Annotated in this window: 210 protein-coding genes, 2 tRNA genes and 4 pseudogenes (1 of these 216 running past the window's edge); 113 read left to right on the top strand and 103 right to left on the bottom strand. The window is 67.4% G+C overall.

Annotated elements, in window-relative coordinates; translation table 11 throughout:
• Window positions 1-323: the 5' portion of an Lrp/AsnC family transcriptional regulator gene (locus AC07X5_RS09665; RefSeq protein WP_409964208.1), read on the bottom strand. Its footprint begins 118 nt before the window's first position; the window shows 323 of its 441 coding nt (coding positions 1-323); its start codon is at window positions 321-323; its stop codon lies off the left edge, out of view.
• 132 nt (window positions 324-455) lie between these two features.
• Here AC07X5_RS09665 and AC07X5_RS09660 point away from each other — a divergent pair, with 132 nt between their 5' ends.
• The 5 genes from AC07X5_RS09660 (at window position 456) to alkB (ending at window position 7,161) form a co-directional block, all read left to right on the top strand.
• Window positions 456-1,361 carry a DMT family transporter gene (locus tag AC07X5_RS09660; protein WP_494769938.1) on the top strand — a complete coding sequence of 302 codons (906 nt, stop codon included), beginning with the start codon at window positions 456-458 and terminating at the stop codon, window positions 1,359-1,361.
• Window positions 1,362-1,699: 338 nt separating this feature from the next.
• Window positions 1,700-4,516 (top strand): DEAD/DEAH box helicase, encoded by a 2,817-nt coding sequence (locus AC07X5_RS09655; protein WP_494769937.1) that lies wholly within the window; start codon window positions 1,700-1,702, stop codon window positions 4,514-4,516.
• A gap of 139 nt (window positions 4,517-4,655) precedes the next feature.
• On the top strand, window positions 4,656-5,762 hold the full coding sequence (ada, locus tag AC07X5_RS09650) for a bifunctional DNA-binding transcriptional regulator/O6-methylguanine-DNA methyltransferase Ada (RefSeq protein ID WP_494770093.1): 1,107 nt from the start codon (window positions 4,656-4,658) through the stop codon (window positions 5,760-5,762).
• Window positions 5,759-6,493 carry a 2OG-Fe(II) oxygenase gene (locus tag AC07X5_RS09645; RefSeq protein WP_494769936.1) on the top strand — a complete coding sequence of 245 codons (735 nt, stop codon included), beginning with the start codon at window positions 5,759-5,761 and terminating at the stop codon, window positions 6,491-6,493. The genes ada and AC07X5_RS09645 overlap by 4 nt, the downstream gene beginning before the upstream one ends.
• Window positions 6,490-7,161, top strand: a complete 672-nt coding sequence (alkB, locus tag AC07X5_RS09640; RefSeq protein ID WP_494769935.1) for a DNA oxidative demethylase AlkB — start codon at window positions 6,490-6,492, stop codon at window positions 7,159-7,161. The genes AC07X5_RS09645 and alkB overlap by 4 nt, the downstream gene beginning before the upstream one ends.
• 1 nt (window position 7,162) lies before the next feature.
• Here the strand turns inward: alkB and AC07X5_RS09635 are convergent, their stop codons facing one another.
• A complete protein-coding gene (locus AC07X5_RS09635) occupies window positions 7,163-8,950 on the bottom strand; it encodes a DUF3592 domain-containing protein (protein WP_494769934.1) in 1,788 nt (595 codons plus the stop codon).
• 89 nt (window positions 8,951-9,039) lie between these two features.
• Between AC07X5_RS09635 and AC07X5_RS09630 the strand changes: the two genes are divergently transcribed.
• Window positions 9,040-9,531, top strand: a complete 492-nt coding sequence (locus AC07X5_RS09630; RefSeq protein ID WP_494769933.1) for an EVE domain-containing protein — start codon at window positions 9,040-9,042, stop codon at window positions 9,529-9,531.
• A 367-nt stretch (window positions 9,532-9,898) separates the two neighbouring features.
• Here the strand turns inward: AC07X5_RS09630 and AC07X5_RS09625 are convergent, their stop codons facing one another.
• Both AC07X5_RS09625 and AC07X5_RS09620 read right to left on the bottom strand, forming a co-directional pair.
• Window positions 9,899-10,522 carry an NUDIX domain-containing protein gene (locus AC07X5_RS09625; protein WP_409958393.1) on the bottom strand — a complete coding sequence of 208 codons (624 nt, stop codon included), beginning with the start codon at window positions 10,520-10,522 and terminating at the stop codon, window positions 9,899-9,901.
• On the bottom strand, window positions 10,519-10,929 hold the full coding sequence (locus AC07X5_RS09620) for a DUF4406 domain-containing protein (RefSeq protein WP_494769932.1): 411 nt from the start codon (window positions 10,927-10,929) through the stop codon (window positions 10,519-10,521). The genes AC07X5_RS09625 and AC07X5_RS09620 overlap by 4 nt, the downstream gene beginning before the upstream one ends.
• Before the next feature lie 69 nt (window positions 10,930-10,998).
• Between AC07X5_RS09620 and AC07X5_RS09615 the strand changes: the two genes are divergently transcribed.
• The gene (locus tag AC07X5_RS09615; protein ID WP_494769931.1) at window positions 10,999-11,757 is read left to right on the top strand and encodes a DeoR/GlpR family DNA-binding transcription regulator; all 759 of its coding nucleotides are present in this window, start codon (window positions 10,999-11,001) and stop codon (window positions 11,755-11,757) included.
• Between the two features lie 71 nt (window positions 11,758-11,828).
• Here the strand turns inward: AC07X5_RS09615 and AC07X5_RS09610 are convergent, their stop codons facing one another.
• Window positions 11,829-12,008 carry a CsbD family protein gene (locus AC07X5_RS09610; RefSeq protein WP_409958399.1) on the bottom strand — a complete coding sequence of 60 codons (180 nt, stop codon included), beginning with the start codon at window positions 12,006-12,008 and terminating at the stop codon, window positions 11,829-11,831.
• A gap of 220 nt (window positions 12,009-12,228) precedes the next feature.
• Window positions 12,229-13,128, bottom strand: a complete 900-nt coding sequence (locus tag AC07X5_RS09605; RefSeq protein WP_494769930.1) for a LysR substrate-binding domain-containing protein — start codon at window positions 13,126-13,128, stop codon at window positions 12,229-12,231.
• Window positions 13,129-13,287: 159 nt separating this feature from the next.
• Between AC07X5_RS09605 and AC07X5_RS09600 the strand changes: the two genes are divergently transcribed.
• On the top strand, window positions 13,288-14,259 hold the full coding sequence (locus tag AC07X5_RS09600; RefSeq protein WP_494769929.1) for a DMT family transporter: 972 nt from the start codon (window positions 13,288-13,290) through the stop codon (window positions 14,257-14,259).
• Window positions 14,260-14,271: 12 nt separating this feature from the next.
• Here AC07X5_RS09600 and AC07X5_RS09595 read toward each other — a convergent pair whose 3' ends face one another.
• Complete coding sequence (locus tag AC07X5_RS09595; RefSeq protein WP_494769928.1) at window positions 14,272-14,787, bottom strand: MarR family winged helix-turn-helix transcriptional regulator; 516 nt, start codon at window positions 14,785-14,787, stop codon at window positions 14,272-14,274.
• Between the two features lie 93 nt (window positions 14,788-14,880).
• Here AC07X5_RS09595 and AC07X5_RS09590 point away from each other — a divergent pair, with 93 nt between their 5' ends.
• The 3 genes from AC07X5_RS09590 (at window position 14,881) to AC07X5_RS09580 (ending at window position 17,905) form a co-directional block, all read left to right on the top strand.
• The gene (locus tag AC07X5_RS09590; RefSeq protein ID WP_494769927.1) at window positions 14,881-15,999 is read left to right on the top strand and encodes an ABC transporter substrate-binding protein; all 1,119 of its coding nucleotides are present in this window, start codon (window positions 14,881-14,883) and stop codon (window positions 15,997-15,999) included.
• A 23-nt stretch (window positions 16,000-16,022) separates the two neighbouring features.
• Window positions 16,023-17,000 carry a Bug family tripartite tricarboxylate transporter substrate binding protein gene (locus AC07X5_RS09585; RefSeq protein WP_494769926.1) on the top strand — a complete coding sequence of 326 codons (978 nt, stop codon included), beginning with the start codon at window positions 16,023-16,025 and terminating at the stop codon, window positions 16,998-17,000.
• Window positions 17,001-17,125: 125 nt separating this feature from the next.
• Window positions 17,126-17,905: a hypothetical protein gene (locus tag AC07X5_RS09580; RefSeq protein WP_494769925.1), complete on the top strand. Its 780-nt coding sequence runs from the start codon at window positions 17,126-17,128 to the stop codon at window positions 17,903-17,905.
• A gap of 14 nt (window positions 17,906-17,919) precedes the next feature.
• On the opposite strand, the gene AC07X5_RS09575 is transcribed toward AC07X5_RS09580, so the two are convergent.
• The 6 genes from AC07X5_RS09575 to aceE form a co-directional block, all read right to left on the bottom strand.
• Window positions 17,920-18,432 (bottom strand): DUF4274 domain-containing protein, encoded by a 513-nt coding sequence (locus tag AC07X5_RS09575; protein ID WP_494769924.1) that lies wholly within the window; start codon window positions 18,430-18,432, stop codon window positions 17,920-17,922.
• 15 nt (window positions 18,433-18,447) lie between these two features.
• On the bottom strand, window positions 18,448-19,647 hold the full coding sequence (locus AC07X5_RS09570; RefSeq protein WP_494769923.1) for a hypothetical protein: 1,200 nt from the start codon (window positions 19,645-19,647) through the stop codon (window positions 18,448-18,450).
• A 66-nt stretch (window positions 19,648-19,713) separates the two neighbouring features.
• Window positions 19,714-20,634 carry a DMP19 family protein gene (locus tag AC07X5_RS09565; RefSeq protein ID WP_494769922.1) on the bottom strand — a complete coding sequence of 307 codons (921 nt, stop codon included), beginning with the start codon at window positions 20,632-20,634 and terminating at the stop codon, window positions 19,714-19,716.
• Between the two features lie 216 nt (window positions 20,635-20,850).
• Complete coding sequence (gene lpdA / locus AC07X5_RS09560) at window positions 20,851-22,680, bottom strand: dihydrolipoyl dehydrogenase (protein ID WP_494769921.1); 1,830 nt, start codon at window positions 22,678-22,680, stop codon at window positions 20,851-20,853.
• Window positions 22,681-22,693: 13 nt separating this feature from the next.
• On the bottom strand, window positions 22,694-24,367 hold the full coding sequence (gene aceF, locus AC07X5_RS09555; protein WP_494769920.1) for a dihydrolipoyllysine-residue acetyltransferase: 1,674 nt from the start codon (window positions 24,365-24,367) through the stop codon (window positions 22,694-22,696).
• 18 nt (window positions 24,368-24,385) lie between these two features.
• Complete coding sequence (aceE, locus tag AC07X5_RS09550) at window positions 24,386-27,103, bottom strand: pyruvate dehydrogenase (acetyl-transferring), homodimeric type (protein WP_494769919.1); 2,718 nt, start codon at window positions 27,101-27,103, stop codon at window positions 24,386-24,388.
• A gap of 240 nt (window positions 27,104-27,343) precedes the next feature.
• Between aceE and AC07X5_RS09545 the strand changes: the two genes are divergently transcribed.
• The 5 genes from AC07X5_RS09545 to AC07X5_RS09525 all read left to right on the top strand — a co-directional run bounded on the left by AC07X5_RS09545 (window position 27,344) and on the right by AC07X5_RS09525 (window position 34,239).
• Complete coding sequence (locus AC07X5_RS09545) at window positions 27,344-29,905, top strand: PAS domain-containing sensor histidine kinase (protein ID WP_409956310.1); 2,562 nt, start codon at window positions 27,344-27,346, stop codon at window positions 29,903-29,905.
• Entirely contained in the window at window positions 29,902-30,528 is a 627-nt protein-coding gene (locus AC07X5_RS09540; protein WP_007848524.1) for a response regulator transcription factor, read from the top strand. The genes AC07X5_RS09545 and AC07X5_RS09540 overlap by 4 nt, the downstream gene beginning before the upstream one ends.
• Before the next feature lie 66 nt (window positions 30,529-30,594).
• On the top strand, window positions 30,595-31,449 hold the full coding sequence (gene folD, locus AC07X5_RS09535) for a bifunctional methylenetetrahydrofolate dehydrogenase/methenyltetrahydrofolate cyclohydrolase FolD (RefSeq protein ID WP_494769918.1): 855 nt from the start codon (window positions 30,595-30,597) through the stop codon (window positions 31,447-31,449).
• A gap of 41 nt (window positions 31,450-31,490) precedes the next feature.
• Window positions 31,491-33,536 carry a M3 family metallopeptidase gene (locus AC07X5_RS09530; protein ID WP_494769917.1) on the top strand — a complete coding sequence of 682 codons (2,046 nt, stop codon included), beginning with the start codon at window positions 31,491-31,493 and terminating at the stop codon, window positions 33,534-33,536.
• Between the two features lie 37 nt (window positions 33,537-33,573).
• Window positions 33,574-34,239, top strand: a complete 666-nt coding sequence (locus AC07X5_RS09525; protein ID WP_409956306.1) for a glutaredoxin domain-containing protein — start codon at window positions 33,574-33,576, stop codon at window positions 34,237-34,239.
• Between the two features lie 109 nt (window positions 34,240-34,348).
• Here AC07X5_RS09525 and rpiA read toward each other — a convergent pair whose 3' ends face one another.
• Entirely contained in the window at window positions 34,349-35,038 is a 690-nt protein-coding gene (gene rpiA / locus AC07X5_RS09520) for a ribose-5-phosphate isomerase RpiA (protein WP_494769916.1), read from the bottom strand.
• Window positions 35,039-35,085: 47 nt separating this feature from the next.
• Here rpiA and AC07X5_RS09515 point away from each other — a divergent pair, with 47 nt between their 5' ends.
• On the top strand, window positions 35,086-36,144 hold the full coding sequence (locus AC07X5_RS09515) for a quinone-dependent dihydroorotate dehydrogenase (RefSeq protein WP_494769915.1): 1,059 nt from the start codon (window positions 35,086-35,088) through the stop codon (window positions 36,142-36,144).
• Window positions 36,145-36,337: 193 nt separating this feature from the next.
• Window positions 36,338-36,991, top strand: a complete 654-nt coding sequence (locus tag AC07X5_RS09510) for a response regulator (protein WP_409956303.1) — start codon at window positions 36,338-36,340, stop codon at window positions 36,989-36,991.
• A 16-nt stretch (window positions 36,992-37,007) separates the two neighbouring features.
• On the opposite strand, the gene AC07X5_RS09505 is transcribed toward AC07X5_RS09510, so the two are convergent.
• Complete coding sequence (locus tag AC07X5_RS09505; protein ID WP_494769914.1) at window positions 37,008-38,753, bottom strand: hybrid sensor histidine kinase/response regulator; 1,746 nt, start codon at window positions 38,751-38,753, stop codon at window positions 37,008-37,010.
• Between the two features lie 98 nt (window positions 38,754-38,851).
• On the opposite strand from AC07X5_RS09505, the gene AC07X5_RS09500 reads away from it, so the two are divergent.
• Window positions 38,852-44,467 carry an alpha/beta fold hydrolase gene (locus AC07X5_RS09500; RefSeq protein WP_494769913.1) on the top strand — a complete coding sequence of 1,872 codons (5,616 nt, stop codon included), beginning with the start codon at window positions 38,852-38,854 and terminating at the stop codon, window positions 44,465-44,467.
• Between the two features lie 44 nt (window positions 44,468-44,511).
• On the opposite strand, the gene AC07X5_RS09495 is transcribed toward AC07X5_RS09500, so the two are convergent.
• The 5 genes from AC07X5_RS09495 to AC07X5_RS09475 all read right to left on the bottom strand — a co-directional run bounded on the left by AC07X5_RS09495 (window position 44,512) and on the right by AC07X5_RS09475 (window position 47,910).
• Window positions 44,512-44,841 carry a hypothetical protein gene (locus tag AC07X5_RS09495; RefSeq protein WP_494769912.1) on the bottom strand — a complete coding sequence of 110 codons (330 nt, stop codon included), beginning with the start codon at window positions 44,839-44,841 and terminating at the stop codon, window positions 44,512-44,514.
• Complete coding sequence (locus AC07X5_RS09490; RefSeq protein WP_409956869.1) at window positions 44,841-45,236, bottom strand: phage holin family protein; 396 nt, start codon at window positions 45,234-45,236, stop codon at window positions 44,841-44,843. Before AC07X5_RS09490 ends, AC07X5_RS09495 begins: the two co-directional genes overlap by 1 nt.
• A gap of 64 nt (window positions 45,237-45,300) precedes the next feature.
• Window positions 45,301-45,606 carry a DUF883 family protein gene (locus AC07X5_RS09485; RefSeq protein ID WP_409956870.1) on the bottom strand — a complete coding sequence of 102 codons (306 nt, stop codon included), beginning with the start codon at window positions 45,604-45,606 and terminating at the stop codon, window positions 45,301-45,303.
• Between the two features lie 160 nt (window positions 45,607-45,766).
• On the bottom strand, window positions 45,767-46,867 hold the full coding sequence (locus AC07X5_RS09480) for an NAD(P)/FAD-dependent oxidoreductase (RefSeq protein WP_494769911.1): 1,101 nt from the start codon (window positions 46,865-46,867) through the stop codon (window positions 45,767-45,769).
• Entirely contained in the window at window positions 46,864-47,910 is a 1,047-nt protein-coding gene (locus AC07X5_RS09475; protein ID WP_494769910.1) for a histone deacetylase family protein, read from the bottom strand. Before AC07X5_RS09475 ends, AC07X5_RS09480 begins: the two co-directional genes overlap by 4 nt.
• A gap of 296 nt (window positions 47,911-48,206) precedes the next feature.
• On the opposite strand from AC07X5_RS09475, the gene atzF reads away from it, so the two are divergent.
• The 15 genes from atzF (at window position 48,207) to AC07X5_RS09400 (ending at window position 62,705) form a co-directional block, all read left to right on the top strand.
• Window positions 48,207-49,943, top strand: coding sequence for an allophanate hydrolase (atzF, locus tag AC07X5_RS09470; protein ID WP_494769909.1), 1,737 nt, complete (start codon window positions 48,207-48,209; stop codon window positions 49,941-49,943).
• Between the two features lie 44 nt (window positions 49,944-49,987).
• The gene (locus AC07X5_RS09465) at window positions 49,988-50,995 is read left to right on the top strand and encodes an ABC transporter substrate-binding protein (protein ID WP_494769908.1); all 1,008 of its coding nucleotides are present in this window, start codon (window positions 49,988-49,990) and stop codon (window positions 50,993-50,995) included.
• 14 nt (window positions 50,996-51,009) lie between these two features.
• Window positions 51,010-51,840: an ABC transporter permease gene (locus tag AC07X5_RS09460; RefSeq protein ID WP_409956879.1), complete on the top strand. Its 831-nt coding sequence runs from the start codon at window positions 51,010-51,012 to the stop codon at window positions 51,838-51,840.
• Window positions 51,837-52,658: an ABC transporter ATP-binding protein gene (locus AC07X5_RS09455; RefSeq protein ID WP_494769907.1), complete on the top strand. Its 822-nt coding sequence runs from the start codon at window positions 51,837-51,839 to the stop codon at window positions 52,656-52,658. The genes AC07X5_RS09460 and AC07X5_RS09455 overlap by 4 nt, the downstream gene beginning before the upstream one ends.
• Window positions 52,655-52,861, top strand: a complete 207-nt coding sequence (locus AC07X5_RS09450; RefSeq protein ID WP_409956883.1) for a DUF4089 domain-containing protein — start codon at window positions 52,655-52,657, stop codon at window positions 52,859-52,861. Before AC07X5_RS09455 ends, AC07X5_RS09450 begins: the two co-directional genes overlap by 4 nt.
• Complete coding sequence (locus tag AC07X5_RS09445; RefSeq protein ID WP_494769906.1) at window positions 52,858-54,276, top strand: AtzE family amidohydrolase; 1,419 nt, start codon at window positions 52,858-52,860, stop codon at window positions 54,274-54,276. Before AC07X5_RS09450 ends, AC07X5_RS09445 begins: the two co-directional genes overlap by 4 nt.
• 5 nt (window positions 54,277-54,281) lie before the next feature.
• Window positions 54,282-54,662, top strand: coding sequence for an oxalurate catabolism protein HpxZ (gene hpxZ, locus AC07X5_RS09440; protein WP_409956887.1), 381 nt, complete (start codon window positions 54,282-54,284; stop codon window positions 54,660-54,662).
• Window positions 54,663-54,708: 46 nt separating this feature from the next.
• Window positions 54,709-55,848: a BMP family ABC transporter substrate-binding protein gene (locus AC07X5_RS09435; RefSeq protein WP_494769905.1), complete on the top strand. Its 1,140-nt coding sequence runs from the start codon at window positions 54,709-54,711 to the stop codon at window positions 55,846-55,848.
• A gap of 13 nt (window positions 55,849-55,861) precedes the next feature.
• Window positions 55,862-56,959, top strand: coding sequence for an ABC transporter permease (locus AC07X5_RS09430; RefSeq protein WP_494769904.1), 1,098 nt, complete (start codon window positions 55,862-55,864; stop codon window positions 56,957-56,959).
• Entirely contained in the window at window positions 56,956-57,876 is a 921-nt protein-coding gene (locus tag AC07X5_RS09425) for an ABC transporter permease (protein WP_409956891.1), read from the top strand. Before AC07X5_RS09430 ends, AC07X5_RS09425 begins: the two co-directional genes overlap by 4 nt.
• Before the next feature lie 19 nt (window positions 57,877-57,895).
• Window positions 57,896-58,597, top strand: a complete 702-nt coding sequence (biuH, locus tag AC07X5_RS09420; protein ID WP_494769903.1) for a biuret amidohydrolase — start codon at window positions 57,896-57,898, stop codon at window positions 58,595-58,597.
• Window positions 58,598-58,615: 18 nt separating this feature from the next.
• Entirely contained in the window at window positions 58,616-60,220 is a 1,605-nt protein-coding gene (locus AC07X5_RS09415) for an ABC transporter ATP-binding protein (protein ID WP_494769902.1), read from the top strand.
• Complete coding sequence (locus AC07X5_RS09410) at window positions 60,217-60,906, top strand: cysteine hydrolase family protein (protein WP_494769901.1); 690 nt, start codon at window positions 60,217-60,219, stop codon at window positions 60,904-60,906. The genes AC07X5_RS09415 and AC07X5_RS09410 overlap by 4 nt, the downstream gene beginning before the upstream one ends.
• 16 nt (window positions 60,907-60,922) lie before the next feature.
• Window positions 60,923-61,660, top strand: coding sequence for a GntR family transcriptional regulator (locus tag AC07X5_RS09405; RefSeq protein ID WP_409956898.1), 738 nt, complete (start codon window positions 60,923-60,925; stop codon window positions 61,658-61,660).
• A 73-nt stretch (window positions 61,661-61,733) separates the two neighbouring features.
• On the top strand, window positions 61,734-62,705 hold the full coding sequence (locus AC07X5_RS09400) for an MBL fold metallo-hydrolase (protein ID WP_494769900.1): 972 nt from the start codon (window positions 61,734-61,736) through the stop codon (window positions 62,703-62,705).
• A gap of 54 nt (window positions 62,706-62,759) precedes the next feature.
• On the opposite strand, the gene AC07X5_RS09395 is transcribed toward AC07X5_RS09400, so the two are convergent.
• From AC07X5_RS09395 to uvrB, 11 genes are all read right to left on the bottom strand, one after another.
• Window positions 62,760-62,834, bottom strand: a tRNA-Val gene (locus tag AC07X5_RS09395).
• A 57-nt stretch (window positions 62,835-62,891) separates the two neighbouring features.
• A tRNA-Val gene (locus AC07X5_RS09390) sits at window positions 62,892-62,966 on the bottom strand.
• Window positions 62,967-63,005: 39 nt separating this feature from the next.
• A complete protein-coding gene (gene dnaQ / locus AC07X5_RS09385; RefSeq protein WP_409956902.1) occupies window positions 63,006-63,719 on the bottom strand; it encodes a DNA polymerase III subunit epsilon in 714 nt (237 codons plus the stop codon).
• 1 nt (window position 63,720) lies between these two features.
• Complete coding sequence (gene fdx / locus AC07X5_RS09380) at window positions 63,721-64,059, bottom strand: ISC system 2Fe-2S type ferredoxin (RefSeq protein ID WP_057203111.1); 339 nt, start codon at window positions 64,057-64,059, stop codon at window positions 63,721-63,723.
• A gap of 36 nt (window positions 64,060-64,095) precedes the next feature.
• The gene (hscA, locus tag AC07X5_RS09375; protein ID WP_494769899.1) at window positions 64,096-65,964 is read right to left on the bottom strand and encodes a Fe-S protein assembly chaperone HscA; all 1,869 of its coding nucleotides are present in this window, start codon (window positions 65,962-65,964) and stop codon (window positions 64,096-64,098) included.
• Between the two features lie 74 nt (window positions 65,965-66,038).
• Entirely contained in the window at window positions 66,039-66,557 is a 519-nt protein-coding gene (gene hscB / locus AC07X5_RS09370) for a Fe-S protein assembly co-chaperone HscB (RefSeq protein WP_409956906.1), read from the bottom strand.
• 95 nt (window positions 66,558-66,652) lie between these two features.
• Window positions 66,653-66,976: an iron-sulfur cluster assembly protein IscA gene (gene iscA, locus AC07X5_RS09365; RefSeq protein ID WP_184855850.1), complete on the bottom strand. Its 324-nt coding sequence runs from the start codon at window positions 66,974-66,976 to the stop codon at window positions 66,653-66,655.
• Between the two features lie 6 nt (window positions 66,977-66,982).
• Window positions 66,983-67,381 (bottom strand): Fe-S cluster assembly scaffold IscU, encoded by a 399-nt coding sequence (gene iscU / locus AC07X5_RS09360; RefSeq protein ID WP_007851274.1) that lies wholly within the window; start codon window positions 67,379-67,381, stop codon window positions 66,983-66,985.
• 47 nt (window positions 67,382-67,428) lie between these two features.
• Complete coding sequence (locus AC07X5_RS09355) at window positions 67,429-68,643, bottom strand: IscS subfamily cysteine desulfurase (protein ID WP_494769898.1); 1,215 nt, start codon at window positions 68,641-68,643, stop codon at window positions 67,429-67,431.
• Window positions 68,644-68,779: 136 nt separating this feature from the next.
• The gene (gene iscR / locus AC07X5_RS09350) at window positions 68,780-69,316 is read right to left on the bottom strand and encodes a Fe-S cluster assembly transcriptional regulator IscR (protein ID WP_007851285.1); all 537 of its coding nucleotides are present in this window, start codon (window positions 69,314-69,316) and stop codon (window positions 68,780-68,782) included.
• A gap of 287 nt (window positions 69,317-69,603) precedes the next feature.
• Window positions 69,604-71,694, bottom strand: a complete 2,091-nt coding sequence (gene uvrB, locus AC07X5_RS09345; RefSeq protein WP_494769897.1) for an excinuclease ABC subunit UvrB — start codon at window positions 71,692-71,694, stop codon at window positions 69,604-69,606.
• 105 nt (window positions 71,695-71,799) lie between these two features.
• Here uvrB and AC07X5_RS09340 point away from each other — a divergent pair, with 105 nt between their 5' ends.
• Both AC07X5_RS09340 and AC07X5_RS09335 read left to right on the top strand, forming a co-directional pair.
• On the top strand, window positions 71,800-72,996 hold the full coding sequence (locus tag AC07X5_RS09340) for an amino acid aminotransferase (protein ID WP_409956914.1): 1,197 nt from the start codon (window positions 71,800-71,802) through the stop codon (window positions 72,994-72,996).
• A 34-nt stretch (window positions 72,997-73,030) separates the two neighbouring features.
• Window positions 73,031-73,573: a nucleotidyltransferase family protein gene (locus AC07X5_RS09335; protein ID WP_494769896.1), complete on the top strand. Its 543-nt coding sequence runs from the start codon at window positions 73,031-73,033 to the stop codon at window positions 73,571-73,573.
• Here the strand turns inward: AC07X5_RS09335 and ygiD are convergent.
• Window positions 73,570-74,436: a 4,5-DOPA-extradiol-dioxygenase gene (gene ygiD, locus AC07X5_RS09330; RefSeq protein WP_494770092.1), complete on the bottom strand. Its 867-nt coding sequence runs from the start codon at window positions 74,434-74,436 to the stop codon at window positions 73,570-73,572. The genes AC07X5_RS09335 and ygiD overlap by 4 nt on opposite strands.
• A gap of 169 nt (window positions 74,437-74,605) precedes the next feature.
• Between ygiD and AC07X5_RS09325 the strand changes: the two genes are divergently transcribed.
• The 4 genes from AC07X5_RS09325 (at window position 74,606) to AC07X5_RS09310 (ending at window position 79,472) form a co-directional block, all read left to right on the top strand.
• Window positions 74,606-75,496 carry a CoA transferase gene (locus tag AC07X5_RS09325; RefSeq protein WP_409956917.1) on the top strand — a complete coding sequence of 297 codons (891 nt, stop codon included), beginning with the start codon at window positions 74,606-74,608 and terminating at the stop codon, window positions 75,494-75,496.
• A gap of 11 nt (window positions 75,497-75,507) precedes the next feature.
• Window positions 75,508-76,170 carry a DUF1294 domain-containing protein gene (locus tag AC07X5_RS09320; protein WP_494769895.1) on the top strand — a complete coding sequence of 221 codons (663 nt, stop codon included), beginning with the start codon at window positions 75,508-75,510 and terminating at the stop codon, window positions 76,168-76,170.
• Window positions 76,171-76,282: 112 nt separating this feature from the next.
• Window positions 76,283-76,747: a hypothetical protein gene (locus AC07X5_RS09315; protein ID WP_409956921.1), complete on the top strand. Its 465-nt coding sequence runs from the start codon at window positions 76,283-76,285 to the stop codon at window positions 76,745-76,747.
• 304 nt (window positions 76,748-77,051) lie between these two features.
• Window positions 77,052-79,472 carry an EAL domain-containing protein gene (locus AC07X5_RS09310; protein WP_494769894.1) on the top strand — a complete coding sequence of 807 codons (2,421 nt, stop codon included), beginning with the start codon at window positions 77,052-77,054 and terminating at the stop codon, window positions 79,470-79,472.
• On the opposite strand, the gene AC07X5_RS09305 is transcribed toward AC07X5_RS09310, so the two are convergent.
• The 3 genes from AC07X5_RS09305 to AC07X5_RS09295 are packed head-to-tail and all read right to left on the bottom strand — an operon-like array spanning window position 79,421 to window position 83,620.
• Entirely contained in the window at window positions 79,421-80,380 is a 960-nt protein-coding gene (locus AC07X5_RS09305) for a DMT family transporter (protein WP_494769893.1), read from the bottom strand. The two genes, AC07X5_RS09310 and AC07X5_RS09305, sit on opposite strands and share 52 nt — an antisense overlap.
• A gap of 53 nt (window positions 80,381-80,433) precedes the next feature.
• Complete coding sequence (locus AC07X5_RS09300; protein WP_494769892.1) at window positions 80,434-81,207, bottom strand: helix-turn-helix transcriptional regulator; 774 nt, start codon at window positions 81,205-81,207, stop codon at window positions 80,434-80,436.
• Window positions 81,208-81,232: 25 nt separating this feature from the next.
• Entirely contained in the window at window positions 81,233-83,620 is a 2,388-nt protein-coding gene (locus AC07X5_RS09295; RefSeq protein ID WP_494769891.1) for a YgiQ family radical SAM protein, read from the bottom strand.
• 171 nt (window positions 83,621-83,791) lie between these two features.
• On the opposite strand from AC07X5_RS09295, the gene AC07X5_RS09290 reads away from it, so the two are divergent.
• Together AC07X5_RS09290 and AC07X5_RS09285 are read left to right on the top strand one after the other, a co-directional pair.
• Window positions 83,792-84,724 carry a bifunctional helix-turn-helix transcriptional regulator/GNAT family N-acetyltransferase gene (locus AC07X5_RS09290; protein WP_494769890.1) on the top strand — a complete coding sequence of 311 codons (933 nt, stop codon included), beginning with the start codon at window positions 83,792-83,794 and terminating at the stop codon, window positions 84,722-84,724.
• Window positions 84,721-85,266 (top strand): GNAT family N-acetyltransferase, encoded by a 546-nt coding sequence (locus tag AC07X5_RS09285; RefSeq protein WP_494769889.1) that lies wholly within the window; start codon window positions 84,721-84,723, stop codon window positions 85,264-85,266. The genes AC07X5_RS09290 and AC07X5_RS09285 overlap by 4 nt, the downstream gene beginning before the upstream one ends.
• 4 nt (window positions 85,267-85,270) lie before the next feature.
• Here AC07X5_RS09285 and AC07X5_RS09280 read toward each other — a convergent pair whose 3' ends face one another.
• The gene (locus tag AC07X5_RS09280) at window positions 85,271-85,489 is read right to left on the bottom strand and encodes a hypothetical protein (RefSeq protein ID WP_409956934.1); all 219 of its coding nucleotides are present in this window, start codon (window positions 85,487-85,489) and stop codon (window positions 85,271-85,273) included.
• Between the two features lie 240 nt (window positions 85,490-85,729).
• Between AC07X5_RS09280 and AC07X5_RS09275 the strand changes: the two genes are divergently transcribed.
• From AC07X5_RS09275 to AC07X5_RS09265, 3 genes are all read left to right on the top strand, one after another.
• Window positions 85,730-86,320, top strand: coding sequence for an IMPACT family protein (locus AC07X5_RS09275; RefSeq protein ID WP_494769888.1), 591 nt, complete (start codon window positions 85,730-85,732; stop codon window positions 86,318-86,320).
• Between the two features lie 86 nt (window positions 86,321-86,406).
• Window positions 86,407-87,825: a dihydrolipoyl dehydrogenase gene (locus AC07X5_RS09270; RefSeq protein WP_494769887.1), complete on the top strand. Its 1,419-nt coding sequence runs from the start codon at window positions 86,407-86,409 to the stop codon at window positions 87,823-87,825.
• Between the two features lie 114 nt (window positions 87,826-87,939).
• Window positions 87,940-88,143: a YjfB family protein gene (locus tag AC07X5_RS09265; RefSeq protein WP_494769886.1), complete on the top strand. Its 204-nt coding sequence runs from the start codon at window positions 87,940-87,942 to the stop codon at window positions 88,141-88,143.
• A 90-nt stretch (window positions 88,144-88,233) separates the two neighbouring features.
• Here AC07X5_RS09265 and AC07X5_RS09260 read toward each other — a convergent pair whose 3' ends face one another.
• Window positions 88,234-89,247, bottom strand: coding sequence for a GlxA family transcriptional regulator (locus tag AC07X5_RS09260; protein ID WP_494769885.1), 1,014 nt, complete (start codon window positions 89,245-89,247; stop codon window positions 88,234-88,236).
• Window positions 89,248-89,355: 108 nt separating this feature from the next.
• Between AC07X5_RS09260 and AC07X5_RS09255 the strand changes: the two genes are divergently transcribed.
• The 4 genes from AC07X5_RS09255 (at window position 89,356) to AC07X5_RS09240 (ending at window position 93,052) form a co-directional block, all read left to right on the top strand.
• Complete coding sequence (locus AC07X5_RS09255; protein ID WP_494769884.1) at window positions 89,356-90,024, top strand: DJ-1/PfpI family protein; 669 nt, start codon at window positions 89,356-89,358, stop codon at window positions 90,022-90,024.
• 34 nt (window positions 90,025-90,058) lie between these two features.
• Window positions 90,059-91,042, top strand: coding sequence for a tripartite tricarboxylate transporter substrate-binding protein (locus AC07X5_RS09250; protein WP_494769883.1), 984 nt, complete (start codon window positions 90,059-90,061; stop codon window positions 91,040-91,042).
• A gap of 77 nt (window positions 91,043-91,119) precedes the next feature.
• Complete coding sequence (locus AC07X5_RS09245; protein WP_494769882.1) at window positions 91,120-92,160, top strand: phytanoyl-CoA dioxygenase family protein; 1,041 nt, start codon at window positions 91,120-91,122, stop codon at window positions 92,158-92,160.
• Between the two features lie 232 nt (window positions 92,161-92,392).
• A complete protein-coding gene (locus AC07X5_RS09240) occupies window positions 92,393-93,052 on the top strand; it encodes a hypothetical protein (RefSeq protein WP_494769881.1) in 660 nt (219 codons plus the stop codon).
• 16 nt (window positions 93,053-93,068) lie between these two features.
• On the opposite strand, the gene AC07X5_RS09235 is transcribed toward AC07X5_RS09240, so the two are convergent.
• Window positions 93,069-94,439, bottom strand: a complete 1,371-nt coding sequence (locus AC07X5_RS09235) for a PQQ-dependent sugar dehydrogenase (RefSeq protein WP_494769880.1) — start codon at window positions 94,437-94,439, stop codon at window positions 93,069-93,071.
• A gap of 177 nt (window positions 94,440-94,616) precedes the next feature.
• Here AC07X5_RS09235 and AC07X5_RS09230 point away from each other — a divergent pair, with 177 nt between their 5' ends.
• Window positions 94,617-95,234: a hypothetical protein gene (locus AC07X5_RS09230; protein ID WP_494769879.1), complete on the top strand. Its 618-nt coding sequence runs from the start codon at window positions 94,617-94,619 to the stop codon at window positions 95,232-95,234.
• Window positions 95,235-95,373: 139 nt separating this feature from the next.
• Here AC07X5_RS09230 and AC07X5_RS09225 read toward each other — a convergent pair.
• Window positions 95,374-96,195: pseudogene (locus AC07X5_RS09225) on the bottom strand (transposase); the annotation flags it as partial.
• A gap of 169 nt (window positions 96,196-96,364) precedes the next feature.
• Here AC07X5_RS09225 and AC07X5_RS09220 point away from each other — a divergent pair.
• The 4 genes and pseudogenes from AC07X5_RS09220 to AC07X5_RS09205 form a co-directional block, all read left to right on the top strand.
• Window positions 96,365-96,784 carry a BLUF domain-containing protein gene (locus AC07X5_RS09220; protein WP_494769878.1) on the top strand — a complete coding sequence of 140 codons (420 nt, stop codon included), beginning with the start codon at window positions 96,365-96,367 and terminating at the stop codon, window positions 96,782-96,784.
• 405 nt (window positions 96,785-97,189) lie between these two features.
• Window positions 97,190-98,839, top strand: coding sequence for a methyl-accepting chemotaxis protein (locus AC07X5_RS09215; RefSeq protein WP_494769877.1), 1,650 nt, complete (start codon window positions 97,190-97,192; stop codon window positions 98,837-98,839).
• A 230-nt stretch (window positions 98,840-99,069) separates the two neighbouring features.
• Window positions 99,070-99,843, top strand: coding sequence for an EAL domain-containing protein (locus AC07X5_RS09210; protein WP_494769876.1), 774 nt, complete (start codon window positions 99,070-99,072; stop codon window positions 99,841-99,843).
• Window positions 99,844-100,015: 172 nt separating this feature from the next.
• A pseudogene (locus tag AC07X5_RS09205) lies at window positions 100,016-100,221 on the top strand (transposase domain-containing protein); the annotation flags it as partial.
• Window positions 100,222-100,373: 152 nt separating this feature from the next.
• On the opposite strand, the gene AC07X5_RS09200 reads toward AC07X5_RS09205, so the two are convergent.
• The 4 genes from AC07X5_RS09200 to AC07X5_RS09185 form a co-directional block, all read right to left on the bottom strand.
• Window positions 100,374-101,303 (bottom strand): M48 family metalloprotease, encoded by a 930-nt coding sequence (locus AC07X5_RS09200; protein WP_494769875.1) that lies wholly within the window; start codon window positions 101,301-101,303, stop codon window positions 100,374-100,376.
• Window positions 101,300-101,821: an SH3 domain-containing protein gene (locus tag AC07X5_RS09195; protein ID WP_409962017.1), complete on the bottom strand. Its 522-nt coding sequence runs from the start codon at window positions 101,819-101,821 to the stop codon at window positions 101,300-101,302. The genes AC07X5_RS09200 and AC07X5_RS09195 overlap by 4 nt, the downstream gene beginning before the upstream one ends.
• Window positions 101,818-103,722, bottom strand: coding sequence for a CHASE2 domain-containing protein (locus tag AC07X5_RS09190; RefSeq protein WP_494769874.1), 1,905 nt, complete (start codon window positions 103,720-103,722; stop codon window positions 101,818-101,820). The genes AC07X5_RS09195 and AC07X5_RS09190 overlap by 4 nt, the downstream gene beginning before the upstream one ends.
• Before the next feature lie 116 nt (window positions 103,723-103,838).
• Window positions 103,839-104,684: a fumarylacetoacetate hydrolase family protein gene (locus AC07X5_RS09185; RefSeq protein WP_409962021.1), complete on the bottom strand. Its 846-nt coding sequence runs from the start codon at window positions 104,682-104,684 to the stop codon at window positions 103,839-103,841.
• Window positions 104,685-104,797: 113 nt separating this feature from the next.
• Between AC07X5_RS09185 and AC07X5_RS09180 the strand changes: the two genes are divergently transcribed.
• Both AC07X5_RS09180 and AC07X5_RS09175 read left to right on the top strand, forming a co-directional pair.
• The gene (locus AC07X5_RS09180; protein WP_409962023.1) at window positions 104,798-105,391 is read left to right on the top strand and encodes a chromate transporter; all 594 of its coding nucleotides are present in this window, start codon (window positions 104,798-104,800) and stop codon (window positions 105,389-105,391) included.
• Window positions 105,388-105,987, top strand: a complete 600-nt coding sequence (locus tag AC07X5_RS09175) for a chromate transporter (protein WP_409962025.1) — start codon at window positions 105,388-105,390, stop codon at window positions 105,985-105,987. The genes AC07X5_RS09180 and AC07X5_RS09175 overlap by 4 nt, the downstream gene beginning before the upstream one ends.
• On the opposite strand, the gene AC07X5_RS09170 is transcribed toward AC07X5_RS09175, so the two are convergent.
• On the bottom strand, window positions 105,975-106,991 hold the full coding sequence (locus AC07X5_RS09170) for a hypothetical protein (RefSeq protein ID WP_494769873.1): 1,017 nt from the start codon (window positions 106,989-106,991) through the stop codon (window positions 105,975-105,977). The genes AC07X5_RS09175 and AC07X5_RS09170 overlap by 13 nt on opposite strands.
• A gap of 264 nt (window positions 106,992-107,255) precedes the next feature.
• Between AC07X5_RS09170 and AC07X5_RS09165 the strand changes: the two genes are divergently transcribed.
• Entirely contained in the window at window positions 107,256-108,209 is a 954-nt protein-coding gene (locus AC07X5_RS09165) for an aldo/keto reductase (protein WP_494769872.1), read from the top strand.
• Between the two features lie 127 nt (window positions 108,210-108,336).
• On the opposite strand, the gene AC07X5_RS09160 is transcribed toward AC07X5_RS09165, so the two are convergent.
• Both AC07X5_RS09160 and icd read right to left on the bottom strand, forming a co-directional pair.
• Window positions 108,337-108,768 carry a hypothetical protein gene (locus AC07X5_RS09160; protein ID WP_494769871.1) on the bottom strand — a complete coding sequence of 144 codons (432 nt, stop codon included), beginning with the start codon at window positions 108,766-108,768 and terminating at the stop codon, window positions 108,337-108,339.
• Between the two features lie 168 nt (window positions 108,769-108,936).
• Window positions 108,937-110,196, bottom strand: a complete 1,260-nt coding sequence (icd, locus tag AC07X5_RS09155; RefSeq protein ID WP_494769870.1) for an NADP-dependent isocitrate dehydrogenase — start codon at window positions 110,194-110,196, stop codon at window positions 108,937-108,939.
• A 196-nt stretch (window positions 110,197-110,392) separates the two neighbouring features.
• Here icd and AC07X5_RS09150 point away from each other — a divergent pair, with 196 nt between their 5' ends.
• Window positions 110,393-110,605, top strand: a complete 213-nt coding sequence (locus AC07X5_RS09150; RefSeq protein ID WP_494769869.1) for a hypothetical protein — start codon at window positions 110,393-110,395, stop codon at window positions 110,603-110,605.
• A gap of 144 nt (window positions 110,606-110,749) precedes the next feature.
• On the top strand, window positions 110,750-111,241 hold the full coding sequence (locus AC07X5_RS09145) for a DUF192 domain-containing protein (RefSeq protein ID WP_494770091.1): 492 nt from the start codon (window positions 110,750-110,752) through the stop codon (window positions 111,239-111,241).
• An 85-nt stretch (window positions 111,242-111,326) separates the two neighbouring features.
• On the opposite strand, the gene AC07X5_RS09140 is transcribed toward AC07X5_RS09145, so the two are convergent.
• Entirely contained in the window at window positions 111,327-111,908 is a 582-nt protein-coding gene (locus tag AC07X5_RS09140) for a superoxide dismutase (protein ID WP_494769868.1), read from the bottom strand.
• A 172-nt stretch (window positions 111,909-112,080) separates the two neighbouring features.
• Complete coding sequence (gene xseA / locus AC07X5_RS09135; protein WP_494769867.1) at window positions 112,081-113,394, bottom strand: exodeoxyribonuclease VII large subunit; 1,314 nt, start codon at window positions 113,392-113,394, stop codon at window positions 112,081-112,083.
• A gap of 353 nt (window positions 113,395-113,747) precedes the next feature.
• Between xseA and AC07X5_RS09130 the strand changes: the two genes are divergently transcribed.
• The 6 genes from AC07X5_RS09130 (at window position 113,748) to adk (ending at window position 118,026) form a co-directional block, all read left to right on the top strand.
• Window positions 113,748-114,389 carry a MotA/TolQ/ExbB proton channel family protein gene (locus AC07X5_RS09130; protein WP_409962041.1) on the top strand — a complete coding sequence of 214 codons (642 nt, stop codon included), beginning with the start codon at window positions 113,748-113,750 and terminating at the stop codon, window positions 114,387-114,389.
• A 160-nt stretch (window positions 114,390-114,549) separates the two neighbouring features.
• Complete coding sequence (locus AC07X5_RS09125) at window positions 114,550-114,990, top strand: ExbD/TolR family protein (RefSeq protein WP_409962042.1); 441 nt, start codon at window positions 114,550-114,552, stop codon at window positions 114,988-114,990.
• A gap of 5 nt (window positions 114,991-114,995) precedes the next feature.
• On the top strand, window positions 114,996-116,057 hold the full coding sequence (gene lpxK, locus AC07X5_RS09120) for a tetraacyldisaccharide 4'-kinase (RefSeq protein WP_494769866.1): 1,062 nt from the start codon (window positions 114,996-114,998) through the stop codon (window positions 116,055-116,057).
• Window positions 116,058-116,095: 38 nt separating this feature from the next.
• Window positions 116,096-116,278 carry a Trm112 family protein gene (locus AC07X5_RS09115; RefSeq protein ID WP_057203154.1) on the top strand — a complete coding sequence of 61 codons (183 nt, stop codon included), beginning with the start codon at window positions 116,096-116,098 and terminating at the stop codon, window positions 116,276-116,278.
• A 5-nt stretch (window positions 116,279-116,283) separates the two neighbouring features.
• Window positions 116,284-117,066, top strand: coding sequence for a 3-deoxy-manno-octulosonate cytidylyltransferase (gene kdsB, locus AC07X5_RS09110; protein WP_494769865.1), 783 nt, complete (start codon window positions 116,284-116,286; stop codon window positions 117,064-117,066).
• Between the two features lie 303 nt (window positions 117,067-117,369).
• Complete coding sequence (gene adk / locus AC07X5_RS09105; RefSeq protein WP_409962048.1) at window positions 117,370-118,026, top strand: adenylate kinase; 657 nt, start codon at window positions 117,370-117,372, stop codon at window positions 118,024-118,026.
• A gap of 72 nt (window positions 118,027-118,098) precedes the next feature.
• Here adk and AC07X5_RS09100 read toward each other — a convergent pair whose 3' ends face one another.
• From AC07X5_RS09100 to AC07X5_RS09085, 4 genes are all read right to left on the bottom strand, one after another.
• Complete coding sequence (locus tag AC07X5_RS09100; RefSeq protein WP_409962050.1) at window positions 118,099-118,593, bottom strand: DUF3617 domain-containing protein; 495 nt, start codon at window positions 118,591-118,593, stop codon at window positions 118,099-118,101.
• Window positions 118,594-118,724: 131 nt separating this feature from the next.
• The gene (locus tag AC07X5_RS09095) at window positions 118,725-119,204 is read right to left on the bottom strand and encodes a DUF6152 family protein (protein ID WP_494769864.1); all 480 of its coding nucleotides are present in this window, start codon (window positions 119,202-119,204) and stop codon (window positions 118,725-118,727) included.
• A gap of 237 nt (window positions 119,205-119,441) precedes the next feature.
• Entirely contained in the window at window positions 119,442-119,861 is a 420-nt protein-coding gene (locus AC07X5_RS09090) for a hypothetical protein (RefSeq protein ID WP_494769863.1), read from the bottom strand.
• A gap of 22 nt (window positions 119,862-119,883) precedes the next feature.
• A complete protein-coding gene (locus tag AC07X5_RS09085) occupies window positions 119,884-120,837 on the bottom strand; it encodes an asparaginase (RefSeq protein WP_494769862.1) in 954 nt (317 codons plus the stop codon).
• Between the two features lie 83 nt (window positions 120,838-120,920).
• Between AC07X5_RS09085 and lexA the strand changes: the two genes are divergently transcribed.
• From lexA to AC07X5_RS09070, 3 genes are all read left to right on the top strand, one after another.
• On the top strand, window positions 120,921-121,595 hold the full coding sequence (lexA, locus tag AC07X5_RS09080) for a transcriptional repressor LexA (protein ID WP_494769861.1): 675 nt from the start codon (window positions 120,921-120,923) through the stop codon (window positions 121,593-121,595).
• Window positions 121,596-121,730: 135 nt separating this feature from the next.
• Window positions 121,731-122,123, top strand: coding sequence for a hypothetical protein (locus tag AC07X5_RS09075; protein WP_494769860.1), 393 nt, complete (start codon window positions 121,731-121,733; stop codon window positions 122,121-122,123).
• 162 nt (window positions 122,124-122,285) lie between these two features.
• Window positions 122,286-123,293 (top strand): D-2-hydroxyacid dehydrogenase family protein, encoded by a 1,008-nt coding sequence (locus tag AC07X5_RS09070; RefSeq protein WP_494769859.1) that lies wholly within the window; start codon window positions 122,286-122,288, stop codon window positions 123,291-123,293.
• A 216-nt stretch (window positions 123,294-123,509) separates the two neighbouring features.
• On the opposite strand, the gene AC07X5_RS09065 is transcribed toward AC07X5_RS09070, so the two are convergent.
• The 4 genes from AC07X5_RS09065 to AC07X5_RS09050 form a co-directional block, all read right to left on the bottom strand.
• Window positions 123,510-124,640 carry a branched-chain amino acid ABC transporter substrate-binding protein gene (locus tag AC07X5_RS09065; RefSeq protein ID WP_007858759.1) on the bottom strand — a complete coding sequence of 377 codons (1,131 nt, stop codon included), beginning with the start codon at window positions 124,638-124,640 and terminating at the stop codon, window positions 123,510-123,512.
• 131 nt (window positions 124,641-124,771) lie between these two features.
• Window positions 124,772-125,440, bottom strand: a complete 669-nt coding sequence (locus AC07X5_RS09060) for a hypothetical protein (RefSeq protein ID WP_494769858.1) — start codon at window positions 125,438-125,440, stop codon at window positions 124,772-124,774.
• Window positions 125,440-125,874 carry a DNA polymerase III subunit chi gene (locus AC07X5_RS09055; protein ID WP_494769857.1) on the bottom strand — a complete coding sequence of 145 codons (435 nt, stop codon included), beginning with the start codon at window positions 125,872-125,874 and terminating at the stop codon, window positions 125,440-125,442. The genes AC07X5_RS09060 and AC07X5_RS09055 overlap by 1 nt, the downstream gene beginning before the upstream one ends.
• 6 nt (window positions 125,875-125,880) lie before the next feature.
• Window positions 125,881-127,374 (bottom strand): leucyl aminopeptidase, encoded by a 1,494-nt coding sequence (locus AC07X5_RS09050; RefSeq protein WP_494769856.1) that lies wholly within the window; start codon window positions 127,372-127,374, stop codon window positions 125,881-125,883.
• A gap of 23 nt (window positions 127,375-127,397) precedes the next feature.
• Between AC07X5_RS09050 and lptF the strand changes: the two genes are divergently transcribed.
• The 6 genes from lptF to AC07X5_RS09020 all read left to right on the top strand — a co-directional run bounded on the left by lptF (window position 127,398) and on the right by AC07X5_RS09020 (window position 133,124).
• A complete protein-coding gene (gene lptF, locus AC07X5_RS09045; RefSeq protein ID WP_494769855.1) occupies window positions 127,398-128,492 on the top strand; it encodes an LPS export ABC transporter permease LptF in 1,095 nt (364 codons plus the stop codon).
• Window positions 128,489-129,595: an LPS export ABC transporter permease LptG gene (lptG, locus tag AC07X5_RS09040; RefSeq protein ID WP_409962286.1), complete on the top strand. Its 1,107-nt coding sequence runs from the start codon at window positions 128,489-128,491 to the stop codon at window positions 129,593-129,595. The genes lptF and lptG overlap by 4 nt, the downstream gene beginning before the upstream one ends.
• A gap of 10 nt (window positions 129,596-129,605) precedes the next feature.
• Window positions 129,606-129,980 (top strand): sirohydrochlorin chelatase, encoded by a 375-nt coding sequence (locus tag AC07X5_RS09035; protein WP_494769854.1) that lies wholly within the window; start codon window positions 129,606-129,608, stop codon window positions 129,978-129,980.
• A 73-nt stretch (window positions 129,981-130,053) separates the two neighbouring features.
• A complete protein-coding gene (locus tag AC07X5_RS09030; protein ID WP_494769853.1) occupies window positions 130,054-130,995 on the top strand; it encodes a CysB family HTH-type transcriptional regulator in 942 nt (313 codons plus the stop codon).
• Between the two features lie 16 nt (window positions 130,996-131,011).
• Complete coding sequence (locus AC07X5_RS09025; RefSeq protein WP_494769852.1) at window positions 131,012-131,899, top strand: class I SAM-dependent methyltransferase; 888 nt, start codon at window positions 131,012-131,014, stop codon at window positions 131,897-131,899.
• A 52-nt stretch (window positions 131,900-131,951) separates the two neighbouring features.
• Window positions 131,952-133,124 carry a pyridoxal phosphate-dependent aminotransferase gene (locus AC07X5_RS09020; protein ID WP_494769851.1) on the top strand — a complete coding sequence of 391 codons (1,173 nt, stop codon included), beginning with the start codon at window positions 131,952-131,954 and terminating at the stop codon, window positions 133,122-133,124.
• 7 nt (window positions 133,125-133,131) lie between these two features.
• Here AC07X5_RS09020 and AC07X5_RS09015 read toward each other — a convergent pair whose 3' ends face one another.
• From AC07X5_RS09015 to AC07X5_RS08975, 9 genes are all read right to left on the bottom strand, one after another.
• A complete protein-coding gene (locus AC07X5_RS09015; RefSeq protein WP_494769850.1) occupies window positions 133,132-133,302 on the bottom strand; it encodes a hypothetical protein in 171 nt (56 codons plus the stop codon).
• 13 nt (window positions 133,303-133,315) lie between these two features.
• The gene (gene rng / locus AC07X5_RS09010) at window positions 133,316-134,803 is read right to left on the bottom strand and encodes a ribonuclease G (RefSeq protein WP_494769849.1); all 1,488 of its coding nucleotides are present in this window, start codon (window positions 134,801-134,803) and stop codon (window positions 133,316-133,318) included.
• A gap of 28 nt (window positions 134,804-134,831) precedes the next feature.
• Window positions 134,832-135,446, bottom strand: a complete 615-nt coding sequence (locus AC07X5_RS09005; protein WP_409962273.1) for a Maf family protein — start codon at window positions 135,444-135,446, stop codon at window positions 134,832-134,834.
• 89 nt (window positions 135,447-135,535) lie between these two features.
• The gene (rlmH, locus tag AC07X5_RS09000; protein WP_007858784.1) at window positions 135,536-136,003 is read right to left on the bottom strand and encodes a 23S rRNA (pseudouridine(1915)-N(3))-methyltransferase RlmH; all 468 of its coding nucleotides are present in this window, start codon (window positions 136,001-136,003) and stop codon (window positions 135,536-135,538) included.
• 56 nt (window positions 136,004-136,059) lie between these two features.
• A complete protein-coding gene (rsfS, locus tag AC07X5_RS08995; protein ID WP_494769848.1) occupies window positions 136,060-136,884 on the bottom strand; it encodes a ribosome silencing factor in 825 nt (274 codons plus the stop codon).
• Window positions 136,885-137,067: 183 nt separating this feature from the next.
• Window positions 137,068-138,024: an oxygen-dependent coproporphyrinogen oxidase gene (gene hemF, locus AC07X5_RS08990; protein ID WP_409962268.1), complete on the bottom strand. Its 957-nt coding sequence runs from the start codon at window positions 138,022-138,024 to the stop codon at window positions 137,068-137,070.
• Complete coding sequence (gene purD, locus AC07X5_RS08985; RefSeq protein ID WP_494769847.1) at window positions 138,024-139,304, bottom strand: phosphoribosylamine--glycine ligase; 1,281 nt, start codon at window positions 139,302-139,304, stop codon at window positions 138,024-138,026. Before purD ends, hemF begins: the two co-directional genes overlap by 1 nt.
• A gap of 102 nt (window positions 139,305-139,406) precedes the next feature.
• Window positions 139,407-140,126 (bottom strand): YebC/PmpR family DNA-binding transcriptional regulator, encoded by a 720-nt coding sequence (locus AC07X5_RS08980; RefSeq protein WP_494769846.1) that lies wholly within the window; start codon window positions 140,124-140,126, stop codon window positions 139,407-139,409.
• A 40-nt stretch (window positions 140,127-140,166) separates the two neighbouring features.
• The gene (locus AC07X5_RS08975; protein WP_494769845.1) at window positions 140,167-142,794 is read right to left on the bottom strand and encodes a PDZ domain-containing protein; all 2,628 of its coding nucleotides are present in this window, start codon (window positions 142,792-142,794) and stop codon (window positions 140,167-140,169) included.
• Window positions 142,795-142,859: 65 nt separating this feature from the next.
• Between AC07X5_RS08975 and AC07X5_RS08970 the strand changes: the two genes are divergently transcribed.
• The 4 genes from AC07X5_RS08970 (at window position 142,860) to AC07X5_RS08955 (ending at window position 147,730) form a co-directional block, all read left to right on the top strand.
• Window positions 142,860-144,386, top strand: a complete 1,527-nt coding sequence (locus tag AC07X5_RS08970) for a helicase HerA-like domain-containing protein (RefSeq protein WP_494769844.1) — start codon at window positions 142,860-142,862, stop codon at window positions 144,384-144,386.
• Between the two features lie 89 nt (window positions 144,387-144,475).
• Window positions 144,476-145,321, top strand: coding sequence for a glycine-rich domain-containing protein (locus AC07X5_RS08965; RefSeq protein WP_494769843.1), 846 nt, complete (start codon window positions 144,476-144,478; stop codon window positions 145,319-145,321).
• A 118-nt stretch (window positions 145,322-145,439) separates the two neighbouring features.
• Window positions 145,440-146,762, top strand: a complete 1,323-nt coding sequence (locus tag AC07X5_RS08960; protein ID WP_409956445.1) for a hemolysin family protein — start codon at window positions 145,440-145,442, stop codon at window positions 146,760-146,762.
• A 113-nt stretch (window positions 146,763-146,875) separates the two neighbouring features.
• Window positions 146,876-147,730, top strand: a complete 855-nt coding sequence (locus AC07X5_RS08955) for an enoyl-CoA hydratase-related protein (protein WP_494769842.1) — start codon at window positions 146,876-146,878, stop codon at window positions 147,728-147,730.
• On the opposite strand, the gene AC07X5_RS08950 is transcribed toward AC07X5_RS08955, so the two are convergent.
• Both AC07X5_RS08950 and AC07X5_RS08945 read right to left on the bottom strand, forming a co-directional pair.
• Window positions 147,727-148,497 (bottom strand): amino acid ABC transporter permease, encoded by a 771-nt coding sequence (locus AC07X5_RS08950; protein WP_494769841.1) that lies wholly within the window; start codon window positions 148,495-148,497, stop codon window positions 147,727-147,729. The genes AC07X5_RS08955 and AC07X5_RS08950 overlap by 4 nt on opposite strands.
• A gap of 104 nt (window positions 148,498-148,601) precedes the next feature.
• Window positions 148,602-149,369, bottom strand: a complete 768-nt coding sequence (locus tag AC07X5_RS08945) for a basic amino acid ABC transporter substrate-binding protein (RefSeq protein WP_494769840.1) — start codon at window positions 149,367-149,369, stop codon at window positions 148,602-148,604.
• A gap of 183 nt (window positions 149,370-149,552) precedes the next feature.
• Here AC07X5_RS08945 and AC07X5_RS08940 point away from each other — a divergent pair, with 183 nt between their 5' ends.
• The 8 genes from AC07X5_RS08940 (at window position 149,553) to AC07X5_RS08905 (ending at window position 157,765) form a co-directional block, all read left to right on the top strand.
• Window positions 149,553-150,527, top strand: coding sequence for a threo-3-hydroxy-L-aspartate ammonia-lyase (locus AC07X5_RS08940; RefSeq protein WP_494769839.1), 975 nt, complete (start codon window positions 149,553-149,555; stop codon window positions 150,525-150,527).
• Window positions 150,528-150,704: 177 nt separating this feature from the next.
• Window positions 150,705-151,346, top strand: coding sequence for a uracil phosphoribosyltransferase (gene upp, locus AC07X5_RS08935; RefSeq protein ID WP_409956455.1), 642 nt, complete (start codon window positions 150,705-150,707; stop codon window positions 151,344-151,346).
• A gap of 203 nt (window positions 151,347-151,549) precedes the next feature.
• The gene (locus AC07X5_RS08930) at window positions 151,550-152,560 is read left to right on the top strand and encodes a BMP family protein (RefSeq protein ID WP_409955834.1); all 1,011 of its coding nucleotides are present in this window, start codon (window positions 151,550-151,552) and stop codon (window positions 152,558-152,560) included.
• A 94-nt stretch (window positions 152,561-152,654) separates the two neighbouring features.
• Window positions 152,655-153,605: a 5'-methylthioadenosine/S-adenosylhomocysteine nucleosidase gene (locus AC07X5_RS08925; RefSeq protein WP_494769838.1), complete on the top strand. Its 951-nt coding sequence runs from the start codon at window positions 152,655-152,657 to the stop codon at window positions 153,603-153,605.
• A gap of 8 nt (window positions 153,606-153,613) precedes the next feature.
• Window positions 153,614-155,155: an ABC transporter ATP-binding protein gene (locus tag AC07X5_RS08920; protein ID WP_494769837.1), complete on the top strand. Its 1,542-nt coding sequence runs from the start codon at window positions 153,614-153,616 to the stop codon at window positions 155,153-155,155.
• Between the two features lie 15 nt (window positions 155,156-155,170).
• Window positions 155,171-156,232 carry an ABC transporter permease gene (locus AC07X5_RS08915; RefSeq protein WP_494769836.1) on the top strand — a complete coding sequence of 354 codons (1,062 nt, stop codon included), beginning with the start codon at window positions 155,171-155,173 and terminating at the stop codon, window positions 156,230-156,232.
• A gap of 166 nt (window positions 156,233-156,398) precedes the next feature.
• Window positions 156,399-157,322, top strand: coding sequence for an ABC transporter permease (locus AC07X5_RS08910; protein ID WP_494769835.1), 924 nt, complete (start codon window positions 156,399-156,401; stop codon window positions 157,320-157,322).
• Window positions 157,319-157,765, top strand: coding sequence for a hypothetical protein (locus AC07X5_RS08905; protein WP_494769834.1), 447 nt, complete (start codon window positions 157,319-157,321; stop codon window positions 157,763-157,765). Before AC07X5_RS08910 ends, AC07X5_RS08905 begins: the two co-directional genes overlap by 4 nt.
• A 2-nt stretch (window positions 157,766-157,767) precedes the next feature.
• Here the strand turns inward: AC07X5_RS08905 and AC07X5_RS08900 are convergent, their stop codons facing one another.
• A complete protein-coding gene (locus AC07X5_RS08900) occupies window positions 157,768-158,163 on the bottom strand; it encodes a VOC family protein (RefSeq protein ID WP_409964346.1) in 396 nt (131 codons plus the stop codon).
• A 121-nt stretch (window positions 158,164-158,284) separates the two neighbouring features.
• On the opposite strand from AC07X5_RS08900, the gene AC07X5_RS08895 reads away from it, so the two are divergent.
• Entirely contained in the window at window positions 158,285-159,559 is a 1,275-nt protein-coding gene (locus tag AC07X5_RS08895; RefSeq protein ID WP_494769833.1) for an amidohydrolase family protein, read from the top strand.
• On the opposite strand, the gene AC07X5_RS08890 is transcribed toward AC07X5_RS08895, so the two are convergent.
• Both AC07X5_RS08890 and AC07X5_RS08885 read right to left on the bottom strand, forming a co-directional pair.
• Window positions 159,560-159,928: a DMT family transporter gene (locus AC07X5_RS08890; protein ID WP_409964344.1), complete on the bottom strand. Its 369-nt coding sequence runs from the start codon at window positions 159,926-159,928 to the stop codon at window positions 159,560-159,562.
• A 176-nt stretch (window positions 159,929-160,104) separates the two neighbouring features.
• Window positions 160,105-161,310 carry a GGDEF domain-containing protein gene (locus AC07X5_RS08885; RefSeq protein ID WP_494769832.1) on the bottom strand — a complete coding sequence of 402 codons (1,206 nt, stop codon included), beginning with the start codon at window positions 161,308-161,310 and terminating at the stop codon, window positions 160,105-160,107.
• A 194-nt stretch (window positions 161,311-161,504) separates the two neighbouring features.
• On the opposite strand from AC07X5_RS08885, the gene AC07X5_RS08880 reads away from it, so the two are divergent.
• The 4 genes from AC07X5_RS08880 to AC07X5_RS08865 all read left to right on the top strand — a co-directional run bounded on the left by AC07X5_RS08880 (window position 161,505) and on the right by AC07X5_RS08865 (window position 164,282).
• Complete coding sequence (locus AC07X5_RS08880; protein ID WP_494769831.1) at window positions 161,505-162,254, top strand: AAA family ATPase; 750 nt, start codon at window positions 161,505-161,507, stop codon at window positions 162,252-162,254.
• 28 nt (window positions 162,255-162,282) lie between these two features.
• Window positions 162,283-162,459 carry a hypothetical protein gene (locus tag AC07X5_RS08875; RefSeq protein WP_494769830.1) on the top strand — a complete coding sequence of 59 codons (177 nt, stop codon included), beginning with the start codon at window positions 162,283-162,285 and terminating at the stop codon, window positions 162,457-162,459.
• Between the two features lie 26 nt (window positions 162,460-162,485).
• Complete coding sequence (locus tag AC07X5_RS08870) at window positions 162,486-163,271, top strand: hypothetical protein (protein WP_494769829.1); 786 nt, start codon at window positions 162,486-162,488, stop codon at window positions 163,269-163,271.
• A 225-nt stretch (window positions 163,272-163,496) separates the two neighbouring features.
• Window positions 163,497-164,282, top strand: a complete 786-nt coding sequence (locus AC07X5_RS08865; RefSeq protein ID WP_494769828.1) for a hypothetical protein — start codon at window positions 163,497-163,499, stop codon at window positions 164,280-164,282.
• Window positions 164,283-164,305: 23 nt separating this feature from the next.
• Here the strand turns inward: AC07X5_RS08865 and AC07X5_RS08860 are convergent, their stop codons facing one another.
• The 5 genes from AC07X5_RS08860 to AC07X5_RS08840 are packed head-to-tail and all read right to left on the bottom strand — an operon-like array spanning window position 164,306 to window position 168,013.
• A complete protein-coding gene (locus AC07X5_RS08860; protein WP_494769827.1) occupies window positions 164,306-165,583 on the bottom strand; it encodes a hypothetical protein in 1,278 nt (425 codons plus the stop codon).
• A gap of 8 nt (window positions 165,584-165,591) precedes the next feature.
• The gene (locus tag AC07X5_RS08855) at window positions 165,592-166,356 is read right to left on the bottom strand and encodes a hypothetical protein (RefSeq protein WP_494769826.1); all 765 of its coding nucleotides are present in this window, start codon (window positions 166,354-166,356) and stop codon (window positions 165,592-165,594) included.
• Between the two features lie 2 nt (window positions 166,357-166,358).
• Window positions 166,359-166,937: a hypothetical protein gene (locus AC07X5_RS08850; protein ID WP_494769825.1), complete on the bottom strand. Its 579-nt coding sequence runs from the start codon at window positions 166,935-166,937 to the stop codon at window positions 166,359-166,361.
• A 19-nt stretch (window positions 166,938-166,956) separates the two neighbouring features.
• Window positions 166,957-167,241, bottom strand: a complete 285-nt coding sequence (locus tag AC07X5_RS08845; protein ID WP_494769824.1) for a DnaJ domain-containing protein — start codon at window positions 167,239-167,241, stop codon at window positions 166,957-166,959.
• A gap of 58 nt (window positions 167,242-167,299) precedes the next feature.
• A complete protein-coding gene (locus AC07X5_RS08840) occupies window positions 167,300-168,013 on the bottom strand; it encodes a YebC/PmpR family DNA-binding transcriptional regulator (protein ID WP_494769823.1) in 714 nt (237 codons plus the stop codon).
• 175 nt (window positions 168,014-168,188) lie between these two features.
• Here AC07X5_RS08840 and AC07X5_RS08835 point away from each other — a divergent pair, with 175 nt between their 5' ends.
• Entirely contained in the window at window positions 168,189-169,418 is a 1,230-nt protein-coding gene (locus AC07X5_RS08835) for a nucleoside recognition domain-containing protein (RefSeq protein ID WP_494769822.1), read from the top strand.
• On the opposite strand, the gene AC07X5_RS08830 is transcribed toward AC07X5_RS08835, so the two are convergent.
• Complete coding sequence (locus AC07X5_RS08830) at window positions 169,415-170,383, bottom strand: AraC family transcriptional regulator (protein WP_494769821.1); 969 nt, start codon at window positions 170,381-170,383, stop codon at window positions 169,415-169,417. The two genes, AC07X5_RS08835 and AC07X5_RS08830, sit on opposite strands and share 4 nt — an antisense overlap.
• A 121-nt stretch (window positions 170,384-170,504) precedes the next feature.
• Between AC07X5_RS08830 and AC07X5_RS08825 the strand changes: the two genes are divergently transcribed.
• Window positions 170,505-171,401, top strand: a complete 897-nt coding sequence (locus tag AC07X5_RS08825) for an NmrA family NAD(P)-binding protein (RefSeq protein WP_494769820.1) — start codon at window positions 170,505-170,507, stop codon at window positions 171,399-171,401.
• Window positions 171,402-171,459: 58 nt separating this feature from the next.
• Here the strand turns inward: AC07X5_RS08825 and AC07X5_RS08820 are convergent, their stop codons facing one another.
• The 3 genes from AC07X5_RS08820 to AC07X5_RS08810 are packed head-to-tail and all read right to left on the bottom strand — an operon-like array spanning window position 171,460 to window position 173,599.
• Window positions 171,460-172,395, bottom strand: coding sequence for a ZIP family metal transporter (locus AC07X5_RS08820; protein WP_494769819.1), 936 nt, complete (start codon window positions 172,393-172,395; stop codon window positions 171,460-171,462).
• A gap of 39 nt (window positions 172,396-172,434) precedes the next feature.
• A complete protein-coding gene (locus tag AC07X5_RS08815; RefSeq protein WP_494769818.1) occupies window positions 172,435-173,058 on the bottom strand; it encodes a superoxide dismutase in 624 nt (207 codons plus the stop codon).
• 40 nt (window positions 173,059-173,098) lie between these two features.
• Complete coding sequence (locus tag AC07X5_RS08810; RefSeq protein ID WP_494769817.1) at window positions 173,099-173,599, bottom strand: DUF2753 family protein; 501 nt, start codon at window positions 173,597-173,599, stop codon at window positions 173,099-173,101.
• A 1,243-nt stretch (window positions 173,600-174,842) separates the two neighbouring features.
• Between AC07X5_RS08810 and AC07X5_RS08805 the strand changes: the two genes are divergently transcribed.
• On the top strand, window positions 174,843-175,418 hold the full coding sequence (locus AC07X5_RS08805) for an OmpH/Skp family outer membrane protein (protein WP_409960940.1): 576 nt from the start codon (window positions 174,843-174,845) through the stop codon (window positions 175,416-175,418).
• Window positions 175,419-175,629: 211 nt separating this feature from the next.
• Here the strand turns inward: AC07X5_RS08805 and AC07X5_RS08800 are convergent.
• The 4 genes and pseudogenes from AC07X5_RS08800 to AC07X5_RS08785 all read right to left on the bottom strand — a co-directional run.
• Window positions 175,630-175,848, bottom strand: a pseudogene (locus AC07X5_RS08800) (Mor transcription activator family protein); the annotation flags it as partial.
• A 64-nt stretch (window positions 175,849-175,912) separates the two neighbouring features.
• Window positions 175,913-176,185: an HU family DNA-binding protein gene (locus AC07X5_RS08795; protein WP_494770090.1), complete on the bottom strand. Its 273-nt coding sequence runs from the start codon at window positions 176,183-176,185 to the stop codon at window positions 175,913-175,915.
• 201 nt (window positions 176,186-176,386) lie between these two features.
• Entirely contained in the window at window positions 176,387-176,611 is a 225-nt protein-coding gene (locus tag AC07X5_RS08790) for a hypothetical protein (protein WP_494769816.1), read from the bottom strand.
• Window positions 176,608-177,092, bottom strand: a pseudogene (locus tag AC07X5_RS08785) (DUF3164 family protein). The gene AC07X5_RS08790 and the pseudogene AC07X5_RS08785 overlap by 4 nt, the downstream one beginning before the upstream one ends.
• Before the next feature lie 268 nt (window positions 177,093-177,360).
• Here AC07X5_RS08785 and AC07X5_RS08780 point away from each other — a divergent pair.
• Both AC07X5_RS08780 and AC07X5_RS08775 read left to right on the top strand, forming a co-directional pair.
• The gene (locus AC07X5_RS08780) at window positions 177,361-177,948 is read left to right on the top strand and encodes an HAD family hydrolase (protein WP_494769815.1); all 588 of its coding nucleotides are present in this window, start codon (window positions 177,361-177,363) and stop codon (window positions 177,946-177,948) included.
• 429 nt (window positions 177,949-178,377) lie between these two features.
• The gene (locus tag AC07X5_RS08775; RefSeq protein ID WP_494769814.1) at window positions 178,378-179,949 is read left to right on the top strand and encodes an EAL domain-containing protein; all 1,572 of its coding nucleotides are present in this window, start codon (window positions 178,378-178,380) and stop codon (window positions 179,947-179,949) included.
• On the opposite strand, the gene AC07X5_RS08770 is transcribed toward AC07X5_RS08775, so the two are convergent.
• Window positions 179,946-180,575, bottom strand: coding sequence for a TetR/AcrR family transcriptional regulator (locus AC07X5_RS08770; protein WP_494769813.1), 630 nt, complete (start codon window positions 180,573-180,575; stop codon window positions 179,946-179,948). The two genes, AC07X5_RS08775 and AC07X5_RS08770, sit on opposite strands and share 4 nt — an antisense overlap.
• Window positions 180,576-180,655: 80 nt before the next feature.
• Here AC07X5_RS08770 and AC07X5_RS08765 point away from each other — a divergent pair, with 80 nt between their 5' ends.
• A complete protein-coding gene (locus tag AC07X5_RS08765) occupies window positions 180,656-181,105 on the top strand; it encodes a VOC family protein (RefSeq protein ID WP_494769812.1) in 450 nt (149 codons plus the stop codon).
• A gap of 2 nt (window positions 181,106-181,107) precedes the next feature.
• Window positions 181,108-182,286, top strand: a complete 1,179-nt coding sequence (locus AC07X5_RS08760; protein ID WP_494769811.1) for an MATE family efflux transporter — start codon at window positions 181,108-181,110, stop codon at window positions 182,284-182,286.
• Between the two features lie 178 nt (window positions 182,287-182,464).
• On the opposite strand, the gene AC07X5_RS08755 is transcribed toward AC07X5_RS08760, so the two are convergent.
• Window positions 182,465-183,805: a protein kinase domain-containing protein gene (locus tag AC07X5_RS08755; protein WP_494769810.1), complete on the bottom strand. Its 1,341-nt coding sequence runs from the start codon at window positions 183,803-183,805 to the stop codon at window positions 182,465-182,467.
• Window positions 183,806-184,160: 355 nt separating this feature from the next.
• Here AC07X5_RS08755 and adh point away from each other — a divergent pair, with 355 nt between their 5' ends.
• From adh to AC07X5_RS08740, 3 genes are all read left to right on the top strand, one after another.
• Window positions 184,161-185,681 carry an aldehyde dehydrogenase gene (gene adh / locus AC07X5_RS08750; RefSeq protein WP_494769809.1) on the top strand — a complete coding sequence of 507 codons (1,521 nt, stop codon included), beginning with the start codon at window positions 184,161-184,163 and terminating at the stop codon, window positions 185,679-185,681.
• A gap of 8 nt (window positions 185,682-185,689) precedes the next feature.
• On the top strand, window positions 185,690-186,085 hold the full coding sequence (locus tag AC07X5_RS08745) for a DUF779 domain-containing protein (protein WP_494769808.1): 396 nt from the start codon (window positions 185,690-185,692) through the stop codon (window positions 186,083-186,085).
• A 114-nt stretch (window positions 186,086-186,199) separates the two neighbouring features.
• Window positions 186,200-186,997, top strand: coding sequence for an isocitrate lyase/PEP mutase family protein (locus AC07X5_RS08740; protein ID WP_494769807.1), 798 nt, complete (start codon window positions 186,200-186,202; stop codon window positions 186,995-186,997).
• Window positions 186,998-187,009: 12 nt separating this feature from the next.
• Here AC07X5_RS08740 and AC07X5_RS08735 read toward each other — a convergent pair whose 3' ends face one another.
• The 3 genes from AC07X5_RS08735 to sbcB all read right to left on the bottom strand — a co-directional run bounded on the left by AC07X5_RS08735 (window position 187,010) and on the right by sbcB (window position 191,717).
• The gene (locus AC07X5_RS08735; RefSeq protein WP_494769806.1) at window positions 187,010-188,890 is read right to left on the bottom strand and encodes a sigma-54-dependent Fis family transcriptional regulator; all 1,881 of its coding nucleotides are present in this window, start codon (window positions 188,888-188,890) and stop codon (window positions 187,010-187,012) included.
• A 107-nt stretch (window positions 188,891-188,997) separates the two neighbouring features.
• Entirely contained in the window at window positions 188,998-190,248 is a 1,251-nt protein-coding gene (locus tag AC07X5_RS08730) for a cystathionine gamma-synthase family protein (RefSeq protein WP_494769805.1), read from the bottom strand.
• A gap of 29 nt (window positions 190,249-190,277) precedes the next feature.
• Window positions 190,278-191,717, bottom strand: coding sequence for an exodeoxyribonuclease I (gene sbcB / locus AC07X5_RS08725; protein WP_494769804.1), 1,440 nt, complete (start codon window positions 191,715-191,717; stop codon window positions 190,278-190,280).
• A 66-nt stretch (window positions 191,718-191,783) separates the two neighbouring features.
• Between sbcB and AC07X5_RS08720 the strand changes: the two genes are divergently transcribed.
• Complete coding sequence (locus AC07X5_RS08720; protein ID WP_494769803.1) at window positions 191,784-193,124, top strand: lytic murein transglycosylase; 1,341 nt, start codon at window positions 191,784-191,786, stop codon at window positions 193,122-193,124.
• A gap of 62 nt (window positions 193,125-193,186) precedes the next feature.
• Here AC07X5_RS08720 and AC07X5_RS08715 read toward each other — a convergent pair whose 3' ends face one another.
• Window positions 193,187-193,666: a hypothetical protein gene (locus AC07X5_RS08715; protein WP_494769802.1), complete on the bottom strand. Its 480-nt coding sequence runs from the start codon at window positions 193,664-193,666 to the stop codon at window positions 193,187-193,189.
• Window positions 193,667-193,914: 248 nt separating this feature from the next.
• Between AC07X5_RS08715 and AC07X5_RS08710 the strand changes: the two genes are divergently transcribed.
• On the top strand, window positions 193,915-194,268 hold the full coding sequence (locus AC07X5_RS08710; RefSeq protein ID WP_494769801.1) for a DOPA 4,5-dioxygenase family protein: 354 nt from the start codon (window positions 193,915-193,917) through the stop codon (window positions 194,266-194,268).
• 69 nt (window positions 194,269-194,337) lie between these two features.
• Here the strand turns inward: AC07X5_RS08710 and AC07X5_RS08705 are convergent, their stop codons facing one another.
• Both AC07X5_RS08705 and AC07X5_RS08700 read right to left on the bottom strand, forming a co-directional pair.
• Window positions 194,338-195,516 carry an acetyl-CoA C-acetyltransferase gene (locus AC07X5_RS08705; RefSeq protein ID WP_409960922.1) on the bottom strand — a complete coding sequence of 393 codons (1,179 nt, stop codon included), beginning with the start codon at window positions 195,514-195,516 and terminating at the stop codon, window positions 194,338-194,340.
• 59 nt (window positions 195,517-195,575) lie between these two features.
• Window positions 195,576-197,282 (bottom strand): PHA/PHB synthase family protein, encoded by a 1,707-nt coding sequence (locus AC07X5_RS08700; RefSeq protein WP_494769800.1) that lies wholly within the window; start codon window positions 197,280-197,282, stop codon window positions 195,576-195,578.
• 87 nt (window positions 197,283-197,369) lie between these two features.
• Here AC07X5_RS08700 and AC07X5_RS08695 point away from each other — a divergent pair, with 87 nt between their 5' ends.
• A complete protein-coding gene (locus tag AC07X5_RS08695) occupies window positions 197,370-197,684 on the top strand; it encodes a hypothetical protein (RefSeq protein ID WP_494769799.1) in 315 nt (104 codons plus the stop codon).
• On the opposite strand, the gene pgeF is transcribed toward AC07X5_RS08695, so the two are convergent.
• Complete coding sequence (gene pgeF, locus AC07X5_RS08690) at window positions 197,604-198,416, bottom strand: peptidoglycan editing factor PgeF (RefSeq protein ID WP_494769798.1); 813 nt, start codon at window positions 198,414-198,416, stop codon at window positions 197,604-197,606. The genes AC07X5_RS08695 and pgeF overlap by 81 nt on opposite strands.
• 9 nt (window positions 198,417-198,425) lie before the next feature.
• A complete protein-coding gene (locus AC07X5_RS08685; protein ID WP_494769797.1) occupies window positions 198,426-198,884 on the bottom strand; it encodes a MarR family winged helix-turn-helix transcriptional regulator in 459 nt (152 codons plus the stop codon).
• A 158-nt stretch (window positions 198,885-199,042) separates the two neighbouring features.
• On the opposite strand from AC07X5_RS08685, the gene AC07X5_RS08680 reads away from it, so the two are divergent.
• The 3 genes from AC07X5_RS08680 to AC07X5_RS08670 all read left to right on the top strand — a co-directional run bounded on the left by AC07X5_RS08680 (window position 199,043) and on the right by AC07X5_RS08670 (window position 200,609).
• A complete protein-coding gene (locus tag AC07X5_RS08680) occupies window positions 199,043-199,738 on the top strand; it encodes a fumarylacetoacetate hydrolase family protein (protein ID WP_471638587.1) in 696 nt (231 codons plus the stop codon).
• Between the two features lie 99 nt (window positions 199,739-199,837).
• The gene (locus AC07X5_RS08675) at window positions 199,838-200,389 is read left to right on the top strand and encodes an NUDIX hydrolase (protein WP_494769796.1); all 552 of its coding nucleotides are present in this window, start codon (window positions 199,838-199,840) and stop codon (window positions 200,387-200,389) included.
• Window positions 200,390-200,414: 25 nt separating this feature from the next.
• Complete coding sequence (locus AC07X5_RS08670) at window positions 200,415-200,609, top strand: DUF1737 domain-containing protein (RefSeq protein ID WP_409956424.1); 195 nt, start codon at window positions 200,415-200,417, stop codon at window positions 200,607-200,609.
• A gap of 10 nt (window positions 200,610-200,619) precedes the next feature.
• Here AC07X5_RS08670 and AC07X5_RS08665 read toward each other — a convergent pair whose 3' ends face one another.
• The 7 genes from AC07X5_RS08665 to AC07X5_RS08635 form a co-directional block, all read right to left on the bottom strand.
• On the bottom strand, window positions 200,620-203,022 hold the full coding sequence (locus tag AC07X5_RS08665) for a penicillin-binding protein 1A (RefSeq protein ID WP_494769795.1): 2,403 nt from the start codon (window positions 203,020-203,022) through the stop codon (window positions 200,620-200,622).
• Between the two features lie 105 nt (window positions 203,023-203,127).
• Window positions 203,128-205,239 carry an NAD-dependent DNA ligase LigA gene (ligA, locus tag AC07X5_RS08660; RefSeq protein ID WP_494769794.1) on the bottom strand — a complete coding sequence of 704 codons (2,112 nt, stop codon included), beginning with the start codon at window positions 205,237-205,239 and terminating at the stop codon, window positions 203,128-203,130.
• Complete coding sequence (locus tag AC07X5_RS08655) at window positions 205,232-205,768, bottom strand: hypothetical protein (protein ID WP_494769793.1); 537 nt, start codon at window positions 205,766-205,768, stop codon at window positions 205,232-205,234. Before AC07X5_RS08655 ends, ligA begins: the two co-directional genes overlap by 8 nt.
• A 32-nt stretch (window positions 205,769-205,800) precedes the next feature.
• Window positions 205,801-206,922, bottom strand: coding sequence for a cell division protein FtsZ (locus tag AC07X5_RS08650; protein WP_494769792.1), 1,122 nt, complete (start codon window positions 206,920-206,922; stop codon window positions 205,801-205,803).
• Window positions 206,923-206,982: 60 nt separating this feature from the next.
• Window positions 206,983-210,507, bottom strand: a complete 3,525-nt coding sequence (smc, locus tag AC07X5_RS08645) for a chromosome segregation protein SMC (protein WP_494769791.1) — start codon at window positions 210,505-210,507, stop codon at window positions 206,983-206,985.
• 197 nt (window positions 210,508-210,704) lie between these two features.
• On the bottom strand, window positions 210,705-213,872 hold the full coding sequence (locus AC07X5_RS08640) for a bifunctional diguanylate cyclase/phosphodiesterase (RefSeq protein WP_494769790.1): 3,168 nt from the start codon (window positions 213,870-213,872) through the stop codon (window positions 210,705-210,707).
• Between the two features lie 178 nt (window positions 213,873-214,050).
• Window positions 214,051-215,511 carry a short-chain fatty acyl-CoA regulator family protein gene (locus tag AC07X5_RS08635; RefSeq protein ID WP_494769789.1) on the bottom strand — a complete coding sequence of 487 codons (1,461 nt, stop codon included), beginning with the start codon at window positions 215,509-215,511 and terminating at the stop codon, window positions 214,051-214,053.
• 121 nt (window positions 215,512-215,632) lie between these two features.
• On the opposite strand from AC07X5_RS08635, the gene AC07X5_RS08630 reads away from it, so the two are divergent.
• From AC07X5_RS08630 to AC07X5_RS08610, 5 genes are read left to right on the top strand one after another with little or no spacing between them, the layout of a single operon-like run.
• Window positions 215,633-216,010, top strand: a complete 378-nt coding sequence (locus AC07X5_RS08630) for an acyl-CoA thioesterase (RefSeq protein ID WP_409956973.1) — start codon at window positions 215,633-215,635, stop codon at window positions 216,008-216,010.
• Between the two features lie 40 nt (window positions 216,011-216,050).
• Window positions 216,051-217,205, top strand: a complete 1,155-nt coding sequence (prpC, locus tag AC07X5_RS08625) for a bifunctional 2-methylcitrate synthase/citrate synthase (RefSeq protein WP_494769788.1) — start codon at window positions 216,051-216,053, stop codon at window positions 217,203-217,205.
• A 35-nt stretch (window positions 217,206-217,240) separates the two neighbouring features.
• The gene (gene acnD, locus AC07X5_RS08620; protein WP_494769787.1) at window positions 217,241-219,844 is read left to right on the top strand and encodes a Fe/S-dependent 2-methylisocitrate dehydratase AcnD; all 2,604 of its coding nucleotides are present in this window, start codon (window positions 217,241-217,243) and stop codon (window positions 219,842-219,844) included.
• Window position 219,845: 1 nt separating this feature from the next.
• Window positions 219,846-221,036 (top strand): 2-methylaconitate cis-trans isomerase PrpF, encoded by a 1,191-nt coding sequence (prpF, locus tag AC07X5_RS08615; protein WP_494769786.1) that lies wholly within the window; start codon window positions 219,846-219,848, stop codon window positions 221,034-221,036.
• Window positions 221,037-221,067: 31 nt separating this feature from the next.
• Window positions 221,068-221,931: an isocitrate lyase/PEP mutase family protein gene (locus tag AC07X5_RS08610; RefSeq protein WP_494769785.1), complete on the top strand. Its 864-nt coding sequence runs from the start codon at window positions 221,068-221,070 to the stop codon at window positions 221,929-221,931.
• 11 nt (window positions 221,932-221,942) lie between these two features.
• Here the strand turns inward: AC07X5_RS08610 and AC07X5_RS08605 are convergent, their stop codons facing one another.
• Genes AC07X5_RS08605 through AC07X5_RS08595 form a run of 3 tightly spaced genes read right to left on the bottom strand, consistent with a single transcriptional unit; the run spans window position 221,943 to window position 223,385 of the window.
• Window positions 221,943-222,347 (bottom strand): YybH family protein, encoded by a 405-nt coding sequence (locus tag AC07X5_RS08605; RefSeq protein ID WP_494769784.1) that lies wholly within the window; start codon window positions 222,345-222,347, stop codon window positions 221,943-221,945.
• Between the two features lie 32 nt (window positions 222,348-222,379).
• Entirely contained in the window at window positions 222,380-222,880 is a 501-nt protein-coding gene (locus tag AC07X5_RS08600; RefSeq protein WP_494769783.1) for a GNAT family N-acetyltransferase, read from the bottom strand.
• A 25-nt stretch (window positions 222,881-222,905) separates the two neighbouring features.
• Entirely contained in the window at window positions 222,906-223,385 is a 480-nt protein-coding gene (locus tag AC07X5_RS08595; protein WP_494769782.1) for a winged helix-turn-helix transcriptional regulator, read from the bottom strand.
• Window positions 223,386-223,473: 88 nt separating this feature from the next.
• Here AC07X5_RS08595 and AC07X5_RS08590 point away from each other — a divergent pair, with 88 nt between their 5' ends.
• A complete protein-coding gene (locus tag AC07X5_RS08590) occupies window positions 223,474-224,328 on the top strand; it encodes an SDR family oxidoreductase (RefSeq protein WP_494769781.1) in 855 nt (284 codons plus the stop codon).
• Window positions 224,329-224,519: the final 191 nt, after the last annotated feature.

Below are 224,519 nucleotides of genomic sequence, written 5' to 3'. Positions count from 1 at the left end.
CGCACGTAAACCCGGGCGATGAAACAGTCGTCGCCCGTCACCTTGTCGCACTCGCAGAACTCGGGCGTGTCGCGTACCAGTTGCTCCACAGCCGCCAGTTGCCCCGGCAGCGGCTTGATGCGCACGATGGCCTGCAGCTGGTAGCCCAGGGCGCGCGGCTCGATGTCGAGCGTGAAGGCGCGGATCACGCCGCGCTCCTCCAGCCGGCGCAGGCGCTCGGACACGCTGGGCGCCGACAGGCCCACCCGCTCTGCCAGTTGCTTGAGCGAGGTGCGGGCATCCGCGTGCAATACGGTAAGAATGGATTGATCGACCAGGTCCATGGAAAACTTCTCCAAACTCAATTCAAGCCTTTGATTGTTAGGATTATTTCTGAATTCGCCTTTCTTCAGCCATTCATCTTGTGGGGCCGTTTTTCTACACTTGCAGCATCTGATGACAAGGGTTGAACGGTAATGGACAAGCAGACAAAAGGCACGCTGGAAATGGGCGGCGCCATGGCGATTTCGGGCACGATAGGCTGGTTCGTCGTGCAGTCGGGCCTGCCGGCGCTCGACGTGGTGTTCTGGCGCTGCGCCTTCGGCGCGGCCACGCTGGCCGGGGTGTGCGCGGCCATGGGGCTGCTGCGCGGGGTGCTGACCTGGCGCCAGGCGGCCTGGGCGGCGCTCGGGGGCGTGGCCATCGTCACCAACTGGCTGCTGCTGTTCGGGGCGTATGCGCATGCCTCCATCTCGATCGCCACGGCGGTCTACAACACCCAGCCCTTCATGCTGGTGGCCTTTGGTGCCCTGCTTTTCGGCGAGCGCATCACTGTCACCAAGCTCGGCTGGCTGGCCCTGGCGTTTGGCGGCATGCTGCTCATCGTGCAGGCCCGGCCGGGCGCCAGCTTTGCGGGCAGCAACTATGCGCTGGGCATAGCCATGGCGCTGGGTGCAGCCTTCTTCTGGGCCGTGGCCTCGGTGATCGCCAAGCGGCTCACGGGTACGCCACCGCACCTGATCGCGCTGGTGCAGGTCTGCGTGGGCGTGCTCATGCTGGCGCCGTTCACCCACTTCGGCGACCTGCCCACGGACGCCCGCACCTGGACGCTGCTGGTCACCGTGGGCGTGGTGCACACCGGCATCATGTACATCCTGCTCTACGGCGCGGTGCAGAAGCTGCCTACCTACCTGCAGGGCGCGCTGTCCTTCATCTACCCGGTGGTCGCGATTGCCGTGGACTTCATCGCCTTCGGCCACCGGCTGCAGCCTGCGCAGTGGCTGGGCGCAGCCGCCATCCTGCTGGCTGCGGCGGCCATGAACCTGCAGGGCAGCCGGCCGCGGGCGACGCCAGAGCCTGCGGCACAGGGCAACCGCTCCTGAGCATTGCGCACAAAATATCAAAAGCAGCCCGCGGCCATGGGCACCATCGGCAGCTCCCATAAAACTTCAAGGAGCGCCTATGGACAACGCACTGCAAAGCACCTGGGAAACCTACGTCGTCTCATGGAAGGCCACCACCGCCGCTGAAAAACAGACCCTGTCCGCCGAGCGTTTCATGAGCCACCACCGGCTCTGCATGGCGCAGTGGAAGATAACAGCGGCACACCGGCGGTGCCGACCTGGAAATCCACGGCCCCGGCTACCAAGTCGGATCGGAAGCATCGGTGATGCACTATGCCGTGCCCGTGCTGGAATAGTCCGGGCACAATCACCGCCCAGTGACACGCCCTGGTGACCCTTTTTCCTCCCCTGCAGAACCCACCCCTCCGCGCTCCGACCGCCAGGCGGTGATCGCCGCCTGGGTGGCCGCCCTGCGCCGCCAGGCCGGTGCCGATGCGCTCAAGGCCCTGCCCCCGCTCACCGACGCCGAGGCCGCGCGCGTGATGGGGCTGATGCGCGGCGATGGCGATCAGGCGCCCACATCCTCCCAACGCCCCGCACTGCCCGCAGGCATTGCCGCCGGCCATTTCCAGCCGCGCATCACCCTCATGACCCTGGGCCGCGGCGATGGGCTGCTGGGCCTCAAGCCCCAGGGCAAGATGGGGCCGCGCGGCGACAGCGTGACCCTGGTGCAGATCGACTGGACCTACCGGCTGGAGGACACGCCCCAGGCCGCCACCGCCTGGCAGGCACCGGCGCCCACCTCCATCCTCAACTCGCGCCCGGCACCGCTCGTGGACCTGTACGACACCGGCGGACCCGTGGTACGCATGCAGCGCGACCTGGCGGCCGAATCGGACGCCATGGACCGGGTCTGGGAGCTGGGCCTGCAGCCCCTGGACACGCGCACCCTGCAGTGGCGCAACCGCGATGCCGGCGCCAGCCTGGGCCCGGTATGGACGCTGGCGCAGGAGGCCTTCTTCGGCGACTTCTGGGCCGAGCAGGTACCGCAGCTTGCGTCCCAGGGCTGGAGCGTGGTGGTACGGCCCGGCTTTGCGCACGAGAGCGTGCCCGTGCAGCGCTGGAAGCTCCTCATCGCCCCCGACACCGGCGAGGTGCTGGGCAAGGAACTGGCGGGCCCCGTGGGACCGCGCGAACGCCCGGTGCAGAAGCTGCAGCTGCCCGCACGCGAGGGCGCCTGGCTGCTCAGCCTGGGCATCGAGATCGATGGCGAGACGCTGGACCTGGCGCCCATGCTGGCCGACCTGCTCAAGCGCGACGCACGCTGGCTCATCGCGCGGCGCATGGCGCGCATCGACGACCTGGAGATCATCTCTCTGCGCGCCCCCGGCGGGCGGCGCATCGACGCGCCCGCCGGCCCACTCAAGGCCATCGTGGGCGCCATGGTGGACCTGATCACCGATCCCGAGCGCAACCAGCGCCAGAACGGCGACCCGCTGCGCCTGGGCGCCTGGGAGCTGCGCCGGCTCGAAGCCCTGCGCGCCGGGCTGGTGCAGGCGCACCGTGTAGACAGCGCCAACGACTGGCAACTGCAGGGCGATGTCGGCCTGTCCCAATTGGCCAAACGCCTCAAGGCCATCGGTACGCCCGAGCCGGTGCCCGCGCCGCAGGGCCTGCAGGTGCAGTTGCGTCCCTACCAATTGGAGGGCCTGGCCTGGCTGCAGTACCTGCGCGCGCAGGGCCTGGGCGGCATCCTGGCCGACGACATGGGGCTCGGGAAGACCGCGCAGGCGCTGGCCCATATCCTGGTGGAAAAGGAGGCCGGGCGCCTCACCCGCCCGGCCCTGGTGGTGCTGCCCACCTCGCTGCTGTTCAATTGGCAGGCCGAGGCCCGGCGCATGGCGCCCGGCCTGCGCGTGCTGGCCCTGCATGGGCCGGACCGGGGCAAGGCGTTTGCCGAAATAGGCGACCACGACCTGGTGATGACCACCTACCCGCTGCTCTGGCGCGATGTGGAGGCGCTGGCGGCGCAGGCGTTCCATCTGCTCATCCTCGACGAAGCCCAGATGGTCAAGAACGCTGGCAGCCGCAGCGCCCGCGCCCTGCGCCGCCTGCAGGCCCCGCACCTGCTGTGCCTGACCGGCACCCCGCTGGAAAACCACCTGGGCGAGCTCTGGGCGCAGTTCGACTTCCTGATGCCCGGCTTTTTGGGCGACGTGCGCAGCTTCAACGCGCGCTGGCGCAAGCCCATCGAGGAAAACGGCGAAACCCTGCGCGCCCAGTTGCTCTCGCAGCGCGTCCGCCCCTTTATCCTACGCCGGCGCAAGCAGGACGTGGCCACCGAGCTGCCCCCGCGCACCGAAGTCATCCAGCATGTGCAGCTGCAGGGCAAGCAGCGTGAGCTGTACGAGGCCGTGCGCACCGCGGTGGACAAGCAGGTGCGCCGCGTGCTGGAGCGCGAGAGCTTTGACGGCGCGCAAATCACCATCCTCGATGCCCTGCTCAAGCTGCGCCAGGTGTGCTGCGACCCGCGCCTGGTCAAGGGCAGCAAGATGGCGGCCACCATGGAACGCGCCAAGCTCGAACTGCTGGCCGACATGCTGCCCGCGCTGGTGGCCGAGGGCCGGCGCGTGCTGGTGTTCTCGCAGTTCACCGAGATGCTGGAGCTGGTGGCCGAGCAATTGCAGGCGCTGGAGCTGCCCTTCCTCGCCCTCACGGGCCAGACACCGCCGGGCCGGCGCGGCGCCGTGGTGCAGCGCTTCCAGGCGCAGGACGAAGCCAGCCCGCCCATCCTGCTCGTGAGCCTCAAGGCCGGCGGGGTGGGCCTGAACCTCACGGCCGCCGACACGGTGGTCCATGTGGACCCGTGGTGGAACCCGGCCGTGGAGGAGCAGGCCACGGCCCGCGCCCACCGCATCGGGCAGGACCAGCCGGTCTTCGTCTACAAGCTGGTGGTGCAAGGCAGCATCGAGGAGCGCATGCTGGAATTGCAGGCACGCAAGGCCGCGCTGGCCCAGGGCGTGCTGGGGCACGACGAGGAAGGCGCCGCGAAGTTCAGCGAGGCCGACCTGGTGGCCCTGCTGGCGCCGCTGTCGGAGCCGCAGAACAACCCGCTGGCGATACCGGGTGAAGATGCCAGGCGCTGGGGTGGCACGGGTCTGCGCAGGCCCCGGCCCTTTGTGCCTGACCCCTGACCGCACCAGGGCGGTCGCCAAAGGTGCAGAATTCAAAAGCAAGCTTCGGGGTGCGTGGAAAGCGGTCCATTTTTACAGTAGGCCATCCCATCCACTTGCGAGGTCTACCATGCACTCCACCGCAACCGCTGACAGCCCCATGCCGTCCACCCGCCCCTCCAAGGCCGCCTTGGCCGCAGCCACCCTGGCCGATCCGCGCTGGGCGGCGGTGCGCATGCGCGATGCCTCGGCCGACGGCCGCTTCTACTACTCGGTGCAGACCACAGGGGTCTACTGCCGGCCGAGCTGCGCGGCCCGGCCGGCGCTGCCCGAGAACGTGCGTTTCCATGACAGCACGCTTGATGCCGAGCGCGCCGGCTTTCGCCCCTGCAAGCGCTGCAAGCCCGGCCAGGCATCGCCCGTGGCGCACCACGCCGCCCTGGTCACCGAGGCCTGCCGCATCATCGAGGCGGCCGACACGCCGCCCACACTGGACGAGTTGGCCACCCGCGTGGGCCTGAGCGCCCACCACTTCCACCGCATCTTCAAGCAGGCGACGGGCCTCACGCCCAAGGCCTATGGCGCCGCCCAGCGCGCACAGCGCGTGCGCAGCGAACTCGCCGCACCCCAGGCCGGCAGCGTGACCGAAGCGATCTTCAACGCGGGCTACAACGCCACCAGCCGCTTCTACGAAGAAGCCGACGGCGTGCTGGGCATGACGCCCACGCGCTACCAGGCCGGGGGCAGGCAGGTCACCATCCGCTTTGCCATCGCGCAGTGCTCGCTGGGCGCGATCCTGGTGGCGCAGAGCGGGCGCGGCGTGTGCGCCATTTTGCTGGGCGACGATGCAGAGGTGCTCGCGCAGGACCTGCAGGACCGCTTTCCCCAGGCCCACCTGGTGGGCGACGACCGCAGTTTCGACGCACTGGTGGCCCGGGTCGTGGCCTTTGTCGAGGCACCGGGCCTGGGCCTGGACCTGCCGCTCGACGTGCAGGGCACGGCCTTCCAGCAGCGCGTGTGGCAGGCGCTGCAGGCCATTCCCGCAGGCGAGACGGCCAGCTATGCCGAGATCGCAGCACGCATCGGATCGCCCACCGCCGCGCGTGCCGTGGCGCAGGCCTGCGCTGCGAATACGCTGGCCGTGGCCATCCCTTGCCACCGCGTGGTGCGCAACGATGGGGCCCTGTCGGGCTACCGCTGGGGCGTGGAGCGCAAGCAGGCCCTGCTGGACCGTGAACACCGCCAGGCCAAGGGGCAGCCTGCATGAATGCCCGTCTTCCTGAACACGCCGCCGACTGGGCTGCACGCGCAGGCGCCATCGACTGGGCGGCCACCACGGAGGGCCTGAACGCCGAGGGCGCAGCCATTCTCCCGGCCCTGCTCAGCCCCGATGAATGCCAGGCGCTCGCGGGCCTGTACCCGGACACGGCCCACTTTCGCAGCCGCGTGGTGATGGCCCGCCACGGCTTCGGCCAGGGCGAGTACCAGTATTTCAGCTACCCGCTGCCGCCCCTCGTGGCCGGGCTGCGTGCGGCGCTCTACCCGCACCTGCGGACCCTGGCCAACCACTGGAACCGGGTGATGGGTGTCGATGTGCAGTACCCTACCGCGCATGCCGATTTCATCGCCCGCTGCCATGCGGCCGGCCAGTTGCGGCCCACGCCGCTGTTGTTGCGGTACCAGGCGGGCGACTACAACTGCCTGCACCAGGACCTGTATGGCGAGCATGTGTTTCCGCTGCAGGTGGCGATATTGCTGTCGGAGCCGGGGCGCGACTTCACGGGCGGCGAGTTCGTGCTGACCGAGCAGCGCCCGCGCATGCAGTCGCGTGCCGAGGTGGTGCCGCTGCGCCAGGGCGATGCGGTGGTGTTTGCCGTGCACCACCGCCCCGTGAACGGCACGCGCGGCCCCTACCGCGTGAACATGCGCCATGGCGTGAGCCGCCTGCGCTCGGGCGTGCGGCACACCGCGGGCATCATCTTCCATGACGCGACATGACACTGAGCCTGTTCAGCCATGATGAAGAAGCCGCGCTGCTGCAACAGCAGGCAGGCACCCGGGAGGCCCTGGCACCCGGGGCGGTGCTGCTGCGCGGCTTCGCGCTCGATGTGGCACCGGCGCTGCTGCAGGCCGTGGACGGCATCACCGGCCATGCGCCTTTCCGCCACCTGGAAACACCCGGCGGCCAGCGCATGTCGGTGGCCATGACCAACAGCGGCCTGCTGGGCTGGATCTCCGACCGCAGCGGCTACCGCTATGGCCGGGCCGATCCACTCACGGGCCGGCCCTGGCCGCCGCTGCCCGCCGTCTTCGCCACCCTGGCGCACGATGCGGCCGAGGCCGCGGGCTTTGCCGGGTTTGCGCCCGATGCCTGCCTGATCAACCGCTATGCGCCCGGCGCCCGCCTGTCGCTGCACCAGGACAGGGACGAGCGCGACCACGGGCACCCCATCGTGTCGGTGTCGCTGGGCATTCCCGCCGTGTTCCTGTTCGGTGGCAATGCGCGTGCGGACAAGGCGCAGCGCGTGCCCCTGGTCCATGGCGACGTGGTGGTCTGGGGCGGGCCGGCGCGGCTGCGCTACCACGGCGTGATGCCGCTGGCCGAGGCGGAGCACCCGCTGACGGGCGCTTTTCGCATCAACCTTACCTTTCGCAAAGCCGGATAGCTCAACCGGGTAGGGAACCCTTGGCGTAGCCCGTCTGCCGGCACAGCGACGAAAGCAATTGCTGCGCCGCGGCCCTGCCGCGCAGGCTGTCGGCCACGGTGATGGCCTTGCCGCTGGTCAGCGCGGCCTGCAGGCGGTAGTAGGTTTCCTTGTTGCCACCGGTGGTGGTGGAGTAGCTCTCCTTGAGCTCCAGGCGCGCCACCTCACTCGCCGTGGCCGCACTCTGAAAACGCACCAGGCCGAACAGGCGCCGCTCGGCACGGATGCCCTGGCGGTCCAACTGTACGGTGAGGCTGTTGCCCAGTCCGTAGAGGGCGCCCAGCACCACCAGCCAGCCGATGCCGCCGAAGATCAGGGTGAAGGGCAGCGGTGCATCGCTGTTCCGCATCAGCACACCCGCCCCCGTGAAGGCGGTGCCGAACACGAGCAGCGCCAACATGGTCTTCCAGCGCCTGCCGTAGGGAAAATACAGCCGCACCCCGCCGGGCACCTGCTCCATGTCGGACACGTCGGCCTCATCCCCGGCCGGGGCCACCTCGCCCAGCTGCGGGTGCTGGGCCGCGTCGTGCTGCAGCCAGGCGGACTTCTGGTTCGTGATGTACACGGGCACGTCGAAGCGGCGTTCAAAGCCCGGCGCCCGGTTGTCGCCCGAGCTGCCGGGCACGCTTTGGAGCAGCAGCTCCCAGCGGTGGTACTCGCTGCCCGGGTCTTCCGATGCGGGCAGGTGGGCCGGCACGTCAAACCGCGCCGCCAGCCGCACGCCCTCGCCACGCGCCTCCACCTGCGCGAGGCCGCGCACCTGCCACAGCGTGCGGCTTTCATAGCTGGTCTTGCCGCCCGAGCGGGTGCGGGTGTGCTCCACGCACTTCAGGGTGGCCAGAAAACGCAGGCCGGAACTGTAGGCAACGGGCAGTTCCAGGGTGCCACCGAAATGCCCGCCGATGGAACCCGGAAACGGATCGAGCACCAGCCGGACATCGCCGTAGCGCCGTGCCTGGACCGCACTGCGCAAGGCCCAGGCCAGCAGCACCAGCCCGACCAGCGGGATCAGCACAAGGATGCCCGCGGCCAGGTGGTCGCCCCGGGCCAGGGCGCGCGGCACCACGGAGAAGGCCATGGGCAAGGCCACCAGGTTCCAGACGGCGGCCATGGCCCAGCCCACCCACAGCCCGATGCGCTGGTGGGCCCGGATGCGGTTGTCCTTCCACGCGGCCCGGCTCTCCCAGGGGCGTGCCTCCCACGCCGGCCCCGAGGTGGGGGCACCCGGGGTCAGCGCAAACCGGAAACGCAGGGCAAAGATGATGATGCCCAGCCCGGCACCGCCGAAGACCAGCGCAAACACCAGCTTGAAGGCCAGCAGCCCGGTCCGCAGGCTCCGGTCGAGCACCGCCTCGCTGGGGTCGCCGGGATTCACCCAGGCCTGCACCGGCGTGCCGGTGCGCTGTGCCGCCTCCAGCCGGGCGCCCAGCTCCTGGTGGAACTCGCCCACGTTGTCGCTGCCCGAGTTGATGGCCACGCGGCGCCCCGTGTACTCCTGGCCCGCCACGCGGTAGCGGTACTCGGCCTTCACGCTGTAGGTGGTGGATTTGCTGCCGCGGCTGGCGACCGTTTCGGCCGAGACCAGTGTGGCCTGCACCGGCTGCCAGCCCTGCATGGTGGTCCAGTCGTACAGGGTGGGCAGCACGCTCAGCAGCAGCAGGCCCAGGCCCACGGCCGCAAACGGCGTGCCGAACAGCACCAGCACCCAGGGGCCGGGACCGTTGCTCTTGCTCTTGGATTCTTCAGCCATGGCATGTGGCGCCGCCGCCCCAGAGGGCTGCCGCGCACTTCCCCCTCACATCTTTTGCGGTCGAACAGGCTCTTTGCCAGAATGGTGCCATGACATCCCCCTCCGACGCCACCCCCCGCCACTGGCTCATGAAGTCCGAGCCCGAGGAATGCTCCATCGACGACGCCCTGGCCGCCCCCCAAGCCACCGTACCCTGGACCGGCGTGCGCAACTACCAGGCGCGCAATTTCATGCGCGACGGCATGCGGGTGGGCGACGGCGTGCTGTTCTACCACTCCAGCTGCGCCGAGCCCGGCATCGTCGGCATTGCGCGCGTGGCTTCGGGCACGCGGGCCGACCCCACGCAGTTCGACCCCACCTCGCCCTACCACGACCCCAAGTCGCCGCCCGATGCGCCGCGCTGGCTGCTGCTCGATGTGCAGGCCCTGCGCAAGACGCGCTTGCTGGGCCTGCCCGAGTTGCGCCAGCACCCGGAGCTTGCGGATCTGCGTGTGCTGCAAAAGGGCAGCCGACTGTCCATCACGCCGGTTGACGAAGCGCATTGGGACCGGATCATGGCCCTGCTGGATTCCAAGGCCTGAGCGCTGCGCCCCCGGCAAGCCCGCAGCCGCCCTGCGTGACGCGGCGGGCCTGGTGGTGCTCAACGGCGCGCGCAGCGATTGCGCCTGGCACAAGGACGCCGCCTCGCCCGTGCCCGGACTGATCCCCATGGCCCGCATGCCCGTGGCCTTTCGCAACGACGGGGTGCACAACAGCAACGACAGCTTCTTCTGGCGAGCCGCTGCGGCTGATCCGACCCTAAAAGGCAACGCTGAACAAGTCCCTTGCGCGCCGCGCGCCCCGCTTGGGCGGTCTGCGGCGTTACGATTGCTCGCCATAGCACGGGCTATGGCTGCGCTTTGCGCCTGGCAGCCCATCCCAAATCAGGACACGCGCCATCGCGAAGACTTATTCAGCGTGGCCTTCATTCGCCATCAAGGCCACGTGCTGGAGCAGCATGATGGTCTTGCCATCCTGGATGCGACCCGAGGCAATGCCCGCCAGCGCCTCGGCCAGGGGCATCTCGATGACCTCGATGTCCTCGCCCTCTTCCACCAGCCCGCCGCCCGCGCGCACACGGTCACCGGGCGCGTACTCGGCGATGAAGAAGTGCAGCTTCTCGGTCACCGAGCCCGGGCTCATCCAGGCCTCGAACAGCTTGCGCGGCGCGCGGATGCGGTAGCCGGTTTCCTCCTCGGCCTCGCGGCGGATGCAGGCCTCGGGATCATCGCCATCGAGCAGGCCGGCGCAGGCCTCGATCAACTGGCCATCGGGTGAGCCGTTGAGGAAGGCCGGCAGGCGGAACTGGCGTGTCAGTACCACGGTGCGGCGCACAGGGTCCCACAGCAGCAGCACGGCGCCGTTGCCGCGGTCATAGGCTTCGCGGCTCAATCGCTGCCATTCGCCGTCGCGGCGGCGCAGTTCGAAGCTGATCTTGCGCAGGGTGTACCAGCTGTCGGACAGAACTTCGGCATCGAGCAGCCGGACGTTGTCTGCATCGCCTGGCAATGGCGCGGCTTCGGGGCGCTTCATGGCGCCACCGCTTCTTCGGCCGTGGCGCGCATGGGCAGTTCGTCGACGTGGTGATAGACCGGCAAACCCAGGGCCTGCGCCCGGGCGACGTCCCTGTCGGCACCGCGCGATGCGCCGGGCAGGCGCAGCACCGCGTCACAGCGGCTCAGTAGCCGTTCTGCCACCGGGTACTGGTAGGCATGGAACACGGCATCCCCGTGCGTGCGCCCACCGGCCGCGTGGATGATGGGCAGCGCCAGCCACTCGCCCAGCATGGGCAGGTGCCCGCGCTGGTAGATGGGCAGCGCGGCGGCCTCCAGCCGTGCGCGGTTGGCGGCAATGTGCTCAGGGTCGCCATCGGTGCCCGAAAGGTAGGGGCCGGCGATGAGAACGAGCAAGGGGCGGTCTTCCGCTGAGGGATGGGGCATGGAATTCTCCAAAGGTGCATTCGTGCAGTATCATGCATTTTCAATGAATTTCATGCAATCGACCCGGCCATGCTCACCACCCAACGCAAGCAGTTCATCCTCCAGCGCCTGGCACAGCAAGGCCAAGTCGTGGCCAAGGGGCTCAGCGACGAATGGGGTGTCTCCGAGGACACGGTGCGGCGCGACCTGCGCGAGCTGGCGGCCGAGGGCAAGCTGCAGCGCGTGCACGGAGGCGCCCTGCCCGCCTCGGCCGCGGTGGGCGACCTGCAGGTACGCCAGGCGCTCGCGCCCGACGAGAAGCGCCTGCTGGGGCGCGCTGGGGCTGCGCTGGTGCGGCCCGGGCAGGTGGTCATCCTGGATGGCGGCACCACTTCGCTGCAGGTGGTGCAGCACCTGCCACCGGACCTGCGCGCCACGGTGGTGACCCACAGCCCGGTGGTGGCCACGGCATTGGCCGGGCATGCGCAGATCGAGGTGCTGACGCTGGGCGGGCGCCTGTACCGGCACTCCATGGTGAACGTGGGCGCCAGCGTGATCGAGGCTGCCGAGCGCCTGCGCGCCGATCTGTTTTTGATGGGTGTGACGGGCGTGCACGCCGAAGCCGGGCTCACGACCGGGGACTTCGAGGAGGCCGCCGTCAAGCGCGCACTGCACCAGCGCTCGGCCGAAACCGTGGTGCTGGCATCCGCCGACAAGCTCGGCGCAGCCTCGCCCTTCACCGTGGCACCAATCAAGGAACTGGCCACGCTGGTGGTGCCGGCCACGGCGCCCCAGCGCGCGCAGAAGGACTTGCGCGCCACTGGCGTGAACTTGGTCCTCGCCGAATAGGACAAACAGGAAAGCCCCGGGCATCGCTGCCTGCGGGGCTTTGGTGCGGCAAGCGGGCGAGCCCGCCAGCGTCACTTCACGGCGTCTTTGACCGCTTCCTTGGCGTCGCCATAGTTTTTCTGAATGCCGCCTTCAACCTGCTTGGCGGCACCCTTGGCCTGCTGCTCGGGGCTGTTGATCACCTCGCCGGCCTTTTGCTGAACCTTGCCAGCAGCTTGTTTGACGGCGCCCTTGACTTGATCGGTGTTCATATCGGTTCCTTTGGTTGGTGAAGCAGAGCAGGATTGCTTTGCATGGACTCAAGGTTACGCGGGCAGTTGACCACCGCACGCGGGCCAACACCGTGGAAAGCCGTCAGCCCCCGCCTACACCCGGAACCTGCCTCACGCCATGGCTACCGATGAGGCAGCCGAAAGCCTCGCCCAAGACCATCCCGACGGCAGCGAGCGAGCCACCGGGGAACACGCTGCATCATGGATGCCTGGCACCGCTGCGCCGCAAATGTCCAACCAGCGCAGACGCGAAACCCGAGAGTTCGATCCCCTTGCGCACGCAGATCTGCAGGTCGCGCTGGGCCCAGGTCTCGTCCATCTCCACCACCACCGGCAGATCGCCCACACCCGCCAGCTTGACGGCGCTGCGCGGCACCAGGCCGATACCTACCCCGGCGCCCACCATGCGGCAGACGGCCTCGAAGCTGCGCACCTGGATGCGCACGTCCAGGTGCCGGCCCAGGGCCGCAGCCGCATTCATGGTGAAGGTGTGGATGGCAGAACCCGCGTGCAGCATCACGAAGGCATGCTCCAGCACCTCGGCGAAACCCACCTGGGCGCGGCCCGACAGGGCATGGCCGTTGGGCACGATCAACACCAGGCGGTCCTGCCGGTACGGGGCCAGCTCCACGCCAGCGCTGCTGCCGCTGTCGGCCAGCACGCCGACCTCGATCTCGCCGCTGGCCACCGCCACCACGATCTCGGCGCTGGTGCGCTCCTCCAGCGTCACGCTGACCTGGGGGTACTGCTTGAGGAAGCCGGCCAGGTCGTCGGGCAGGAAGGTGTGCGTGGCATGCGTATTGGCCCACAGGCTCACATGGCCGCGGATGCCGGTGGCAAAGGGCGACAGGTTGGCGTGCATCTGCTCCAGGCTGGCCAGTACTTGGCGCGCATTGCGCAGCAGCGCCTCGCCCGCCCGGGTGAGCTGCACACCGCGGGTCTGGCGTTCGAACAATGTGGTGTGGAGCGCATCCTCCAGCCGGCGCAGCCGGTGGCTGGCCGATGAGGGCGCCAGGCAGGCCCGGGCGGCGCCGCGCGTGAGGTTGCGCTCTTCGGCAATGGCGACGAACAGGCGCAGGTCGGTCAGGTCGTAGTTCATGCAGTTAGGCCCCATCGTTCGTCCATGGCGAAGGCATGCTTGCGGGAATAGCAATTGTGCCCTGCAACATTCTAGGGCAACATCGCTCCCATTGATTCATTCCATATCGCATGCACACATACCGTTCGCGGAAGCCGCATGCAGCTAACCCACGCTCCCATGTCCTCCTGGAAACACTGGCCCGCTGAACGCATCGGCATCGTCCTGGCCGTTCTCGCCGCCCTGGGCTTTTCGTTCAAGGCCATCTTCGTCAAGCTGGCCTATGCCGTGCCCCAGGCCACGCCGGTCGATTCGGTCACCCTGCTGGCGCTGCGCATGGCGTTTTCGCTGCCGGTGTTCGCCTGGGTCGGCTGGCGCGCCAGCCGCAGCCTGGCGCCGCTGACCCGGCGCGACTGGGCGCTGGTCACCGCCCTGGGCCTGCTCGGCTACTACGGTGCGAGCATTCTCGACTTCATCGGGCTGCAGTACATCAGTGCCAGCCTGGAGCGGCTGATTTTGTTCATGTACCCCACGCTCACCATCGTGATCGGGGTGATCTTCATGGGCAAGCGCGCGTCCAGGCGCGAAATCGGCTCGCTGCTGCTGTCTTACGCCGGCATCGGCCTGGCCTTTGCACACGACCTGCATGTGGCCGGCGATGCCCGGGCCGTGCTCATCGGCGCGGGCTTTGTTTTCGGCTCGGCGGTGTCGTATGCCTTCTACCAGGCGGGCAGCGAAACGGCCATCCGCACCCTGGGCGCGGCGCGCTTCACCGCCCTGGCCATGCTGGTGTCCACCGTGGCGACGCTGGCGCACTTCACAGTCACGCAGCCGGTGGCGGCGCTGGCGCAACCCGCGCCGGTGTACCTGCATGCCCTGGGCATGGCGATCTTCTCCACCGTGCTGCCGGTGTTCATGACCTCCGCCGCCATCCGCCGCATCGGCGCCGCCCGCACCGCGCTGATCGGCAACCTCGGGCCCATGCTGACCATCTTCTTCGGCTGCTGGCTGCTGAACGAGCCGCTGTCCTGGTGGCAGATGGCGGGCGCCGGGCTGGTGCTGGCCGGGGTGCTGCTGATCAGCAAGCGCAGCAAGCCGGCAGAGCCTGCCGCCGTGGTACCTGCCGGGCTGGCGGCGGGCAAGGCGGGCTGACGCCTACCACCGCTATGCCATGCCGTCGTCAGGGCTGCGCCGTCCGCGCTGGCGGTCCGCCCCCACGTCCAGCACGATGGAGCCGTTCACCGCTTCGGCATGGCGCGTAAGGACCGACAGGATCTGGTCCAGCGCCTGGACCTGCCCCGCATCGAGCACCGACACCACGCCCCGGTTGATGTCCGCGATCTGCGGGAACAGCTCCTGGTGCAGTGCCACGCCTTCGCGGGTGGCGGCGATGAGGGCGAAGCGGCGGTCGCCGTCCTGTACCTCGCGGCGCACCAGCCGCTTCCTGGCCAGCGCCGCGATGACGCGCGAGGCGCGCGCCGGATCGAGGTGCGCCAGCTCGCTCAGCCGCGAAGGCGATACCGGCCCGCCATCAACCACCAGGCACAGCAGCCGGAACTCGCGCCGCGTCACGCCATAGCGCCCTTCGCACAGGCGCACCACCGGCGCGCCGGCCAGTGCGTACAGCCGCTGCAGCCGGTAGTTCACGAAATCGTCCGGTACACGGGGATTGCGCAACATTCGCAATGTCTCCTCTTTTCTTCATTAGATGAACCATTGGCGCAGGCCTAAGAATTCTTCGCAAAGAGTTCCCTATGCCACTGGAGACAGCCTGTGCTTTTGTTCGTTCGCGCCTTCATCTTATATGCGGCCCTGCAGGCAGCCGCCGCCCATGCCCAGATCGTCATCGCCCAGGTCTCGCCCACCAAGGGGCCATTGGCCGTCACGGCCGTGGGCAACTACGAGGGGGCGATGGCGTATTTCAACGCCGTGAATGCCAAGGGCGGTGTGAACGGACAGAAGATCCGCTTCGTGCACGAGGATGACCAGTACAAGCCCGAAGATACCGTGCGCCTGGTCGAGACCATCGCAGCGCGGGACAGACCGCTGGCCTTCATCAACCTGTTCGGCTCCGCCAACGTGCTGGCCCTGCAGTCGAGCAAGGTGCTCGAGCGCGTCAAGATCCCGGCCATCGGCGCCACACCGGGGGCCGAAGCCATGCGCAGCCCCGGCAGCCCCTGGATCTTCCATGTGGCCGCGGGCGACCGCGCGCAGATCCGCCATATCCTGCAGCACCTGTCCACGCTGGGCATCCGCAAGGTCTCGGTCGCCCATCAGGACAATCCCATGGGCAAGAGCGGCCTGGGCCACTTCAATGAAGCGGCTGCAGAACTCAAGCTCGACGTGGTCGGCCGCGTGCCGGTGCCGCCCGTCGGCGAGCAGCTCGCCGCCACGGCCCAGGCCTTGCAGGCGACGGGCGCGCAGGCCTATGTGATGGTGCTGGTGCGCAACAGCGGCGCCGCGCTGGTGCGCGACGTGCGCGCGGCCGCCGACCGCACGCCGATCTACGGCATGTCCTACGTGCCGGCCGAGGCCATCATGGAAAAGACGCCGCTGGAGTCGGCCATCGGCGTGGGTGTGGCCCAGGTGCTGCCCAACGCCTCGGCCGACAAGACCCGGCTCACGCGGGACTTCCGGGCGGCGATGCGCACCTCCTACCCGAAATCCGAGCCGTCCAACCCCCACCTCACCGGCTATGTGGCCGCCCAGGTGGCGGTGGAGGCGATCCACCGCGCCGGCGCATCCCCCACGCCCGAGAAGGTCACGGCCGCACTGCGCCAGCTGCGCATGGACCTGGGCGGCCTGCCGCTGGATTTCACCAATGGCCAGAATATCGGCACGCAGTGGGTGGACATCGGTGTCGTGAACCGCCGCGGCCAGGTGATGTACTGAGTATCGACAAGGAGCAAGTTTTCATGGGCATTTTCACCAAGACGATCCGCAGCGCCGGTGCCATCGGCCTTTTCGCACTGGCGCCTGTCGCCGCACTCGCCCAGGCCTGGCCCGCGGGCCCCGTGCGCCTTTTCGTGGGCTCGCCGCCCGGCGCCCCTTCGGACATCACGGCGCGGCTGTTCGCCGACCAGTTGGGCAAACTGGTCAAGCAGCCCGTGGTCGTGGACAACCGCCCCGGCGCCGGCAACAACCTGGCCGCCATGGCGGCCGCCAAGGCCGAGCCCGATGGCGCCACACTGGTCCTGAGCCCAGACACAGTGCTCACGGTCAACCCGCACATCTACAAGAACCGTGATTTCGATCCCAAGACCGACCTGGTGAACGTCTCCATCATCGGCAGCTTCTCGCAGATGCTGGTGTGCCACCCTTCGGTGGGCGTGAAGACCGTGGGCGAGCTGGTCGCCAAGAGCAAGACCGAGCGCACCCTGTATGGCTCCGGCGGCCCGGGCGTGCCGGGCCACCTGGCGACCGAGATGTTCCTGGATGCGGCCAAGACGCGCATGGAGCACATTCCCTACCGCGGCCCCGCACCCGCCACGCAGGCCGTGCTGGCCGGTGAGGTGCAGTGCGGCTTCCTGGCCACGCCCACGGTGCTGCCGCATGTGCGCGCCGGCAAGCTCACCGCACTGGCCGTGTCCTCCGCCACACCGTCGCCGCTGGCGCCCGAGGTACCCACGCTGGCCCAGGCCCTGCAGCAGCCCGGCCTGGACGTGAGCTTCCGCCTGGTGCTGCAGGCGCCCAAGGCCACGCCGACCGCCGTGATCGCCGAACTGGCCAAGCGGGCGCAGGAGGTGATGAAGCTGCCGGACGTGCGCAGCAAGCTGCAGAACAGCGACGTGACGGCCCTGGGCACCACCAGCGCGCAGGCGCAGGCCACGCTGAACCAGGAGATGGTGCGCTGGGAGCCGGTGGTGAAGCGGCTGGGGTTGACGGCGGATTGAGAATCGGGTGCAGCAGCTGCCCCCACTATGGATTGCAAATCCGGTTAGGCGAGTAAGGCCCCGGCCTACATGGTGGCTGCAGCGCCGCGCCTAGGATGGGTGTCCCCATCCTGCCCAGGCCCCGCATGCGCAATCTGCTCGACTTCACCTCCTGGTCCACCCTGGCTACCACGCTCATGGGCCTGCTGGTGGCCACCCTGGTCATGGTAGGCACGCGGCTGGTCTTCATGCAGACCATCCAGAAGCGCCGCGAGCGCGAGAACCGGCAGATCAACGAACGCCTCAAGACCCTGATCGCTGCCTACAAGACGCTGGGCGGCTCTTTCACGGGGCAATTGCAGGTGCACCCCACGCACATGCGCGACCTGCGGCGCCAGCAGGTGCATGACAGCGCCGTCCAGATGGCCATGGAGGACGGGCCGCGGGAAGCCGATGCGCCCTCTGCCCTGCCCTCCCCGGCACTGACCAGCACCGAACGCCAGCGCCGCATGCGCGATGCGGTGGAAGCAGCCCTGTCCGACGTGATCCTGCTCGGCACCGAGGAGCAGGTGGAACTGGCCGCCAAGGCCGCGCAGGACATGGTGGCCGGACGCAGCATCGAGACGGCGCAGTTGGTGGTGTCGCTGCGCCACTTCATCCGCTCGGCGCTGGACCTGGAGCCCATTCCAGCTTCCGTGGCCATCCCCAACCAGGGGCCGCTGCGCCCGGCCGGCAGCAGTGGCGGAGGTGCAGCCGGCAAGCGGGCGGCCGGAGCGGCTGTCAACGCCGGGGCTGCTGGTGGACGCGGGAGTGGCGGCGGCGGTGGCAGCGCTGGCGGCGCGGGCATGGGTGGCGTGGCCATGGGCGCGGGGCTGGGCTCGCACGGCACGGACACCGAGGTATCCGACGGTACGGTGGTCCGCTGACCCGTGGGAGAAGCTCAGCCCTCGCCGTCCTCGAGCAGCGCGTAGATCGCCACCGCCACATCCATGGGCAACCCGTCGTCGAAGCCGTCTGGGTCCAGATCGACCAACCCGCTGCCGTTGACTGGCTCCAGCATGAGGGCAGGCACGGGCCGCACCAACGGCACATTGGGGTAGTCGTCGGGCCGGCCACCTTCTGAGGTGTGGGGATCGAACCAGATATTGCCGGTGCGGTAGAAGCCTGCCGCATAGCGCTCCTCGATGAGGCGCAGCAGGGTGAAGGTGTCAGGGCTCAGGGCCCGCTCCGCCGAGGTGAACTGCACATGCCAGGCGGCGCCCAGGTACCAGTAGATCAGCAGCGCCGTGCCCCGGTCCAGGGTGGGCTGGTCCACCAGCCATTGGAGCGACGGGAGGTTGTCGCCGTAGTTGGAGCGCGCGGCAAAGACGTGCCAGGCAGCGGGAGAGGCGTCGGCCAGGTAGGCCTGCACCAATGCCCGGATGCGGGCTTCGATGTCGTTTTCAGAGTTCATGTCTAGTGGACAAGATCAAGCGCCCAAGGCAGGCGGCCGCCCGACCAGGCTTTGGAAGATGCCCTCGAACAAGGCATTGCCGTCGTTGCCGCTCACAGGCTTCCACTGCACATGCTGGGTCACGCGCTGGCGGTGGCGCAGGGTCTCGACCCAGATGTCGCGCAGCGGCGTCCGGCAGTGCAGCGCCAGCACCAGCAGCGCCATCTGCTCCTGCAGGCAGAACGCACTGTGCACCCCGCTCTCGCCGTCCTTGAGCACGCGGGTCAGCTGGTCGACCGAGAGCAGCAGCTTGCCCAGGGCCGCCATGTCCTTGGGCGCATTCTGCCAGAGGATGGCGCGCTCGGCGGCCCAGAAGGCCAGGGCGCGGGCGTAGTCATCGAGGTCCTGCGCACTGCGCAGCTCGTTCTGGCCCAGGCGCGGATTGCGGTGCCAGGGGATCTGCTGGAAGTCGCTGAGCGTGCGTTCGTGATCGGGGATGAAGGACTTGATGCGGCTGCGCAGCTCGCGCCCGCCGATCTCGTCCAGGCGTGCCAGCCAGGCCTCGCGCACGCTGGGCAGCCACCAGCCCACGGAGCAGTGAATGTACTGCCGGTCCTGCTCGGGCTGCACATGCAGGGAAAAAGCCTGCACCGTGGGCCCGTAGCTGCGCTGCACGAAGCGCGCACGGGAGTTCACCGGATGCGGGTGGACCTCGAAGCCCAGGGGCGCGAGCCGCTCCATCAGCGCGCCGCAGAGCATATCCAGGCTGTGCGGCACCCGTGCCGGGGCAAAGCTGCCCGGCGTTGCCTGCACCCTGGGAGGCTCCGCGCGCAGGGCCCGTTCGGCAAAGGGCTCGGCCGTGCCGTTGGCGTAGACCACCTGGCGGTCCAGCCGATACAGCGCTGCGCTCTGCGGCTCGAACAATTGCAGCCCGGCATCAGCCGCCACATGGCCCAGGGTGGACAGGACGGTGGCATCCAGCGCCTCTATATCGACACCCAGATTGAGGGGCCAGTGGTCCACCGGGCCGAACGGCAGGCCCTCGGTCCAGATCAGGGGCTGGTCCACACCGTTGGCACCGGCTGCGAGCGGGTAGTAGCACTGCACCTCGCGCAGGAACTGCTCGAGCATGGCCACGACCCGGGGCGTGGCCGCCTGGTCGCGCTTGCACGCAGCCAGGGCGGTGGGCACGTCGGTGGCCGTGATGCGGTCGAAGATCTGGACGATGGTGCTCATGACAGCGGCAGGCGCCCGAAGATGTAACAGGGATCAGCGGATTGTGCGCAATGGCGCGCCGCGCGGCTACCGGAAAACCTCGTGGGAACGCGCTTCGATGCACTCGCACAACGGCTTGTAGAAGGCTGCGTTGTAGCCGCGCACCCCGATGTCCTGGTGGATCAGGGCGTAGTAGCGGGTTTCCAGTTCGTCCCAGAGGTCTTCGGTGCCCTTGAAGATGGCCGAGGCATGTTCGAGGCCGTTGCTCGCAGCCTGCAGGCGGGGGCTGGCAGATGCATCGTCTGGCGTCAACGCTTCGAGGATGGCGACGCGCTCGTCCCGGTCCTTGGGGATGCGCTGGCCGGGGAATACGGCATAGGCATCGCGCAGGATGTCGGCGAATTGCACCAGGCCCAGCAATTCGAAGCCGGCAAGCGCCTCGTGCGCCAGTTCGCCGTAGCTGTTGTAGAAGAACTGCGAGAAGCCGCCATTGCAGATCTGGCCGTCGGCATTGGCGATGGCCCACAGGGCCATCTGTGCCGGCGCCATGCGCGCCCGCAGTTCGGCTGCGCGCTCGGGCTTGTCCCACTCCCAGACCTCGGCAATGCGGCACACCGCGTATTCGAAATAGCTGCTCCAGTCGAAGTCCAGGTCCTTGGCCAGCACGCTCAGAGGGCCAGGGTTAACGGGCCGAAGGTCGGGCAAATGCGCCTGACCACCATCGGCGGTGCTGCCGGCATGCAGGGGCACCCCTGCCGCACAAGCGAGTTGCCACCCCTTGCCCAGCCAATCCCATTCCTGCCCGTTGGCATGCATGGCGGCCTCGAAGGCGTTGCGGCATTTTTTGGTGCGCAGCGCTTTCCAGGCCGCGCCGGGGCTGTCTGTCGCCACACCGGGAGCAGGCTGCAGCTCGGCGGTATGCACGCTGTTGCCCTGCACACCCATGCGCAACTGGGCGCAGGGCTGGTGGCCGGAGGCGGGACGGATGAAATGCTGCAGGTAGGCCATGGATTGCAGTGGAGGAGATCTTGAGGATGCCAGGCAGATCGCCGCATGGGGCCCCATCCGTCTGGCGACGAAGCCCCGCATCCTAAAACCCGGGCGCGGCTACCCGGCCCGAGCGCCCTGCCCGTCTGCCAACTTGTTCACGGATCCGCGGTCAACGAAAAAAGCCGCAGGGTCCTGTGACCCTGCGGCTTTATCGTATCCTCAAGCAGTCGGGGATTACTTCTTCTGCGGCGGCACATCCGTGCAGCTGCCGTGCGCAATCTCCGCCGCCATGCCGATGCTCTCGCCCAGCGTGGGGTGCGGGTGGATGGTCTTGCCGATGTCCACCGCGTCCGCGCCCATCTCGATGGCCAGCGCGATCTCGCCGATCATGTCGCCGGCATGCGTGCCCACGATGCCGCCGCCCAGGATCTTGCCGTGGCCATGGGCTTCGGGGCTGTCGTCGAACAGGAGCTTGGTGTAGCCCTCGTCGCGGCCGTTGGCAATCGCCCGGCCCGATGCCGTCCAGGGGAACAGGCCCTTCCTGACCTTGATGCCCTGGGCCTTGGCCTGGTCTTCGGTGAGGCCCACCCAGGCCACTTCAGGGTCGGTGTACGCCACCGAGGGGATCACGCGGGCGTTGAAGGCGGCGCTGGCCAGTTCCTTGTTGCCCTGGATCTCGCCGGCGATGACTTCGGCCGCCACATGCGCTTCGTGCACCGCCTTGTGCGCCAGCATGGGCTGGCCCACGATGTCGCCGATGGCGAAGATGTGCGGCACGTTGGTGCGCATCTGGATGTCGACGTTGATGAAGCCGCGGTCGGTGACGGCAACGCCGGCCTTCTCGGCGGCGATCTTCTTGCCGTTGGGGGTGCGGCCGACTGCCTGCAGCACCAGGTCGTAGACCTGGGGCGCCGGTGCGGTGCCGCCCTCTTCCGCCGCGGCGAACGTCACCTCGATGCCCTCGGGCGTGGCCTTGGCCCCCACCGTCTTGGTCTTGAGCATGATGTTGTCGAAGCGCTTGGCGTTCATCTTCTGCCAGACCTTGACGAGGTCGCGGTCGGCGCCCTGCATCAGGCCATCCATCATTTCCACCACGTCCAGGCGCGCGCCCAAGGTGCTGTAGACGGTGCCCATTTCCAGGCCGATGATGCCGCCGCCCAGGATGAGCATGCGCTTGGGCACCTGCTTCAACTCCAGCGCGCCGGTGGAGTCCACCACGCGCGGGTCGTCGGGCATGAAGGGCAGGCGCACGGCCTGGCTGCCGGCGGCGATGATGGCGTTCTTGAAGGCGATGACCTTCTTGCTGCCGGTCTTCTCCTGGCCGGTGGCGCCGCCGGTTTCCTCCACTTCGAGGTGGTGGGCTCCGATGAACTGGCCGACACCGCGCACCGTGGTGACCTTGCGCATCTTGGCCATGGCGGCCAGGCCGCCGGTGAGCTTGCCGATGACCTTTTCCTTGTGGCCGCGCAGCTTGTCGATGTCCAGCGTCGGCTCGCCAAAGCTCACGCCCAGGTCGGCCATGTGGCTGACTTCGTCCATCACGGCCGCCACGTGCAGCAGCGCCTTGGAGGGGATGCAGCCCACGTTCAGGCACACACCGCCCAGGGTGGCGTAGCGCTCGACCAGCACGACCTTGAGGCCCAGGTCGGCGGCGCGGAAGGCGGCGCTGTAGCCGCCCGGGCCGGCGCCGAGCACCAGCACGTCGCATTCGATGTCGGCGCTGCCGCCAAAGCTGGCTGCCTGGGGCGCGGGTGCAGCCGGGGTAGGCGCTGCAGCCGGAGCTGGTGCTGCGGCGGGCGCAGGTGCGGGAGCCGCGGCACCTGCGTCCGCGGCCTCCAGCGTCAGCACCACCGCGCCTTGGGCGACCTTGTCGCCGATCTTGACCTTGAGCTCCTTGACCACGCCAGCGTGGCTCGAAGGAATTTCCATGGAGGCCTTGTCGGACTCCACGGTGATCAGGCTCTGCTCGGCCTTGATGGTGTCGCCGGGCTTGACCAGCACTTCGATGACGCCGACTTCGTCGAAGTCGCCGATGTCGGGAACCTTGATATCGATGATTGCCATACCAGGGTCTCCTTTACAGCAGGATGCGGCGGTAGTCCGCCAGCACCTGGCCCAGATAGGCATTGAAGCGCGCGGCCGAGGCGCCGTCGATGACGCGGTGGTCGTACGACAGCGACAGCGGCAGCGTGAGGCGGGGCACGAACTGCTTGCCATCCCACACCGGTTTCATCGCGCTCTTGGACAGGCCCAGGATGGCCACTTCCGGCGCATTGATGATGGGCGTGAAGTGCGTGCCGCCAATGCCGCCCAGCGAGCTGATGGACATGCAGCCACCCTGCATGTCGGCCGCGCCGAGCTTGCCGTCGCGGGCCTTCTTGGCCAGCTCACCCATCTCGTTGCTGATCTGGATGATGCCCTTCTTGTCGGCGTCCTTGAGCACGGGAACCACCAGGCCGTTGGGCGTGTCGGCCGCAAAGCCGATGTGGTAGTACTGCTTGTAGACCAGGGTGTCGCCGTCCAGGCTGGTGTTGAACTCGGGGAACTTCTTGAGCGCTGCCACCACGGCCTTGATCACGAAGGCCAGCATGGTGACCTTGACGCCGCTCTTCTCGTTCTCCTTGTTGGTGGAGACGCGGAAGGCTTCGAGCTCGGTGATGTCGGCCTCGTCGTTGTTGGTGACGTGGGGGATCATCACCCAGTTGCGGTGCAGGTTGGCGCCGCTGATCTTCTTGATGCGCGACAGGTCCTTGCGCTCCACCGTACCGAACTTGGTGAAGTCGACCTTGGGCCAGGGCAGCAGGTCCAGGCCTGCGCCGGAACCACCGGCGCCGCCGGCAGGTGCCTTGGCGGCCTGGGCCTTGGTCTGGGTGGCGCCGCTCATGACCTGCTTGGTGAAGGCCTGCACGTCGTCCTGGCTGATGCGGCCCTTGGGGCCGGTGCCCTTGACTTCTTCCAGCGGCACGCCGAGTTCGCGGGCGAACTTGCGCACGGAGGGGGATGCGTGGGGCAGGCCTGCGGTGGGCGTGCCGGGCTGGTGGGCAGGCACGGCCACAGCGGCGGCTGCGGGCGCTGGCGCTGCAGCGGCTTGCGCCGCAGGAGCTGGAGCCGAGGCGGCGGGTGCCGGAGCTGCTGCAGGTGCAGGTGCCGGGGCTGCGCTGCCGGCGGCGCCTTCGAGGATCGCCACCAGGTCACCGATGTTCACGGTGTCGCCGATCTTGACCTTGAGTTCCTTGACCACGCCAGCGGCGGGCGACGGGATCTCCATGGAGGCCTTGTCGGATTCGACGGTGAACAGCGATTGTTCGACCTTGATGGTGTCGCCGACCTTGACCAGCATTTCGATGACGGCCACGTCCTTGAAGTCGCCGATGTCGGGCACGCGCACTTCCACGGGGCCGGCTGCGGCGGCGGGGGCCGCTGCTGCTGCAGGTGCCGGCGCAGGGGCCGCGGCCTGGGGGGCCGCTGCCGCGGGTTCGGGCGCGGCTGCTGCCGGGGCGGGCGCACCGGCTTCGGCGGCTTCCACCACCACGATGACCGAGCCTTGCTTGACCTTGTCGCCCACGGCGACCTTGAGTTCCTTGACCACGCCTGCGTGGCTCGACGGGATCTCCATCGAGGCCTTGTCCGATTCCACCGTGATCAGCGACTGCTCCGCCTTGACGGTGTCGCCGGGCTTCACGAGCAGCTCGATCACGCCGACTTCGTCGAAGTCGCCGATGTCCGGGACTTGAATGTTGACCAATGCCATTGTTGTCTCCGGTTCGATTTAGGCGTAGAGCGGGTTGACCTTGTCGGCCTGGATGTTGTACTTGGCGATGGCTTCGGCCACCTTGGCGGCTGGCACCTTGCCTTCTTCGGACAGCGCCTTGAGGGCCGCCACGACGATGTAGTGGCGGTTGATTTCGAAGTGCTCACGCAGCTTGCTGCGGAAGTCGCTGCGGCCGAAGCCGTCGGTGCCGAGCACCTTGTAGGTGCGGCCGGCCGGGATGAACGAGCGGATCTGGTCCGCGTAGTTCTTCATGTAGTCGGTGGAGGCGACCACGGGGCCCGTGGTCTTGCCCAGTTGCTCGGCCACGAAGGAGACGCGAGGCGTTTCCGTCGGGTGCAGCAGGTTCCAGCGCTCCACGTCCTGGCCGTCGCGGGCCAGTTCGTTGAAGCTTGGGCAGCTCCAGATGCTGGCGGCCACGCCCCAGTCCTTTTCAAGCAGCTCCTGGGCGAAGAAGGATTCGCGCAGGATGGTGCCGCTGCCCAGCAGTTGCACCGTGGGTGCATCGGCAGCCAGGGCGGGTGCCTGCTTGCAGATGTACATGCCCTTCAGGATCTGCTCTTCCGTGCCGGGCTGCAGGCCGGGCATGGCGTAGTTCTCGTTGAGCAGCGTCAGGTAGTAGAAGACGTTTTCCTGGCGCTCGACCATGCGCTTGAGGCCATGGTGCATGATCACGCCGACTTCGTGGGCGAAGGTGGGGTCGTAGCTCACGCAGTTGGGGATGGTGCCGGCCAGGATGTGGCTGTGGCCGTCTTCGTGCTGCAGGCCTTCGCCGTTGAGCGTGGTGCGGCCCGAGGTGCCGCCCAGCAGGAAGCCGCGGGCCTGCATATCGCCCGCGGCCCAGGCCAGATCGCCGATGCGCTGGAAGCCGAACATCGAGTAGTACACGTAGAACGGGATCATGATCCGGTTGTTCGTGCTGTAGCTGGTGGCGGCAGCGATCCAGCTGGCCATGCCGCCGGCTTCGTTGATGCCTTCCTGCAGGATCTGGCCGGCCTTGTCTTCCTTGTAGTACATCACCTGGTCGCGGTCGACCGGGGTGTACAGCTGGCCCTTGGGGTTGTAGATGCCGATCTGGCGGAACAGGCCTTCCATGCCGAAGGTACGGGCCTCGTCCACCAGGATGGGCACGACGCGCGGGCCGAGGGCCTGATCACGCAGCAGTTGCGTGAGGAAGCGCACGTAGGCCTGGGTGGTGGAGATCTCGCGGCCTTCGGCCGTGGGCTCCAGCACCGCCTTGAAGGTCTCCAGCGCGGGCACGGTGAAGCTCTCTTCGGCCTTGGGCAGGCGTTTGGGCAGGTAGCCGCCCAGGGCCTTGCGGCGCTCGTGCAGGTACTGCATCTCGGGCGTGTCGTCGGCTGGCTTGTAGTACGGGATGTCGGCCAGCTGGCTGTCCGGGATCGGGATGTTGAAGCGGTCGCGGATGTACTTGATGTCCTCGTCCGAGAGCTTCTTGGTCTGGTGCACGGTGTTCTTGCCTTCACCGGCCTTGCCCATGCCGTAGCCCTTGACCGTCTTGACCAGCAGCACGGTGGGCTGGTTCTTGTGCTCGTTGGCGGCGTGGAAGGCGGCGTACACCTTGGCGGGCTCGTGGCCGCCGCGGCGCAGCTCGAAGATCTCTTCGTCGCTCATGTGCTCGACGAGCTTGAGCGTCTCGGGGTAGCGGCCGAAGAAGTTCTTGCGCACGAAAGCACCGTCGTTGGCCTTCATGGCCTGGTAGTCGCCGTCCAGCGTCTCCATCATCAGCTGCTTGAGCTTGCCGGTCTTGTCGCGCGCCAGCAGGGTGTCCCAGCCGTTGCCCCACAGCAGCTTGATGACGTTCCAGCCGCTGCCGCGGAACTCGCTTTCCAGCTCCTGCACGATCTTGCCGTTGCCGCGCACCGGGCCGTCCAGGCGCTGCAGGTTGCAGTTGATCACGAAGACCAGGTTGTCTAGGTTTTCGCGCGCGGCAAGGCCGATGGCGCCCAGCGACTCGGGTTCGTCCATCTCGCCGTCGCCGCAAAACACCCAGACCTTGCGGTTCTCGGTGTTGGCGATGCCACGGGCGTGCAGGTACTTGAGGAAGCGTGCCTGGTAGATGGCCATCAGCGGGCCCAGGCCCATGGACACCGTGGGGAACTGCCAGAACTCGGGCATCAGCTTGGGGTGCGGGTAGCTGGAGAGGCCCTTGCCGTCCACTTCCTGGCGGAAGCTGTCGAGCTGCTCTTCGCTCAGGCGGCCTTCGAGGTAGGCGCGCGCATAGATGCCGGGCGAGCTGTGGCCCTGGATGTACAGCAGGTCGCCGCCGTGGTTCTCGCTGGCCGCATGCCAGAAGTGGTTGAAGCCGGCGCCGAACATGCTGGCCACCGAGGCGAAGGAGCCGATGTGGCCGCCCAGGTCGCCGCCGTCGGCGGGGTTCAGGCGGTTGGCGCGCACGACCATGGCCATGGCGTTCCAGCGCATGTAGGCGCGCAGGCGCTTTTCAATGGCGATGTTGCCAGGGCAATGGGCCTCCTGGTCGGCTTCGATGGTGTTCACATAGGCCGTGTTGGCAGAGAACGGCATGTCGATGCTGCTCTGGCGCGCATGTTCGAGGAGTTGTTCAAGCAGGAAGTGGGCGCGCTCCGGGCCCTCCTTGTCGATCACGGCGGACAGCGCGTCCATCCATTCGCGGGTTTCCTGCTGATCGACGTCGGTACCGAGGCCGAACGCGGCCTGAGGATCGGGCTGAGCTGACATGCTTTGTCTCCTGTAGGTGTGGCAGCAATTTAGATGACTGTCCCTAGTTTCTCACAACTTTTTGCCAATTTCAAATGGTGCCCATCAATATCGCATTATGAGATTTTGCTGCAAGTGCACAAGAACGGGCGTTCGCAAAACGTCCACTCCTTGCCCGCCAGCCTGCAGCCAACGGATCGTGGACAGGTTTCCCCGGGCTGTCCGTAACCAGGTGTGCACCTCCTCTACACTTGAGGGGACATGCAAGCCACCGATCCCGCGCCCTCCCCTACGGTCTCGCCCATCGCGGCCCCTGCGCGCTGGTGGCGCAAGTGGTGGCGCAGCCTCTCGCCCACCCGGCAGGACCGGTTTGCCGCGCTGGCCCCATTGGCAGCGGTGCTGATGTTCCTGGCGGCCATCGTGGCGGCCTTCTGGTACCTGCGCGCCGAAGAAGCCGAGCGCGAGCAGGAAGCCCTGCGCCGCGATGTGGAATACGCCCAGCAGCGGGTGCGCCTGCGCCTGCTGGAACGGCAGGAGCAGCTCATGCGCATAGCGCGCGACCTGTCCAACCAGGAGCTGGAGCGATCCGAGTTCGTGAGCCGGGCCGAGACCCTGATCAGCCAGTACCCCGAATTGCAGGCCATCACCTGGATCGACGAACGCCGCCGCATCCGCGCCAGCCATGCCGCCCCCACCCTGGCCAGCAGTGAACTGCGCATCGCCGGCGAGGTGCTCAAGGCCGGCGATACGGCCGACACCTACGGCCTGGCGCGCGACCTGCAGCAGCCCGTGTATGCCCAGCCGGCCGCCACGGCGGGCGACATCACCCCGTTGCTGCAGCTGCAGGTGCCGCTGAACAACCAGGGCAAGTTCAGCGGCGTGGTGCTGGGCGAATACTCCATTGACAGCCTGCTGCGCTACGGCACGCCCACCGAGGTGCTGGCGCGCTACGCTGTGACCTTGCTCGACAGCAAGAACCAGGTGCTGGCGGGCACCCCGCTGGGCCCGCGCAACCCGGCCACGCAATTCCTGCCCTGGAGCCCGCGCGCCAACGAATACGAGGTGCCCGTCTCCCCCGTGGGCAACGGGCTGGTGCTGCGCGCCCAGGCCTACCGCACCTCGCTGGGCGTGGTGGGCAGCGGCCTGTTCTGGCTGGTGGGTACCCTTTCCGCCATGACGGCCTGGATGCTGATCGCCACCTGGCGCCACACGCGCCGGCGCATGCAGGCCCAGCAGGCCCTGGTGGCCGAGACCAACTTCCGCCGCGCGATGGAGAACTCCATCCTCACCGGCATGCGCGCGCTGGACATGGAGGGCCGCATCACCTACGTGAACGCCGCCTTCTGCCAGATGACGGGCTGGAGCGAGGCCGAGCTGGTGGGCCTGAAGGCGCCCTTCCCCTACTGGCCCGACTCGGACCACGAGGCCCTGCACGCCAAGCTGCGCGATGAACTCAGCGGCAAGACCATCGTCGGCGGCTTTCAGGTGCGGGTGCGGCGCAAGAGCGGCACGCTGTTCGACGCGCGCCTGTACGTCTCGCCGCTGATCGACGCGCACGGACACCAGACCGGCTGGATGACGTCGATGACCGATATCACCGAGCCCAACCGGGTGCGCGAGCAGCTCTCGGCATCGCACGAGCGCTTCACCATCGTGCTCGAATCGCTCGATGCCTCGGTCTCCGTGGCGCCGTTGGGCAGCGAGGAGCTGCTGTTCGCCAACAAGCTGTACCGGCAGTGGTTCGGCTCGCAGACCGGCGGCCACCTGCAGCTGGTGGCCCAGGCCGGCGTGGTGCCGGTGGCGGGCAGCACCAGCTCGGGCGTGGACGACGAAGACGGCCTGATGGGCCTGCCAACCGACACGCTGACCAGCGCGCGCACCGAAAACGCCGAGATCTTCCTGCCCGACCTGGGCAAGTGGCTGGAGGTGCGTTCGCGCTACCTGAACTGGGTGGACGGCCGCCTGGCGCAGATGGTGATCGCCACCGACATCACGCCGCGCCGCCAGGCCGAGGAACAGGCCTCGCGCCAGGCCGAGCGCGCCCAGTCGGTGAGCCGGCTGATCACCATGGGCGAGATGGCGTCCAGCGTGGCGCACGAGCTGAACCAGCCGCTCACGGCCATCAACAACTACTGCAGCGGCATGGTCTCGCGCATCCAGAGCGGGCAATTGACGGAAGAAGCCCTGCTCACCGCCCTGCAGAAGACGGCCCACCAGGCCCAGCGCGCAGGGCAGATCATCCAGCGCATCCGCTCCTTCGTGAAGAAGAGCGAGCCCAACCGGGCGCTGGCCGATGTGCACTCCATGGTGACCGAAGCCGTGGAGCTGGCCGACATCGAGCTGCGCCGCCACCATGTGCGGCTCACGCTGTACATCGCCGCGCGCCTGCCGCCCGTGATGGCCGATACCATCCTGATCGAGCAGGTGCTGGTGAACCTGATGAAAAATGGCGCCGAGGCCATCCAGCAGGCCAACCGCCCCACAGCCGGCCGCAGCGTGGAGCTTCGCGTGGTCCCCAAGACCATCGAAGACCGCGACGTAGTCGAGTTCTCGGTGCTGGACACCGGCAAGGGCCTGGCGCCCGAGGTGCTGGAGCGGCTGTTCGAAGCCTTCTTCTCCACCAAGCAGGAAGGCATGGGCATGGGCCTCAATCTGTGCCGCAGCATCGTCGAGTCGCACCAGGGCCGGATGCATGCAGAGAACATCTACAATGGTTCAGACGTCACGGGCTGCCGGTTCTCCTTCTGGTTGCCGCTCGCCAAGCCTGCCGATGACACTACAAATTCTGTAGCAAACGCACATACTCCAAGGACAATTGCATGAGCTTGATTCCGAAAAAAGGCACCGTATACGTCGTGGACGATGACGAAGCGGTCCGAGACTCCCTGCAATGGCTGCTGGAAGGCAAGGACTACCGGGTGCGCTGCTTTGATTCGGCCGAGACCTTTCTGTCGCGCTACGACCCGCGCGAAGTGGCCTGCCTGATCGTGGACATCCGCATGGGCGGCATGACCGGCCTGGAACTGCAGGACCGCCTGATCGAGCGCAAGTCCCCGCTGCCCATCGTGTTCATCACCGGCCACGGCGACGTGCCCATGGCCGTGAACACCATGAAGAAGGGCGCGCTCGACTTCATCCAGAAGCCTTTTGACGAGGAAGAGCTGGTCGGCCTGGTCGAGCGCATGCTGGACCACGCCCGCGAGGCCTTTGCCGGCTACCAGCAGGCCGCCAGCCGCGACGCCCTGCTCTCCAAGCTCACCAGCCGCGAGGCCCAGGTGCTCGAACGCATCGTCGCCGGCCGCCTGAACAAGCAGATCGCCGACGACCTCGGGATCAGCATCAAGACGGTGGAGGCGCACCGCGCCAACATCATGGAAAAGCTCAATGCCAACACCGTGGCCGATCTGCTGAAGATCGCCCTGGGCCAAAATGCCCCCAAGGGCTGAGCCCATACATAGCCAAGTTCCCCACCAGGGCGCCACCCGGCGCCCTTTTCGATCCGAATTCCAGCCATGACAGCCCAACTCATCGACGGCACCGCCCTCTCCCGCCAACTGCGCAGCGAAGTCGCCCAGCGCGCCGCCGCCCTCACCGCGCGCGGCCACCAGCCTGGCCTGGCGGTGATCCTGGTGGGCGAAGACCCGGCCTCGGCCGTCTATGTGCGCAACAAGGTCAAGGCCTGCGAGGACAGCGGCGTGCGCTCGGTCTTCGAGAAGTACGAAGCCACCCTGAGCGAGGCCGAGCTGCTGGCCCGCATCGCCGCGCTGAACGCCGACCCGACCGTGCATGGCATCCTGGTGCAGATGCCCCTGCCCAAGCACATCGACCCGCACAAGGTGATCGAGGCGATTTCCACTGCCAAGGACGTGGATGGCTATTCCGTGCTGTCGGCCGGCGAGCTGATGGCCGGGCTGGGGGGCTTTCGCCCCTGCACCCCGTACGGCAGCATGAAGCTGATTGAATCCACCGGCCAGTCGCTCAAGGGCAAGCATGCCGTGGTCATCGGGCGCAGCAACACCGTGGGCAAGCCCATGGCCCTGCTACTGCTGCAGGCCAATGCCACCGTGACCGTGACGCACAGCGGCACGCCCGACCTGGGCTACCACACGCGCCAGGCCGACGTGGTGGTGGCCGCCGTGGGCCGCGCCAACACGCTCACGGCCGACATGGTCAAGCCCGGCGCCATCGTGATCGACGTGGGCATCAACCGCAACGCCGAAGGCAAGCTCTGCGGCGACGTGGACTTCGAGGGCGTCAAGGAAGTGGCCGGCTGGATCACCCCCGTCCCTGGCGGGGTCGGCCCGATGACCATTACCATGCTGCTGGTGAACACCATCGAGGCGGCCGAACGCACGGCCGCCCGGTAAAAGATTCTTGAACCTACGCCCCGAGGCGCCATCTACACCGCATGAGCAACGCCCTTCTCGAATTTTCCGGCCTTCCCCAGTTTGACCGCATCACGCCCGAGGACGTCGCCCCTGCGGTCGATGTGCTGCTCGAGCGTGCCAATGTGGCGCTGGAGACGGTGACCGCCCCCGACTTTCCCGCCCGCTGGGATGCCATCGCCCAGGTACTGGACGTGGCCACCGAACAGCTGGGCACGGCCTGGGGCGCGGTGAGCCACCTCAACAGCGTGGCAGACACCCCCGAGCTGCGCGCCGCCTACAACGCCGCCCTGCCCCGCATGACCGAGTTCTGGACCCGCCTGGGCGCCGACGAGCGCCTGTACGCCAAGTACAAGGCCATCGATCCGGCCACCCTGACCAGCGAGCAGCGCCAGGCGCACAAGAATGCGGTGCGCAACTTCGTGCTCAGCGGCGCGGAGCTGACCGGCACGGCCAAGGACCGCTTTGCCGAAATCCAGGAGCGCCAGGCCGAGTTGAGCCAGAAGTTCAGCGAGAACGCGCTCGATGCGACGGACGCTTTTGCCTATTACGCCAGTGATGCCGAGGTCGCCGGCATTCCTTCGGATGTGCTGCAGGCCGCGCGCGACGCTGCCCAGGCCGAGGGCAAGGACGGCTACAAGCTCACGCTCAAGATGCCGTGCTACCTGCCGGTGATGCAGTTCGCCGACCGGAGCGCGCTGCGCGAGACGATCTACCGCGCCTATGTGACCCGGGCTTCCGACCAGGCCGAGGGTGATGCCCGCAAGTACGACAACACTGCATTGATCAGCGAGATCCTCGCGCTGCGCAAGGAAGAAGCGCAGCTGCTGGGCTATGCCAACTTCGGCGAAGTCTCGGTGGTGGCCAAGATGGCCGATTCGCCGGCCGAGGTGGTCAGCTTCCTTCGCGATCTGGCCCACCGCGCCCGCCCCTATGCCGAGAAGGACGTGGCCGACCTGCGTGCCTTCGCATCCGCCAACCTGGGCTTGGCCGATCCAAAGGCCTGGGACTGGCCCTACATCTCCGAGAAGCTCAAGGAGGCCCGCTATGCCTTCAGCGAGCAGGAGGTCAAGCAGTACTTCACGGCACCCAAGGTGCTGGCCGGCCTGTTCAAGATCATCGAGACCTTGTTCGAGGTGGCCATTCGCCGCGACAGTGCCCCCGTGTGGAACCCTGCCGTGGAGTTCTACCGCATCGAGCGTGGCGACACCCTGGTGGGCCAGTTCTACCTGGACCAGCCCGCGCGCACCGGCAAGCGCGGTGGCGCCTGGATGGATGACGTGCGCACCCGCTGGCTGCGCCCCGACACCGGCGTGCTGCAGACCCCGGTGGCGCACCTGGTGTGCAACTTCGCGAGTGGCGTGGATGGCAAGCCGCCGCTGCTCACGCACGACGATGTGATCACCCTGTTCCACGAGTTCGGCCACGGCCTGCACCACATGCTGACCCAGGTGAACGAGCGCGATGTCTCGGGCATCGGCGGTGTGGAGTGGGATGCGGTGGAGTTGCCCAGCCAGTTCATGGAAAACTTCTGCTGGGAGTGGGATGTGCTCAAGCACATGACGGCCCACGTGGACACGGGCGAGCCGCTGCCGCGCGCGCTGTTCGACAAGATGATCGCCGCCAAGAACTTCCAGAGCGGCATGCAGACGCTGCGCCAGATCGAGTTCTCGCTCTTTGACATGCTGCTGCACACCGAGCACGACCCTGCCCAGGACATCATGCCCCTGCTGGCCCAGGTACGCGCCGAAGTGGCCGTGCTGCAGCCGCCGGCCTTCAGCCGCACGGCGCACACATTCAGCCACATCTTCGCGGGCGGTTATGCTGCGGGCTATTACAGCTACAAATGGGCCGAGGTGCTGAGCGCCGACGCCTATGCGGCTTTTGAAGAGACCGTGGGCAGCGACGGCCAGCCCAGCGCCGAGACCGGCCGCCGCTACCGCGAAGCCATCCTGGAGGCGGGCGGCAGCCGGCCGGCGATGGAGTCGTTCAAGGCCTTCCGGGGCCGCGAGCCGCGCCTGGATGCGCTGATGCGCCACCAGGGCATGGCCGGGCCGGCCGCGGCCTGAGTTTTCCCACCATAACCGGATTCCGAGGAGAAAGACGATGCGCAAAAACCTGCTGTCCCTGCCGATGCTGGCCCCCATGCTGGTCCTGCTGGCCTGTAGTGCAGCGCAGGCGCAAACGGTGTACCGCATCGTCGGACCCGACGGCAAGGTCACCTTCTCGGACCGGGCGCCCGACAATGCCGCCAAGGCCACGACCAGCACCACCAACCCCGCAACGGGTGCCGTGGGCGGCACTACCGGCCTGCCGCTGGAGCTGTCGCGCATCGCCCAGCGCTTTCCCGTCACGCTGTACACCGGTAGCGACTGCTCGCCCTGTGCCAGTGCACGCAGCCTGCTGGTGAACCGGGGTGTGCCCTTCACGGAGCGTACCGTGACCACCAACGAGGATCTTGACGCGCTGCGCAAACTCAGCGGAGACACCTCGTTGCCTTACGGCACCATCGGAGCCCAGCGCATGGCCGGCTTTTCTGACACAGAGTGGACGCAGTACCTGGATGCGGCGGGCTACCCGAAGGCGTCGCAATTGTCGGCCAACTACCGTCGTCCCCCAGCCACGCCACTGGTGGCGGTCGCGGCGCCGGCAGCCCCTGCTGCGGCCCCCGCCTCGAACGCGGCGGCCGCTACGGCTTCGCCACGCGCGCGCCCGGCACCGGCGGCTACCGAAGGCCCGTCGCCCACCAATCCGGCGGGCATCAGGTTCTGAGCCTGCTGGCAGGCATCTGCCTGCCCTGTACCCGCCAAGACAATGGGCCGCTACTGCGGCCCATTGTCATTTTGCTGGCGCAGCCCCTCCAAAAGGGGCTCACGCGGGATCAGTAGCTCAGCGTCTTCACGCCCTGGGCCGTTCCCAGCAGGCAGACCGAGGCCTTCTGGTGCGCGAACACACCCACCGTGACCACGCCGGGCCACTGGTTGACGTCGGACTCGAAGGCCAGCGGCTCGGTGATGGACAGGCCCGTGACATCCAGGATGTGCTGGCCGTTGTCGGTGACCAGCGGCTGGCCGTCCTTCTGGCGAATCGTCGCCTTGCCACCCATGGCCGCAAAGCGGCGGGCGATGTGGGCTGCCGCCATGGGAATCACTTCCACTGGCAGAGGGAACTTGCCCAGCGCGGGCACCAGCTTGGACTCGTCGGCAATGCAGACGAAGCGGCCCGCCAGTGCGGCCACGATCTTCTCGCGCGTGAGTGCGGCGCCGCCGCCCTTGACCATGTGGCCCTGGCCGTCGATCTCGTCGGCGCCATCGATGTACACGGACAGGGACTCGACCTCGTTGGCGTCGAACACGGGGATGCCCAGCGCTTTCAGGCGCTGGGTACTGGCCACGGAGCTGGACACGGCGCCCTTGATGCGGTCCTTCATGCTGGCCAGTGCGTCGATGAACTTGTTGACGGTGGAGCCCGTGCCCACCCCCACGATCTCGCCAGGCACCACGTATTGCAGGGCAGCCTGGCCTACGAGGGCCTTGAGTTCGTCTTGGGTCAGGGGGGTAGAGGTCGTCATGGGGGAAAATCAGGGGTAATTGCGCAATTATCCCCTGTCATCCCTCCATGTCCCTGATCCCCTACGCCCTCACCCGCCCTTTCCTCTTCGGCCTGGATGCCGAGGCTGCACACGAACTCACTATGGACATGCTGGCGCGCGGGCAGCGCACGCCGCTGCAATGGGCCTGGTGCAACACCCGGGTGGACGACCCCATCGAGCTGGCGGGCCTCAGCTTTCCCAACCGCGTGGGCATGGCCGCCGGGCTGGACAAGAACGCGCGTGTCATTGACGCCCTGGGCGCCATGGGCTTCGGCTTCGTGGAGGTGGGCACCGTGACGCCCAAGGCCCAGCCCGGCAACCCCAAGCCGCGCATGTTCCGCCTGCCCGAAAAGCGCGCCCTGATCAACCGCCTGGGTTTCAACAACGAAGGGCTGGACGCCTTTTTGCGCAACGTGCAGCGATCGCGCTTTCGCGAGCAGGCGCAGGGCCGGGGCCCGCGCATGCTGCTGGGCCTGAACATCGGCAAGAACGCCACAACACCCATCGAGAACGCCACCAGCGACTACCTGACCTGCCTGGACGGCGTCTACCCCCATGCCGACTATGTGACGGTGAACATCAGCTCGCCCAACACCCAGAACCTGCGCGCCCTGCAGAGCGACGAAGCGCTGGACGGGCTGCTGGGTGCGATCGCCGCGCGCCGCGAAGTGCTGGCGCAGCAGGCCGGCAAGCGCACGCCCATCTTCGTGAAGATCGCCCCGGACCTGAGCGAGGAGCAGGTGTCGGTGATCGCCGCCACGCTGCAGCGCCACGGCATGGACGGCGTGATCGCAACCAACACCACGATCAGCCGCGATGCCGTCAAGGGCCTGCGCCATGCCGAGGAGACCGGCGGGCTGAGCGGCGCACCGGTGCTCGAGGCCAGCAACAACGTGATCCGCCAGCTGCGTGCCGCGCTGGGCCGCCAGTTTCCCATCATCGGTGTGGGCGGCGTGATGAGCGCCGACGATGCAGTGAGCAAGATCCGCGCGGGCGCGGACGTGGTGCAGATCTACACCGGGTTGATCTACGAGGGCCCGGCCCTCGTGACCCGTGCGGCACAGGCCATCAAGGGCATGGGGTGACCCGTCCGGCAAGCCCCGGTACGCGGTTAAGATTCCACCAAGTGGTAAAAATTGGCGGTGTTACAGAGCATGCACGCCAAGACCGTGGCATAGTCGCTTGATACCAAATGTGTCATCCGATGGCAATCCATTCCATTTTTGACAATGCACGTGGCCCCCTGGGTGCTGCGGCAATGCTCCGTAGTTCCAACCCATGAATGTTCTTGTCATCGACGATCACTCCCTGTTTCGTGAGGGACTTCGCCTGCTGCTGGCCGAGCTGGGCTTCGCAATCGACACCCAGATCGCAGGCAGTTGCGAAGAAGGGCTCGCCAAACTGCGTGAGCAACCCGCGGACATCGTGCTGCTGGACTGGCACATGGAAGGCCTCTCGGGTGCCGAGGCCATGGTGGCCATCCGCGAACTGGTGCCCCAGGCGCGCCAGATCGTGCTGTCGGGCGAGAAGAGCGCGGCGCTGGTACGCACCGCCATCGACAACGGCGCGGTCGGCTTCATCGCCAAGGACTCCGAGCCGGAAACACTGCTGCTCGCCCTGAACACCATTGCCTCGGGTGGCATCTACCTGCCCGCCACCCTGCTCTCCGGCCCCGGCAGGACGGCCGGCCCCGCACCGGACAACCATCTGCCCAGCGACCTGACCCAGGCCTTCCCCGAGCTGACGCAGCGCCAGGGCGATGTGCTGGCAGCCATCCTGCGCGGCCTGCCCAACAAGGTGATTGCGCGCGAGCTCAACATCAGCGACCAGACGGTGAAATCGCATCTGAGCGTCATCTTTCGCCAGCTCAACGTCCAAAGCCGCACCGAGGCGGTGTACGTCTGCGCACGGCAGGGCGTGCGCATCGCCTGACACTTTGAACAGGTTCTTAGTGGGCCGAGGCCCGGGCCTCGCGTTCAGGCACCTGCTCACCGAGATCGGCCAGCCACTTGATCAGCAACGAGGGCAGCACCGGCTTTTGCCACATCGCGATATTGCCCAGGCGCTCGACCTCGTGGAGATTGATGCCGGGGTCGCCCGTGATGATGGCCACGGGCAGCGCAGGCCAGCGGGATCGCAGGCGCTGCGCCACCTGCAGGCCGGTGGCGTCTCCTGCGAGCCGGTAGTCGGCAATCAGCGCATGCGGGGCCGCGGTGGCTGCTTCGATGGCGGCATCCGGGGGCATGCCCTCCCACTGCGTGACCTTGCAGCCCCATGACTCGAGTGCCTGGGTGGTCGCCATCCGGACCAGGGCATGGTCCTCGACCAGCCATACATCCACGGCCATGGTCAGCACGGGCTCGGCTGGCGCCGACAGGGCGCCGACGCCCGTGCTTTCGAAAATCGGCGCCTGGGGCAAGGTGAGGGTGAAGGTGGTGCCCTGGCCCGGGTTGGAATGCATGCCCATTTCCAGCCCGAGCAAGGTTGCCAGGCGGCGCACGATGGCCAGGCCCAGGCCACTGCCCTGCCCGGGATCGCGCGAGGGATTTCCGACCTGGAAATACTCCTCGAAAACCCGGGCCTGCGCCTCATGGGCGATGCCGATGCCGGTGTCGCGCACCTGCAGCTCCACCACGCTTTCCCGCGCGAACACGCTGACCATGACACCGCCATCGTTGGTGTACTTCACCGCGTTGTCCACCAGGTTGCGCAGGATGCGCTCCAGCAGGAAGGCGTCGCTCAGCACCCAGGCCTGCGCATCCCCCTCGACCTCGATGGTCACCCCTTTGGCGGCGCACCGCGGCCCGAACTCGCGCGCGAGATCGCGCACCATGGCGGCGATGTTCAGCGCCTGCATCTGCGGCACGATGCTGCCGGTTTCGAGCTTGGACAGATCGAGCAGCCCCGAGAACAGCTTGTCCAGCGAGCCTGCCGCATCGCGGATGTGGGCGATCAACTGCGCGGTCTGCGGTGTCTCGTGGCGGTGCAGCAGGGACGAAAACACCAGCAGGGCGTGCAGGGGCTGGCGCAGGTCATGGCTGGCCGCAGCCAGGAAGCGCGACTTGGCGGCATTCGCCTCTTCGGCCACCTGCTTCTCCTCTCCCAGCCGGCGCATCAGGTCCGCGTTCTCGAAGCGGATCTGCAGCGAATCGCGGAATGCCTGCGCCGTCTGCCGTGACGAGGCCGCGACCACCAGGCCCACACCAAACAAGGCCAGCGCCAGGGGCAGGCCGTTGGTGCCGCCCTGGGTCAGCCAGAACACCGCCGCGAAGGCGAGGTTGATCCACGCCCCGGCGATGAAGGTCGACGGATGGGTGGACGCATTCACCAGCGCGCCGCCCAGGTAGATGAGCTGCAGCACCGTGGCAAAGGTCGCGATGCCCCCGCTGGTGCCATAGCCGATCCACCAGACGGTGGTCCCCATCAAAGCCTGGTTGGCCACGGTGATCCACCAATGATCGGTCTGCTGCTGGGACAGCGCGGCCGCGTCTGCCGAGTCGAGCACGGCCAGCGCACGCGCACTAAGGACCGAATTGATCTGGGCCATCAGCACCACGGGAACCATCCACGCCAGCACGCGCCAGGCAGGCGTGGAAAAACCGAAGCAGATCGCCGCCACGATGGCCGCCACCACCACCATGGTGCGCGCGCTGACCGACTGCTGTGCCCTCAGCCGCAGCGACTCGCGCGCCATTGCTACATCCAATGGGTGATTGGCATCAACGGGAAATGGCGGTAGAAAATGCATGTAAACAATTGTTACTCAAAAACCAATGCCCACGGAAAGGCCCTATGGCGACCCATTCTCGCTGGTCCGAGTCGATCGAGACGATGCTGCAGGTCAACCCAAACCCCAGCTGCGATGTGCTGATTGTGGGGTCTGGCTATGGAGGAAGCTTCGCCGCGCGGGAACTGGCCGGTCCGGGCGTGGAGACCTGGGTGATCGAGAGGGGCAGAGAGTACGCGCTCGGGGAATTTCCCGAAGACATCGGCCACCTACCCGGCCACCTGAGGCTGCAGCGCGGCGCCAGCGGAAAAGCCCTGGGGAACGCGCAGGCGCTGCTCAATGTCCAGAATTTCGATGCAGTGGCCGTGCTCACGGGCAGCGGCCTGGGAGGTGGCTCCCTGATCAACGCCGGCGTGGCGTTCAAGCCCGCGCCAGCCACCTTCGACCAGGACTGGTGGCCGCGTGTATACCAAAGCGGTGGTGAGCGGCGCGAAGCCCTGGTGCATGCCCTGGACGAAGTCGTCTCGGCGCTGGAGGCGGCGCCCCTTGCGGGCGCGCCAGCCCTCCCCAAATTCCAGGCCCTTTCGCGGCTTGCGGGCGGGCTGCAGGCGCAGGCGGCCCAGCCGGTCGACCTCACCATCTCGAACACGCAGAGAACCAATGCACACGGGGTGGAGATGCAGGCCTGTGTGCAATGCGGCAACTGCTTCACCGGCTGCAATGTCGGTGCCAAGGGCTCCTTGGCCACCAACCTCATTCCGGCTGCGCACGCGCGCGGTGCGCGCTTCTTCGTCGGCGGCACCGCCCTGCGTGTGGAGCCGCTGGAGACCCCCGCACGCAGCGCGAACGGACGCGAGCTGCGCTGGCGCGTGCATTTCCGGTGCTCGGCGGGCAGCCGCAACACCTCGCCCATCGAATTTTGCATCGACGCGCACACCGTCATCGCCAGCGCAGGCAGCCTGGGCAGCACCGAGCTCTTGCTGCGGTCCTTCCAGCTGCCGCGCTCAGAGGCGCTCGGCTCGTCTTTTTCCACCAACGGCGACGTGATTGCGATGGGCTGGCGCCAGCGCCAGGCCGTCCATGCCGTCTCGGCCCCCGAAGCCGGCGACACCAGCCCCAGCCGGGATATCGGCCCGACCATCTCGGGAACGCTGCGCGTGCCCCTGGAGGTGGATGGCGTGCAGCAGGAAATCCTGGTGCAGGACGGCGCCATTCCCTCCGCGCTTGCCCAGGCCACCAGCACGCTGGGCCACACGCTGGCGACCCTGCACCGCTATGTGCGCGACGTGGATGCGCGCTTCCCCGGCACCGACGACCCCCTGGCCCTGCCACCGGACGCGGCACGCCACGCGCAATTGCTGCTGGCCATGGGCCAGGACGCATCGAACGGGAAGATCCTGCTGCGCACCCCGTCGGGCACAACAGACCCTGCGGACCCGGATGCCCTGGAGCTGGACGTGCGCTGGTCCCCCGACAGCGGCGCCGCAACGGCCGGCAGTGCCAGCTACTACCAGGCCGTGCACCGCGCATTCAACCAGGCGCATGCGGCCGGCGGCTTCGATGGCGGCGACTACCTTCCCAACCCCCTGTGGCATCCGGCCCCCGATGGCTTTGCGGAGATCATCTCCGGTGGCCAGCAGGAAAAATCGATCACCGTGCACCCGCTCGGCGGCTGCCCCATGGGCGACGACGGAAGCCGGGGGGTGGTCGACTGGCGCGGTGCCGTGTTCAAGGGCGCAGGAAGCGAGGTGCACGCGGGCCTTCACGTGCTGGACGGAGCCATCGTTCCGCACGCCCTGGGCGTCAATCCCTTCGTCACGATCTCCGCCCTGTCCCTGCTCGCGGCGCGGGACATCGCCCGCGAGCTGGCGCAGACGGGCCAGCGCAGCGCCGCGCCCGCCCAACCCACGCCAGGCCCCGCACCGCAAGTGGCGCAACTCCAGCCCCGCGTGGCCGAAGCGGCGCCCGCCGGCCCCGGGAGTGCCATGGTCTTTCGCATCCACGAGCACCTGCTGGGCGGCTCGGACAAGGACCACCTGCCCGACTGGGCCCGGCAGCTCCTGTCCGCGCACGACCCGGCGCTGAGCGCCGAGGCCGCCACGCAGCCGCGCGCCCTGATCGCGGCTGTGGAGGTGGCGGTCGACCTGCACCAGTGGCTGGCCGAGCCATCGCGCCCATGGGCTGCCTCCCTGGCGATCTACGCCAATGCCATCCCGGGCTGGCCATCGATCCACTCCGATGCCTTGAAGGGCGAGCCCTTGCTGCGCGGCTCCGGGCAGGTGTCCCTGCTTGCGCTCGAGCGGGCCGGCGTCCTGCGCAGGGGCTGGCGCTGGCTGCTCGCTGTCGCCACCTACCTCAAGCGCAGGCCCGGCGGAATGTCCCAGTACTTCACTTCCGGCTGGTTCCGCAAGCTTCTCGGCTTCTCCCGCGCGGGATGGCTGCACACGAACTACCGCACGCTCGACTACCACTTCACCCTGCAGCCCCAGGGCGCTGCTGCGGACCAGGCGATGGAGATCGTCGCCCGGGGCAGCAAGCTGCTGGCCTACCGCAACGGCGCGCGCACCCTCTGGGAAGCGCTCACGATGCTGGACCTCGAGCTGCGCAGCAAGGACGACAGCGCACCCTGGAGGATTGCGCTGCGCGTTGATCTCGCGGACCTCGTGAGCCGGCTGCGGCTGCAGATCCGCGAGACGGCGAACACGCCGGCCTCCATCGTCGGACTGGCATCGTTCGCCTCCCTGTGGCTGCGCGCGGTGATGCAGACGCATTTCTGGTCCCTGCGGGGCCTGGACTACGCCAAGTACACGCGCCCAGCCCTGCCCCCCCACCCCGCATTGAAGACGGCACAGGGCATCGACGTACAGCCGCAGGCCGAGGTGCTGAAGACGGCGCGCCGCAGCGGCGACCAGGAACAGATCGAGCTGCAGCTCACGGTCTACCGCCACCCCGAGAGCGTGGGGCACATCCTCTTCATCCACGGGCTGGCCCACGGCAGCGGCGTGTACGCAACGGACACCGTCGATACCAACCTGGCAGGCCACTTCGTGCACGCGGGCTATACCGTCTGGTTGCTGGACAACCGCATGTCCAACCGCCTGGGCTATGCGCGCGATGCGCACACCATGGACGATATCGCGCACAACGACATCCCGGCAGCCATCGACCGCGTGCATGCCCAGGCGGGGGGCCAGCCCATCGACGTGTTCGCGCACTGCGTGGGTGCGGGCGCCTTCGCCATGGCAGCGCTGCAGGCGCGCTTTGACACCGCCAAGGTGCGCGCGGCCATCATCCATGCGGTGCACCCCTGGGTGGTGCCCTCCGTGTCCAACCGCTTCTCGGGCGCACTGGCCGCGCTCTACCGCAACCTGCTGACGGGCAACGAACGCATCGACCCCCTGCTGCCTGCCAAGCCAGGCCCTGCCGACGAACTGCTGGACCGGTTTGCAGCCACCCTGGCCTGGACGGATGAAGAGCGCAGCCTGCACGAAGCGCACCGCGACTCGCCCGGCGCGGGCTGCGCCATATGCAACCGGATGACTGCCTTCTATGGGCGCGAATGGGTGCATGCCAATCTGGACCCGCGCACGCACGAGCGGCTCGGCGAACTGGTCGGCGTGGCCGGCGTCGAGGTGTTCCGCCAGCTGTACTTCATCGTGCTGCGCGAGCGGCTGACCAACCGCGAGGGCGAGAACGCCTACCTGCTCGAAGACAACTTCCTCGCGAACTGGCACTTCCCCACGCTGTTCGTGCACGGGCTTGAAAACAAGGTGTTCGACCCGCGCGGCGCGGCACGCACCTGGAACCGGCTGCGACGGGTCTTCGCACAGAGTCCCGACCGGGTGGTGCGCACCTTCATCCGCAGGGGCTATGGGCACATGGACTTCCTGTTCGGCAAGAATGCCCACCAGGACATCTACCCGCACCTCACCCGCTTTCTCGACCAGCCGGCCGCATTCGAGGACATCGCCGATGGCTGCCACATCGACCCCGACCTGCCACGCCCGGTGGGCCAGTCCAGCGACACCGATCTGGCCGACCGGGACTTCATCGCGCCCATCCGGCCCCTGACCGGCCCCATGCTGCAAGCGGAGTGGTACCTGCAAGGAGAAAAGCGCCGGCGCCGGCTGGTGATCTGGGTGGAGCAGTATTTCGACACGACCAGCACGCCGATGGCACCGGAGGTCCGCATCGGCGGGGTGCTGTGCGATAGCGCCCAGGTGACGGCGTTTCCCGGCGTGGTGGCGCAGACCATTCCCCCGGCCCTGCCCCCCACCGGACAGGGCTACTACTGGACCTGCGTGCTGGAGGAAAGCGAGAAGCTGCCGTTCCAGGACCTGCCCCCGATCAGCCTGACGCTGCGCTGCCTTCCCCAGGGGTCCGGTACCGCCAGGGCGGTGGCGCCCGATGGTGCCGTTCAGAGCCCTGCAACGAGCGAATCGCTGCCAGTCATTCTCGACCTGGCTGCGCTGCCCTGGTGGCAGCGCTGGACCAGCGACACCCACACGCGCCCCGCGGTGAGTTTTCTCGCCAGTTCCTGCCGCTGGCCGGGCATGGCGCTCGAGCGCCGTGCGATCGACGCGCTGGCCGGCGACATGGAGCAGCACATCGACGATGCCACGGCACCCGCTCAGGCCCTGCTGCTGCTGGGCGACCAGATCTATGCCGATGCCATGGCCAATATCGCGGAGACCACGGAACGCGATGAGCGCGGTGCACAGCGCTACCGCGAGAGCTGGGGCGGCGCCGCCACACGCCAGCTGTTTTCACGCCTTCCCGTCTGGCTGGTGGTGGATGACCATGAGTTCGACGACAACCTGGACGGGGCGGACAACGCCACGGCAGACTCCTTGCGCGGACAGCGCTTCTTCAACGGTTTCCTGGCGGCCGCGGCCTACCAGTCGCGCTTTCACCGCAAGGACCTGCCCAGCCTGTCCCTCACCCCCAAGGGATGGACCGTGAGGCGCGGCCTGTGGCACGAGTTCGACGTCGGTGGCATCCCCGCCTTCGCCGCCGATACGCGCACGGAGCGCAGCGCCCGCACGCTGCACAACTGGAGGGATGCCCACATCGTGGGCGAGCGCCAGATGGAGGCCATCGAACGCTGGCTGCTGGCCCACCCCAAAGGCCCCAAGCTGCTGTGCAGCGGCAGCGTTTTCGCCCTGCCGGAGAAGCGTTTCGTGGCCGAACCCGCCACCTGCCTGGCCGCGGACAACTGGCTCGGCTACCCGGCCAGCTGGCGCAGGCTGGTGCGCTTCATTGTGCAGAATGAAATCGAAGGCCTCATCTTCGTGGCCGGTGATTACCACCTGAGCGCACTGGTCGAGGTGGAACTCACCAGCCAGGGCAAGTCCGCGACGGCGCTCAATCTCGTGTGTTCGGCGTGGAATGCCAGCCTGCCCTTCGCCAACGCCCAGCCGTCGGACTTTACCTTCGACCAGCCGGTGCATGCACCGGGCAGCGACGCCGATGCCGCCATGGTGTCCACCGCGCGTTTCGCCTCGGATGCCCCGCGGCAGTTTTCCAAGATCACGATCACCGAGGAGCCCGGGGCTGGCAGCACCGCCAGGGTGGCCATGGACGTCTACGGGCCCGGCAACATCCTCACCAGGGAACTGCGCTCAAGGCTCCAGGTCGGACGCCTGCTTGAAGCGTCGCGCAGCGAGCTGCTGGACGCATAGCCTTGCGGCAGGCCCGCCCGTGGGTGGAGAGGCCTTCCAGGCCCTCAGCCCCTTCGCACCAGGAAGGGCCGCAGGCGGCTGACAAGCGGCATGGCCAGGCCCACCCAGCGGATCAGGCGGCGCGGCCCGGCCACCAGGGCGACCCCCGCCAGGGCCGCCACTGCGGCCGGGTGCTCCTTGGCAAAGGCCGCGGCCCGCAGCGCAAACGGCTCGTCTGAGGAGGCCTGATGCGCCGACTGGGCCAGCGCCACCGACTGGGCGCGCGCGATGCGGCGCGCGCGGATGCGCTCGCGTTGCTTGGCAATGCGGTCGAGCACCCGTTGCTGCTCGGCCGTGGGTTGGGGAACAAAGGCTTGTTGGTTGTCGGCAGCCATCACAGGCGCTCCTTGATGTCGCGCCAGTCCTGGGCGAGTTCCTTGCGGGTCAGCGCAAAGCCGTTGCTGGCCCGCTTGGCCACGGAAACCAGGCCAAACAGCGTGCCGCCCCAGCCGAGCAGCCAGGCCCCTGCCACCAGCCAGCCCACCAGCACGCGGTGTTCGGTGTCCCAGAATTGCACCAGCACCGCCATGGACAGCATGATGAGGGCCACCACCGTGAGCCCGCCGACCAGGATGGTCAGCACCAGCAGCTGCTGCAGGCGCTGTTTCTGGTCCTGCCATTCCAGGCGGGCCAGGTCCATCCGGTCTTCGGCTGCAATCGCCCCTTCTATGACATTTGCGCGCCAGCGCGCCACCAGCGCATCCAGGCCCAGAAGAGCAAGCCAGTTCATCAGTGTCCTTGGGTTCTACAGGTCAAAGCAGGCCATGCGGCCTGCGGGTCAACACACAGCCGCTTCAGCGGCGTGCAAGCACGAAGCCGACCAGGGCGCCCACGGCCAGCGCGGCACCAGCCACGCGCCAGGGTTCGTCATGGGCATAGCGGTCCGCAGCCAGCGCGGCATCCTTGGCTTGGCGGGCGGCATCCTGGGCAGCACGCACGGTCGCTTCCCGCGCGCTGTGCAAGCCATCGTCGAGCTTCTGGCGCAAGACCTTGATGTCGGGAATGGAATCGAGGTCCTTGCTGGCCAGCAGGCCGCGCAGGTCGGACACGAGTTTTTCCAGATCGGCCTGGGTCGTGGAGATGGAGTCGGAAACGCTCATAAAGCAAACCTTTCTGATTAGACATTGAAGAAATCACACCCCATGGGTTGCCTGTGGCTCCCCCTCATGCAGCGCTCACAGTCATCTTAGCGGACACATTGCCAAACGCCTTGTAGGACTTGGACTCAATGGCTTACGCATGACAGGGTGTTGACACGCATCATGAGAACAAAGCCGCCACATGCGCGCCGATGGCCAGCGCACTGGTCAGGCCTGGGGACTCGATACCGAACAGGTTCACCAGGCCCGGCACGCCATGCACCGCTGGCCCCTGGATCAGGAAATCGGCCGCCGGTTCATCCGGCGCCGTGATCTTGGGGCGCATGCCAGCATAGCCCGGCAGCAGCGCGCCGTCCGCCAGGCCGGGCCAGTACTTGCGCACCTCGGCGTAGAAGGCATCGCCGCGCGCCGGGTCCACCTGCAGGTCCGCAGGGTCGCCCACCCACTGCACGTCGGGGCCGAAGCGGGCCTGGCCACCCAGGTCCAGCGTGAGGTGCACACCCAGGCCTGCCGCCTCGGGGGCGGGATAGATGAGGCGGGTGAACGGCGCGCGCCCGGCCAGTGTGAAGTAGTTGCCCTTGGCGTAGTACGGCACGGGCACATGGCGTGGGTCCAGCCCTTCGAAGCGCCGTGCCAGCTCAGGCGCGGCAAGCCCTGCGGCATTGACCACCGTGCGCGCCAGCAGTTCGGTTCCATCGGCCGCCTGCAGGAGGATGCCCTCGGCCGTGCAGCGCGCCTGCGCCAGTGGAGAGTTGAGCGCCACCAGGCCCCCCGCATGCTCCAGGTCGCCCTGCAAGGCCAGCATCAGCGCATGGCTGTCGATGATGCCGGTGCTCGGCGAATGCAGCGCGGCCACGCACTGCAGCGCAGGCTCCAGCGCCTGGGCGGCTACAGCATCCAACCACACGAGATCGTGAACGCCGTTGGCTTTTGCACGCGCCTCGATGCCCTGTAGTGAGGGTATCTGCTCCAGGGAGGTGGCCACGATCAGCTTGCCGCAGCGCCGGTGCGGCACGCCGCGCGCGGCGCAGTAGGCATAGAGCATCTCGCGCCCCTGCACGCACAACCGCCCCTTGAGCGACCCGGCCGGGTAGTAAAGCCCCGCGTGGATGACCTCGCTGTTACGCGAGCTGGTGCCGGTACCGATGGCATCGGCGGCTTCCAACACCATCACCTCGCGCCCCTGCAGCGCCAGCGCCCGGGCCACGGCCAGCCCGACCACGCCGGCGCCCGCCACCACGCAATCGACGGCTTCGCTCACCGCGTTGCCGCCTGCTCGAATCCGTCGAGCACATTCACGGCGTTGTGGCCCAGCTCCGCCGCTGCATAGCCGCCTTCCAGCACGAACACCGTGGGCAGGCCGAGCGCGGCCAGGCGTTCGCCCAGACGCGTGAAGTCCGTCGTCTTGAGGGCGAACTTGGAGATCGGATCATCCTCGAAGGCATCGAGCCCGAGCGAGACCACCAGCGTATCGGCCTGGTACTGGGCAATGCGCGCACAGGCCTGCTCCAGTGCGGCGAACCACTGCTCGGCGCTGGTGCCTGCGGGCAGCGGCAGGTTCAGGTTGAAACCCGCGCCCTGCCCTTCGCCGGTTTCGTCGGCATGGCCCAGGTAGAACGGGTACTCGGTGCGCGGGTCGCCGTGCATGCTGACGAAGAGCACGTCGTCGCGGCCGTAGAAGATGCTCTGGGTGCCATTGCCGTGGTGGTAGTCCACGTCCAGCAGGGCCACGCGCTGTGAGCCATGGTTGCGCAGCCACTGCGCGGCCACGGCGGCATTGTTGAGGAAGCAGTAGCCGCCCATGAAATCCGGGCCTGCATGGTGGCCGGGCGGGCGCGTGCAGCAGAACGCCGCGCGCGCGCCCTGGGCCACGCGGTTCGCTGCGCTGGCTGCCGCATCGGCGCCGGCCTTGGCGGCCTCCCAGGTGCCTTCGGCCATGGGCGTGCCGTTGTCCATCGAATACAGGCCCAGTTTGGCCACGAAGTTGTCCGGCTCCACGTCGCTGCGCAGGCTGCGCACCGGCCACACCGAGGGAAAGGGCTGGACCGAGGCATTGGCCGCATCCAGCGCCAGCCATTGCGGCCAGGCCGTCTGCAGAAAGGCCAGGTAGCGCGGCGCGTGGATCTGGGCCAGTACGGGGCTGCTGTCCACGTCGGGCACCAGCAGGCCGTGGCCGCGTTCGCGCAGGGCGTCTTCGACGTACTGGGCGCGCACCGGCTTCTCGAAGCAGGGCACGCGCTCGCCGCGGAAGAACTCGTGGACCGGCGCATGCCGGTGGTGCAGCGGGTTGTGGAAGGAAATCATGCAGGCAGAGTCAAAAAGAGGGAGGCCAGCCCCGGCAGGACAGGGGCGGCAGGGCTCACCACTTTAGCGCGTCCCGCACCGCTTTCGGTGCACCAGAACTCAGCACCACCGTGCTGCCATCCCCAAGGCTGGAACGCCCGGCGCCGTCTCGCACAGGGCGATTCGGGCCGCCTTACGAGGTGGCTTCCTCTGGCGGGACAAGGCACGCCACCGCCCGCGATGATGGCCGGTCGACATCGGCCCAAGCTGGCACAGCGCTTGCATCTCATCTTGTATCCAAGATTGAATTCTTCAAAATGGTGCAAGCAACAAGCTCCCTGGTGGCCGAACTTCCTCCTGCAGCGGCGGACCTGCCCGCGCTGGCGCCGCAGGCCTGGATCCTGCGCTGCGAGCCCCCCATCGCCGGCACGGCCGGCGGGCCGCTCAGCGGCCTGACTTTCGCGGTCAAGGACAACATCGACGTGGCGGGCCACCCCACCTCGGCCGCCTGCCCGGCCTTCGCCCATGCGCCTGCGGCCCATGCTGCGGTGGTGCAGCGCCTGCTCGATGCCGGCGCCACCCTGGTGGGCAAGACCAACCTGGACCAGTTTGCCTGCGGGCTCAACGGCACGCGCTCGCCGCACGGCGCCGTGCCCAATGCGCTGGACCCGGCCTATGTCTCGGGCGGCTCCAGCTCGGGCTCGGCCTATGTGGTGGCCACCGGGCAAGTCGACTTCGCTCTGGGCACCGACACCGCCGGTTCGGGCCGCGTGCCAGCCGGGCTGAACAACATCGTGGGCATCAAGCCGACCAAGGGCCTCATCAGCGCCCGCGGCGTGGTGCCGGCGGCGCAGAGCGCCGACTGCGTCTCGATCTTCGCGCGCACGGTGGACCTCGCAGCCCGCGTGCTGCAGGTGGCCCAGGGCTATGACGCCGAGGACCCCTATGGCCGCCAGCTCAGGCTGGCCAGCGAGCCGCTGCCAGCAAGCTTCCGCTTCGGTGTGCCCGACGTGCTGGAGTTCTTTGGCGACGCAGCGGCCGAGTCCGCATTCGCCGAGGCCGTGGCCCGGCTGAAGGCCCTGGGCGGCACGCCGGTCTCCATTCACTACGCACCCCTGGCCCAGGCCGCCGCCCTGCTCTACGAAAGTGCCCTGGTGGCCGAGCGCTACGCCGCCGTGCGCAGCTTCTTCGATGCGCATGCCGACCAGGTGGTGGAGCCGGTGCGCAGCATCCTGGCCAGCGGGCGCGGCTACAGCGCGGCCGACCTGTGCGATGCCCAGACCCGTCTGCGCGCGCTGGGCCAGCAGGTCGCACCCATGTGGCAAGGGGCCGAGGCCATCGATGTGCTGCTGGTGCCCACGGCGCCCACGCACTACACCATTGCGGCCATGCAGGCCGACCCGGTGGTGCTCAACCGCAACCTGGGGGCCTATACCAACTTCGTCAACCTGCTGGACTATGCCGCTATCGCGGTGCCCAGCAGCCTGCGTGCCGATGGCCTGCCCTTCGGCATCACCCTGATCGGACCCTGCGGCAGCGACCTGCAACTGGCCGAGCTGGGCCAGCGCTACCACCATGCCACCGGCCTGCCCCAGGCCGCCGGCAGCACGCCCCTGCCCGCGCCCCAACCCATCGCCGGCCTGCTGGCGCCCGCCACGGTACGGGTCGCCGTGGTCGGCGCGCACCTGAGCGGCATGCCGCTCAATGGCCAGCTCGCCGAGCGCGGCGCCACGCTCGAGCGCGCCACCGAGACCGCACCCGATTACCAGCTCTACGCCCTGCCCGGCACCGTGCCGCCCAAGCCCGGCCTGCTGCGCGTGGCGCCGGGCCAGGGCACGCGCATCGCCGTCGAGGTCTGGCGCATGCCGGCCGCGCACTACGGCAGCTTTGTCGCGCTGATTCCCCAGCCGCTGGGCATAGGCACCCTGTCCCTGGCCGACGGCAGCAGCGTGCAGGGCTTCATCTGCGAGCCGCTGGCTCTGGCCGGGGCACGCGACATCAGCCACTTTGGCGGCTGGCGGGCATACATCGCGTCGCTCAAGGCCGGCAACTGATTCCATCCACTCCATCCCTTCCAACCCTGCTGCAGGAGCCTGCCATGACATCCCACAGTTCCACCCCTTCCACCGGTACCTCGCGCCGCCGCGTCCTGCAGGCCTCGGCCGCCACCCTGGGCGCACTGGCCGCGCCCGCACTGGTGCGCGCCCAGGCTGCGCCCAAGATCCGCATCGGCTTCTGGCCCGTGGCGGCCGGCCTGCCCTTCTTCGCTGCGGTGGAAAAGGGTTATTTCAAGGAGGCCGGGCTGGACGTGGAGCCGCTCAAGTTCGCGGGCGCCCAGCAGGTGATGGAGGCCATGCTCTCGGGCCGGTCCGATGGCAGCTCCAACGGCACGGGCTCGGCCAACCTGGCCATCGGCGAGATCGCCCAGCCCGGTCTGTTCAAGATCTTCGCGACCAACCCGAGCAACGCCAAGTTCGTGCTCGATCAGTTCATCACCGGCAAGGACAGTGCCATCAAGACCATGGCCGACCTCAAGGGCAAGAAGGTCGCCTCGGGCCCCGGCATCCAGAACATGACCCTGTGCAAGACCATGCTGGAGCGTGCCGGTGCCAGCGGCGTCACGGTGACCGAGCTGCCCATCGGCCAGCACATCGCCGCCATTGTGGCCGGGCAGGTCGATGCCTGCTACACGCTGGAGCCCACGGGCACCATCGGCCGCATGAACGGGACCACGCGCGTCATTGAATCGGGCGTGGTGGCCAAATACATCCTGGGCGACGCCATGGCCCCCTGGCACGGCGGCGCGGCCAGCCTGACCAGCGAATTCATCAAGAAGAACCCCGAAGCCGCGAAGAAATTCATCGCCGCCTATGCCCGGGGCATCGAGCTGGTGCGCACCAAGCCCGAAGAAGCGCGCCAGTTCATGAAGGGCTACACCGCCATCGAAGGCCCGCTCACGGCCGAGGTGCCGCTGGCCTCGTACATGCTCTACAACGAGTTCAAGCCCAGCGACCTGGCGCACTTCCAGAAGTTCTACGACCTGTTCACCGAGAAGGGCATCTTCGAGAAGAAGGTCGTGGTCGACAGCCTGATCTACAAGGCCTGAGGGCAAGGCGCACCATGGCCGACACGACCTCCACCACCGCCGGCGCCTGGTCGCCACCCGCGGGCAAGGCGGCCTCCGCCGTACCGAAGAAGCCCGCCTGGGACCGGTTCCTGCCCTTCGCCGGCCCCCTGGCCCTGTTCATCGTCTGGGACCTGGTGGTGCGCCTGGGCTTCATCAAGCCCATCCTGCTGCCACCGCCCGGCACTACCGTGCTCACCCTGGTCACCGGCCTGGCCGGCGGGCCGCTGCTGCTGGACTTTGCCGTGACCGTCTGGCGCACGGTGCAGGCCTTTTTGATCGCCGCCGTGGTCGGTGTGCCCCTGGGCGTGCTGCTGGGCAGCAACGAGCGCGCCTACCGCAGCGTGGAGTTCCTGATCGACTTCTTCCGCTCCACGCCCTCCTCGGCCCTGATCCCGCTGTTCCTCTTGATCTTCGGCGTGTCGGATGTGAACAAGGTCGCCATCGCCGCATTCGGCGCCTTTTTGATCGTCATCTTCAACAGCGCCTACGGCGTCATCAACGCCCGCAAGCAGCGCGTGATGGCGGCGCGCGTCATGGGCGCCTCGCGCTGGCAGATCTTCAAGGACGTGCTGGTCTGGGAAAGCCTGCAACCCACCTTCGTCGGCCTGCGCTCGGCCGTGTCGATGGCGCTGGTCATCGTCATCGTGGCCGAGATGTTCATCGGCTCCGACAACGGCCTGGGCCACCGCATCATCGACGCGCAGCAGGTGCTCAACGTCAAGAGCATGTACGCCGCCATCCTGGCTGCCGGCGCGCTGGGCTATGCCCTGAACATCCTGTTCCTCGTCGCCGAACGCAAGATCGTGCACTGGAGCGGCCGATGAACGCCGTCGTCAACGGCGCCGTGTACGCCGACCTGCCCCGCCGCGCCTTCACCCCCGGCCCGGCCGGCACCCACATCACCATCCGCGGTCTGACCAAGTACTTCGCGGGCTGGCCGCTGTACGAGGACTTCGACCTCGACATCCCCAAGCACAAGATCGTCTCGGTCTTCGGCCCCAATGGCTGCGGCAAGAGCACGCTGATCAACATGATCGCCGGCCTCGTGCCTATCGACAGCGGCGAGATCCTGTTCGACGGCAAGAGCCTCAAGGACACCAAGATCGGCTACGTCTTCCAGAACTACCGCGAGGCGATGTTCCCGTGGATGCGCACCATCGACAACATCGCCTACCCGCTCAAGCTCGAAGGCAGGAGCAAGGCCGAGGTGGACCGCCGCATGGCCGAGCTGGTGGCCTCGTTCGACGTGAAGTTCGACCTCAACCGCTACCCCTACGAGCTCTCGGGCGGACAGCAGCAGACGGCCTCCATCATGCGCGCGCTGGCGCCCAACCCCGAGGTGCTGTTCCTCGACGAGCCCTTCTCGGCGCTGGACTTCGAGATGACGCTGTTCATCCGCGAGAAGCTGCAGGAGGTGTTCATGCAGACCGGCACGACCATGCTGCTGGTCTCGCATGACCTCGAAGAAGCCGTCTACCTGGCCGACGAGGTGCTGCTGCTGACCAAGCGCCCGACCAAGGTGGCCGAGATCCTGCACTACGAGGACGCGCGCCCGCGCACCCTGGCCACGCTGAGCGAACCCGGTTTCGTGGCGACGAAGAAGCTCAGCCTGGAGATCTTCCAGCGCGAGGTGCGCCGATGAACGCCGCCGAACTCGAACGCTACCTGGACGCCGCCTCGGCCGCCATCGGCCTGCCCATCGCGCCCGAGCACCGCGCGGCCGTGCTCGGCTACCTGGCCCTGGCCAGCGGCTTCGCCGACACCGTCAACGCCGTGCCCTTGGACGCCACGGACGAACCCGCCATGGCCTTCGTGCCCGTGTCACCGCAGGAGGGCAGCGCATGACAGGCCCGTGGTGGCAACGGGACGCCGCCGGCATGGCGCAGGCCGTGGCGGCGCGCGACGTGACGGCCACAGCGCTGGTAACGGCCTGCCTGGCGCGCATCGGGCAGACCGACGCCCGTGTGAACGCCTTCACCGAAGTGCTGGGCACCCGTGCCCTGGCACGCGCCGCGCGCATCGATTCCGGCCTGGCCGATGGCACGCAGGCGGCCCTGCCGCTGCTCGGCGTGCCCTTCGCGGTGAAGAACCTGTTCGACGTGGCGGACATGGCCACCCTGGCGGGCTCGAAGATCGAGCGGGACGCAGCACCCGCCACGGCCGACGGCTTGCTGGTGCAGCGGCTGGAGGCCGCGGGCGCCATCCTGGTCGGTGCCCTCAACATGGACGAGTACGCCTACGGCTTCACCACCGAGAACAGCCACGCGGGCGCCTGCCACAACCCGCACGACCTGGCGCGCATCGCGGGTGGCTCCTCGGGCGGTTCGGGTGCGGCGGTGGCCGCCGGCCAGGTGCCCATCACCCTGGGCTCGGACACCAATGGCTCCATCCGCGTGCCGGCCTCGCTGTGCGGGGTGTTCGGCCTCAAGCCCACCTTCGGGCGCCTGCCGCGCACGGGCAGCTTTCCTTTCATCTCCAGCCTGGACCACCTGGGCCCCATGGCGCGCAGCGTGCGCGACCTGGCACTGGCCTACGACGCACTGCAGGGGCCCGAGGCACCCGGCGCGCACACGGATGCCGGCTGCGCGCAGCGGCCTGTGGAGCCGGTTTTCCACACACTGGGACTCGGCACGGTCGGCCTGCGCATCGGTGTGCTCGGCGGCTACTTTGCAAACAACGCCCTGCCCGAGGCGCGTGCCGCCGTCGCCCGGGTGGCGCAGGCGCTGGGCGCCGAGGCCGAGCCGGTGGAACTGCCGCTGGTGGAGGCCGGCCGTGCGGCAGCCTTCCTCATCACCAATGCCGAGGCCGGTGCGCTGCACCTGGACAACCTGCGCACGCGGGCGGCCGACTTCGAACCGCTGTCGCGCGACCGCTTCCTGGCCGGTGCACTGATCCCAGCGGCCTGGGTGGCGCGGGCCCAGCGCGTGCGCGGCCGCTATGCCCGCGCTGCTGCCGCCGTGCTGGCGCGCTACGATCTGCTGCTGGCCCCTGCCACACCCTGCGCGGCCACACCCATCGGCACCGAGCGCTTGGACCTCAACGGCCGCGACCTGCCGCTGCGCCCCAACATGGGCCTGCTGACCCAGCCCATCTCGTGCATCGGCCTGCCCGTGTGCTCCGTGCCGGTATGGGGCGCGCATCCCACCCTGCCCATCGGCGTGCAGCTCATCGCCGCGCCCTGGCGCGAAGACCTGGTGCTGCGCGCCGCCGCCGCGCTGGAGGCCGCCGGCATCTGCCACGCCCCCATAGCCACTCTGTGAACGCCATGCACTACCCCATCAACCAGCCGGAGGTGCTTGCCGAAGTGCAGGCCGTGTTCGCCCGCTACGAAGACGCGCTGGTGAACAACAAGGTCGATGTGCTCGACGAGCTGTTCTGGGACAGCCCCCACACCCTGCGCTATGGCGCCACCGAAAACCTGTACGGCTACGCGCAGATCCAGGCGTTTCGCGCCGCGCGCCCGTCCCAGGGCCTGCAGCGGCGCCTGCTGCGCACCGAGATCACGACCTATGGGCGCGACTTCGCCACCGCCAACGTGGAATTCCAGCGCGAGGGCAGCGCCCGCACCGGCCGCCAGAGCCAGACCTGGCTGCGCACGCCAGCCGGCTGGCGCGTGGTGGCCGCCCACGTCAGCCTGCTCGATTGACCCCTGCCCTTTTTTCCCCTGAAACCCACCTGCCGAAAGGACTGCCATGCAACACGAGAAACCCATGCCCCGCCTTGCCCACCCGAACCGCCGCGAATCCCTCCAATCCCTCGCGGCGCTCGGCGTTGCAGGCACCCTGGGCGGCTGGGCGCTGCAGGCGAACGCACAGGCCCCGCTCACCGTGGGCGTGATCTATGTGGGCCCGCGCGACGACTACGGCTACAACCAGGCCCATGCCCAGGCGGCGGCCGAGCTCAAGAAGATGCCCGGCGTGAAGGTGGTCGAAGAAGAGAACGTACCCGAAACCGCCGCCGTGCAGAAGACCATGACCGGCATGATCGCGCAGGACGGCGCCAAGCTGCTGTTCCCCACCTCGTTCGGCTACTTCGACCCGCACCTGCTGGCCCTGGCCGCCAAGTACCCGGACGTGCGCTTTTCGCACTGCGGCGGCATGTGGACCGAGGGCAAGCACCCCAAGAACGCGGGCAGCTTCTTCGGCTACATCGACGAGTGCCAGTACCTCAACGGCGTGGTGGCCGGCCACATGAGCAAGAGCGGCAAGATCGCCTTCATCGCGGCCAAACCCATCCCGCAGGTGCTGCGCAACATCAACGCCTTCACGCTGGGGGCGCGCTCGGTCAAGCCGGGCATCACCTGCAGCGTGATCTTCACGGGCGAATGGTCCATGGCCGTCAAGGAGGCCGAGGCCACCAACAGTCTGGCCGACCAGGGCTGCGACGTGTTCACCATGCATGTGGACGGGCCCAAGGTCATCGTGGAGACCGCGGCCAAGCGCGGCAAGATGGTCTGCGGCTACCACGCCAGCCAGGCCAAGCTGGCGCCCCAGGCCTACCTGACGGGGGCCGAGTGGAACTGGCTCACGGCCTACACCACCATCATCGAGGCGGCGCGCACCGGCAAGCCGCACCCCAACTTCCTGCGCGGGGGCCTGAAGGAAGGCTTCGTGAAGATGTCGGCCTACGGCCCGGCCGTGAGCGATGCGGCGAAGAAGCAGGCCGACGAGACCAAGGCGAAGATGGTCGCGGGCGGCTTCGACATCTTCAAGGGCCCGCTCAAGACCAACAAGGGCAAGGAGGTCATCGCCAGCGGCAAGTCGTTCAAGCAGACCGACCTGGAGCTGGAAAAGATGGACTACCTGGTCGAAGGCGTCCTGGGTTCTTTCTGAGCGAAGGACTGCCATGCATCCGGCCGCCAAGGACATCCTCCTGCCTGTTGCCGCCATTGCCCTGGCGCTGCTGCTGTTCGGCGGCTTCGTCGGCTTTGCCGGCGTGAACCCGCTGGACGTGTGGGCGACGCTGTTCAAGGGCGCCTTCGGCGACTGGTTCTCGTGGCAGAACACCTTGCAGCGCGCCGCGCCGCTGATGCTCACCGCCCTGTGCGTGGCGCTGCCCGCGCGCGCTGGCCTCACGGTGATCGGGGGCGAAGGCGCGCTGGTGCTCGGCGGCCTGGCCGCCGCGGCCCTGCCCATGGCCGTGGCCCTGCCCACCAACGCGGCAGGCACGGTGCTGGCCTGTGCCGCTGGCGCGGTGGCCGGCGCGCTGTGGATCATGCTGGCGGGCTGGCTGCGCCAGTACCGCGGCATCAACGAGACCATCAGCAGCCTGCTGCTGTCGTACGTGGCAATCGGCCTGTTCAAGCACTTCGTGGAAGGTGCGCTGCGCGACCCGGCCAGCCTGAACAAGCCGGCCACGCCCAGCCTCGATCCCGGACTGCTGATCGGCGGTATCGCCGGGTCCGACGTGCACTGGGGCCTGGTGCTGGGTGTGCTGGCCTGCGTGGCGCTGGGCCTGTGGCTGCACTTCACGGCCTCGGGCTTCTCGGTGCGCGTGGTGGGCGGCAACCCGCGCGCGGCACAACTCGTGGGCCTTCCGGCCACGCGCCTGGTGCTGCTGGCCTGCGCCCTGGGCGGTGCGGCGGCCGGCCTGGCCGGCGCGGTGGAAGTGGCGGCCGTGCACACCAATGCCAACGGGGCGTTGATCGCGGGCTATGGCTATGCAGGCATCCTCGTGGCGTTCATCGCACGGCACAACCCGGTGGCCATCATCCCGGTGGCCATCGTGTTCGGCGGCTTCGGCGCAGCGGGCAGCCTGCTGCAGCGGCGCCTGGGCCTGCCCGATGCCTCGGTGATGGTGTTGCAGGGCATTGCCTTCGTGCTGATCCTGGCCAGCGAGGCGCTGCGCGACGTGGATTGGCGGACCTGGTGGGCCCAGCGCCGCAAGCGGTCCGAGGACACCGGAACCACCCCGGCACCGACTGCCCACGTGGAGGCGATATGAGCACAGACCAATGGATTGCCCTCGTCGCCGCCATCGTGGGCGGGGCCCTGCGCGTGGGCGTGCCCTTCCTGTTCGTGAGCCTGGGCGAATGCCTCACCGAAAAATCGGGCCGCATCAACCTGGGGCTGGAGGGCGTGCTGGTGCTCTCGGCCATGGCGGCCTTCGGCGGCGCCTACCTCACGGGCTCGCCCTGGCTGGGCGTGCTGGCCGGTGCTGCTGCTGGTGCCCTGCTGGCCACGCTGCACGGCGTGCTGTGCTCGCTGCCGCGCGTGAACGACGTGGCCACCGGCATCGCGCTGATGCTGCTGGGCACGGGCCTGGCTTTCTACCTGGGCAAGCCGCTGATCCAGCCGCAGGCCCCGCAGATCCCCGCCCTGCCGCTGGGTAGCTGGAGCGACTCACCGGTGGTGCAGTCGGCCCTGCAGGTCAATGCCCTGCTGCCACTGGGTATCGTGCTGGCCGTGGTCCTCTGGTGGGCCTTTGCGCGCACGCGCTGGGGCCTGCTGGTGCGGCTGGCGGGCGACTCGGCCAACGCCACGCGTGCCCTGGGCTACTCGGTGCCGGGCATCCGCATCGCTGCCACGGCGGCGGGCGGCTTCATCGCCGGGCTGGGCGGCGCCTCGCTGACCCTGTTCTACCCCGGCAGCTGGAACGAGGGCATCTCCAGCGGCCAGGGCCTGATCGCCGTGGCGCTGGTGATCTTCGCGCGCTGGAGCCCCCTGCGCTGCCTGGTGGCGGCCCTGCTGTTCGGCGGCGCCGGCGCCATCGGCCCGGCCCTGCAGTCGGTCGGTGTGGGCTGGGGCTACCACCTTTTCAACACCGTGCCCTATGTGCTGACCCTGCTCATCCTGGTGGTGACCTGCAAGCCCGGCAGTGTCGCGGCCGGCAGCCCCGGTGAGCTGTCTTCAACCAAATAAGCGCTAAGGAGCGACCCTCGTGACCAGCCCCATTACCCGCCATGTCCAGGCCAACCCCTATGCCTGGCCCTACAACGGCGACCTGCGCCCGGACAACACGGCGCTGCTCTTGATCGACATGCAGACCGACTTCTGCGGCATCGGCGGCTATGTGGACGTGATGGGCTACGACATCGCCCTCACGCGGGCGCCCATCGCGCCGCTGCAGCGCCTTCTGCCGGCGATGCGCGCGCAGGGATTTCGCATCATCCACACCCGCGAGGGGCACCGGCCCGACCTGGCCGACCTGCCGGCCAACAAGCGCTGGCGCTCGCGCCAGATCGGCAAGGACGGCCTGGGCATCGGCGATGCCGGGCCCTGCGGGCGCATCCTGGTGCGCGGCGAGCCGGGTTGGGAGCTGATCCCCGAACTCGCGCCGCTGCCCGGCGAGGTGGTGATCGACAAGCCCGGCAAAGGCTCGTTCTACGCCACCGACCTGGACATGGTGCTCCACCTGGCGGGCGTGCAGAACCTCGTCCTCGCCGGCATCACCACCGACGTCTGCGTGCACACCACCATGCGCGAGGCCAATGACCGGGGCTACGAGTGCCTGCTGCTCTCGGACTGCACGGCCGCCACCGATCCGGCCAACCACCAGGCCGCATTGAACATGGTGACCATGCAGGGCGGCGTGTTCGGGGCGCATGCCACTTCGGCCGATCTGTTGATGGCCTTGGAATAGCCCTCAAGGAACCACGCCATGTCCGACCACCTGCCCGACCACCCCATTGGCGCCCTGCCCTCCGGCACCGGCGCGCTGGCGCTGGAGACCTGGAACCTGACCAAGCGCTTTGGCAGCTTCACCGCCATGGACCGCGTGAGCATGCGCGTGGAACCCGGCAGCGTGCATGCCCTGCTGGGCGAGAACGGCGCGGGCAAGAGCACGCTGGTGAAATGCGTGGCCGGCTTCCAGCGCGCCGAGGAAGGCGCCATCCTGATCGACGGGCGCGAGCAGGCCATCGCCAACCCCATCGTCGCACGCAGCCTGGGCATCGGCATGGTCTACCAGCACTTCACGCTGGCGCCGGGCATGACGGTGGCCGAGAACCTGCTGCTGGCCGCCGGCCAGACCCCGGCGGTGATCGACTGGCGCGCCAAGCGGGCCGAACTGCAGGCCTTTCTGACCACCACGCCCTTCCGGCTGGACCTGGATGCCCGACCTTCGGAACTGGCGGCCGGCGAAAAGCAGAAACTCGAACTGCTCAAGCAGCTGTACCTGCGCCCACGGCTGTTGATACTGGACGAGCCCACCTCGGTGCTGACCCCACAGGAGGCCGACGAGGTGCTGGGCCATGTGCGCGCCTTTGCGCAGAGCGGGCAGTGCAGCGTCGTCATCATCACGCACAAGTTCCGCGAAGTCATGGCCTATGCCGACGCCGTGACTGTGCTGCGCCGGGGCCAGGCCGTGCACCATGGCCGCGTGGCCGATACCGGGCCACAGGCCCTGGCCCAGGCCATGATGGGGGAGACCGCCAACGCCCCGTCCATCACCGTCCGCCCGGCGCCGGCTGCCGACACCGGTGCCACGCCGGGCGAGGTCGCACTGCAGGTGCAGGGCCTGCAGGCCCCGGGCGACCGAGGTACGCTGGCCTTGCCGGGCCTGGACCTCGTGGTGCGCCGGGGCGAGGTGCTGGGTGTGGCCGGCGTATCGGGCAATGGCCAGCGCGAACTGGTCGAGGCCCTGGTGGGCCAGCGCCCGCGCCTGGCCGGCCGGGTGCAGGTGCTGGGCCGGGACTACACCGCCACGCGCACGCAGAACCGCGAACTCAAGGTACGCAGCCTGCCCGAGGAGCCGCTGCGCAACGCCTGCGTGGGCGACCTGTCGGTGGCCGAGAACATGGCCCTGCGCGACTTCGACCAGCCGCCGCTGCGCCGCGGCGGCGTGCTGCGCTTTGCCGCCTGGCGCAGCCGCGCGCGCGAGTGGATCGCAGGCTATGGCGTCAAGACCCAGGGCGAGGGCGCGCCCATCCGCAGCCTGTCGGGCGGCAACGTGCAGCGCGCGGTGCTGGCGCGCGAGCTGGCAGGCGACATCAATGTGCTGATCGCGGCCAACCCGGTGTTCGGGCTGGACTTCGCGGCCGTGGCCGAGATCCATGCCCGCATCCTGGGCGTGCGCGAGCGCGGCGGGGCCGTGCTGCTGATCAGCGAAGACCTGGACGAACTGCTGGAGCTGGCCGACCGCATCGTGGTCATGAGCGAGGGCCGCATCGTCCATGAAACCCCGGCCTCCATTGCCGAGCGCCATGTGCTGGGCGCCTACATGGGCGGCGGGCACGAGCACACACGCCACCAGGAAGCGGCATGAGCCCGACGACCACCCTCCACGCCAACCCTTTCGACTACCGCTTCGCGCTGGCGCACACCGCGCTGGTCATCATCGACATGCAGCGCGATTTCATCGAGCCCGGTGGCTTTGGCGAGACCCTGGGCAACGATGTGTCGCTGCTCGAAGCCATCGTGCCCGCCTGCCAGGCCGTACTGTCCGCCTGGCGCGCCGCAGGCGGCCTGGTGGTGCACACGCGCGAATCGCACCGGCCCGACCTGTCGGACTGCCCGCCCGCCAAGCGGCTGCGCGGCAACCCGCAGCTGCGCATCGGCGACGAAGGGCCCATGGGCCGCATCCTGGTCGCGGGCGAGCCGGGCAACCAGATCATCCCGGCCCTGGCCCCGTTGGAGGGCGAGATCGTGGTCGACAAGCCCGGCAAGGGCATGTTCTACGCCACCGGCCTGCACGAAACCCTGCAGGCGCGCGGCATCACCCACCTCGTCTTCATGGGCGTGACCACCGAAGTCTGCGTGCAGACCAGCATGCGCGAGGCCAACGACCGGGGCTACGATGGCCTGCTGCTGGAAGACTGCACCGAGAGCTACTTCCCGCATTTCAAGGCGGCCGCCATCGAGATGCTGCGCGCCCAGGGCGCCATCGTCGGGTGGACAGCCCCATCAGCGGCCTTGCTGTCGGCATTGGCTGACCTTCCCTCCGCTTCGTAGTTGCTAAAGTCGCCTTGTGCAGACACCCGCCCTCCCCCTGTCCAAGACCAAACCGGCCCGCAGCTCGCGCGCCGACGATGTGTACGCCCAGCTCAAGCGCGACGTGGGCGAGTTCAAGCTGGTGCCCGGCGACCGCTTCACCGAAAACGAGATCTGCGAGCGCCTGGGCGTCTCGCGCACCCCCGTGCGCCAGGCACTGGTACGCCTGCAGCAGGAGGGCTATGTGGAGGTGCTGTTTCGCAGCGGCTGGCGCGTGCTGCCCTTCGACTTCGACCAGTTCGAGCAGCTCTACGACCTGCGCATGGTGCTGGAGACCACGGCCGTGCACCGCCTGTGCGACGAGGGGGCCGGCGCGCTCAAGTCCATGCCGGTGGACCACCGGCTGCTCGACGAACTCAACCGCATCTGGCTGGTGCCGGTGGCCGAGCGCAGCACCGACACCCTGCAGGTGGCCGCGTGGGACGAGGCCTTCCACTGCGCGCTGGTGCGCGCGGCCGGCAATGCCGAGATGACGCGCGTGCACCGCGACGTGACCGAGCGCATCCGCATCATCCGCCGGCTCGACTTCACGCAGCAGGCGCGCATCGAGGCGACCTACGACGAGCACGCCACCATCCTCAAGGCCATCCGCGCCCACCGCGGCGACCAGGCCGCCATGCTGCTGCGCGCCCACATCCAGACCAGCCAGGCAGAGGTGCGCAAGATCACGCTGCACCAGGTGCACATGGCGCGCCTGGGGCCCAATGCCGGGTAAGTGACACAATCTGCGGGTTGCGGGGCTATGGCAGCAGTCGCAGCCCCGCCCACCTACCGAACGAGGAGATGCCATGCGCTTGAAGTTCTCTGCCGCCGCCCTCTTCCTGGCCACCGCCCTGTCGGCCCAGGCCCAGAACGTCAAGGTGACGCCGCTGGGCGGCATCGAGGGCGAACTGTGCCCTCAGGACCGGGCCCTGGTCTTCGAAGACCCCAATGGCACGCGCATCCTGTACGACCCTGGCCGCACGGTGGCAGGGGCCGGCGACCCGCGGCTGGGCAAGATCGACATCATCCTCGTGAGCCACATGCATGGCGACCACGTGGGCAATGCGCACAACAAGGCACCGAATTCCGGAACCTGTGCCAGCCCCGACATGTCCGTCTCGGCCCTGCCCAACTCCAGCGTGGTGAACATCGCGCTGGCCAAGAAATCGAAGATCGTGACCGGCAGCGAGATGCCGCCCTTCTTCGCGGCCAAGCTCAAGGCCAATGGCGGCGACCCGGCCAATTCCATGCTGGCGCGCTTCGGCGGCAGCGTCACCGTCAGTGGGGTGCGCATCGCCACGGTGACGGCCGTACACAGCAACGGCGTGGACCCGGACTACATCGGCGGCCAACTGGGCGACGCGATGAAGGCGGCCGGCATCGCCGGCGACGTGGGCCTGGCCACGGGCTATGTGCTGACCTTCAGCAACGGCCTCGTGGCCTACCTGTCGGGGGACACGGGCATCACCGCCGACCAGGAGCGCGTGGTGCGCGACTACTACAAGGCCAGGCTGGCGGTGATGAACATCGGCGACGGCTTCAGCACCGGCCCCGCCGAAGCCGCGTACGTGATCAACGACCTGGTCAAGCCCGCCACCGTGATCGCATCCCACGTCAACGAGGTCGGCACGGTGGACGGCGTGGTGCGCCCGGGCAGCAAGACCGAGGCCTTCATCAAGGCCTCGCGCGTGCCGGTGGTGGTGCCGCTGTCAGGACGAACCATGGAGTTCACGGCGGCCGGCACCTGCTCAGCCGGTTGCGGCAAGGCCCACAATTGAGCGCGTCGCAATGAAAAAACCCTTGCAGGCCGTAAGCCTGCAAGGGTTTCGAATTGGTGGGAGATGCAAGTTTCGAACTTGCGACCCCTGCAGTGTGAATGCAGTGCTCTACCCCTGAGCTAATCTCCCGCAGCGCCATCCTTCGTGCGAAGGACTTTGCCGTGGTTTGCTTGTCTGCGAGCGAGATGGTGGGAGATGCAAGTTTCGAACTTGCGACCCCTGCAGTGTGAATGCAGTGCTCTACCCCTGAGCTAATCTCCCGTTGTCGCTGCGACAAGCCTTAGATTATAGAACAGTTTTTCAGGCCGTTTGGAATTTTCGCCAGATTGTTTTGCCATTGCTCGCCTTGTCGATCTGCGTGAGCACCTCGGCGTGCGAGGCCACTTCCTGTTCGCTGGCAGGCAAGACAGGCAACACCAGGCTGCGCAGATCGATGGCAGCCACGCTGATGCCACCAGCGCTGTCGTCGGTCTCGTCGATGACCAGCAACGCATCCTGCCCGCGCGTCATGTTGATGTAGACGTCGGCCAGCAGCTCGGCATCGAGCAAGGCGCCGTGCAGCGTACGGCCCGAGTTGTCCACTTCCAGCCGGTCGCACAGCGCATCGAGCGAGTTGCGCTTGCCGGGGAACATCTCCTTGGCCATGGCCAGGGTGTCGGTCACGCTGGCGACATAGGTCTTGAGTGGCGGGCGGCCCGTGAGTTCGAGCTCCTTGTTCAGGAAGCCCACGTCGAAGGCCGCGTTGTGGATGATGATCTCGGCGCCCTGCAGGTACGCGAGGATGTCCGGGGCCAGCTCGGCGAACTTGGGCTTGTCGCGCAGGAACTCGTTGCTGATGCCGTGCACCTTGAGCGCGTCCTCGTGGCTGTCGCGCCCCGGGTTGAAGTAGAAGTGCAGGTTGTTGCCCGTGAGCTTGCGGTTGAGCAGCTCCACGCAACCGAGTTCGATGATGCGGTCGCCGCCCTCGGCCGAGAGGCCGGTGGTTTCGGTGTCGAGAACGATCTGCCGGGTCATTTCAATGGTTTTCCTTGGCGTGGTTGATCGTGTACTTGGGGATTTCCACGGTCACATCGGTTTGCGCCAGGATGGCCTGGCACGACAGGCGCGATTGTGGCTCCAGGCCCCAGGCGCGGTCCAGCAGGTCTTCCTCTTCTTCCTCGGCATCGTTGAGCGAGGACAGGCCCTGGCGCACGATGACGTGGCAGGTGGTGCAGGCGCAGCTCATGTCGCAGGCATGCTCGATGTCGATGTGGTTGTCCAGCATGGCCTCGCAGATCGAGGTGCCGGCGGGCGCGGTGATCTCGGCGCCGGCGGGGCAGTATTCCGGGTGGGGCAGGATTCTGATGACGGGCATGGTGGGCGTCTTGTTCTTGTGGGGTGTGTGAAGGGCTCAGAAGGACTGCACGTTGCGGCCTGCCAGCGCCTGCTGGATGCCGCGGTTCATGCGCTGCGCGGCAAAGGCCTCGGTGCCCTTGGCCAGAGCCTCGGTGGCGGCCTCGATCACGGCGGCGTCGTCGGACTCGCGCTGCTGGCCCAGGGCCTTCATCAGGGCGTCAATGTCGGCGCGCTCGGTGGCCGACAGCACATCGCCATCGGCATCGAGCGCGCTCTGTGTGGCCAGCAGCATGCGGTCGGCATCCACGCGGGCCTCGACCACGGCGCGGGCGCGCATGTCTTGCGCGGCGGTGGCAAAGCCGTCCTGCAGCATGCGGGCGATCTCGTCGTCCGACAGGCCATAGGAGGGCTTCACGTCGATTCGCGCCTCCACGCCGCTGCCCTGCTCCTTGGCGCTCACGCTCAAGAGGCCGTCGGCATCGACGGTGAAGGTCACGCGGATGCGCGCGGCGCCGGCCGCCATGGGCGGAATGCCGCGCAGCTCGAATCGCGCCAGGCTGCGGCAGTCCTGCACCAGGTCACGCTCGCCCTGCAGCACGTGGATGGCCAGGGCCGTCTGGCCGTCCTTGTAAGTGGTGAAGTCCTGCGCCTTGGCGGTGGGAATGGTCTCGTTGCGCGCCACGATGCGCTCCACCAGGCCGCCCATGGTCTCGATGCCCAGTGACAGCGGGATCACATCGAGCAGCAGCAGGTCGCCGGCGGTGTTGTTGCCGGCCAGCTGGTTGGCCTGGATGGAAGCGCCCAAGGCCACCACCTCGTCGGGGTTCAGGTTGGTGAGCGGTTCGGTGCCAAAGAACTCGGCCACGGCGCGCTGCACCTGCGGCATGCGGGTGGAGCCGCCGACCATGACCACGCCCTGCACTTCGTCGCGCGTGAGCTGCGCATCGCGCAGCGCGCGGCGCACGGCCCCCATGGAGCGCGTGGTCAGGTGGGCCGTGGCGGCCTCGAAATCGGCACGCGACACGGCGTGCTGAACGCCCTCGCCCGCCAGCTGCGCGCTGAAGGTGGCGCTGTCCGCGGCGCTCAGCGCCTCCTTGCAGGCACGGGCCGCCATGCGGGCCGCGACCTTGTCGCCCGGGGTCTCGGCACTGCGGCCCAGTTGCTGCAGCACCCAGTCGGCCAGCGCGGCGTCGTAGTCATCCCCACCCAGGGCCGAGTCACCACCGGTGGCGATGACCTCGAACACGCCCTGCGTGAGCCGCAGGATGGAGATGTCGAAGGTGCCGCCGCCCAGGTCGTACACGGCATAGACGCCTTCGCTGGCGTTGTCGAGGCCGTAGGCGATCGCGGCAGCCGTGGGCTCGTTGATCAGGCGCAGCAGGTGGATGCCAGCCAATTGGGCCGCATCCTTGGTGGCCTGGCGCTGAGCGTCGTCGAAGTACGCGGGCACGGTGATCACGGCGCCGTACAGGTCGTCGTTGAAGGTGTCCTCCGCACGGTAGCGCAGCGTGGCCAGGATCTCGGCACTCACCTCCACGGGCGACTTGACGCCGCCCACGGTCGCCAGGCTTACCATGCCCTGGGCGCCATCGGCCGACGCCACGAAGTCGTAGGGCAGCTTGCCGGCATCGGCCACGTCCTTGAGGCCACGCCCCATGAAGCGCTTGGCCGATGAGATGGTGTTGCGCGGGTCGTGCGCTTGCGCGGCCACGGCGTCGTGCCCGATCTGGCGGCCGCCTTTGTCCAGGTAACGCACCACCGAAGGCAGCAGCACCCGGCCCTGGTCGTCGGGCAGGCATTCGGCCACACCGTTGCGCACGGCGGCCACCAGGGAATGCGTGGTCCCGAGGTCGATGCCCACGGCAATGCGCCGCTGGTGCGGGTCGGGGGACTGGCCGGGTTCGGAGATCTGCAAAAGCGCCATGGCGTGTTGAATTCTTGTCGTCGTGTTCTTGGTGTCCCTGGGCCCGCCTCGCGGCCCGGGGGAAGGGGCTGGCTCTATTGTCCCAGTTGATCCCGGCGGCGCTCGATATCCTCGCCAAATCGCGCAATGAACATGAGGGCTCTGACCTCTCGGGCCGCCCCCGGGGCATCGCCCGCCTCATCGAGCAACTGGCCGCAGCGGGCCAATGCAGTGCGGCGGGCCTGCTGCACCTCGTCGTCCAGCGCATCCAGCGCCGCTTCGCCCTCGGCATCGTCCAGCGCTTCGCGCCACTCCATCTGCTGCATCAGGAAGGCCGCCGGCATGGCCGTGTTGTCCTCGGCGCGGATGGGCGCACCGCGCAGCTCGCACAAATAGGCGGCACGGCGCAGCGGGTCTTTCAGGCGCTGGTAGGCCTCGTTGATGCGCACCGACCACTGCATGGCCACGCGCTGGGCTGCTGCCCCCTGGGCGGCGAACCTGTCGGGGTGGGCTTCGCGCTGCAGCTCCTTCCAGCGCGCGTCGATGGCGCTGCGCTCCTGCGCGAAGCGCTGCGCCAGGCCGAACAGTTCGAAATCGTCGGATTGCAGGTTCATGGAGGGGAATGGGTCAAGAAAAAACCGCCAGCACGAGTGCGTGCGATGGCGGTTTGGCTGGGCGCATCAACGCAGGCTTGATCGCCTGCCTGGGCCTAGACGCGGAAGCTCTCGCCGCAACCGCAGCGGTCACGCTCGTTGGGGTTGTTGAACTTGAAGCCCTCGTTCAGGCCCTCGCGCACGAAGTCCAACTCCGTGCCATCGATGTAGGCCAGGCTCTTGGGATCGATCAGCACCTTCACGCCGTGGTTCTCGAACACCACGTCCTCCGGCTCGGTATCGTCCACGTACTCGAGCTTGTAGGCCAGGCCCGAGCAGCCCGTGGTCTTGACGCCCAGGCGCACGCCCAGCCCCTTGCCGCGGCGGCTCAGGTAGCGGGTCACGTGCCGCGCAGCGGCTTCGGTCAGCGTGATGGCCATGGTCGATCAGGCGGTCACAGCCGCAGCGTGCTTGGTCTTGTAGTCGAGCACGGCGGCCTTGATGGCATCTTCCGCGAGGATGGAGCAGTGGATCTTGACGGGCGGCAGGGCCAGCTCTTCGGCGATCACGCTGTTCTTGAGGGCTGCCGCTTCGTCCAGCGTCTTGCCCTTGACCCATTCGGTCACGAGCGAGGACGAGGCGATGGCCGAGCCGCAGCCATAGGTCTTGAAGCGCGCGTCTTCGATCACGCCGGTCTCGGGGTTCACCTTGATCTGCAGCTTCATCACGTCGCCGCAGGCGGGCGCGCCCACCATGCCGGTGCCCACCGACTCGTCACCCTTGTCGAACGAGCCCACATTGCGGGGGTTCTCGTAATGGTCAACCACTTTGTCTGAATAAGCCATGATGTCTACCTCTTCAATTCTTCAATGCAATTCGGTCGGTCGGTGCGTCAGTGGGCGGCCCACTGGATGGTGCTGATGTCCACGCCATCCTGGTACATCTCCCACAGCGGGCTCAGCTCGCGCAGGCGGGCGACGTTTTCGCGGATGGTGGCGATCGCGTAGTCGATCTCTTCCTCGGTCGTGAAACGGCCGATGGTCATGCGCAGGCTGCTGTGGGCCAGCTCGTCGCTGCGGCCCAGGGCGCGCAGCACGTAGCTCGGCTCCAGGCTGGCGGAGGTGCAGGCGGAACCCGACGACACGGCCAGGCCCTTGATGCCCATGATGAGCGACTCGCCTTCGACGTAGTTGAAGCTCATGTTCAGGTTCTGCGGCACGCGGCGTTCCATGCTGCCGTTGATGAACACCTGCTCGATGTCCTTCAGGCCGTTGAGCAGGCGCTGCTGCAGCGCATGGGCCTTGGCATTGGACTCGGCCATTTCTTCCTTGGCGATGCGGAAGGCCTCGCCCATGCCCACGATCTGGTGCGTGGGCAAGGTGCCCGAACGCATGCCGCGCTCATGGCCGCCACCGTGCATCTGCGCTTCCAGGCGCACGCGGGGCTTGCGGCGCACATACAGAGCGCCCACGCCCTTGGGGCCGTAGGTCTTGTGCGCGGTCATGCTCATCAGGTCGATGGGCAGGGTGTTCATGTCGATCTCGACGCGGCCGGTGGCCTGCGCCGCATCCACGTGCAGCAGCACACCCTTCTCACGGCACAGCGCGCCGATGGCCGGGATGTCCTGGATAACGCCAATCTCGTTGTTCACGAACAGGATGCTCACCAGGATGGTGTCGGGGCGGATGGCGGCCTTCAGGGCCTCCAGGTCCACCAGACCGTCTTCCTTGACGTCCAGGTAGGTGGCTTCGAAACCCTGGCGCTCCAGCTCGCGCATGGTGTCCAGCACGGCCTTGTGCTCGGTCTTGAGCGTGATCAGGTGCTTGCCCTTGCCCTTGTAGAACTGGGCCGCGCCCTTCAAGGCCAGGTTGATCGATTCGGTGGCGCCGCTGGTCCAGACGATCTCACGCGGGTCGGCATGGATCAGGTCTGCCACCTGCACGCGGGCCTTTTCCACCGCCTCTTCCGCCTCCCAGCCCCAGGCGTGGCTGCGCGATGCCGGGTTGCCGAAGTGCTCGCGCAACCAGGGGATCATGGCGTCCACGACGCGGGGATCCACCGGGGTGGTAGCGCCGTAGTCGAGGTAAATGGGAAAGTGTGGAGTCATGGCGTGGCTGGCTCAGGAAGTTGCTGGCTGGACGGGCTTGCAAACAACGAACGAAGAACAGTTGGACAGTTGGTTACAGAATCAGGAGACGTTCAGGGCGGTGCCGACCCCAGGGCCGGCAAGGTGCATCTGGCGGTCAGGACTTGGCGAAAACGTTGCCGAGCGCGAACACCGAATTCGGGGCATTCACACGGATCGGCTTGACCACGGGGGTCGTCGAGATGGCACGGCGCACGACCGGCTTGTCCTCGATCTGGACGCCCTTGGCCAGTTGTTCTTCCACCAGCTTTTGCAGCGTGACGGAATCGAGGAACTCGACCATGCGCTGGTTCAGCGATGCCCACAGCTCGTGCGTCATGCAACGGCCGGCTTCGCCCAGGCAGTTTTCCTTGCCGCCGCATTGGGTGGCATCAATGGGTTCGTCCACGGAAACAATGATGTCGGCCACGGTGATGTCGCCGGCCTTGCGGGCCAGCGTATAGCCGCCGCCGGGGCCACGGGTGGATTCCACCAGCTCGTGGCGGCGCAGCTTGCCGAACAGCTGTTCCAGGTAGGACAGCGAAATCTGCTGGCGCTGGCTGATCGCAGCCAGCGTGACGGGTCCGTTGTTCTGGCGCAGGGCCAGGTCAATCATGGCGGTGACCGCAAAACGGCCTTTGGTAGTGAGACGCATCGCAAGCTCCTTGTGCTAAGGCTTGTTCGTTGTAGAAACTGCCGACTGCAGGCTGTTGGCCAGCAACGACACCGTCTCCGCCCCTTACTCCACACGGTTACCCGGTGCGGAGCCCTTCATCTTGTGGGCTTTTGTTCTTGAGTAGTTTGTAGGAGTATAGCACAAATCCCTATTGAATCAGTCGGGATAAGAAACCAGCGGGTCACTATTTCCCCATACGCGTTTTTACGGACAGCCCTTCGCCCTGCAGTGCGCCCTGTCCCTCAGGTCGGGGCGCACCACGCTCTCTACAAGGCCACGGAATCGTTGCCATGCGCACCGAAGGCCTGGTCCTTCAGCCGCGTGAGCTGGTCGCGTACACGCGCCGCCTGCTCGAACTCTAGGTTGCGCGCATGGTCGAGCATGAGCTTCTCGAGCCGCTTGATCTCGCGCGCCACATCCTTCTCGGACATGTCCTCCACCTTGGCGCGCTGCAGGGTTTCCTGCTCCAGCCGCTCGGCGTCCTTGCCCGCTTTTTCGCTGTACACACCGTCAATCAGGTCTCTTACCCTCTTGACAATGCTGCGCGGCGTGATCCCGTGTGCCTCGTTGTGTGCGATCTGTTTGGCGCGCCGGCGTTCCGTCTCGTCCATGGCTTTTTTCATGGAGTCGGTGATGCGGTCGGCGTACAGGATGGCGTGGCCGTTCATGTTGCGCGCCGCCCGGCCGATGGTCTGGATCAGGCTGCGCTCGGCACGCAGAAAACCTTCCTTGTCCGCGTCGAGGATGGCCACCAGCGAGACCTCGGGGATATCGAGCCCCTCGCGCAGCAGGTTGATGCCCACCAGCACGTCGAAGGCGCCCAGGCGCAGGTCGCGGATGATCTCCACGCGCTCCACCGTGTCCACGTCGCTGTGCAGGTAGCGCACCTTGACGCCGTTGTCCGTGAGGTAGTCGGTCAGCTGCTCGGCCATGCGCTTGGTCAGCGTGGTGATGAGCACGCGCTCGTGCTTCTCGGCGCGGATGCGGATCTCCTGCAGCACATCGTCCACCTGGTGGGTGGCCGGGCGCACCTCCACCACCGGGTCGACCAGGCCCGTGGGGCGCACCACCTGGTCCACCACCTGGCCGGCGTGCTGCTTTTCGTAGTCGGCCGGCGTGGCCGAGACGAAGACCACCTGGCGCATGCGCTGCTCGAATTCCTCGAACTTGAGCGGCCGGTTGTCCAGCGCCGAGGGCAGGCGAAACCCATACTCCACCAGCGTGGTCTTGCGCGAGCGGTCGCCGCTGTACATGGCATTGAGCTGGCCAATCATCTGGTGGCTCTCGTCCAGGAACATCAGCGCGTTCTTGGGCATGTAGTCGGTCAGCGTGCTCGGCGGGTCGCCCGGCGCGGCGCCCGACAGGTGGCGCGTGTAGTTCTCGATGCCCTTGCAGTGCCCTACTTCGCTGAGCATCTCCAGGTCGAAGCGGGTGCGCTGCTCAAGCCGCTGGGCCTCCACCAGCTTGCCGTCGTCCAGCAGTTGCTTGAGGCGCTCGGCCAGCTCGATCTTGATGGTCTCCACGGCAGCCAGCACCTTGTCGCGCGGCGTCACGTAATGGCTGCTGGGATAGACGGTGAAGCGCGGGATCTTCTGCTTGACCCGGCCCGTGAGCGGGTCGAACAGCTGCAGGCTCTCGATCTCGTCGTCGAACAGCTCGATGCGGATGGCCAGCTCCGAGTGCTCGGCCGGGAACACGTCGATGGTGTCGCCGCGCACGCGGAACTTGCCGCGCGAGAAATCGGCCTCGTTGCGCTGGTACTGCATGCGGATGAGCTGGGCGATCACGTCGCGCTGGCCCAACTTGTCGCCGGTGCGCAAGGTCATCACCATGCGGTGGTAGCTTTCGGGCTCGCCGATGCCGTAGATGGCCGAGACCGTGGCCACGATGACCACGTCGGTGCGCTCCATCAGGCTCTTGGTGCACGACAGGCGCATCTGCTCGATGTGCTCGTTGATGGCGCTGTCCTTCTCGATGAACAGGTCGCGCTGGGGCACATAGGCCTCGGGCTGGTAGTAGTCGTAGTAGCTCACGAAATACTCCACGGCGTTCTTCGGGAAGAACTCGCGGAACTCGCTGTACAACTGCGCAGCCAGCGTCTTGTTGGGCGCGAAAACGATGGCCGGGCGGCCCATGCGGGCGATCACGTTGGCCATGGTGAAGGTCTTGCCCGAGCCCGTCACACCGAGCAGGGTCTGGAAGGCCTCGCCGTCGTTCAGGCCTTCGACCAGCTTGTCGATGGCCTCGGGCTGGTCGCCTGCTGGCGGGTAGGGCTGGAACAGCTCGAACGGCGAATCGGGAAAGCGCACGAACTCGCCTTCTTGCGCGTCCGACATGACTTCTGAAATATCCGGCATGGGGTGTGTCAACGGTTGCGGGGGGCCGCCCGTTAAAATCGGTGGAACCCGGCACAGTACACCACGCCTGGATTCTTCGCTACTGACAACCTTTCAAGGATTTTCATGTCTCTGTTCACCGCCGTCGAAATGGCACCCCGCGACCCCATCCTGGGCCTCAACGAGCAATTTGCTGCCGACACCAACCCCAACAAGGTCAACCTGGGTGTGGGCGTGTATTTCGACGACAACGGCAAGCTGCCCCTGCTGCAGTGCGTGCAGGCCGCCGAAAAGACCATGATGTCGGCCCCCACCGCCCGCGGCTACCTGCCCATCGACGGCATCGTGGCCTATGACAACGCCGTCAAGGCCCTGGTCTTCGGCGCGGACAGCGAGCCCGTGGCCTCCGGCCGCGTGGCCACCGTGCAGGCCATCGGCGGCACCGGCGGCCTGAAGATCGGCGCCGACTTCCTGAAGAAGGTCAGCCCCAACGCCAAGGTACTGATCTCCGATCCGAGCTGGGAAAACCACCGCGCGCTGTTCACCAACGCCGGCTTCGAGGTCGACACCTATGCCTATTACGACGCCGAAAAGCGCGGCGTGAACTTCGAAGGCTTCCTGGCCAGCCTGAATGCGGCCGCCGCCGGCACCATCGTCGTGCTGCACGCCTGCTGCCACAACCCCACCGGCTACGACATCACCGCCGCGCAGTGGGACCAGGTGATCGCCGCCGTCAAGGCCAGGGGCCTGACCCCCTTCCTGGACATGGCCTACCAGGGCTTCGGCCACGGCATCGCCGAAGACGGTGCGGTGATCGGCAAGTTCGTGGCCGCCGGCCTCACGTTCTTCGTCTCCACCTCGTTCAGCAAGAGCTTCAGCCTGTACGGCGAACGCGTGGGCGGCCTGTCAGTGCTGTGCAAGGACAAGGAAGAAGCCGGCCGCGTGCTGAGCCAGCTCAAGATCGTGATCCGCACGAACTACTCCAACCCACCCATCCATGGCGGCGCCGTGGTGGCTGCCGTGCTGGGCAACCCCGAGCTGCGCGCCCTGTGGGAGAAGGAACTGGCCGAAATGCGCGTGCGCATCAAGGCCATGCGCCAGAAGCTGGTGGACGGCCTGAAGGCCGCTGGCGTGAAGCAGGACATGTCCTTCATCACCACCCAGATCGGCATGTTCAGCTACTCGGGCCTGACCAAGGACCAGATGGTGCGCCTGCGCAACGAGTTCGGCGTGTACGGCACCGACACCGGCCGCATGTGCGTTGCCGCCCTGAACAGCAAGAACATCGACTACGTCTGCCAATCCATCGCAAAGGTTGTCTGATTGGGACGCTGAAGCGGCGCTGCAGCGCCGCTTTGTGAGCGAAGCGCTCCAGAACCCGCACAACGCGGCCCTTCTGGAGCGTTTGCCGCTTCTGGGCCTGCCCGATGCCTGGCTGGTCGCGGGCTGCCTGTTCCAGACCGTCTGGAACCTGCACGCAGGCCATGCGCCCGAGGCGCACATCAAGGACTACGACCTTTTCTACTTTGACGCGGACGACCTGTCCGCCGAAGGCGAAGCAGCCATGCAGGCACGCGCGGAGGCGCTGTTCGCCGACCTGCCCATCACCGTGGAAGCCAAGAACCAGGCGCGCGTGCACCTGTGGTACGAGGAATGGTTCGGCTACCCCTACACCGCCCTCACGTCGGCGCGCGACGGGATTGGCCGCTTTCTGGTGCCGTGCACCTGCGTGGGCCTGCAGCCCGCTCCGTCAGGCCCGGCACTGCACGCGCCGTATGGGCTCGATGAGCTGTATGCCGGCATCCTGCGGCCCAACCCTCCCTGCCCGCACCTGCCGCTGTTCGATGCCAAGGCCGCGAGCTACCAGCAGCGCTGGCCGTGGCTGCAGATACAGCGCTAACCCCACAACACCGAGCGCATCGAAATAGATGCCGACTGGAAGCCCGTGTTGAAGAAACGCGGCATCTCGGTGGACTGCACCGCCCCCGCCGCATACAGCAGCGGCAGGTAATGCTCATGCGTGGGGTGGGCCTGCTTCGCCACGGGGCCGAGCTGCAGGAAGCTGGCCAGTGCATCGAGCTGGCCCTGCTTGATCTGGTCCTGCACCACCCCATCGAACTCGTTGGCCCAGTCGTAGGCCTCGTTGGCGGCCGTGCCCCGGCGTGTGGCGCGCAGGTTGTGCACCACATTGCCGCTGCCCACGATGAGCACGCCACGCTCGCGCAGGGCCGCCAGCTGCTTGCCCAGGGCATAGTGCTCGGCCGGGGCGCGGCTGTAGTCCATGCTCAGCTGCAGCACGGGGATCTGCGCCTTGGGGAACATGGGCTTGAGCACCGACCAGGTGCCGTGGTCCAGGCCCCACTCGCTCTCGTCCACGCCCAGCGCGGCCCCGGTGGCCGGTGATTTCAACTCCTTGGCCAGCGTGCGCGCCACGGCGGGGGCACCGGGCGCGGGATACTGCTGGTCGAACAGCGCCTGCGGGAAGCCGCCGAAATCGTGGATGGTCTTGGGGTTGGCCATGCCCGTGAGCTGCCAGCCGCCGCGCGTAAGCCAGTGGGCCGAGATGCACAGAATCAGCTGCGGCTGCACCGCGCGCGCCATCAGCTCCGTGCCCAGCGCCTGCCAGGCCCGGCGCCAGGCGTTGTCCTCGATGGCATTCATGGGACTGCCATGGCCGAGGAACAGCACCGGCATGCGCGGCGACGGCTTGAGGGCTTGCAACGCGGGCAAGGAGGCGGCACTGCTCAGCGAAGTCACGGTCATCACTCCCGGAAAAGCGGCCAGACCCGCGAGGGCGGCCAAAGAGGTTCTGCGTTGCATGGATGGGAGACAGTAACAAATTTTGTATAACGCAGGGAGTGAGCGACCGGCCGGGCCAAAGTTCCGGCCAGCGATCCACCTCGCGCCACCTGTTCCATTTCCATAAAGAGACATGAGCACCACCCTGCCCCAGCCACTGCGCAACACCCGCGTCCTGAGCCTTGCCCTGAACCTGCCCGGCCCCGCCGCCCTGATGCGCTGCGCGCGCATGGGCGCCGAGTGCACCAAGCTGGAACCCCCGCCGGTGCCCGGCTATCCGAGCGCCGACCCCATGGGCATCTACAGCCCGGCCGCCTATGCCACGCTGCACCAGGGGGTGCGCGTGGTGCACGCCCACCTCAAGACGGCCGAGGGCCAGGCCACGCTGCACGGGGAACTGGCGCGCACCGATGTGCTCATCACCTCGTTCCGCCCCTCGGCGCTGGCCAAGCTGGGCCTGGCCTGGGAGGCCCTGCAGGCCAAGTACCCGCGCCTGTCGCTGGTGCGCATCGTCGGCGCGGCCGCCGCGCGGGCCGAGGAGCCAGGCCATGACCTCACCTACCTGGCCGATGCCGGCCTGGTCACCGGCACCGAGATGCCGCCCACGCTGTATGCCGACATGGGGGGATCGCTGATGGCCAGCGAGGCTGTGCTGCAGGCCCTGCTGGAGCGCGCCCACACCGGCAGCGGCGTGTGCATCGAGGTCGCACTGGCCGATGCCGCCGCCTGGCTGGCCCAGCCGCGCGACTGGGGCCTGACCACGCCCGACGGCGACGTGGGCGGCAACCACGCCGGCTACCGCATCTACCCCTGCGCCGATGGCCGCGTGGCCGTGGCCGCTCTGGAGCCGCACTTTGCCGCCAGCCTGTGCGCTGCGGCCGGCCTGCCCGCCACGGGCGATGCCCAGGTGCTGCGCGCCGCGGCTACCCATGAGGCCGTGGCCGCCTTCCTGCGCACGCAGACCCGTGCGCAGCTCGATGCGCTGGCGCAGGCGCAGGACATTCCCCTGCACACCCTGGCCTGACGGGTACCCCGATGCAAAAGCAGGGAACGGTGGTGCGCTGGAATGCCGAGCGCGCCTTTGGCTTCATCCGCAGCGAGGACACCGATGCGGACGTGTTTTTCCATGTGCGCGACTACCGGGGCGGCAGCGCGCCGCGCGAAGGCCAGGCGGTGGTGTACGAGGAAATCCATGTGGGCGGGAAAGGGCCGCGGGCCATGGCAGTGCAGCCGCAGGGTGCCCGCGCAGCCAGCGCGTCTGCCACCCGACCCACGCAGGCGAGGACGGCGGCTGCACCGCGACGGAAACAGCAGCCGCCGCGCGCAGCCCGATCCGGCAAGTCCCCGGCCTTGCAGGGCTTGGCTTTTTTGCTGATGGCAGTGTGGCTGGCCCTGCTGGCCTTTGGCGTATGGAACGGCCGATTGGCCTTGTGGCTGCTGGGCGCAGCCGTGGCGCTCAATCTGCTGACCTTCATTGTCTATGCCGTGGACAAAAGCGCCGCGCAAAGCGGCCGATGGCGCGTTCCGGAGAACAACCTGCACCTGCTGGCCCTTGCCGGCGGCTGGCCCGGCGCCTGGTTCGCCCAGCAGATGCTGCGCCACAAATCGAGCAAGACCGAATTCCGAGTGGCGTACTGGGCCACCGTGATGGCGAACTGCGCGGGCCTGGCCGCCTGGGTTGTGCGCTGGATCGGCTGAGCAAACCGCGTTCCACGGAGGGGATGACAGGTAAATTGTCGCTGGGACTACACGCGCCCACGCGGCCAGGGGCTTCAATGGTCAGGTATCCACCCCTCCAAAGGAGACGGCCATGAAGCCAATGATTCTTGACTCCACCATGACCAATATGGGCGGCGTTTTCTACCCCACGGGGCATGTGTTCGCCCTGTTCCCCGACGAGGACTGCGTGCGCCAGGCGGCGGCGGCACTCGAAGCCGCGGGCCACAAGGGCGAACTGGCCTATGCCAGCCCCGAGGCCATCATGGCCGACATCGTGCGCACGCTGGGCACGGCCGATGCCCCGCTGCCCTCGGTGGGCGCCGAAGGCGACATGGTGCGCCGCATCGCCGACCTGGCCGGCACCGGCCACCATGGCCTGCTGATCCAGATGGACAGCAAGGACGAGCCCGACACCGTGGTCGACGCCATCACACCGCAGGGTGCGGCCACGGCCTTCTACTACCGCACCTTCATCATCGAAGACCTGGTGACACCGCCCGTGGCGGACGACAAGACCCAGTCCGTGGTGGTCGGCACGCACGCCGCGACGGACTGAACCCCGCCCCCCCCCCGCGGACCGGCAAGGCCGGCGCCTCCACCCGCGACGAACCCGCGTTCCGCAAGGCACGCGGGTTTTTTCGCATCCGCTGCCGCCAATGATTTGCTGCCAAACCGCCAGGTTGTCGATATAGTGGTTTTGCAAGGCAGGCCAGCTCACCCGCTCACCCACCGGCGCCCTCGCCCTGGGGAGCCAATGCCGCCCACCGCACGGGAGGGAATCGTATGGGGTTTTTCAGCCACGGTGCCTCACCCGGGGCGCCTTGGGCCACCGGGCCCTGAAGCGCAAGCGGCAGCCGTGCATGGCCGATGTGCGCGAACCACCCCGCCAGGGACCGCTGCGCTCCACGCTGCGGATCACCTGGCCTTTCCTGCTCATGGTGGTTGTGCTGGCGGCCTGCGCATCGGGCAGCCTGCACGTGCTGTCGGCCGTGCGGGCCTTCGTGGCCGGTGAAAGCCTGTGGACCAAGGGGCAGAAGGACGCCATCTACTTCCTGGACCGCTACGCCGCCACGGGCTCCCCGGACGCCTATGCCCAGTTCAGGAAGGCCATCGACGTTCCGCTGGGCGACAAGGCGGCGCGGCTGGCCCTGCTGGAGACGAGCCCGCCCGACTTGAACGCGGCGCGCGAGGGCTTTGCGCGCGGCGAGAACCACCCCGAGGACATTGACAGCCTGATCTGGCTGCTGCGCTGGTTCAACCGCTACGAGATCATGCAGCAGCCGCTGGTGCACTGGCTGGTCGGGGACCGCCACATCGACAGCCTGCTGCAGCTGTCGCAGGAGATCCAGCATGGCCACACCAGCGGCCTGGTGGACGCCGCCACGCGCCGCGACTGGCAGGCCCGCATCCGCGCCATCAACGCGGGCGCGACGCCGGCGGCCCGCGCCTTCAGCGCATCGCTCGGGCACAGCTCCCGGCGCATCGTGCAATGGCTGCTCTGGGCCAATGCGGGCATGGCGGCTGCGCTGATACTGCTGACCACCTGGCACACCCGCAGCCTGCTGGCGCAGCGCCAGCGCGTGGAGCAGGCGCTCGACGCCGAGCGCGAGCAGGCGCACGTCACGCTAGCAGCGATTGGCGATGCCGTGGTGACCACCGACCTGCAGGGCGAGGTGCGCTACCTCAACCCTGCGGCAGCGGCCCTGGTGGGCATTCCGGCACAGCAGGCCATCGGGCGCCCGCTGGCCCAGGTGCTGCAACTGAATGACGGCACCGGCGCCCTGGGGGCCGACCGACTGGTGGAGCGGGTGCTGCGCGGCGCGCCCATCCACCGCGACGGCTTCACCCCCACCGTGGTGCGGCCCGACCAGAGCCTGGTACCCATCAAGCTCGTGGGCTCGGCCATCCGCCACCAGGGCCAGCCCACCGGTGTGGTGCTGGTGCTGCACGACGTGACGCGCGAGCGGCACTATGTGGAGCAACTGTCGTGGCAGGCCAGCCACGACGCGCTCACCGGGCTGGTGAACCGGCGCGAGTTCGAACGCCGGCTGGAGGCCCTGATCAGCCAGCCGCGTGCCATGGGGCGCGAAGGCACCCTGCTCTATGTGGACCTGGACCAGTTCAAGCTCATCAACGACACCTGCGGCCACCAGGCCGGCGACGAGATGCTGCGCGAGGTCTGCCGCATGCTGCAGAGCCACCTGCGCGAGGGCGATACCCTGGCACGGCTGGGGGGTGACGAGTTCGGCATCCTGCTCAAGGACTGCCCGCCCGGCCCCTCGGCGCGCATTGCCGAGCAGTTGCGCCAGGCCGGACACGATTTGCGCGTGCTGTGGGAAGGGCGGCAGTTGACCACCGGCCTGAGCATCGGCATGGTGCAGCTGATCCCGGCCCTGAACACCATCCAGGAGGCCATGCGCGTGGCCGACATGGCCTGCTACCGCGCCAAGGAGGGCGGCCGCAACCGGGTCTTCGTCTACCAGGCACAGGACATCGAGATGAGCCGCCGCGAAGGCGACATGGACTGGGTGCGGCGCCTGCGCCTGGCGCTGGAGCATGGCCGCTTCCGGCTGCACGCACAGACCATCACTGCGCTGCAGGGCGCCGGGGCCGGCCTGCACCTGGAGGTGCTGCTGCGCCTGGCCGAGGACCCGGGGGAACTGATCCCTCCAAGCAGCTTCATTCCGGCCGCGGAGCACTACGGCATGATGCCGGCCATCGACCGCTGGGTGGTGCGGCACACGCTCGACGCCCTGGCGCAGCACCTCGCCACCAGCGGCGCGGCGCCCGTGCACACCTGCGCCATCAACCTGTCGGGAACCAGCCTGGGCGACGAGACCCTGCTCGGGTTCATCCACACCGCCATCGGGCAGTCGGCGGTGGACCCGCGCATCCTGTGCTTCGAGATCACCGAGACCAGCGCCATCTCCCACCTGCCCAGCGCAGTGCGGTTCATGAAGGACCTGCAGCACCTGGGCTGCCGCTTTGCGCTCGATGATTTCGGCGTGGGCATGTCCTCCTTCACCTACCTCAAGCACCTGCCGGTGGACTACCTCAAGATCGATGGCAGCTTCGTGCGCGACCTGCTGGACGACCCGACGAACCGCGCCATGGTGGAGATGATCAACCACATCGGCCATGTCATGGGCAAGCAGACGATCGCGGAGTTTGCCGAGTCCATGGAGATCGTCGATGCGCTGCGCAGCATCGGCGTCGACCATGCGCAGGGCTATGCCCTTTCGCGGCCCGTTGCGCTGGCCGACTGCCTGCGCAGCGGCTGAACCAGGGCCCCGCTGGCCAAGGCCAGGCCGGGTACGACCAGCAGCACGGCGCCCAGCGAGGCCCCCGAGACAGGTTCACCCAGCAGCCAGGCCCCACCCGCCGCCGTGAGCAGCGGCACCAGGGCCGCCGACAGGGCGGCGCGCGCCGCCCCCAGCCGTGCAATCGCCACGCTGTAGACCACCAGGCCCAGCAGACCGGCCATCACCCCCTGCCCCAGGGCCTGCCAGGCCACATCGGTCCATGGCGCCGACAATAGGCGCGGTGCACCCACCAGCGCCAGCACGGGCAGCAACAACAGGGCCGACCCCAGGTTCACCACGGCGGCGCCCTGCCATGGCGTGAGGCCGCTGGCGCGGAACGCCAGCGTGTACACCGACCACAGCAGCGCCGCCAGCAGGAACAGCAGATCGCCACGCCAGACCCCGTCCGCCGTGCGCCAGCCGCCGGCACCAAAGACCGCCATGCCCGCCACGATGAGCGCCAAGCCCAGCAGCCGCGAGGGCGCCAGCCGCTCTCCCCCTACCAGCCAGGCCCCGAGCGCGGTGAACACCGGCAGGCTGCCCGCAACGAAGATGCCCATGTGCGCAGCGGGAGCCCAGCGCGCACCGGCCAGCACCACCAGGCCGAACGGCAGGCCGCCGCACAGCACCAGCAGCGCACAACGCAGGCGCGACAGGCCGGCCGGCCATCCGCTGTGCCGCAGCCACAACGGCGCCAGCACCAGGGCCGGTATCGCATAGCGCAGCACGGCCAGCTCGACCGGCCCCAGGGTGGTGATGACCCCATGGCGCGAGGCGATCTGCCAGCCGCTGCCGATGAGCGCGGCGGCCAGGGCGGCCAGCCAGCCGACCCAGGGCGATGGAATGGAAGAACACAGGCGGCGAAAGGAGGATGCGAGAGCAGGCATGCCCGCAGTCTCGGCGCGGCACCCCCGGTCCGGCTATCAGAATCCTGCCCCGGTCAGCAGCGCAGCGCCTGCCGCGCCTGCGCCGGCGTCACGCCGATGGCGCGGCGGAACGCGGTACCCAGATGGCTCTGGCTGCTGTAACCCAGGTCATGCGCCAGGGCGGCCAGGTCCCCCTCCCCTTCGTCCAGGCGCTGCAGCGCCGCCGCCAGTCGCAATTGCTCGCGGTAGGCGTGCAGGCCCAGGCCAGTGTGGGTACGGAACAGGCGCGCAAGGTGGAAGTAGGAGCAGCACGCCGCATCCGCCACGTCGTGCAACGACCAGCCCATGCCATCGGCAGCCGCGGTGCGTGTGGCCATGAAGCGCCGTGCACGCGCCACCGCGGCATGGGCCATGGCGCTGTTGCCGCTCGGCACACCCTGCCCAAGCACGGGCCCGGCCGCCTGCTCGCGCCCCTGTGCGAGCGCACGCCAGTGCAGGCGCAACTGCCACAGGGCCCGTGGCGGCAGCGTCCAGGCCGATGCACCACCCAGATTTCCAGCCGATGCGCCGCCCGGCTGCATGCTGACGACCATGTGGCAGCGCTCCACGGCCTGCCACTCGTGGATGCGGTACGGCAGCCCGGTGGGCAGCGCCACCACGGTCAGCCCGTCGAGCAGCAGTTGCTGCCCTTCCATGTGGAACTCGGACACACCACACACCGGATAGACCCAGCGCGGCGTGGCCACCTGGTAGAGGGCGCCGCCGGCATGGGCCACGCCCGCGGGCTTGACCACCCGCTCCACCCGCCACGCAGCGGTGTCGGCGTAGAGGATGCGCTCCTGCGGCATTGCGGGCCGGGCTGGGTGCCCGTCTTCAGCGGCCCTTGCGGCCGGCCGAGGGCTTGGCCGAGCCGGTTACACGCGGTGGCAGGCCGGTGTGCTGCGTGAGCATGCGACCCTTTTGCGGCTGCGTGGACTTGAGCGCCACACCTTGGGAGGACTTGGATGCCGCAGCCGCAGTGGCCGCCTTGGCACTGCCGGGCGTGGAGTTCTTGCGCCGCGCGCTCTGGTAGCCGCCGTCCGTCAGGGGCTGGAAGGTCGGGATCAGGTGGTGCTTGCCGTTGCCGATCAGGTCGGCCCGGCCCATGGCCTTGAGCGCGTCGCGCAGCAGCGGCCAGTTGTTCGGGTCGTGGTAGCGCAGAAAGGCCTTGTGCAGGCGGCGGCGCTTTTCGCCGCGCACGATGTCCACACCCTCGCTGTCGCGCGTGATCTTGCGCAGCGGGTTCTTGTTGCTGTGGTACATGGCCGTGGCCGTGGCCATGGGACTCGGGTAGAAGGTCTGCACCTGGTCGGCGCGGAAACCGTTCTTCTTGAGCCAGATGGCGAGGTTCATCATGTCCTCGTCGCTGGTGCCCGGGTGCGCGGCGATGAAGTACGGGATCAGGAACTGCTTCTTGCCCGCCTCTTCGCTGAACTTCTCGAACATCTGCTTGAACTTGTCATAGCTGCCGATGCCCGGCTTCATCATCTTCGTGAGCGGGCCCTGCTCGGTGTGCTCGGGCGCGATCTTGAGGTAGCCGCCCACGTGGTGCTGCACCAGTTCCTTCACGTACTCGGGGCTCTTCACGGCCAGGTCGTAGCGCAGGCCCGAGCCGATCAGGATCTTCTTGATGCCCTTGAGCGCGCGGCCACGGCGGTAGATCTTGATCAGCGGATCGTGGTTGGTGCCCAGGTTGGAGCAGATGCCGGGGTACACGCAACTCGGCTTGCGGCAGGCGGCCTCGATCTCGGGGCTCTTGCAGCCCAGGCGGTACATGTTGGCCGTGGGGCCGCCCAGGTCCGAGATGGTGCCGGTGAAGCCGGCGACCTTGTCGCGGATGTCCTCGATCTCCTGGATGATCGAATCCTCGGAGCGGCTCTGGATGATGCGCCCCTCGTGCTCGGTGATGGAGCAGAAGGTGCAGCCGCCGAAGCAGCCGCGCATGATGTTGACCGAAAAGCGGATCATCTCCCATGCGGGGATCTTGGTCGCGCCGTCGTGACCGCCGTTCTCGTCGGCATAGCTCGGGTGCGGGCCGCGGGCGTAAGGCAGGTCGAACACGTGGTCCATCTCGGCCGTGGTCAGCGGAATGGGCGGCGGGTTGATCCACACGTCGCGGGCGGTCACGCCCTCGCCGTGGGCCTGCACCAGGGCACGCGCATTGCCGGGGTTGGTCTCTAGGTGCAGCACGCGGTTGGCGTGGGCGTACAGCACCGGGTCGCTCTTGACCTGCTCGTAGCTGGGCAGGCGGATCACGCTGCGATCACGCGGCGGCACCTTGAGCTTGGCCTTGAGCGCCGGGTTGGCCACGAACAGCATGGGCCGGATCGCGGGGTTGGGCTCGGCCGCAGCGGCTGCGCCGGCCTCGGCATCCGGCGTGCCATCTTCCTTGCTGCAGGTGCTGCCCTGGGCGGCGGCCTGCTCGCTGGTCGTCATGTAGGGGTTGATGTGCGCCTCTACCCGGCCCGGCTCGTCCACGCTGGTGGAATCGATCTCGAACCAGCCCTTGCCGCTGTCGTCGTCGGACCGGCGCACGAAGGCCGTGCCACGCACGTCGGTGATCTGCTCCACGGGCTCGCGCGCGGCCAGGCGGTGCGCCACCTCGACCAGGGCGCGTTCGGCATTGCCGTACAGCAGCAGGTCGCACTTGGCATCGACCACCACCGAGCGGCGCACCTTGTCGCTCCAGTAGTCGTAATGGGCAATGCGGCGCAGGCTGCCTTCGATGCCGCCCAGGATGATGGGCACGTCCTTGTAGGCTTCGCGGCAGCGCTGGCTGTAGACGATGGCCGCACGGTCGGGGCGCTTGCCGCCCACGTCGCCCGGGGTGTAGGCATCGTCGCTGCGGATCTTGCGGTCCGCCGTGTAGCGGTTGATCATGGAATCCATGTTGCCCGCCGTCACGCCCCAGAACAGGTTGGGCTTGCCCAGCGCCTTGAAGGGCTCGGCGCTCTGCCAGTCAGGCTGGGCGATGATGCCCACGCGAAAGCCCTGGGCCTCCAGCGTGCGGCCGATCACGGCCATGCCGAAGCTCGGGTGGTCCACATAGGCATCACCCGTCACCAGAATGACGTCGCAGCTGTCCCAGCCCAGCTGATCCATCTCGGCACGGCTCATCGGCAGGAACTTGGCCGTGCCGAAGCGCTTCGCCCAATAAGGGCGGTAGCTGGTCAGCGGCTTGGCTGCGCGCGCGAAAAAGGAGACGTCGACGGGGGCGTTCATGTGGGGGGTGCAAGACCTCGGATGGGCGAGGCCGTTATGGATAACCCGCGATTTTACGTTGGCGGGCCTGTTTTGTCGCTGTGGCCGGTTTGTCCTAGCTTTTGTCCGGTTGTGCCCAAAGGCGCATATACTTGCCAAAGTCAATTAATTGCATGCTTTGGGCAATCAATCATGAACCAAGCCGCCCCCGCCGACGCAGTCAAGGCCGTGCGCCGTTTCAACCGCTTCTTCACGCGCCGCATCGGAGTGCTCGACCCCTACCTGGGCAGCGAGCTGTCGCTGACCGACGTGCGCGTCCTCTATGAGCTGGCGCACCGCCAGGACCTGGTGGCCAGCGAGCTGGCGCGCGAGCTGGGGCTGGATGGTGGCTACCTGAGCCGCATCCTGCGCCGCTTCGAGAATGCCGGGTGGATCAGCCGCGCGCCCAGCGCCAAGGATGCGCGCCAGAGCGTGCTGACGCTGACACCCACAGGCCACGATGCCTTTGCCCCACTGCAACAGCGCTCGCGCGAGGAGGCGGCCGCCCTGCTCGCCCCCCTGCCCGCTGCCCGGCAGGCAGAGCTGGTGCAGGCCATGGAGCGCATCGAGGCCCTGCTGGAGCCTGCCGCTCCCGGCGGCGCCCCACGCGTGGCCGTGCTGCGCGACCCACAGCCTGGCGACATCGGCTGGGTGGTGCAGCAGCACGGCGAGATCTACGCGCGCGAATATGGCTGGGACATGCGCTTCGAGGCCCTAGTGGCCGACATCGCCGCGCAGTTCGTGCGCAGGTTCCAGCCCGAGTGGGAAAAATGCTGGATCGCCGAGCTCGATGGCGAGCGCGTGGGCGCCATCTTCCTGGTGCGCAAGTCGGCCACCACGGCCAAGCTGCGCATGCTGATCCTCTCACCCAAGGCCCGCGGCATGGGCCTGGGGGCGCGGCTCACGGACGAGTGCATCGCCTTTGCGCGTGCCAAAGGTTACAAAAAAATGGTGCTCTGGACCAACAGCTGTCTCATTACCGCACGCTCGATCTATGCCAAGCGGGGATTTGTGTTGGACAAATCGGAGCCGTACGAAGACTTCGGGCAACAATTGGTGGGAGAAACCTGGTCACTCAAGTTGTGACCCCTTCCTCTTTCACACCCACCATCCGCCCGCTGGCGGCGCATGACGATCTTGCGCGCCTGACCGCGCTGATCCACTCCGCCTATGCCCCGCACGCTGCCAAAGGCCTGCGCTATTGGGCCACCCACCAGACGGTGGAGGACACGGCAAAACGCCTGGCATCGGGCCAGGCGCTGGTGGTGGAGATCGATGGGGACTATGCCGCGACAGCGACCTTGCGCGCCCCGCAGCCGGAATCCAAGGTGGCGCTGTACCGTGACAGCTCGGTATGGTCCATCACGCAGTTCTGCGTGGCGCCCCGGTTCAAGGGCATGGGGCTGGGGAAACTGCTGCATGGGGAACTGCTGGCCCGGGCGCGCCGTGCCGGGGCCGCCACCCTGGCACTGGACACGGCCGAACCGGCCCATGCGTTGATTGCAATGTACGAAAGCTGGGGCTACCAAGTGGTCGGCGAATGCGACTGGAGGCCGCTCACCAACTACACCAGCGTGCTCATGGCGCGTGCGGTCGACCAGCAGCCTCTGGCGCCCTTGGCCCGATAATTTTTTACCACTCGCCCACTTCGCGTACGCGCTGGGCCAGGTCGAACTCTTCCTCGTCCTCGAAATCCTCGGCCACCTGCGCAAGGCGCGCGCTGGCGGCACCGCCCGACGCCTGCATGGCCACAACGGACATGGGCGAAGGCACCGACGGTGCAGAAAAGCGGCCGAACAGGTGGCTGGCCAGCGTGCTGGGAAGGGATGCAGTCAGTGGCAGGGCGAACATGGCGGTTCCTTGGGTGCGTTGATTCGTTGTTGTTGACCGAGAATAGTTATCGGCTATGGGTTCAAGTGTAGGAACGGACCGCATCCGCGCTTGTGACAGAACGCACACTTACACGGCCATGGCCGACCGGCGGGCGCGCGGCTGTGACAGGCGTCACATAACTGCCGCCCACCAGGGCCGACAGTGGTGCGTTTGCGCAACATCTTTGCCCTTGTTCAACGCTGATAAGCTCTGCACCCCATGCCACAGACGCTCGCCACCCCCGCCCACAGCGAGCTCCTCATCAAGAAAAGCCGCTTCATCGGCTGCGTGCAGCCCATGGCCGACCGGGCCAGCGCCCAGGCCGCGGTGGACGCGCTGTGGAAGCAGCACCCGGGTGCAGCCCATGTCTGCTGGGCGCTGTTGGCGGGTGGCCAGTCGGCTGCGGTGGACGATGGCGAGCCCAGCGGCACGGCCGGCCGCCCCATGCTGGACGTGCTGCGCCACCAGGACCTGGAAGGCGTGCTGGCCACGGTGGTGCGCTACTTCGGCGGCGTGAAGCTGGGCGCGGGCGGGCTGGTGCGGGCCTATACCGACGCCATCGCCCAGGCCTTGCTCAGCGCACCCAAGGTGACGCTGCAGCGCATGGCCACGCTGCAGTGCATGGTGCCCTACGCGCTGGAGGGCCTGCTGCGGCGAGAAGTGGAAGCGGCAGGCGCTGACCTGCTGGATGTGCAGCACGGCACGCTGGTCACCCTGCAGGTGCGACTGCCCCAGGCGCAGGCCGAGGGATTCGTGCAACGCATCAACGACCAGGGCCAGGGGCGCGTGGAGTGGCTGGACTCCGACTGAGCCAGAACAATGGACAAGCGCCTACAAGGCTTCGGCCCCGCGCCCTGCACACTGGCGTTTCCTTGCCACTTCGGGAGACGAGATCCATGGGCCAACCGCCGTTAGACACCATCATCATCGGCGCTGGCACGGCCGGCCTGGCCGCCTTGCGCGAGGTGCGCAAGCGCACCGAGCGCTACCTGATCGTCAACGACGGCCCCTGGGGCACCACCTGTGCCCGCGTGGGCTGCATGCCGTCCAAGGCGCTGATCGAGGCGGCCAATGCTTTCCACCGGCGGCTGGCTTTCGAGGAGTTCGGGATCCGGGGCGGCAGCGATCTCCGGGCCGACATTCCTGCGGTGCTCAAGCGCGTGCGTGCATTGCGCGATGACTTCGTGGCCGGTGCCCTGAAGGCCACCGACGACCTGGGCGGCGCCAGCCTCTCGGGCCGGGCCGTGCTGCTGGATGCGAACACCGTGGACGTGGGCGGCGTGCGCTACCAGGCCGACAGCATCATCCTGGCCACGGGCTCGCGTCCCGTGGTGCCCGAGGAATGGCTGGCCTTTGGCGACCGCATCCTGACCACCGACACCCTGTTCGAGCAGGAAACCCTGGGCCCGCGCGTGGCCGTGATCGGCATGGGCGCCATCGGTGTCGAGCTGTCGCAGGCCCTGGCGCGCCTGGGCCTGGAAGTGGCAGCCTTCACCACCGGCCACGCCCTGGGCGGGCTGAGCGACCCCACCCTGAATGCCGAACTGGGCGCCCTGCTCAAGAAAGAGATGGTGCTGCACACCCACGCCAAGGCCGAGTTGCGCGAGGTACCCGGCGGAATCGAGGTCAGCAGCGGCGCCAACCGCGTGGTGGTGGACCAGGTGATCGCCGCCATGGGCCGCACACCCAACATCGAGCACCTGGGCCTGGAAACCCTGGGCGAGCCCCTGGACAAGCGTGGCATGCCCAAGGTGGATCCGCAGACCCAGCAGATCGGCAAGCTGCGCGTGTTCCTGGCGGGCGATGCCAATGGCCATGCGCCGTTGCTGCACGAAGGTGCGGACGAGGGCCACATCGCGGGCATGAATGCGCTGGCCGCAGAGCCCACGCGCTTCGTGCGCCGCACGCGCTTGTCCATCGTGTTCTCGGACCCCAATATCGCGGTGGTGGGCACGCCTTTCGACCAGCTCGATCCGGCCCACACCGTGGTCGGTGCGGTGGACTTCGAACGGCATGGCCGCGCCCGCGCCGCCCTGCGCAACCACGGCCGCCTGTGCGTCTATGCGGACAAAGGCAATGCGCGCCTGCTGGGTGCCGAGATGTGTGCGCCGGATGGCGAGCACCTGGCCCACCTGCTGGCCCTGGCCATCCAGCAAAAGCTCACGGTGCACCAGCTGCTGGGCATGCCGATCTACCACCCGGTGCTGGAGGAAGGCCTGCGCAGCGCCCTGCGCAACGCGGCCCGGCACCTGCCGGAAATCAGCGAATCGGACCTCGCGGCCTGCCAACCCATCGGCGTGGCGGCCCTGGAGTGAAGCGTCCAGGGCGTCCGGAGTGCGTTTCAGCCACGGCAGGATGTAACAATTGACAAACATCCTTCATTTAGGGCGCAGAATGCCGATAAGCGAGAGAAGTACCGGAGAACCCCTATGGATGTCGCCCTCAGCAACAGCATCGTCAACACCGCCACGGCCCTGGCCAGCCGCGAGACTTCCGATGCCCTCAACATCCGCGTCCTCAAGAAGGCGCTGGACATCCAGGCCAATTCAGCCGCCACACTGATCCAAGCCCTGCCCCAGCCACCCCTGGCCACCTCGGGCACGCTGGGCACCCAGGTCAACACGTTTGCCTGAAGGCATACCGCCCCCCCCATTTCTCCAAGGTAAGCCCCTCACAAGCCGCCCCTAGAGGCGGCATTTTTTTGGTCCCGCCAGGTCAACCCATCAATCCTCTGGCGCAAACCGCTCACGGTAGCCCTTGGGCGAAACGTTCAGGTGGCGCATGAACATGCGCCGCATCACCTCTTCGGAATTGAATCCGCACTGCACGGCGATGGCCTTGTTGCTGTGCCGGTGTGCCTCGATCAGGCGGCAGGCCTTCTCCAGGCGGATGCGCTCCACGGCATGGGCGGGCGTGGTGCCCGTGTGGCTGGCGTAAAAGCGCGCAAAGGTGCGCAGGGTCATGCCCAACTGGTCGGCCATGCGCGCCACGCTCAGGTCCGAGCGCAGGTGCTCGGCAATCCAGGCATGCAGGCGGGTGATGCGCTCGTCGTCTGCGGTCTGCTCCAGCAGCGCGCTGCTGAACTGCGACTGCCCGCCGGGGCGCTTGTAGAACATCACCAGCTTCTTGGCCACGGCCATCACGATGTCGCGGCCCAGGTCGGCTTCGACCATGCCCAGGGCCATGTCGATGCCGGCCGTGACCCCGGCCGAGGTCCATACCCGCCCATGGCGGAAGTAGATGGCATCGGGCTGCACATCAATGGCCGGGAACCGCGCCGACAGGTGCTCGCACGCCGCCCAGTGCGTGACCGCACCGGCGCCGTCGAGCAGGCCGGTGTGCGCCAGCACGAAGGCGCCCGTGCACACCGATGCCAGCCGCTCGATGCGCGGTGAGGCACGGCGCAGCCATTGCGCCAGGGTGGCCGCCACCGGGGTGTCCTGCGCCTCCCGGTCCGCGGCAGCGGGCCTGAACACCCCCGGGCCACCCGGCACCACCACCGTCTGTACCTTGCGCGCCAGGCGCTGCGGCAGCGCGCGTGCCACCAGGTCCACCCCGCTCGAGCTGCGCACGGCACCGCCCGACAGGCCGTAGACCCCGGTCTCGTAGACCGGCGCGCGGCCGGCCAGCCGCAGTTCGTCATTGGCCGTGGCGAAGACCTGCAGCGGCCCGCTCACGTCCAGCAGCTGGAATTGGTCGAAAACCAGGAACCAGACCTGGTGGGCGGTGGGTGGCATGGGCGGACCGAGGTTGGCAGAAATCGTGGTGCTTCTGTCCTGACGGACAGACAGGCGAATCCTACAGTGGAGCCATCGAAACATCCACCGCAACGAAAGGCCCTCCCCATGAACATCGGCATGCTGGTATTTCCGGACATCACCGCCATCGACTACGTCGCCCCCGCTGACCTGCTGGTGCGCATACCGGGCGCGCAGCTGCACCTGGTGTGGAAGCACACCGACACCCTCCGCACGGAGCTGGGCTGGGAGTTCCGCCCCACGGCATCGTTCGACAGCTGCGGCCAGCTCGACATGCTGGTCGTGCCCGGCGGCCCGGGCATCGAGGCCTTGCTGAGCGACGAAGAAACCCTGGCCTTCCTGGCCCGGCAGGCCCAGGGCGCCCAATGGATCATGGGCATCTGCACCGGCCCGCTGGTGCTGGGCGCGGCCGGCCTGCTGCAGGGCTACCGCGCCACCTGCCACTGGGGCTCGCACGAACTGTTGTCCCTGGTGGGGGCCACGCCGGTGGACGAGCGCGTGGTGGTGGACCGCAACCGCATCACGGGCGCGGGCATGACCTCGGGCATCGACTGTGCGCTGCAGGCGATTGCGCTGGCCAGCAGCGCCGAGGTGGCCCAGGGCGTCCAGCTGTTTGCCGAGTACGACCCCCAGCCGCCCTTTGACACCGGCGCGCCGCACAAGGCACCCGCGCCCCTGGTGCAGGCGGCCCGGGCACGCCTGCAGCCCATCGTGGACCGGCGCCGCGCTCTGCTCAGCGCGCGCCAGACCGCCTGAATCCGATCCAGCCCCTTGCCAGAGAGAAAGCGCCATGCCCCACCTCCACACCCCCGCCCTGACCCGCCGCCACTGCCTGCAGGCTGCGTTGCTGCTGGCGTTTCCGCTCGCGGCCGCCGCGCAGGCCTACAACGGCCCCATCCGCATCCTCGTGGGTTACCCGCCGGGCGGCCCGGCCGACACGGCCGCCCGCATCGTGGCCGAAAAGCTCGCCACCCAGTTGGGCCAGCCTGTGCTGGTGGACAACAAGCCGGGCGCCGGTGGCCAGATCGCGGCCCAGGCACTCAAGGCGGCCCCGGCCGATGGCTCGGTGCTCTTTCTGAGCAACACCCACACCGTGGCCATGGTGCCGCTGACCATGAAGGCGCCCGGCTTTGTGCCCGCCACCGATTTCCGCCCCGTCGGCGCCGTGGCCAACTTCGAACTGGCGCTGGCCGTGCATCCCAAGACCGGGGCCACCACCCTGGCGGAACTGGGTGCGTGGTTCACCGCGCGCCGCGGCGACGCGAGCATCGGCGTGCCGGCGCCAGCGTCCGCACCGGAATTCATTGCCGCCGAGGTGGCCCGCCACCTCAAGGCCGACATCGTGCCCGTGGCCTATCGCGGCGCCACCCCCATGGTGACCGACCTGCTGGCAGGGCAGATTTCGGCGGGGGTGTCGGGCATCTCGGACTTCCTGCAGCACCAGAAGGCAGGCAAGCTGCGCATCCTGGCGGTCAGCCGCGCCACACCCCTGCTGCCGGGCGTACCCTCGTTCGCGCAGGCGGGCCTTGCGAGCCTGGATGCGACCAGCGACTTCCTGGGGCTGTACGCCCCTGCCGGCTTGAGCGATGCGGCGGTGGCCCGCTACAACACAGCAGTGAACCAAGCAGTGGCCATGCCCGAAGTGGTGGCCAAACTTCAGGCCAGTGCCATGACGCCGGCCACCGGCACGCCCGCAGAGCAGGCCCAGCGGCTGGGTCAGGTGTCGAAGGCGCTGGCAGCGCTGGTCGCGCAAAGCGGCTTCGTGCCCCAGTAGCAGCCCAGGCGGCATGCGACGGGGACACGGCAGATGATACAAAGAGAGCTACGCCATCACCTGCCCGCAAGACCCGCATGTCCACCGCCCTGCATTCTGCCGATCTTATTTGCGCCCCCCACGAACGTGGCGCCCTGCAAGTGCCCTACCTCAAGCGCTGCTGGTCCAGCTGGATGGCTGCGCGCCAGGGACAGCCCGGCATCGGCCCGCGGGAAGCCCACCGCACCCAGCTTGTTCTGGCCGCCATGGGCGTGGGGCTGGAGCAGAGCCTGCAGTACGTGCTGCGCGAAGCGCCGGACTTCGCCGGTTTCGAGGATTGGATCGCGCGCACGGCAGGAGCCCCCGACGCCGCCACCGTGGCGCGCATCCAGGCCCTGGTCGATGGCGGCGCGCAACCTGCCGCGCAGCTGGATTTGCATGCCCGCATCGATGCCATGGCACCCGTGCTGGACGCGGCCGATTTGGCCCACTGGGACGAGCATGGCTATGTGGTCCTGCGGCAGGCCGTGCCTGCCAGCGACAGCGCGGCCGCGGCGCAGGTGGTGTGGGATGCCGTGGGAGCCACTCCGGATGATGCGGACTCCTGGTACCCGAACGCCCCGCGCAATGTCATGGTGCAGCTGTTCCAGCACCCGGCCTTCGAGAAGAACCGCCGCTCCCCGCGCATCCACAAGGCATTTGCCCAGCTGTGGGGCACCGCCGACCTGTGGCGCAGCACGGACCGCTGCGGCTTCAATCCGCCCGAGCGCCCGGGCCACGCCTACAGCGCCCAGGGCCTGCACTGGGACGTGAGCCTGGTGCAGCCGATTCCGTTCTGCACGCAGGGCATCCTCTACCTCAGCGACACCCTGCCCGAGCAAGGCGGCCTGACGGTCGTACCCGGCTTCCACCGCCGGATCGGGCCCTGGCTGGCCAGCCTGCCGCCAGGCGCCGACCCGCGGCGCCAGGATTTCCAGGCCCTGGGCGCCCGCCCCATCGGTGCGGCTGCGGGCGACCTGGTGATCTGGCACCAGGCCCTGCCCCACGGCCCGAGTCCGAACCGTGCCACGCAGCCGCGGCTGGTGCAGTACATCAACATGTTCCCGGCCGAGGTGCCGGCCCATGGCGACTGGGTGTGACCATCTGGCCGCTCAGCCGGCTACAGCATGTGCGGCGCGAACATCGAGCGGCGGCTGACGGCCTTGCCCGACACGGTGAACCGACCCTCACCCTGGCAATGCCAGGTGCGCAGCCGCCGGGGCCATGGGGCATCCAGGCGTGCACGGAAAGCTCGATGCGCGGGTAATCGGTAGACTTGGAAGCCATGGTGGAGAGATCCGAGGGAGAAGCAAATCAATGAGCAAGGGGCGAATGTTTTCGTGGGCCATCGTGGTGATGCTCGCGCTGGTGCCCGTCAATTCGTTGCGGCTCTGGCTGCAGGGCGAGCCCCCGTCGGGCGCCACGCCGCTCGGGTCCGTGATCGGCGGCGCCGTCGCCGGGGGCATCGCGGGCGCCCTGGGTTTCTTTCTGGTGGTGAGCGCGCGTGGCATCCGCAAGCGCCAGGCCAGCGAGCAGCAGGCACTTGCGCGGCTGCAGGAACAACCCCTGGCCCCCATGGTCCCGCGGCAGGCCTTGGTGCGGCCCGGAGAAGTGGCCTATGCGGCGGTCCAGGCACACCTCAGGGAGGTCCATACCGTGGGTTATGAGACCGAGACCGCGGGCACCAGCCGTCCAGCGCTGTTTGGCGTCGTCACCCACCACCGCAGCAACGCCACCAGCATCGCAGTGAATGAAGCCCTCATCGTCGCGACCGGTGAGCTGGTGGTGACCGACGAGCGCGTGATCTTCGCCGGCGACCACAAATCCTTTGCCCTGGCACTCGACACCCTGGTGAACATCAGCGGCTACACCAACGGTTTCACGCTGAGCGATGGCCGGGCGACCCACACAGTCCTCATAGAAGACCCCTACCAGCACGCCGTGTTCCAGTTCACGCTCCAGAAAGCGCTGCACGCGATCGGCATGCGCTGACCATGGCGGCGCAGCGCTACCTGGGCGCTGCCGCAGCCACGCGCCAGATGGCATTGCCCACATCGTCGGCCACCAGCAGCCCGCCACGCGCATCCATGGCCACACCCACCGGCCGCCCGTAGGCGTTGCCTTCAGGGCTCAGAAACCCCGTGAGCACGTCGATCGGCAGGCCCGAGGGCTGACCATCAGCGAACGGCACGAACACCACCTTGTAGCCGCTGAGCGGCTTCCTGTTCCAGGAGCCGTGCTCGCCCACAAAGGCGCCGCTGGCCAGTTGGGGCGCCAGCGCCGGCGCCTGTGCAAAGGCCAGGCCCAGGGGGGCCACGTGCGAGCCCAGCGCATAGTCGGGTGCCAGGGCCTTGGCCACCAGGTCCGGCCGGGGCGGCTGCACCCGCTGGTCCACATGCTGGCCGTAGTAGCTGTAGGGCCAGCCGTAGAAGGCGCCATCCTTCACCGACGTCAGGTAGTCGGGCACCAGGTCGCTGCCGATCTCGTCGCGCTCATTGACCACCGTCCACAGCGCGCCCGTACCAGGCGCCCAGCCCAGGCCATTGGGGTTGCGCAGGCCGCTGGCAAAGATGCGGTGGCTGCCGCTGGCGCGGTCCACCTCCCAGATGGCGGCACGGCCCTCTTCGGCCGCCATGCCGTTCTCGCCCACATTGCTGTTGGAGCCCACGGTCACGTAGAGCTTGCTGCCGTCGGGGCTGGCGATGAGGTTCTTGGTCCAGTGGTGGTTGATGGGGCCGCCGGGCAGGTCCAGCACCTTGGTGCCCGGCGTGGTGATGCTGGTCTGCCCGGGCTCGTAGGCAAAGCGCAGCACCGCATCGGCGTTGGCCACGTAGAGGTCCTTGCCGACCAAGGCCATGCCGAAGGGGGAGTTCAGGTTCTGCAGGAACACGCTCTTCGTCTCGGCCTTGCCGTCGCCGTCGGCATCGCGCAGCAAGGTGATGCGGTTGGCCGAGGGGCGCTTGCCGGAACCGGCCTTGCCCATCACCGTCTTCATGACCCAGCCGCGGATGGCGCCGAACACTCCGCCCGATGGCGCACCCTCGCCCTTGGGTGGCGCCTGGCTCTCGGCCACCAGCACGTCGCCGCCCGGCAGCACCATCACCCAGCGCGGGTGGTCGAGCCCGGTGGCCAGCGGCGTGACCGACAGGCCCGGCACGGCGGCAGTGGGCATGGCGCCCTCGGGCCAGCCCTTGGCAGGCGCGATCTTGAGCGTGGGGATCAGCGATGGGTTGGGCACCGGCAAGGTGGGCGACTTGCCCATGCCCTGCTCGGGCGAAAGGATGGCGGTGTCGCCGCAGGCGGCCAGGCTGGCCGCCAGCACGGGGCCGGCCAGAAGCACCTGCCAACGCAGCGATGTCGAAGGAAAGGAAAGTGGCATGGCATGGGCCTTTGGTCAGAGGGATGGATGGCACGGCGGCAAGGCCGCACGGACCTGCACCGGGCAGTGTGGAGGCGTGGGCCTGCGTGCCCTGTCAGCCAATCGCGCAAAATGCGCGGCCCGCGTTACATTTGCGCTACCCCCCAGGCCCTGCACAGGCACGGCAAGCACACCACCATGAGACTCAAGACCGTCGTCCTGTTGGCGATCATCCTGTTCATCGGCTTTTTCGCGGTCGAAAAGCTGCGCGTGGGCCGCGTGGACAAGAAGCTGCAAGGCCAATCGGCCACGCAGCAGGCCTTTGCCGAGGTGCCGCAGCAGACCGCTACCAGCGCGCCCGCTTTCGCACTGCAGGGCTACCAGGTCAGGCCGCTGGCGCAATTCGCCATCCGCGCCCGGGTGCTCGGGCGCGAGGAATACTCCTTCGGCCGCGAGGCCGACCTTTCCCCCGTGGACCTGGCCCTGGGCTGGCGGCGCATGGCCGAGCCGGCTGTGTACGAGCCGCTCAACATCACCCAGGGCGGGCGCTGGTACCGCTATTCCTGGTCCAACCAGCCGCCGATTCCGCTGCAGGAGATCATCGAATCCTCGGCCAACATGCACCTGATCCCGGCCAACCCGGCCGTCGAGAGGGCGCTCAAAAAGGCGCGCAAGGGCAGTTTCGTGCGCATCACCGGCCAGCTGGTGGAGGTCACGCACCCCGGCGGCTGGCGCTGGACCAGCTCGCTCACCCGCTCGGATTCGGGCGCCAACTCGTGCGAACTGATCTATGTGGAGACGGCGCAGGTGGAGTAGCCACTTCGGTGCGCTGAAAAGACGGAAATCCACCGACAAGGTGTCCAGATATGACGCCTGTCGTTTCCGTGGAATTTTTCACGGTTTTTTGGTGTCGTCGTCAGATCTTTTCGGACTATCCGATAGGGGAAGTTCGGCTTCAGTGAGCTGCCAGTGCCATTCGCAACTCGTAGTTGCTGGGTGACTGGTATCCCAGTGTGGAGTGCAGCCTGACGGGGTTGTAAAAGCCCAGGATGTAGTCCGCGATGTGAGCCTTGTCCTCGGCATGGTTTGCATAATCGCGCTGCCAGACCCGCTCTACCTTCAGATTCAGCAAGCACCGCTCCAACAGATCCAGCACAGCACGGCCAGATAGAGCCAGCCACTGCGCGTGCGCACATAGATGATGTCGCTCACCCATGCCTGGTTGGGTCTGGCCGGCTTGAACTGGCGCGCCAGTATGTTGTCTGCGACCGCAAAGCCATGGCGGCTGTCGGTGGTGTGCGGGAACTTGCGCCGCCAGCGCTCTCGCAGACCGTTGGTGCGCATCAACTGGCGTGCTATGTGGCGCCCAACAGCCCACCCTTGCAACTTCAGCTGCGCACCAGCCAGAGCGGCTGATGCCAATAACCCTGCACCATTGGCTTACCGAGGCCTTCTGCGCCTGTGCTTGTGCACTCACCAGGTCCTGAATCATTTCATTTCCCGGGCGAAGAAGGCCGACGCTTTTTTAGCAGCTCATTGTCCGACTGCAGTTGCCTGACTTGAGATTTCAATTGCCTATGCGCTGCTGCTCGGCCGTCAGTGGCTTGCCAATGCCTGGACGCCCGGCCGCCTCTTCGTCGTACTGCGCAAGCCGGCGGCGCGCCGCGCTGTCCACCAGGTCCAGATCCTTGCAGACCCGGCCTACGCTCAGGTCCTGCTCTCGGATCATCTTGACCACTTGCAGCTTGAATGCCGCGTCAAAGACTCGGCGCTCTCTTTTGTCTTTCTTGTTTCGTCATCTCCTCTGGGGTCTATGGGCCCCTATCGAGGTGTCCTATTTCTTTGGACCATGACACTACCAAGTCGCCAGCGGATTTGCGGGGTATTGGGTTACGGTAAACGCACAGCGCTCAAGCCTGCCAAACTCCGCCACAACGGAGGCAAACATGTTGATACAACTGATCTACGCGAGCCGATGCTCGCGCGTTCTGGGGCCTGCAGATGTCAAGGACATCCTGAGTGCATCGCAGCGCAACAACACCCGCGCAGGCATCACGGGTGCGCTGTGCCTGAACAACGGCATATTTCTGCAACTGCTCGAAGGCGACCGTACTGCGGTGAATGCGCTGTACCACCGACTGCTCAAGGATGACCGCCACCGCGACACGGCGGTCTTGGACATGAACGAAATCCCGCACCGCCGCTTCACGGGCTGGTCCATGGGGCTGATTGCATCACTTGAAACCAACCGGCAGTTGTTCCTCAAATACTCCGGCACGGCGGATTTCGACCCGTACACCATGGGCACGGCAAGCTTGCGCAGCTTTTTCGAAGAGATCCTGCAGAACGTGCGCTGGCTCGAGTAGCCGTATTGACGCACAGAGGGACCAAAGACTCGCCGAGGAGCTTGTCCCCCTCATTGGCTGAGCCACTGCGGCTGAATAGTCAACTTCTGCGCCCCGCGGCGGTTTATGGGTGGGCTATGCGCTAGGGAAGATCTGCGCCTTTGGAACGAGCCCTGACGTTAAGCCATCGCTTCCAACGCAACGACCCTGATCCCCAGCCTTCCAGGAACCACCCTCCAAACAAGGGGATTGCTGCCGCCGCACGCCCATACCGTTACTATTGGGCAAATAGATTTTACTAATCAGTTATTTTATGACCTGATGGTATATTCGTTATTAAATGTAAACACCTATGCGACGGCGGACGCGTTGTCGACAAGCCGGTTTTTCCATCGTCGTCACCGTCCCCCTCTAAGGCACTCTTCAATGCATACGTGGAAAATCAGTCACCGTCTCATGGCCGGCTTTGGCCTGGTGATCTTGGCCTTGCTGGGCATGTCGATCTACAGCGTGGTCATCGCGCGAGGCATCGATAGCGCATTGACGGCCAACGCTACACAGAACGCGGCGATCCAGCGGGTGGCCATCAACTTTCGGGGCTCGGCCCATGACCGCTCCATCGCCGTGCGCGACGTGGTGCTCGCTCCCAGCGAGGAAGCGCGGAAAAAAGAGATTGAGTCCATCGCGAGGCTGGCCGATTTTTATGCAAAGTCGGCCGCCCAGCTGGATGCGGTACTCAAAGCTGCCAGCCTGGTTCCTCCTGAGGTTGAACCTATGGTGCAGGCACTAAAGGACATAGAGGCACGCACTGTGGCCACCACTGTCAAAGTCGTGGCATTAATGCAGTCGGGTGACCGCGCCGGCGCAGAGGCCTTGCTTTGGACTGAAGCAAAGCCGCAGTACGAACAATGGCTGGCAGCCGCCAACAAGCTGATCGATTACGAGGAAGCCCGCATCATCAAGAACAGCAACACCGCCAACCAGGATGCCAGCCAGTTCACAGGCGTGATGCTGTCCATCACCTTCCTGGCCGTGCTGATCAGCGTGGCGGCCACCGTGACGGTTTCGCGAAGCATCGGCCTCGAGCTGGGGGCCGAGCCCAGCGAGGTGCGGTCCGTCGTGCAGGCCATTGAGCAAGGCAACCTCACGGTGCCCGTGCAGGTCAGGCCTGGCGACACCAGCAGCGTGATGGTGGCGGTGCGGGACATGCAGCAGCGGTTTCATGAACTGGTGTCGGCAGTGCGCGACAACATCCAGGAACTGCGCGTCACCAGCGACCATATCGGCAGCGGAAATCGAAATCTGGGCAACCGCACTGAGCAGGCTGCCAGCAGCCTCGAAGAAACGGCTGCCAGCATGGAAGAACTCACAGCCACCGTGCGCCAGAGCGCCGACTCGGCCCGCCAGGCCAACCAGTTGGCCACGACGGCGGCCGGCACCGCCACCAAGGGCGGCGAGGTCATGCAGCAGGTAGTCAGCACGATGCAGGACATCCACCAGAGCAGCAAGAAGATCGCCGACATCATTGGGGTGATCGATGGCATCGCGTTCCAGACCAACATCCTGGCACTCAACGCGGCGGTCGAAGCCGCCCGGGCGGGAGAGCAGGGGCGCGGCTTCGCCGTGGTGGCATCTGAGGTACGCAGTCTGGCCCAGCGCAGTGCCGCTGCAGCCAAGGAGATCAAGTCGCTGATCCAGAGCAGCGTCGAGAAGGTGGATTCAGGCACCCAACTGGTGGCCAATGCAGGCGCGACCATGGACGAAATTGTCCAGGGCGTTCAGCGCGTCAACGGGATCATTGGCGAGATCAGCACCGCTGCCGCAGAGCAAAGCGACGGCATCTCGCAGGTGAACCTGGCAGTTACTCAGTTGGACCAGATGACACAGCAAAACGGTGCTCTGGTAGGCGAGAGCACCACGGCCGCAGAGAATCTGCGTCAGCAAGCCCGGCGCCTGGCCGAACTCGTGGCGGTGTTCCAGGTCGCCGACGACGCGAATGCGAGGCAGGGCCTGTCGATGCCCGGCAATCGTGAATTCGCAGAACATTCGCCCCAATTTGCCCGCCTTGCTCGGTGATAGCTGGACGTTAAAGAGCTCGCTGGGGTAAGCGCGGTCGGTTGGCGGCTCGCAATGCTCAACATGCATCCTACTCCCCTCAGCAAAGGCATGGCGCAAGTCCATCAAATCCAGCACACTGGTGGACATCACGTGCGGCAGTTTGTTCTCCGTTTGGCAAATGTTGCTGGTGACTTTTGATTGGCACTATGCAAGGTAAATCGCCACCGTTGGTGAACACCAATTTCCCGATGGATTTCATTCCCCTGAACGGCACACCGCAGGACTGTGAGGACTGCGGCAACGCCGAACGGCTGGGGTTTCAGTTCGACTACGCCTACCAGCCCATCGTCGACTTGGAGCGGCGCACGGTGTTTGCGCACGAGGCCCTGGTGCGCGGGCCTGCCGGCGAGGGCGCCATGACCGTACTGTCCCAGGTCAACGACGGCAACCGCTACCGCTTCGACCAGGCCTGCCGTGTCAAGGCCATCAGGGGAGCGAGCGAACTGGGCATACGCGAGCGGGTTTCCATCAACTTTTTGCCCAACGCCATCTACAAACCCGAGGTGTGCATCCGCACGACGCTGGAGGCTGCCCGCATCCACCAATTTCCGCTCGACCAGATCATCTTCGAGGTGACCGAAGGCGAGCGCGTGCAGGACGGGCCCTGGTTCGCTTCCATCTTGCGCGAGTACAAACGCTGTGGCTTCAAGACCGCCATCGACGATTTCGGGGCGGGGTATGCGGGGATGAAGCTGTTGTCCGACTTCCAGCCGGACATCATCAAGATCGACATGGACCTGATCCGCAACGTGGACGCGAGCCGACCGCGCCAAGCCATCGTGCGCAGCCTGGTAGGCCTGTGCAAGGAGATGGGCATAGAGGTCGTGGCCGAGGGCATCGAAACCCGTTCGGAGAGAGACTTTCTTCGCGATGCAGGCATCCACCTGATGCAGGGCTACCTGTTTGCTCGGCCGGCCTTCCGCTCTGCTGCGCTGGTGGACGCATCGATGTTCGGCACATAACAGCTCAACTCGTCTGCAATCGATACTCTGAGCGTGTTGAACCGACTCAAAACCCGAAGAGATTCAATATGGACGATTCTAATTTTGCTAGACCGTGGTCGCAGCCTTCAACCCAAGCTCTCGATGTACGCCACTGCACAGTTGGTGCGAAATCGATAGGAGCGCCCGAGCTATTGCAGTTGGACGATCAAATTGGCTGTCCGCCGGTAGCCTGCGAGCGGGCAAGCGCGCAGCAGCCATCATGAGCCTGCTGCACTCGGCGCGCATCAACGGGCACGACCCGTACGCCTACTTCGAGGTTGTGCTGGATCGCTTGCCCACTCACCCGGCCAGCCAGATCGATGGTTGCTGCCGCACCGCTGGTCACCGCCAGCCTGACTTCGCCAACTTGGCCCCACGCCCGTCAAGGTGTGTTCGGCAGTCGCAAACGATGGGTTGACCGGCTTGCTTCTGCCGCAAACAAAAAGGCCCTGCCTCGAGGTCCGAGGCAGGGCCTTTTGCCAAGGGCGGCATGGCCACCCAGGGGGTCGTCAACGCAGCTGGCGCTTGATGGCTTCGTAGCGGGCTTCGTTGCTCACGTTCGCGGCGGTCGAGAACTTGCTGGCCATGAAGGGCTGCAGCTTTTCCAGGCGGTCCTTGGGGGCCGGATGGGTCGAGAACAGCACTTCGTAGGCCTGGTTGGAGCCGGAGCCCGTGGCCGCATACATGTTCAGCACCGTGGGCAGGCCGATGGGCGCGTAGCCGGCGCGCGCGGCGTAGAGCACGCCCTGGCGGTCCGCATCGAACTCGTCGGACTGGTCCAGGCCCTTGGTGTACAGGTTGCGCACCAGGCCCACCATGGCCGAGCTCACCATGGCATTGCCCGAGCGGGCCTGCACCACGCCGCCAGCGGCCTGGGCGAAGCCGCCCTTCTTGATGGCAGCCAGGTAGTGGCCGCGCGTCACGTGGGCGATTTCGTGGCCCAGCACACCGGCCAGTTCCGCTTCGGACTTGAGCTGGCGCATCAGGCCGACAGTGACGAACACGAAGCCGCCGGGCGTGGCATAGGCGTTCACGGCGTCGGAGTCGATCACGCCAAAGCGCCAGGCGAACTGGATGTCCTTGCCGTCCTTGTCCTTGGGCTTTTCGGCCTGGGCAGCCACCCACCATCCGACCTGGCTTACGTAGCGCTGCACGGCTTCGTTGCGCAGCAGCGGGCGGGCGCCCAGCAGCACGGACGAAAAATCGTTGCCCATGGCACGCTGTTCTTCGGCAGAGTAATCCTTGAATGCAGCGGATGCGCCCTGGATCACGTCCATGACGCCACCGGCACGCGAACCGCCGCCGGAACCGCCGCCCAGCGCGGACGACAGGACATTCAGGCCTCCGGAGCCGCCAGCCTGCGGCATGGTTTCACAACCGGTCAGCAATACGACAGTGGCCAGCGCCAGCGCGGCGGCCTTCAAGCGTTGGAGTTTCATTTTTCTGCTCCGGTGTAGGCGTCAATCTTCTGCGCCACGACCTTGCCGCTGCGTGCGAACTGCTCGGCCTGGCCCATGTTGATCGCGTACTTCTCGAGTTGCGCCATCTCAGCCGGATTCGGCTGGGCATTGGCGATCTGCTCCTTGGTGAGGCCTCGGGTACCCGTGGTCGCCGTGGGGCGGTTGCTCGGTGCCGAGAAGATGCTCGCCAGGTTGGTTCCCGAACTGGCGGGCGGCGCAGCAGCCGGTGCCGCAGCTTCCAGGGTCTTCACGTGCGTCAGCCGCACCCAGCCTTCGGCGCGGCCGAACTTGACCTTGACCCAGCCCTCCTGTGCATCGGTCTGCTCAAGCTTGTTGCCCTTGGCCAGCCTGACCACGACCTTGCCGTCCAGAGCCGGCGTGGCGCGCAGCTCGGTGGCGGTGGTGACTTCCAGCGATTGGGCATGTGCGCCAAGGCCCAGCCCCAGCAGCAGCGCAATCAGCAGGCCCTTCAAAAGGCCCACGAATGATGTGTTCACTTTCCTTCTCCTCTCTGTGTCTGAACCGGGGCCTCGGCGGGTGCCGGCGCCCCCACTGACGAACGGCGCTGCGGCTCAAAAAGCCGCACCGCCTGGTCGCGGCCCTTTACCTCGAAATCGCCGCGGTCAATGAAAACAAATGTTTCCCCACATTGTGCCCTTGTCGACTCGGAAACCAAAACCCGGGCTATGCCTTTTGTGCAACCTTCGATGCGGCTGCACAGGTTGACGGCATCGCCGATTGCGGTGTAGTCCAACCGGCGCGAAGTGCCCAGGAACCCCACCACGGCCGAGCCGGTATGCACACCGATGCCGATGTCAAACTTGGCAGTAGGGTCTTCGCGCGCCATGTCATCGGCGAAGCGCTGCAGCGCGTCCGCCATGCCCAGCGCCGCCTCCACCGCCAGCACCGCATGGTTTGGCTGGGCGATGGGTGCCCCCCAGAAGGCCATGATGGCATCGCCGATGAACTTGTCCAGCGTTCCCTGGTAGCGGAAGATCACCTCCACCTGCATCTCGAAGTAGCGGTTGAGGATGTTCACGATCTCCTCGGGCTTGCGGTGCTCCGAGAGGCTGGTGAAGCCCCGGATGTCCGAGAACAGCAAGGTGATTTCGCGGCTGGCGGATACCTCGGCCTCGGCCACGGTTTCTGACAGATCTTGCACGATGCGCGGGTCCACGAAGCGCGCGAACATGGCCTGCACGTGGCGCCGCTGGCCCATCTCCAGCCGCGAGGACAGCAGGCCGAAGGCCAGCAGCGCCACGGCGCCCAGCACCAGCGAGGACACTGGCATCCAGTACACATGGGCTTCCTGCAAGGCCACAACGCTGCCCCCGATGGCAGCCGCCGTGAGTGCCCCATAGCCCACGACCACCCAAGTGGGTGATATGCGCACCACGAAGGCCAGGGCCAGCCCGCAGACCAGCAGCATTACCAGGGATGGATTCAGCCATTCCGGGGCCTCGCGCAGCCACTCGTTGTTCTGCAGGTTGGCCAGGCCGGTCGCCAGCACGAAGGGGCCGGGCGTCGTCGCGTCCATGGGCGTGGGCACGAAGTCCAGGATGCCGCTGGCCGTGGCGCCGATCACGATGATCTTGCCGCGCGCATCGAAGGGCAGCTTGCGATCACCCGTTTGGGTGGCCAGGTAGGCCTTGGCGTAGGAAATGCGCGTGAAATCCTTGCCATACCAGTTCAGGCGAAAGCCCGGCTTCCGGGGTTGCGGCAGTTGCAGCGCATCGGCCACCCGGCCGATCATGTGGGGAATCCACCAGCCATCGGTCTCGCGGCCGACCTCGGTGCGCCGGCCGATGCCGTCGCGGTCCTTGACGAAGTTGATGTAGCCGGTGCGCCATACCTCGGGCGGCAGCGACAGCGGGCCTTCGATGCCGTAGGCAGCATCGGGCTTGGCATTCTCCAGCGGGCGTATGCCCATGGCCGGCGGCGCCATGGTCAGTGGCGCCTTCTGCTCGGTGTCCTCCATCAGCACCATGGGGATGAAGGCATGCTTGAACGCCAGCGCCTTGGCCAGTTCCGCATCGTTCTCCGGCCGGAAGCGGTCGGCCTGCGTCAGGATCAGATCGAGCACGATGGCCCGCGGCTGCTGGGCCGCCAGCGCCGAGATCATTTCCGCGTGGATGACCCGGGGCCATACCCATTTGCCGGCCACGTCGAGCATCTGCTGATCGACCAGCGAGAACTGGTCGATGTCGACCACGACGATGTCGTCCGGCGGCGTGCGGCTGTCCGCATGCCAGCGCAGCAAGGCATCTCCCACCCGGTTGTCGAGGGCATCGAGCTTGTGCCAGGTGGTCACCTCGAACAAGGCCAGCGCGCAGAGCATGAGGCACAGCACGGCATACAGCGCGCTGCGGCCAAAGCGCTGGCGCAGCCGGGTGAGCACAGTGGAGGAATGTGGGGATGGGGCGGAGGGCACAGCCGAGAGTATCCACGCCCCGCTTTGCCAGCGGCAAGCGCATCGACCCTGCCCGTTGTGCCCGCCCTACTCTCCTTGGGACTTCAACCGCCCACAAAGACCTGCCGCTGCTCGCCCAGCCCCGTGGCGCCCAGGCGCACCACGTCGCCGGGCTTGAGGAACCAGGGCGCAGGCTTCTGGCCCAGGCCCACTCCGGCGGGGGTGCCGGTCAGCACGACGTCCCCAGGCTCCAGGGTCATGAACTGGCTGATGTACGAGATGACCTGGGGCAGCCGGAAAATGAAATTGCGCGTATTGCCGTTCTGCACGCGCTGGCCGTTGACCTCCAGCCACAGGTCCAGCGCATGCGGGTCGGCGACCTCGTCGGGCGTTACCAGCCAGGGGCCGATGGGGGCGAAGGTGTCGTAGCTCTTGCCCTTGACCCACTGGCCACCGCGTTCGATCTGCCAGGCACGCTCGGACACGTCGTTGGCCAGCACATAGCCGGCCACGTGCTGCAGCGCAGCAGCTTCACTGACATGGCTGGCACGGGTGCCGATGACCAGGCCCAGCTCCACCTCCCAGTCGGTCTTCTGCGAGCCGGGCGGTATGCGCACCTCGTCGTTCGGGCCGCTGAGCGAGGTCACGGCCTTCATGAACAGCACCGGCTCGGCGGGTGCCTGCATGCCGGCTTCGGCCGCGTGGTCGGCGTAGTTCAGGCCCACGCAGACGATCTTGCCCACGCCGCCCACCGGGCTGCCAAGGCGGGGTGTGCCTTGCACCGCAGGCAGGCGGCTGGCGTCGATGGCGGCCAGGGCCGCCAGGGTGCGCGGGTTGAGCTGGGCCGGCCCCAGGTCGGGCAGCAGCATGGACAGGTCGCGCAGCACGCCCTGGGCGTCGAGCAGGCCGGGGCGCTCTGCGCCGGGCTGGCCATATCGGAGGAGTTTCATATCGGAAGTGGTTCAGGAAAACGGGAGGACGCCAGCATACCCATCGGCGGGCGTTTACCATCGCAGGGTGGCGCATCCGCCGCGTCCCGATTTCGCCGTCTCCGCCCGCTCCCATGGTTTCGCCCTCCCCCAGCCTCTCTTCACCGGCAGAACCGCGCCCGGCTCCCCGCAACTGCACCGACCTGTTCTGGTCCTTCACCTGGCTGGCGCTGCAGGGCTTCGGCGGCGTACTGGCCGTGGTGCAGCGCGAACTGGTGGAACGCAAGCGCTGGATGACCAACGAGGAGTTCGTCGAGGAATGGGCCGTGGCCCAGATCATGCCGGGCCCCAATGTGGTGAACCTGTCGATCACCATCGGCGACCGCTATTTCGGCTGGCGCGGCGCGCTGGCGGCACTGGCCGGCATGCTGCTGTTTCCGCTGATGCTGGTGCTGACGCTGGCCGTGGTCTATGCCCAGTTCGCCAGCCACCCGGCCGTGGCCGGCGCGCTGCGCGGCATGGGCGCGGTGGCTGCCGGGCTGATCGCCGGCACGGGCCTCAAGCTCTCGGCCACGCTGCGCACCCACCCGCTCGGCCCGGCCTTGTGCACGGTGATCACAGTGCTCACGGTGGTGGCCATGGCCGTGCTGCGCTGGCCGCTGGCCTGGACCTTGCCGCTGCTGGGCGGCACGGCCTGCCTGCTCACCTGGCGAAAGCTGGCGCCATGACGGGCGCCACCATCCACATGGGCTGGGCCGACTGGCTGCAGCTGTTTCTGTACTACATGTCGCTGTCGCTGCTGGCCGTGGGTGGCGCCATCGCCACCGCACCCGACATGCACCGATTTCTGGTGGAAAAGCAGGCCTGGCTGGCCGACCCGCAGTTCAACGCATCCATCGCCATCGCCCAGGCCGCGCCGGGCCCCAACGTGCTCTTCATCGCGCTGCTGGGCTGGAACGTGGGCCTGAATGCGGGCGGCGCAGGCATGCTGGGCTGGGCCCTTGGCGCCCTGGGCATGGCCGTCTGCATGGTCGGCGTGATGCTGCCCAGCAGCCTGCTCACCTGGCTGGCCACGCGCTGGGGGCACCGCAACCGCGAACGCCGTGGCGTGCGCGCCTTCAAGCAGGGCATGGTGCCGGTGGTCATCGGCCTGCTGCTGGCCACCACCTGGGTGCTGGCCCAGGCCCATGGCGGCCTGGCCACCGCCTGGCCGCTGTGGCTGGCGACCGTGGTGACCATGCTGCTGGTGTGGAAGACGCGCCTGCACCTGCTGTGGATGCTGGGTGCCGGCGCCCTGCTGGGCGCCCTGGGCTATATGGGGTGACCGTTGATGTGCGAGCTGGACTTGATGTACAGCGTGACGGGGTTGCCGGCGCCATCGTCGCCGGTGATCACCAGGGGCAGGCCCGTCCCCTTCGCCGTCCACCCTGCCGACACGCGCGTGCCGTTGGTCCATTCGAACTTGCAGGCCATGTAGGTGCCGGCAGGCACGGTCACGCTTTCCTGGCCGCGGTAGGTGATGGTCTGTGTTTCGCGGGTGGTGCTGGTCTGGGCCGGCAGGCCGGGGAACTCGATGGTGGTCTGGCGCACCTCGTTGAGCGTATAGCTCTCGTTGAGCGCCAGCGCGAAGTCGCGCACGCGGTTGGCCGGGTTGAGCACCATGGTGGTCCGCATGCCCGCAAGCGGTGCGTCCATGCGCGCCGTGCTGCCATAGCGCAGCAGCACCGGTCCCTGCGGCGTGGTTTCCAGCTTGTCGTACTCCAGCACACGCGCATTGAACGAGATGGTGCCTGATTTGGTCACCAGCACCGTGCGCTCGGTCTCGATCAGCCCCGTCTGCCCGGCAAAGCTGGCGGGGCCGTTGATGCGGCCCTCGGTGCTGAACTGCACGGCGGCGTCGGCGGACTGCCAGTCCCAGCGGTAGGTCGTGCCCTGCTGCAGCAGCACGGGGTTGAAGCAGTCCGAGGCAGCGCCGGTGCCCGTGCCGGGGGGCAGCACGGTGGTGTTCTCGCACAGCGCGGCATTGGCCTGGCACAAGGCGGCCGTCAGGTCCACGATCTGACCGGCGGTGTGGCTTTGGCTGGCCACCATGAATCGCCCCTCGCTGAACGCGAAGGCATTGCCCACGGAGGGGTAGAAGCGGTAGGCGTAAGGCCCGGCCATTCCGTCCTGCCCCGCGCCGGGCGGGAAAAAGGACGGCAAGCTGCTTTCAAGCCACTGGCGGGCAGCGTCGCGGCTTGCGGGGCGTACAGTGAGTTCGGCCTGCGCCGTGGCCGCAAGCATGGCGCCAAGGGCCAAAGCCGCCGCGCACCTGGTAGTTGATCGCATCATGGTTTCTCCGGTTCAGGCAGGGGCCAGGGTTTTGAATGCCAGGGCTTGCCAGGTATCCCCGTGTGTGCCAACCAGCGCCTGCTGAGCACGGGTTCCTTGCAGGCTGGGCGAAGTGTCACCTGCGCAGGGTGCTGAAGTCCATAGGCCGCCAGGACAGCAAACGCCACCGCCGTGAACAACGTCACGCACGGGCCCGCCTGCAGCATTCGCCAAATGCAGCAACAATGCCCCTCCACACTCCGTGCCAAGGAATACCGCACCATGAACCTCCGTCCCCTGGGCCGCTCGGGCCTGCAAGTCTCTCCCCTGTGCTTTGGCGGCAACGTCTTCGGCTGGACGGCCGATGAGGCCACCTCGTTTTCACTGCTCGACGCCTGGCTGGACGCGGGCTTCAACTTCATCGACACGGCCGACGTGTACTCGCGCTGGGTGCCGGGCCACACGGGCGGAGAGTCCGAAACCTTGATCGGCCGCTGGCTGGCCCAAAGCGGCAAGCGCGACCGCATCGTGCTGGCCACCAAGGTCGGCAAGGACATGGGCGATGGCAAGGTGGGCCTGCGCCCCGAGTACATCCGCCAGGCGGTAGAGGCATCGCTCAAGCGCCTGCAGACCGACCACATCGACCTCTACCAGTCGCACGACGACGATGCCAGCGTGCCGCTGGCCGACACGCTGGGCGCCTACGACGACCTGGTCAAGGCCGGCAAGGTGCGCGCCATCGGCGCCTCCAACTTCACCGCCGCGCGCCTGGCCGAGGCCCTGGCGACCAGCGAACAGCTGGGCATCACCCGCTACGAGAGCCTGCAGCCCCTGTTCAACCTGTACGACCGTGCCGTGTTCGAGAAGGAACTGCAGCCGCTGTGCGTGGACAAGGGCGTGGGCGTGATCAACTTCTATGCGCTGGCCGCCGGCTTTCTGACCGGCAAGTACCGCACCGAGGCCGATGCCGGCAAGAGCGCACGCGGCAAGAACACCACGGCCAAGTACCTCAATGAACGCGGCCTGCGCATCCTGGCCGCACTGGACACCGTGGCCGCGCGTCTGGGCGCCACGCCCGGCCAGGTCGCGGTGGCCTGGCAGATCGTGCAGCCGGGCATCACGGCGCCGATCGCCAGCGCCACCTCGCTGGCGCAGTTGCAGGACCTGGTGAAGGCCACCCAGCTCACGCTGGATGCAGAGGCCCTGGCCACGCTGGACGCTGCCAGCGCGCAGTGAGCGGCACAGGCTGGCTCCCTCGCCGCACGGGACGGTACACGGCCCTGTTTGGCACCCAGAGCCACCGGTTCACCCAACGCGTGAACCACCGCCCCAGTGGCGACTTCGGCGTTGCCAGCAAAAACGCTCAGACCGGCAGCGTTTCCAGAATGCGCCGGTTCGCCTGGATGTGCGCTTCGATCCTGTCGATCTGCTCATCCAGGGTTTTCGTTTCCTGCGCCAGGTCGAACTGCGGCAGCCTGTACTTTTTGTAGACCAGCACCAAGGTACCAATCACAACCCCAAAGAAACACAGGATCTGCCAGGCAGTATCCAGGGTCGGGCCCAAGAAGATTGCCCAGAGGATGGCGACACACACCACCGCAATGATGGCAATGGTGCGCCGATCGGTCTTGGATTTCCCCAACCGGCTTTCGAGTTGCTGAATCACCTGCGCCCGCCGCTCCCGCAAAGCCTCCAGCTCACGCGCCAATCGGGGCATGGCCAACTCCGCAGCCGTGCGGTCAGTCCCCCGCTGCACGGCGCTGATCGCCACCTCGAGCTTGCGGGTGGAAGCCACGCCGCCTGACCGCCTGCACGCCGCCGGCGTGCTCGTGCCCAGCCCGATATGCATCGCCCATTCGTCCCTGCGGATGCAAGGTTCAGGAATTCAACGGGCAGAAAAAAAGCCCACTTCCATAGGAGCGGGCCTGTGTTGCGGGTACCCAGAGAACCCGGGCAAACGCAATCACATGTTGTCGATCATCACCTGGCCAAAGCCCGAGCAGCTCACCTGCGTGGCCCCGTCCATCAGCCGCGCGAAATCGTACGTGACCTTTTTCGAGGCAATCGACTTCTCCAGCGAGCTGATGATCAGGTTCGCCGCCTCGATCCAGCCCATGTGGCGCAGCATCATCTCGGCCGAGAGGATCTCGGAGCCGGGGTTCACATAGTCCTTGCCGGCGTACTTGGGGGCCGTGCCGTGGGTGGCCTCGAAGCAGGCCACCGAGTCGGACATGTTGGCGCCGGGCGCGATGCCGATGCCGCCGACCTGCGCGGCCAGCGCGTCGGAGATGTAGTCGCCGTTGAGGTTGAGCGTGGCCACCACCGAGTACTCGGCCGGGCGCAGCAAAATTTGCTGCAGGAAGGCATCGGCAATGCTGTCCTTGATGGTGATGTCCTTGCCCGTCTTGGGGTTCTTGAACTTGCACCAGGGGCCGCCATCGATCAGTTGGGCGCCGAATTCCTTCTGCGCCAGCGCATAGGCCCAGTCGCGGAAGCCGCCTTCGGTGAACTTCATGATGTTGCCCTTGTGCACGATGGTCACGCTGGGCTTGTCATTGTCAATGGCGTACTGGATGGCCTTGCGCACCAGGCGCTCGGTGCCCTCGCGCGAGACGGGCTTGACCCCGAGGCCCGAGGTGTTGGGGAAACGGATCTTCTTGACGCCCATCTCGTCCTGCAGGAACTTGATGAGCTTCTTGGCCTTGTCGGATTCGGCCTCGAACTCGATGCCGGCGTAGATGTCTTCCGAATTTTCGCGGAAGATCACCATGTTGGTCTTCTCGGGTTCCTTCAGGGGCGAGGGCACGCCCTTGAAGTACTGCACCGGGCGCAGGCAGACGTACAGGTCGAGCTCCTGGCGCAGGGCCACGTTGAGCGAGCGGATGCCGCCGCCCACCGGCGTGGTCAGCGGGCCCTTGATGGACACCACGTACTCGCGCAGCACGGCGAGCGTCTCTTCGGGCAGCCACACGTCGGGGCCATAGACCTTGGTGGATTTTTCGCCGGCGTAGACCTCCATCCACTGGATCTTCTTCTTGCCGCCATAGGCCTTGGCCACCGCGGCATCGACCACCTTGATCATGACCGGCGTGATGTCGAGACCTGTGCCGTCGCCTTCGATGAAGGGAATGATGGGTTCGTCCGGCACGTTCAGCGACATGTCGGCGTTGACAGTGATTTTCTGGCCTTGGGCAGGCACCTGGATGTGCTGGTAGCTGGTCATGGACGGGGGTCTCCGTTGGATATCTGAAACACAATGCAGCGTGCCGGGCGACGCGCACCTGACCGCGAAGATTCTATAGACAAAAAATTGCTGAAAACCCCTGTCAACCGTGCGCGGACTGCTATCGTTGCAAGTGGAGCCTTGCGAGTTTTTCGCAGGGCCCTCAACCCGATAGTTCGTCTAGGAAATGGCATATATGAAAAAACTCCTCGCTGTCCTGATGGCTGGTCTGTTCTCTGCCGGTGCATCTTTCGCACAGGCTCCAGCCGCCCCTGCTGCCGCTCCCGCCCCCGCTGCTGCACCCGCAGCTGCACCGGCTCCCATGGCCAAGGCGGCACCGGCCCACAAGCAGTCCAAGAAAGTGGCCCAGAAGAAGCCCAAGAAGCACGCCAAGAAGGCGCATGCCTGATGCGGCTGGGGGTTTGTGCGGATCTCTGACCCCCACCCATTTCGGTTTGCTTCAAAATCGCCCGCATCCGCGGGCGATTTTTTTGTTTCTGGCGCCCCCGCACATCCCACCGGAAGAATCCTGCCCATGCCCAGCCTGATGATGATGACGAGCCTTGCCACTCCCCTGCTCCCCACCCGTCGCCACGCCCTGGTGGCCACCTTGCTCGCCACAGCGCTCGCAGCCCTGGCTCCCGCGAGCCGGTCCCAGGAAGGCCCGCAGCTGAACCTGCAGCGCGTGGAGCTGTCTGCCGGCATGCACCGCATCGACGCCCAGGTGGCCGTGGCCCCGTTGGAACGCCAGATCGGCCTGATGAACCGGCCCGAGATGCCGCAGCACGAGGGCATGCTGTTCGTTTTCGAACAACCCAGCCAGCAATGCTTCTGGATGAAGAACACCCTGCTGCCGCTGACCGCCGCTTTCGTCGCGGACGACGGCACCATCGTCAACCTCGAAGACATGAAGCCGCAGACGCTCGACTCGCACTGCTCGAAGAAGCCGGTGCGCTTCGTGCTGGAGATGAACCAGGGCTGGTTCGCCAAGAAGGGCATCAAGGCCGGCTTCAAGCTCGGCGGGGCCCCTTTTTCACGCAAGTGAGCCGGACGCGCCCATGAAAAAACGGCCCGAGGGCCGTTTTTCTTTTCCGCCCAGCAAAGGGCGGATGGATTGCCTGCGGGGGCTATCAGGCGAAGTTGGCTTCGGCGAACTTCCAGTTGACCAGCTTGTCCAGGAAGGTCTCGACGAACTTGGGGCGCAGGTTGCGGTAGTCGATGTAGTAGGCGTGTTCCCACACGTCCACGGTCAGCAGGGCCTTGTCGGCGGTGGTCAGGGGCGTGCCGGCGGCGCCGGTGTTCACGATGTCGACGCTGCCGTCGGCCTTCTTGACCAGCCAGGTCCAGCCCGAACCGAAGTTGCCCACGGCGCTCTTCACGAAGGCTTCCTTGAAGGCGGCGTAGCTGCCCCACTTGGCGTTGATGGCCGTGGCCAGCGCGCCCGATGGCTCGCCGCCGCCGGCGGGGGCCATGCAGTTCCAGAAAAAGGTGTGGTTCCAGATCTGGGCGGCGTTGTTGTAGATGCCGCCGCTCGCCTTCTTGACGATCTCTTCCAGGGTCATCGATTCGAATTCGGTGCCCTTTTGCAGGTTGTTGAGGTTCACCACGTAGGCATTGTGGTGCTTGCCGTGGTGGTACTCCAGCGTTTCCTGGCTGTAGTGGGGAGCCAGTGCATCGATGGCGTAGGGCAGCGGGGGAAGGGTGTGTTCCATGGTGTTTCCTCGTGGTGGTTTGAATTGTGGTGGCTTGCCAGCCTGCGAGCAGGCATGGCTCACCTGCGGGTGAACGGGCATTGTAGGAAGATCGTGTGACCTCTGCAGCGAAGTTGGCAAGCAAACGTGCACTGCCGCTGCGATATGCGCACCGATCCTACAGCGCCGACGGTCAAAGCAGCCTGGGTTGGGCTGCCACGGTGAGGTCCACGGCCCCGTCGGCCAGCGTGGCACGCAGGGCATCGCCGGGCCTGGCCTGGCGCACGCTGGTCACGGCGTGGCCATCCGCATCGGCCAGCAGCGCATATCCGCGCTGCAGCACCAGCCGCGGGTCCAGCAGTTCCAGGCGCAGCGCGGCGCGGTCCACCCGCTCGCGCAGGCCGTCGATGCGGCGCTGTACCTGCACCGGCAAAGCGGCGGCCGCCGCCTGCTGGGCCTGCTCCATGCGCTGCAGGCGCAGCAGCACGGCATGGCGCATGCGCTGGGCCGTGCGCGCCAGCTGCAACTGCTCGCGCGCCACCAGGCCCGAGGGCCGGCCCAGCCGCGCCGCGGCCTGGTCCAGGCGCTGGTGGCGGGCATCGAGCAGGCGCTGGATGCCGTCGCCGATGCGGTTTTCGATCAGCTCCAAGGCGCCCAGCCAGACTTCGCGCGGCTGCGCCACGAGTTCGGCCGCAGCCGTGGGCGTGGGTGCGCGCAGGTCGGCGCAGAAGTCGGCAATCGTGAAATCGGTCTCGTGCCCCACGCCGCTGACCAGCGGCACCGGGCTTTGCACGATGGTGCGAGCCAGGTGCTCGTCGTTGAAGGCCCACAGGTCCTCGATGGATCCCCCGCCACGCACCAGCAGGATGGTGTCGATGGCGGGCTGCCCAGCCGAAGGCCCCTGCTCCGCCAGGCGGTAGAGCCGGTTCAGCGCGGCCACGATGGACTGCGGCGCCGCCCCACCCTGCACCTGGGCCGGGGCCAGCACCACAGGAATGTGCGGCGCGCGGCGGCGCAGGGCCGTGACCACGTCGTGCAGCGCCGCGGCCCCGAGCGAGGTCACCAGGCCGATGCCCCGCGGCTGCACGGGCAAGGGCCGCTTGCGCGCGGAGTCGAACAGGCCCTCGGACTCCAGTTGGGCCTTCAGGCGCAGGAACTGCTCGAACAGCGCGCCCTGGCCTGCGCGCTGCATGCTTTCCACGATGAACTGCAGGTCGCCCCGGGCTTCGTACACGCCGAGCTTGCCGCGCACTTCCACCAATTCACCATCGCGCGGCGAAAAGTCAAGCAGGCTGGCGGCGCGGCGGAACATGGCGCAGCGCAGCTGGCCCTGGGGGTCCTTGATCGAAAAGTAGCAATGCCCGCTGGATGCGCGCGAGAAGCCCGTGATCTCGCCGCGCACCGCGACAGGATTGAAGCGCGCCTCCAGCGCATCAGCAATGGCGCGGCACAGCGCGCCAACTTCCCACACGCGGGGCGCCGCCACGGGGTTTGTACGTTCAAACATGCGCAGCGACGGCCATTGCGGCCCTATTGACAAGCCGAGTCTTCCACAGAAGCGGCGATGCAGCGCTCCACTGTGCTTGATAAGCATTCTCGTGCCACGCACCAAGCAGCCACATGCAAGTCGTTGATTTATAAGGATTTTTCACTGCGTAATTTTTCATCAATCTGTTGCAAGCACGGCGGCAAGCCACTTTGCAGGCGTGGGCGACCCGGTTGCCCACAAAGTTATCCACAGTTTTTGTGGGTGACGCCACGGTCACCGAAAGCGCGCGCCAAGGTAACGGTTTGTGACCAAAAGCCGTCAAGAAGCTGGGCCATAATCACCGATTGCCCCTCATCTGCGCGGAGAGAGATTTGCTGTCCATCATACAAGCCGCAGGCTGGCCCATCTGGCCTCTGATCCTGTGTTCCATCCTCGGAATGGCCCTGGTCATCGAGCGTTTCGTGGCCCTCAAGACGGCCCGTGTGGCACCGCCCAAGCTGCTCGATGAAGCCATCACCGTCTCGTCCAAAAGCCTGCCCACGCCCGACGTGGTGAACCAGCTGGCACAGAACTCCGCCCTGGGCGAGGTGCTGGCCAGCGGCCTGCGCACGCTCAACAGCAACCCCCAGTGCAGCGAAGCCGACCTGCGCGCCGCCATGGAGGGCACGGGCCGCTCCGTCGCCCACCGGCTTGAAAAGTACCTTAGCGCCCTGGCCACCATCGCTTCGGCAGCCCCCCTGCTTGGCCTCTTGGGCACCGTCATCGGCATGATCGAGATCTTCGGCTCGCAGGTCGGCAGCGGCGGCGTGGGCCAGGCCATGGGCGGCGGCAACCCGGCGCGGCTGGCGCATGGCATTTCGATCGCCCTGTACAACACGGCCTTCGGCCTGATCGTGGCGATCCCGGCGCTGATCTTCTGGCGTTATTTCCGCAGCCGCGTCGACGCTTACCTGCTGACCCTGGAATTGGCCTCCGAGCAGTTCGTGCGCCACATCCTGCGCCACAAGAAGTGATGGCCCCCACGGTCGCCCACTGCGTGTGGCTCCCTGCCCCCATCCGCAGGCGTGCCCTGCGCTTCGCTGGTGCATGGGGCCGCGTTTTGCCTTGGGGCGGCCCGGCTGCAAAACCGGGTGCCCTCGAAGCCGCCCCTCGATTGTTTGAAAGGCCCCTGGGATGAACTTCCGCCCCCGCACCAAGGAAGAACCCGAGATCAACCTGATCCCGTTCATCGACGTGCTGCTGGTGATCCTCATCTTCCTGATGTTGACCACCACCTACAGCAAGTTCACCGAGCTGCAGCTGACCCTGCCCGTGGCCGACACCGAGCAGCAGCGCGACCACCCCAAGGAGGTCGTGGTCGCTGTGGCGGCGGATGGCCGCTATGCGGTCAACAAGACCAGCGTGGACGGCAAGAGCGTCGATGCCGTGGCGCGCGCCCTGCGCGAGGCCTCCACCGCCATCGGCAAGGACAGTGTGGTCATCATCAGCGCCGACGCGATGTCGCCCCACCAGGCCGTGGTGACGGTGATGGAAGCCGCGCGCCGCGTGGGCCTCACGCAGATCACCTTCGCCACCCAGTCATCGGCCGGCTCGCGCCCAGCCAACGGCCGCTAGCGCGCATGGCTGCCGCCGGGCCGCAGCCGCCCTCGTCCGCCGGCCTGGTACGGGCCTGGCAGTTCCGGGGCCCTGCCGCCTGGGCGCTGTGGCCCATCTCCCTGCTGTACTCCGGCCTGGTGCGCTTGCGCCGGGCCCTCTACCGCGCCGGTGTGCTGCGCTCGGAACACCCCGGACGCCCAACCATCGTGGTGGGCAATATGATTGCCGGCGGCGCCGGCAAGACCCCTGTGGTGATGGCCCTGGTGGAGCATCTCAAGGCCCGGGGCATGAAGCCCGGGGTCATCTCGCGCGGCTATGGCCGCAGCACCACCGACTGCCGTGAGGTGCTGGCCGACAGCCCGGCCAGCGAGGTCGGCGACGAGCCGGCCCTGATCGCACGCAGCTGCGGCGTGCCGGTCTTCGTGGACCGCCAGCGCAGCACGGCCGCACGCGCGCTGCTGGCCCGCCATCCCGGCACCGATGTCATCGTCTGCGACGACGGGCTGCAGCACCTGGCGCTGCGGCGCGACCTGGAGGTCTGCGTCTTCAACGACCAGGGGCTTGGCAACGGCTTTCTGCTGCCGGCAGGGCCGCTGCGCGAGCCCTGGCCGCGCGCTGTGGACTGGGTGCTGCACCCCGATACCGCCCCCGCCCCGGCCGGCACTGCACCCGCGTTTGCCTTGCAGCGCGGCCTGGCCGGCCACGCCGTGCGTGCCGACGGCCGAAGCCTGCCCCTGCAATCGCTGCAGGGCCAGCCCGTGCAGGCCCTGGCGGCGATTGCCCGGCCCGAAGACTTCTTCGGCATGCTGCGGGCCCAGGGGCTGACGCTGGCACGCACCACGGCCCTGCCCGACCACCACGATTTCACCGGCTGGAGTGACGCGGCAGCACCGGGCGCACAGCTGCCGCTGCTGTGCACCGCCAAGGACGCCGTGAAGCTCTGGCCGCTGCGCCCCGATGCCCTGGCCGTGCCGCTACAGGTGCATGTGGACCCGGCTTTTTTTGCAGCCGTCGATGCCCGGCTGGCTGTATTGCGGGGCGCTGCCTCGCTATCATCGCCCCCTGCCCGCCCCTCGGGCGATTGATGACCGATTGAACGAACCTTTGCCGGAAAGCTGCCGCCATGGACCCCAAACTGCTTGAACTGCTGGTCTGCCCCGTCACCAAAGGTCCACTGACCTTTGACCGCGAGCACCAGGAACTGGTCTCGCGCAGCGCGCGCCTGGCCTACCCGGTGCGCGACGGCATCCCCGTGCTGCTGGAGAACGAGGCACGCACGCTGACCGACGAAGAAATCGAGGCCTGACCCCGGTGGCCGCCCCCGAAGCCTTCACCGTCGTGATCCCGGCGCGCATGGCCTCCAGCCGCCTGCCGGACAAGCCCCTGGCCGACATCGCCGGCCTGCCCATGGTGGTGCGCGTGGCCCGGCGCGCCGCACTGAGCACCGCCGCCCGCGTGGTGGTGGCCGCCGACGACGCGCGCGTGCTGCAGGCCTGCCAGGCGCATGGCGTGCACGCCATCCTGACGCGCACCGACCACGCCAGCGGCAGCGACCGGCTGGCCGAGGCCTGCGAGCAACTGGGCCTGGCGGGCGACGACATCGTGGTCAACGTGCAGGGCGACGAGCCGCTGATGGACCCGGGGCTCATCGATGCCGTGGCCGCCTTGTTGCCGGCTCGGCCCGAGGCCAGCATGGGCACGGCGGCCCACACCATCCACAGCCTGGCGGACTACGAGAACCCCAATGTGGTGAAGGTCGTGCTCGATGCCCGCAGCCTGGCGCACTACTTCAGCCGCGCCCCCATCCCCTGGGCCCGCGACCATGCCGGCACCGCCTGGTGGGAGCAGGCAGCGGCCACCTTGCCCGCCGGCTTTGCCCCGCTGCGCCACATCGGCATCTACAGCTACCGCGCAGGCTTCCTGCGCGCGTTTCCTGCACTGCCCCAGGCCCCTACCGAGGTGATGGAGGCACTGGAGCAGTTGCGCGCGCTGTGGCACGGCCACCGCATTGCCGTGCACATCACCGACACGGCACCCGGCCCCGGCGTGGACACGCCACAGGACCTGGAGCGTGTGCGGGCGCTGCTGGCCTAGGGCAGCAAAATGCACTGGCCTGGTGCATCCATGCCCCATCCTACGCATTTATACGCACGTCATATCGCTCGTGTAAGCCAGTGCAAGGCGGTCACATGCTATCCTCGAAGTAACGAGAGCATTGCATCCCGGGCCCCACAAGCGCCTGCGCGAGCACTGACGTAGCAGCACACCACCCCGCAGCCCCTGCCCATCCGTGGAGCACTGCGGTCTTTTTTTGCTGCCGCTTCGGTGGCCCTTGCGCCAGCGCGCCGTACGCCCCTGCCAGCAGTGCCAGCCGATTTCTAACCTTCGAGGACCTTCATGAGACTGATTCTGTTGGGCGCGCCCGGCGCCGGAAAGGGCACGCAAGCCACCTTCATCTGCCAGAAGTACGGCATTCCGCAGATCTCCACCGGGGACATGCTGCGCGCCGCCGTGAAGGCCGGCACGCCGCTGGGCCTGCAGGCCGACGCCGTCATGAAGGCCGGCGCCCTGGTCAGCGACGAGCTGATCATCAACCTCGTCAAGGAACGCATTGCCCAGCCCGACTGCGCCAAGGGCTTCCTGTTCGACGGCTTCCCACGCACCATTCCCCAGGCCGACGCGATGAAGGCCGCGGGCGTGAAGCTCGACCATGTGCTGGAGATCGACGTGCCCTTCGAGGCCATCATCGAACGCATGAGCGGCCGCCGCTCGCACCCCGCCAGCGGCCGCACCTACCATGTCAAGTTCAACCCGCCCAAGGTGGAAGGCAAGGACGACGTGACCGGTGAAGACCTGATCCAGCGCGACGACGACAAGGAAGAGACCGTCAAGAAGCGCCTGCAGGTCTATAGCGACCAGACCCGCCCCCTGGTGGACTACTACAGCCAGTGGGCCAAGGCCGATCCGGCCGCCGCCCCCAAGTACCACGCCATCAGCGGCATGGGCAGCGTGGACGACATCACGCAGCGCGCCTTCGCGGCGCTGGCCAGCTGATTTTCAGCGATGCCGCCAACAACAAAGCCGGGCATGCCCGGCTTTGTTGTTTTTGCCGCAGCACAACGCTGCTTACTTGGACTTCGGAACAGGAGGGACAGGCATGTTGGGCATGGTCATGGAGCCGGGCTTCTGGCCCGCAGCGCAGGGGCCGACATAGCGGGCCTCCATGGTCAGGGTATCGCTGGCCTTGCCCATCATCGGGGGGTTGTAGGCGTTGTTGATCACGGTCTTGTAGGAGCTGGTGAAATCGCCCGTGGTGACGCTTCGCGAGGTCACGGTGACGGTGCCCATCTTGCACTCCGCATTGCCGGTGATGGTGTTGCCATCCCGTTTCATGTCGTTCTTGGAGCACATGGTCTTGGCGGTTTCCAGCGCGGTCTTTTGCATCTGGGCTTCGAAGGCTTCGTCCGTGCACTGCTGCATGACCGCGGCGGGGGCCCCATCGGCCGATGTCGTCTTGAGCTCCCACAAGCCCGCCTTGCGCTTGGGCAGTTCCAGGGATTGCGCGGGAAGGGCAGCCAGTGCCACGGCCGCAGCCACGAGAGAAAGGGAAACGAAGCGCATGGGACAACTCCTGCTAAGGCCAGACAATGCGCCGGATGATAGCCGCGGTGCCGCGCACAAGCGCTGGCGGCGCCAAAAGCTGTGCAACCAAACGTGCACCAGGGCCTGGGCCGCCTCTTTCGCCTCGCCCTTCAGGCCGGGCTGGATCTCAGCCCGTAGGCCTTGCCATCGACGAACAGGTATTCGGCGCGCAGCACCGGGTCGCCCTTTTCCTCGCGCAGCGTGAAGCCCAGCACCGACACCGCGGCGCCCGGCTTGAGCTCGGCCACCTGCCAGGCCTGCATGCGGGTCAGCGGCGCCAGCTCGATCTCCCACATCCGGTCCTTGCGCGTGGGCAGAACGGCACGGGCCAGCAGGGCCTTGCCATCGACCGGCGCCGTCTGGGCCGGCACGGCCCGCTGCGCCAGATTGGGTGGCAAGGCCAGGTTGGCGGGCAGCTCAAGTTCCAGTTCGGCATGCGGGTTCTGCCAGCGCACCTTGCGCACCGTGCCTTCGAGGTAGATCGGGCGGTCCGCATCGAAGCTGCTCCAGCCGTGGTGGGCATGGGCCGCCAGGGGTACCAGGGGCATTGCCAAGCCGGTGAACAGAAGTTGGCGACGTCGTAGTGGCATGGGACTTCTCCTTTGGGATGGTTATCTGCGCTTTAACAGCGCTACGCACAGAACAGGGCCCGTCGCACTGGCATGGCCCAAGCCAGCGCCACCGTGGAACTGGCTTTGCCAGGCCATCGGTGGCGTCCCCCTGAGGGGCTGAGGGCCGCGGCTCCAAGCCCGCCTGCGCGGGCTTGGACGGCGCCGAAGGGCTGCCGCCTCTGGCGGCGGCACCGTGGCGCGAAGCGACTCAGGGGGCTACAAGTAAGCGATCCAGCGACCGCAAGCCACGACAGCCAGCCAGATCAACGTGGACAGCAGCATCTGCGCCCGCGCCAGGCCATCGAGCCGCGTAAGCGAACCGCGCCCATGAAACCACGCCGCGTTGCAGGCAGCAAGCATCAACAATAGCATCTTGAGGGTGAATGCCCGGTTGGCAAGCAGTTCCTGCGGCTGGGTGGCGAACATCACCAGGCCCGACAGGGCCGCCAGGCCAAAGCCGCACAGCGCCAGCGAGAGGCTCAGGCGCCCCAGGTCTCGCGGCGGGATGGCCGCGCCCCAGCCGAACACCCTGAGCTCCAGCAGCACCAGGTTGCCCAGCAGCAGTGCGATGCCCACGATGTGCACCACCTCCAGTGCCGGGTAGGCCCATACATGGGATCGGAGTGCGGCAAACATGGCGTCAGTGCTTTCGTGCGGCTCAGGCCAGCAGTTCCAGCACCAGGCCGATGCGCGCCTTCACGGGCGACAAACCGGGCGCCGCAGCGAGCGCATCACCCGGCTTGGGCAGCAACTGGCCCTCGCTGCAGCGCGTGGAGCGCAGCACGCGCACCCCCACGGCCTGGGCGCGCGCCAGCGCGGCCTCCAGCGCCTGGTGGATGGTGCCGTTGCCCGTGCAGGCCACGACCAGGCCCTGCACGCCATCGCGCACCAGCGCATCCACCGCACGGCCGCTGGCGCCGGCATGGCTCACCACCAGTTCCACCCAGGGCCATGCCGCATCGGCCGGCCGGTGCAGCACAGCGGCCAGGTGCACCTGCCGGGCCGGCTGCGGCCAGGCATGCGCCAGGCGCACCACCCCCTCCTCCACCCAGCCCAAGGGGCCGGCATCTGCGGAGTTGAACGGATCCACCCGGTAGGGGTGCACCTTCTGCACGCGCTGCGCACCATGGATGGTGCCCGCGGCAACCACGAGCACGCCGCGCGCGCCCTCGGTGGCGGCCACGGCCACGGCATCCATCAGGTTCTGCGGGCCGTCGGGCACGAGTGCAGTGGCAGGGCGCATGGCGCAGGTCAGCACCACGGGCTTGTCGGCCGCCAGCACGGAGTGCAGGAACCAGGCCGTCTCTTCGATGGTGTCGGTACCGTGGGTGATGACGATGCCGCCGACAGCGGGGTCGTCCAGGCAGGCCGCGCAGCGCTGCGCCAATGCGTGCCAGATGCCGAACTCCATGTCCTTGCTGTCGACCTGGGCCACCTGCTCGACCACGAGCGGGCCGCCAGCCAGCGCTTGAAGCCCCGGCACGGCCGCCAGCAGTTCGCCCACCCCTACCTGTGCGGCCGTGTAGCCGATGTTGTCCCCCGCCTGCGCAGCGGTGCCGGCAATGGTGCCGCCCGTACCCAGAACCACAATTTTTTGCGCACTCACTTGCATACTCCGAAAAACTGGTGAAAAATACAGCTACTGGATTAAAAAACAGTTATTTGCCACTGTACCGGCACACACTGGAAACCACCATGCTCGACAACCCCAAGCTCACGGCCCGCCAGCAACAGATTCTGGACCTGATCCAGACCGCCATTGCACGCACCGGCGCCCCGCCCACCCGTGCCGAGATCGCCACTGAACTGGGCTTCAAGTCCGCCAACGCGGCCGAGGAGCATCTGCAGGCCCTGGCCCGCAAGGGCGTGATCGAGCTGGTCAGCGGCACCTCGCGCGGCATCCGCCTGCGCGGCGACACGGTGCGCTCCATCAATGCAGCGCGCGGTACCCAGTTCAGCCTGCCCATTCCCGGCCTGTCGCAGCTGGTGCTGCCCCTGATCGGCCGGGTCGCGGCGGGCTCGCCCATTCTCGCGCAGGAGCATGTCGATCAGACCTACAGCGTGGAAAACAGCCTGTTCCAGCACAAGCCCGACTACCTGCTCAAGGTGCGCGGCATGTCCATGCGCGACGCCGGCATCATGGACGGCGACCTGCTGGCCGTGCAGTCCACGCGCGAAGCGCGCAACGGCCAGATCATCGTGGCCCGCCTGGGCGACGACGTCACCGTCAAGCGCCTGCGCCGCACGGCCACCGGCATCGAGCTGCTGCCCGAGAACCCCGACTACCCGGTGATCACCGTGCAGCCCGGCGAGGCCTTCGAGATCGAAGGCCTGGCCGTCGGCCTGATCCGCAACACCATGCTCATGTAGTCGCCGCCGCGCTGCCCAGGTGGCGGGCGTTTGGCGGGCGGGGTGTGGGTGTTCCATACCGCCGCTGGCCAGCCCTGGGCCGCGTATTTCCTTGCAATCCTGCCTGTGTTCACCACCGACCTTCGGAGTCTTCACATGGGAATTGCTTCTTTGACCCTTTCGGCCTTCTCCCACCCGCTGCATGCGCTGACACGCTGGCTGCAGCCCGTCGCCATGCATGGCGGGCACGACATGGCGGCTGCGGCACGGCCACGCACCTGCAAGGCCCCGCTGCCCGCTGCCCCGGCAGCAGCCCGCATTCCGCGCGACGAGGCCGCGCTGGCGGCAACGGGCAACCGCTTGCCAAACCCTCCCCTGGCCGCAGACCCCCTGTGCAGCCACACCCAGGCACGCCGCGTGGTGCGGGTGCTGCGCACGGCCAACCCAGGCAGCGATGCCGGCCGCCTCGTGATCTCGGGCCGCATGGCCGATGTGTGCGCAGAGCTCGACCGCATGGCCGCACGCGAAGCACTGCTGCTGCAGCACTGACCGGGCGGCCAGACCCGCCCTGCCCCACCAGGGCAACAGGCCCCGGCCATTGGCTGCACGGGGCCGGCGGAGCGCGAGGGCGTTCACGCAGCGTTGCAAATGCTGTGTGCCAGACGGGGCTTGGGGCGCAAAGACGGCGGCGCGCCAAGGCACAATGTCGGGATGAACATCGTGATTCTCGACGACTACCAGGACGCAGTGCGCAAGCTCCATTGCGCCAGCCGGCTCGACGCCTACACCGCCAAGGTCTATACCAACACCGTCAAGGGCCTGGGCCAGCTGTCGGTGCGGCTCAAGGATGCCGACATCATCGTGCTGGTGCGCGAGCGCACGCAGATCACGCGCCAGCTCGTCGAGAAGCTCCCCCGCCTCAAGCTCATCGCCCAGACCGGCAAGGTCGGCAACCACGTCGACGTGGCTGCCTGCACCGAGCGCGGCATTGCCGTGGCCGAGGGCGTCGGCTCGCCGGTGGCACCGGCCGAACTCACCTGGGCCCTGGTGATGGCGGCCACGCGCCGGTTGCCGCAGTACATCTCCAACCTCAAGCACGGGGCCTGGCAGCAGTCCGGGCTCAAGGCGGCCTCCATGCCCGCGAACTTCGGCCTGGGCTCAGTACTGCGCGGCAAGACGCTGGGCATCTGGGGCTATGGCCGCATCGGCCAGCTCGTGGCCGGCTACGGCAAGGCCTTCGGCATGAACGTGCGGGTCTGGGGCCGCGAAGCATCGCGTGCCCAGGCCCTGACCGATGGCTACCAGGCCGCCACCACGCGCGAGGAGTTCTTCTCGCAGTGCGACGTGATCTCGGTGCACCTGCGACTGAACGACGAGACGCGCGGCATCATCTCGCTCGAAGACCTGTCGTGCATGAAGCCCACCTCGCTGTTCGTGAACACCTCGCGCGCCGAACTGGTGGAGTCCGACGCCCTGATCGCAGCGCTCAACCGCGGCCGCCCCGGCATGGCCGCCGTGGACGTGTTCGAGAGCGAGCCCATCCTGCAGGGCCATGCCCTCTTGCGGCTGGAGAACTGCATCTGCACCCCGCACATCGGCTACGTGGAGCAGGACAGCTACGAGCTCTACTTTGGTGCGGCCTTCGACAACGTGGTCAACTTCATCAAGGGCACGCCGACCAATATCGTGAACCCGGGCTCGCTGCAAGTGCGCCGCTAGCCCAACCAACCGCTTGCATGCACCGGATCGACCGATCCGGCACCAACGAAAAAGGCTTCCCGAGGGAAGCCTTTTTTGCTCTGTGGTGCGCCGCCCGAAGGCAACGCTCCCACACGGATTGCATTCGACCGGATAACTAGGCGGGGAGCCGCAGACAGTGCTGTAGCACGGCAAGGCTCCGGAGCGACGTTAGCCGGTTGAAGGCAAGTCCGTGCCTTAGTTCAGAGGGGTCTTCTTGCCATCCTTGTAGTTGTACAGGGTGATGGCAGGGTTCTTCATTTCGCCGTTGGGTTCGAAGGCGATCGTCGAGGTCACGCCCTTGAAGCTGGACTTGAGCAGCTCGGGGGTGTAGACCTTGGGGTCGACCGAGTTGGCGCGCTTCATGGCATCCACGATCAGGAACGTGGCGTCATAGGTGTAGGGGCTGTACACCTGGAACTGGTTGGGGTACTTGGCGTCGTACTTGGCCTTCCAGGCCGTGCCGCCAGGCATCTTGGCCAGCGATGCGCCGCCTTCGGCGCAGATCACGTTGGCCAGGGTCTTGGCGCCAGCAGCCAGCTTGGCGATTTCGGCCGTGCAGATGCCGTCGCCGCCGAAGTACTTCACATTGCCCATGCCCAGCTGCTCCATCTGGCGCAGCATCGGGCCGCCTTGGGGGTCCATGCCGCCGTAGAAGATGGCATCGGGGTTCTTGGCCTTGATGGCGGTCAGGATGGCCATGAAGTCCGTGGCCTTGTCGGTCGTGAACTGCTCGTCCACCACCTTCATGCCTTTGGCGGCAGCGGTCTTCTTGAACACGTCGGCAACGCCCTGGCCGTAAGCGGTGCGGTCATCGATGATGGCGACCGACTTGAGCTTCAGCGTGTCCACGGCGTAGGCAGCCAGGCCAGCGCCCAGGGCGTTGTCGTTGGCGATGATACGGAACGTGGTCTTGTAGCCTGGCTTGGTCAGGTTGGGGTTCGTGGCCGCGCCGGTCACGTGGGGGATGCCGCAGTCGTTGTAGACCTTGGATGCGGGGATGGTGGTACCGGAGTTGAGGTGACCGACCACGCCAGCGACCTTGGCGTCGCACAGCTTCTGTGCAGCGGCAGTACCTTGCTTCGGGTCCGCAGCGTCGTCTTCTGCCTGCAGCTCGAACTTGATCTTCTTGCCGCCGATCGTCACGCCTTGTGCGTTCAGCTCTTCAATGGCCATGCGGGCGCCATTTTCGTTGTCCTTGCCGTAGTGGGCTTGGGCGCCGGAAACCGGAGCCACGTGGCCGATCTTGACCACCTGCTCTTGTGCAGAGGCCACACCAGCAGCAGCCGCGATAGCAGCAACCACGGTCAGTTTCAACTTCAATTGCATATCAATCTCCAGTAAAGATAAACGCTGAGAAATGTTCTTGTGTCTCAACGCAGGCGAACATATCGCAATTTACGGGCCAGATCATTAGGGAACACGATTAAATGTGGGAGAAACCACAGGGGAATACCCTGTCATCCCTTTGTCGGCGCGGTGTGGCTGCCTGCGAGCTCATCGGCGACGGCCTCGTACACGGCGTGGCGGACCACGGATTCGATCTCCTCGCGCAGCCGCGGAAGCACTGAACGCGTCTGTTCCTGCACCACGATGGCGATGGCGTCGCGCAGGCGCTGGTCCAGCACCACGTCCACGCGCTGCATGACCCGGTGCACCATGTACTCCTCCATGCCCTCCGGCAGTGCGCGCGCCGCGGCGGGCTGCCCTGCATTGGGGCCCGCCGCCGCTGCAGCCACAGGCATGGCCGGTGCAGCCTGCTCCGGCCGCGCTGCTGTGGAGGCAACAGACACGGAAGGAGCGGTTGCTGCAGTGATCTGCGCGCGGCGCAGCGCCAGGGCCTCCAGGGCGCGGCCGGCCGCCTGCGTCACCGGCGAAGAGGCTGCGGGCGTGACAGCAGCAGGTTGCCGCACCGGGGCGGGCTGCGGCACAGCACTGCGGCCAGCGGATGGAGTCGTCGCGGGAGCCACGGGAGCGGACACCGCCGGGGCCGGGCGAGCGGCAGCAGGCACAGGCGTTGCCACCGGCGGCCTGGCGGCCACAGGCACCGGTACCGCGCCCGGCACTTGCACCACTTCAGTGAGCGTGGGTACGAAACGGGGCGGCGTACGGGGTGGCGTGGTGGCCATCAGCCGCCTTTCAGCACCAGGTCGTGGCGCACGATGGCATAGCCGCGCGAGGCATAGTGGCGCCAGCGGTTGCGCGCCTGCCCGCGGTCTTCCTCGTCATGGGCGCTGACCACTTCGATCAGCTTCTCGAAGCGGCCAAAGCCCTCGGGCACCTCGGCGCCCAGGTTCAGCAGCACCTCGTGGTGCGGCGCGCCCTGCACGTCGGAGGTCAGCAGCACCGGGGAGGCCAGGCGCAGGTCTTCATCGGCCGCATCGGTGCAGTGCGCGACGAAATCCTGCGGCGCCATGCTCCACATCTGCCGGTCCAGCGCCGCCAGCACATGGGCCGGTCCGGCGATCACCAGGCGCGCGTCGGCACGCAGCACCTTGCGCGCGAACCGGCAGGCATAGGCCACCTTGTCCGGCGCATTGAAATGGAAGGCAACCTCGGTCATCGCGGCTCAGGTGGCCTTGGCGCGTACGCGCTTGGCGGCGGGCTTGGGCGCCGCGGCAGCGTCCGCCTCGCGGTCCAGCAGGTACTGCACCAGCAGGCCGACCGGGCGGCCCGTGGAGCCCTTGGCCGCACCGCCCTTCCAGGCCGTGCCGGCGATGTCCAGGTGCGCCCAGGGCATGTCGCCCACGAACTTCTGCAAAAACTTGGCCGCTGTGATGGCGCCGCCCGCGCGGCCGGCCACGTTGCCCATGTCGGCAAAGTTGCTCTTGAGGCCATCGGCGTAGTCGTCGTCCAGCGGCATGCGCCAGCAAGGGTCCTGCGCGGCATCGCCGGCCACTTGCAGGGCCTGGGCCAGGTCTTCGTTGTTGCTGAACAGGCCGCTGCGCACACCGCCCAGCGCGATCACGCAGGCGCCGGTGAGGGTGGCGATGTCCACCACCGCCGCCGGCTTGAAGCGCGTGGCGTAGGTCAGCGCGTCGCACAGCACCAGGCGGCCTTCGGCGTCGGTGTTGAGCACCTCGATGGTCTGGCCGCTCATGCTGGTCACCACGTCGCCGGGCTTCACGGCCCGGCCATCGGGCATGTTCTCGCAGGCGGGAATCAGGCCGACCACGTTGATCGCGGGCTGCAGTTCGCCCAGGGCACGGAACACGCCCAGCACGCTGGCGGCACCGCACATGTCGAACTTCATCTCGTCCATCTCGGCCGCCGGCTTGATGGAGATGCCGCCGGTATCGAAGGTGATGCCCTTGCCCACCAGCACCACCGGGGCCTGGTCCTTGGTGCCGCCGCTGTAGCGCAGCTCGATGAAGCGCAGCGGCTCCTCCGAGCCCTTGGCCACGGCCATGAAGGAGCCCATGCCCAGGCGTTCGACCTCGGCCGGCCCCATCACCTTGCACTGGATGCGCGGCTGCTTGGCCAGGGTCTTGGCGGCATTGGCCAGCAAGGTGGGCGTGGCATGGTTGGCGGGCCGGTTGCCCCATTCGCGCGCGAATTCCACCCCCTCGACCAGGGCCACGCCCTGGTAGAAGGCCACGCGCACCTCGGAGGGGTCGGGCACGCCCACGACCACGCGCGAGAGGCTGCGCGCCTCGGCCTTGGGCTTGGTGGTGGTGTAGACATAGCTCGCATCGGCCACGGCCTGCACCGCCGCGCACACCGCGTCGGCCTGGGCGCTGGCGGCAAAGCACAGCACCACGCGCTTGGTCTGGGGCGCCTTGAGGGCCGAGGCGGCCGCGCCCAGCGCCTGGCGCACGGACCGGGCCGTGCCGTCGCCCACGCCCAGCAGCAGCACGCGGCGCGCGGCCACGGCAGGCACCTGGTACAGCGGCAGGCTCTTGCCCGGCTTGGCGGAAAAATCGCCTTGCTTGAGCGCCAGGGCCGCCAGCGTGGACAGGGCATCGCGCCCGGGCTTGAAGCCCTCTGGGATCAACACGACCAGCAGGTCGCATTTCTCGGAGGCAGCAGCCGGCAACTCAAGGGTCTTCAGATCAAAGTTCATAATCGGTGTTTTCCTTAGAGCCAATGTTATTCGATTCATCCATCCGCAAGGAGCTGGCGCGCAGCTTCGGGGCCACACTGGTGGTGCTGGTCACCGTGGTGATGACCATGATGCTCATCCGCACGCTGGGCCAGGCCTCGCGCGGCAGCGTGAGTCCGTCCGACGTGATGCTGGTCATGGGCTTCACGGTGCTGGGGCAGTTGTCCATCATTTTGGCGCTGAGCCTGTTCGTCGCCGTGGTCGGCACGCTGTCGCGCATGTACCGCGACAGCGAGATGGTGATCTGGTTCGCCAGCGGCCGCGGCCTGATCAGCCTGCTGCGCCCGCTGCTGCGCTTCGCCTGGCCATCGATGCTGGTGATCGCCGTGCTGTCGCTGCTGGTCGCGCCCTGGGCCAATACCCAGATCCAGGAGCTCAAGACCCGCTACGAGCAGCGCAGCGACATCGACCGCATCGCCCCCGGTGAGTTCCAGGAGTCAGCCAACGGCAGCCGGGTGTTCTTCATCGACAAGGACAGCCCCGACAACCTGGCCGGCAACAACATCTTCATTGCCACCAACATCGCCAAGAAGGAAACCGTCACCTCCGCGCGCAGCGCCCGGCTGGAAACCAAGGATGGCGAGCGCATCGCCACGCTGGTGCAGGGGCAGCGGCTGGAGACCGAGCACGACAAGCCTGGCCTGAAGATCAGCGAATTCGAAGAGTACACCACCCGCATCGGCTCCGCGCCCGCCGGCTCCGCCGAAGAGCTCTCGGTCAAGACCCGCGCCACGCATGAGCTGCTGATGCAGCCCCTGCCTGCCTACCGGGCCGAGCTGGGCTGGCGCATCGGCCTGGCCCTGGCGGCCCTGAACTTCGTGGTGCTGGGCCTGGCCGTGGCCACCGTCAACCCGCGCGCGGGGCGCAGCACCAGCCTGGTGTTCGCCCTCTTCGCCTTCATCGTCTACTACAACCTCATGACCCTGGGCACCAGTTGGGTCGGCGCCGGGCGCCTGGGCCTGGGCGGCTTCATGCTCATGCTGCACGGCGGCACCTTCGCCCTCGCGCTGCTGCTGCTCACCGCACGCCACAACAACTGGAGCCTGCGCCGCCTGTGGCAGCGCCGGAGCCCCGCATGAAAACCATACGCCGCCTGATCCACCGCGAGGCCTTCTTCGCGGTGGCCTACGTCACCATCGGCTTTCTGGCCCTGTTCTTCTTCTTCGACCTGGTCGATGAACTGCGCTGGGTGGGCCGCACGGGGCCACAGGGCTACCAGTTGTCGCATGCCATGCTGTTCGTGGTGCTCAGCATCCCCAGCCACCTGTACGAGCTGCTGCCCATCACGGTGCTGATCGGCACCATCTTCGTGATGGCGCGCCTGGCGCAGAGCTCCGAATTCACCATCATGCGCACCAGCGGCATGGGCCCCTGGCGCGCCATGCGCACCCTGCTCACGCTGGGCGGGTTCTTCGTGGTGCTGACCTTCGCCGTGGGCGACTACATCGCACCGCTGAGCGACAAGGCCGCGCAATTGATCAAGGTACGCCACCTGGGCCGCCTCACCTCGGGTGCCACCGGCGCCTGGCTCAAGGAGCGCCAGGACGACCACTCCTACGCGGTGAACGTGCGCGCCCTCACGCCCGACGGCGGCATGCTCGACATCCGCATCTTCGAGTTCGATGCCAAGGGCCTGCTGGCCTCGCAGACGCGTGCGGCCTCCGGCAGGTTCGGCGACGGCAGCGCCTGGGAGCTCACCGACGTGCAGCGCAGCAGCTTCCAGCAGCGCGGCGGCGACGAAGCCCGGGTGGACCGCCAGAACGCGCCCACGCTGCAGTGGCCCACGCGCATCAGCGCCGACATGGTGGCCGCCTCGCTGCTCAAGCCCGACCGCATGGCCACGGTGGACCTGTTCCAGTACATCCGCCACCTGGACAGCAACGGCCAGTCGGCCCAGCGCTACGAGATCGAGTTCTGGCGCAAGGTGTTCTACCCCCTCTCCTGCCTGGTGATGGTGGTGCTGGCCCTGCCCTTTGCCTACCTGCACTTCCGCTCCGGTGGCATCGCAGGCTATGTGTTCGGCGGCGTGATGGCCGGCATCAGCTTCTTCCTGCTCAACAACGTGTTCGGCTACGCCGGCAACCTGCAGAACTGGTCGCCCTGGCTCACGGCGGCTGCGCCAGGGATCATCTATTCGCTGCTGTCCCTGGGCGCCTTCGGGTGGCTCGTCCTTCGAAGGTAGCCGCCCAACCATGCATGACCACGCCATCGTCCTGTTCGCCCATGGCTCGCGCGACCCGCTGTGGCGCACCCCCATGGAGGCCGTCGCCGCCCGCATAGGGCAGGCACACCCAGGCAGGCCCGTGGCCTGCGCCTACCTGGAGCTGTGCCAGCCCACCCTGCCCGACGCCGTGGCCCAGCTGGTCGCCCAGGGAGCCCGCCATGTCACCGTGGTGCCCATGTTCCTGGGCACCGGCAAGCATGCGCGCGAAGACCTGCCCGTGCTGGTGGAACAATTGCGTGCCAGCCACCCCGGCGTGCGCTTTGGCGTGCAGGCGGCCATCGGCGAAGACCCACGCATGACCGCATTGATGGCAGAAATCGCTTGTGAATCGCCTTCGGGCTGAGTTTTTGCATCACCGCCTGACATCTCTTAGATGCTTGCAGCATAATGATGCAACTCTTTAGGCGATATCAGATATGAATCTGCACCAATTCCGCTTCGTCCAAGAGGCTGCCCGGCGCAACCTGAACCTGACCGAAGCCGCCAAGGCGCTGCACACCTCCCAACCCGGCGTCTCCAAGGCCATCATCGAGCTGGAGGAAGAACTCGGCGTGGACATCTTCGCGCGCCACGGCAAGCGGCTCAAGCGCATCACCGAGCCCGGCCAGCACGTGCTCAAGAGCATCGAGGTCATCATGCGCGAGGTGGGGAACCTCAAGCGCATCGGCGAGCAGTTCAGCGCCCAGGACAACGGCACGCTGAGCATTGCCACCACCCACACCCAGGCCCGCTACGTGCTGCCGGTGCCCGTGGCGCGCCTGCGCGAGGCCTACCCCAAGGTCAACATCAGCCTGCACCAGGCCACGCCCGACCAGGTGGCGCGCATGGTCATCGACGAGGTGGCCGAGATCGGCATGGCCACCGAGTCCCTGGCCGACTACCCCGAGCTCGTCACCCTGCCTTGCTACGAATGGGAGCACGTGCTGGTGCTGCCGCCCGGCCATGCGCTGGCGCAGAAGGAACGCATCGGCCTCGACGACATCGCGCACGAGGCGCTCATCACCTACCACCCCTCGTTCACCGGCCGCGGCAAGATCGACCATGCCTTTGCCGCACGCCGCCTGCAGCCGCGCATCGCGCTCGAAGCCATCGACTCGGACGTGATCAAGACCTATGTGCGCCTGGGCCTGGGGATCGGCATCGTGGCCGAGATGGCCATGCGCGACGACCCCGTGGGCGACCTGGTGGTGCGCCCGGTAGGCCACCTGTTCGGCCAGAGTGTGGCCCGCGTAGCCTTCAAACGCGGGGCCTACCTGCGCAATTTCGTGTACAAATTCGCAGAATTGCTCAGCGACCGCCTGAGCCGCGAGCTCATCGCCCGCGCCATGAGCGGCCACGTCAACGACTACGAACTTTGAGAAGGTGTGATGCCCGATGAGTACTCTTTCCTCCGCGGCAGTTCCTTGCGTTTGCTGTGGCCAGGCGCTGCGCGCCGGCCTGGAGGAATGGCATTGGGTGTGCCCCCTGTGCGGCTATGAAGCGGCGCAGCTGGCGCCCGCGATCAACGAAGCCCGATCCCACGAAAAGGTCGATGAAGGCCAGCGCGATACCGGCCTCAAGGCCCTGCGCGAGGCCAATTTCCACCAGTTGCTGGACCGCATGGGCCGCCACATCACGCCGGCCGGCACGCGCTTGCTGGACGTGGGCGCTGCCCATGGCTGGTTCGTGAAAGCCGCAGCCGACCGCGGCTTCACCGTCCTGGGCCTGGAGCCGGACCACGCGGTCTGCGAGCAGGCGCAGCGCAGCGGTGTGCCGGTGCGCGAGGGCTTCTTTCCCGATGTGCTGGCCGAGAGCGAGCAGTTCGACGCCATCGTCTTCAACGACGTGTTCGAGCACATCCCGCATTCCGATGCGCTGCTGGCGCAGTGCATTGCCCGGCTGGCCCCCGGCGGGCTGCTGGTGCTGAACCTGCCCTCCAGCCGCGGCGTCTTCTACCGCACCAGCAAGCTGCTGCACCGCTTAGGGGCCGGCGCCTTCTTCGACCGGCTGTGGCAAAAGGGCATGCCCTCGCCCCACCTGCATTACTTCAACGCGCGCAACCTGACCCATCTGAGTGCGCGGCACGGCCTCACCCTGATCGACTCGGCCCACCTGGCAAGCGTCCACCTCGATGGCCTGTATGCACGAATCGCCTATGTGAAGTCGGGCCTGCGCTGGCTGGCCCCGCTGATCTGGCTGGCCATCGTGGCCGCTTACCCGCTGGTGCGCTGGGGTGCCCCGAGCGACATCGACGTGGTGATTTTCCGCCGCAATGGCGGCTAGGGTGCCAGCCTCGCACATTGACCTCCTCCCCCTCCTTTCCTCCCCCTGTCCCATGACCCTCGCGACCGATACCGCACGCACTCCCGCCATCGCCAGCAAGCTTCCCCAGGTGGGCACCACCATCTTCACCGTGATGTCGGCCCTGGCGGCCGAGCACAACGCCGTCAACCTGGGCCAGGGTTTTCCGGACTTCGCCTGCGACCCGGCCCTGGTCGATGCCGTCACCGCCGCCATGCAGGCCGGCCACAACCAGTACCCGCCCATGACCGGCGTGCCCGCGCTGCGCGAGGCCGTCTCCGCCAAGATCGAGGCCCTGCACGGCCGCCGCTACGACCCGGCGAGCGAGATCACCATCACCGCTGGCGCCACCCAGGCCATCATCACCGCCATCCTGGCCGTGGTGCACCCGGGCGACGAGGTCATCGTGCTCGACCCCTGCTACGACAGCTACGTGCCCAACATCGAGCTGGCCGGCGGTGTGGCAGTGCGCGTGCCGCTCACGCCCGGCACCTTCCGCCCCGACTTCGCCAAGATCAGCGCCGCCATCACGCCGCGCACGCGCGCCATCCTGATCAACACCCCGCACAACCCCAGCGCCACCGTCTGGAGCGCCGAGGACATGCAGGCCGTGCAGGACCTGCTCGCCCCCACCGACATCCTGCTCATCAGCGACGAGGTCTACGAGCACATGGTGTTCGACGGCGGCCAGCACCAGAGCGCTGCGCGCTTCGCCGGCCTGGCGGCGCGCGCCTTCATCGTCTCGAGCTTCGGCAAGACCTTCCACGTCACGGGCTGGAAGGTGGGCACCGTGGCCGCGCCCGCGGCGCTCACGGCCGAGTTCCGCAAGGTGCACCAGTTCAATGTGTTCACGGTGAACACCCCCGTGCAGTACGGCCTGGCTTCGTACCTCAAGGACCCTGCGCCCTACCTGCAGCTGCCCGCCTTCTACCAGGCCAAGCGCGACCTGTTCCGCGAAGGCCTGGCCGGCTCGCGCCTGAAGCTCCTGCCCAGCACGGGCAGCTACTTCCAGTGCGTGGACATCTCGGCCGTGAGCGACCAGAGCGAATCGGACTTCTGCCAATGGCTCACGCGCGAGATCGGCGTGGCCGCGATCCCGCTGTCGGCCTTTTACGGCGACGGCTTCGACCAACGCGTGGTGCGCTTTTGCTTCGCCAAGAAGGATGACACCTTGCGCGCGGCGCTGGAGCGCCTGCGCAAGCTGTGACGCGCCGTCAGCGGTAGCCCGCCACATCCACCGGCTTGCCAGCCCGCTCTTCGGCCAGCATATGGCCCCAGGCATCGGGCTGGCCGCCGTCCAGGTCCGTGAAGCCATAGACACGCGCCAGTTGCCCGCTGGAAAGGGACTGCCCATTCCAGCGCGCCACCTGTGGGTCCAGGGCCATCGGACAGGCGCAGCTACAGCAGCACGATGTCGTACTGCTCCTGCCCCATGGCACTCTCGGCCTGCAGCGAGATGGGCTTGCGGATGAAGTCCGACAGCCCGGCCAGGTGCTGGCTTTCCTCGTCGAGGAACAGCTCCACCACGCGCGCCGAGGCGACCACGCGGAACTCGCGCGGGTTGAACTGGCGCGCCTCGCGCAGGATCTCGCGCAGGATGTCGTAGCACACGCTGCGCGCGGTCTTCACGCTGCCCTTGCCCTGGCAGGCCTCGCAGGGCTCGCACAGCATGTGGGCCAGGGATTCGCGCGTGCGCTTGCGCGTCATCTCCACCAGGCCCAGCTGCGAGAAGCCGCCGGCCATGGTCTTCACGCGGTCGCGCGCGAGCTGCTTCCTGAACTCGCTGAGCACGGCGTCCTGGTGCCCGCCCTGCACCATGTCGATGAAGTCGACGATGATGATGCCGCCCAGGTTGCGCAGGCGCAGCTGTCGCGCGATGGCCTGGGCCGCCTCCAGGTTGGTCTTGAAGATGGTGTCGTCGAAATTGCGCGCCCCCACGTAGCCGCCGGTGTTCACGTCGATGGTGGTGAGCGCTTCGGTCTGGTCCACGATGAGGTAGCCGCCGGATTTGAGGTCCACCCTGCGGCCCAGGGCCTTGGCCACCTCTTCGTCGATGGAGTACAGGTCGAAGATCGGCCGCTCGCCCTTGTAGTGCTGCAGCTTGGGCGCCGCAGCTGGCATGAACTCCTGCCCGAAGGCGCGCAGGCGCTGGAACTGTTCCAGCGAATCGAGGCGGATGGTCTGGGTATGGTCGCCCACCAGGTCGCGCAGCACGCGCTGCAGCAGATCGAGGTCCTGGTGCAGCAGCGACATGGGCGGCAGCTTGAGCGAGGCCTCCTTGATGCGCGTCCAGGTCTTGCGCAGGTAGGCGATGTCCTCAGCCAGCTCGGCGTCGGTCGAGTCCTCGCCATTGGTGCGCAGGATGAAGCCGCCGCCACCGCCCGAGGCCTTGTCGCCCACCAGGGCCTGCAGGCGCGTGCGCAGCGCATCGCGTTCGGCCGACGGGATCTTCTGCGACACGCCCACATGGTCGTCCTGCGGCAGGAACACCAGCAGCCGCCCCGCTATGCTGATCTGCGTGGACAGGCGCGCGCCCTTGGTGCCGATGGGGTCCTTGATGACCTGAACCATGAGCGACTGGCCTTCGAACACCTGCTTTTCGATGGGCACCTGCGGCTCGCCCTTGCGCGCGAACGCAGGCGGCTCGCCATCGGGCTGGCGCTGCCAGACATCAGCCACGTGCAAAAAGGCGGCACGCTCCAGCCCGATGTCGATGAAGGCCGACTGCATGCCCGGCAGCACGCGCGAGACCTTGCCCAGGTAGACATTGCCCACCAGGCCGCGCTCCAGCGTGCGCTCGATATGCAGCTCCTGAACCGCGCCATGTTCAACGATGGCGACGCGTGTCTCCTGGGGCGACCAGTTGATGAGGATGTCTTGTTGCATGGTCGTCAGCAGTTTTTGTGTTGTTTCTTCAGACGGGGAAGCCAGCTGCGCGCAGCAGCTGAGCGGTCTCGTACATCGGCAAGCCCATGATGCCCGAATAACTGCCGCTCAGTTGCGGAATGAAGGCCGCCGCCCTGCCCTGCACGCCATAGGCGCCGGCCTTGCCCAGTGGCTCGCCGGTGTTCACGTAGTCTTCGACCTGCTGCGGCGTGAGCGCGGCAAAGGTGACGCGCGACACCGACAGCGCCGCCACGCGGCGCGTGCCCATCTGCAGCGCCACGGCCGTGAGCACGCGGTGCGTGCGCCCCGCCAGCTCGGTCAGCATGCGCGCGGCATGCGCGGCATCGTCGGGCTTGCCGTAGATGGCGCGGCCCAGGGCGACCGTGGTGTCGGAACACAGGATGGGTGCCTCGGGCAGGCCGCGGCGCGCGCGGCGGGCCATGGCGGCGTCGAGCTTGAGGCCGGTGACGCGCTGCACATAGGCGGTGGGCACCTCGCCGGGGCGTACCTCTTCGATGGCCTCGGCATCCTCGCCCATGTCGCCGTCCACATTGGGCACGAGCAGTTCATGGCGCACGCCCAATTGGTCGAGCAGTTGGCGGCGGCGGGGGCTTTGGGAGGCGAGGTAGATGAAGTCCGGCATGGTGCTGGAGCATAACCAAGAACCAGCTTACGATCCCGTGCACTTCTTACCACTTGCTACGCAATCGGTAGCAAATCACGCCCCCCGCGCTATTCGCGATGGTAGGGATGGCCGGCGTTCACCGACCAGGCGCGGTACAGCTGCTCGATCAGCAGCACCCGCACCATGGCGTGAGGCAAGGTCAGGTCGGACAGGCGGATGCGCTCGTGCGCCGCCTGGCGAAAGGCCGGGTCCAGCCCGTCCGGTCCGCCGATGACGAGCGCCACGTCATCACCGCCCAATTGCCAGCCCTTGAGCCGCTCGGCCAAAGCCTTGGTGGTGAGGTTGGTGCCGCGCTCGTCGAGCGCCACCACGCGGGTACCCCGTGGAATGGCGGCCTCGATGCGCTCACGCTCGGCGGCGTACAGCGTCTCCAGGGTCTTGGAGCCGCGCGGCTCGGTCTTCACCGCCTTGAGCTCGACCTTGAGCTCGGGCGGGAAGCGCTTGGCATAGTCGTCGTAAGCGGTCTGCGCCCAGTCAGGCACACGCTGGCCCACGGCCACAATCAACAGTTTCATGGCAGTTCAGGCGCCAGGAGATTGCGGGGAACGGGACGGAACCCGCCTGCATCGCCTCACTTGCGGCCCGGTGCCCTTTTGGCGGGGGCCTTGGCGGCTGGCCGTGCACCACCGCGCGAAGCGGGCTTGGCGGCCTCGGCATTGGCCTTGCTGCGAGGCGTCGATGGCTTGACCACGATGGTCTTGATCGGGGCCTTGGTGGCGACGGGCTTCTTGGCTGCAGGGCTGGTCTTCACGGCGGACTTGGCCGGTGCGGCCTTGGAGGCCGTGCCGGTCTTTGCCGGGGCGCGGCTCGGTGCCTTTGCGGGGGCCTTGGCTGCCGGCTTGGCCGCAGACTTGGCGGCGGGGCGGGCAGCCGACTTGGCAGGTGCTGCCGCCTTCTTGGCCGCGGGGCGGGCCGAGGTACCGCTCTTGGCGGCCGATTTGGCATCGGACTTGGCGGCCTTCTGCGCCGACTTCTTCTCGGCCAACTCGGTGGCTGCAGACGATGCCGGCTTGGCCGCACCCAGCTTCATTCGCACGGGCACCTCGCCCCACAGCTCTTCCAGGCGGTAGTACTGGCGGATGGCGGGCTGCATGATGTGCGCCACGGCAGCGCCGCAGTCCACGATGATCCACTCGCCGTTGTCCTCGCCCTCGATGCGCGGCTTGGAGAAGCCCGCTTCCTTCACCGCGTCGCGCACGCTGGCGGCCAGCGCCTTGGTCTGGCGGTTGGAGGTGCCCGATGCCACGATGACCCGTTCAAACAGCGGCGAGAGATGCTCGGTGTTGAAGACCTGGATGTCTTGCGCCTTGACGTCTTCCAGGCCATCGACGATGGCGCGCTGGAGTTTGGTGACGTCTTTCTTGGAGGCGGTTTCCGATTTGGTGGATGTGGTCATCAGGCGGTGATTTATAAGGAATGGAATCAATATAGCGCGCAACGGAGTGTGCAGCCAGTGGGCTGGGCCTCAGGTGTTGCGCGGTGGCGCTCAGGCAATGGCGGGTGTTTGAACCCGGTGCTGCTGGCGCCAAAAGCGCGGGCAGCTATTGAAATTATAGCTTTTTTGGAAAAAGAGGCGGTTTCAGCCAGCCTCGGAGAGCCAGTCGCGCGGCACCAGGAAGTGCTCGGTGAGCGCCGCCTCGGCCGAGGCGGCCTCTTCCTGGCGCCGGTAGGCCCAGGACACCAGGGGCGGCATGGACAGCAGAATGGACTCGGTGCGCCCCCCCGACTGCAGACCGAAATGCGTGCCCCGGTCCCAGACCAGGTTGAACTCCACATAGCGCCCGCGGCGGTAGAGCTGGAACTCGCGCTCGCGCTCGCCATGGGGCATGCCCTGGCGCCTTTCCACGATGGGCAGGTAGGCCGACAGGAAGGCATCGCCCACGGATTGCGTCATGGCCAGGCTCTGCTCGAAGCCCAGCTCCGAGAAGTCGTCGAAGAACACCCCGCCCACGCCACGCTGCTCATGGCGGTGCTTGAGGAAGAAGTATTCGTCGCACCACTGCTTGAAGCGCGGGTACTTGTCCTCGCCAAACGGCGCCAGTGCATCGCGGCAACTGCGGTGGAAGTGCACCGCATCCTCCTCGAAGCCGTAGTACGGCGTGAGGTCCATGCCGCCGCCGAACCAGCAGGTCGGCGTCTGGCCCGGGTGGCCGGCAGCGATCATGCGCACGTTCATGTGCACCGTGGGCACATAGGGATTGCGCGGGTGGAACACCAGCGACACGCCCATGGCCTCGAACGGCGCTCCCGCCAGCTCGGGCCGGTGCTGCGTGGCCGATGGCGGCAACAGCGGCCCGCGCACATGCGAGAAGCCACAGCCCGCGCGCTCGAACACGCGCCCGCCTTCGAGGATGCGCGTGACGCCATCGCCCTGCAGCGGCTCGCCGGGCTCCTTGCGCCAGGCATCGGCCAGAAAGCGCGCACCGCCCTCGCCTTCCACGGCCTCCAGCGCATCGGTGATTCGCAGCTGCAGCCCTTGCAGGTAGCCGCGCACGCGCGCCACCGTGTCGGCAGCGTTCAGCGTCGATGGGGTCATCAGGCCTTCACAGCCCTGAAGCCGATATCGCGGCGGTACTGCGCGCCGTCGAAATGGATGTTGCGTGCCACATCGTAGGCGCGCTGCTGCGCCTGCTTGACGCTGTCGGCCAGCACGGTCACACACAGCACGCGGCCACCCGTGACGCTGACCACGCCGTCCTTTAGGGCCGTGCCCGCATGGAAGACCACGGCATCGTCCGCATCGGCCGGCAGGCCGGTGATGGTGTCGCCCTTGCGGGGGTTCTCCGGGTAGCCATGGGCGGCCATCACCACGCCCAGCGCGGTGCGGCGGTCCCACTGCAGTTCGACCTGGTCGAGCTTGCCGTCCACACCGGCGCCCAGCACGTCTGCCAGGTCGCTTTTCAGGCGCATCAGGATGGGCTGGGTCTCGGGGTCGCCCATGCGGCAGTTGAATTCGAGCGTCTTGGGATGGCCCTTGGCGTCGATCATCAGGCCGGCGTACAGGAAACCGGTGTAGGGGATGCCATCCTTTTCCATGCCGCGGATGGTGGGCAGGATGATTTCGCGCATGGCGCGGGCGTGCACGTCGGCCGTGACCACGGGCGCGGGCGAATACGCGCCCATGCCGCCGGTGTTGGGGCCTTCGTCGCCGTCCTTCAGGCGCTTGTGGTCCTGGCTGGTGGCCAGGGCCAGCACGTTCTTGCCGTCGCACAGCACGATGAAGGAGGCTTCCTCGCCCTCGAGGAAGGCCTCGATCACCACACGCGCGCCACCCTCGTTGTGCGCCACGCCGTATTTGTTGTCCACCAGCATGAAGTCCACGGCATCATGGGCTTCCTTGAGCGTCATGGCTACGACCACGCCCTTGCCCGCCGCCAGGCCGTCGGCCTTGATGACGATGGGCGCACCCAGGCGGTCCACGAAGGCGTGCGCCGCCACCGGGTCGGTGAAGGTGTCGTAGTCCGCCGTGGGAATGCCGTGGCGGCGCATGAAGGCCTTGGAGAAGGCCTTGGAGCTTTCGAGCTGGGCCGCGGCCTGCGTGGGGCCGAACACGCGCAGGCCGTGCGTGCGGAATTCATCGACCACGCCAGCGGCCAGCGGGGCCTCGGGGCCCACCACCGAGAGAGCGATCTTCTCGGCCAGCGCCCACTTGCGCAGCTCGCGCACGTCGGTGATGGCCACATTCTCCAGCTTGGAGTTCAGGGCCGTGCCACCATTGCCCGGCGCCACGTACACCTTCGTGACCTTGGGCGACTGGCTGAGCTTCCAGGCCATTGCGTGTTCACGGCCGCCGCCACCAATTACAAGAACCTTCATACCAGCCTATTAGAACCTGTCTGCAGGGGATGCCGGGCACCGTTACAGAAGCAGTGTTGTGAATTCAATCGGGGCAGCGCTACCAGAGCGCCCCAGAGTGCCTCAGAGGGCAGCGTTGTGGTAGATCTCCTGGGCATCGTCCAGGTCTTCCAGGACATCGAGCAATTTTTGCATCCGCACAGCGTCTTCACCCTCCAGTTCGATGGTGTTTTCAGCACGCATGGTGACCTCGGACACCTCGGGCTTGAGGCCGGCAGCTTCCAGGGCGTTCTTCACGGCCTCGAAGTCGGTGGGCGCGGTCAGCACCTCGATGGCACCATCGTCCCCGGTCAGCACGTCCTCGGCGCCGGCCTCCAGCGCCACTTCCATGACCTTGTCCTCGTCGGTGCCCGGCGCGAAGATCAACTGGCCGCAGTGCTTGAACTGGAACACCACCGATCCTTCTGTACCCATGCTGCCGCCGTGCTTGCTGAAGGCATGGCGCACCTCGGCCACCGTGCGCACGCGGTTGTCGGTCATGGTGTCGATCATGATGGCCACGCCACCGATGCCATAGCCTTCGTAGCGGATTTCCTCGTAGGTCAGGCCCTCGGCATTGCCGGTGGCCTTGTCGATGTTGTACTTGATGCGGTCAGCCGGCATGTTGGCCGCCTTGGCCTTGTCCACCGCCAGGCGCAGGCGGGGGTTGGCAGACAGGTCCCCGCCACCGGCACGCGCCGCCACGGTGATTTCGCGAATGATGCGGGTCCAGATCTTGCCGCGTTTCTCATCCTGCCGCCCCTTGCGGTGCTGGATATTCGCCCATTTACTGTGTCCTGCCACGGGAAGTCCTTCTGTATTGATAGAGTCTGTTGGGGTGATTTTACTTTTCGGAGACGGCCATCGACGGCTTGTTGGGAAGGGTTTGCCGAAACAGGCGGTGGGTCGACCGTCGGCCGTCTTCCCCTATGACCGTCAGAGCAACCGGCGAGCCCACCGCCCCCCGCAGACGCAGGAGAGCTTGGTTCAACGCCATTCCACGCGTTAGCACTCCATCAATAGACACGAGCCTGGCACCAGGGCGGATAGCGGCCATCTGAGCAGGAGAGCCTTCGATCACATATTCCACCCTGGGAAATCCCTCGCCCTGTTGCTCCTGAACGATCATCATGCCCACGTCGGCCGCAGGCGAGGTGACGCCCCGATAGGCCGAGTGACCAGGAAACCTGAGAAGCGCCGCCACCTCCGCCGCGCCGAGATCCCACCACTCGTATGAGCCCAGCCTCAGGCCTGCATGGTGCAATTGTCCCAGGTAGGCATCAAACCGTGCGGGCCTGTCATCCGCACATTTCCTGAGCGCAACTCTCACGGAACTTTGATCCACACTGGCCACTGATGCAGCAAAACGTACGCCCGCCTTCAAAGCCGATGCCACCAACTGCGGATCACAACTGAGAACAAGGAAGTCAGATACTTCTTGCCAGCCTTTGGCATCAATTCTGGGACCCGCATGCCCGAGCACAAGCGCCCTGACCCAATCGGGCCTACCGACAGAGCCCAAAAGAGCCTTGACCAATATTGCCGCATTACCTGGCTCCAAGGCACTGCGATCAACAGGCAGAACGTCCAAGACCCAATTTCCGGGCCCCGGATCACCGATCAATGCGCCATAAATATCTCCCCTGGCGCTTATGTCACCAAAGCGTCCTTTGTAATCTGCCGCAATCTTGCGCCGCAGCGCAGATGCATCGGCAGGCAGCGAAAGCAACAAGTGCCGAATCACCTTGGGATCGCCGTAACTGCCAGAATCGAAGAGTGCGACACGCGAAGCCAGCGATAGTTCGCCCAACTGCGCCAGATCGACAATCATCTGAGCGCTCTCCCCCGGTGAAACGATGGAAAGATGCAAATCCACCCAAAAAGCCAAGGGTCGCCCCAGAAGAGATGGGGGACACGGCAAAGTGGCCTCCCTTACCTTGCCAGAAGTGCAATGGCGCGAGGACCAGCGCTTGAGCACCGAAGGCGATGCCGCCTCGCCAACACCCATTGTCAGGCGCCAACCGGACCGCACCATGTCCTCCAATACACTGCCAAAGTTGCCCCGGGCCATCGATTCCATCGTCGACACTGAGGCAGGGTGCGTTTGCGGCGGCACAGGAGCTCCCAGCGCCCGCAACTCCCAGTACATACGCTCGCCGCGAGCCTCCACCTTGCCACCCAATTGAAGAGCCCAATCTATCGCGGTCAAACCCTTATCCTCTCCGCGCTCATCCATGCGGGCTCCCTCAACAGCTATCTGCTTGACGATCTCTATGTCGTGCGCCATGACCGCTTGGTTCAAGCGCCGCTCCCTCGGGAAGTCAAAAAGGCGGTACTCTGCAGGAAGATCATTGCCCGGCTGAAGCAAACGCAACCCCCTGTCGGAATACTGCCAACTCGCACCCCGATCCATCGTGCGGTAAACCTGCCCTTCAACCCAAGCCACCAATGCGACCGATGAATCCCGCGGATGCAAGGCAATGGCAGAAGGATGCCAGGAATCGGCCATTCCGCTCCCTCCCGCAGCCGACCACGTCAAACCTCCATCCATGCTGTGAAGCTGCGTGCTGAAGTCTTGCGAAGTCGATACTCCACCGGGATACTTGTTCCTATTTGTGCAGGTGGCAAACAGGTATGCCGGATCGGCGGGCGATTGAAGGGGTGGATGGCAATGGTCCAGAAATTTTCCACGCGTCTCGTAAGGAGACAACATGGAAACCTGCTCCCAGGGGCCTGATTTCTTGCGAAGCCACCAGTATCTTTCAGACTTCACCAGCACACGGTCGCCTGCAAGGGAGGCAATCCGCAATGGTCTGTGACCCGCTGGAAAGTTGGTGGGATGCCACTCAAAACCGTCTTCAGATCTCCAGACCTCGTTCTTGTCTGTAGCTATGTAGAACGCCTCCCCGTTGGCAGACAGAGCACTCTGCATTATCGACCCCGCCGGATTTGGTGCCACCTCCCAGGACGCACCATTGTTCCGGCTTGCCCATGTCTCGCCACCGAGCAAAGCGATCCAAAGGCCCGGTCGGGAAGGGTGCACCGCAAAACCCTCGAAGCGCCCCGGCTGGAGGCCATACTTCACGCGCCTCTCATTCCAGGTGCGGCCACCGTCCACAGATTCGAGGTACTGGGTGTTTTGGCTTGACCCAAACTCGCGCAGGGCCAATATTCGGTTCGGATCGTGGGGATCCATAAGGATCTTGCTGAACCCACGGCCTGCATTCAACGCACGCCAGGAAGAACCACGGTCAGTCGAGATAAATATGCCGTTGCTGAGATTAATGCCGAACACGGTGTCCGGACTCGAGTCGACATAGGCAAGGCCCGTCAAGCTCACACCGACGCTGACGGGAAAGCTCGCTACCGCATTTGACGCAGCCAATACTGCGATCAGGACAAAACTGCAGATTCCCGCCCGGAAAAGCATCCAGGAGCGAGCCCCTTCCAAAAAAAGCTTCTTTGCATTCATCCCAACCCTCTCCTTTTGTCCCCTATGCTATCGAATCAGTACCCACAACGATGCGGAATCCGACCATGGCCGAACCACTCCTGATAGCCAAGCACGACACCACCGAATGCCACCTGCTTCCGGGGCTGGCCAACCGGCACGGGCTCATCACCGGGGCGACGGGCACCGGCAAGACGGTGACGCTGCAGACCCTGGCCGAAAACTTCTCGCGCATTGGCGTGCCGGTGTTCATGGCCGACGTCAAGGGCGACCTCACGGGTGCCAGCCAGCCCGGCAAGATCGGCGAGAAGCTGGCCGCCACGCTCAAGGAGCGGGGGCTGGACCTGCCCGCCCCCCTGGCCTGCCCCACCACGCTCTGGGACGTGTTCGGCGAACAGGGCCACCCGGTGCGTGCCACGGTGTCGGACATGGGGCCGCTGCTGCTCGGGCGCATGCTCAACCTCAATGAGACGCAACTCGGGGTGCTCAACCTGGTGTTCAAGATCGCCGACGACAACGGCCTGTTGCTGCTGGACCTCAAGGACCTGCGCGCCATGCTGCAGTATGTGGGCGACAACAGCAAGGAATTCACGACCGAGTACGGCAACGTGAGCGCGGCCAGCGTGGGCGCCATCCAGCGCGGGCTGCTGCAGATCGAGCAGCAGGGCGGCACGCAGTTCTTCGGCGAGCCCATGCTCAACATCCAGGACTTCATGCAGACCGTCGATGGGCATGGCGTGGTGAACATCCTGGCGGCGGACAAGCTCATGAACGCGCCGCGCCTGTACGCCACCTTCCTGTTGTGGATGCTGTCGGAGCTGTTCGAGCAGTTGCCCGAGATCGGCGACCCCGAGCAGCCCAAGCTGGTGTTCTTCTTCGACGAGGCCCACCTCTTGTTCAACGAGGCGCCCAAGGTGCTGGTCGAGCGCATCGAGCTGGTGGTGCGCCTGGTGCGCTCCAAGGGCGTGGGCGTGTATTTCGTGACGCAGAACCCCCTCGACATTCCTGACAGCGTGCTGGCCCAGTTGGGCAACCGCGTGCAGCATGCGCTGCGCGCCTTCACCCCGCGCGACCAGAAGGCGGTGAAGGCCACGGCCACCACCATGCGGCAAAAGCCGGGCCTGGATATCGAGACCGCCATCACCGAACTGGCCGTGGGCGAGGCGCTGGTGAGCTTTCTCGACGCCAAGGGCCGCCCCAGCGTAACCGAGCGCGTCTTTGTTTTGCCGCCGGGCAGCCAGCTCGGCCCCATCACCCCTCAGCAGCGCCAGGCGCTGATGGCCAGCTCGCTGGTGGCGGGGGTGTACGAGAAGGTGGTGGACCGCGAGTCGGCCTACGAAAAGCTCAAGGGCCGCACCGCCGACGCAGGCAGCGCCCAGGCCCCGGCCGGCAAGGGCGGTGCCGTGGCGGCCCCCGCCGAGGAAGGCGGCGGCCTGCTGGGCGGCCTGAACGACGTGCTGTTCGGCTCCACCGGCCCGCGCGGCGGCAAGCGCGACGGCCTGGCACAGACCATGGCCAAGTCGGCCGTGCGCACCATGGGCACCACGCTGGGCAAGGAGATTCTGCGCGGCGTGCTCGGCAGCGTGTTTGGCGGTGGTGGCAAGCGGCGGTGAGCCCGTCAAAAAAATAGTCACATCCGCCCCCTGAAAAAGAGGTACAACCCCGGAAAACAGACACACAACAAGGTCAAAGGGGCAAGCCGATGGGCAAGATCGACAACCTGCTGGTGCGCTACGGCGGCAACGTGGTGCAACTGGCGATTGCAGTGTGGGCCCTGGCCGCGGTGGCGGCCTTTGCGGGGCTGCTGCGGCCCAACTGGCGCTGGGCCATCTACCTGGTGTGCACGGTGGTGGTCACCGCCATCGTGGTGCAATGGACACGCACGGTGCGCGAGCGCTACATCCGCGAAGCGAAACTGCCCGCCTACCTGAAGCGCAAGCTGCGCGAGACCTACCCGCACCTCAGCCAGAAGGACTGCGAATTGGTGGAGCGCGGGCTGCGCCAGTTCTTCATGGCCTGCATGCGCAGCCGCAAGCAGTTCGTGGCCATGCCGTCCAAGGCGGTGGATGCGCTGTGGCATGATTTCATCCTGCACACGCAGGCCTACAAGACCTGGTGCCACAACGCGCTGGGCTTTTTTCTGCACCACACGCCGGCCGAAGCCCTGGGCGCCAAGGCAAAGAACAACGATGGCCTGCGCCGCGCCTGGTTCTGGGCCTGCAAGGACGAGGCCATCAACCCCAAGGCCCCGAGCCGGCTGCCCCTGTTGTTTGCGCTGGACGCCAAGATGGCGATTGCCGGCGGCTTCGTCTACGTGCCAGACTGCAGCAACATTTTGGCCCGGAGCGCCGCCGGCGGCGATGGCAGCGGCACCTACTGCGGCACCAGCTTTTCGGACGGCAGCCACAGCGGCAGCTCGAATGACTTCGGCGGCGCGGACAACTCCTCGTCGTCGAGCAGCTCCAGCGACAGCAGCGACAGCAGCGATGGCGGCAGCGGGGGCGATGGCTGTGGCGGCGGAGGATGCGGCGGTGGTGGCGGGGACTGAGCACGGTCCTTGCGAGTGCCCTGATCGGGACCCCAATATCCGTTCAGCCCCCCGGCAATAACCACACCCGTACAATGGACAGCTTCTCAACTTCAAGGGAACTGTCTGTTCCCTGTCTATGGAAATCGCAATACTTTTCGCCCTCATCCTCTTGAACGGCGTGTTCGCCATGTCGGAGATCGCACTGGTCACGGCACGGAAGGCCCGGCTGCAAAAGCTGATTGATGAGGGCGATAGCGGCGCTGCCGCTGCCGTGAAGCTGGGCGAAGACCCCACGCGTTTCCTATCCACCATCCAGATCGGCATCACGTCGATCGGCGTGCTCAACGGTATCGTCGGCGAAGCCGCCCTGGCAGCCCCCCTGGCCGCCTGGCTGGCCTCGCTGGGCGTGCCCGCCCCCTATGGTGGCTATGCCGCCACGGGCCTGGTGGTGGTGCTGATCACCTACTTCTCCATCGTCGTGGGCGAACTCGTGCCCAAGCGCATCGGCCAGTCGCACCCCGAGACCTTTGCACGCCTGGTCTCGCGCCCCATCAACTTCCTGGCGGTGGCCACCAAGCCCTTCGTCATCCTGCTGTCCACCTCCACGCGCACGCTGCTGCGCCTGTTGGGCGTGAAGGAGACCAGCGGCAGCCCGGTGACCGAGGAAGAGATCCACGCCATGCTGGTCGAAGGCACGACGGCCGGTGTGATCGAATCGCACGAACACACCATGGTGCGCAACGTGTTCCGCCTGGACGACCGCCAGATCGGCTCGCTCATGGTGCCGCGCGGCGACGTGGTCTGCCTGGACCTGGACCTCTCCTTCGAGGAGAACCTGAAGATCATCGAGGAGTCGGACCACGCCCGCTTCCCGGTGGTGCGCGGCGGCATGGACAACATCCGTGGCGTGCTCAATGCGCGCCAGTGGCTGTCGCGCACCATCCGCGACAAGGCCCACAGCCTGGCCGAGCAGCCGCTGCAGACGGCGCTGTACGTGCCCGAGACCATCACCGGCATGGAGTTGCTCGACAACTTCCGCCTGTCGGACGTGCACATGGCCTTCGTGATCGACGAGTACGGCGAGGTGCAGGGCATCGTCACGCTGCAGGACCTGATCGAGGCCATCACCGGCGAGTTCCAGCCGCGCGACCCCGAGACCTCGTGGGCGCTGCAGCGCGAGGATGGCAGCTGGCTGCTGGACGGCCACATCCCCGTGCCCGAACTCAAGGACCGGCTGAACCTGGATTCCGTGCCCGAGGAAGAGCGCGGCCGCTACCACACCCTGAGCGGCATGATCATGCTGCTGACCGGCCGCCTGCCCAAGGTGACCGACACCGTGGAGTGGGAGGGCTGGAAGCTCGAAGTGGTGGACATGGACGGCAAGACCATCGACAAGATCCTGGCCAGCCGGATGCCCGTGCCCGAGCTGGCAGACGCCACGGAAACCACCGACGGCTGACCCCCGCCCTGCCCCATCCGCCACGCGGCGGATGCGGGCAAACCCGAGGCCGCCCCTCTTCAGTCGCACACGCGACCTTGACGGCGCGGGCACGGGGCCTACAGTGTTCGCCCATGAACACTGCTGCTCCCACACTCACCTGCTTCTCCCTGACCACCACCGGCCATGTGGCCCACCTGGTGCTGAACCGGCCCGAGGCCATGAACACCATGCACCCCACCTTCTGGCGCGAGCTGGATGCGGTGCTGGTGCACCTGCACCGCAGCGGCGAGGCGCGCGCCCTGGTCATCAGCAGCACCGGCAAGCATTTCAGCGCCGGCATGGCACTGGAGACCTTTGGCGGCGCCATCACCATGGACGACCAGAGCCCCGAGGGCCGTGCCGCCATCTTCGACCTGCTGACCGACATGCAGCACACCTTCACGCGGCTGGAGGAGCTGCGCATCCCGGTGATCATGGCTATCCACGGCGGCTGCATCGGCGGTGCGGTGGACATGGTGACGGCCGGCTGCATCCGCTATGCCACGGCCGACGCCTTCTTCTGCATCCAGGAGATCAACATCGGCATGGTGGCCGACGTGGGCACGCTGCAGCGCCTGCCCAAGCTCATTCCCATGGGCGTGGTCAAGGAGCTGGCCTACACCGGCCGGCGCATGCCCGCACAGAAGGCCCTCTCCCATGACCTGGTCAACGAAGTCTTCGATACGCAGGAGGCCATGGTCGCCGCCGCGCTGCAGTGCGCAGCGGAGATCGCCAGCAAGCCGCCCGTGGCCATCTGGGGCACCAAGCAGGCCGTGAACTATGCGCGCGACCACTCGGTGGAGGACAGCCTGCGCCAGATGGGATGGCTGCAGGGCACCATCTGGAGCAACCGGCACGTGCAGGAATCGGTCACGGCGATGAAGCAAAAGCGCGCGGGGGACTTCCCTGCGCTGACACCCCTGCAGCGCTTTTCTGAACTCGGCTAACTCCGGTCGCTGCGCGCCAAGCGGTATTCCAGGCGGCGCAGCACCGTGGTCAGCGCAAGCGTCATGCACCAGTAGGCCAGCGAGATCGCCAGGTACGGCTCCCAGTAGCGCGCATAGGCGCCTGCCACCGTGCGCGCCGCATAGGCCATCTCGGCCAGGCCGATGGCCGAGACCAGGGAGGTGTCCTTGAGCAGCGCGATCATGTTGTTGCCCAGCGGCGGCAGCATGCGCCGGAAGGCCTGGGGCAGCACCACGTAGCGCAGCACCTGCAGCGGCGTGAAGCCCAGCGAACGTCCGGCATCCGACTGCCCGCGCGCAATCGACTGGATGCCGGCACGGAACACCTCGGAGATGTAGGCCGCCGAGTTCAGCGTGAGCGCCGCGATGCCCGAGATCAGCGCGCCATGCTCCTGCTTGAGCGTGCGCGCCAGGTCGCCATCGACCACCAGGCCCGACACCGGGTGGATGAACAGCGGCATCACCGCGAAGTGCATGAGCAAAATCTGCACGAACAGCGGCGTGCCGCGGAAGAAACTCACATACACGGTGGACGGCCAGCGCAGCAGAAAGCGGCACACCCAGTTCCACGGCGCATGGCGCGCCTGCGCCAGCCGCGCCAGGGCCAGCACCAGGCCCCACGATCCGCCCAGCGTGACGCAGATGACCGTCATGCACAGGGTCATCCAGGCGCCTTTGAAGAACAGCTCGCGATACTCCACCAGGATGTCCGGCCGGAACCAGCCAAACCACAATTCGGGTTGCTCCATGCTTCTCTCCCTCTACCCAGGGCGCGCAGCGCGACAACCCTTCGTCAGAAAACAAAAAAGCGGCCGCATGGCGGCCGCTGCAAGTGACTTGATCGGAACCCGGCTCAGCGGCCTTTGTATTCTTTTGCGAACCACTTCTTGTAGATCTCGCCGTAGCTGCCATCGGCGCGCACGGCGGCCAGGCCGGCGTTGAGCTTGTCCTGCAGGGCCTTGTCGCCCTTCTTCACGACGATGCCGAAGCCTTCTTCAGGGAAGGACGGGTCTTCCACCGTCTTGAGCGCTGCATTCTGGCTCACGCGGTAGGCGATCACGCCGTTGTCGCCGATGGCGGCGTCCACGCCGCCGCCGGCCAGCTCGGAGATGATGAGCGGCGTGCTCTCGAAGCGGCGGATGTTGGCGCTGGTCTTGCCGAATTCGCGCGAGGCCACGTCGTCGGCCGTGGAAGCGTTCACCACGGCGATCTTCTTGCCCGCCAGGTCCTTGAGCGAGGCCACGGTGCTGCCCTTGGGCACGGCGATGAGCTGGTGGGCCGCAAAGTACGGGGCCGAGAAGTCGTAGCTCTGGCGGCGCTTGTCGTTGATGGTCACGCCGGAGATCACCAGGTCCACGTCGCCATTGTTCAGCGCCGCGAAGATACCGCTCCAGGGCGTGTTCACGACCTTGATCTTGAGATTCTGGTGCTTGGCGACGGCGTTGATGATGTCGATGTCGAAGCCGACGATCTGCTTGTCCTTGTTCTCGAACGCGAAGGGTGCATAGGTCGCGCTGGAGGCCACGGTGAGTTCACGGGCCTGCGCCTGGGCAACCAGCGAAACACCGAACGAAGCGGCCAGGCCGAGGCCCAGGGTGGCAATGCGGCGGGAGATGGACATGGTGGGCCCTTGGGGAAAGTCGGGAAAAGGGGGCAGTATATCCATGCCCCAGGGGGACTGGCATCAATATTCATAGCGGCAAACGCCCTGTTTCTGCACCTTGCGCTCCCCCTGTGGTCAAAAGTCAGGCAGTCTTATGATGGATGGAATAGTTGAGCCCCTTCGGCCCTGAAAGATTCCACTATGAGCAATGCCAGCCTCCCTCCGCCCACCTACGCGGATGTTGTTTCTGCCGCACAGCGGCTCGCTGGCGTGGCCCATCGCACGCATGTGCTGCGCTCCAACATGGCCGACGCGCTGCTGGGCACGCAGGTGTTCTTCAAGTGCGAGAACCAGCAGCGCACGGGCTCGTTCAAGTTCCGCGGTGCCTACAACACCCTGGCGCAGTTCAGCGACGAACAGCGCGAGCGCGGCGTGCTGGCCTTCTCGGCCGGCAACCATGCGCAGGCCATCGCCCTGTCGGCCCGGCTGCTGGACATGCCCGCCCTGATCGTGATGCCCGAGGATGCCCCCGCCACCAAGATGGCAGCCACACGCGAGTACGGCGCCCAGGTCGTCACCTACGACCGCTACACCGAGGACCGCGAGGCCATCAGCCAAAAGCTGGCAGAAGAGCGCGGCATGACCCTGGTGCCACCCTTCGACCACCCGCATGTAATTGCCGGCGAAGGCACGGCCGCCAAGGAGTTTCTGGAGGAAGTGCCCGGCCTCGACTACCTCTTCGTGTGCGTGGGCGGCGGCGGCCTGCTGGCCGGCAGCCTGCTGGCGGCCGAGGCCCTGGCGCCGGGCTGCCGCGTGGTGGGCGTGGAGCCCGAGGCCGGCAACGACGGCCAGCAGTCGTTTCGCACGGGGCAGCTGGTGCAGATCCCCACGCCGCACACCATTGCCGATGGCGCGCAGGCCCGCTCGCTCGGGCAGATCACCTTTCCCATCATCCAGCGCCTGGCCGAGGACATCGTGACCGCCACCGACGAGCAGCTCGTCGAGGCCCTGCGCTTCTTTGCCGAGCGCATGAAGCTGGTGGTGGAGCCCACAGGCGCACTGGCCTTTGCCGGCGCACGGCATGGCGGCGTGGACGTGCGTGGCGCGAAGGTGGGTATCCTCATCAGCGGGGGGAATGTGGACTTGGCGCGCTATGCGCGCTTTCTGGGGGATTGACTCCCCCCGAAGCGACTGCGTCGCCTCCCCCTCAGGGGGCGGCCCCGGCGGCCCGGCAAAGCCGGTTCCGCGGGGCCACTGGTGTTGGGTCACGCCAGTTTCCACGCCTAAGAGCCAAAGGGACGTCAAAATACGGCCACCGCTATTCATTCACCTCTGCATAACAAAGGCCGCGCCATGAGCACCGCTACCAACAACGTCACCGTCATCAAGCACCCCCTCGTCCAGCACAAGCTCACGCTGATGCGCAGGAAGGACGCCAGCACCAACAGCTTTCGCCGCCTGCTGGGCGAGCTGAGCACGCTCATGGCCTACGAGGTCACGCGCGACATGCCGCTGCAGGACATCGAGATCGAGACCCCGCTGGAGACCATGACCAGCCAGGTGATCGACGGCAAGAAGCTGGTGCTGGTCTCCATCCTGCGCGCGGGCAACGGTTTTCTCGACGGCATGCTCAACGTGGTGCCCGGCGCGCGCGTGGGACACATCGGCCTGTACCGCGACCCGGCCACGCTGCAGCCGGTGGAGTACTACTTCAAGATGCCGTCCGAGATGGACGAGCGCGACATCATCGTGGTCGACCCCATGCTGGCCACCGGCAACTCGGCCGCCGCCTGCGTGGACCGGCTCAAGAAGCTCAACCCGCGTTCCATCAAATTCGTCTGCCTGCTGGCCGCGCCCGAGGGTGTGGCCACGCTGCAGAAGGCGCACCCGGACGTGCCGATCTTCACCGCCGCCATCGACCGCGAGCTCAACGACCATGGCTACATCCTGCCGGGCCTGGGTGATGCCGGCGACCGGATCTTTGGCACCAAGTAAGAGCGGGCCAGATCGAACAGCCGCCGCAGAGACGCAGTCCTTGGGCGGCTTTTTTTACGCCCCAAGCCGGTGCGAATTTTTACCAACTGGTGGCTTTCTTCTGGCAGACTGCATGCCAGCGCCTGCCATCCATTGGCGCACTAATTGCTTGAGACAACGCCAGATCCGATCGCCCATCCTCCATCCGAAGAAGGACCCACTCCATGACCTCACGCCGCATCTTCACCGGCCACCTGTTCTCCACCTCGCTGGCACTGTCGGCCATGATCGGGCTGGCGCCCGGCGCCGCGATGGCCCAGGCCAAGACCAAGGTGGCAGCGATCTACACGGTGCCCTACGAGCAGCAGTGGGTCAGCCGCATCCACAAGGCGCTCAAGGCGGCCGAGGCGCGCGGCGAGATCGAGTACAAGTCCAGCGAGAACGTGACCAACGCCGACTACGAGCGCGTGATGCGCGAGTACGCCACCGGCGGCAACCAGCTCATCGTGGGCGAAGCCTTCGCCGTGGAAGCCGCCGCCCGCAAGGTGGCCAAGGACTTCCCCAAGACCTCGTTCCTGCTCGGCTCCTCGGGCAAGCCGCAGGCGCCCAACTTCAGCGTGTTCGACAACTACATCCAGGAGCCGGCCTACCTGTCGGGCATGGTGGCGGGCGGCATGACCAAGACCAACAAGATCGGCATGGTCGGCGGCTTCCCCATCCCCGAGGTGAACCGCCTGATGCACGCCTTCATGGCCGGCGCCAAGGAAGTGAACCCCAAGGTGGAGTTCACCGTGAGCTTCATCAACAGCTGGTTTGACCCGCCAAAGGCCAAGGAAGCCACCTTCGCCATGATCGACAAGGGCGCCGACGTGCTCTACGCCGAGCGCTTCGGCGTGAGCGATGCCGCCAAGGAAAAGGGCAAGCTGGCCATCGGCAACGTGATCAACACCCAGGACAAATACCCCGACACGGTGGTCGCGTCCGCCCTGTGGCACATGGAGCCCAGCATCGACCGCGCGCTCAAGCTGGTCAAGGACGGCAAGTTCACGGCCGAGGACTATGGCCCGTATTCGATGATGAAGCACAAGGGCTCGGAACTCGCGCCCCTGGGCACCTTCGAGAAGAAGGTACCGGCCGACATCGTGGCCAAGGTCAAGGCCAGGGAGGCCGAGATCCTGGCCGGCAAGTTCACCGTGAAGGTGGACGACAGCCAGCCCAAGTCCACGGCCAAATAAGCTGCAGGCGGCGCTTGCGTGCGCCATTCGGGGCCACCTACTTGACTGCGGTGGCCCTTTTCATTGGTACTGTCCATCGCTTACCCTGTTGCCCATGATCTTCACCGCATTGCTCTCCCGTCGCATCGCCCAACTGCTCGGCACGCTGGCCCTGGCCGGTGCCTTGGTGGGCTGCGCGTCCAGCCCCGCAGTCCAGGGAACTCGCCTTGACAGCACGCCGCGCATCGCCGTGATCTCGGCCTTTGCGCCCGAGCTCACCGTGTTGCTGCCCCAGGTGCAGCAGCCCGCCAGGCACAGCATCAACGGCGTGGAGTTCACCACCGGCACGCTGCAGGGCAAGCCCGTGGTGGTGTTCCTCTCGGGCATCAGCATGACCAACGCGGCCATGAACACGCAGCTGGTGCTGGACCGTTTCAACGTCAGCCACATCGTCTTCTCCGGCATTGCCGGCGGCGTGAACCCCGGCCTGCACATCGGCGACGTGACCGTGCCGGCGCGCTGGGGCCAGTACATGGAATGGCTGATGGCGCGCGAAGACCAGCCCGGCAAGTACACGGCGCCCGGCTGGATGCAGGCCGAACTCACCCTGCCCGCCTACGGCATGATGCACCCGCGCCCGGTGGAGGTGCGCTCGGCCGCCAACCCCGCGATCACCAAGAAGTTCTGGTTCGAGGCCGACCCGCGCATGCTGGCCGTGGCCAACGGCCTGGCCACGGTACCCCTGGAACACTGCCACGCCAGCCACTGCCTGAAGGAGCGACCGCGCATGGTGCTGGGCGGCAACGGTGTCTCGGGCCAGGCCTTCGTGGACAACAAGGCCTTCCGCGAGTATGCGTTCAAGACCTTCGAGGCCAATGTGCTCGACATGGAGACCGCCGCCACCGCCATGGTGGCGCACAGCAACGGCGTGCCCTACATCGCCTTCCGCTCGCTCAGCGACCTGGCCGGTGGCGGCGACGGCGCCAACGAGATGGACACCTTCATGCACCTGGCGGCCGCCAACTCGGCCAAGGTGCTGCAGGCATTTCTCGCAGCCTGGCGGTAGCCCGATCCATGGAGCCTGCAGAAACCGTCTTGCGCCTCACCGGCATCACCAAGCGCTTCGGCAAGCTGGTGGCCAACGACGGCATCGGCCTCACGCTGGCGCGCGGCGAGGTGCTGGCCCTGCTGGGCGAGAACGGCGCGGGCAAGTCCACGCTGATGTCCATCCTGTTCGGCCATTATGTGGCCGACGAGGGCCACATCGAGGTCTTCGGCCAGCCCCTGCCCCCGGGCCAGCCGCGCGCGGCACTGGTTGCCGGCATCGGCATGGTGCACCAGCACTTCACGCTGGCCGACAACCTCACCGTGTTGGACAACGTGCTGCTGGGCAGCGAGCCGTTGTGGCAGCCCTTTTCGCGCCGCAGCGCCGCACGCGAAAAGCTGCTGGCCGTGTCCGCCCGCTTCGGCCTGCCGGTGCAGCCCGATGCGCGGGTGGGCAGCCTCTCGGTGGGCGAACGCCAGCGGGTCGAGATCCTCAAGGCGCTGTACCGCGGCGCGCGCATTCTGATCCTGGACGAGCCCACCGCCGTGCTCACCCCGCAGGAGAGCGAGGCACTGTTCCACACCCTGTCGCAGATGGTGGCCGAGGGCCTGTCCATCATCTTCATCAGCCACAAGCTCGCCGAGGTGCTGCGCGTCTCGCACCGCGTGGCCGTGCTGCGCCAGGGCAAGCTCGTGGCGGAGGCGCCGGCCCAGGGTACCACCCAGGGCCAGTTGGCCCAGTGGATGGTGGGCCATGCCATCGAGGCCAGCGAGCGCCGCCCCGCGAAGAACCTGGGCGCACCTGTGTGCACACTGGCCAACGTCTCCACCGCGCCCACAGGCCGCGACCGGCTGCGGGACGTGTCGCTCACGCTGAACGCGGGTGAGATCGTCGCCATTGCCGGCGTCTCGGGCAATGGCCAGGTGGCGCTGGCCGACGTGCTGTGCGGCGTGCGCGCCGCCACCGCCGGCCAGGTCACGCTGCTCGGCGCGCCGCTGCAGGCCCGGCCGGCCTGGGTGGTGAACCAGGGCGTGGCCCGCATCCCCGAGGACCGCCACGCCGTGGGCGTGGTGGGCGACCTGCCGGTGTGGGAGAACGCCGTGTCCGAGCGCCTGCGCAGCCACTGGTTCGCCCACCCCTGGTTCCGAGGCTTCTGGGTCAAGCGCGCCGCCGCGCGCCAGCATGCCCAGCGCGTGGCCACCACTTTCGACGTGCGCGGCGGCGGGCCCGACACGCCGGCGCGTTCACTCTCGGGCGGCAACATGCAAAAGCTGATCCTCGGGCGCGCCCTGCTGCCACCAGGCGATGCCCCGCCCCCTCGGCTCATCGTGGCGCACCAGCCCACCTGGGGCCTGGATATCGGCGCCGTCACCTTCGTGCAGCAGCAGTTGATCGCCGCGCGCGACGGCGGCGCGGCCGTGCTGCTGATCTCGGACGACCTCGACGAGGTGTTGGCCCTGGGCGACCGCGTGGCCGTGATGCACGAGGGGCATCTGAGCGATGCCCGGCCCGCCGAAGCCTGGACGCGCGAGGCCATCGGGCTGGCGATGGCTGGCGCCTCTGCAGCCTGAAAAACCCGGACATCCATGAGACTCGAAAAACGCAACCACATCTCCCCGGCTGCCTACGTGGCGGCACCGGTGGGCGCCGTGGTCTTCACCCTGCTCATCAGCGGCCTGCTGGTGCTGTGGGCCGGCGCGCCCGTGGGCCGCACCTATGGCCTGCTGCTGCAAGGCGCCTTCGGCTCGGTCTTTGCACTGACCGAGACGCTCACCCGCGCCACGCCGCTGATCCTGACCGGGCTGGCCGCGGCCGTGGCCTTCCGTGCGCGGCTGTTCAACATCGGAGCCGAGGGGCAGCTGTACGCCGGCGCGCTGGCCGCCGTGGCCGTGGGCGGCATGCACGGGGGCACGGGGCTGGAATGGTCGCCGTACGTGCTGTTCCCGCTCATGATGCTGGCGGCGGCCCTGGCCGGCGCCCTGCTGCTGCTGGGCCCGGCGCTGATGAAATCCCGCCTTGGGGTGGACGAAGTGGTGACCACGCTGCTGCTCAACTTCATCACCCTGCTGCTGGTCTCTGCCCTGCTGGACGGGCCCATGAAGGACCCGCTGTCCATGGGCTGGCCGCAGAGCGTGGCACTGCAGGGCGACCTGGAACTCTCCAAGCTGGTGCCGCAGACGCGCCTGCACACCGGCCTGCTGTGGGCCATTGCACTGGCCATTGCGCTGTGGGCCGTCCTGCGGCGCACGGTACCGGGCTTCGACATCCGGGCAGCGGGCGCCAATGCGCGCGCAGCCGCCTTTGCCGGCGTGCCCATCACGCGCACCGTCGTGCTGGTGGCCCTGCTCTCGGGCGGGCTGGCAGGCTTGGCCGGTGCCATCGAGGTGGCGGGCCGCACCGGCTATGTCACGCTGGACATGTCGCCGGGCTATGGCTACAGCGGCATCGTCATCGCCATGCTGGCCGGGCTGCACCCTTTGGGCGTGATCGCGGCGGGCACCTTCGTGGCCGGCGTGCTGGTGGGGGCCGACAGCATGAGCCGCGCCGTGGGCGTGCCCACCTACATCGCCGACGTGATCGTGGCCACCTCGCTCATTGCCGTGCTGGTGGCCACGCTGCTCACGCAATACCGGGTCCGCATGAAATGAAGCACCCCCTGAGTCGCTTCGCGCCTTCCCCCTCTCTCGCTTTGCTGCGCAATGCGGGAGGGGGACGCTCCCAGCGCGGCGGGGCGGCCCTTGCGCGGGAGCACTGGCCTCAGCTGCGCCAATGCAGTGGCCCGCGGGAAGCGCCCATACGGATTGAACAACTGAAATGAGTGAACTGCTCGACATCCTGGCCAACCCGGCCTTCTGGATCGCCACGCTGCGCGTGGCCACGCCCCTGATCCTGGGCACGCTCGGCGTGCTGCTGTGCGAGCGCGCCGGCGTGCTCAACCTGGGCATCGAGGGCATCATGGTCGCAGGCGCCTTTACCGGCTGGCTCACGGTGTATGCCGGCTGCGGCCTGTGGACCGGGGTGCTGGTGGCGGCGCTCACGGGCGCCGTGTTCGGCCTGCTGCATGCCTGGCTCACGGTGGGGCTGGCGCTGTCGCAGCATGTCTCGGGCCTGGGCATCACGCTGCTGGCCACGGCGCTGAGCTACTACGGCTACCGCGTGGGCTTTCCCAAGGTGAACACGCCACCCACCATCGAGCCGTTCGCGCCCATGGAATGGCTGGGCGTGCCCATTCTTTCGGCGCAGACCCCGCTTACCCTGCTGGCGCTGGTGCTGGTGCCGATCCTGGCCTGGGTGCTGATGCGCACACCGCTCGGCCTGGCCGTGCGCATGGTGGGCGAGAACCCACAGGCCGCCGAAGGCCAGGGCCTGTCGGTCGCGGCCACGCGCACCGGCGCCATCGTGGCGGGCTCGGCACTCATGGGGGTGGCGGGGTCCTTCCTCACGCTGTCGGCCTTCAACGCCTTTTTCTTCAACATGGTCAACGGGCGCGGCTGGATCTGCGTGGCGTTGGTGGTGTTCGCCTCGTGGCGGCCTGGCAAGGCACTGCTGGGTGCCCTGCTGTTCGCCTTCTTCGATGCGCTGCAGCTGCGCCTGCAGCAGGCCGGCGATGCCTGGCTGCCCTACCAGGTCTACCTGATGCTGCCCTACCTGCTGTCCATCCTGGCCCTGGTCCTGGTGGCGCGCAAGGCGGCGTATCCGCAGGCGCTGATGAAGCCCTACCGCAAGGGTGAGCGGTGAAAACAGCGATCGCGCTGGCTGCGCTGACGCTGGTGTGCGCTCCTTTGGCCAACGCCCTGGGCATGGATGTGCCTTACGAACGCTTTGCCACCGCCGACGCGGTGGACTGGGTGCAGGTCTGCGGCCAATGGCCGGTACGCAAGAACGAAGGGGTCTACCGCATCGTGCATGGTTCGCAGTACGCGCAGTCGTTCCTGTACCTGCAGTGGATGCAGCGCGGCGACGATGGCAGCTTGCAGGCGGTGCATACCCAGAGCATCCGCGAACTCAACAATGACCACGCGGAGATCAGCCTGACCCGCATCGCCTGCCGCGCCACGCGCACCGGCATCCGCATCACGGCGCAGGCCAGCTCGGGCCATGACGGTGCGCTGCGCAGCATCACCATCGAGGCCGGCCACCGCCCCGGGGTGTACCGCTATGCGGCAAGCCCCCGGCGCTGAACTCAGCCTGCCGGCGGCGGCCCCACGGGCGTGCACAGCTCCACCAGCGCACCATCGATGTCTGCCACATAGGCCACCGTCTGGCCCCAGGGCATCTGCTCGGGCGCCTGCACGAGCCGCGCGCCAGCGGCCACGGCGCGGTCCACCGCAGCAGGCACGTCGGCCGTGGTGAAGGCGATTTCGAAACTGGGTGCACTGGCCGAGGCGCGCTGCGGGTTCTTGCCCAGCTCGGTCATGAGCCTGAGCGATGAGAAGGCCAGTGCGGTGGCGCCGGTCTCCAGCTCGCCGAAGTCGCCCGCCTCATGGAGAAAACGGCGCTTGAAACCAAAGGCTGCCTCGTAGAACGCAATGGTGCGGGACACGTCTTCGACGTAGAGGATGGTGTAGCCGAATTGCACTGAAGACCTCCGCAAGGGGACACATGGAAACGAAGGGCTGCACCCACCATGGCCAGCCGATACGCGACACAATAGCAGCCAAGCCACGCACCCCCGTGAACACAGCCATTTCCACACCGCCATGCTCGACCTGCTGATCCACAACGCCACCCTGCCCGACGGCCGCACCCAGATGTCCGTGGCCGTTCAGGACGGGCGCATCACCGAAGTGACCCAAGGCCTGCAGGCCCCCGCGCATGAAACCGTGGACGCCGGCGGCCTGCTGCTGAGCCCGCCCTTCGTGGACGCCCATTTCCACATGGATTCGACGCTCAGCTACGGCCAGCCCCGTGTGAACCAGAGCGGCACCCTGCTCGAAGGCATCGCGCTGTGGGGCGAACTGAAACCCCAGCTCACGCACGAGGCCATCGTGCAGCGCGCCCTCCAGTACTGCGACTGGGCCGTGGCCCAGGGCCTGCTGGCCATCCGCTCGCACGTGGACACCAGCGACGCCAGCCTGCTGCCCGTGCGCGCCCTGCTCGACGTGAAGCAGCGCGTCGCGCCCTACCTCGACCTGCAGCTCGTGGCCTTTCCGCAGGATGGCGTGCTGCGCTCGCCGGGCGGGCTCGACAACCTGACACGCGCGCTCGACCTGGGTGTGGACGTGGTGGGTGGCATCCCGCACTTCGAGCGCACCATGGCCCAGGGGGCCGAGAGCGTGAAGATCCTTTGCGAACTGGCGGCGGAGCGCGGCAAGCGCGTGGACATGCACTGCGACGAGTCGGACGACCCGCTCTCGCGCCATGTGGAGACGCTGGCGCACGAGACGCACCGCCTGGGCCTGCACGGCCGCGTGGCGGGCTCGCACCTCACGTCGATGCACAGCATGGACAACTACTACGTGAGCAAGCTCATCCCCCTGATGGCCGAAGCGCAACTGGGCGTGGTGGCCAACCCGCTGATCAACATCACGCTGCAGGGCCGCCACGACACCTACCCCAAGCGCCGCGGCATGACGCGCGTGCCCGAGCTCATGGCGGCCGGCCTCACCGTGGCCTTTGGCCACGACTGCGTGATGGACCCCTGGTACGGCGGCGGCAGCGCCGACATGCTGGAGGCCGCCCATATGGGCCTGCATGTGGCGCAGATGACCAGCCAGGCCGCCATGCGCCAGTGCTTCGAGGCGGTCACGACCAACCCCGCCCGATTGCTGGGCCTGGAGGGCTATGGCCTGGCGGCCGGCTGCCATGCCGACTTCGTGCTGCTGCATGCCCGCAACCCGGTGGAGGCGACCCGCCTGCGGGCCGCGCGGCTGGCGGTGTACCGGCGCGGCAAGCGCGTCGCGAGCCGCCCGGCCCCCGTGGCGACCCTGGACCTGCCCGGCAGGCCGGGCAGCGTGGGGTTCCTGGCCGAGTGATCAGCGCGCCGGTGGTGGTGCCGATGCCGCCAGGCTGAGCGTGACCACCCCTGCCACCACCAGCGCCAGCCCGGCAAGCCGCATGCCCGAGAGTGGCTCATCGAACAGCGCCGCCCCCAGCAGCGCCGTCAGCCCCAGCCCGCTGCCGGCCCATACTGCGTAGGTGACCCCCATGCCGATGTGCTTCATGGCCAGTGACATCCACCAGACCGCCAGCACATAGCAGGCCCCTGCGATCACTGCGGGGACCAAGCGGGAAAAGCCATCCGACTGCCTGAGCGCCACGGTACCGGCAACCTCAGAGATGACGCTGGCCGCAAGCCACAGCCAGGCAAGTGATTTCGCTTCCAACAGATACGTGAACGCCATGCGCTGCTCCATGTGCCCGCCAGCCGCTTGTACCGAGCGGAGCGAACAGATAGACAGACGACAGGAAAGCGGTACCTGCAAGGAACGGAAAAAGCGATGGCGGTACTCTACACCGCTTCACGAATGCGCCGGTGACAGGGCCGCGGCCGGCCAATACCCCGCACGGCCCCAGTGGATCAAAGGGCCGGCACGGCAGCGGCGGCCGCCACCACCCGTTGCGGCGCCGGCAGCACCTCCACCCGGTTGCGCCCGCGCTTCTTGGCCAGGTACATGGCCTCGTCGGCGCGCTGCAGCACGGTTTCGGGTTTTTCGCCGGGTACGCTCAGCGTGACCCCGATACTCACGGTGATGGGTATGGCGCTGCGTTCGGTGGGCGCCGGTTGCGCCGCCACCAGGGCGCACAGGCGCTCGGCCACCGTGCGGGCCCCCTCGTGGTCCGCGTTGGGCAGCGCAATCGCGAATTCCTCGCCCCCCAGGCGCCCCAGCACGTCTTCCCGGCGCAGGCAGCGGTTGGCCAGCAGCACAAAGTGCCGCAGCACCTCGTCACCGCACTGGTGGCCCCAGGTGTCATTGACCTTCTTGAAATGGTCCAGGTCCATCACCAGCACCGGCAGGCCTGCGCCGCTGGTGCGCTGGGCATTGCTCATGGCCTTGTCCAGCAGCGTCAGGAAGGCGCGGCGGTTGAATATATTGGTCAGCGGGTCCACCTCGGCCAGGTGGCGCAGCTCATTGGCGATGAATTCGTTGGCCAGCATCAGCGCGCCAAAGGCGAACAGCACCAGCGCGATCAGCGACTCGAGCACCACGAACTGCGAGAGCCGGGCCACCAGGCTCGCGTCAATCCCTGCCTCCGCCGTGCCGGAGCCCAAGCTGAACAGCAAGGGGCGCAGCAGCAAAAACAGGCCGTGGGCCGCCGCCGCCAGCGCGAAGAGATAGCGCGCCGGCACCAGCCGTGCCTCCCCCTGCGCCAGGGTGCGCGCCGTCAGCAGGAAGAACACACCGGCGCCCAGCCCGGCAAACACGAAGCGCATGCCCAGGTGGGGCTGCACCACGGTGAAGTAGGCAGAAGCCAGCACCAGTGCCCCGATGGCCATTGCCGCAACCACATGCGAAGGCGGTGGCCGCCCCATGTAGGCACGGCTGCCCAGCAGGCACATGTAGGCCGCCAGCGAGATACTGCACTGCGAGATGACCACCGACACCAGCTCGGGCAGTTGATCGCGCGCCAGCAGGCTCACACCGAACACGAAGGCCGACAGGAAGGACAGCACCCACCACCCCAGGCCCGGAATGTTCCGGTTGAAATGCCACATGGTGAATACCACCAGAGTGAGCAGCAGCGCAAGAATGGCCGCGAGGATGACGAGGGTCGGGGTGTGCACTGAAAGCTGGCTGGCTGGCAGGTGGTAGGCGCGCTTCTGGAGGCGGTGAAGGCCCGGCAGGCTGGATTGCAGGCAATGTTACTCTTACCCCATGACCCAGGGCTGACACAGCCCCGAGGAAACCCGCTACCAGCCCCGAAGTGTGGCGCGCGCCGCACAACCAGCCCTCCCCACCTGTCTGTCTGCCTGCCGACATGATCTCCTCCCAGTTCGTCAGCCGGATCACGCTGCTGCGTGACAAGGTCGAATCCTTCGACCAGTACCCGTTCTCACTGCCCGTGGTGCGCGCCCTGGAGCAGATCGACCTGCACCCGCACGTGAACTTCTTCGTGGGCGAGAACGGCTCGGGCAAATCGACGCTGCTCGAAGCCATCGCCGTCTCGCTGGGCTTCAATGCCGAGGGCGGATCCAAGAACTTCAGCTTCGGAACGCGCGCATCGCATTCCGACCTGCACCGGTACCTGCGCATTGCCAAGGGCCTGCGCCGGCCCAGGGACGGCTACTTCCTGCGCGCCGAGAGCTTCTTCAACGTGGCCACCGAGATCGAGAAGCTGGACGAAGACCCCATGGGTGGCCCGCCGATCATCGGCGCATACGGCAGCCGCTCGCTGCACGAGCAGTCGCACGGGGAATCCTTCATGGCCCTGATGATGGAGCGCTTCGGTGGCCAGGGCCTGTACATCCTGGACGAGCCCGAAGCCGCGCTGTCGCCCCAGCGCCAACTGGCGACGCTGGCACGCATGCGCGACCTGGTGGAAGAGAAATCGCAGTTCATCATCGCCACGCACTCGCCGATTCTGATGGCCTACCCGGACGCGACCATCTTCCACTGCGGCCAGGAAGGCATCGCACCCATTGCCTACCAGGACACGGAGCACTACCGGGTGACCCGTGATTTCCTCATGGACCCGCAACGCATGCTGGACCAATTGTTCGCGCAGTAGCGCTCCAACCCACCGGGAGAACCCCGCAATGGCCATCGACGACAGCATCCCGCCTGCACTGCACAGCGACGGAGTGCGCTTTCGCGGCGCTTTCAGCGGCGATGGCAGCGAGATGTCGGGCACTTGGTCGCTGCAGGCCGAGGGCAGCGCGAACTGGGAGCCGTGGATGAGCGTGCTGCTCAGGCAAAAAAGCCGCGTGGGCTGACGGCCTGCCACAAGGAGACCGCCACCATGCGCAGACACGCGACCGCCCTCATTGCCGCGTTGACTTTCAGCGGCGCCGCCAGGGCCGAAGCCGCCCTGGCGGACCTGATTCTCCTGATGCCCAAGATCATCCTCATGGGCATCTACCAGGAGCTGGCACGGCCCTGGGTGCTGGGCACCATCTGGGGGATCGCTGCGCTGTGCTGGGTGGCGTATTTCGTGACCGGCCGCGATGCGGTGGGCGACCTGATGGACCGATTCAGCCGCCCGGGCAAATCCCTGTTCAACCCAACCACCCACGGCGCCATGGCCTTCGTGGCCGTCGCGTCGCTGGTCTACGTTCTCATCGGCTACGCGGTATGGGGGACGCCTCCAGAGCGCCGAGAAAGCCCGGCCTACCAGCACAACGCTACCAGGCAACAGGCCAAGCCTCGCGTCAAGCACACCTTGGCGTACCCCTACGGCAAGTCGCCTCGAAATGCCCGGGGCGAATGGCCGAGCTCCAGCGACACCCTGCCCGACCAGCCCTACCTGGCCTATGGCGGCAGTGCCATCCTGCTGCTGCGCAACCCCGGGGATGAAGGCCTCTGGGCACGCCTGTGCGCGGCCGACGCCGATCCATGCGTTCCGCTGAGGCAGGTCTACCTGGAACCACGGCACGCCTACAGCACCGAACGGCTGGACCCAGGCCGCTACCGGGTCATCTACACCCAGACCAGCGGAAAGAACCTGTCGGGAACCAGCGCCGCCTTCCAGTTGGGCAAGAACCCGACGGGCGCCGAAACGGTGGTCCTGTCGGACTTTAAGCAATAGGCGACAGGCCGGGCGGCCCGCCAGCCGTCAGCCCGCCACCACGTTGCACTCCCGGCGCAGCAGCGCCACAACATCGTGATCGTTAGTCCGGCAGGCTCAACGAGGACTATCCCGGCCGCCACCACATAGCAACCACGGCCCCCATTTGGGCTGTTCCCGTGCAAGCATGGCGCACCGACAATTCAGCCATAGCTCGACACAGCCGCGAACCGCCTTCCCATTGCCATGCACAAGCCCACCCTTGCCTTCATTTCCGCCCTGGTCTTCTGTGCCTCGGCCAGGGCCGAAGCGGCTCTGGCGGATTTGATCTTCATGATGCCCCAGTTGATCCTCGTGGGCCTCTATGAGGAACTGTCGCGGCCCTGGGTGCTGGGCACCCTCTGGGGAATCACGGCCCTGAGCTGGGTGGTCTACTTCGTGACGGGCCGCGATGTGGTGGGCGATGTGATGGTGCGGCTCAGCGGGTCGCGCAACTCCCGGTCCGACGCCACATCCCCCATCGGCACGACCGCGCTGGCCATCGCAGTATCGCTGTACGTCGTGCTGGGCTACGCGCTGTCAGGACCCCTGAGCCAGGGAAAGCCGGGCCAGCACCGCGCCGGCGCAAAGGGCACCGCCCAGACCGCAGCCGCGGCCTCCCTGCCCTATCCATATGGCAAATCGGCGGCCAACCCGCAGGGCCAATGGCCCGCCACCACCGGCCCCTTGCCCGGCCAATCCATTGGGGTCTACGGTGGTGGCGGGTACGTGATGCTGCGCAACACCGGCGACGAAGCACTCTGGGCGCGGATGTGCGCCGCCGAAGACGCGCGCTGCACGCCGCTGAGAGATGTCTACCTGGCACCGCGCTCGGCCTATCTGCTGGAACGTATCACCGAAGGCCGCTACCGCGTGGCCTACACCCAGATCACCGGTGGCAAGCTCTCGGGAATGAGCCCGGTGATCCAGCCCGACCAGAAGTCCACCAGCGGCGAAACGCTGGTCCTGGACGATTTTCAGCCCAAAGGCTGAGGCCCGGACGATCTGTATTGACCTCAGCCCGCCACCACATGGCACTCCCGGCGCAGCAGCGCCAGGGCGTCATGCATCTGGTAGTCCATGTCGCTTTGCAGCGTGGCCTGCGACTCCTGCACGAAGCTGTTCCACAGGTCCCCATAGTCGGCCTGGCGCACGCCGGCTGCGTGGGCGCGGATGAAGTCCGTGGCCAGTTGGGGCTGCCAGCCGCTCTTGCGCAGCTTGCGTACCAGGCTGGCGGCGGTCTTTTCGGTCAGCACCGTCTTCTTGGGCGTGCCCGTGGCCAGGCACAGGAACAGGGTCAGCAGGCTGGGCTCGTCCTCGTTGCCCTGCACCGCCTTCGCCCAGGTCTTGCTGGCGGGCTGCGGGTCGTCGGCCCCCCCCTCGTCCAGGTCGGCCAGGCTGCGGTGGTAGTCGTCCACCTCGGCCAGCGGGTCGTCCAGCAGGAAGTAGCGCGCACGGAAACCGCTGGTGGGTCGCAGCAGGCCGCGCAGTGGTGTGGCGGCATCGAGCAGCCTGGGCAGGTCGGCCAGCACAGTGGCGCGCTGGGCTTCGAACACCTCTTTCAGGTCCGCGGGCAGGCCAGGGGGAAGCGAGAGCTTGAGCGTGCCCGCCGCGGTCTGCTTCTTGCGATGGGCGGTGGCAATCTTCTCGAACACCACGGCATTCGGCCAGTCGCCCGCCTTGGGCGCCAGGGCCTGCAGCAGCAGGCCGGTGCGGACCACGGCCTCGGCATCGGCGCCCGCCTCTTCGAGCGCGTCTTCGTCCAGGCCGTATTCATCGGCCAGCCACTGGGCGGCGCGGATGGCCGCCTGAATCTGGCTGCGCCGCGCCAACTCCACTTGGTACTCGGCATGGCTGCGCAGGGACCACACGGCCAAAAGCGGCGTCTCGGCATCGGCATAACCGCCCATGCCGAAGTTGCTGCTCTCGGGCATGGCGATCAGGCGCTTGAGCATGTCCGAGCCGCCCTTGGAGCGCGACAGGAAGGAGTTGTCGCGCAGGGACACCGCCGCCTTCTGCAGATCGCCATCCGTGGTGTCCAGCAGGTACAGGCTGATCAGGTTGACCATGCGGTCGCGCGCCTTCTCCAGCTCGGGCCGCAGGAACTCGCTGCCGAAGTAACGCGCGATCTGCACCATGCCCTTGGGGGCATCGGCGTTCATCGCGGCCAGCTTGGCCGCATCGATGATGCCGTGCGCCACGCCGTAGGCCAGCGCCTTCTCGAAGAATGGGCGCGCATCGTGCAGCTGCAGTGCGTTGGCCGCTGGCGCAGAAGGCATGTCGTGCTCGGACATGATGGGGGTCAAATCGCGGATTCTTCGTCGGAGTCGCGCGCGACGGGGGTCGCCTTGCCTCGATCCGTCTCGCTGGTCTCGAACTTGCCATCGTCTTCCTCGCCCGGCACCTCGTCACCCTCGTCCAGGCCCAGGTCGAAGGCACGGGCCTTGGCGCGCAGCACCAGCAGGGTTTCGATGAACAGGTCGCGGCACTCGTAGCGCAGCAGCCAGGCCATCTGCATCCAGTCGCGGTCGGCCACCTCGTCGAGGTCGACGCGCGGCTGCACATAGCCCGAGGCGAGCAGCTCGTCGTCGGTCAGCGTGGGGCCGTAATCCTCCACCGCGTCGAAGCTGCCGGTGCGGGCGAAGGCCTCCACACGGCTCCACTTCTCGGCGAAGTAGTTGGCCATGGCCTCGCTGCCGCCTTCCAGGTCGCCGATGGCGGTGAGGAACTCCACCGGGTCCGCATCGTCGCGGAACACCACAGCATTGACCATGTTGCGCAGGTGCGTGTGGGTGAGGTCCTTGTACTGCTTTTCCAGCACCATGGCGCGCGCGAACTGCTCGGGCGTGACCAGCATGTTGACCACCGAGGCCTTGGAATCGTCGTACTCGCGCATCACGGCCAGCACGTCCTTGGGCGCAAGCTGGTCGAGCACCACCATCAGGGCGTTGTCGCCCTCGGTGTCGGCCAGCTCGGACAGGGCCGATTCGGCGCCCACGATGTCGCCGGCGGCAATGAGGGCTGTGGTCTTGGTGATGAGGGCCAGGTGGGTGTTGCTGCTGTTCATGGTCAGTCCTTGCGGTCAAAGCCGACGTCCGAGAGCCAGTTGTCGCTGGCTTCCTCGCGCGAACGGGCGTTGTGCGGGTCGGCCGCATCGTCGGCGCTCAAGGCATCGTAGTCGTCGTCGTGCTCGGCGGCGTCTTCGTCGCCCTCCTCGTCGCCGGCGTCAGCATGCGATGCCGCAGGTGCCAGGCGCGAGTGCGCCTGCATGAATTCGAGCCCCGCCGCCACGGCCAAAAAGCGCTCGCCGCCGGGCTCAGCCAGCACGGCCTTGGCCAGGCTCGCAGCCCAGGGCTCCAGCGCCACGGCGCCGTCGGCAGACAGGCTGCTCCAGCCGGGCAGGTCGTCCTGGCCGCGGCCGAGCAACTGCTCCAATGCGGCCGGGCGCGCAAACCGGAAGCCCTGGTGGAAGACCACGGCCACCATTTCGGGTGCCAGCTCCATCATCTGCACGAGGAAGGCGATTTCATTGCGCTTTTCGGCCAGCCGCTTGCGCAGCACGTCCTTGCCTTCGGAGTCCTGGGTCAGGTCGTCGAGTTCGGCCTGGTAGGCCGAGCGCAGGTCATGGAAATAGGGAGAGAGTTTCACGAAGAAAGAATGCCTTGGGTCACGAGGGAAGAATGCCTTGGGCATAGGTGCGCCAGATTTCCTGGGCCGTCTGCAGCGGGTCGTCCAGCAGGTTGCGGCGGCGGTTGTCGTCGTAGGCCTGGCGGGCCGTGTCGTCGGACAGCACGTCGTAGGCCTTCTGCACGGCCTGAAAGCGCTGCGCCGCGTCGGGCGCAGCATTGCGGTCCGGGTGGTAGAAGGCCGCCTTCTGGCGGTAGGCCTTCTTGATGTCGGCGAGCGTTGCGTTGGCCGCCAGCCCGAGGGCGGCGTAGTGGTCTGCGGTCATGGAGTGGACAGGCTGCAGCGGCCAGGCGTCGCCTGGCCTCCTCGGCCTTGGGGGTTGTTCAGCCGGCCAGGCTCACGTACACGTTCTGCACGTCGTCGTTGGAGTCGATGGCGGCCAGAAAGGTTTCCACCTCTTCCAACTGCTCGGCCGACAGGTTGGCCGGGTTCACCGGGTTCTTGGGCTTGTAGCCCAGCTTGGCCGACAGCACCGTGAAGCCATGGGCCGGCAGCGCGCGGCTCACCAGGTCCAGGTCGGTGGGCTCGGTCCAGAAGGTGGTGTTGCCCTCTTCCTCACCGGGTTCGAAGTCCTGCGCGCCGGCTTCGATGGCGGCCAGCTCGGGGTCGGCATCGCCGTTGGCGGGCTCGGCTTCGATGATGCCCACGTGGTTGAAGTCCCAGGCCACCGAACCCGACGTACCCAACTGGCCCTTGCGGAACAGCACGCGCATCTCGGGCGCGGTGCGGTTGACGTTATCGGTCAGGCACTCGACCATCACCGCCACCTGGTGGGGGGCAAAGCCTTCGTAGATCACGCGTTCGTAGTTGACGGCGTCAGCACCGGTGCCGGAGCCCTTCTTGATGGCGCGCTCCAGCGTGTCCTTGGGCATGGAGACCTTGCGGGCCTGCTCCACCACCAGGCGCAGGCGCGCATTGCTGGCCGGATCGGCACCGCCGCGCGCGGCGACCGTGATTTCCTTGACCAGCTTGCCAAACAGCTTGCCCTTGGCATCCGCCACCTGTGCCTTGCCTTTTGCTTTCCACTGCGCGCCCATGTTGGACCTCTTCCTCGGTGAGTTTTGATTGGTCGGGCCAGAAAATGGGCCTGCAAGCGTTGTAAAAACGCTGCAAAACCGCATCCAGCCGAACCCTATAGAGTACCACCATCGTGTTGCTCCAGCCTACGGCCGGGGTAACCTGTGGCCCGCAGTGCATTTTTGTGGAGACCGGATGCTCAACACCCTGTGGCTGGGTTTTTTCGTCATCGCCGCCGTGGCGGCCTTTGCCCAGTGGCTGGTGGGTGGCAATGCGCAGATCTTCGGCAGCATGGTCGAGGCGCTGTTCGCCATGGCCAAGCTCTCGGTCGAGGTGATGGTGCTGCTGTTCGGCACGCTCACGCTGTGGCTGGGCTTTCTGCGCATTGCCGAAAAGGCCGGCATCGTCGACGCCCTCGCCCGCTGGCTGGCACCGCTGTTCGCCAAGCTCATGCCCGAGGTGCCGCGCGGCCACCCCTCGCTGGGCCTCATCACGCTGAACTTCGCAGCCAACGCCCTGGGGCTGGACAACGCGGCCACGCCCATGGGCCTCAAGGCCATGCGCTCGCTGCAAGAGCTCAACCCCCGGCCCGACACCGCCACCAACGCACAGATTTTGTTCCTGGTGCTCAATGCATCCTCGCTCACGCTGCTGCCGGTCACCATCTTCATGTACCGCATGCAGCAGGGCGCGCCGGACCCGACCCTGGTCTTTTTGCCCATCCTGCTGGCCACTTCGGTCTCCACCATCGTCGGCCTGCTGGCCGTGGCCGTGGTGCAGCGGTTGCCGCTGTGGCACCCGGTGGTGCTGGCCTACCTGCTGCCCGTGGCGCTGGTGCTCGGCGGCTTCATGGCACTGCTGGCCACACTGAGCGCCGCGGCGCTGGCCAGCCTGTCGTCGCTGCTGGGCAACCTGGTGCTGTTCTCGCTGATCGTGCTGTTCGTCGTGCTGGGCGCCTGGCGCAAGGTGGCCGTGTACGAGGCCTTCATCGAGGGCGCGCGCGAGGGCTTCGACGTGGCCAGGGGCCTGCTGCCCTACCTGGTGGCCATGCTCTGCGCCGTGGGCGTGTTCCGCGCCTCGGGCGCGCTGGGCTATGTGCTCGACGCGATCCGCTGGTGCGTGGAGGCGGTAGGCGCCGACACGCGATTCGTGGACGCACTGCCCACCGCCCTGGTCAAGCCCTTCTCGGGCAGCGCCGCCCGCGCCATGCTGATCGAGACCATGCAGACCCAGGGCGTGGACAGCTTTGCCGCGCGCGCGGCGGCGATCATCCAGGGCAGCACCGAGACCACCTTCTATGTGCTGGCGGTGTATTTCGGTGCCGTGGGCATACAGCGTGCGCGGCACGCGGTGGCGTGTGCGCTGTTGGCGGAACTGGCGGGCGTGATTGCCGCCATCGCCGTCTGCTACTGGTTCTTTGGCTAAACCAAGACAGCCGTCTCCACCCGCCGCTCGCTCCCCGGCGAACGCCCCGACCAGCGCTTGTACGCGCGGCTGAACGCCGCCTCCGACTGGTAGCCCAGGCTGTCGGCCAGTTCGGCCAGGCGCACCTGCCCCTCCTGCAGGCGCGACTGGGCCAGCGCCATGCGCCACAGGGTCAGGTACTGCATCACCGGCATGCCCACCGATGCCGCGAAGCGCGCGGCAAAGGCCGAGCGCGACATGGCCACGGCGCTGGCCAGCGAGGCCAGGGTCCAGGGCGTGCCGGGCTGCTCGTGCATGAGCACCAGGGCTGGGCCGAGCTGGGCGTCCTGCAGGGCCCCCAGCCAGCCGGTGCGCGCGCCCGGGTCGTTCTGCAGCCAGATGCGGATGGCCTGCAGCACCAGCACATCGGCCAGGCGCGTGGCCACGGCCTCGCCGCCGGGCCGCAGGTGCTGTACCTCTTCCTGCAGCAGCGCCAGGATGGGCGCGAGCCAGTTCGAGGGCCCCAGCGACTGCCCGCCCAGCACGATCTGGCGCGGCAGCGCATGCACCAGGCGGCGGGCCAGCACGTCGTCAAAACGCACTGCGCCGCAGACCATGGAGACCGGCGCGCTGCCTTCGCCGTGGCGCATGATCTCGAAGCGCCCGCCAAGCTGCACGCGCGGCAGCTCGAAGAAATCGTCGGCCTGCGAGGTGGCGGTGGACAGCAGGTCGTGCCCCTCGCCGCGCGGCACCAGCGCGAAATCGCCCGCGCGCAGCAGCACGGGTTCGGCGCCCGGCACGCGCAGCCAGCATTCGCCGGCCGTGATGGCGTGGAACATCAGGCAGCCCGGGATCGGCGGCAGCGCAATGCCCATGGGCGGGTGCAGGTAGGAGTAGCAGTAGATCACCCCCGTCATGCGCAACAAGTGCAGGGCCCGGCCCAGCGGGTCGGTGGCGGCAGAGGCGGCTTCAACCTGGATGTCCATGCACGCATCCTAATCTGATCTGGACGAATAATCAAAAAACACCGTTGATTCATCATTGGCATACCTGGGGCTGGCCGAGACACTGAAGGCCTGTTTGTTCCACAACCCCTTGGAGTTCCACATGTCAGACATCGCAGTGATGGGTGCCACCGGCCACACGGGCAGCGTGATCGCCCGCAACCTACTCGCCCTGGGCCACCGCGTGCGCGCCATGGGCCGCTCGGCCGAGCGGCTCGACGCCTTGCGGCAACAGGGTGCGCAGGTGCACGTGGGTGATGCCGCCGACCCGGCCTACCTCACCCGCGCTTTCGAAGGCACCGACGCCGTCTACGCCATGATGCCTTTCGATCCCACGGCCTCCGGTTTCATGGCGCTGCAACGCACGCAGGGCCAGGCCATCGTGGCGGCGCTGCAGGCCGCGCGTGTGCCGCATGTGGTGGCGCTCAGCAGCCTGGGCGCCGAGCAGCCTGCCGGCACGGGTGTGCTGGTCAGCCTGCACGAGCAGGAGCAGCGCCTGGCCACCCTGCAGCACAGCCATGTGCTCAGGCTGCGCCCGGCCATGTTCTATGAAGGCCTGTTCAACCTGCTGCCCGGTGTGAAGTACGGCGGCAGCCTGGCCGATGCCTTTGCGCCCGATCTGCCCATCCCCATGATCGCCACGCGCGACATCGCCGATGCGGCCACCACCGCGCTGAACCAGCGTGGCTGGACCGGCCACAGCGTGCGCGAGCTGCTGGGCCCCGGCGACCTGAGCCACGACCAGCTCGCCGCTTTTGTGGGCGAAGTCATCGGCCAGCCGGGCTTGGCCTACCAGCAACTGCCTTATGAGGCTGCTGCCGAGGGCATGGCCCAGTTCGGCATTGCGCCCGACCTGGCCGAACTGTTGGCGAAGATGGCCCGCGCCCTCAACGAGGGGCGTGTGCGTTCGGTGGAGGGCCGCAACGCGGGCAACACCACCGCAACCCCGCTCCAGTCGCTGGCCCCGGCGCTCAAGCAAGCCTACGACGCCCTGCCCTGAAAAGCAAAAAGGCCACGGCAACTTGCGCGCCGTGGCCGGTGGGATCGCCTGCCCGGGATCAGCCCAGGGCGGTGTCCAGCACCATCATGATCACGAAGCCCAGCATCAGCCCGCCGGTCGCCCAGGCCTCGTGGCCCTTGCGGTGCGACTCGGGGATGATCTCGTGGCTGATCACGAACAGCATGGCGCCAGCGGCAAAGCCCAGTCCCCAGGGCAGCAGGCTCACCGAGTAGCTGACCACGGCAGCGCCCAGCACGGCGCCCAGCGGTTCCACCAGGCCCGAGGCCATGCCCAGGCCCACGGCCAGCCAGCGCTTGTAGCCGGCCGCCAGCAGTGCCACGGCCACGACCAGGCCTTCGGGCACGTCCTGGATGGCAATGCCGGTGGCCAGGGCACCCGCACGCACGGCATCGCCGCTGGCATAGCCCACGCCGATGGCCAGGCCCTCGGGCAGGTTGTGCAGGGCGATCGCGAACACGAAGAGCCAGGTGCGGCGCAGCGTGCGCGAGGTCTGCCCGCCCTCCACGCCCTTGATGAAGTGCTCGTGCGGCAGCAGGCGCTCCATGAGCAGCAGCACCAGCGCGCCGAGCAGGATGGCGGCGCCCATGGTGCCGCCCGCCTCCCAGGCGCCGGCCCCGGCCGCGCGCGAGGCATTGATGCCCGGGATGATGAGCGAGAACGAGCAGGCCGCCAGCATCACGCCCGCGCCAAAGCCGAACATGGTGTCCTGCGTGCGTTCGGAGATGCGCTGCGAGAGCATCACCGGCAAGGTGCCCAGGGCCGTGGCCAGGGCGGCCGCGCTGCCGCCCAGCAGCGCCGACAGCACCACCGGCTGGCCCGCGATCCACTGCCATACCTGCAGCGTGCCGACCACGCCCCCGGTGAGCACGATGGCCAGGCCCAGCCACTGGCGCCAATGCAAGGGCTGGCGGGCAGGAGGCGTCAGGCCGGCAGACAGCGCGGCGTTGTCAGGGGACGGCGGGGGAACGTTCATGGGTTCGGCTCCGGCAGGGGTCGGGCTAGGCGGATGGATTCAGCCGCGCGCGGCGGCGTAGCGGCGCGCCACCTCGGCCCAGTCCACTACGTTATAGAACGCCGCGATGTATTCGGGGCGGCGATTTTGGTACTGCAGGTAGTAGGCGTGTTCCCACACGTCCAGGCCCAGGATGGGGGTGTTGCCCGACAGCAGGCCGGCCATGAGCGGGCTGTCCTGGTTGCCCGAGCTTTCCACCACCAGCCTGCCGGCGCTGTTCACGCTGAGCCAGGCCCAGCCGCTGCCAAAGCGCGTGAGCGCGGCCTTGGTGAAGGCGTCCTTGAAGGCATCGAAGCCGCCCAGGTCAGCCTGGATGGCCTCGGCCAGCGCTCCCTGCGGTTCAGCGCCGCCCGTGGGCGACATCACGGTCCAGAACAGCGTGTGGTTGGCATGGCCGCCGCCGTTGTTGCGCACGGGGCCCTGCAGGTTCTCGGGCAATTGCGCAATGCCGGCCACCAGCTCGTCCACCGGCAGGCCGGCGTGGGGCGTGCCGTCCAGCGCGGCGTTCAGGTTGTTGATATAGGTCTGGTGGTGCTTGGTGTGGTGGATCTCCATCGTGCGGGCATCGATGTGGGGTTCCAGCGCGTCATAGGCATAGGGCAAGACAGGCAAGGTATAGGGCATGGGTTCCTTTCAGGGGTGGGGTAATCGGTAGACAGCCGGCTCAGTGCGCCGTGCCCTGCAGCACGCCTCGGGCGCCGGCCAGCACGGCGGTGGTGTCGGGGTGCGCACCATGCGCCTGCACATGGCGAAGCAATGCGGCGTGGGTCTCGCGGCTTTGGCGCCAGGCTGCCTGCTGCAGCGCGGCGCCGCGGCTGCCATCGGCCATCAGGCCCAGCAGCGTGGCATGCACGCTGCACAGCAACTGCGCAGACGCGTCCAGCGCGCCGGCTTCGGCCTGCAGGTCGGCCAGGTTCAGGTGCGAGACCACCAGGGCGGCAATGCAGTCGTCCTCCCGGCCGGCGGGCGGCGCCTGCACGATGCGCAAGGCCAGCACCAGCGCCTGCTGCTGGTAGGCCAGCGCCATCACGGGCTGGTCCATGCGCAGGGCGGCATTGGCGCGCTGCAGCGTGCGCTCCCAATGCGCCAGCGTGGCGGGCTCGGGCGCCAGGGCGTCCCGGGCGGCAGGGGTGGTCGAAAGGCTGGCTGCGTGGCGCAGGTCCATGGCAATGCTCCTGGTGGGAGCCTTTTGCGGTGGACGGGGCGTAGCGTACTCAGGCGAATAAAATGATATGCATTCTCATTCGCATTGTCCAGCGAGGGGTTTTGTGGCGGGCACATCAGGAAAAGCGCACAGCCCGGTGCGGCCCGTCTTTGCGAGCCACCTGTGGCACGGATCAGGCACCATTGCCTCCAATGGTTCCCCCTCTCCATCGCTACAAGGCCCTGCTGTTCGACATGAACGACACGTTCATGTTTGGCGGCGACCGCCTGGGGCCCGGCTGAAGGGAGTTGAGATAAACCAACCAACACGTCGCGATAAATCGGGATTTGCCGGGACTGAACGGGATCAACCGACACCGGTCCAGGAAATGACGTTACAGGGGCTGTAACGGCAAGCGCTTGGTGAACTCCTCCGGTTGAAGGCCTTGGCATATTGCTAGACTTCCGCTATCGGCCGAGGCTGTGTGAAAACGCGCGTTGCGCCCTTGACCTGCCAGTCGACTCAGAAGTCGACCGCTCAGATCGGCCTACAACGGCACGATCTCGATGCGAGCAAGGGTTGAAGTACCCTGCAAAAGTCGTCTATCGACGTTTTCCCACAGCCTCGGCCAAAAGCAGACATTCCGACAATAGATGAAGCTGACATTTTCATGGCACAGACTTCCTAGTGGTCATAGCGTGGCGCGCTGTATGTCTGACCGGCTCAACGTACACGGCGTAAGCTTGCTCGCACATGCGCTTGACGACGATGGCGGCCTTGGCCAGGATCTCGCAATTGCGTGGATCGAGGAAGGCAAGCGTCTTGCGAACGCAGCCTTGGCCGGAGCATCGGGCCCCAGCGCTGGGAACGCGAGCATTTCGGCCTGCAGTTCGAAGGCGAGAGAGGGATCGCATTTGACTTAGACGATGCCGAAAATACGGAGCAATTGCCGACGCGGACGCTGCTCTTTCTTCTTCAGAATTGGCAAGAGTTCTTGGCTGCTGGCCCTGGCGCAGGTTCCAGAACCATCAAGGTCAACGCCGTTTAGCTACTACAACTTTGAGCCCGATGACACCACGGCCGTGCGGCAAAATCCGGCCAGAAGCGGACGGTCGGTGTACCGTCTTCACAGAGAATCGACACAGAGGCTTTTGAAACCTGCAGTGCTGCCAATGACGTCTGAGCGTTGCGTGTAGGAACGGCTGTTTATTGGGGCGTCGCATAACATCCAGTGCTTTCACATTCACGTCGGAACGCCATTCTGATGAACAGATTTATCTTGACCTTTTCGGTGGCTACCTCCGCGGTGGCCCGCCGTACAGCGGTTGTCTTTGCCACCGGCGCGGTGGCGGCGTGCATGATCTCTCTGGCTCCTTCATCCGCGCTGGCTCAGCAACTTAAGATCGGTTACGTGGACTTCGAGCGTGTGATGCTCCTGTCGCTCCCCGCCAGGGCTATGGAGGACAAGCTGGCTGCCGAAATCCTCCCTCGACAGAGGCAACTGGATGAGTTGGGAGCTCACCTCAAGGCCGTGGCCGACCAACTGGATAAGGAAGGACCCACGCTGTCCGAACACGATATCGGTCGCAGGCGGCGCGAACTGATCGATCAGGAACGCGACCTCATGCGAAAGCTCCGTGAGTTCAATGAAGAGGTAGCTCAGCGCCGCAACGAGCAGAAGTCCGAGCTATGGGAGCTGACACACCGTGCGATCCGCCAGATCTTCAAGCAGGAAAAGTACGACCTGATACTGCAGGATGCCGTTATGGCTGCGCCAACGGTGGACATCACTAACGAGGTGATGAAAGCGCTCGCGACTGCTGCCCCTGCGGCGCAGTGATAGGTGCTCACGACGAACGCCACTTATTTTCGGAGAGCTTCGCGATCTTGACGATTGACGACAGGCTCTATATCAGCGGACTGGTGCGACAGCTCGATGAAAGGCTGCGTGGGGCCCAAAGCCGCCCTTCGGTCTTGCCCACAGCTGTCTGCTACGGCCTACGGGCAACATGGACTAACCACCCGCTTGCCCGCAACGAAGCTGAGGCCGCTCAGGCGACCCGGGCCGGGTCAAAAAGGTCGTGCTGGGTGTCCGCCGCCAGCTTGGCGCAGATGCGGCTGATGAGCTTGCGGACACCGCTCACGGTCATGCCGTACTGGCGGGCCAAGTCGTCGTAGTTGTCACCGGCGAACTTGCCCCAGATCTCCAGCTCCAAACGCACCAGCTCCCGCCGCAGGTCCTTGGGGAAGCTGATGATCTGGCCGCCCCAGTGCTTGGCTAGGTCCCCCGGGCGGGGGCTTCAGAAAGCCGGCTGGTGCCGGCGTCGGTTGCGGTCAGTTCAAGGCGTCCTTGAAGGCTTTGCCAGCCGAAAATTTCGGCGACTTGCTCGCCTTGATCTTGATGGCCTCGCCCGTCTTCGGGTTCCGTCCGGTGCGCGCCGAGCGCTTGGTCACGGTGAACGAGCCAAAGCCCACCAGCGTCACCGAGCCACCCTTTTTGAGGGTGCCCTTGATTGCATCGGTGGCAGCATCGAGAGCTGCGCCGGCTGCGGCCTTGGAGATCCCTGCCGCATCGGCCATCTGTGTGATCAGGTCAGTCTTGTTCATGCTCTGTGAAATCCATAGTGAAAGGTTGAGGAAGTAAACCGGTGTTGACGAACACAGGAAATCGGCCATCTCAGCACCTCCCCGTATTCGGGAGGAGACCGCATCGGCAGGCCTGCTGCGGGGCTCCGATGAGGCGGTACCGATGGCTGCGGGAGTTGTGGTGCGATGACACCGGGGCACCCACCGCATGCCCCCGCAAAATCAAGCGTCCTGCCAGCCTCCTTTTGCATCCCAACGAATAAGTGCGCGCTGCATACCGTCTGCCGTCGCGAGGCGAAGCTTTGTGTTGCCGGCAGGGTCGGCCAAGACGACCAGGTTTGCGGCCGCGACCTGGATCGCTTCAACGTCGACGCCATCCATGTCAAACGTCAGCGCAGTACGCCAGCCGCATGAACGGTTCACCTGCAGATGGAGGTCGCGGCTCATACAGCAACCATGTCCAGCGGAATCGGCACGTAGCGGTCGGTCATGCCCACGCGCTCGTAAAACCGGATGTACTGCTTGCTCCCGATCACCTGCATGCTCTCGCTGATGGCGCGCATAGCCTCCTGCCAGCGTGCATCGGTGATGGCCCACCGGCGCAGGCCCAGGATCTTGCCGACGCTCAGATTGCCCTCCCGGTCGGTCTGGAACGTGTTCTGCAGCACGATCTTGACCTCTTCGCGGTGCCATCCGACCAGTCGGCCGCGCACTGGTCCAGCAGCTCCTTCGCCGCCTGCAGGCGCTCGTCGAAGGTGATGGATTCGGCAGTCGCGATCTGCAGCTTGTAGCGGCCGTCGAAGCTGTGCAGCGTGAGGTTGCCCTTCTTGCCGCCCAGCTTGACCTTGTACTCCTCGGCACTGAGGTCGACGAATGCGGCCACATCGCCGAAGGTCTTGGCCTTGGCGCGCGTGAGCTGCTCGCTCACGGTCTTCGCCAGCTCGGCCAGCTCGATCACCAGACTGTTGCGGGCCTGGTCGATGGGACAAGCCCTCAACCTGGTGCGACGTGGCACCACGACAGTGATGGAAACCCAACTAAGACCATGGTGGAGCGAGAGTTGGACCCCGCAGAGGATCGGCTCTTCGTCGTGACGGAGTCTGAAGGGGGGTGATTGCTCTCGCACCCCTCTGGGTGAAATTTGTTTACGCCTGTTGAAACGGAGTGCCTCGAAATTTATCGCACAGGTTCAGCGAATGTTTTCGCGCCCCGCTTCACCCGGCGAAGACTTCGATGCCACCTACCGCGCTGTGGGCGGCGCTGCGCTGTCTGCAGAGGCCGTTGCGCATTGCGTTGGCGCAGCCGTGGCGGGCTTTCTTGCCGACTACACCAACCCTGCCCTTGTCGACGACTTCCCGTCCCTGCGAGAGACGCTTGCCAAACACAGCACACCGTCCAGGCACGAGGCCCGGCTTCTGGAGCTTGTCATTGCAAGGCACGAGGTGGGCGTGGTCCCGGAATGGGCAGCGCAGGTGCTCCTCACGCTGGCCGGGTCCCACCGGATGGGGTTGGTAAGCAACCTGGAATGCCAAGTCTTCTCTTCGGACACGAGGTCCATCAAGCCCTCCCCCCGACTACTCCTGCAAGCGCTGGGTATGCTCGACTTGCCGCCCCAGGATGTGCTGTTCGTCGGCGACAGCCTTGAGCGGGATATTGCTCCAGCCAAGGCGCTGGGGATGGCAACCTGCTGGGTCACGGCCTGCGGCGGCGGCGCGGATGTGGCGGATTTTTGCATACCCTCGATCGCTGCGCTGACCGCGGTGCCCACCCCGGCGCGCGGGTAAGTCCCGGACGACAGGCCTTCACAGCCGGGTGAGGTCGGATGGTGCTGCGATCCGACGTTGCGAAACTGGCCGGCCTGACCTCCAACATGTGCTCGCAACGCTGGATGGGGTCCCTCGGCGCGCAAGGGCCCAGTGAAAGCCCGCAGGCCAGGTCGGTACCAAATCAGCGAACATGGGTTCTCACGAAAGACCATGCGGCAGCGAAGAACGTCACCTGCACCACCCCAAATTCTTGAGGCTGATGGTGTGGAAGTCGAACCTGGCATGGAGCAGGCCCATCCATTAACAAGTAGTAACATTCGAGCCTAGGTGAGAGGCCGATTCGGGACACTGAGACTCATCCGATGGCAGGGTACGGCCGATTGCCCACCACCCCAAAACACGCCAGCATCGACCCTCATTGCAAGGCCCCTGCCCTCACCGCCGCCCATGAAACGTTTCTACGTCGTTGCCTCGGTCCCCCTGCTGCTGGCGGCGTTGATTCCCATCGCGGCGTCCCTCTACCTGGCCCAGCGCAAGGCCCAGGACGACCAGATCGCCTACCTGACCTCGCTGGCGGAAGAGGTGCTGCGCCGCGGCATCGCCTCGCGCCAGCAACTGGTGGCGGCGTTGAACGAGTTGGACAAGGACGCCAGCCCACCTTGCAGCCAGGCCAGCCTGGCACGCATGCAGCAGATGGTGGGCACCTCGTTCTACCTGCAGGGCATGGGCTCGGTGGTGGACGGCCAAATGGTCTGCAGCACGCTCACCCTGGGCAGCGGGCCGGTGCCGCTCCCGGGCAAGCCGATGGTCACCTCGACCGGCATCTCCAGCTGGATCGGGGCGCGGCTGCCCTTCGCGCCGGAGCAGCCCTTCAACATTTACGCGCGCAACGGCCACGCAGTGATCATCCACCCTGGCATTGTGATCGACATGCCGGTGCTGCATGCCGACGTGTCGCTGGGCCTGGCGATCATCACGCCCAAGGCGCTGATCCGCTCCCGGGGGCCGCTGCAGGAGACCTGGCTGGACCTCTACCAGGCCTCCGCGCCCAGCCTGCTGGAAAGCGACACACACCACATCGTGTTTCGCAGTTCCCAGGAGAACAACATCGCCGCCCTGGCTGCGGCCCCCAAGGCGCTGGCCTACGAGGGCCTGGCCGCCCAGGCGCTGGTGCTGGCCCCGCTGGGGCTGTTTGCCAGCGCCACCCTCGCGCTGGGGGTGGCGGCGCTTACGCGCTGGACGCTGTCGCCCCGGTCGCGGCTGCGCGCGGGCCTCAGGCGGCGCGAATTCTTCGTGCTCTACCAGCCCATCGTGGACCTGCAGACAGGCCGGTGGACCGGCGCCGAGGCGTTGCTGCGCTGGCGCCTGGGGAGTGGCAAGGACAAGGGCACACTGGTGCCCCCGGACGAATTCATTGCCGAGGCGGAACGCACGGGCGTGGTGGCCCACATCACCCGCTACGTGATGGACCGCGTGCTCGAAGACCTGCCCGATCTGCTCAAGGCCAGCCCGGGCTTTCACGTCAGCCTGAACCTTTCGCCCCAGGACCTGGTGGCCGATGGCCCCGTGCAGTACCTGCAGCAGCGCCTCGAGGCCCTGGACCTGCCGCCGGGCGCGCTGATGCTGGAGGTGACCGAGCGTGGCCTGGTGGACGTCGAGGCCGCCAGGCCCGCCCTGCAGGTGGGCCGGCAGATCGGTGCATCCATCGCCATGGACGACTTCGGCACCGGCTATTCGAGCCTGTCCATGCTCGAATCCATCGACATCGACACGCTCAAGATCGACCGCATCTTCATCGCCAGCATCGGCGCGCAGGCCGCCATCAGCCCGGTCACCACGCACATCATCGAGATGGCGCAGAAGCTCGGGCTGGACCTGATCGCCGAGGGCGTGGAAACCCAGTTCCAGGCCGACTTCCTGCGCGAGCGCGGCGTGCGCCATGCGCAGGGCTGGCTGTTTGCCAAGGCCATGCCGCTGGCCGAACTGCTGGCGGGGCTCAAGGCCCAGGCCGGCCGCTAGGGCGGCAGCACGCTGGCGCACACCCGCCGCAGCGCGGCAATGGCCGCATCGCGTGCGCCAGGATGCACATCGGCCGGATGCCGTGCCAGCCAGCGCGCCAGTTCGTTGATGGCGCCGTTCACGCCCGAGGCGCAGGCGTCCACCTCCAGGGCCAGCAGGCCCGCGGGCGCCAGGATCTCGGCGACCACGGCATGCAGCTGCTGGTAGCCATGGCGCCCGTCGAGCTCGGCCCAGGCCTGGGCGCCCAGCACCGAGGGGCCGTCGATCAGCAGCACCTGGCGTGGGCCGGGCTGCGACACCGCATCGATCCAGGCCAGTGCACCCGCCATCAGTTGATCCGCAGGATCGGCTTGGCCATCGGTCGCCCCGTCGATGGCGGCGCTGAGCTCAGCATGCACGGCCTCGCAGACCGCAACGAACAAGTCCTTCTTGTCGCGGAAGTGGTGGTACAGCGCCCCCCGCGTGAGGCCCGTGGCCACCAGCAGCGCCTCGGTGGAGGTGGCGGCATAGCCATCCTGCTCGAACAGCGCGCGTGCCGCTGCAATCAGGCGGGTGCGTGACTGGGCGCCCTGCTCCAGCCGCCGGTTGCCCGCAGGGACGCTGGAAACGGATTTTCTTGTTGACATACAGACTGTACGTATCTATATTTTATTGAACATACAGACAGTATGTACCCAAGCAACATCGGATGCAACAGGAGCCCTCCATGCCCACACCCTCACCCGCCGCCCTCTCGCAACTGACCAGTGCCTACCCCTTGGTCACCACCGCCAACGCCCAGGCCTCCCGCGACTTCTTCGTGCAGCACCTGGGTTTCGAGGTGGTCTTCGAAGCCTCGTGGTTCGTTCTGCTGTCGCGCACCAGCAGCGAGGGCGGTGCGGCGTCCATCGCCTTCATGGCGCCCGACCATCCCTCGCGCCCGCCAGGGCCCGAGGTCTTCAGCGGCCAGGGCCTGCTGCTGACCCTGCAAGTTCAGGATGCCCGCCGCGAGGAAGCCCGCCTGCGCGCAGCCGGTGTGGAGATCGCCTACGCCGTGCAGCACGAGCCCTGGGGCCAGGTGCGCTTCCAGGTGCGCGACCCGTCGGGCCTGGTGCTCGACATCGTGGAACAGGCCGAGCCCGCCGAGGGCTTCTGGGACCCGTACATGGCTGGCTGACCATGGCTGAAGCAAGCAGCACCACCCGGGGCCCCGTGCGCGCCCTGCTGGCCATTTCCTGGCCGCTGATCGCCACCTACTCGCTGCAGGCCGTGGTCGGCGTGACGGATACCTGGTTTGCCGGCCGCATCTCGGCCGATGCCCTGGCCGGACTGGGCGCGCAGACCTTCCTGAACCTGGCGGTCTTCGTGGGCCTGGGCGGCGTGGCCTTTGCCGTGCAGGTGCCGGTGGCCCAGGCCGTGGGTGCCGGCCAGGCACAGGTGGCAAGGGCCTACCTGCCCGCGGGCCTGCTGGCCGCCGCGCTCACCCTGCCCTGCTTCCTGGGGCTGACATGGGCCGGGCCCTGGCTGTTTGCACTGTGGCAGTTGCCCGCTGAGTCCACGGCGCAGGCCGTGCAGTACTGGCAGCCGCGCATGGCGGGCGGGGTATCGGTGGTGCTGCTGTTCGCAGTGTCGAGCTACCTGGCCGGCCTGGGCCGCACGCGGGCCAGCCTGGGAGCCAACCTCGCGGCGGCCATGGCCAATGTACCGCTCAACCAATGGCTGATCTTCGACGTGGGCCTGGGCCTCGCAGGCTCGGCCCATGCGTCCACACTGGCCAATCTGGTCGGTGTGGCGGTAGGGCTGGGCATGGTTCCCCGCGCGGGCTGGAAATCCTCCCTCGGCTCCCTGCGGGCCCGCACCGTGGAGCTGTGGCGCATTGGCCTGCCCATCGGCGTGGCCGCTGCGGCCGATGTGCTGGCGATGGCGCTGTTCCAGCTCATGATGTCGCACATCGGCCCCGCCGAGGGGGCGGCCACCCTGCTGCTGCTCTCGCTCACCGGCCTGGCATTCTGGCCCGCGCTGGGCCTGGCCACGGGCAGTGCCACGCTGGTGGGCCATGCCATGGGAGCGGGCCAGCGCCACCAGATAGCGCCCCTGGTGCACGCCAGCCTATGGCTGATGGCGGGCTGGATGGCCCTGGTGGGCGCCGCCATGGTGCTCGCCGGCCCGCCCCTGCTGGCGGCGCTGCTGGGCAGCGATGCCGGGGCCCGCGGCCAGGCCGCGCTGGCCCTGGCCACCTCGCTGCTCGGGCTGGTGGCCGCCTGCCAGGTGCTCGATGCCATCAACCTGGGCAGTGCCTTTGCGCTGCGCGGCCTGGGCGATGTGCGCTGGGCCAGTACCGTCAACACCGTGTGCTAGCTGCTGCTGTTCGTGCCGCTGGCGGCATGGTTGTCACTCGATGCGTTGGGCGCCGGCGTGCCGGCCCTGGGCTGGGGCGCCTGGGGTGGCTGGCTGGCGGCGGCCCTGCTCAGCGCAGTGCTGGCTGCGGCCTTCCACGCAAGGCTGAGGTGGGTGCTGCGGGGTTTCCAGGAGACGGCTAGCCCTGCTCGTCGTCCGGCGTGAACACCTGGCCGGCCACCATGTCCCATTCGGCGATCTGCTCGTTGGCGGCGACGAGCCGGCCCACCAGCAGCTTGATGAAGGCCTTGTCGAAACGCGACTGCAGGTCTTCGGACGCCTCGCGCAGCGCAGGGTTGCGAACCTTGAGCACCAGCACCTCGGTCTCGGCCACGGCGGTGGCGGTGCGCAGGCGGTTGTCGGGGCGCAGGTAGGTCATCTCGCCCAGGGTGACGCCCGGGCCCAGGGTGCTCAGCGTCCAGCCCTGGCGGCTCACGGTCACCTGGCCCTCGATGAGGATGCAGAACGAGTCGCCGGGCTGGCCCTCGCGCATGAGCACCGTGCCCTGCTCCAGCCGGCGCCAGTTGCCCAGGCGCATCAGCTCCCACAGCGCCACGTCGTGGAAGTCGGCAAAGAAGGGCAGTTCGCGCAGGCGGCCGAAGCGCTCGGCCTCGGTGTCCTGCGAGCGCTGGCGCGGCAGCTCGCGGTGGGCGTCGAGCAGGGCCTGGGCAAAGTCGCCCCAGGTGGCAAAGCGGTCGGCCGGCTTCTTGGACAGGGCGCGCAGCAGCACCGCATCCACATGCCCGGGCAGTGACACGCGCAGCAGGCTGGGCGGTGTGGGCTCTTCGTGGCTGATCTTGTAGAGCGTGGCGAAATCGGTCTCGCCGTCGAAGGGGCGGCGGCCGGTGAGCAGCTCGTACACCACGATGGCCAGCGAGAACATGTCGCTGTGGTGCGTGAGGTCCTCCTCGCGCACCTGCTCGGGTGACATGTAGGAGGGCGATCCCACAATGCCCGAGAGCTGCGTGGCATCGCTGCGCAGCGACAGCGCGGCGCCGAAGTCGGTGAGCTTGACGTCGCCATTGGCGGCCAGCATCAGGTTGGCGGGCTTGATGTCGCGGTGCACCAGGCCTTCGCGGTAGGCGTATTCGAGCGCATTGCAGCACTTGAAGGCGATGTCCAGCACCTGGGGCACGGGCAGCAGCGCGTCGGCCCGGGCATGGGCCGCCAGGGGCTGGCCGTCCACGTATTCGAGCACCAGGTAGGGCTGGGCGGCGTCCTCGTCGGCGTCGAGCAGGCGCACGATGTGGGGGTGCTTGAGCCGGCCGGACATGGCCGCCTCGTTGCGCAGCAGGCGCCGGTAGCGCTCGGCCTGGTCGGGCTGGGCCAGCAGATGGGCGTGCATCTGCTTGATGGCCACGCGCTTGCCGCGGAACCCGTCGAGCCCCAGGTAGACGATGCCGCTGGCGCCGCGCCCGAGCTCGCGCTCGATGCGGTACTTGCCGATGGTCGGGGGGATGAGGGTGGGCGTGGCGGTCATGGGCATCCGGGTGGCGATGGTCTCATTGTGGCAAAAGCCGCGGCCTGCAACCACGCCCCGCGCGCCGTAACCGGGCTTTTTGCACGCTGGCGGCTGCCATGTGTGCGGTGCTGTGCCAACTGCGCTGTTCCGTTTTGAAACAACGGGTGTGCCATGGCACAGGTGCACGGCCAGCGAACTGCTGCCGGTTCATACCAGCCGATGGGCGCCCAGGCCGCGTAGGCATTGGGTTTGCACGCCTTTGCCGGCCTGGCGCCCTGCCCTGCACGCCGCTGGCACGGGCATTGCGCCCATCACCGGGTGCAGGCCCACCAACGTTGCCTGGCACAACCCAACCACCGCAGGAGACAAACGCATGAACATGGCAGAAATCGCGAGCCTCGGCATCGCCAACCCTTACAAGAAGCAGTACGGCAACTACATCGGCGGCCAGTGGGTGGCCCCCATCGACGGACAGTATTTCGAGAACAGCTCGCCCATCAACGGCCAGGTGTTCACCGCCATCCCGCGCTCCAACGACAAGGACATCAACGCCGCGCTGGACGCCGCGCACCAGGCCAAGACCGCCTGGGGCAAGACCTCGACCACGGACCGGGCCAACATCCTGCTGAAAATCGCCGACCGCATGGAGGCCAACCTCTTGACCATCGCCGTGGCCGAGACCATCGACAACGGCAAGCCGCTGCGCGAGACCATGGCGGCCGACATCCCGCTGGCCATCGACCACTTCCGCTACTTCGCGGGCTGCATCCGCGCGCAGGAAGGTGGCATCAGCGAGATCGACCACGACACCATGGCCTACCACTTCCACGAGCCCCTGGGCGTGGTCGGGCAGATCATTCCCTGGAACTTCCCGATCCTGATGGCGGTGTGGAAGCTGGCCCCGGCCCTGGCCGCCGGCAACTGCGTGGTCTTGAAACCCGCCGAGCAGACGCCCGCCTCCATCCTGGTGCTGCTGGAGATCGTGGCCGACCTGCTGCCGCCCGGCGTGCTCAATGTCGTCAACGGCTTCGGCCTGGAGGCCGGCAAGCCCCTGGCCAGCAGCCCGCGCATCGCCAAGATCGCCTTCACGGGCGAAACGACCACGGGCCGGCTGATCATGCAGTACGCCAGCCAGAACATCATCCCGGTGACGCTGGAGCTGGGCGGCAAGAGCCCCAACGTGTTCTTCGAGGACGTGATGGACGCCGACGACGGCTTCTTCGACAAGGCGCTCGAAGGCTTTGCCATGTTCGCGCTGAACCAGGGCGAGGTCTGCACCTGCCCGAGCCGTGCGCTGGTCCAGGAATCGATCTACGAGCGCTTCATGGAGCGCGCATTGAAGCGCGTGGCCGCCATCAAGCAGGGCCACCCGCTCGACAAGGCCACCATGATCGGCGCGCAGGCCTCGCAGGAGCAGCTCGAAAAGATCCTCTCGTACCTGGACCTGGGCAAGCAGGAAGGCGCCCAGTGCCTGATCGGCGGCGAGCGCAACCACCTCGCAGGCGATCTGGCCGGCGGCTACTACATCAAGCCCACCGTCTTCAAGGGCCACAACAAGATGCGCATCTTCCAGGAGGAGATCTTCGGCCCCGTGCTGTCGGTCACGACCTTCAAGACCGAGGAAGAAGCCCTGGAGATCGCCAACGACACGCTGTACGGCCTGGGCGCTGGCGTCTGGAGCCGCGACGGCAACCGCGCCTTCCGCATGGGCCGGGGCATCCAGGCCGGGCGCGTGTGGACCAACTGCTACCACCAGTACCCGGCGCATGCGGCCTTCGGCGGCTACAAGCAGTCGGGCATCGGCCGCGAGAACCACAAGATGATGCTGGACCACTACCAGCAGACCAAGAACCTGCTGGTGAGCTACACGCAAGCGCCCCTGGGCTTCTTCTGATCGCGGCCATGAGCACCACGGGCACGGCACTGGCCGCACCGGAACGCGTCAACGCCACGCCCGCAGCGCTGGCGTTGATCGCACAACTCCATGCCCAGCACGGCCCGCTGATGTTCCACCAGTCGGGCGGCTGCTGCGATGGCAGCGCCCCCATGTGCTTCGCGCGCGGCGAGTTCCAGGTGGGCGATTCGGACGTGCTGCTCGGCCACATCGGCGGCGAGCCCTTCTACATGAGCCGCCCGCAGTTTGCGGTGTGGGAGCACACCCAGATCACCGTGGACGTGGTGCCCGGCGGGGGCGGCATGTTCTCGCTGGAGCGGCCCACGGGCCTGCGCTTTCTGATCCGCTCGCGGCCGTTCAGCGAAGGAGAATCGGAGCTGCTGAGGCTGCACCCGGTGGCCTGACGGAACGCCCGCCTGAGATCCCCGGCGACCCAGGCGGGCGTCGTTCAGCTCCTGGCCATGCCTTCGAAGTCCACCAGCGGTATGCTCACGCAAAAACCCTCCGGAGGAGACCCCATGACCGCATCCGCCACCACCTTCCGTGCGCTGCACGCCAACGCCACCCTGCTGCGCCTGCCCAATGCCTGGGACGCCGCCAGCGCCCGGCTCTTCGAGAGCCTGGGTGCCACGGCCATCGCCACCACCAGTGCCGGCGTGGCCTGGTCCCAGGGCTATCCCGATGGTTACGCGATGCCCGTCGAGGTGGTGCTGGCGTATGTCAAGAACCTGGTGCGGGTGCTCAAGGTGCCCCTGTCGGTGGACATGGAAGACGGTTATTCGGACGACCCGGCGCAGGTCGCCGACCTGGCTGCGCGGCTGGCCGAGCTAGGCGTTGCCGGCATCAACCTCGAAGACGGACGCAAGCCCCCCGAGCTGCTGGCGCGCAAGGCCGAGGCGATCCGGGAGCGGCTGGCCAAGGATGGGCTGGACCTGTTCGTCAACGCGCGCACCGACGTCGTGCTGGCACGGCTGGTGGATGAAGGCAGCCAGGTTGACGAAGCGATCACACGCGGCACGCTGTACCGCAGCGCCGGCGTCGATGGCCTGTTCGTGCCCGGGCTGACCGATGCGGCGCAGATCCAGGCCGTCGTGGCCGGTGTGGACCTGCCGCTGAACCTGATGGCCTGGGGTGGCCTGGCCAACGCCACGCAACTGCAGGCCCTGGGCGTGAAGCGGCTCAGCGCGGGCTCCGGCATCCCGCAGGTGCTGTGGGGCCATGCCGCGAAGCTGGCGACGGATTTCCTGCAAGGGGGCGAATCGGACAAGCTGCAGGGGCAAATCCCCTATGGGCAGATGCAGGGCCTGTTCAGCTGACCTGGACGGTGGTCACGCGACCTGGGCGCGCAGGTGCCGGTACACGGTATTGCGCGACACGCCCAGCGCACGCGCCACGGCAGAGACATTGCCGCCTTGCGCGACCAGGGCCTGCGCGATGGCCGCCGCGGTGATGGCCTGCAGGGGCTGCGTGGTGGGTGCGGCCGCCACCGCTGGTGAAACAGCCTCTTCGCATTCCTCCAGAAAATCCTCGGGCAGGTGTTCGCGCCGGATGGCCGTGTCGCCCTCGGCCATCAGCGCCGCGGTGCGCAGCACATTGGTCAACTGGCGCAGGTTGCCGGGCCAGGCGCAGCGCGCGAACAGGGCCATGACCTCGGGGCACACGGGCAGCGGCGGCGCGGCGGACTCGGTGCCCGACTGCAAAATGCGCTGCACGATGGCCGCCAGGTCGCTGCGCTCACGCAGCGCGGGCAGGCGCACCACCAGGCCGTTCAGGCGGTAGTACAGGTCCCTTCGGAAGCTGCCCTCGGCCATCATCGCGCGCAGGTTGCGGTGGGTGGCGCAGACCACGTGGATGTCCACCTCGACCTGGCGCGTGCCGCCCAGCGGGGCCACGCTGCGCTCCTGCAACACACGCAGCAGGCGCGCCTGCAGCGCCAGCGGCATGTCGCCGATCTCGTCGAGAAACAGCGTGCCGCCATGGGCCTGCACGATCTTGCCGGGGCTGCCCTTGCGCCGTGCGCCGGTGAAGGCGCCCTCCTCGTAGCCGAACAGCTCCGACTCGATCAGCGACTCGGGGATGGACGCGCAGTTCACCGCCACGAACGGCGCCTGGCGGCGTGGCCCATCGTGGTGGATGGCACGGGCCAGCAGCTCCTTGCCGGTGCCGGTCTCGCCCTGGATCAAGGTGGCGATGCCTCGGCCCAGCAGCTTGGTGACGCGGTCGATGGCAAGGGCCAGCGCGGGGTCGCCGGTGTTCAGATAGCGCAGGCCCGACAGGGCGGGCGACCGGGCCGGCGCCCGAACGGGGGTTGCGGGGCTGGAAATCCACAGCCGCTCTGCCTGCGGCCGGTGCTCGGGCCGGGCCATCACCGTCACGCCGCCGGGCAGGCGCAGCGTGAGCAACGCGCCCGGCGCCTTGCGGTACTGGTCGAGCACCTGCCCCAGGTCCACCCCGAACAGCGAACCGAAGGTGTGGGCCTGCAGCGCGCTGTGCGACAGCCCCAGCTGGAACTGGCCGCTGCGGTTGGCCGAAAGAAAGCGCCCATCGGGGGTGAAGGCAGCCAGCCCCTCGACCAGCGTACCCAGGAATTCAGGGCGGGCGTGGAAGTGCAGGCGCACCGCATCCTCGTGCACCTGGTTCCAGAGGTGGTTTTCCACCATCTGGGCCGACATGCGCACCAGCGCCATGGTGTGCTTGCTCTGGCTGCGGTGGTCGCCGCTCACGTCCAGCGCGCCCAGCGCCCGGCCCTGCGGATCGAGGATGGGCACGCACGAGCAGGTGAGGAACTGGTTGGCGCGCAGGTAGTGCTGGCCGGCATGCACCTGCACGGCCTGGCCCAGGGCCAGCGCGGTGCCGATGGCGTTGGTGCCCTTGCGCTCCTCGGTCCACACGCCGCCGGGGCGCAGGGCCACGCGGTCGGCACGGGCGACGAAATCATCGTCGCCCAGGGCGTGCAGGATCACGCCTTCGGGGTCGGTGAGCAGCACCATGCTGTGGGTGCCGGCGATCTGGTGGTAGAGCGTCTCCATCACGGGCAACGCATGGTCGGCCAGCAACCGGTTGCGCTGCAGCGTGCACTGCAGGTCGGCACGGGCCAGGGGCATGGCATCCAGCACGTCCTGCGCGCGCAGGCCGTACGCGGCCGAGCGCGCGTGGGCACGCGGTATCAGGTCCTGCGGTGCCGCCAGGGCGGCTTGCTCCAGGTGCATGGGTTTGTCTCCTTGCGACCGTAGCAGTCAGCGCTGCCCGGCGTTTGAGGAAACCTTAGCATGTCGGCCTTACGCCAGCTTGCACCGGCAAGCCGGCACCGGGGGCTTTAACCCAGTGCCTGGGCGAAATCCGCCTGCAGGTCCTCGAACTCTTCGAGCCCCAGCGACAGGCGGATCATGCCGTCGCCAATGCCCATGTTGGCGCGCACTGCCGGGCCCGCCTCCCAGAAGATGGTGTGCGCCACGGGGATGATCAGCGTGCGCGTGTCGGCCAGGCCCGTGGCCTTGATCGGCAGTTGCAAGCGGTTGCAAAAAGCCAGGCATTGCCCGGCATCGCGCAGCTCGAAGGCCAGCAGCCATGAACCGGCCTTGAAGTGCTTGCGCGCGATGGCGTGCTGCGGATGGGATTCGAGCATGGGGTAGTGCACGCGTGCAATCGCGGGGTGCTGCTCCAGCCACCGGGCCAGGGCCAGGGCCGTGGTGCTGGTGCGGTCCATGCGCAGGGCCAGGGTCTCGGCACCCAGCGCCAACTGGTGCGCGGCCTGGGACGACAGCATGCCGCCCATGTCGCGCAGGCCCTTCTTGCGGATCTGCTGCAGGCCCCAGCCCTTGGCGTCGCCCTTGCGGTAGGGGGCGAAGATGTTGGGGTAGCTGCTCCAGTCGAACAGGCCGGTGTCGGTGACCGCGCCGCCCAGCGCATCGCCCAGGCCGCCGATGCTCTTGGTCAGCGAGTTGATGACCAGGCCCGCGCCCACGGTCATGGGGCGGAACAGGTAGGGCGAGGCCACGGTGTTGTCCACCACGTAGAGCAGGCCGCGCTCCTTGCACAGGATGCCGATGGCTTCGAGGTCGGGGATCTGCGTGCCGGGGTTGGCGATGGTCTCCACGAACACCATGCGCGTGTTGGGGCGCACGGCAGCCGCCACCTGGGCGGCATCGGTCACGTCCACCACGGTCACCTCCACACCCAGGTCGGCCAGGGTGCCGAACACGCTGTTGGTGTTGCCGAAGACGAATTGGCTGGCCAGCAGGTGGTCGCCCGCCTTGAGCAGGGTAAGGAACACCGCGCAGACGGCCGCCATGCCGGTGGAAAACACGATGGTGCCCTGGCCGCGCTCCATCTGCGTGACCTTGGACTCCAGCGCCGCCGTGGTGGGCGTGCCCTGGCGCGCGTAGTTGAAGCCGCCCTTGAGCGTGCCCTGGAACACGCCGATCAGGTCCTCCACCTTCTCGTAGCCGTACTGCACCGAGGTGTGGATGGGCTGGTGCACCGCGCCGTATTCGGCGCCGGCCATGCGGTCGGCATGCACGATCTGGGTGGTGAACTGGTGGGACGGCTTGTCGTTGCTGCTGCTCATGGGAAATGCGGACTTGGAAAAGAAATTGCTCAGCGCTCGGGCGCTATCTGCTCGGCGTAATCGTACAGGGCGCCGAGGATGTCCTGGGTGCGGTCGTCATCGGCGGTTTCCGAGAGATTGTCGATCTCGGTGAACAGCTGCTCCACCGTGCGCGCGCCGCCCGCGCCATCGAACAGGCAGGCGGCCCGGTGCGCCTCCCAGCGCTCGTGTTCCTCGGGCGTGAGCGTGTCGGGGAAGTTGCGCGCGCGGTAGCGCCAGACCAGCTCCTTCAAACGCGGGTCGTCGAAAGACAGGCGCGTGCGCGCCAGCTTCTCGCCGCTCATGGCGCGCATGTCGGTGAGCTGGCGCCGGTCTCCATTGCCCACGAAACCGCCGTACAGGTCCTGGTCCACATCGGGCCGCTCCTCTTCGGGCCGTGCGAACACCGCAGGCCAGATACCGCTCATGTCCGGCAGCACGCGCGCGATCTCGGCATGCTGGGCGGCCTGGGCCAGGTCCATCTTCCAGTGGCGCGCGCGCTCGGGCGTGAGGGTGTTCACATTGCCCACCACCATGGGCGACTTGTTCAGGTGGATGGTCTTGATGGGCAGGCGTGTCACGCCCTCGGGCAGGTCGGCCGCGCGCGAGAACATGCGCAGGCGGATCTCCTCCACCCCCATGCTGGCCAGCGGCGTCGGGTCGTGCGCCAGGTCCCAGGCGATCAGCTCGTTCTTGTTGGTCGGGTGGCTGGCCAGCGGCCACATCACGGCCAGGCAGCCACGCTCCACCGGGAACATGCCCGACACGTGCAAGAACGGCTTGGCCGTGACGGACGTGGCCGGCAGGCGCAGCTCGGCCGCCACGCGGTCCTTCTTGTGCAGGCTGAGCGCGAAGTCGAACAGCTTGGTATTGTGCTGGCGGATCAGGCGCGCCAGCGCGATGGTGGCGCGCACGTCCGACAGGGCATCGTGCGCGGCCTCGTGCAGCAGGCCATTGGCCTTGGACAGGTCTTCGAGCTTGAAGCTGGGCGAGCCGTCTTCCTTCCTGGGCCAGGTGATGCCGTCAGGGCGCAGCGCATAGGTCATGCGCACCACGTCCAGCAGGTCCCAGCGGCCGCACTGGTTCTGCCATTCGCGTGCATACGGGTCGATGAGGTTGCGCCAGAACATGAAGCGCGTGATCTCGTCGTCGAAGCGGATGGTGTTGTAGCCCACGCCGATGGTGCCGGGCCGGGCCAGCTCGGCCTCGATGCGGGCGGCAAAGGCATGCTCTGGCATGCCCTGCTCCAGGCACTGCTGCGGCGTGATGCCGGTGATGAGGCACGACACCGGGTCGGGCAGGTAGTCGTTCGCGGGCTGGCAGAAGATGTTCAGCGGCTCGCCGATCTCGTTGAGCTCGGCATCGGTGCGGATGGCCGCGAACTGTGCAGGACGGTCGCGGCGCGTGTTGGCCCCGAAGGTTTCGTAGTCGTGCCAGAGAAAGGTATGCATGAAAGGAAATTGCTACGGTCAGAAACACCAGAAGGCGCAAGTATGCCGGGCACGGGACAATGGGGAATGCTCAGAACGCTTTCATTTCCCTTGGTTTCGCATTTTTCCGCTGTCCAACCCCGTGGCGCACTGACAGCCCTGGCCCTGGCAAGCGCCCTGGCGCTGGCGGGCTGCGCCACCTCACCTACCCCTGCACCCCAGACCCCTGCCCCACTGCCCCGCCCTGCAGCAGCCGCCCCGGCACCCGTCTCCACGCCGCCAGCACCGGCCCAGCCCGATGCCGAGCAGGCCGGCTTTGCCGCATGGATAGACGCCTTCTCGCGCGAGGCCCTGGCCGCCGGCATCCGGCCGGCGACCGTGCAGCAGGCGCTGGGCCGTGCCCAGTTGCAGCCGCGCGTGATCGAGCTTGACCGTGCCCAGCCCGAATTCAACCGCACACCCTGGGCCTACCTGGACAGCGCCGTGTCGGCCCAGCGCATCGCCCAGGGCCAGGCCAAGCGGGCCGAGCACCAGGCGGCCATCGACGCCGCGGCCACGCGCTACGGCGTGCCGGCCTCCATCATCACGGCCATCTGGGGCGTGGAGAGCAACTACGGCAGCAACTTCGGCAACTTCCGCGCTGTGGATGCATTGGCCACCCTGGGCTTCGAGGGCCGACGCGCGGCCTGGGCGCGCAGCGAGCTGCTGGCGGCCCTGCGCATCCTGGACCAGGGCGACATCAGCGACGAGCGCATGGTCGGCTCCTGGGCCGGCGCCATGGGCAACACCCAGTTCCTGCCCTCGGTCTTCCTGGCCTATGCGGTGGATGCCGATGGCGATGGCCACCGCGACATCTGGGGCAGCATTCCCGACGTGGCAGCCTCCACCGCCAACTTCCTCGCGCGCATGGGCTGGCAGGCCGGCCAGCCCTGGGGCGTGGAGGTGCGGCTGCCGCCGGGCTTCGACTACGCCCGCGCCGAACAGAACGTGCGCCAGACGGCTGCGCAGTGGGCTGCAGAGGGCGTGCAGGGTGTGGACGGCCAGGCCCTGCCCGCGCTGGACGCAGCCTCCATCGCCACACCAGCGGGCGCGCGCGGCCCGGCCTTCCTCGTGGGGCAGAACTTCCGCACCATCCTGCGCTACAACAACTCGGTGAGCTATGCGCTGGCCGTGGGCCTGCTGGCGCGCCAGATCGAGGGCGGCACCGGCGTGGTGGCCGCCTGGCCGCGCGACCTGGCGCCCCTGTCGCGCAGCCAGCTGCAGCAGATGCAGGAGCAGCTCAACCAGCGCGGCTTCAACGCCGGCACCCCTGACGGCGTGATGGGCCCGGCCACCCGCGCCGGGCTGCGCCAGTACCAGCAGAGCGTGGGGATGGTGGCCGATGGCTACCCGACCACCGAGCTGCTGCAGCGGCTTGCGGCGCCCTGACCCACGATGGGATTTGTCCCAAGCGCCCCGGAAGGCTGCCCGGTCCGCCGCGCGGCCGAGGCTCAGCGCGCCTTGGCCTGGATCGTCTGGCTGACCCCCACTTCGCGCGCCACATGGGCGTACTGGCGGCTGTGGATGTCGGCCACGGCCCAGGCGCTGGCCTTCACCTGCCTGGCGGCGGTGCATTTGGAGACGCGCGGGTCGGGGCCGGAACTGGCCGTCACGGCCTGCATGAGCGTGGACACGTGGGGCTGCTTCTGTTGTTCCAGCTCCCGGTAGCCGGCGGAGCTGTAGGCTTTGCGCAGCATCTCGGCCTGCTGCTCCTGGGACCAGCCGCGCGTGCCCGCGCTGGCCTTGAGCTGCGATTCGAGGCGCGCCCGGTTGCGCTGCGGCCCCTCACCGACGGTCTTGAGCGCGGCATCGATCTCGGCCTGCGCAGCCGTGTAGCGGGCACCCGAGCTGCATTCGGCCGGGCTCGCATGCGCTGCGCCCGCCAGGGCCGAGGCGAGCAAAAGGGATGCGGCGAATCGGGTCGGTGCCATGGTGTCGATGCCCCCGGGAAGAAAGGGGCCCGCGCAGGCGCGGGCGAATCGCCCAATGTAGCGCGCACTCCACGCCGCGCCAAGGGCTGGCGGGCCCCAGGGGCCACCCCCTGCACCAGGGTGATGCGCAAACCAGACACTCTCGCCAGCCAGCCCGGCCCGTGGGGGCTTGCGCTGGCACACCCTGCGTGGTCGCCCGCCAGGCCATAACATGCCGCCTTCGCCCCGCCTCGCCTGCCCTGCTGCCCATGCCCTTGCTCGACCCTGCCCTGATCCGCGACTGGCACGCCCATGTCTACTTCGACGCCGAGAGCCGCAACCCGGCCTGGGCACTGCGCGAGACCATTGCGCGCGAACTGGCGGGCCGGGTGGAGATCGGCCGCTTCCATGAGCGGCCGGTGGGCCCGCACCCGATGTGGAGCTACCAGCTCGCCTTCGGCCCGGCCGAGTTCACCCACGTGATGGGCTGGCTGGCGCTCAACCACGGTGCACTCGACGTGTTCGCCCACCCCAACACCGGCGATGGCCTGCGCGACCACCGCGACTGCGCGGTATGGCTCGGACACTCGCACACCCTGAGGCTGGAAGGATTCCCGGGCTGAATCTGGAGGCGAAAAAAAGCCCACCGCGCGCGGTGGGCCTTTTGCTTGCTGCGCGCAGCGGGAGAGCGCTCAGCGTTCCACAGTCAGCGACACGCCCATGCCGCCACCGATGCACAGCGCGGCCACGCCCTTCTTGGCGTCGCGGCGCTGCATTTCGTGCAGCAGGGTCACCAGGATGCGGCAGCCCGATGCACCGATGGGGTGGCCGATGGCGATGGCGCCACCGTTGACGTTGACCTTGGCCGGATCGATCTCCAGCTCCTTGTTCACGGCGCAGGCCTGGGCGGCGAAGGCTTCGTTCAGCTCGAACAGGTCCACGTCGGCGGCGTTCCAGCCGGCGCGCTGCAGGGCCTTGCGCGTGGCCGACACCGGGCCCATGCCCATGGTGGCAGGGTCCAGGCCGGTGGTGCCGAAGGAGGCGATGCGCGCCAGGGGCTTGAGGCCCAGGGCCGCGGCCTTCTTGGCGCTCATCACCACCACGGCGGCGGCGCCGTCGTTCAGGCCCGAGGCATTGCCCGCCGTCACGCTGCCGGCCTTGTCGAAGGCGGGGCGCAGGCCGGCCAGGGCTTCGGCATTGGTCTTGCGGTTGAGGTACTCGTCGGTATTGAAGAAGATCGGGTCGCCCTTCTTCTGCGCCAGGGCCACGTCCACGATCTCGTAGGCGAACTTGCCGGCGTCCTGCGCGGCGGCGGCCTTGAGCTGGCTGTTCAGGGCCAGGGCGTCCTGCTGCTCGCGCGTGATGCCGTACTGCTTGGCCACGTTCTCTGCGGTGATGCCCATGTGGTACTGGTTGTACACGTCCCACAGGCCGTCGACGATCATGGTGTCCACGAGCTTCCAGTCGCCCATGCGCTGGCCGTCGCGCGAGCCGGGCAGCACATGGGGTGCCAGGCTCATGCTTTCCTGGCCGCCGGCCACGACGATCTCGCTGTCGCCCCAGGCCACGGCCTGCGCCGCCAGCATCACGGCCTTGAGGCCCGAGCCGCAGACGGCGTTGATGGTGAGCGCAGGCGTTTCTTGCGCCAATCCTGCCTTCATGGAGGCCTGGCGCGCGGGGTTCTGGCCCACGCCGGCCGTCAGCACCTGGCCCATGATGACCTCACCCACCTGGCCGGCCGACAGGCCGGCGCGCGTGATGGCTTCGCGGATAACGATCGAGCCCAGCTCGGTCGCGGGCACCTTTGCCAGTGCGCCGCCAAACTTGCCCACCGCGGTGCGGGTGGCCGAAACAATGACGATGTCTTCCATGGAATGTCCTTCTTTTCTGGAGGTGGATGTCTGGGGTTGGATTGTCTCAGGTCAGCCGGTCAGGCCTTTTGCTGGACATAGCGCCCCGGTGCCGGCTCGATGGCCTTGAACTTCGTGCCCTTGCCATAGCCCTTGGGCGCGGCGACCTGCTTGCCGGCGTGGCCCTTGAGCCAGGCAGACCAGTCGGTCCACCAGCTGCCGGGGTGTTCGGTGGCGCCCTGCAGCCATTGGTCGAGCGTGCCGGGGAACTTGCCGTCGGCACGGATCCAGTGGCTGCGCTTGCCCTTGGCAGGCGGGTTGATGACGCCCGCGATATGGCCCGAGGCCCCCATCACGAAGCGCTTCTTGCCCGGCAGCACCTGGGTCGAGGCATAGGCCGCCGTGGCAGGCACGATGTGGTCCTCGCGCGAACCGTAGATGTAGGTGGGCAGCGTGAGCTGGCCGAGGTCCATCTTCTCGCCGCAGACGGTGAGCTTGCCGGGCTTGACGAGGTTGTTCTCAAGGTAGAAGTTGCGCAGGTACCAGGCGTAGAACGGCCCGGGCAGGTTGGTGCTGTCGCTGTTCCAGTACAGCAGGTCGAATGGCGGCGGCGTCTCGCCCTTGAGGTAGTTGCCCACCACGTAATTCCACACCAGGTCATTGGGGCGCAGGAAGCTGAAGGTGGAGGCCAGGTCCTGCCCCTTCATGAGGCCGCCGCTGCCCATCTCCATCTCGCGGTACTTCACGAAGCCCTCGTCGATGAAGACGTCCAGGATGCCGGTGTCGGTGAAGTCGATCAGCGTGGTCAGAAAGGTGGCGCTGGCCACGGGCTCCTGGCCGCGCGCAGCCAGCACGGTGAGCGCATTGGACAGGATGGTGCCGCCCACGCAGAAGCCCAGGGCATTGATCTGGTCGGCACCGGTGATGGCCTGCACCACATCGATGGCGGCGATGGCGCCGTCTTCGACGTAGTTGTCCCAGGTCTTCTTCGCCAGGCTGTCGTCGGGGTTGCGCCAGCTCACCACAAAGGTGCGGTGGCCCTCGCTCACGGCATAGCGGATCAGCGAGTTGTCGGGCTGCAGGTCCAGGATGTAGAACTTGTTGATGCACGGCGGCACCAGCAGGAAGGGGCGCTCATAGACCTTGGCCGTGAGGGGCTTGTATTCGAGCAGCTGGAACAGCTCATTCTCGAACACCACGGCGCCCTCGGTGGTGGCCACGTTGCGGCCCACCTCGAACAGGCTTTCGTCGGTCATCGAGACATGGCCCTGCTTCAGGTCGTGCAGCAGGTTCTGCATGCCCTTGGCGATGCTCTCGCCCTTGGTCTCGATGGCCTTCTTCTGCGCCTCGGCATTGAAGGCCAGGAAGTTGCTGGGCGCCATGGCCGCCATCCACTGCTCCACGCCGAAACGGATGCGCGCGCGGGTCTTCTCGTCGGCCTCCACGGCGTCGGCCAGCGCCATCAGGGTGCGGGCATTGAGCAGGTAGGCGGCGGCCGAGAAGGCGGCCACCGGGTTGCTGGCCCAGCCCTCGCCGGCAAAGCGCTTGTCCTTGACCTCGGATTTGCCCTGCAGGCTCTGGGCCCACAAGGCCTTGGCTTCCTCCAGGTATTGCTGCTGCAGCGCCTGCAGCTTGGCAGGCGACAATTGCACGGGTGCGGCCGCGGCCACCCCCGGGGTGGCACCCAGCTCCATTTTCTGGAAGGATTGGACGGCCTGCGCCCAACCTTGACCGAAAATCTGCTGGAACTGCTGGGCGCTCTGGTCCCAGATCGATTCTGAACTCATCCCGTCTCCTATCCCTGTCATGGTGTTCCGGCATCTCGGTAAGCCCATTGTTGCCCACCCCGCAGGGACTGGCAACCCGCAAAGACAATGTACCTGATCGTCATCGCCTGGCTGTACGTCACCCTCATGATGGCCGTGGCCGAAGCCACCAACACCACGGGCACGGTGCTCGGGGCCATCATCACCTTCGTGCTCTATGGGCTGCTGCCCATGGGGATCCTGGTCTACATCCTGGGCACCCCCTCGCGCAAGCGGGCCATCCGCCAGCGTGAGCAGGCCGAGCAGGCGGCCTGGGATGCCGAGCAGGCGGCGCTGAAACCATCAACCCCGCCAGATGCAGGCAGCGAAACGCCCGCTGCCACCGAGGGCGGCGGTGTCGCGCCGGTGCGAAAAGAACCGTGAGGCATTGCCCACGGTGCACCAGGGCGCCGTGCCGTCATTGCCGAAGACCGCAGTGATGCCCAGCGCCGCCAGGCGCAGCCGGGCCAGGCCCGCCAGGTCGGCGAGGTATTTGCCTCCGGCCTGGGGCACGAAACAGCGCTCGGCAGCCGGGTCATGGCCGCAGAAGGCGGCGCGCACCTCGGGCCCCACCTCGAAGGCCGTGGGCCCGATGCAGGGGCCCAGCCAGGCCATGACCTCGGCGGCAACCGCGCCCTGGGCGGCCAGGCGCAGCACCGTGGATTCGAGCACGCCCTGCCCCGCCTCTCCCGCCTCTCCCGCCAAGCCGCGCCAGCCCGCGTGGGCGGCCGCCACCACGCTGCCACCGCGGTGGGCAAACAACACCGGCAGACAGTCGGCCACCATGATGGTGCACACGGCCCCCGACGCGGTGGCCAGGCAGGCATCGGCTGAGGTGGCGTCGGGCGTAGCGAGGTCGATGGCCGCCACGTCCGTACCATGCACCTGGTTCAGGAAGACGGCGCGCGCATTCGCAGTGCTGGTCTGTAGGACCGCCTGCAACACCTGCCGGTTGGCCTGCACGGCAGCCACGTCGTCACCGACGTGGGCGCCCAGGTTCATGCGGTCATAGGGCGCGGCGCTCACACCGCCCGCGCGCGTGGTGCACAGCGCATGCACGCCGGGCGGCGCAGGCCAGTCAGGAACCAGCCAGTCGGCCGGCATCGAAGCATCCATGGGGAGCAATCAGGCGCCGGACGTACCTGCGGGGTCCTTGTGGTGGTAGACGACCTTGGTCAGCAGGGTCATCAGGGCGGTGCGCTCCTCGGCATTCAGGGGGCCCATCAGGCGCTCCTGCACGCGCTGGGCGGCGTCGCGCATCTGCAGCGCGGCGGTCTCGCCCTCGGGGGTGATCCACAGCAGCTTGCGGCGCCGGTCGCGGGTGTCGGCCTCACGGCGCACCCAGCCGCGCTTTTCGAGCCGGCCGATGACCGAGCCCGAGGTGGCGGCATCGAAGGCCACGCGCGAAGCCAGGGTGACCTGGTCCTCACCCGGCTGGGCCAGCAGCTCGTGCAGGATGGCGAACTGCACCGGGGTCACGTCGAACCCGGCCGTCTCTTCCATGAAAATCGCCACGGTCCGCTGGTGCGCGCGGCGCACCAGGTGGCCCGGCGTGTTTTGGAAATCGAAGCTCTTTGCTGCCATGGGCGCGAGTGTAGCGCCCATCCGCAGCCGCCAAAGCACGGTTTTGCGGGGCTGGCGGGCAGGTCCCACGGGAGCGTGGCACACTGCCAACAGGTACGATGACGCACAAGTTGGCTTCACGGCAACCTCCCCAACATTCCCCGAAAGGCAGAACGAACATGAGCTATGTGTTTTCTCCCGCTCCGGTGGCCAGCGTCCCCGTGGTGGGCAGCAGCGACCGCTTTCCCGTGCACCGCATCTACTGCGTGGGCCGCAACTACGAAGAGCACGCCAAGGAAATGGGCTTCACCGGCCGCGAGCCGCCCTTCTTCTTCATGAAGCCTGCGGACGCCATCGTGGTCGTCGATGCCGGCCAGACGGGCGAGTTGCCCTACCCCAGCCTCACGGCCAACCTGCACCACGAGATCGAGCTGGTGGTGGCCATCGGCAAGGGCGGCAAGGACATCAAGGCCGCCGATGCGTTCTCGCACATCTACGGCTACGCCACGGGCCTGGACATGACGCGCCGCGACCTGCAGAACGACATGAAGAAACAGGGCCGCCCTTGGTGCATCGGCAAGGGCTTCGACGCCAGCGCCCCCATCGGTCCCATCACACCCGCCGCCCAGGCTGGCGACGTGGCCCAGGCCGGCATCTGGCTGCAGGTCAATGGCACTGACAAGCAGCGCAGCACCGTGGCCCAGCTGATCTGGAACATCGCCGAGACCATCGAGCACCTGTCGGCCGCCTGGGAGCTGCAACCCGGCGACCTGATCTACACCGGCACCCCCGAAGGCGTGGGTGCCGTGGTGCGCGGCGATACGCTCGAAGGCGGCGTGGACGGCCTCACGGGGCTGAAGTTGAAGGTGGTGTAAACCAGACCGCCCGCCACGGCCCGTCGCAGCGGGCGGTACACTATCATTTTCATAGCTGCGGGCACGAGTTCCGTCCGGCAGCTCCACGCCATTATCCGCATGACCTTCCGCAGCCCGATCCGACACTGCCGCGCCTGCGGCACCGCCGTGGTGTACCGCCTGCCCGACGACGGCGACACCAAGCAGCGCGCCGTGTGCCCGGCCTGCAACACGGTGCACTACGAGAACCCGCTCAACGTGGTGGGCACGGTGCCGGCGCTGCCCGATGGCCGGGTGCTGCTGTGCAAGCGCAACATCGAACCACGCTGGGGCAAGTGGACCCTGCCCGCGGGCTTCATGGAGCTGGAAGAGACCACGTCGCAGGGCGCCGCGCGCGAGACCGACGAGGAGGCCGGCGCACAGATCGAGATGGGCCCGCTGTTCAGCCTGCTCAATGTGCGCCGCGTCGGCCAGGTGCACTTCTTCTACCGCGCCACCCTGCAGAGCGAAGAGTTCAACCCCGGCCACGAAACCATCGAGGCGCGGCTGTTCACCGAGGCCGAGATCCCCTGGGACGAGATCGCCTTCCGCACCGTGAAGGAAACGCTGGAGTGCTATTTCACGGACCGCAAGGCCGGCAGCTTCGGACTGCACTGCATCGACATCGAGTAGCCGGCCCAACGCCGGCAGCCATGCCATGACCACCTGCACCACCCCACCCGACAACCTGCCCACCTACCGCCTGCTGACCGGCCCCGACGACGCGGCCTTCTGCAAGCGTGTGAGCGAGGCCCCAGGCTATGAACTGTACGGCTCGCCGGCCGCGACCTTCAACGGCGAGCGCGTGATCGTGGCGCAGGCCATCGTCTGGCCCGGGGCCCACCGGCACTAGCCCGGCCCTGTCAGGGCGGCACTTCCGCCCCGGGGATCTGCGCGCTGCCGGGCGCCGGCACGCTCCCCGGCGGGGGCATGGCGGGCGGCATCGGCGGCAGCACCATCTGTTCGGCCGGCGGCGTGGGACCGCGCTGCGGTGGTGCATCGGACGGGTCCGGCTCTCGGATGACGGGGGGCAGCGTTCCCGGAGGCAGCGGCGGCGGGTAGGAGCCCCCGGCGGGCGGCTGCCCAGGCTGGCCCGGCGCGTCGCGGCCGAACAGCTCCATCACCCAGTTGCGCATGCCGGCCATGGCATTGCCTGCGGCACTGGTGTCTTCCTCGTCGATGAAGCGGTCCTTGCCATCGAGCACCTGCGAGCGGAAGGCCTGCTGCACGAAGTCGCCCACCATGGGCAGCGCGCTGTGGGCGCCCTGGCCCCAGTAGTCGCTGCGCAGCGTCACGCGGCCGTCGTTGAAGCCCACCCAGGCACCGGCCACCACGCGCGGGTGCATGAGGATGAACCAGCCGTCGGTGTTGTCCTGCGTGGTGCCGGTCTTTCCCGCCACATCGCCGGTGATGCCGTAGCGCGAGCGGATGGCGCGGCCCGTGCCCTTGTCGATCACGCCGCGCATGGCCGCGCGCAGCGTCTGGGCCGGGCCCGTGGGCAGCACCCTCTCGGCTGCGGGCGGGGTGAAGGTCTGCAGCAGCTTGCCATTGCGGTCCTCGATGCGGGTGATGAGCACTGGCGACACATAGCGCCCGGCATTGGCGATGGTGCCGTAGGCCGTGACCATCTCGCGCAGCGTGACCGGGCTGGTGCCCAGGGCCAGCGAAGGCACCAGCTCCAGCTTGCTTTCGCGCACGCCCATGGCACGGGCCAGCTCGGCCACGTGGGCCGGGCCCACCTTGTGCATGAGTTGGGCGGTGATGGTGTTCTTGGACAGGGCCAGGCCGTCGGCCAGGGTCATGGGCTCGTCGCTGGGCGGGCCGCCATCGGTGGGGCGCCAGACCTGGCCGCCGCCCAGGGGGATCTCCACGGCCTCGTCCATCAACGTGTCGCTGGGCAGCGCGCCCTGCTCGAAGGCCGCGCCATAGACGAAGGGCTTGAAGGTGGAGCCCGGCTGGCGCCGCGCCTGCTGCACGTGGTCGAAAGGGTCCTGGCCGAAGTCGCGGCTGCCCACCCAGGCCAGCACCTTGCCGGTGACCGGGTCCATGGCCATGAAGCCGGCCTGCACGCGCGTCTTGTTCTGGCGCAGGGTGCGCATGAAGGCGGTGTCGCCCAGCAGGCTCTTCATCGCCTCGTCGGCCGTGGCGCCCTGCTCCACCGCCGTGCGGTACTCGGAGGTGTCGCGCACGAAGTCCTGCACCAGGTCGGACTGCGGGTTCCAGGCGCTGCGCTGGGCCCAGGCCGTGTCGGCAATGCCCTGCAACTGCCGGCCCTGCTTGGCCACGGCCTGGTTGGCCATGGCCTGCAGGCGCGAGTCGATGGTGGTGTGCACCTGCAGGCCGTCCGCATGCAGGTCGTAGCCGTTGGCGTCGGCCCAGGCGATCAGGGTCTTGCGCAGCTGCTGGGCAAAGTGCGGGGCCAGGCCCGTGGCCTCGGTCTGGCGCTCGAAGTCCAGGCGCAGCGGGCGCTTTTGCAGGGTGTCGAACTGGGCCTTGTCGAGCTTGTCGCGCTTGACCATCTGCGCCAGCACGGTGTTGCGCCGGGCCTGTGCGCGCTCGGGGTTCATCACCGGGTTGTAGTAGGCCGTGCCCTTGAGCATGCCGATCAGCGTGGCGCTCTCGAGCAGGTTGAGCTTGTCGGCCGACTTGTCGAAGTAGGTGCGCGCCGCCATCTCGATGCCGAAGGCGTTGTACAGGAAGGGCACGGTGTTGAGATACGTCTCCAGGATCTCGTCCTTGGAGTAGGCCATCTCGATCTTGATCGCGGTGATCGCCTCCTTGAGCTTGCGCGTGATGGTGCGCGAGCGCCCGATCTCTTCAGGGAACAGGTTGCGCGCCAGCTGCTGCGTGATGGTGGAGCCACCTTGCGGGTCGCCGCGCAAGGTATGCAGCACGGACGAGAAGGTGCGCCGCCAGTCCATGCCCCAGTGCTCGTAGAAGCGGTGGTCCTCGGTGGCGATGAGGGCATTGACCACATGCGGCGCCACGCGGTCCAGGGCCACCCATTCGCGGTTGGCCCAGCGGTACTCGGACAGCACCTTGCCGTCGGCCGAGATCAGCTGCGCAGGCCGCTCGGTCTTGGCCTTGGTGATGTCGCTGATGGAGGGGGTGAACGGGATCAGCGCCAGGGTGTAGAGCACCAGGGCGGCCGGCAAGACCAGGACGGCAAACAGCCAGGTGCGGCGCCGTGAGCCCCGCACGTAGGCCAGCGCGCGGCCGAAGCTGGCGCCCAGGCGGGTGGCCAGGGAGGAGAGGAAGGGAGGCATCAGGCAAGCCCCTCGGGGGCATCCGGTCGGGAAATCAGGGACAGGGGGAACACGGCGGCGGCCCGATGGGAAACACGCTCTGACTCAGGAAGCCGGCGCAAGTTCTCAGGCGGCCACGCCGCCGGCCAGCAAGGCCAGCATGCCGGCCTCGTCGATCACGGGCACGCCCAGCTCCTCGGCTTTGGCGAGCTTGCTGCCGGCTTCTTCGCCGGCCACCACGTAGCTGGTCTTCTTGCTCACCGAGCCCGAGACCTTGGCGCCCGCGGCTTCGAGCATGTCCTTGGCGGCATCGCGGCCCAGCGTGGGCAAGGTGCCGGTGAGCACGAAGGTCTTGCCGGCCAGCACCTGCGGGATTTTTTCGCCCTTGGCCTGCTCCTGCCACTTCACGCCGCAGGCGATCAACTGCTCCACCACCTCGCGGTTGTGCGGCTGCTGGAAGAAGGTGTGCACGCTCTGCGCGACGATGGGGCCCACGTCGGGCACCTCCAGCAGTTGCTCCACGGTGGCCGCGGTCTCCAGCGTGGCGCCCATCAGTGCATCGAGCGTGCCGAAATGCTTGGCCAGGTCGCGCGCGGTGGATTCACCGACATGGCGGATGCCCAGGCCGAACAGGAAGCGCGCGAGCGTGGTCTCCTTGGACTTCTCCAGCGCGGCCAGCACGTTCTGCGCCGACTTCTCGGCCATGCGCTCCAGCGCCACCAGCGAAGTGAGCCCCAGGCGGTACAGGTCGGGCAAGGTGCGGATCACGTTGGACTCGACCAGCTGGTCCACCAGCTTGTCGCCCAGGCCTTCGATGTCCATGGCGCGGCGCGCCGCGAAGTGCAGGATGGCCTCCTTGCGCTGCGCGGCGCAGAACAGGCCGCCGGTGCAGCGGTGGTTGGCCTCGCCGGGCTCGCGCACCACGTCGCTGCCGCACACGGGGCACTGCCTTGGCATGCGGAAGTTGGGCACATAGACCGGGCGCTGGCCGGGCATCACGCCCACCACCTCGGGGATCACGTCGCCCGCGCGGCGAACGATCACCGTGTCGCCCACACGCACCTGCTTCTTGCGGATCTCGAACAGGTTGTGCAGCGTGGCATTGGTCACCGTGACGCCGCCCACGAACACCGGCGCCAGGCGCGCCACGGGCGTGAGCTTGCCGGTGCGGCCGACCTGGATGTCGATGCCCTCCACGCGCGTGGCCATCTCCTGCGCGGGGTACTTGTGGGCCACGGCCCAGCGCGGCTCGCGCGTCTTGAAGCCCAGGTCGCGCTGCAGGTCCAGGCGGTTGACCTTGTAGACCACGCCGTCGATGTCGTAAGGCAGCGCGTCGCGCGAGGCGCCCACCTGCTGGTGGAAGGCCACCAGTTCTGCCGCGCCCTGGGCCACCGTGACCTGCGCCGCCACCGGAAAGCCCCAGGCCTTGAGCCGCTGCAGCATGTCGTAGTGGGTGGCGAACACGGGGCCGCCCTCCCCGGGCGGCGTGATGGCGCCCAGGCCATAGGCAAAAAAGCTCAGCGGGCGCTGGGCGGAGATGTCCGAATCGAGCTGGCGCACCGCGCCGGCCGCCGCATTGCGCGGGTTCACAAAGGTCTTGCCGCCCTGCTCGCGCTGGCGCTCGTTGAGCGCGTCGAAATCGGCGCGGCGCATGTAGACTTCGCCGCGCACTTCGAGCAGCGGCGGCACGCCGGCCGGCAGGGTCAGCGGGATCTGGCGGATGCGGCGGATATTGTGCGTCACGTCCTCGCCCACCTCACCGTCGCCGCGCGTGGCGGCCTGCACCAGGCGGCCACCTTCGTAGCGCAGGCTCATGGCCAGGCCGTCGAACTTGGGCTCGGCCACGTACTCGATCACCGGGTCGGACTCGGCCAGGCCCAGTTCGCGGCGCACGCGCGCATCGAAGGCCTGGGCACCCGTGGCCTCGGTGTCGGTCTCGGTGTGGATGCTGAGCATGGGCACGGCATGGCGCACCGGGGCCAGGCCGTCCATCACCGCGCCGATCACGCGCTGCGTGGGCGAGTCGGGGCTCATGAGGTCGGGGTGGGCCTCCTCCAGTGCCTGCAACTCGCGGAACACGCGGTCGTACTCGGCGTCGGGCACCGTGGGCTCGTCGAGCACATAGTACTGGTGCGCCCAGAGGTTGAGCTGCGCACGCAGCGCATCGACCGCATCGGCGGCCTCGGCGGGTTGCAGGGGCAGCGCGCCGGCTGCGGAGGCATGGGAAGAATCAGTCACCACGGATGGCACCCAGGAAAGTGGGAGGCTCGTGCACCTCCACAGGAATATTGGCAGGCATGGCGCGCTGCAGGAAATCGACCACGCGTGCATCGTCGCGCGTAAATCCGGGGCGCACTTCGGTAGGCTCCCCCGCATGGCGCTCGAACACATAGCTGCGCTGGCCGGGCGTGCCCTTGATGACCAGTTTTCGCAGCCCGGCCAGCGGCACCTGCACATGGCCTGGCCCCACATTCATCGGCAGGCTCAGCAAGACCTCGGTGTCGTCGATGCGCACCAGCGGCCTCCCCATGGGGCCGAACCTGCGACGTTGGCGCCAGCCGGCGATGGCCGGCGCGAGAAAGAGCCCGACATACATCAGGCTGAAGTAGTTGAACCTGCCTGACGACAGGTACTGCCGGTAGGTCACTGCAGCGACCACCAGGCAGCCCAGCACGGGCAGCCAGATGTCGAGGACGGCATTCGACGGGCGGAAAAATCCTTGCGGTGTTTCCACCACCGGGGGAAACAGCATCTGCCACCAGCGCATGAAAGCTCCTTTTGGCCACGTACTCCGGCCGCTCAACTGAACAGCCGCCGCGCCAGCACCGAGCCGGCCGACAGCTCGCGCCCGTCGAGCTGGTCATAGAGCAGCTCCAGGTCGCCGCCAATGGGGTCCATGGCCATGGCCGGCAGCGGGTGGCCGTTCTGGTCGCAGAGCACGCCATCCATGGCCTGGCACAGGGCGGTGGCCACTTCGCGCAGGCGCGTGAAGGGCTGCTCGCCGCGGTGCACCTGGGGCACGTCCAGGCTCAGCGTCACATCGCGGATGGCGGACTGGTCCGGGTCCTCGGCCAGCGCGGCCTGGGTGTCGTAGCCCAGCGTGAGCAGCGGCGGCAGGCCCACGCTGGCGGCGGGCAGCACCAAGCGGCCGGGCATGGCGCCGGCCACGAAGCCCAGGCGGGCGGCATTCTGGTGGATGTAGCCAGGGCTCCAGGCGGCCTGGCGTGCGCGCAGCATGAAGGCCAGCTGCGCATCGTGGTCGCTGGCGAACTGGTCGAGCTCGCGCGCGCGCGCCACTTCCTGCAGCATGTCGGGGAAATCCGGGGCCGCGTTCACCGCATCGGCGAAGGACTGGGCCTTCATCACGAATTCCGAGAACTCGATCTCGTTGAGCGCGCCCATGCGGTTAGCCAGCTGTACGCCGGCCTGGAAGCTCTGGTAGCGCTGGCCGGGCGACGGTGTCTCCCACTGCTGCGTGGCCTCGTTGTAGCCCTCGATGGCGAAGGGCTTGCTGCCTGCGCGGCGCGTGGGCGGCATGGCGGCCAGCGCGGCATCGCCCGAGACGATGAGCTCAGGCTGCAGGGTGGCGATCACGTCGATCAGCGGGTCCAGGCCCGGGCGGCGCTCCAGCGACATCGGCGGCACCGGCATCTGCAGCGAATCGAGCACGTCCACCGTGTGCACCGAGGGGTCGGGGCCGCGGTCCAGGCTCTCCAGCTCCGCCGCCGTGAGCTGGCTCGCGCCGGCATCGAAGCCGGGTTCCTGGCGCAGCGCCGGGTCGGAACGGTCGGGCCCGTGCTCGGGCTCCTCGGGCGACGCGCGCCGCGGGGCGTTGCGGTGCGACGTCCAGGCGTTGTAGGCGACGATGAGGGCCAGCACCAGGCCACCGATGATGGCAAGGCTCACTTGCAATGTGCTCATAGATCCTGTTCCAGCCCGCTCCAGCAGCCAGGGCAATGAAAATATGTCGGCGCCATCATGTCATGCATCGGCCATGGACAACGCCGATTCCATATCGACCGCCACGATGCGCGAGACGCCTTGTTCCTGCATGGTCACGCCGATCAGCTGCTCGGCCATTTCCATGGCGATCTTGTTGTGGCTGATGAACAGGAACTGCGTGCCCTTGCTCATGCTGGAGACCAGCTTGGCATAGCGCTCGGTGTTGGCGTCGTCCAGGGGCGCGTCCACCTCGTCCAGCAGGCAGAACGGCGCGGGGTTCAGCTGGAAGATGGCGAACACCAGCGCAATTGCAGTGAGCGCCTTCTCGCCGCCCGAGAGCAGGTGGATGGTCTGGTTCTTCTTGCCCGGAGGCTGGGCCATGACCTGCACGCCCGAATCGAGGATCTCGTCGCCCGTGATGATGAGCTTGGCCTGGCCGCCGCCGAACAGCTCGGGGAACATGCGCCCGAAATGGCCGTTCACGGTGTCGAAGGTGCCCGAGAGCAGTTGGCGCGTCTCGCCGTCGATCTTGCGGATCGCGTCTTCCAGCGTGTTCATGGCCTCGGTCAGGTCGGCGGTCTGCGCATCGAGGAAGACCTTGCGCTCGCTGGCCAGCTTCAACTCGTCGAGCGCGGCCAGGTTCACCGCGCCCAGGGCCGCGATCTCGCGGTGCAGGCGGTCGATCTCGCCCTGCAGGCCGGAGACACGCACATTGCCCTCGGCAATCGACTGTGCCACCGCCTCCAGATCGGCCTGGGCATCGGCCAGCAGGGTGGTGTACTGCTCCAGGCCCAGGCGCGCGGCCTGCTCCTTGAGCTGGAATTCGGTGATGCGGGCGCGCAGCGGGTCGAGCGCGCGTTCGAGCTGCATGCGCCGTTCGTCGCTGGCGCGCAGCTTGGCGGTCAGGTCGTCGTAGCCGCTGCGCTGGGCCGCAAGGGCCTTCTCACGCTCCATCTTCACTTCCAGCGCCGCCTGCAGGCCACCCTGCGCGGCGGCATCGGACAGGCGGGCCAGCTCGTCGCGCGCGCGCTGCTGCTCGTCGGCCAGCGAGGCGGCCTGCTGGTCTGCGGTGGCGATGGAGCGGTTGAGTTCGCCGCGGCGCGCCTCCAGGCTGCGCTGCGAGAAGGTGGCTTCCTGGGCCTGACGCTCCAGCGTGCGCTGCTGCTCGCGGCAGGCGGCCAGCTTGCGTTCGGCCTCGATCACGCGGTCACCCAGCTGCGCCTCGCGCTCCTGGCTGTCGGCCAGCTGCATGTCCAGCTCTTCGAAGCGGGCCTCGGCCGCCACGCGGCGCTCCTGCAGGTCAGCCAATTGCGCTTCGATCTCGGCGATGTCGGCGCCAATCTGGGCGCTGCGCGCACGCGTCTGCTCGGCCAGCTGGGTCAGGCGCAGGGTCTCGACCTGCAGCTCGTGCGCACGGCCCTGGGCCTCGGTGGCCTCGCGGCGGGCACCCACCAGGCGCTGCGAGGCGTCGGCATAGGCGGCTTCGGCGCGGACCAGGGCGGTGCGCGACTCCTCGGCGATCAGGGCCTGGGCGCGCAGTTCCTTTTCGAGGTGCTCGATCTCCTGCGCACGCGCCAGCATGCCCGACTGCTCGGAGTCCTGGGCATAGAAGCTCACGCTGTGGGCACTGACGGCATGGCCCGAGGGCACGAACACCACCTCGCCCGGTTGCAGCGTGCCGCGGCGGTTGAGGGCTTCATCGAGCGTGGGCGCGGTATAGCAGCCCTGAAGCCAGTCGACCAGCACGGCGCGCAGGCCGGCATCGTGGATGCGCAGCAGGTCCGACAGGCGCGCGTGGGGCGAGGCTACTTCGGGCGTGCCTGCCGAGGGCATGCTGTAGAAGGCCAGGCGGGCCGGGGGTGCATCGGTGCCGCCCGAGCCCAGGAAGCCGCGCACCATGTCCAGGCGCCCTACTTCCAGTGCGGCCAGGCGCTCACGCAGCGCGGCTTCCAGGGCGTTTTCCCAGCCCTTTTCGATGTGGATGCGGCTCCACAGGCCTTGCAGGCCATCCAGGCCATGCTTGGCCAGCCACGGGCGCAGCTTGCCATCGGTCTTGACCTTTTCCTGCAGGGCCTTCAGGGCTTCCATGCGCGCCGACAGGTCGGCCTGGCGCGCGCTTTCGCTGTTCACGGCCTGCTGGCGGGTGCGGCGGTCGTCGTCGAGCTGGGGCACGGCCTCCTGCAGCTCGGCCAGCCGGGCCTCGGTGGTTTCGGCCAGCTCCTTGGCCTCGTCCAGCTGATCCTGCAGGTTGGCCAGGCGCGCCTCGTCGGGTGCGGCCAGGGCATTGCGATCAGCGCGCAGGCGCTCGTAGCGGCCGTCGAACTGGCGGCTTTGCTCATCGATGCTGCGCTGCTCGGCCGCCAGCACGCCGATCTGCTGCTGCACCTGCACCACGCTGGCGCGCTGCTCGCTGGTGCGGCTTTGCGCCTGGCGCAGGGCCTCCTCCAGATCGGGCAACTGCATGGCCTGCTCTTCGACCTGGGCGGCGAGCAGCTCGGCACGCTCCTCGGCGTCCACGCCGGCGCCGGCGAGGTTTTCGAGCTCGATGTCGGCCTCTTCCTTGCGCGCGGCCCACTGGGCGATCTGCTCGGCCAGGGTGACCAGGCGCTGCTCCACGCGCAGCCGGCCTTCCACCACGTAGCGGATCTCGGCCTCCAGGCGCCCCACCTCGGCCGTGGCCTCGTAGAGCTTGCCCTGGGCCTGGTTGACCTGGTCGCCCGCGGCATAGTGCGCCTGGCGGATGGTCTCCAGGTCCGATTCGACCGCGCGCAGGTCGGCCATGCGCGATTCAAGGTCATTCACGGCCTGCAGGCCATCCAGGCGCACCTTGGCCTGGTCGGCCTCGGCATCGGCGCGCTTCAGGAACCACAGCTGGTGCTGCTTGAGCGTGGCGTCGGAGTGCAGCGCGTTGTACCTGGCGGCCACCTCGGCCTGCTTTTCGAGCTTTTCGAGATTGGCGTTGAGTTCGCGCAGGATGTCTTCCACCCGCGTGAGGTTCTCGCGCGTGTCAGAGAGGCGGTTTTCCGTCTCGCGGCGGCGCTCCTTGTACTTGGAGACACCGGCCGCCTCTTCGAGGAACAGGCGCAGCTCTTCGGGGCGCGACTCGATGATGCGGCTGATGGTGCCCTGGCCGATGATGGCGTAGGCGCGCGGCCCCAGGCCGGTGCCCAGGAACACGTCCTGCACGTCGCGGCGGCGCACCGGCTGGTTGTTCAGGAAATAGCTGCTGGTGCCGTCGCGCGTGAGCACGCGGCGCACCGCCACCTCGCCGTACTGGCCCCACTGGCCGCCGGCGCGGTGGTCGGAGTTGTCGAACACCAGCTCCACGCTGGCGCGGCTGGCCTGCTTGCGCGTGGTGGTGCCGCTGAAGATCACGTCCTGCATGGACTCGCCACGCAGCTCGCTGGCCTTGCTCTCGCCCAGCACCCAGCGCACGGCGTCCATGATGTTGGACTTGCCGCAGCCGTTCGGCCCCACCACGCCCACGAGTTGCCCCGGCAGCATGAAGTTGGTGGGCTCAGCGAAGGACTTGAAGCCGGATAGCTTGATGGAGGTGAGGCGCACGTGTCAGGGGCAGGCGGGAAATGGGCGGCGAACGAGCGCCAGACGGAAAAATACCGGCCAAATGTAAAGCGGGATGATACCGCGCCGCCTGGGGCCTCCCGCCCGCCCAAAGGCCCTGCCGGCCGCTGGCCGCGCATCCAGCGGCAATATTTAACAAATACCGGCTCTATCGCTGGCCTGGCATGCCGCCGCAGCTATCAATTTTGCACGGGCGGGCGCAGCGGTGCATTCTTCTGGCGCACCAGTTCCTCGAACTCGGCCACCTGCAGTGGCGGGCTGAGCAAATAGCCCTGCCAGGCGTGGCAGTTGTTGCGCGCCAGGAACTCGCGCTGCGCCTCGGTCTCCACGCCTTCGGCGATCACGCGCAGGCCCAGGCTGGTGCCCAGGGCCACCACGGTGCGGGCGATGGCCGCGTCGTTGGGGTCGGTGAGCACGTCGCGCACGAAGCTCTGGTCGATCTTGAGCTGGTCCAGCGGCAGGCGCTTGAGGTAGGACAGCGAGGAATAGCCGGTGCCGAAGTCGTCCAGCGAGAAGCCCACGCCGTAGGCCTTGAGCTGGCCCATCTTGGCGATGGTGTCCTCCACGTCCGAGAGCAGCAGGCCCTCGGTCATCTCCAGCTTGAGGCGGTTGCCATCGGCGCCCGTGCCCGCCAGCGCGGCCAGCACCTGGGCCACGAAGCCGCTCTGGTGGAACTGCCGCGGGCTCACGTTCACCGCCAGGCCCAGGCCGGCCAGGGCCGGGTCCTGCGCCCAGCGCGCCAGGCGCTGGCAGGCCACCTGCAGCACCCACTCACCGAGCGGCAGGATCAGGCCGTTCTCCTCGGCCAGCGGGATGAACTGCGCGGGCGAGACGAAGCCATCGCGCGGATGGCGCCAGCGCAGCAGCGCCTCGGCGCCGGTGATGCGGCCGTGGTCGATCTGCGCCTGGTAGTACAGCTCGAACTGGCCCTGGGCCATGCCCACGCGCATGTCCAGCTCCATGGCCGCGCGGGCGCTCACGGCGGCCTGCATCTGCGGGTCGTAGAAGCGCAGCGTGTCGCGGCCTGCCGACTTGGCCTGGTACATGGCCAGGTCGGCGCGGCGCAGCAGTTCGTCCACCGTCTCGCGCACGCCGCTGAACAGGGTCACGCCCATGCTCAGCGAGCTGTGGTGCGCCTCGGGCCCCAGGGCATAGGGCTCGCGCAGCACGGCCAGGATGCGCTGGCCGGCCTCTTCGCAGCGCGCGGCGGCCTCCTCGGGTGTGGCGCCCAGGTCTTCGAGCAGCACCACGAACTCGTCGCCGCCCTGGCGCGCCACGGTGTCGTCCTCGTGCACGCAGGCGCGCAGGCGGTTGGCCACCTGCATCAGCAGGGTATCGCCTTTGTCGTGGCCCTGGGTCTCGTTCAGGGTCTTGAAGTTGTCCAGGTCGAGCAGCAGCAGCGCACCATGGCTCTGGTGGCGTGCGCTGGTGGCCAGGGCCTGCTGCAGCCGGTCGATCAGCAGGCGGCGGTTGGGCAGTTGGGTCAGCGGGTCGTAGTAGGCCAGGCTCTTGATCTCGTCCTCGGCCGCCTTGCGCTGGCTCAGGTCCTGCAGCGTCACCAGGTGGTCGTCGCCGATGCGCACCCCGGACACCTCCACCGGGCGTACCACGCCATCATGGCAGCGGATACGGTACTCGGCAGCCGCGATGACGCCGTCGCCATCGTCCGCGCGCTTGCGCTCTTCGCGCCAGGCGTTGCGCATGACCTCGCGCTCCTCGGGGTCGGGGTAGGCCCGCTCCCACCACACGTCCACATTTGGAACGTCCTGCTGGGTGTACCCGCAGATCTGCAGGTAACGCTCGTTGCGGAACGAGATGGTGCCGTCCTTCTGCACCAGGCACAGGCCCATGGGCAGGCGCTGCAGGATGCCGCGCAGGTGCGCCTCGTTGCCGCGCAGCGTGTTCTCCATGCGCTTGCGCTCGCTGATGTCCTGCGCCACGGCGATGTGGAAGTCGGGCGAAGCGCCGGGCGCCCACATGGGCGAGACGGTCAGGTCCACCCAGATCTCCGTGCCGTTCTTGTGGAGGTACCGCTTTTCCATGCGGTACTCGCTGATCTCACCCGCCTTGAGCCGCTCGAGCTGGGCCAGGTCGCGCGCCAGGTCGTCGGGCGGGCTGATAGCCTGGATGTCCAGCGCACGCATCTCGGCCACTGTGTAGCCCAGGATGTCGCAGTATCTCTGGTTGATGCGCACGAAGCGGCCGGTGGCGGTTTCGGTCTGGGCCACGCCCACGGCCGCCTGGTTGAACAGGGCGCGAAAGCGGTCCTCGCTCTCGCGCCGGGCCTCGTCGGACACCTGCGCGCGCGCCAGGGCCAGGGTGCGCTGGCGCGCCAGCAGGGTCACCAGCGCCGCCAGCAGCAGCGAGACGATGGCGCCGGCCCCGCCGGCCGCCCAGGGCAGGCTGCGCTCGGACAGCGACAGCAGGGACTGCGTGGGCATGAAGACCAGGCGCCAGCGCCGGTCGTGCACCAGGATGTCGCGCTCGTAGGCCGCAGCCCCGGGCATGGCCTCGGCGGTGGGCGGCAGCAGTACGCGCACCGCCGTGTCGGTGCTGCCGGCACGGGCGGAGCCCTGGTCGGTGATGGTGACGGAGATGCCGTTGAGCAGGCCCTCGCCGCGCATGAAGCGCACCAGGTCGTAGACGCGGATGGTGGCAGCCACAGCCCCGATGAAGACCTGGGGCTTGAGGTCGGGCACGCCGGAGCGGTCGAACACCGGGACGCGGATCACGAAGGCCGTGCGGTGCGCCTGCTCCTGCACCAGATCGAACGGAGCCGACGCCACGGTGTGCCCGCTGTCGCGGCTGTACTGCATGGCCGCCAGGTTGGTGGGCTGGGCGCTGATATCGAGGCCCAGCACGGCCTCGTTGCCCTGCATGGGCCACAGGTACTCGGCCACGAAGTATTCCGGACGCTCGCCGGGCGGGCGGATCACGAAGTCGGGATAGCCGGCCGGGTTGATGGAGGTGTCGGCCCGCACGCGCGCTTCGTAATCGGCTTTCTCTGCCAGGGTCACCCGGCGCGTGAACGACAGGTTGCGCACGCCGGGGTAGCGCTCGGAAATGTCGAGCTCACTGGCCACCCGTTCGAATTCAGCGCGCGTGAGCCCCGGGTTGGCCGAGAACAGCCCGCGCAGGCCGTGCACGATCTCGGTGTGGGTGGCGATGCGCTGGACCAGCGCATCGGTGAACAGCCGCGTCTCTTGCGTCAGGCGCGCCTTGGCGACCGCATCGACCGCGTCGGCCTGTTGCCGCGCCAGGCCGAAGCTCAGCAGCAACCCGGCCGCAGCCACACCCAGGCCAGGCAACCAATGCCGGTAGAAGCCGTTGAGGGAGAGCAGAGCCATTCAGAGCAGGGTAGTCAGCGATAGCCGGACAGGGTTGCACACGGCGAGCCAGGGCACCGCCGCAACAGCCCATGAGGATAGCGGGATTCAGACCCTCCATCCGCAAGCATGGGGCCACATCTTGTAACAGCACCGCTGTTTTCGACGTACCGTTTATGCAACATCTGGGGGCGGATTTTCACGGTGCTCCGGCAGCCACCGGGTAGGGAGCAAAGCGGCTTCGATTCTCATTCACATCCAACGCCCGGCCGATGGGCGGAAAGGCGCGCTGCGGGCAGGCCTCGCGCTCGCAGACCTTGCAGCCCATGCCGATGGGCACGGCCGCCTCGGGGTCGGCCAGGTTCAGGCCGCGCGAGTACACGAGCTGCGCAGCGTGGCGCACATCGCAGCCCAGCGCCACCGAGAACTCCTTTCCCGGCGCGCCCCAGCCCCCTGCCCCGCCGCGCCCGCGCGAGACGGTGCGCGCCACCCAGAGGTAGGCACGCCCGTCGGGCATGCGCGCCAGCTGCGGCACGATGCGCCCGGGCTGGGCAAAGGCCTCGTACACATTCCACAGCGGGCAGGTGCCACCGATCTTGCTGAAATGGAAATGCGTGGCCGACTGGCGCTTGGAGATGTTGCCCGCCCGGTCCACACGGATGAAGAAGAAGGGCACGCCGCGCGCGCTGGGCCGCTGCAGCGTGGACAGGCGGTGGCACACGGTCTCGAAGCCCACGCCGAACTGGTGGCCCAGCCGGTCGATGTCATAGCGCACCGCCTCGGCCGCCTGCAGGAAGGCGGTGTAGGGCAGCAGCAAGGCGCCGGCAAAATAGTTGGCCAGGCCGATGCGCGCCAGCGCGCGTGCCTGGTCTCCCGACAGCCCGGCCCCATCGGCCAGGCGGCGCAGCTCGGGCCCCATCTCCAGAAAGGCCAGTTGCGTCGCCATCTGGAAGGCACGCTGCCCAGTTTCGAGCCCCTGCGCCAGCTGCAGCACGCCGCTGCCGGGGTCATAGTGGCGCTGGGCTCCGCCGGGCAATTCGGCGGCCGTGGCCACGTGCACGCCATGGGCAGCCAGCAGGCGGCGCGCCAGCCCCTCGTCAGCCCGGCCGGACTGCAATGCCCACTCGCCCGCCAGCCGCTCGGCCGCGTCGTCCAGCTCGGCGATGTGGTTGTGGCGGGCAAAGAAGAAATCGCGCACCTCCTCATAGGCCATGGGCTGGTGGCCGGCACTGGCGAGGGCGCCGCTGCGGCCGTCACCCAGTTGGGCGCTCAGCGCGTCAAGCCGCTCCAGCGCCTGGCGATGGCGCTGGTGCAAGGCCAGCAGGCTGCGCGCCACGGCGGGCATGCCCGAGGCCAGCTCGCGGATCTCGGCCAGCGACACGGCCTCGCGCTCGGCGCCCGGCCCGGCCGGCGTATCGGCCAGCACCTGGCGCAGGCCGGTGATCAGGCGCGCCTCGTCGTCGTCGGAAAAGCGCTGCACGTCCACACCGAACACGGCGTTGATCTTGAGCAGCACCGGCACCGTGAGCGGGCGCTGGTTCTGCTCCAGCTGGTTGAGGTAGCTGGCCGACAGTTCGAGCGCGCGCGCCAGCGCAATCTGCGTCATGCCACGCTCCTCGCGCAGGCGGCGCAGGCGCACACCCATGAAGGTCTTCTTCACGGCAGGGCCACTTTCGCGGTCGGATTTATTCGCAAAATTCGCAATTCATGCCTTTCCTGTTCGCAATCGTTCGCCAATTCAGTCCTGTATCGGCGGAAAGGTTTTGCGTACATTGCGAATCATGCAACAACCCAGCGCACTGCACCAGCCCATGCATTTCACGGAAGTGGTGTTCCCCGAGCGCAGCAACCACTACGGCACGCTGTTCGGCGGCCAGGCCCTGCTGCTGATGGGCCAGGCGGCCTTCGTCACGGCCAGCCGCCATGCGCGCTGCGCAGTGGTGATGGCGCGCTGCAGCGAGGTGCAGTTCATCGCGCCCGTGCCCCAGGGCCAGGCACTGCAGTTGACCGCACAAGTCGTGCGCACCGGCACCAGTTCGATGACCGTTGAAGTCCACGGCAGTGCCGAGAACCTGCACACCGGCCAGCACCAGCCTGCGCTGCGCGGGGCCTTCGAAATGGTGGCGGTGGACGGCACAGGCCGTCCAAGGCGCATCTGACCCCTTTCCCATTCCAATGGCCCACCAGGAGACATTCCCCATGAGCGACACCCTCGCCACCGGCTTCAAGCCCAAGAAATCCGTCGCCCTCTCGGGCGTGACCGCCGGCAACACGGCGCTGTGCACCGTGGGCCGCACAGGCAATGACCTGCACTACCGCGGCTATGACATCCTCGACATCGCCGATGTCTGCGAGTTCGAGGAGATCGCCCACCTGCTGGTGCACGGCAAGCTGCCCACCACCGCCGAACTGCGCGCCTTCAAGGCCCGCCTCAAGGCCCTGCGCGGCCTGCCCGCCAATGTGAAGGAGGCGCTGGAGCAACTGCCCGCCAGCAGCCACCCCATGGACGTGATGCGCACCGGCGTGTCCGCCCTGGGCTGCGTGCTGCCAGAAAAAGACGGCCACCACACGCCAGGCGCGCGCGACATCGCCGACCGGCTGATGGCATCGCTCGGCTCCATGCTGCTGTACTGGTACCACTGGTCCACCCAGGGCCGGCGCATCGAGGTGGAGACGGACGACGACTCCATCGGCGCGCACTTCCTGCACCTGCTGCACGGCCAAAAGCCACCGGCCGCGTGGGAGCGCGCCATGCACACCTCGCTGAACCTGTATGCCGAGCATGAATTCAACGCCTCGACCTTCACCGCCCGCGTGGTGGCCGGCACGGGCAGCGACATGTATTCGTGCATCACCGGTGCCATCGGCGCACTGCGCGGGCCCAAGCATGGCGGGGCCAACGAGGTGGCCTTCGAGATCCAGAAACGTTACGACAGCGCCGACGAGGCCGAGGCCGACATCCGCCGCCGCGTGGAGGCCAAGGAGGTGGTGATCGGCTTCGGCCACCCGGTCTACACCGTGAGCGACCCGCGCAACGAGGTCATCAAGCGCGTGGCGCGCCAGCTCTCCGAGGACGCCGGCACCACCAAGATGTTCGGCATCGCCGAGCGGCTGGAGACGGTGATGTGGGAGGTGAAGAAGATGTTCCCCAACCTCGACTGGTTCAGCGCCGTGAGCTACCACATGATGGGTGTGCCCACGGCCATGTTCACGCCGCTGTTCGTCATCGCTCGCACCAGCGGCTGGGCGGCGCACATCATCGAGCAGCGCATCGACAACAAGATCATCCGCCCCAGCGCCCATTACACCGGCCCGGAAGACCTGGCCTTCGTGCCCATCGGCGAGCGCAAGTAGATTCGACAGGAAGCGAACCGCCCCGCCCCACGTCCATGAACACAAGATACCGCAAGAACCTGCCCGGCACCGCGCTGGACTACTTCGATGCCCGCGAAGCCGTCGACGCCCTCGCGCCCGGCGCCTGGGCCAGGCTGCCCTACACCTCGCGCGTGCACGCCGAGAACCTGGTGCGCCGCTGCAACCCGGCCACGCTGGACGCCTCTCTGCGCCAGTTGATCGAGCGTCGCCGCGACCTGGATTTTCCGTGGTTCCCGGCGCGCGTGGTCTGCCACGACATCCTGGGCCAGACGGCGCTGGTGGACCTGGCCGGCCTGCGCGATGCCATCGCCGACAGGGGCGGCGACCCGGCCCAGGTCAACCCCGTGGTACCCACCCAGCTCATCGTGGACCATTCGCTGGCCGTGGAGTTTGGCGGCGACGACCCCGAGGCCTTTGCCAAGAACCGCGCCGTCGAGGACCGGCGCAATGCGGACCGCTTCCATTTCATCGAATGGACGAAAAAGGCGTTCCAGAACGTCGAGGTGATTCCGCCGGGCAACGGCATCATGCACCAGATCAACCTGGAGCGCATGTCGCCCGTGGTGCACGCGCAGGACGGCGTGGCCTACCCCGACACCCTGGTGGGCACCGACAGCCACACGCCGCATGTGGATGCGCTGGGCGTGGTCGCCATCGGCGTGGGCGGGCTGGAGGCCGAGAGCGTGATGCTGGGCCGCGCCTCGTGGATGCGCCTGCCCGACATCGTGGGCGTGGAGCTCACCGGCAGGCCGCAGCCGGGCATCACCGCGACCGACATCGTGCTGGCGCTGACCGAGTACCTGCGCCAGCAGAAGGTGGTGGGTGCCTACCTGGAGTTCTTCGGTGCCGGCGCCTCGGCGCTGACCTTGGGCGACCGGGCCACCATCTCCAACATGGCGCCCGAGTTCGGCGCCACGGCCGCGATGTTCTACATCGACGAACAGACCATTGCCTACCTGCGCCTCACAGGCAGAGAGGCGCAGCAGGTGCGGCTGGTGGAGACCTATGCCCGGCAGACGGGCCTGTGGGCCGATGCCCTGGCCACGGCCGAGTACGAGCGCGTGCTGTCGTTCGACCTGTCCAGCGTGGTGCGCAGCATGGCAGGGCCGTCCAATCCGCACAAGCGCCTGCCCACGGCGGACCTGGCGGCGCGCGGCATTGCCGCCCCCTGGACGGAAACCCCGGGCCAGATGCCCGATGGCGCGGTCATCATCGCCGCCATCACCAGTTGCACCAACACCAGCAACCCGCGCAATGTGATCGCCGCCGGCCTGCTGGCGCGCAATGCCAATGCGCGCGGCCTGGTGCGCAAGCCCTGGGTCAAATCGTCCCTCGCGCCCGGCTCCAGGGCCGTGCAGCTGTACCTCCAAGAGGCCGGGCTGCTGGCCGAGCTGGAGCAACTGGGCTTTGGCATCGTGGCCTTTGCCTGCACCACCTGCAACGGCATGTCGGGCGCGCTGGCCCCGGCCATCCAGCAGGAGATCATCGCGCGCGACCTCTACGCCACCGCGGTGCTTTCGGGCAACCGCAATTTCGACGGGCGCATCCACCCGTATGCCAAACAGGCCTTTCTCGCATCGCCGCCGCTGGTCGTGGCCTATGCCATCGCGGGCACGGTGCGCTTCGACATCGAAAAGGATGTGCTGGGCACCGACGCCCAGGGCCGCTCCGTCACTCTGCAGGACCTCTGGCCCAACGACGAAGAGATCGATGCCATCGTTGCGCACAGCGTCAAGCCCGAGCACTTTCGCCGCGTGTACGAACCCATGTTCGCGCTGCAGCCCGATGCCGGCAAGGCCGTGAGCCCGCTGTACGACTGGCGGCCCGAGAGCACCTATATCCGCCGCCCCCCGTACTGGGAAGGGGCGCTGGCCGGCGAGCGCACCCTCACCGGCCTGCGCCCCCTGGCCCTGCTGCCCGACAACATCACCACCGACCACCTCTCGCCCTCCAACGCCATCCTGCCGGACAGCGCGGCCGGCGAATACCTGCACCGCATGGGACTGCCCGAGGAGGACTTCAACTCCTACGCCACGCACCGCGGCGACCACCTCACGGCCCAGCGCGCCACCTTCGCCAACCCGCAACTGGTCAATGAGATGGCCGTGGTCGACGGCAAGGTCCAGAAGGGTTCGCTCACCCGCATCGAGCCTGAAGGCCAGGTCGTGCGCATGTGGGAGGGCATCGAGACCTACATGCAGCGCGGCCAGCCGCTGATCATCATCGCAGGCGCCGACTACGGCCAGGGCAGCTCGCGCGACTGGGCAGCCAAGGGCGTGCGCCTGGCCGGGGTGGAAGCCATCGCGGCCGAGGGCTTCGAGCGCATCCACCGCACCAACCTGATCGGCATGGGCGTGCTGCCGCTGGAGTTCAAGCCCGGCACCAACCGCCTGACCCTCGGCATCGATGGCACGGAGACGTACGATGTGGTGGGCGAACGCCGCCCGCGCGCCGACCTGGTGCTGGTGGTGCGGCGCAGGAATGGCGAGCGCATCGATGTGCCCATGACCTGCCGGCTGGACACTGCCGAGGAAGTCTCGATCTACGAGGCCGGCGGTGTGCTGCAGCGCTTCGCCCAGGACTTTCTTGCGTCCACCTCCCCGACACCGGTTGCCTAACATGCCCCACCCACCCCAGATCAAGATCCCCGCCACCTACATGCGCGGCGGCACCAGCAAGGGCGTGTTCTTTCGCCTGCAGGACCTGCCCGCAGCAGCCCAGGCACCCGGCGCCGCACGCGATGCGCTGCTGCTGCGCGTGGCCGGCAGCCCCGACCCGTATGGCAAGCAGACCGACGGCATGGGCGGCGCCACGTCGAGCACCAGCAAGGTGGTGATCCTCGCCAAAAGCACGCGGGCGGACCATGACGTGGACTACCTCTTCGGCCAGGTGTCCATCGATACGCCCTTCGTGGACTGGAGCGGCAACTGCGGCAACCTGTCGGCCGCCGTGGGGCCGTTCGCCATCGCCAACGGCCTGGTGGATGCGGACCGCATTCCGCACGACGGCATTGCCACGGTGCGCATCTGGCAGGCCAACATCGCCAAGACCATCATCGCGCACGTGCCCATCACTGGCGGGGCCGTGCAGGAGACCGGTGATTTCGAACTCGACGGCGTGAGCTTCCCTGCGGCCGAAGTGCAGCTCGAATTCATGGACCCGGCCGCCGACGAAGACGGCGCGGGCGGTGCCATGTTCCCCACCGGCAGTGTGGTGGACGCGCTTGCCGTGCCGGGCGTGGGCACGCTGCGCGCCACCCTCATCAACGCGGGCATCCCCACCATCTTCGTCAACGCCGCAGACATCGGCTACACCGGCACCGAACTGCAGGACGCCATCAACGGCGACCCCGCCGCGCTCGCGCGCTTCGAGGCCATCCGCGCCCATGGCGCCATGCGCATGGGGCTGATCGCCTCGGTTGACGATGCGGTGCGACGCCAGCACACGCCCAAGCTGGCCTTCGTCGCGCCGCCGGCCGGCTATACCGCATCGAGTGGCAAGGCCGTGGCCGCCACCGATGTGGACCTGCTGGTGCGCGCCCTGTCCATGGGCCGGCTGCACCACGCCATGATGGGCACGGCGGCCGTGGCCATCGCCACCGCCGCGGCCATTCCCGGAACGCTGGTGAACCTGGCTGCGGGTGGCGGCGAGCGCAGCGCCGTGCGCTTTGGCCACCCCTCGGGCACGCTGCGCGTGGGTGCCGAGGCCACGCAGGCCAACGGTGCATGGACGGTGACCAAGGCCCTGATGGGCCGCAGCGCGCGCGTGCTCATGAGCGGCTGGGTGCACATCCCCGGCGACGCCTTCTGAACCCGATCCATTGACCATTCCACCTGCACCCATGTCCACCCGCAAAACCCTCAAAGCCCTGGCCGAGTCGCGCCGCGGCGTCCTCGTCCCCGGTGCCTTCAACGCCCTGTCGGCCCGCGTGGTGGCCGACCTGGGCTTCGAGGCCATCTACGTCACCGGGGCCGGTGTCACCAACATGTGGTTCGGCCTGCCGGACCAGGCTTTCATGGGCCTGACCGACATCGCCGACCACACGGCGCGCATCCGCGACGCGGTGGACCTGCCGCTGATCGTGGACGCCGACACCGGCTTCGGCAACGCGCTCAACACCTACCACGCCGTGCGCACGCTGGAGCGCGCAGGCGCCGACTGCATCCAGCTCGAGGACCAGGTCAGCCCCAAGCGCTGCGGCCACTTCAATGGCAAGGAGGTCATCGGCACCGAGGAGATGCTGGGCAAGATCAGAGCCGCCGTGGACGCCCGCCGCGACCCCGACACCCTGATCCTGGCGCGCACCGATGCCTGCTCCACCCAGGGCTTCGAGGCCGCCGTGGAGCGCGCCCAGCGCTTTGGCGAGGCCGGCGCCGACATCCAGTTCGTGGAGGCCGTGACCACGGCCGAAGAAATCCGCGCCCTGCCCCGGCGCCTGGCCGACAGGCCCCAGCTCATGAACATGGTGATCGGCGGCAAGACCCCCATCTTCAGCGCCGAGGAATTGGCCGGCCTGGGCTATGGCATCGTGCTCTATGCCAACGCCGCGCTGCAGGGCGCGGTCGCGGGCATGCAGAAGGCGCTGACCGTGCTGCGCGAGACCCAACGCATCGACGAGGACCCGGCCCTGGTGGCACCGTTCGCGGAGCGCCAGCGGCTGGTGCGCAAGAGCGAATGGGATGCGCTGGAGCAGAAGTACCGGTGACCGCAACGGCATCAGGCTGTTGAGGCCGACTGCACCACCAGCATGTTCGCATCCCGCGCCAGCAGCCAGCGCCCCTGCTCCTTGCGGAACACGCTGAGCACGGGCCCCGCACGCACGATGGGCGCAGCGCCATCACGGGGCGTCACGGTCACCATGAGCTGCGATCGGGCAAACGCCCAATCTCCTGCCACCTGCACCTCCTGGATCTCGCTGCTGCCGTCCACCCGGGGACCCGCATTGTCAGCCTGGCTCTGCATGGCGGCCCGGAAATCCGCTCTGGACATGGGCGCCCTGCCCGGCATGAGGAGAACCACGTCCTCGGTCATCAGGCCCATCACGGCCTCGGTGTCGCCGGCCCTGGTGGCGGACATCCAGGTAGCGACCAACTGGCGGATCTGATCTTCATCGCTCGGCATAAAAATTCTCTCCTGCAGGTCCACGGCCTGGCTCAGATTCCGTCACGCAGCAGCGCCATGGCCAGGCTATCGTGGTACGCACCATCCACCCGCACCGACCGGCGGCGAACGCCTTCCAGCTCGAAGCCCAGGCGTTCGTACAGAGCCCTGGCGTTGGCATTGTCGGCGCGCACGCTCAGCTCGATGCGGGTCAGCCCCCGGGCCCAGGCGCCATCGATGGCAGCACGCATCAATTGCGCACCGATGCCGCGGTGCCGCGCAGCGGGTATGAGCCCGATGCCCAGCGTGCCCACATGCGCCCGCGTCTGTCCCACGCCGGGCAGGATGTCGCACCAGCCCACAACCTGATTGCCCGCCAGCGCCACCACTTGGCACTGGTCGTTGGCGACGATGTGCTCGTAAAAAGCCCGCGAAGACTCCCAGGGCGGTGCTTCGGTGAAAGCCAGAAAGCGCTTCTCGCGCGCAACCACGTCGAGCGCGCGCCACAACCCTTCGAAATGCGCTGGTGCCACCGGTTCGATCAACACACCCATCAGACCAGACCTCCTTGCAGCCAGTCTACAGCGCTGCCGAGAACACCCAGCCGGCGGCCAGATCAGCGGGTGGGGCTGCGGCGATGGCACCCGTCGCATCGGCACGGTGCTTGTCCATGATGCGGTGCAGATTGCCCTCGATCCAGTCCACCAGGCCCTCGACCTGGCGCGCCACCTCGGTGCCCATGGGCGTAAGGCTGTATTCCACATGGGGTGGCACCACGGGGTGCGAGACGCGCAGCACAAAACCATCGCTCTCCAGCCAATGCAGGGTCTGGGCCAGCATCTTCTCGCTCACGCCGCCGACCTTGCGGCGCAGGTCGCTGAAACGGTGGGTTCCGGCCAAGAGGGCCACCAGCACCAGCACGCCCCAGCGGCTGGTCACATGCTGGAGCACCGCGCGCGAGGGGCAGTCAGGTGAAAACAGCTGGCCCCGCTGCAGTTTCTCGGCGATGCCTTCGCTGGCGTGGGCCTCGGCGAAGATGGGCAAAGAGTGTTCGGGCATGGGGTACTTACCTTTATGTACGTACTTACGAAAAGTTAGCTTGCCCGCTATTCTGCCTCCTCTTTCTTTTCCAACCAAGGTTTTTCACATGATCGCCATCACCGGAGCCACCGGCCAGCTCGGCCGCCTCGTCATCCAGTCCCTGCTCAAGACCGTGCCGGCCGCGCAAATCGTCGCTGCAGTGCGCAGCCCCGACAAGGCGCAGGACCTCGCCGCCCTGGGCGTGCAGGTGCGCAAGGCCGACTACACCCAGCCCGCCACGCTGGATGCAGCGCTCCAGGGCGTGAGCAAGCTGCTCCTGATTTCATCGAGCGAAGTGGGCCAGCGCACGGCCCAGCACAAGGCCGTGATCGACGCCGCCCAACGTGCCAAGGTGCAATTGCTGGCCTACACCAGCGTGCTGCGGGCCGACAGCTCCCTGCTGGGGCTGGCCGCCGAGCATGTCGAAACCGAAGCCCTGCTGCGCGCATCGGGCCTGCCCACTGTGGTCTTGCGCAACGGCTGGTACACGGAAAACTACACGGCCAGCGTTCCTGCAGCGCTCGCCCATGGTGCCGTGCTGGGCAGCGCGGGCAATGGCCGCATCGCCTCGGCCGCGCGCGTGGACTATGCCGAGGCCGCCGCAGTGGTGCTGGCCACGGAAGGCCATGCGGGCCGCGTGTACGAATTGGCGGGGGACAGTTCCTACACCCTGGCAGATCTGGCTGCAGAGATTGCACGCCAGTCAGGCAAGCCCGTCATCTACAAGGACCTGCCCGAGGCCGATTACCAGGCGGCGCTGGTGCAGGTGGGCCTGCCGGCGGGCTTTGCCGCCCTGCTGGCCGACTCCGACGCCGCAGCGGCCAAGGGCGCGCTGTTCGACGATGGCCACCAGCTCAGCCAGCTGATCGGCCGGGCTACGACGCCGCTGGCGGTCACGGTGACCGCAGCGCTCAAGGGCTGATGGGTGCAGGGGCCAAACCAACGCCCCCCTTTTTCGCGCGCTCTCGAGGCAATTCGCGTTTTCGGTCGCCCCAAAGACAAAACCCCTCAGTTCAAACGAACTGAGGGGTTTTGAGGGCTGTAAGAGCCTGACGATGACCTACTTTCACACGGGAACCCGCACTATCATCGGCGCAAAGTCGTTTCACTGTC

Source organism: Acidovorax sp. GW458-11-26-14-TSB4, assembly GCF_059423865.1.
This window is presented reverse-complemented; position numbering and strand designations above follow the sequence as displayed.

Coding starts and splice junctions, on each gene's coding strand:
- AC07X5_RS09425 (WP_409956891.1), top strand. CDS start 56,956: ATGAGCACAGACCAATGGATTGCCCTCGTCGCCGCCATCGTGGGCGGG.
- AC07X5_RS09565 (WP_494769922.1), bottom strand. CDS start 20,634: ATGGCCTACCTGCAGCATTTCATCCGTCCCGCCTCCGGCCACCAGCCC.
- AC07X5_RS08960 (WP_409956445.1), top strand. CDS start 145,440: ATGGAAATCGCAATACTTTTCGCCCTCATCCTCTTGAACGGCGTGTTC.
- AC07X5_RS09015 (WP_494769850.1), bottom strand. CDS start 133,302: ATGGCCCTGGACCCACAGGTGGCGCGCTGGAATGGGCAGTCCCTTTCC.
- AC07X5_RS09265 (WP_494769886.1), top strand. CDS start 87,940: ATGGATGTCGCCCTCAGCAACAGCATCGTCAACACCGCCACGGCCCTG.
- AC07X5_RS08740 (WP_494769807.1), top strand. CDS start 186,200: ATGACCGCATCCGCCACCACCTTCCGTGCGCTGCACGCCAACGCCACC.
- AC07X5_RS09060 (WP_494769858.1), bottom strand. CDS start 125,440: ATGGCCACCACGCCACCCCGTACGCCGCCCCGTTTCGTACCCACGCTC.
- AC07X5_RS08825 (WP_494769820.1), top strand. CDS start 170,505: ATGTCAGACATCGCAGTGATGGGTGCCACCGGCCACACGGGCAGCGTG.
- AC07X5_RS09540 (WP_007848524.1), top strand. CDS start 29,902: ATGAGCTTGATTCCGAAAAAAGGCACCGTATACGTCGTGGACGATGAC.
- AC07X5_RS09340 (WP_409956914.1), top strand. CDS start 71,800: ATGTCTCTGTTCACCGCCGTCGAAATGGCACCCCGCGACCCCATCCTG.
- AC07X5_RS09255 (WP_494769884.1), top strand. CDS start 89,356: ATGAACATCGGCATGCTGGTATTTCCGGACATCACCGCCATCGACTAC.
- dnaQ (WP_409956902.1), bottom strand. CDS start 63,719: ATGACCCGGCAGATCGTTCTCGACACCGAAACCACCGGCCTCTCGGCC.
- AC07X5_RS09455 (WP_494769907.1), top strand. CDS start 51,837: ATGAACGCCGTCGTCAACGGCGCCGTGTACGCCGACCTGCCCCGCCGC.
- AC07X5_RS09230 (WP_494769879.1), top strand. CDS start 94,617: ATGAGACTCAAGACCGTCGTCCTGTTGGCGATCATCCTGTTCATCGGC.
- AC07X5_RS08970 (WP_494769844.1), top strand. CDS start 142,860: ATGGCCGAACCACTCCTGATAGCCAAGCACGACACCACCGAATGCCAC.
- AC07X5_RS09260 (WP_494769885.1), bottom strand. CDS start 89,247: ATGCCACCCACCGCCCACCAGGTCTGGTTCCTGGTTTTCGACCAATTC.
- AC07X5_RS08730 (WP_494769805.1), bottom strand. CDS start 190,248: ATGAGCAGCAGCAACGACAAGCCGTCCCACCAGTTCACCACCCAGATC.
- AC07X5_RS08735 (WP_494769806.1), bottom strand. CDS start 188,890: ATGCACCTGGAGCAAGCCGCCCTGGCGGCACCGCAGGACCTGATACCG.
- upp (WP_409956455.1), top strand. CDS start 150,705: ATGAGCACCGCTACCAACAACGTCACCGTCATCAAGCACCCCCTCGTC.
- AC07X5_RS08860 (WP_494769827.1), bottom strand. CDS start 165,583: ATGTCCGAGCACGACATGCCTTCTGCGCCAGCGGCCAACGCACTGCAG.
- AC07X5_RS09090 (WP_494769863.1), bottom strand. CDS start 119,861: ATGTTTGCCGCACTCCGATCCCATGTATGGGCCTACCCGGCACTGGAG.
- AC07X5_RS08915 (WP_494769836.1), top strand. CDS start 155,171: ATGAGACTCGAAAAACGCAACCACATCTCCCCGGCTGCCTACGTGGCG.
- AC07X5_RS08805 (WP_409960940.1), top strand. CDS start 174,843: ATGAACAGATTTATCTTGACCTTTTCGGTGGCTACCTCCGCGGTGGCC.
- AC07X5_RS08605 (WP_494769784.1), bottom strand. CDS start 222,347: ATGCCGAGCGATGAAGATCAGATCCGCCAGTTGGTCGCTACCTGGATG.
- acnD (WP_494769787.1), top strand. CDS start 217,241: ATGAACACAAGATACCGCAAGAACCTGCCCGGCACCGCGCTGGACTAC.
- iscU (WP_007851274.1), bottom strand. CDS start 67,381: ATGGCTTATTCAGACAAAGTGGTTGACCATTACGAGAACCCCCGCAAT.
- ygiD (WP_494770092.1), bottom strand. CDS start 74,436: ATGACCGTGACTTCGCTGAGCAGTGCCGCCTCCTTGCCCGCGTTGCAA.
- adk (WP_409962048.1), top strand. CDS start 117,370: ATGAGACTGATTCTGTTGGGCGCGCCCGGCGCCGGAAAGGGCACGCAA.
- atzF (WP_494769909.1), top strand. CDS start 48,207: ATGGTGCAAGCAACAAGCTCCCTGGTGGCCGAACTTCCTCCTGCAGCG.
- AC07X5_RS08670 (WP_409956424.1), top strand. CDS start 200,415: ATGACCACCTGCACCACCCCACCCGACAACCTGCCCACCTACCGCCTG.
- AC07X5_RS08655 (WP_494769793.1), bottom strand. CDS start 205,768: ATGCGCTGGTGGCAGATGCTGTTTCCCCCGGTGGTGGAAACACCGCAA.
- iscR (WP_007851285.1), bottom strand. CDS start 69,316: ATGCGTCTCACTACCAAAGGCCGTTTTGCGGTCACCGCCATGATTGAC.
- rpiA (WP_494769916.1), bottom strand. CDS start 35,038: ATGACGACCTCTACCCCCCTGACCCAAGACGAACTCAAGGCCCTCGTA.
- AC07X5_RS09305 (WP_494769893.1), bottom strand. CDS start 80,380: ATGCCTGCTCTCGCATCCTCCTTTCGCCGCCTGTGTTCTTCCATTCCA.
- lptF (WP_494769855.1), top strand. CDS start 127,398: ATGTTATTCGATTCATCCATCCGCAAGGAGCTGGCGCGCAGCTTCGGG.
- AC07X5_RS08685 (WP_494769797.1), bottom strand. CDS start 198,884: ATGGCAGCAAAGAGCTTCGATTTCCAAAACACGCCGGGCCACCTGGTG.
- AC07X5_RS09290 (WP_494769890.1), top strand. CDS start 83,792: ATGAACCAAGCCGCCCCCGCCGACGCAGTCAAGGCCGTGCGCCGTTTC.
- AC07X5_RS09595 (WP_494769928.1), bottom strand. CDS start 14,787: ATGTTGCGCAATCCCCGTGTACCGGACGATTTCGTGAACTACCGGCTG.
- AC07X5_RS09415 (WP_494769902.1), top strand. CDS start 58,616: ATGTCCGACCACCTGCCCGACCACCCCATTGGCGCCCTGCCCTCCGGC.
- AC07X5_RS08845 (WP_494769824.1), bottom strand. CDS start 167,241: ATGACCGCAGACCACTACGCCGCCCTCGGGCTGGCGGCCAACGCAACG.
- AC07X5_RS09630 (WP_494769933.1), top strand. CDS start 9,040: ATGACATCCCCCTCCGACGCCACCCCCCGCCACTGGCTCATGAAGTCC.
- AC07X5_RS08875 (WP_494769830.1), top strand. CDS start 162,283: ATGGCCATCGACGACAGCATCCCGCCTGCACTGCACAGCGACGGAGTG.
- AC07X5_RS09145 (WP_494770091.1), top strand. CDS start 110,750: ATGACGAGCCTTGCCACTCCCCTGCTCCCCACCCGTCGCCACGCCCTG.
- AC07X5_RS08840 (WP_494769823.1), bottom strand. CDS start 168,013: ATGGGCGCGCAGTGGAAAGCAAAAGGCAAGGCACAGGTGGCGGATGCC.
- AC07X5_RS09510 (WP_409956303.1), top strand. CDS start 36,338: ATGAATGTTCTTGTCATCGACGATCACTCCCTGTTTCGTGAGGGACTT.
- AC07X5_RS08925 (WP_494769838.1), top strand. CDS start 152,655: ATGATCTTCACCGCATTGCTCTCCCGTCGCATCGCCCAACTGCTCGGC.
- AC07X5_RS08895 (WP_494769833.1), top strand. CDS start 158,285: ATGCTCGACCTGCTGATCCACAACGCCACCCTGCCCGACGGCCGCACC.
- AC07X5_RS09115 (WP_057203154.1), top strand. CDS start 116,096: ATGGACCCCAAACTGCTTGAACTGCTGGTCTGCCCCGTCACCAAAGGT.
- AC07X5_RS09240 (WP_494769881.1), top strand. CDS start 92,393: ATGTTTTCGTGGGCCATCGTGGTGATGCTCGCGCTGGTGCCCGTCAAT.
- AC07X5_RS08640 (WP_494769790.1), bottom strand. CDS start 213,872: ATGGCTCTGCTCTCCCTCAACGGCTTCTACCGGCATTGGTTGCCTGGC.
- AC07X5_RS08665 (WP_494769795.1), bottom strand. CDS start 203,022: ATGCCTCCCTTCCTCTCCTCCCTGGCCACCCGCCTGGGCGCCAGCTTC.
- AC07X5_RS09485 (WP_409956870.1), bottom strand. CDS start 45,606: ATGAGCGTTTCCGACTCCATCTCCACGACCCAGGCCGATCTGGAAAAA.
- AC07X5_RS08695 (WP_494769799.1), top strand. CDS start 197,370: ATGTACCTGATCGTCATCGCCTGGCTGTACGTCACCCTCATGATGGCC.
- AC07X5_RS09150 (WP_494769869.1), top strand. CDS start 110,393: ATGAAAAAACTCCTCGCTGTCCTGATGGCTGGTCTGTTCTCTGCCGGT.
- AC07X5_RS09460 (WP_409956879.1), top strand. CDS start 51,010: ATGGCCGACACGACCTCCACCACCGCCGGCGCCTGGTCGCCACCCGCG.
- AC07X5_RS09450 (WP_409956883.1), top strand. CDS start 52,655: ATGAACGCCGCCGAACTCGAACGCTACCTGGACGCCGCCTCGGCCGCC.
- AC07X5_RS08975 (WP_494769845.1), bottom strand. CDS start 142,794: ATGAATGCAAAGAAGCTTTTTTTGGAAGGGGCTCGCTCCTGGATGCTT.
- AC07X5_RS09495 (WP_494769912.1), bottom strand. CDS start 44,841: ATGGCTGCCGACAACCAACAAGCCTTTGTTCCCCAACCCACGGCCGAG.
- AC07X5_RS09125 (WP_409962042.1), top strand. CDS start 114,550: ATGAACTTCCGCCCCCGCACCAAGGAAGAACCCGAGATCAACCTGATC.
- AC07X5_RS08770 (WP_494769813.1), bottom strand. CDS start 180,575: ATGTCAACAAGAAAATCCGTTTCCAGCGTCCCTGCGGGCAACCGGCGG.
- AC07X5_RS08775 (WP_494769814.1), top strand. CDS start 178,378: ATGAAACGTTTCTACGTCGTTGCCTCGGTCCCCCTGCTGCTGGCGGCG.
- lpdA (WP_494769921.1), bottom strand. CDS start 22,680: ATGGCAATCATCGATATCAAGGTTCCCGACATCGGCGACTTCGACGAA.
- AC07X5_RS08590 (WP_494769781.1), top strand. CDS start 223,474: ATGATCGCCATCACCGGAGCCACCGGCCAGCTCGGCCGCCTCGTCATC.
- hemF (WP_409962268.1), bottom strand. CDS start 138,024: ATGACCCCATCGACGCTGAACGCTGCCGACACGGTGGCGCGCGTGCGC.
- AC07X5_RS09070 (WP_494769859.1), top strand. CDS start 122,286: ATGAACATCGTGATTCTCGACGACTACCAGGACGCAGTGCGCAAGCTC.
- AC07X5_RS09095 (WP_494769864.1), bottom strand. CDS start 119,204: ATGCCACTACGACGTCGCCAACTTCTGTTCACCGGCTTGGCAATGCCC.
- AC07X5_RS09055 (WP_494769857.1), bottom strand. CDS start 125,874: ATGACCGAGGTTGCCTTCCATTTCAATGCGCCGGACAAGGTGGCCTAT.
- AC07X5_RS09570 (WP_494769923.1), bottom strand. CDS start 19,647: ATGAGCACCATCGTCCAGATCTTCGACCGCATCACGGCCACCGACGTG.
- AC07X5_RS09525 (WP_409956306.1), top strand. CDS start 33,574: ATGCGCAAAAACCTGCTGTCCCTGCCGATGCTGGCCCCCATGCTGGTC.
- AC07X5_RS09085 (WP_494769862.1), bottom strand. CDS start 120,837: ATGCAAGTGAGTGCGCAAAAAATTGTGGTTCTGGGTACGGGCGGCACC.
- prpF (WP_494769786.1), top strand. CDS start 219,846: ATGCCCCACCCACCCCAGATCAAGATCCCCGCCACCTACATGCGCGGC.
- hpxZ (WP_409956887.1), top strand. CDS start 54,282: ATGCACTACCCCATCAACCAGCCGGAGGTGCTTGCCGAAGTGCAGGCC.
- AC07X5_RS08765 (WP_494769812.1), top strand. CDS start 180,656: ATGCCCACACCCTCACCCGCCGCCCTCTCGCAACTGACCAGTGCCTAC.
- prpC (WP_494769788.1), top strand. CDS start 216,051: ATGAGCGACACCCTCGCCACCGGCTTCAAGCCCAAGAAATCCGTCGCC.
- AC07X5_RS08610 (WP_494769785.1), top strand. CDS start 221,068: ATGTCCACCCGCAAAACCCTCAAAGCCCTGGCCGAGTCGCGCCGCGGC.
- AC07X5_RS08790 (WP_494769816.1), bottom strand. CDS start 176,611: ATGAGCCGCGACCTCCATCTGCAGGTGAACCGTTCATGCGGCTGGCGT.
- lpxK (WP_494769866.1), top strand. CDS start 114,996: ATGGCTGCCGCCGGGCCGCAGCCGCCCTCGTCCGCCGGCCTGGTACGG.
- AC07X5_RS09625 (WP_409958393.1), bottom strand. CDS start 10,522: ATGAAGCGCCCCGAAGCCGCGCCATTGCCAGGCGATGCAGACAACGTC.
- AC07X5_RS08835 (WP_494769822.1), top strand. CDS start 168,189: ATGCTCAACACCCTGTGGCTGGGTTTTTTCGTCATCGCCGCCGTGGCG.
- AC07X5_RS09515 (WP_494769915.1), top strand. CDS start 35,086: ATGTCCCTGATCCCCTACGCCCTCACCCGCCCTTTCCTCTTCGGCCTG.
- rsfS (WP_494769848.1), bottom strand. CDS start 136,884: ATGACCACATCCACCAAATCGGAAACCGCCTCCAAGAAAGACGTCACC.
- AC07X5_RS08955 (WP_494769842.1), top strand. CDS start 146,876: ATGAACACTGCTGCTCCCACACTCACCTGCTTCTCCCTGACCACCACC.
- AC07X5_RS08940 (WP_494769839.1), top strand. CDS start 149,553: ATGAGCAATGCCAGCCTCCCTCCGCCCACCTACGCGGATGTTGTTTCT.
- AC07X5_RS09465 (WP_494769908.1), top strand. CDS start 49,988: ATGACATCCCACAGTTCCACCCCTTCCACCGGTACCTCGCGCCGCCGC.
- AC07X5_RS09430 (WP_494769904.1), top strand. CDS start 55,862: ATGCATCCGGCCGCCAAGGACATCCTCCTGCCTGTTGCCGCCATTGCC.
- AC07X5_RS09320 (WP_494769895.1), top strand. CDS start 75,508: ATGCAAAAGCAGGGAACGGTGGTGCGCTGGAATGCCGAGCGCGCCTTT.
- AC07X5_RS08950 (WP_494769841.1), bottom strand. CDS start 148,497: ATGGAGCAACCCGAATTGTGGTTTGGCTGGTTCCGGCCGGACATCCTG.
- AC07X5_RS08945 (WP_494769840.1), bottom strand. CDS start 149,369: ATGTCCATCTCCCGCCGCATTGCCACCCTGGGCCTCGGCCTGGCCGCT.
- AC07X5_RS09605 (WP_494769930.1), bottom strand. CDS start 13,128: ATGAACTACGACCTGACCGACCTGCGCCTGTTCGTCGCCATTGCCGAA.
- AC07X5_RS09030 (WP_494769853.1), top strand. CDS start 130,054: ATGAATCTGCACCAATTCCGCTTCGTCCAAGAGGCTGCCCGGCGCAAC.
- AC07X5_RS09210 (WP_494769876.1), top strand. CDS start 99,070: ATGGATTTCATTCCCCTGAACGGCACACCGCAGGACTGTGAGGACTGC.
- AC07X5_RS08795 (WP_494770090.1), bottom strand. CDS start 176,185: ATGAACAAGACTGACCTGATCACACAGATGGCCGATGCGGCAGGGATC.
- AC07X5_RS09275 (WP_494769888.1), top strand. CDS start 85,730: ATGCCACAGACGCTCGCCACCCCCGCCCACAGCGAGCTCCTCATCAAG.
- iscA (WP_184855850.1), bottom strand. CDS start 66,976: ATGGCCATCACGCTGACCGAAGCCGCTGCGCGGCACGTGACCCGCTAC.
- AC07X5_RS09175 (WP_409962025.1), top strand. CDS start 105,388: ATGACGGGCGCCACCATCCACATGGGCTGGGCCGACTGGCTGCAGCTG.
- AC07X5_RS08630 (WP_409956973.1), top strand. CDS start 215,633: ATGCAACAACCCAGCGCACTGCACCAGCCCATGCATTTCACGGAAGTG.
- AC07X5_RS09530 (WP_494769917.1), top strand. CDS start 31,491: ATGAGCAACGCCCTTCTCGAATTTTCCGGCCTTCCCCAGTTTGACCGC.
- AC07X5_RS09490 (WP_409956869.1), bottom strand. CDS start 45,236: ATGAACTGGCTTGCTCTTCTGGGCCTGGATGCGCTGGTGGCGCGCTGG.
- AC07X5_RS08910 (WP_494769835.1), top strand. CDS start 156,399: ATGAGTGAACTGCTCGACATCCTGGCCAACCCGGCCTTCTGGATCGCC.
- AC07X5_RS09165 (WP_494769872.1), top strand. CDS start 107,256: ATGAACCTCCGTCCCCTGGGCCGCTCGGGCCTGCAAGTCTCTCCCCTG.
- AC07X5_RS08650 (WP_494769792.1), bottom strand. CDS start 206,922: ATGAGCACATTGCAAGTGAGCCTTGCCATCATCGGTGGCCTGGTGCTG.
- AC07X5_RS09200 (WP_494769875.1), bottom strand. CDS start 101,303: ATGAAACTCCAACGCTTGAAGGCCGCCGCGCTGGCGCTGGCCACTGTC.
- AC07X5_RS09615 (WP_494769931.1), top strand. CDS start 10,999: ATGCTCACCACCCAACGCAAGCAGTTCATCCTCCAGCGCCTGGCACAG.
- AC07X5_RS09245 (WP_494769882.1), top strand. CDS start 91,120: ATGTCCACCGCCCTGCATTCTGCCGATCTTATTTGCGCCCCCCACGAA.
- AC07X5_RS09250 (WP_494769883.1), top strand. CDS start 90,059: ATGCCCCACCTCCACACCCCCGCCCTGACCCGCCGCCACTGCCTGCAG.
- AC07X5_RS09065 (WP_007858759.1), bottom strand. CDS start 124,640: ATGCAATTGAAGTTGAAACTGACCGTGGTTGCTGCTATCGCGGCTGCT.
- AC07X5_RS08810 (WP_494769817.1), bottom strand. CDS start 173,599: ATGGACCTGCGCCACGCAGCCAGCCTTTCGACCACCCCTGCCGCCCGG.
- sbcB (WP_494769804.1), bottom strand. CDS start 191,717: ATGCATACCTTTCTCTGGCACGACTACGAAACCTTCGGGGCCAACACG.
- AC07X5_RS09600 (WP_494769929.1), top strand. CDS start 13,288: ATGTCCTCCTGGAAACACTGGCCCGCTGAACGCATCGGCATCGTCCTG.
- lptG (WP_409962286.1), top strand. CDS start 128,489: ATGAAAACCATACGCCGCCTGATCCACCGCGAGGCCTTCTTCGCGGTG.
- icd (WP_494769870.1), bottom strand. CDS start 110,196: ATGACCAGCTACCAGCACATCCAGGTGCCTGCCCAAGGCCAGAAAATC.
- AC07X5_RS08755 (WP_494769810.1), bottom strand. CDS start 183,805: ATGACCGCCACGCCCACCCTCATCCCCCCGACCATCGGCAAGTACCGC.
- xseA (WP_494769867.1), bottom strand. CDS start 113,394: ATGTTTGAACGTACAAACCCCGTGGCGGCGCCCCGCGTGTGGGAAGTT.
- AC07X5_RS08600 (WP_494769783.1), bottom strand. CDS start 222,880: ATGGGTGTGTTGATCGAACCGGTGGCACCAGCGCATTTCGAAGGGTTG.
- AC07X5_RS08595 (WP_494769782.1), bottom strand. CDS start 223,385: ATGCCCGAACACTCTTTGCCCATCTTCGCCGAGGCCCACGCCAGCGAA.
- AC07X5_RS08705 (WP_409960922.1), bottom strand. CDS start 195,516: ATGGAAGACATCGTCATTGTTTCGGCCACCCGCACCGCGGTGGGCAAG.
- AC07X5_RS09075 (WP_494769860.1), top strand. CDS start 121,731: ATGGGAATTGCTTCTTTGACCCTTTCGGCCTTCTCCCACCCGCTGCAT.
- AC07X5_RS08780 (WP_494769815.1), top strand. CDS start 177,361: ATGTTTTCGCGCCCCGCTTCACCCGGCGAAGACTTCGATGCCACCTAC.
- AC07X5_RS08965 (WP_494769843.1), top strand. CDS start 144,476: ATGGGCAAGATCGACAACCTGCTGGTGCGCTACGGCGGCAACGTGGTG.
- purD (WP_494769847.1), bottom strand. CDS start 139,304: ATGAAGGTTCTTGTAATTGGTGGCGGCGGCCGTGAACACGCAATGGCC.
- AC07X5_RS09435 (WP_494769905.1), top strand. CDS start 54,709: ATGCAACACGAGAAACCCATGCCCCGCCTTGCCCACCCGAACCGCCGC.
- AC07X5_RS09295 (WP_494769891.1), bottom strand. CDS start 83,620: ATGAACGCCCCCGTCGACGTCTCCTTTTTCGCGCGCGCAGCCAAGCCG.
- AC07X5_RS09355 (WP_494769898.1), bottom strand. CDS start 68,643: ATGACTCCACACTTTCCCATTTACCTCGACTACGGCGCTACCACCCCG.
- pgeF (WP_494769798.1), bottom strand. CDS start 198,416: ATGGATGCTTCGATGCCGGCCGACTGGCTGGTTCCTGACTGGCCTGCG.
- AC07X5_RS09170 (WP_494769873.1), bottom strand. CDS start 106,991: ATGCGATCAACTACCAGGTGCGCGGCGGCTTTGGCCCTTGGCGCCATG.
- AC07X5_RS08820 (WP_494769819.1), bottom strand. CDS start 172,395: ATGAACGTTCCCCCGCCGTCCCCTGACAACGCCGCGCTGTCTGCCGGC.
- AC07X5_RS09215 (WP_494769877.1), top strand. CDS start 97,190: ATGCATACGTGGAAAATCAGTCACCGTCTCATGGCCGGCTTTGGCCTG.
- AC07X5_RS09505 (WP_494769914.1), bottom strand. CDS start 38,753: ATGGCGCGCGAGTCGCTGCGGCTGAGGGCACAGCAGTCGGTCAGCGCG.
- AC07X5_RS08920 (WP_494769837.1), top strand. CDS start 153,614: ATGGAGCCTGCAGAAACCGTCTTGCGCCTCACCGGCATCACCAAGCGC.
- AC07X5_RS09220 (WP_494769878.1), top strand. CDS start 96,365: ATGTTGATACAACTGATCTACGCGAGCCGATGCTCGCGCGTTCTGGGG.
- AC07X5_RS08760 (WP_494769811.1), top strand. CDS start 181,108: ATGGCTGAAGCAAGCAGCACCACCCGGGGCCCCGTGCGCGCCCTGCTG.
- ada (WP_494770093.1), top strand. CDS start 4,656: ATGCCGTCCACCCGCCCCTCCAAGGCCGCCTTGGCCGCAGCCACCCTG.
- AC07X5_RS09310 (WP_494769894.1), top strand. CDS start 77,052: ATGGCCGATGTGCGCGAACCACCCCGCCAGGGACCGCTGCGCTCCACG.
- AC07X5_RS08700 (WP_494769800.1), bottom strand. CDS start 197,282: ATGAGTTCAGAATCGATCTGGGACCAGAGCGCCCAGCAGTTCCAGCAG.
- aceE (WP_494769919.1), bottom strand. CDS start 27,103: ATGTCAGCTCAGCCCGATCCTCAGGCCGCGTTCGGCCTCGGTACCGAC.
- AC07X5_RS08715 (WP_494769802.1), bottom strand. CDS start 193,666: ATGGCACCGACCCGATTCGCCGCATCCCTTTTGCTCGCCTCGGCCCTG.
- AC07X5_RS08710 (WP_494769801.1), top strand. CDS start 193,915: ATGCCCTTGCTCGACCCTGCCCTGATCCGCGACTGGCACGCCCATGTC.
- AC07X5_RS09050 (WP_494769856.1), bottom strand. CDS start 127,374: ATGAACTTTGATCTGAAGACCCTTGAGTTGCCGGCTGCTGCCTCCGAG.
- AC07X5_RS08720 (WP_494769803.1), top strand. CDS start 191,784: ATGCTCAGAACGCTTTCATTTCCCTTGGTTTCGCATTTTTCCGCTGTC.
- AC07X5_RS09025 (WP_494769852.1), top strand. CDS start 131,012: ATGAGTACTCTTTCCTCCGCGGCAGTTCCTTGCGTTTGCTGTGGCCAG.
- hscB (WP_409956906.1), bottom strand. CDS start 66,557: ATGAACCTGCAATCCGACGATTTCGAACTGTTCGGCCTGGCGCAGCGC.
- AC07X5_RS09100 (WP_409962050.1), bottom strand. CDS start 118,593: ATGCGCTTCGTTTCCCTTTCTCTCGTGGCTGCGGCCGTGGCACTGGCT.
- AC07X5_RS09575 (WP_494769924.1), bottom strand. CDS start 18,432: ATGAACTCTGAAAACGACATCGAAGCCCGCATCCGGGCATTGGTGCAG.
- aceF (WP_494769920.1), bottom strand. CDS start 24,367: ATGGCATTGGTCAACATTCAAGTCCCGGACATCGGCGACTTCGACGAA.
- AC07X5_RS08930 (WP_409955834.1), top strand. CDS start 151,550: ATGACCTCACGCCGCATCTTCACCGGCCACCTGTTCTCCACCTCGCTG.
- AC07X5_RS09545 (WP_409956310.1), top strand. CDS start 27,344: ATGCAAGCCACCGATCCCGCGCCCTCCCCTACGGTCTCGCCCATCGCG.
- AC07X5_RS08830 (WP_494769821.1), bottom strand. CDS start 170,383: ATGGACATCCAGGTTGAAGCCGCCTCTGCCGCCACCGACCCGCTGGGC.
- AC07X5_RS09140 (WP_494769868.1), bottom strand. CDS start 111,908: ATGGAACACACCCTTCCCCCGCTGCCCTACGCCATCGATGCACTGGCT.
- AC07X5_RS09635 (WP_494769934.1), bottom strand. CDS start 8,950: ATGGCTGAAGAATCCAAGAGCAAGAGCAACGGTCCCGGCCCCTGGGTG.
- AC07X5_RS08870 (WP_494769829.1), top strand. CDS start 162,486: ATGCGCAGACACGCGACCGCCCTCATTGCCGCGTTGACTTTCAGCGGC.
- AC07X5_RS09180 (WP_409962023.1), top strand. CDS start 104,798: ATGGTTTCGCCCTCCCCCAGCCTCTCTTCACCGGCAGAACCGCGCCCG.
- AC07X5_RS09645 (WP_494769936.1), top strand. CDS start 5,759: ATGAATGCCCGTCTTCCTGAACACGCCGCCGACTGGGCTGCACGCGCA.
- AC07X5_RS09445 (WP_494769906.1), top strand. CDS start 52,858: ATGACAGGCCCGTGGTGGCAACGGGACGCCGCCGGCATGGCGCAGGCC.
- AC07X5_RS08745 (WP_494769808.1), top strand. CDS start 185,690: ATGAGCACCACGGGCACGGCACTGGCCGCACCGGAACGCGTCAACGCC.
- rlmH (WP_007858784.1), bottom strand. CDS start 136,003: ATGAAACTGTTGATTGTGGCCGTGGGCCAGCGTGTGCCTGACTGGGCG.
- AC07X5_RS08880 (WP_494769831.1), top strand. CDS start 161,505: ATGATCTCCTCCCAGTTCGTCAGCCGGATCACGCTGCTGCGTGACAAG.
- AC07X5_RS09300 (WP_494769892.1), bottom strand. CDS start 81,207: ATGCCGCAGGAGCGCATCCTCTACGCCGACACCGCTGCGTGGCGGGTG.
- AC07X5_RS08855 (WP_494769826.1), bottom strand. CDS start 166,356: ATGAACAGCAGCAACACCCACCTGGCCCTCATCACCAAGACCACAGCC.
- AC07X5_RS09400 (WP_494769900.1), top strand. CDS start 61,734: ATGCGCTTGAAGTTCTCTGCCGCCGCCCTCTTCCTGGCCACCGCCCTG.
- AC07X5_RS08675 (WP_494769796.1), top strand. CDS start 199,838: ATGACCTTCCGCAGCCCGATCCGACACTGCCGCGCCTGCGGCACCGCC.
- AC07X5_RS09475 (WP_494769910.1), bottom strand. CDS start 47,910: ATGATTTCCTTCCACAACCCGCTGCACCACCGGCATGCGCCGGTCCAC.
- alkB (WP_494769935.1), top strand. CDS start 6,490: ATGACACTGAGCCTGTTCAGCCATGATGAAGAAGCCGCGCTGCTGCAA.
- AC07X5_RS08680 (WP_471638587.1), top strand. CDS start 199,043: ATGAGCTATGTGTTTTCTCCCGCTCCGGTGGCCAGCGTCCCCGTGGTG.
- AC07X5_RS09270 (WP_494769887.1), top strand. CDS start 86,407: ATGGGCCAACCGCCGTTAGACACCATCATCATCGGCGCTGGCACGGCC.
- AC07X5_RS09235 (WP_494769880.1), bottom strand. CDS start 94,439: ATGCCACTTTCCTTTCCTTCGACATCGCTGCGTTGGCAGGTGCTTCTG.
- AC07X5_RS09315 (WP_409956921.1), top strand. CDS start 76,283: ATGAAGCCAATGATTCTTGACTCCACCATGACCAATATGGGCGGCGTT.
- AC07X5_RS08815 (WP_494769818.1), bottom strand. CDS start 173,058: ATGCCCTATACCTTGCCTGTCTTGCCCTATGCCTATGACGCGCTGGAA.
- AC07X5_RS08890 (WP_409964344.1), bottom strand. CDS start 159,928: ATGGCGTTCACGTATCTGTTGGAAGCGAAATCACTTGCCTGGCTGTGG.
- AC07X5_RS09325 (WP_409956917.1), top strand. CDS start 74,606: ATGAGCACCACCCTGCCCCAGCCACTGCGCAACACCCGCGTCCTGAGC.
- uvrB (WP_494769897.1), bottom strand. CDS start 71,694: ATGCCGGATATTTCAGAAGTCATGTCGGACGCGCAAGAAGGCGAGTTC.
- AC07X5_RS09585 (WP_494769926.1), top strand. CDS start 16,023: ATGGGCATTTTCACCAAGACGATCCGCAGCGCCGGTGCCATCGGCCTT.
- AC07X5_RS09620 (WP_494769932.1), bottom strand. CDS start 10,929: ATGCCCCATCCCTCAGCGGAAGACCGCCCCTTGCTCGTTCTCATCGCC.
- fdx (WP_057203111.1), bottom strand. CDS start 64,059: ATGCCCGTCATCAGAATCCTGCCCCACCCGGAATACTGCCCCGCCGGC.
- AC07X5_RS09610 (WP_409958399.1), bottom strand. CDS start 12,008: ATGAACACCGATCAAGTCAAGGGCGCCGTCAAACAAGCTGCTGGCAAG.
- AC07X5_RS09410 (WP_494769901.1), top strand. CDS start 60,217: ATGAGCCCGACGACCACCCTCCACGCCAACCCTTTCGACTACCGCTTC.
- folD (WP_494769918.1), top strand. CDS start 30,595: ATGACAGCCCAACTCATCGACGGCACCGCCCTCTCCCGCCAACTGCGC.
- AC07X5_RS09280 (WP_409956934.1), bottom strand. CDS start 85,489: ATGTTCGCCCTGCCACTGACTGCATCCCTTCCCAGCACGCTGGCCAGC.
- AC07X5_RS08865 (WP_494769828.1), top strand. CDS start 163,497: ATGCACAAGCCCACCCTTGCCTTCATTTCCGCCCTGGTCTTCTGTGCC.
- lexA (WP_494769861.1), top strand. CDS start 120,921: ATGCTCGACAACCCCAAGCTCACGGCCCGCCAGCAACAGATTCTGGAC.
- AC07X5_RS09185 (WP_409962021.1), bottom strand. CDS start 104,684: ATGAAACTCCTCCGATATGGCCAGCCCGGCGCAGAGCGCCCCGGCCTG.
- AC07X5_RS09660 (WP_494769938.1), top strand. CDS start 456: ATGGACAAGCAGACAAAAGGCACGCTGGAAATGGGCGGCGCCATGGCG.
- AC07X5_RS09005 (WP_409962273.1), bottom strand. CDS start 135,446: ATGCCGGACTTCATCTACCTCGCCTCCCAAAGCCCCCGCCGCCGCCAA.
- adh (WP_494769809.1), top strand. CDS start 184,161: ATGAACATGGCAGAAATCGCGAGCCTCGGCATCGCCAACCCTTACAAG.
- AC07X5_RS09020 (WP_494769851.1), top strand. CDS start 131,952: ATGACCCTCGCGACCGATACCGCACGCACTCCCGCCATCGCCAGCAAG.
- rng (WP_494769849.1), bottom strand. CDS start 134,803: ATGCAACAAGACATCCTCATCAACTGGTCGCCCCAGGAGACACGCGTC.
- AC07X5_RS09035 (WP_494769854.1), top strand. CDS start 129,606: ATGCATGACCACGCCATCGTCCTGTTCGCCCATGGCTCGCGCGACCCG.
- AC07X5_RS09500 (WP_494769913.1), top strand. CDS start 38,852: ATGGCGACCCATTCTCGCTGGTCCGAGTCGATCGAGACGATGCTGCAG.
- AC07X5_RS09580 (WP_494769925.1), top strand. CDS start 17,126: ATGCGCAATCTGCTCGACTTCACCTCCTGGTCCACCCTGGCTACCACG.
- hscA (WP_494769899.1), bottom strand. CDS start 65,964: ATGGCGCTTTTGCAGATCTCCGAACCCGGCCAGTCCCCCGACCCGCAC.